This is a genomic window from Paenibacillus sp. FSL R10-2796, from assembly GCF_037965315.1.
Taxonomy (GTDB): domain Bacteria; phylum Bacillota; class Bacilli; order Paenibacillales; family Paenibacillaceae; genus Paenibacillus_AQ; species Paenibacillus_AQ odorifer.
Genome location: NZ_CP150178.1, coordinates 115,344 through 346,029, shown reverse-complemented (window position 1 = coordinate 346,029; position 230,686 = coordinate 115,344). Strand labels below are relative to the sequence as shown.

General features: G+C 44.3%; 215 protein-coding genes, 12 tRNA genes, 3 rRNA genes, 2 other RNA genes and 1 pseudogene (2 of these 233 only partly in view). 66 read left to right on the top strand and 167 right to left on the bottom strand.

Features of this window, described 5'->3' with window-relative positions; genetic code table 11:
* The 24 genes from NST58_RS01710 to NST58_RS01595 all read right to left on the bottom strand — a co-directional run.
* Window positions 1-236, bottom strand: partial view of a hypothetical protein gene (locus NST58_RS01710; RefSeq protein ID WP_339245885.1) — the 5' portion only. 190 nt of this gene lie to the left of the window's left edge; the window shows 236 of its 426 coding nt (coding positions 1-236); it begins with the start codon at window positions 234-236; its stop codon lies off the left edge, out of view.
* Window positions 237-406: 170 nt separating this feature from the next.
* Window positions 407-1,435 (bottom strand): hypothetical protein, encoded by a 1,029-nt coding sequence (locus NST58_RS01705; RefSeq protein ID WP_339245881.1) that lies wholly within the window; start codon window positions 1,433-1,435, stop codon window positions 407-409.
* 110 nt (window positions 1,436-1,545) lie between these two features.
* The gene (locus NST58_RS01700; protein WP_339245879.1) at window positions 1,546-1,743 is read right to left on the bottom strand and encodes a hypothetical protein; all 198 of its coding nucleotides are present in this window, start codon (window positions 1,741-1,743) and stop codon (window positions 1,546-1,548) included.
* Window positions 1,740-2,084, bottom strand: coding sequence for a DUF1064 domain-containing protein (locus NST58_RS01695; RefSeq protein ID WP_339245876.1), 345 nt, complete (start codon window positions 2,082-2,084; stop codon window positions 1,740-1,742). Before NST58_RS01695 ends, NST58_RS01700 begins: the two co-directional genes overlap by 4 nt.
* Window positions 2,047-2,286 (bottom strand): hypothetical protein, encoded by a 240-nt coding sequence (locus NST58_RS01690; protein ID WP_339245874.1) that lies wholly within the window; start codon window positions 2,284-2,286, stop codon window positions 2,047-2,049. The genes NST58_RS01695 and NST58_RS01690 overlap by 38 nt, the downstream gene beginning before the upstream one ends.
* A gap of 134 nt (window positions 2,287-2,420) precedes the next feature.
* Complete coding sequence (locus NST58_RS01685; protein WP_339245872.1) at window positions 2,421-2,846, bottom strand: hypothetical protein; 426 nt, start codon at window positions 2,844-2,846, stop codon at window positions 2,421-2,423.
* 231 nt (window positions 2,847-3,077) lie between these two features.
* On the bottom strand, window positions 3,078-3,545 hold the full coding sequence (locus tag NST58_RS01680) for a YopX family protein (RefSeq protein ID WP_339245870.1): 468 nt from the start codon (window positions 3,543-3,545) through the stop codon (window positions 3,078-3,080).
* A gap of 35 nt (window positions 3,546-3,580) precedes the next feature.
* Window positions 3,581-3,754 carry a hypothetical protein gene (locus NST58_RS01675; protein ID WP_339245867.1) on the bottom strand — a complete coding sequence of 58 codons (174 nt, stop codon included), beginning with the start codon at window positions 3,752-3,754 and terminating at the stop codon, window positions 3,581-3,583.
* An 87-nt stretch (window positions 3,755-3,841) separates the two neighbouring features.
* A complete protein-coding gene (locus NST58_RS01670; protein WP_076304718.1) occupies window positions 3,842-4,093 on the bottom strand; it encodes a hypothetical protein in 252 nt (83 codons plus the stop codon).
* Window positions 4,090-4,263, bottom strand: a complete 174-nt coding sequence (locus NST58_RS01665) for a hypothetical protein (RefSeq protein ID WP_179089414.1) — start codon at window positions 4,261-4,263, stop codon at window positions 4,090-4,092. Before NST58_RS01665 ends, NST58_RS01670 begins: the two co-directional genes overlap by 4 nt.
* The gene (locus tag NST58_RS01660) at window positions 4,260-4,514 is read right to left on the bottom strand and encodes a hypothetical protein (RefSeq protein WP_339245864.1); all 255 of its coding nucleotides are present in this window, start codon (window positions 4,512-4,514) and stop codon (window positions 4,260-4,262) included. Before NST58_RS01660 ends, NST58_RS01665 begins: the two co-directional genes overlap by 4 nt.
* A gap of 2 nt (window positions 4,515-4,516) precedes the next feature.
* Window positions 4,517-4,681, bottom strand: a complete 165-nt coding sequence (locus NST58_RS01655) for a hypothetical protein (protein WP_339245862.1) — start codon at window positions 4,679-4,681, stop codon at window positions 4,517-4,519.
* A complete protein-coding gene (locus NST58_RS01650) occupies window positions 4,671-5,102 on the bottom strand; it encodes a hypothetical protein (protein WP_339245861.1) in 432 nt (143 codons plus the stop codon). Before NST58_RS01650 ends, NST58_RS01655 begins: the two co-directional genes overlap by 11 nt.
* Window positions 5,099-5,464 (bottom strand): hypothetical protein, encoded by a 366-nt coding sequence (locus tag NST58_RS01645; RefSeq protein ID WP_339245858.1) that lies wholly within the window; start codon window positions 5,462-5,464, stop codon window positions 5,099-5,101. Before NST58_RS01645 ends, NST58_RS01650 begins: the two co-directional genes overlap by 4 nt.
* Before the next feature lie 59 nt (window positions 5,465-5,523).
* The gene (locus tag NST58_RS01640) at window positions 5,524-5,739 is read right to left on the bottom strand and encodes a hypothetical protein (protein WP_339245856.1); all 216 of its coding nucleotides are present in this window, start codon (window positions 5,737-5,739) and stop codon (window positions 5,524-5,526) included.
* 100 nt (window positions 5,740-5,839) lie between these two features.
* Entirely contained in the window at window positions 5,840-6,283 is a 444-nt protein-coding gene (locus NST58_RS01635; RefSeq protein WP_339245853.1) for a hypothetical protein, read from the bottom strand.
* Window positions 6,276-6,605, bottom strand: coding sequence for a hypothetical protein (locus NST58_RS01630; protein ID WP_339245851.1), 330 nt, complete (start codon window positions 6,603-6,605; stop codon window positions 6,276-6,278). The genes NST58_RS01635 and NST58_RS01630 overlap by 8 nt, the downstream gene beginning before the upstream one ends.
* Entirely contained in the window at window positions 6,602-7,018 is a 417-nt protein-coding gene (locus NST58_RS01625; RefSeq protein ID WP_339245849.1) for a hypothetical protein, read from the bottom strand. The genes NST58_RS01630 and NST58_RS01625 overlap by 4 nt, the downstream gene beginning before the upstream one ends.
* A complete protein-coding gene (locus NST58_RS01620; protein WP_339245847.1) occupies window positions 7,019-7,282 on the bottom strand; it encodes a hypothetical protein in 264 nt (87 codons plus the stop codon).
* Window positions 7,283-7,785: 503 nt separating this feature from the next.
* Window positions 7,786-8,082 (bottom strand): helix-turn-helix transcriptional regulator, encoded by a 297-nt coding sequence (locus NST58_RS01615; RefSeq protein ID WP_339245845.1) that lies wholly within the window; start codon window positions 8,080-8,082, stop codon window positions 7,786-7,788.
* Between the two features lie 143 nt (window positions 8,083-8,225).
* The gene (locus NST58_RS01610) at window positions 8,226-8,357 is read right to left on the bottom strand and encodes a hypothetical protein (RefSeq protein WP_339245842.1); all 132 of its coding nucleotides are present in this window, start codon (window positions 8,355-8,357) and stop codon (window positions 8,226-8,228) included.
* A complete protein-coding gene (locus NST58_RS01605) occupies window positions 8,344-9,171 on the bottom strand; it encodes an ATP-binding protein (RefSeq protein ID WP_339245841.1) in 828 nt (275 codons plus the stop codon). Before NST58_RS01605 ends, NST58_RS01610 begins: the two co-directional genes overlap by 14 nt.
* The gene (locus NST58_RS01600; protein WP_339245839.1) at window positions 9,116-9,976 is read right to left on the bottom strand and encodes a DUF4373 domain-containing protein; all 861 of its coding nucleotides are present in this window, start codon (window positions 9,974-9,976) and stop codon (window positions 9,116-9,118) included. Before NST58_RS01600 ends, NST58_RS01605 begins: the two co-directional genes overlap by 56 nt.
* Before the next feature lie 2 nt (window positions 9,977-9,978).
* On the bottom strand, window positions 9,979-10,131 hold the full coding sequence (locus NST58_RS01595) for a hypothetical protein (RefSeq protein ID WP_339245836.1): 153 nt from the start codon (window positions 10,129-10,131) through the stop codon (window positions 9,979-9,981).
* A 129-nt stretch (window positions 10,132-10,260) separates the two neighbouring features.
* Between NST58_RS01595 and NST58_RS01590 the strand changes: the two genes are divergently transcribed.
* Window positions 10,261-10,470: a helix-turn-helix transcriptional regulator gene (locus tag NST58_RS01590; RefSeq protein WP_339248748.1), complete on the top strand. Its 210-nt coding sequence runs from the start codon at window positions 10,261-10,263 to the stop codon at window positions 10,468-10,470.
* On the opposite strand, the gene NST58_RS01585 is transcribed toward NST58_RS01590, so the two are convergent.
* From NST58_RS01585 to NST58_RS01500, 18 genes are all read right to left on the bottom strand, one after another.
* Window positions 10,467-10,661, bottom strand: coding sequence for a hypothetical protein (locus NST58_RS01585; RefSeq protein ID WP_339245834.1), 195 nt, complete (start codon window positions 10,659-10,661; stop codon window positions 10,467-10,469). The two genes, NST58_RS01590 and NST58_RS01585, sit on opposite strands and share 4 nt — an antisense overlap.
* A complete protein-coding gene (locus NST58_RS01580) occupies window positions 10,658-10,858 on the bottom strand; it encodes a hypothetical protein (RefSeq protein ID WP_339245831.1) in 201 nt (66 codons plus the stop codon). The genes NST58_RS01585 and NST58_RS01580 overlap by 4 nt, the downstream gene beginning before the upstream one ends.
* Before the next feature lie 204 nt (window positions 10,859-11,062).
* Entirely contained in the window at window positions 11,063-11,437 is a 375-nt protein-coding gene (locus tag NST58_RS01575; protein WP_339245829.1) for a YopX family protein, read from the bottom strand.
* Window positions 11,438-11,502: 65 nt separating this feature from the next.
* Complete coding sequence (locus tag NST58_RS01570) at window positions 11,503-11,832, bottom strand: hypothetical protein (protein ID WP_339245826.1); 330 nt, start codon at window positions 11,830-11,832, stop codon at window positions 11,503-11,505.
* 14 nt (window positions 11,833-11,846) lie between these two features.
* The gene (gene ssb, locus NST58_RS01565) at window positions 11,847-12,269 is read right to left on the bottom strand and encodes a single-stranded DNA-binding protein (RefSeq protein ID WP_339245824.1); all 423 of its coding nucleotides are present in this window, start codon (window positions 12,267-12,269) and stop codon (window positions 11,847-11,849) included.
* A 3-nt stretch (window positions 12,270-12,272) separates the two neighbouring features.
* Window positions 12,273-13,196: an AAA family ATPase gene (locus NST58_RS01560; protein ID WP_339245821.1), complete on the bottom strand. Its 924-nt coding sequence runs from the start codon at window positions 13,194-13,196 to the stop codon at window positions 12,273-12,275.
* 14 nt (window positions 13,197-13,210) lie between these two features.
* Window positions 13,211-14,476: an AAA family ATPase gene (locus NST58_RS01555; protein WP_339245819.1), complete on the bottom strand. Its 1,266-nt coding sequence runs from the start codon at window positions 14,474-14,476 to the stop codon at window positions 13,211-13,213.
* Window positions 14,477-14,513: 37 nt separating this feature from the next.
* On the bottom strand, window positions 14,514-14,636 hold the full coding sequence (locus NST58_RS01550; RefSeq protein WP_339245817.1) for a hypothetical protein: 123 nt from the start codon (window positions 14,634-14,636) through the stop codon (window positions 14,514-14,516).
* Window positions 14,637-14,674: 38 nt separating this feature from the next.
* Window positions 14,675-14,875 (bottom strand): hypothetical protein, encoded by a 201-nt coding sequence (locus NST58_RS01545; protein WP_339245815.1) that lies wholly within the window; start codon window positions 14,873-14,875, stop codon window positions 14,675-14,677.
* Window positions 14,862-15,032 carry a hypothetical protein gene (locus tag NST58_RS01540; RefSeq protein WP_339245813.1) on the bottom strand — a complete coding sequence of 57 codons (171 nt, stop codon included), beginning with the start codon at window positions 15,030-15,032 and terminating at the stop codon, window positions 14,862-14,864. Before NST58_RS01540 ends, NST58_RS01545 begins: the two co-directional genes overlap by 14 nt.
* A 43-nt stretch (window positions 15,033-15,075) precedes the next feature.
* Window positions 15,076-15,330, bottom strand: a complete 255-nt coding sequence (locus tag NST58_RS01535; protein WP_339245811.1) for a hypothetical protein — start codon at window positions 15,328-15,330, stop codon at window positions 15,076-15,078.
* On the bottom strand, window positions 15,323-15,730 hold the full coding sequence (locus NST58_RS01530) for a YopX family protein (RefSeq protein ID WP_339245810.1): 408 nt from the start codon (window positions 15,728-15,730) through the stop codon (window positions 15,323-15,325). The genes NST58_RS01535 and NST58_RS01530 overlap by 8 nt, the downstream gene beginning before the upstream one ends.
* Window positions 15,720-16,481 (bottom strand): hypothetical protein, encoded by a 762-nt coding sequence (locus tag NST58_RS01525; RefSeq protein WP_339245808.1) that lies wholly within the window; start codon window positions 16,479-16,481, stop codon window positions 15,720-15,722. Before NST58_RS01525 ends, NST58_RS01530 begins: the two co-directional genes overlap by 11 nt.
* Complete coding sequence (locus tag NST58_RS01520; RefSeq protein ID WP_339245805.1) at window positions 16,478-16,693, bottom strand: hypothetical protein; 216 nt, start codon at window positions 16,691-16,693, stop codon at window positions 16,478-16,480. Before NST58_RS01520 ends, NST58_RS01525 begins: the two co-directional genes overlap by 4 nt.
* Window positions 16,686-16,817: a hypothetical protein gene (locus tag NST58_RS01515; protein WP_339245801.1), complete on the bottom strand. Its 132-nt coding sequence runs from the start codon at window positions 16,815-16,817 to the stop codon at window positions 16,686-16,688. The genes NST58_RS01520 and NST58_RS01515 overlap by 8 nt, the downstream gene beginning before the upstream one ends.
* Window positions 16,818-16,884: 67 nt before the next feature.
* Window positions 16,885-17,319, bottom strand: a complete 435-nt coding sequence (locus NST58_RS01510) for a hypothetical protein (RefSeq protein ID WP_076304695.1) — start codon at window positions 17,317-17,319, stop codon at window positions 16,885-16,887.
* Between the two features lies 1 nt (window position 17,320).
* A complete protein-coding gene (locus NST58_RS01505; protein WP_339245798.1) occupies window positions 17,321-18,112 on the bottom strand; it encodes a phage antirepressor KilAC domain-containing protein in 792 nt (263 codons plus the stop codon).
* Window positions 18,113-18,125: 13 nt separating this feature from the next.
* The gene (locus tag NST58_RS01500) at window positions 18,126-18,374 is read right to left on the bottom strand and encodes a helix-turn-helix transcriptional regulator (RefSeq protein WP_339245796.1); all 249 of its coding nucleotides are present in this window, start codon (window positions 18,372-18,374) and stop codon (window positions 18,126-18,128) included.
* 187 nt (window positions 18,375-18,561) lie between these two features.
* Between NST58_RS01500 and NST58_RS01495 the strand changes: the two genes are divergently transcribed.
* On the top strand, window positions 18,562-18,930 hold the full coding sequence (locus NST58_RS01495) for a helix-turn-helix transcriptional regulator (RefSeq protein WP_339245795.1): 369 nt from the start codon (window positions 18,562-18,564) through the stop codon (window positions 18,928-18,930).
* 593 nt (window positions 18,931-19,523) lie between these two features.
* Here NST58_RS01495 and NST58_RS01490 read toward each other — a convergent pair.
* The gene (locus NST58_RS01490; protein ID WP_339245794.1) at window positions 19,524-19,856 is read right to left on the bottom strand and encodes a LytTR family transcriptional regulator DNA-binding domain-containing protein; all 333 of its coding nucleotides are present in this window, start codon (window positions 19,854-19,856) and stop codon (window positions 19,524-19,526) included.
* A gap of 162 nt (window positions 19,857-20,018) precedes the next feature.
* Here NST58_RS01490 and NST58_RS01485 point away from each other — a divergent pair, with 162 nt between their 5' ends.
* The gene (locus NST58_RS01485) at window positions 20,019-20,702 is read left to right on the top strand and encodes a DUF2569 domain-containing protein (RefSeq protein WP_339245791.1); all 684 of its coding nucleotides are present in this window, start codon (window positions 20,019-20,021) and stop codon (window positions 20,700-20,702) included.
* Window positions 20,703-21,064: 362 nt separating this feature from the next.
* Entirely contained in the window at window positions 21,065-22,507 is a 1,443-nt protein-coding gene (locus NST58_RS01480) for a recombinase family protein (protein ID WP_339245789.1), read from the top strand.
* 16 nt (window positions 22,508-22,523) lie between these two features.
* Here the strand turns inward: NST58_RS01480 and NST58_RS01475 are convergent.
* From NST58_RS01475 to NST58_RS01455, 5 genes and pseudogenes are all read right to left on the bottom strand, one after another.
* Window positions 22,524-24,194 (bottom strand): annotated as a pseudogene (locus NST58_RS01475) (AAA family ATPase); the annotation flags it as partial.
* Between the two features lie 148 nt (window positions 24,195-24,342).
* Entirely contained in the window at window positions 24,343-24,651 is a 309-nt protein-coding gene (locus NST58_RS01470; protein ID WP_339245786.1) for a hypothetical protein, read from the bottom strand.
* A 6-nt stretch (window positions 24,652-24,657) separates the two neighbouring features.
* Window positions 24,658-24,930 carry a hypothetical protein gene (locus tag NST58_RS01465; RefSeq protein ID WP_339245783.1) on the bottom strand — a complete coding sequence of 91 codons (273 nt, stop codon included), beginning with the start codon at window positions 24,928-24,930 and terminating at the stop codon, window positions 24,658-24,660.
* A gap of 156 nt (window positions 24,931-25,086) precedes the next feature.
* The gene (locus NST58_RS01460) at window positions 25,087-26,085 is read right to left on the bottom strand and encodes a DnaJ C-terminal domain-containing protein (RefSeq protein ID WP_175618984.1); all 999 of its coding nucleotides are present in this window, start codon (window positions 26,083-26,085) and stop codon (window positions 25,087-25,089) included.
* Window positions 26,086-26,260: 175 nt separating this feature from the next.
* Complete coding sequence (locus NST58_RS01455; RefSeq protein WP_076220418.1) at window positions 26,261-26,734, bottom strand: Hsp20/alpha crystallin family protein; 474 nt, start codon at window positions 26,732-26,734, stop codon at window positions 26,261-26,263.
* Between the two features lie 408 nt (window positions 26,735-27,142).
* Here NST58_RS01455 and NST58_RS01450 point away from each other — a divergent pair, with 408 nt between their 5' ends.
* Window positions 27,143-28,789, top strand: coding sequence for an SWIM zinc finger family protein (locus tag NST58_RS01450; protein WP_339245780.1), 1,647 nt, complete (start codon window positions 27,143-27,145; stop codon window positions 28,787-28,789).
* Entirely contained in the window at window positions 28,786-31,806 is a 3,021-nt protein-coding gene (locus tag NST58_RS01445) for a DEAD/DEAH box helicase (RefSeq protein WP_339245778.1), read from the top strand. The genes NST58_RS01450 and NST58_RS01445 overlap by 4 nt, the downstream gene beginning before the upstream one ends.
* 50 nt (window positions 31,807-31,856) lie before the next feature.
* Here the strand turns inward: NST58_RS01445 and NST58_RS01440 are convergent, their stop codons facing one another.
* On the bottom strand, window positions 31,857-32,657 hold the full coding sequence (locus NST58_RS01440; RefSeq protein ID WP_076126993.1) for a hypothetical protein: 801 nt from the start codon (window positions 32,655-32,657) through the stop codon (window positions 31,857-31,859).
* Between the two features lie 526 nt (window positions 32,658-33,183).
* On the opposite strand from NST58_RS01440, the gene hflX reads away from it, so the two are divergent.
* A complete protein-coding gene (gene hflX, locus NST58_RS01435) occupies window positions 33,184-34,449 on the top strand; it encodes a GTPase HflX (protein ID WP_076220524.1) in 1,266 nt (421 codons plus the stop codon).
* A 155-nt stretch (window positions 34,450-34,604) separates the two neighbouring features.
* On the opposite strand, the gene NST58_RS01430 is transcribed toward hflX, so the two are convergent.
* The 4 genes from NST58_RS01430 to NST58_RS01415 form a co-directional block, all read right to left on the bottom strand.
* Complete coding sequence (locus tag NST58_RS01430) at window positions 34,605-35,333, bottom strand: protein-glutamine gamma-glutamyltransferase (RefSeq protein WP_076305114.1); 729 nt, start codon at window positions 35,331-35,333, stop codon at window positions 34,605-34,607.
* 75 nt (window positions 35,334-35,408) lie between these two features.
* Window positions 35,409-36,671 carry a helix-turn-helix domain-containing protein gene (locus NST58_RS01425; RefSeq protein WP_339245775.1) on the bottom strand — a complete coding sequence of 421 codons (1,263 nt, stop codon included), beginning with the start codon at window positions 36,669-36,671 and terminating at the stop codon, window positions 35,409-35,411.
* Window positions 36,672-37,171: 500 nt separating this feature from the next.
* Complete coding sequence (gene ald / locus NST58_RS01420; RefSeq protein ID WP_038568222.1) at window positions 37,172-38,305, bottom strand: alanine dehydrogenase; 1,134 nt, start codon at window positions 38,303-38,305, stop codon at window positions 37,172-37,174.
* A 281-nt stretch (window positions 38,306-38,586) separates the two neighbouring features.
* Window positions 38,587-39,813, bottom strand: a complete 1,227-nt coding sequence (locus NST58_RS01415) for a Zn-dependent hydrolase (protein ID WP_076192557.1) — start codon at window positions 39,811-39,813, stop codon at window positions 38,587-38,589.
* Window positions 39,814-40,033: 220 nt separating this feature from the next.
* Here NST58_RS01415 and NST58_RS01410 point away from each other — a divergent pair, with 220 nt between their 5' ends.
* Genes NST58_RS01410 through NST58_RS01395 form a run of 4 tightly spaced genes read left to right on the top strand, consistent with a single transcriptional unit; the run spans window position 40,034 to window position 45,074 of the window.
* Window positions 40,034-41,092 (top strand): glycosyltransferase family A protein, encoded by a 1,059-nt coding sequence (locus NST58_RS01410; RefSeq protein WP_339245773.1) that lies wholly within the window; start codon window positions 40,034-40,036, stop codon window positions 41,090-41,092.
* Window positions 41,089-42,216: a polysaccharide pyruvyl transferase family protein gene (locus tag NST58_RS01405; protein ID WP_076126981.1), complete on the top strand. Its 1,128-nt coding sequence runs from the start codon at window positions 41,089-41,091 to the stop codon at window positions 42,214-42,216. The genes NST58_RS01410 and NST58_RS01405 overlap by 4 nt, the downstream gene beginning before the upstream one ends.
* Window positions 42,191-43,738, top strand: coding sequence for a sugar isomerase (locus NST58_RS01400; protein WP_076126979.1), 1,548 nt, complete (start codon window positions 42,191-42,193; stop codon window positions 43,736-43,738). Before NST58_RS01405 ends, NST58_RS01400 begins: the two co-directional genes overlap by 26 nt.
* Before the next feature lie 19 nt (window positions 43,739-43,757).
* Window positions 43,758-45,074, top strand: a complete 1,317-nt coding sequence (locus NST58_RS01395; RefSeq protein ID WP_339245771.1) for a glycosyltransferase family 2 protein — start codon at window positions 43,758-43,760, stop codon at window positions 45,072-45,074.
* Here NST58_RS01395 and NST58_RS01390 read toward each other — a convergent pair.
* On the bottom strand, window positions 45,060-46,160 hold the full coding sequence (locus NST58_RS01390) for a beta-eliminating lyase-related protein (protein ID WP_339245769.1): 1,101 nt from the start codon (window positions 46,158-46,160) through the stop codon (window positions 45,060-45,062). The genes NST58_RS01395 and NST58_RS01390 overlap by 15 nt on opposite strands.
* Before the next feature lie 157 nt (window positions 46,161-46,317).
* Between NST58_RS01390 and udk the strand changes: the two genes are divergently transcribed.
* The 4 genes from udk to NST58_RS01370 all read left to right on the top strand — a co-directional run bounded on the left by udk (window position 46,318) and on the right by NST58_RS01370 (window position 51,094).
* Window positions 46,318-46,944, top strand: a complete 627-nt coding sequence (udk, locus tag NST58_RS01385) for a uridine kinase (protein ID WP_036687251.1) — start codon at window positions 46,318-46,320, stop codon at window positions 46,942-46,944.
* A gap of 146 nt (window positions 46,945-47,090) precedes the next feature.
* Complete coding sequence (locus NST58_RS01380) at window positions 47,091-48,683, top strand: spore germination protein (protein ID WP_339245768.1); 1,593 nt, start codon at window positions 47,091-47,093, stop codon at window positions 48,681-48,683.
* A gap of 48 nt (window positions 48,684-48,731) precedes the next feature.
* Complete coding sequence (locus tag NST58_RS01375) at window positions 48,732-49,844, top strand: endospore germination permease (protein WP_076282651.1); 1,113 nt, start codon at window positions 48,732-48,734, stop codon at window positions 49,842-49,844.
* A 50-nt stretch (window positions 49,845-49,894) separates the two neighbouring features.
* Window positions 49,895-51,094 carry a Ger(x)C family spore germination protein gene (locus tag NST58_RS01370; RefSeq protein WP_339245763.1) on the top strand — a complete coding sequence of 400 codons (1,200 nt, stop codon included), beginning with the start codon at window positions 49,895-49,897 and terminating at the stop codon, window positions 51,092-51,094.
* 801 nt (window positions 51,095-51,895) lie between these two features.
* Here NST58_RS01370 and NST58_RS01365 read toward each other — a convergent pair.
* The 4 genes from NST58_RS01365 to NST58_RS01350 all read right to left on the bottom strand — a co-directional run bounded on the left by NST58_RS01365 (window position 51,896) and on the right by NST58_RS01350 (window position 56,310).
* Window positions 51,896-52,927, bottom strand: coding sequence for a LacI family DNA-binding transcriptional regulator (locus NST58_RS01365; protein WP_076126967.1), 1,032 nt, complete (start codon window positions 52,925-52,927; stop codon window positions 51,896-51,898).
* Window positions 52,928-53,091: 164 nt separating this feature from the next.
* Complete coding sequence (locus tag NST58_RS01360) at window positions 53,092-53,925, bottom strand: carbohydrate ABC transporter permease (RefSeq protein WP_036687243.1); 834 nt, start codon at window positions 53,923-53,925, stop codon at window positions 53,092-53,094.
* Window positions 53,925-54,767, bottom strand: a complete 843-nt coding sequence (locus NST58_RS01355; RefSeq protein ID WP_036687240.1) for a sugar ABC transporter permease — start codon at window positions 54,765-54,767, stop codon at window positions 53,925-53,927. The genes NST58_RS01360 and NST58_RS01355 overlap by 1 nt, the downstream gene beginning before the upstream one ends.
* 160 nt (window positions 54,768-54,927) lie before the next feature.
* Window positions 54,928-56,310 carry an ABC transporter substrate-binding protein gene (locus NST58_RS01350; RefSeq protein WP_076126963.1) on the bottom strand — a complete coding sequence of 461 codons (1,383 nt, stop codon included), beginning with the start codon at window positions 56,308-56,310 and terminating at the stop codon, window positions 54,928-54,930.
* Window positions 56,311-56,644: 334 nt separating this feature from the next.
* Here NST58_RS01350 and NST58_RS01345 point away from each other — a divergent pair, with 334 nt between their 5' ends.
* The 3 genes from NST58_RS01345 to NST58_RS01335 all read left to right on the top strand — a co-directional run bounded on the left by NST58_RS01345 (window position 56,645) and on the right by NST58_RS01335 (window position 59,773).
* Window positions 56,645-57,295: an N-formylglutamate amidohydrolase gene (locus NST58_RS01345; RefSeq protein WP_076192573.1), complete on the top strand. Its 651-nt coding sequence runs from the start codon at window positions 56,645-56,647 to the stop codon at window positions 57,293-57,295.
* A gap of 67 nt (window positions 57,296-57,362) precedes the next feature.
* On the top strand, window positions 57,363-58,409 hold the full coding sequence (locus tag NST58_RS01340; RefSeq protein ID WP_339245759.1) for a hypothetical protein: 1,047 nt from the start codon (window positions 57,363-57,365) through the stop codon (window positions 58,407-58,409).
* A 14-nt stretch (window positions 58,410-58,423) separates the two neighbouring features.
* The gene (locus tag NST58_RS01335) at window positions 58,424-59,773 is read left to right on the top strand and encodes a Mur ligase family protein (protein WP_076305123.1); all 1,350 of its coding nucleotides are present in this window, start codon (window positions 58,424-58,426) and stop codon (window positions 59,771-59,773) included.
* On the opposite strand, the gene NST58_RS01330 is transcribed toward NST58_RS01335, so the two are convergent.
* Window positions 59,768-60,565 carry a hypothetical protein gene (locus NST58_RS01330; protein WP_339245757.1) on the bottom strand — a complete coding sequence of 266 codons (798 nt, stop codon included), beginning with the start codon at window positions 60,563-60,565 and terminating at the stop codon, window positions 59,768-59,770. The two genes, NST58_RS01335 and NST58_RS01330, sit on opposite strands and share 6 nt — an antisense overlap.
* Before the next feature lie 362 nt (window positions 60,566-60,927).
* Here NST58_RS01330 and NST58_RS01325 point away from each other — a divergent pair, with 362 nt between their 5' ends.
* The 6 genes from NST58_RS01325 (at window position 60,928) to NST58_RS01300 (ending at window position 67,602) form a co-directional block, all read left to right on the top strand.
* Window positions 60,928-61,821, top strand: a complete 894-nt coding sequence (locus NST58_RS01325) for a sugar ABC transporter permease (RefSeq protein WP_036687229.1) — start codon at window positions 60,928-60,930, stop codon at window positions 61,819-61,821.
* Entirely contained in the window at window positions 61,818-62,696 is an 879-nt protein-coding gene (locus tag NST58_RS01320; RefSeq protein ID WP_038568194.1) for a carbohydrate ABC transporter permease, read from the top strand. The genes NST58_RS01325 and NST58_RS01320 overlap by 4 nt, the downstream gene beginning before the upstream one ends.
* 52 nt (window positions 62,697-62,748) lie before the next feature.
* Complete coding sequence (locus NST58_RS01315; protein ID WP_339245755.1) at window positions 62,749-64,134, top strand: sugar ABC transporter substrate-binding protein; 1,386 nt, start codon at window positions 62,749-62,751, stop codon at window positions 64,132-64,134.
* A 135-nt stretch (window positions 64,135-64,269) separates the two neighbouring features.
* The gene (locus NST58_RS01310) at window positions 64,270-65,259 is read left to right on the top strand and encodes a LacI family DNA-binding transcriptional regulator (protein ID WP_036687224.1); all 990 of its coding nucleotides are present in this window, start codon (window positions 64,270-64,272) and stop codon (window positions 65,257-65,259) included.
* Window positions 65,260-65,289: 30 nt separating this feature from the next.
* Entirely contained in the window at window positions 65,290-66,285 is a 996-nt protein-coding gene (locus NST58_RS01305; protein ID WP_036687222.1) for a BadF/BadG/BcrA/BcrD ATPase family protein, read from the top strand.
* Between the two features lie 6 nt (window positions 66,286-66,291).
* Window positions 66,292-67,602 (top strand): 6-phospho-beta-glucosidase, encoded by a 1,311-nt coding sequence (locus NST58_RS01300; protein WP_076186244.1) that lies wholly within the window; start codon window positions 66,292-66,294, stop codon window positions 67,600-67,602.
* A 549-nt stretch (window positions 67,603-68,151) separates the two neighbouring features.
* Here the strand turns inward: NST58_RS01300 and NST58_RS01295 are convergent.
* On the bottom strand, window positions 68,152-69,492 hold the full coding sequence (locus NST58_RS01295) for a PLP-dependent aminotransferase family protein (protein ID WP_076306820.1): 1,341 nt from the start codon (window positions 69,490-69,492) through the stop codon (window positions 68,152-68,154).
* Between the two features lie 142 nt (window positions 69,493-69,634).
* On the opposite strand from NST58_RS01295, the gene NST58_RS01290 reads away from it, so the two are divergent.
* A complete protein-coding gene (locus NST58_RS01290) occupies window positions 69,635-70,558 on the top strand; it encodes a DMT family transporter (protein ID WP_076279940.1) in 924 nt (307 codons plus the stop codon).
* A gap of 96 nt (window positions 70,559-70,654) precedes the next feature.
* Here the strand turns inward: NST58_RS01290 and NST58_RS01285 are convergent, their stop codons facing one another.
* Entirely contained in the window at window positions 70,655-71,302 is a 648-nt protein-coding gene (locus NST58_RS01285; RefSeq protein ID WP_339245752.1) for a hypothetical protein, read from the bottom strand.
* Between the two features lie 160 nt (window positions 71,303-71,462).
* On the opposite strand from NST58_RS01285, the gene NST58_RS01280 reads away from it, so the two are divergent.
* The 3 genes from NST58_RS01280 to NST58_RS01270 all read left to right on the top strand — a co-directional run bounded on the left by NST58_RS01280 (window position 71,463) and on the right by NST58_RS01270 (window position 75,036).
* A complete protein-coding gene (locus tag NST58_RS01280; RefSeq protein WP_339245750.1) occupies window positions 71,463-72,200 on the top strand; it encodes a response regulator transcription factor in 738 nt (245 codons plus the stop codon).
* Window positions 72,178-73,530 carry a HAMP domain-containing sensor histidine kinase gene (locus tag NST58_RS01275; RefSeq protein WP_076192593.1) on the top strand — a complete coding sequence of 451 codons (1,353 nt, stop codon included), beginning with the start codon at window positions 72,178-72,180 and terminating at the stop codon, window positions 73,528-73,530. Before NST58_RS01280 ends, NST58_RS01275 begins: the two co-directional genes overlap by 23 nt.
* 750 nt (window positions 73,531-74,280) lie before the next feature.
* Window positions 74,281-75,036 (top strand): SDR family oxidoreductase, encoded by a 756-nt coding sequence (locus tag NST58_RS01270; protein WP_038568170.1) that lies wholly within the window; start codon window positions 74,281-74,283, stop codon window positions 75,034-75,036.
* 99 nt (window positions 75,037-75,135) lie between these two features.
* Here NST58_RS01270 and NST58_RS01265 read toward each other — a convergent pair whose 3' ends face one another.
* From NST58_RS01265 to NST58_RS01240, 6 genes are all read right to left on the bottom strand, one after another.
* The gene (locus tag NST58_RS01265) at window positions 75,136-79,443 is read right to left on the bottom strand and encodes a glycosyl hydrolase (RefSeq protein ID WP_339245746.1); all 4,308 of its coding nucleotides are present in this window, start codon (window positions 79,441-79,443) and stop codon (window positions 75,136-75,138) included.
* A gap of 396 nt (window positions 79,444-79,839) precedes the next feature.
* Window positions 79,840-80,184, bottom strand: coding sequence for a hypothetical protein (locus NST58_RS01260; RefSeq protein ID WP_076126939.1), 345 nt, complete (start codon window positions 80,182-80,184; stop codon window positions 79,840-79,842).
* Between the two features lie 216 nt (window positions 80,185-80,400).
* Window positions 80,401-81,501 carry a glycerol dehydrogenase gene (locus NST58_RS01255; protein ID WP_076101108.1) on the bottom strand — a complete coding sequence of 367 codons (1,101 nt, stop codon included), beginning with the start codon at window positions 81,499-81,501 and terminating at the stop codon, window positions 80,401-80,403.
* A 163-nt stretch (window positions 81,502-81,664) separates the two neighbouring features.
* Window positions 81,665-83,059: an MATE family efflux transporter gene (locus tag NST58_RS01250; RefSeq protein ID WP_076135377.1), complete on the bottom strand. Its 1,395-nt coding sequence runs from the start codon at window positions 83,057-83,059 to the stop codon at window positions 81,665-81,667.
* A 118-nt stretch (window positions 83,060-83,177) separates the two neighbouring features.
* Window positions 83,178-83,261 (bottom strand) — tRNA-Leu (locus tag NST58_RS01245).
* A gap of 228 nt (window positions 83,262-83,489) precedes the next feature.
* Window positions 83,490-87,830 carry a bifunctional 2',3'-cyclic-nucleotide 2'-phosphodiesterase/3'-nucleotidase gene (locus NST58_RS01240; RefSeq protein ID WP_339245740.1) on the bottom strand — a complete coding sequence of 1,447 codons (4,341 nt, stop codon included), beginning with the start codon at window positions 87,828-87,830 and terminating at the stop codon, window positions 83,490-83,492.
* An 816-nt stretch (window positions 87,831-88,646) separates the two neighbouring features.
* On the opposite strand from NST58_RS01240, the gene NST58_RS01235 reads away from it, so the two are divergent.
* Complete coding sequence (locus NST58_RS01235; RefSeq protein WP_076126935.1) at window positions 88,647-89,084, top strand: hypothetical protein; 438 nt, start codon at window positions 88,647-88,649, stop codon at window positions 89,082-89,084.
* 36 nt (window positions 89,085-89,120) lie between these two features.
* On the opposite strand, the gene NST58_RS01230 is transcribed toward NST58_RS01235, so the two are convergent.
* The 7 genes from NST58_RS01230 to NST58_RS01200 all read right to left on the bottom strand — a co-directional run bounded on the left by NST58_RS01230 (window position 89,121) and on the right by NST58_RS01200 (window position 98,039).
* The gene (locus NST58_RS01230; protein WP_339245737.1) at window positions 89,121-90,035 is read right to left on the bottom strand and encodes a polysaccharide deacetylase family protein; all 915 of its coding nucleotides are present in this window, start codon (window positions 90,033-90,035) and stop codon (window positions 89,121-89,123) included.
* Window positions 90,007-91,329 (bottom strand): MFS transporter, encoded by a 1,323-nt coding sequence (locus NST58_RS01225; RefSeq protein ID WP_076126931.1) that lies wholly within the window; start codon window positions 91,327-91,329, stop codon window positions 90,007-90,009. Before NST58_RS01225 ends, NST58_RS01230 begins: the two co-directional genes overlap by 29 nt.
* Window positions 91,330-91,482: 153 nt before the next feature.
* Window positions 91,483-92,016, bottom strand: a complete 534-nt coding sequence (locus NST58_RS01220; protein ID WP_051491493.1) for a DUF1854 domain-containing protein — start codon at window positions 92,014-92,016, stop codon at window positions 91,483-91,485.
* On the bottom strand, window positions 92,009-94,204 hold the full coding sequence (locus tag NST58_RS01215) for an ABC transporter ATP-binding protein (protein WP_076282639.1): 2,196 nt from the start codon (window positions 94,202-94,204) through the stop codon (window positions 92,009-92,011). Before NST58_RS01215 ends, NST58_RS01220 begins: the two co-directional genes overlap by 8 nt.
* A 160-nt stretch (window positions 94,205-94,364) precedes the next feature.
* Window positions 94,365-96,746 carry a phosphoketolase family protein gene (locus tag NST58_RS01210; protein ID WP_339189124.1) on the bottom strand — a complete coding sequence of 794 codons (2,382 nt, stop codon included), beginning with the start codon at window positions 96,744-96,746 and terminating at the stop codon, window positions 94,365-94,367.
* A 294-nt stretch (window positions 96,747-97,040) separates the two neighbouring features.
* The gene (locus tag NST58_RS01205; protein WP_076206068.1) at window positions 97,041-97,763 is read right to left on the bottom strand and encodes a GntR family transcriptional regulator; all 723 of its coding nucleotides are present in this window, start codon (window positions 97,761-97,763) and stop codon (window positions 97,041-97,043) included.
* Window positions 97,764-97,850: 87 nt separating this feature from the next.
* Window positions 97,851-98,039, bottom strand: a complete 189-nt coding sequence (locus tag NST58_RS01200) for a hypothetical protein (protein ID WP_036687195.1) — start codon at window positions 98,037-98,039, stop codon at window positions 97,851-97,853.
* 311 nt (window positions 98,040-98,350) lie between these two features.
* Between NST58_RS01200 and guaD the strand changes: the two genes are divergently transcribed.
* From guaD to NST58_RS01175, 5 genes are all read left to right on the top strand, one after another.
* Window positions 98,351-99,715, top strand: coding sequence for a guanine deaminase (gene guaD, locus NST58_RS01195; RefSeq protein ID WP_248549191.1), 1,365 nt, complete (start codon window positions 98,351-98,353; stop codon window positions 99,713-99,715).
* 38 nt (window positions 99,716-99,753) lie between these two features.
* Complete coding sequence (locus NST58_RS01190) at window positions 99,754-101,106, top strand: solute carrier family 23 protein (protein ID WP_339245736.1); 1,353 nt, start codon at window positions 99,754-99,756, stop codon at window positions 101,104-101,106.
* A 328-nt stretch (window positions 101,107-101,434) separates the two neighbouring features.
* A complete protein-coding gene (locus NST58_RS01185; RefSeq protein ID WP_076126921.1) occupies window positions 101,435-101,755 on the top strand; it encodes a metalloregulator ArsR/SmtB family transcription factor in 321 nt (106 codons plus the stop codon).
* Between the two features lie 94 nt (window positions 101,756-101,849).
* On the top strand, window positions 101,850-102,929 hold the full coding sequence (locus NST58_RS01180) for a saccharopine dehydrogenase (protein WP_248549192.1): 1,080 nt from the start codon (window positions 101,850-101,852) through the stop codon (window positions 102,927-102,929).
* Between the two features lie 269 nt (window positions 102,930-103,198).
* Complete coding sequence (locus NST58_RS01175) at window positions 103,199-104,350, top strand: glycosyltransferase (RefSeq protein WP_248549218.1); 1,152 nt, start codon at window positions 103,199-103,201, stop codon at window positions 104,348-104,350.
* Between the two features lie 48 nt (window positions 104,351-104,398).
* Here NST58_RS01175 and NST58_RS01170 read toward each other — a convergent pair whose 3' ends face one another.
* Complete coding sequence (locus NST58_RS01170) at window positions 104,399-104,740, bottom strand: nitrous oxide-stimulated promoter family protein (RefSeq protein ID WP_076187046.1); 342 nt, start codon at window positions 104,738-104,740, stop codon at window positions 104,399-104,401.
* A 205-nt stretch (window positions 104,741-104,945) separates the two neighbouring features.
* On the opposite strand from NST58_RS01170, the gene NST58_RS01165 reads away from it, so the two are divergent.
* From NST58_RS01165 to NST58_RS01155, 3 genes are all read left to right on the top strand, one after another.
* Window positions 104,946-105,428, top strand: a complete 483-nt coding sequence (locus tag NST58_RS01165) for a sigma-70 family RNA polymerase sigma factor (protein ID WP_076187044.1) — start codon at window positions 104,946-104,948, stop codon at window positions 105,426-105,428.
* Window positions 105,425-106,033: a zf-HC2 domain-containing protein gene (locus NST58_RS01160; RefSeq protein ID WP_076126916.1), complete on the top strand. Its 609-nt coding sequence runs from the start codon at window positions 105,425-105,427 to the stop codon at window positions 106,031-106,033. The genes NST58_RS01165 and NST58_RS01160 overlap by 4 nt, the downstream gene beginning before the upstream one ends.
* Window positions 106,034-106,248: 215 nt before the next feature.
* Window positions 106,249-108,630 (top strand): N,N'-diacetylchitobiose phosphorylase, encoded by a 2,382-nt coding sequence (locus NST58_RS01155; RefSeq protein ID WP_248549193.1) that lies wholly within the window; start codon window positions 106,249-106,251, stop codon window positions 108,628-108,630.
* 74 nt (window positions 108,631-108,704) lie between these two features.
* Here NST58_RS01155 and NST58_RS01150 read toward each other — a convergent pair whose 3' ends face one another.
* The 5 genes from NST58_RS01150 to NST58_RS01130 all read right to left on the bottom strand — a co-directional run bounded on the left by NST58_RS01150 (window position 108,705) and on the right by NST58_RS01130 (window position 114,437).
* The gene (locus NST58_RS01150; RefSeq protein ID WP_248549194.1) at window positions 108,705-109,115 is read right to left on the bottom strand and encodes a hypothetical protein; all 411 of its coding nucleotides are present in this window, start codon (window positions 109,113-109,115) and stop codon (window positions 108,705-108,707) included.
* Window positions 109,108-109,557, bottom strand: a complete 450-nt coding sequence (locus NST58_RS01145; RefSeq protein ID WP_248549195.1) for a LytTR family DNA-binding domain-containing protein — start codon at window positions 109,555-109,557, stop codon at window positions 109,108-109,110. The genes NST58_RS01150 and NST58_RS01145 overlap by 8 nt, the downstream gene beginning before the upstream one ends.
* Before the next feature lie 208 nt (window positions 109,558-109,765).
* Window positions 109,766-112,351, bottom strand: a complete 2,586-nt coding sequence (locus NST58_RS01140; RefSeq protein WP_339245729.1) for a metallophosphoesterase — start codon at window positions 112,349-112,351, stop codon at window positions 109,766-109,768.
* Window positions 112,352-112,354: 3 nt separating this feature from the next.
* On the bottom strand, window positions 112,355-113,620 hold the full coding sequence (locus tag NST58_RS01135; RefSeq protein ID WP_339245727.1) for a class I SAM-dependent methyltransferase: 1,266 nt from the start codon (window positions 113,618-113,620) through the stop codon (window positions 112,355-112,357).
* Between the two features lie 25 nt (window positions 113,621-113,645).
* Window positions 113,646-114,437, bottom strand: coding sequence for a nucleotidyltransferase domain-containing protein (locus NST58_RS01130; protein ID WP_076126909.1), 792 nt, complete (start codon window positions 114,435-114,437; stop codon window positions 113,646-113,648).
* A 229-nt stretch (window positions 114,438-114,666) separates the two neighbouring features.
* Between NST58_RS01130 and NST58_RS01125 the strand changes: the two genes are divergently transcribed.
* The 3 genes from NST58_RS01125 to NST58_RS01115 all read left to right on the top strand — a co-directional run bounded on the left by NST58_RS01125 (window position 114,667) and on the right by NST58_RS01115 (window position 117,186).
* Window positions 114,667-115,980: a WYL domain-containing protein gene (locus tag NST58_RS01125; protein ID WP_339245724.1), complete on the top strand. Its 1,314-nt coding sequence runs from the start codon at window positions 114,667-114,669 to the stop codon at window positions 115,978-115,980.
* Window positions 115,967-116,764, top strand: coding sequence for a WYL domain-containing protein (locus NST58_RS01120; RefSeq protein ID WP_339245722.1), 798 nt, complete (start codon window positions 115,967-115,969; stop codon window positions 116,762-116,764). The genes NST58_RS01125 and NST58_RS01120 overlap by 14 nt, the downstream gene beginning before the upstream one ends.
* 200 nt (window positions 116,765-116,964) lie before the next feature.
* Window positions 116,965-117,186 carry a helix-turn-helix transcriptional regulator gene (locus NST58_RS01115; protein WP_076126905.1) on the top strand — a complete coding sequence of 74 codons (222 nt, stop codon included), beginning with the start codon at window positions 116,965-116,967 and terminating at the stop codon, window positions 117,184-117,186.
* 143 nt (window positions 117,187-117,329) lie between these two features.
* Here the strand turns inward: NST58_RS01115 and NST58_RS01110 are convergent, their stop codons facing one another.
* The gene (locus NST58_RS01110) at window positions 117,330-119,465 is read right to left on the bottom strand and encodes a pectate lyase (RefSeq protein WP_339245719.1); all 2,136 of its coding nucleotides are present in this window, start codon (window positions 119,463-119,465) and stop codon (window positions 117,330-117,332) included.
* Window positions 119,466-119,810: 345 nt separating this feature from the next.
* Between NST58_RS01110 and NST58_RS01105 the strand changes: the two genes are divergently transcribed.
* A complete protein-coding gene (locus NST58_RS01105; protein ID WP_175618987.1) occupies window positions 119,811-119,987 on the top strand; it encodes a hypothetical protein in 177 nt (58 codons plus the stop codon).
* A 101-nt stretch (window positions 119,988-120,088) separates the two neighbouring features.
* Here the strand turns inward: NST58_RS01105 and NST58_RS01100 are convergent, their stop codons facing one another.
* The 3 genes from NST58_RS01100 to NST58_RS01090 all read right to left on the bottom strand — a co-directional run bounded on the left by NST58_RS01100 (window position 120,089) and on the right by NST58_RS01090 (window position 123,376).
* The gene (locus tag NST58_RS01100) at window positions 120,089-121,909 is read right to left on the bottom strand and encodes a cyclic nucleotide-binding domain-containing protein (protein ID WP_339245716.1); all 1,821 of its coding nucleotides are present in this window, start codon (window positions 121,907-121,909) and stop codon (window positions 120,089-120,091) included.
* A 12-nt stretch (window positions 121,910-121,921) separates the two neighbouring features.
* Window positions 121,922-122,545 (bottom strand): hypothetical protein, encoded by a 624-nt coding sequence (locus NST58_RS01095; RefSeq protein WP_076219839.1) that lies wholly within the window; start codon window positions 122,543-122,545, stop codon window positions 121,922-121,924.
* Between the two features lie 147 nt (window positions 122,546-122,692).
* Window positions 122,693-123,376, bottom strand: coding sequence for a Crp/Fnr family transcriptional regulator (locus NST58_RS01090; protein WP_076275899.1), 684 nt, complete (start codon window positions 123,374-123,376; stop codon window positions 122,693-122,695).
* Between the two features lie 255 nt (window positions 123,377-123,631).
* On the opposite strand from NST58_RS01090, the gene NST58_RS01085 reads away from it, so the two are divergent.
* Both NST58_RS01085 and NST58_RS01080 read left to right on the top strand, forming a co-directional pair.
* Window positions 123,632-124,108, top strand: a complete 477-nt coding sequence (locus NST58_RS01085) for a DinB family protein (protein ID WP_312151702.1) — start codon at window positions 123,632-123,634, stop codon at window positions 124,106-124,108.
* A gap of 50 nt (window positions 124,109-124,158) precedes the next feature.
* A complete protein-coding gene (locus tag NST58_RS01080) occupies window positions 124,159-124,605 on the top strand; it encodes a YdeI/OmpD-associated family protein (protein WP_312151703.1) in 447 nt (148 codons plus the stop codon).
* A gap of 203 nt (window positions 124,606-124,808) precedes the next feature.
* Here the strand turns inward: NST58_RS01080 and NST58_RS01075 are convergent, their stop codons facing one another.
* The 5 genes from NST58_RS01075 to NST58_RS01055 all read right to left on the bottom strand — a co-directional run bounded on the left by NST58_RS01075 (window position 124,809) and on the right by NST58_RS01055 (window position 134,826).
* Window positions 124,809-126,125, bottom strand: a complete 1,317-nt coding sequence (locus NST58_RS01075) for an NAD(P)/FAD-dependent oxidoreductase (RefSeq protein ID WP_076282629.1) — start codon at window positions 126,123-126,125, stop codon at window positions 124,809-124,811.
* A gap of 31 nt (window positions 126,126-126,156) precedes the next feature.
* Complete coding sequence (locus tag NST58_RS01070) at window positions 126,157-127,464, bottom strand: aminoacetone oxidase family FAD-binding enzyme (protein WP_081386376.1); 1,308 nt, start codon at window positions 127,462-127,464, stop codon at window positions 126,157-126,159.
* A 284-nt stretch (window positions 127,465-127,748) separates the two neighbouring features.
* Window positions 127,749-127,931: a hypothetical protein gene (locus NST58_RS01065; protein ID WP_339245712.1), complete on the bottom strand. Its 183-nt coding sequence runs from the start codon at window positions 127,929-127,931 to the stop codon at window positions 127,749-127,751.
* Window positions 127,932-128,304: 373 nt separating this feature from the next.
* Window positions 128,305-133,668 carry an S-layer homology domain-containing protein gene (locus NST58_RS01060; RefSeq protein WP_339245709.1) on the bottom strand — a complete coding sequence of 1,788 codons (5,364 nt, stop codon included), beginning with the start codon at window positions 133,666-133,668 and terminating at the stop codon, window positions 128,305-128,307.
* A gap of 792 nt (window positions 133,669-134,460) precedes the next feature.
* Window positions 134,461-134,826, bottom strand: coding sequence for a hypothetical protein (locus NST58_RS01055; RefSeq protein ID WP_076186839.1), 366 nt, complete (start codon window positions 134,824-134,826; stop codon window positions 134,461-134,463).
* Between the two features lie 494 nt (window positions 134,827-135,320).
* Between NST58_RS01055 and NST58_RS01050 the strand changes: the two genes are divergently transcribed.
* The 7 genes from NST58_RS01050 (at window position 135,321) to radC (ending at window position 140,394) form a co-directional block, all read left to right on the top strand.
* Window positions 135,321-136,121, top strand: a complete 801-nt coding sequence (locus NST58_RS01050; RefSeq protein WP_339245706.1) for a hypothetical protein — start codon at window positions 135,321-135,323, stop codon at window positions 136,119-136,121.
* 9 nt (window positions 136,122-136,130) lie between these two features.
* Window positions 136,131-136,751, top strand: a complete 621-nt coding sequence (locus NST58_RS01045; RefSeq protein WP_339245703.1) for a hypothetical protein — start codon at window positions 136,131-136,133, stop codon at window positions 136,749-136,751.
* A complete protein-coding gene (locus NST58_RS01040) occupies window positions 136,735-137,352 on the top strand; it encodes a hypothetical protein (protein WP_339245700.1) in 618 nt (205 codons plus the stop codon). The genes NST58_RS01045 and NST58_RS01040 overlap by 17 nt, the downstream gene beginning before the upstream one ends.
* A 487-nt stretch (window positions 137,353-137,839) precedes the next feature.
* A complete protein-coding gene (locus tag NST58_RS01035) occupies window positions 137,840-138,415 on the top strand; it encodes a hypothetical protein (protein WP_339245697.1) in 576 nt (191 codons plus the stop codon).
* A gap of 857 nt (window positions 138,416-139,272) precedes the next feature.
* Complete coding sequence (locus NST58_RS01030; protein ID WP_339245694.1) at window positions 139,273-139,491, top strand: hypothetical protein; 219 nt, start codon at window positions 139,273-139,275, stop codon at window positions 139,489-139,491.
* Between the two features lie 29 nt (window positions 139,492-139,520).
* Window positions 139,521-139,682 (top strand): hypothetical protein, encoded by a 162-nt coding sequence (locus NST58_RS01025; RefSeq protein WP_339245691.1) that lies wholly within the window; start codon window positions 139,521-139,523, stop codon window positions 139,680-139,682.
* A 103-nt stretch (window positions 139,683-139,785) separates the two neighbouring features.
* Window positions 139,786-140,394 carry a DNA repair protein RadC gene (gene radC, locus NST58_RS01020; RefSeq protein ID WP_339245689.1) on the top strand — a complete coding sequence of 203 codons (609 nt, stop codon included), beginning with the start codon at window positions 139,786-139,788 and terminating at the stop codon, window positions 140,392-140,394.
* Window positions 140,395-140,541: 147 nt separating this feature from the next.
* Here the strand turns inward: radC and NST58_RS01015 are convergent, their stop codons facing one another.
* Entirely contained in the window at window positions 140,542-140,901 is a 360-nt protein-coding gene (locus NST58_RS01015; protein WP_339245686.1) for a helix-turn-helix transcriptional regulator, read from the bottom strand.
* A 238-nt stretch (window positions 140,902-141,139) separates the two neighbouring features.
* On the opposite strand from NST58_RS01015, the gene NST58_RS01010 reads away from it, so the two are divergent.
* Genes NST58_RS01010 through NST58_RS00990 form a run of 5 tightly spaced genes read left to right on the top strand, consistent with a single transcriptional unit; the run spans window position 141,140 to window position 143,135 of the window.
* Complete coding sequence (locus NST58_RS01010) at window positions 141,140-142,213, top strand: ankyrin repeat domain-containing protein (RefSeq protein WP_339245683.1); 1,074 nt, start codon at window positions 141,140-141,142, stop codon at window positions 142,211-142,213.
* 33 nt (window positions 142,214-142,246) lie between these two features.
* Window positions 142,247-142,567 (top strand): hypothetical protein, encoded by a 321-nt coding sequence (locus tag NST58_RS01005; protein WP_339245682.1) that lies wholly within the window; start codon window positions 142,247-142,249, stop codon window positions 142,565-142,567.
* Window positions 142,554-142,829, top strand: a complete 276-nt coding sequence (locus NST58_RS01000; RefSeq protein ID WP_339245681.1) for a hypothetical protein — start codon at window positions 142,554-142,556, stop codon at window positions 142,827-142,829. The genes NST58_RS01005 and NST58_RS01000 overlap by 14 nt, the downstream gene beginning before the upstream one ends.
* A 25-nt stretch (window positions 142,830-142,854) precedes the next feature.
* Window positions 142,855-142,980 (top strand): hypothetical protein, encoded by a 126-nt coding sequence (locus NST58_RS00995; RefSeq protein WP_339245679.1) that lies wholly within the window; start codon window positions 142,855-142,857, stop codon window positions 142,978-142,980.
* The gene (locus tag NST58_RS00990; RefSeq protein ID WP_339245677.1) at window positions 142,980-143,135 is read left to right on the top strand and encodes a hypothetical protein; all 156 of its coding nucleotides are present in this window, start codon (window positions 142,980-142,982) and stop codon (window positions 143,133-143,135) included. Before NST58_RS00995 ends, NST58_RS00990 begins: the two co-directional genes overlap by 1 nt.
* Before the next feature lie 171 nt (window positions 143,136-143,306).
* Here the strand turns inward: NST58_RS00990 and NST58_RS00985 are convergent, their stop codons facing one another.
* Window positions 143,307-144,371, bottom strand: coding sequence for a hypothetical protein (locus NST58_RS00985; RefSeq protein ID WP_339245674.1), 1,065 nt, complete (start codon window positions 144,369-144,371; stop codon window positions 143,307-143,309).
* 274 nt (window positions 144,372-144,645) lie between these two features.
* Window positions 144,646-144,816, bottom strand: coding sequence for a hypothetical protein (locus NST58_RS00980; protein ID WP_339245671.1), 171 nt, complete (start codon window positions 144,814-144,816; stop codon window positions 144,646-144,648).
* A gap of 212 nt (window positions 144,817-145,028) precedes the next feature.
* Here NST58_RS00980 and NST58_RS00975 point away from each other — a divergent pair, with 212 nt between their 5' ends.
* The 3 genes from NST58_RS00975 to NST58_RS00965 all read left to right on the top strand — a co-directional run bounded on the left by NST58_RS00975 (window position 145,029) and on the right by NST58_RS00965 (window position 147,585).
* Window positions 145,029-145,523 (top strand): helix-turn-helix transcriptional regulator, encoded by a 495-nt coding sequence (locus NST58_RS00975; protein ID WP_339245668.1) that lies wholly within the window; start codon window positions 145,029-145,031, stop codon window positions 145,521-145,523.
* Between the two features lie 65 nt (window positions 145,524-145,588).
* The gene (locus tag NST58_RS00970) at window positions 145,589-145,996 is read left to right on the top strand and encodes a recombinase family protein (RefSeq protein ID WP_339245666.1); all 408 of its coding nucleotides are present in this window, start codon (window positions 145,589-145,591) and stop codon (window positions 145,994-145,996) included.
* A gap of 83 nt (window positions 145,997-146,079) precedes the next feature.
* Complete coding sequence (locus NST58_RS00965; RefSeq protein WP_339245664.1) at window positions 146,080-147,585, top strand: recombinase family protein; 1,506 nt, start codon at window positions 146,080-146,082, stop codon at window positions 147,583-147,585.
* Here the strand turns inward: NST58_RS00965 and ssrA are convergent.
* The 10 genes from ssrA to NST58_RS00915 form a co-directional block, all read right to left on the bottom strand.
* Window positions 147,546-147,910: a transfer-messenger RNA gene (gene ssrA / locus NST58_RS00960) on the bottom strand. The genes NST58_RS00965 and ssrA overlap by 40 nt on opposite strands.
* 201 nt (window positions 147,911-148,111) lie before the next feature.
* Complete coding sequence (gene smpB, locus NST58_RS00955) at window positions 148,112-148,591, bottom strand: SsrA-binding protein SmpB (protein ID WP_036687155.1); 480 nt, start codon at window positions 148,589-148,591, stop codon at window positions 148,112-148,114.
* A 757-nt stretch (window positions 148,592-149,348) separates the two neighbouring features.
* Entirely contained in the window at window positions 149,349-152,216 is a 2,868-nt protein-coding gene (gene rnr / locus NST58_RS00950; RefSeq protein WP_076280352.1) for a ribonuclease R, read from the bottom strand.
* A gap of 354 nt (window positions 152,217-152,570) precedes the next feature.
* Window positions 152,571-152,804, bottom strand: a complete 234-nt coding sequence (gene secG, locus NST58_RS00945; RefSeq protein ID WP_076126868.1) for a preprotein translocase subunit SecG — start codon at window positions 152,802-152,804, stop codon at window positions 152,571-152,573.
* Window positions 152,805-153,035: 231 nt separating this feature from the next.
* A complete protein-coding gene (gene eno / locus NST58_RS00940; RefSeq protein WP_036687130.1) occupies window positions 153,036-154,322 on the bottom strand; it encodes a phosphopyruvate hydratase in 1,287 nt (428 codons plus the stop codon).
* Window positions 154,323-154,395: 73 nt separating this feature from the next.
* Window positions 154,396-155,940 carry a 2,3-bisphosphoglycerate-independent phosphoglycerate mutase gene (gene gpmI / locus NST58_RS00935; RefSeq protein ID WP_076305439.1) on the bottom strand — a complete coding sequence of 515 codons (1,545 nt, stop codon included), beginning with the start codon at window positions 155,938-155,940 and terminating at the stop codon, window positions 154,396-154,398.
* 1 nt (window position 155,941) lies between these two features.
* Window positions 155,942-156,694 carry a triose-phosphate isomerase gene (gene tpiA, locus NST58_RS00930; RefSeq protein ID WP_036687124.1) on the bottom strand — a complete coding sequence of 251 codons (753 nt, stop codon included), beginning with the start codon at window positions 156,692-156,694 and terminating at the stop codon, window positions 155,942-155,944.
* A 26-nt stretch (window positions 156,695-156,720) separates the two neighbouring features.
* Entirely contained in the window at window positions 156,721-157,902 is a 1,182-nt protein-coding gene (locus tag NST58_RS00925) for a phosphoglycerate kinase (protein ID WP_036687122.1), read from the bottom strand.
* Window positions 157,903-158,018: 116 nt separating this feature from the next.
* Entirely contained in the window at window positions 158,019-159,029 is a 1,011-nt protein-coding gene (gap, locus tag NST58_RS00920) for a type I glyceraldehyde-3-phosphate dehydrogenase (RefSeq protein WP_036687120.1), read from the bottom strand.
* Between the two features lie 113 nt (window positions 159,030-159,142).
* Entirely contained in the window at window positions 159,143-160,195 is a 1,053-nt protein-coding gene (locus NST58_RS00915; protein WP_076126862.1) for a sugar-binding domain-containing protein, read from the bottom strand.
* A gap of 268 nt (window positions 160,196-160,463) precedes the next feature.
* On the opposite strand from NST58_RS00915, the gene NST58_RS00910 reads away from it, so the two are divergent.
* Window positions 160,464-160,538 (top strand) — tRNA-Arg (locus tag NST58_RS00910).
* Window positions 160,539-160,731: 193 nt separating this feature from the next.
* Window positions 160,732-161,328, top strand: a complete 597-nt coding sequence (clpP, locus tag NST58_RS00905) for an ATP-dependent Clp endopeptidase proteolytic subunit ClpP (protein ID WP_036687113.1) — start codon at window positions 160,732-160,734, stop codon at window positions 161,326-161,328.
* 89 nt (window positions 161,329-161,417) lie between these two features.
* Here the strand turns inward: clpP and NST58_RS00900 are convergent, their stop codons facing one another.
* The 26 genes from NST58_RS00900 to NST58_RS00775 form a co-directional block, all read right to left on the bottom strand.
* Window positions 161,418-162,056 carry a GDSL-type esterase/lipase family protein gene (locus tag NST58_RS00900; RefSeq protein ID WP_076186860.1) on the bottom strand — a complete coding sequence of 213 codons (639 nt, stop codon included), beginning with the start codon at window positions 162,054-162,056 and terminating at the stop codon, window positions 161,418-161,420.
* Between the two features lie 111 nt (window positions 162,057-162,167).
* A complete protein-coding gene (locus tag NST58_RS00895; RefSeq protein ID WP_339245660.1) occupies window positions 162,168-163,271 on the bottom strand; it encodes a DUF4163 domain-containing protein in 1,104 nt (367 codons plus the stop codon).
* Between the two features lie 126 nt (window positions 163,272-163,397).
* Window positions 163,398-164,153 (bottom strand): SIMPL domain-containing protein, encoded by a 756-nt coding sequence (locus NST58_RS00890; RefSeq protein ID WP_076126857.1) that lies wholly within the window; start codon window positions 164,151-164,153, stop codon window positions 163,398-163,400.
* Window positions 164,154-164,322: 169 nt separating this feature from the next.
* Window positions 164,323-164,592 (bottom strand): HPr family phosphocarrier protein, encoded by a 270-nt coding sequence (locus NST58_RS00885; protein WP_036687106.1) that lies wholly within the window; start codon window positions 164,590-164,592, stop codon window positions 164,323-164,325.
* Between the two features lie 97 nt (window positions 164,593-164,689).
* Entirely contained in the window at window positions 164,690-165,619 is a 930-nt protein-coding gene (whiA, locus tag NST58_RS00880; protein ID WP_036687104.1) for a DNA-binding protein WhiA, read from the bottom strand.
* 45 nt (window positions 165,620-165,664) lie between these two features.
* On the bottom strand, window positions 165,665-166,612 hold the full coding sequence (locus NST58_RS00875; protein ID WP_169744815.1) for a YvcK family protein: 948 nt from the start codon (window positions 166,610-166,612) through the stop codon (window positions 165,665-165,667).
* 54 nt (window positions 166,613-166,666) lie between these two features.
* Window positions 166,667-167,566 carry an RNase adapter RapZ gene (gene rapZ / locus NST58_RS00870; RefSeq protein ID WP_076126855.1) on the bottom strand — a complete coding sequence of 300 codons (900 nt, stop codon included), beginning with the start codon at window positions 167,564-167,566 and terminating at the stop codon, window positions 166,667-166,669.
* Window positions 167,567-167,612: 46 nt separating this feature from the next.
* Entirely contained in the window at window positions 167,613-168,563 is a 951-nt protein-coding gene (locus tag NST58_RS00865; protein ID WP_036687097.1) for an ROK family glucokinase, read from the bottom strand.
* Between the two features lie 209 nt (window positions 168,564-168,772).
* Window positions 168,773-170,032 (bottom strand): DUF438 domain-containing protein, encoded by a 1,260-nt coding sequence (locus tag NST58_RS00860; protein ID WP_339245657.1) that lies wholly within the window; start codon window positions 170,030-170,032, stop codon window positions 168,773-168,775.
* A gap of 15 nt (window positions 170,033-170,047) precedes the next feature.
* The gene (locus tag NST58_RS00855) at window positions 170,048-170,272 is read right to left on the bottom strand and encodes a DUF1858 domain-containing protein (RefSeq protein WP_076126852.1); all 225 of its coding nucleotides are present in this window, start codon (window positions 170,270-170,272) and stop codon (window positions 170,048-170,050) included.
* A gap of 207 nt (window positions 170,273-170,479) precedes the next feature.
* A complete protein-coding gene (locus NST58_RS00850; protein WP_076219204.1) occupies window positions 170,480-171,970 on the bottom strand; it encodes an altronate dehydratase family protein in 1,491 nt (496 codons plus the stop codon).
* 33 nt (window positions 171,971-172,003) lie between these two features.
* Window positions 172,004-173,473, bottom strand: a complete 1,470-nt coding sequence (locus NST58_RS00845) for a tagaturonate reductase (RefSeq protein ID WP_076280345.1) — start codon at window positions 173,471-173,473, stop codon at window positions 172,004-172,006.
* Between the two features lie 157 nt (window positions 173,474-173,630).
* Window positions 173,631-174,635, bottom strand: a complete 1,005-nt coding sequence (locus NST58_RS00840; protein ID WP_076105201.1) for a LacI family DNA-binding transcriptional regulator — start codon at window positions 174,633-174,635, stop codon at window positions 173,631-173,633.
* A 57-nt stretch (window positions 174,636-174,692) separates the two neighbouring features.
* Window positions 174,693-176,120 (bottom strand): glucuronate isomerase, encoded by a 1,428-nt coding sequence (gene uxaC / locus NST58_RS00835; protein WP_076192647.1) that lies wholly within the window; start codon window positions 176,118-176,120, stop codon window positions 174,693-174,695.
* A gap of 351 nt (window positions 176,121-176,471) precedes the next feature.
* Window positions 176,472-177,425, bottom strand: coding sequence for a thioredoxin-disulfide reductase (gene trxB, locus NST58_RS00830; RefSeq protein WP_339245652.1), 954 nt, complete (start codon window positions 177,423-177,425; stop codon window positions 176,472-176,474).
* 150 nt (window positions 177,426-177,575) lie between these two features.
* Window positions 177,576-179,315: a tetratricopeptide repeat protein gene (locus NST58_RS00825; RefSeq protein WP_339245649.1), complete on the bottom strand. Its 1,740-nt coding sequence runs from the start codon at window positions 179,313-179,315 to the stop codon at window positions 177,576-177,578.
* A gap of 232 nt (window positions 179,316-179,547) precedes the next feature.
* Complete coding sequence (locus tag NST58_RS00820; RefSeq protein ID WP_036687083.1) at window positions 179,548-180,498, bottom strand: ribose-phosphate pyrophosphokinase; 951 nt, start codon at window positions 180,496-180,498, stop codon at window positions 179,548-179,550.
* Between the two features lie 26 nt (window positions 180,499-180,524).
* On the bottom strand, window positions 180,525-181,352 hold the full coding sequence (hisJ, locus tag NST58_RS00815) for a histidinol-phosphatase HisJ (protein ID WP_248549206.1): 828 nt from the start codon (window positions 181,350-181,352) through the stop codon (window positions 180,525-180,527).
* Between the two features lie 14 nt (window positions 181,353-181,366).
* Window positions 181,367-182,080: a bifunctional phosphoribosyl-AMP cyclohydrolase/phosphoribosyl-ATP diphosphatase HisIE gene (hisIE, locus tag NST58_RS00810; protein WP_339245645.1), complete on the bottom strand. Its 714-nt coding sequence runs from the start codon at window positions 182,078-182,080 to the stop codon at window positions 181,367-181,369.
* The gene (gene hisF, locus NST58_RS00805) at window positions 182,077-182,835 is read right to left on the bottom strand and encodes an imidazole glycerol phosphate synthase subunit HisF (protein ID WP_036687077.1); all 759 of its coding nucleotides are present in this window, start codon (window positions 182,833-182,835) and stop codon (window positions 182,077-182,079) included. Before hisF ends, hisIE begins: the two co-directional genes overlap by 4 nt.
* 1,077 nt (window positions 182,836-183,912) lie before the next feature.
* Window positions 183,913-184,650, bottom strand: a complete 738-nt coding sequence (gene hisA / locus NST58_RS00800; protein WP_076126839.1) for a 1-(5-phosphoribosyl)-5-[(5-phosphoribosylamino)methylideneamino]imidazole-4-carboxamide isomerase — start codon at window positions 184,648-184,650, stop codon at window positions 183,913-183,915.
* 42 nt (window positions 184,651-184,692) lie between these two features.
* Window positions 184,693-185,316: an imidazole glycerol phosphate synthase subunit HisH gene (gene hisH / locus NST58_RS00795; RefSeq protein ID WP_076126837.1), complete on the bottom strand. Its 624-nt coding sequence runs from the start codon at window positions 185,314-185,316 to the stop codon at window positions 184,693-184,695.
* A 1-nt stretch (window position 185,317) separates the two neighbouring features.
* Window positions 185,318-185,926: an imidazoleglycerol-phosphate dehydratase HisB gene (hisB, locus tag NST58_RS00790; RefSeq protein ID WP_036687073.1), complete on the bottom strand. Its 609-nt coding sequence runs from the start codon at window positions 185,924-185,926 to the stop codon at window positions 185,318-185,320.
* A complete protein-coding gene (gene hisD / locus NST58_RS00785; RefSeq protein WP_076126836.1) occupies window positions 185,913-187,223 on the bottom strand; it encodes a histidinol dehydrogenase in 1,311 nt (436 codons plus the stop codon). The genes hisB and hisD overlap by 14 nt, the downstream gene beginning before the upstream one ends.
* A 38-nt stretch (window positions 187,224-187,261) precedes the next feature.
* On the bottom strand, window positions 187,262-187,900 hold the full coding sequence (hisG, locus tag NST58_RS00780; protein ID WP_036687062.1) for an ATP phosphoribosyltransferase: 639 nt from the start codon (window positions 187,898-187,900) through the stop codon (window positions 187,262-187,264).
* Between the two features lie 69 nt (window positions 187,901-187,969).
* Entirely contained in the window at window positions 187,970-189,187 is a 1,218-nt protein-coding gene (locus NST58_RS00775; protein WP_339245640.1) for an ATP phosphoribosyltransferase regulatory subunit, read from the bottom strand.
* 280 nt (window positions 189,188-189,467) lie between these two features.
* Here NST58_RS00775 and gntK point away from each other — a divergent pair, with 280 nt between their 5' ends.
* Complete coding sequence (gene gntK / locus NST58_RS00770) at window positions 189,468-190,997, top strand: gluconokinase (protein WP_339248747.1); 1,530 nt, start codon at window positions 189,468-189,470, stop codon at window positions 190,995-190,997.
* Between the two features lie 70 nt (window positions 190,998-191,067).
* Here the strand turns inward: gntK and NST58_RS00765 are convergent, their stop codons facing one another.
* The 35 genes from NST58_RS00765 to rpoE all read right to left on the bottom strand — a co-directional run bounded on the left by NST58_RS00765 (window position 191,068) and on the right by rpoE (window position 218,697).
* Window positions 191,068-192,225, bottom strand: a complete 1,158-nt coding sequence (locus NST58_RS00765; protein WP_076126832.1) for an acyltransferase — start codon at window positions 192,223-192,225, stop codon at window positions 191,068-191,070.
* A 111-nt stretch (window positions 192,226-192,336) separates the two neighbouring features.
* Window positions 192,337-193,545: an acyltransferase gene (locus NST58_RS00760; RefSeq protein WP_076186883.1), complete on the bottom strand. Its 1,209-nt coding sequence runs from the start codon at window positions 193,543-193,545 to the stop codon at window positions 192,337-192,339.
* A gap of 293 nt (window positions 193,546-193,838) precedes the next feature.
* Window positions 193,839-194,348: an acyltransferase gene (locus NST58_RS00755; RefSeq protein WP_170914218.1), complete on the bottom strand. Its 510-nt coding sequence runs from the start codon at window positions 194,346-194,348 to the stop codon at window positions 193,839-193,841.
* Window positions 194,345-195,001, bottom strand: a complete 657-nt coding sequence (gene ppaX / locus NST58_RS00750; protein WP_076126829.1) for a pyrophosphatase PpaX — start codon at window positions 194,999-195,001, stop codon at window positions 194,345-194,347. The genes NST58_RS00755 and ppaX overlap by 4 nt, the downstream gene beginning before the upstream one ends.
* Window positions 195,002-195,006: 5 nt before the next feature.
* The gene (lgt, locus tag NST58_RS00745) at window positions 195,007-196,038 is read right to left on the bottom strand and encodes a prolipoprotein diacylglyceryl transferase (RefSeq protein WP_076126827.1); all 1,032 of its coding nucleotides are present in this window, start codon (window positions 196,036-196,038) and stop codon (window positions 195,007-195,009) included.
* A gap of 12 nt (window positions 196,039-196,050) precedes the next feature.
* The gene (gene hprK / locus NST58_RS00740) at window positions 196,051-196,989 is read right to left on the bottom strand and encodes an HPr(Ser) kinase/phosphatase (RefSeq protein WP_036687047.1); all 939 of its coding nucleotides are present in this window, start codon (window positions 196,987-196,989) and stop codon (window positions 196,051-196,053) included.
* A gap of 210 nt (window positions 196,990-197,199) precedes the next feature.
* Entirely contained in the window at window positions 197,200-198,321 is a 1,122-nt protein-coding gene (gene ugpC, locus NST58_RS00735) for a sn-glycerol-3-phosphate ABC transporter ATP-binding protein UgpC (protein ID WP_076126826.1), read from the bottom strand.
* Window positions 198,322-198,432: 111 nt separating this feature from the next.
* Window positions 198,433-199,527, bottom strand: a complete 1,095-nt coding sequence (locus NST58_RS00730; RefSeq protein ID WP_339245637.1) for a helix-turn-helix domain-containing protein — start codon at window positions 199,525-199,527, stop codon at window positions 198,433-198,435.
* Window positions 199,528-199,676: 149 nt separating this feature from the next.
* Window positions 199,677-199,749, bottom strand: a tRNA-Lys gene (locus tag NST58_RS00725).
* A gap of 5 nt (window positions 199,750-199,754) precedes the next feature.
* Window positions 199,755-199,840, bottom strand: a tRNA-Tyr gene (locus NST58_RS00720).
* 8 nt (window positions 199,841-199,848) lie between these two features.
* Window positions 199,849-199,921, bottom strand: a tRNA-Phe gene (locus NST58_RS00715).
* A 62-nt stretch (window positions 199,922-199,983) separates the two neighbouring features.
* Window positions 199,984-200,061 (bottom strand) — tRNA-Asp (locus NST58_RS00710).
* A gap of 14 nt (window positions 200,062-200,075) precedes the next feature.
* A tRNA-Thr gene (locus tag NST58_RS00705) sits at window positions 200,076-200,151 on the bottom strand.
* A gap of 31 nt (window positions 200,152-200,182) precedes the next feature.
* Window positions 200,183-200,258, bottom strand: a tRNA-Val gene (locus NST58_RS00700).
* 8 nt (window positions 200,259-200,266) lie between these two features.
* A tRNA-Met gene (locus NST58_RS00695) sits at window positions 200,267-200,343 on the bottom strand.
* Window positions 200,344-200,373: 30 nt separating this feature from the next.
* Window positions 200,374-200,465: transfer RNA gene (locus NST58_RS00690), tRNA-Ser, on the bottom strand.
* 82 nt (window positions 200,466-200,547) lie between these two features.
* Window positions 200,548-203,474, bottom strand: a 23S ribosomal RNA gene (locus tag NST58_RS00685).
* Between the two features lie 139 nt (window positions 203,475-203,613).
* Window positions 203,614-203,689 (bottom strand) — tRNA-Ala (locus tag NST58_RS00680).
* Between the two features lie 24 nt (window positions 203,690-203,713).
* Window positions 203,714-203,790 (bottom strand) — tRNA-Ile (locus NST58_RS00675).
* Between the two features lie 46 nt (window positions 203,791-203,836).
* Window positions 203,837-203,953 (bottom strand): 5S ribosomal RNA (gene rrf, locus NST58_RS00670).
* 124 nt (window positions 203,954-204,077) lie between these two features.
* A 16S ribosomal RNA gene (locus tag NST58_RS00665) occupies window positions 204,078-205,635 on the bottom strand.
* The 16S, 23S and 5S rRNA genes sit together here with 10 tRNA genes alongside, the layout of an rRNA operon.
* Window positions 205,636-205,936: 301 nt before the next feature.
* The gene (locus NST58_RS00660; RefSeq protein ID WP_038568084.1) at window positions 205,937-206,203 is read right to left on the bottom strand and encodes a pro-sigmaK processing inhibitor BofA family protein; all 267 of its coding nucleotides are present in this window, start codon (window positions 206,201-206,203) and stop codon (window positions 205,937-205,939) included.
* Between the two features lie 33 nt (window positions 206,204-206,236).
* On the bottom strand, window positions 206,237-206,488 hold the full coding sequence (locus NST58_RS00655; protein WP_076187197.1) for a DUF2508 family protein: 252 nt from the start codon (window positions 206,486-206,488) through the stop codon (window positions 206,237-206,239).
* A 137-nt stretch (window positions 206,489-206,625) separates the two neighbouring features.
* Window positions 206,626-207,225, bottom strand: coding sequence for a recombination mediator RecR (gene recR / locus NST58_RS00650; protein ID WP_036679922.1), 600 nt, complete (start codon window positions 207,223-207,225; stop codon window positions 206,626-206,628).
* Between the two features lie 38 nt (window positions 207,226-207,263).
* Window positions 207,264-207,575, bottom strand: coding sequence for a YbaB/EbfC family nucleoid-associated protein (locus NST58_RS00645; RefSeq protein WP_036679924.1), 312 nt, complete (start codon window positions 207,573-207,575; stop codon window positions 207,264-207,266).
* 47 nt (window positions 207,576-207,622) lie between these two features.
* A complete protein-coding gene (dnaX, locus tag NST58_RS00640; protein ID WP_339189088.1) occupies window positions 207,623-209,392 on the bottom strand; it encodes a DNA polymerase III subunit gamma/tau in 1,770 nt (589 codons plus the stop codon).
* A gap of 137 nt (window positions 209,393-209,529) precedes the next feature.
* Window positions 209,530-209,798, bottom strand: an RNA gene (gene ffs, locus NST58_RS00635) — signal recognition particle sRNA large type.
* Window positions 209,799-209,915: 117 nt separating this feature from the next.
* The gene (rpmE, locus tag NST58_RS00630; protein ID WP_036679927.1) at window positions 209,916-210,113 is read right to left on the bottom strand and encodes a 50S ribosomal protein L31; all 198 of its coding nucleotides are present in this window, start codon (window positions 210,111-210,113) and stop codon (window positions 209,916-209,918) included.
* Window positions 210,114-210,234: 121 nt separating this feature from the next.
* Window positions 210,235-211,512, bottom strand: coding sequence for a radical SAM protein (locus NST58_RS00625; RefSeq protein ID WP_339245636.1), 1,278 nt, complete (start codon window positions 211,510-211,512; stop codon window positions 210,235-210,237).
* 25 nt (window positions 211,513-211,537) lie between these two features.
* On the bottom strand, window positions 211,538-212,890 hold the full coding sequence (rho, locus tag NST58_RS00620) for a transcription termination factor Rho (protein WP_036679930.1): 1,353 nt from the start codon (window positions 212,888-212,890) through the stop codon (window positions 211,538-211,540).
* A gap of 164 nt (window positions 212,891-213,054) precedes the next feature.
* Window positions 213,055-214,308, bottom strand: a complete 1,254-nt coding sequence (locus NST58_RS00615) for a UDP-N-acetylglucosamine 1-carboxyvinyltransferase (protein WP_036679932.1) — start codon at window positions 214,306-214,308, stop codon at window positions 213,055-213,057.
* 188 nt (window positions 214,309-214,496) lie between these two features.
* Window positions 214,497-215,351: a class II fructose-1,6-bisphosphate aldolase gene (gene fba / locus NST58_RS00610; protein WP_036679934.1), complete on the bottom strand. Its 855-nt coding sequence runs from the start codon at window positions 215,349-215,351 to the stop codon at window positions 214,497-214,499.
* Window positions 215,352-215,558: 207 nt separating this feature from the next.
* Complete coding sequence (locus NST58_RS00605; protein WP_036679935.1) at window positions 215,559-215,945, bottom strand: response regulator; 387 nt, start codon at window positions 215,943-215,945, stop codon at window positions 215,559-215,561.
* 270 nt (window positions 215,946-216,215) lie between these two features.
* Entirely contained in the window at window positions 216,216-217,823 is a 1,608-nt protein-coding gene (locus tag NST58_RS00600; protein ID WP_076130377.1) for a CTP synthase, read from the bottom strand.
* A gap of 325 nt (window positions 217,824-218,148) precedes the next feature.
* Entirely contained in the window at window positions 218,149-218,697 is a 549-nt protein-coding gene (rpoE, locus tag NST58_RS00595; RefSeq protein ID WP_036679939.1) for a DNA-directed RNA polymerase subunit delta, read from the bottom strand.
* Between the two features lie 460 nt (window positions 218,698-219,157).
* Here rpoE and NST58_RS00590 point away from each other — a divergent pair, with 460 nt between their 5' ends.
* Window positions 219,158-220,324, top strand: coding sequence for a S8 family peptidase (locus NST58_RS00590; protein ID WP_036679942.1), 1,167 nt, complete (start codon window positions 219,158-219,160; stop codon window positions 220,322-220,324).
* A 128-nt stretch (window positions 220,325-220,452) separates the two neighbouring features.
* Here the strand turns inward: NST58_RS00590 and argS are convergent, their stop codons facing one another.
* The 3 genes from argS to NST58_RS00575 all read right to left on the bottom strand — a co-directional run bounded on the left by argS (window position 220,453) and on the right by NST58_RS00575 (window position 224,383).
* Window positions 220,453-222,138 carry an arginine--tRNA ligase gene (gene argS, locus NST58_RS00585; RefSeq protein ID WP_036679944.1) on the bottom strand — a complete coding sequence of 562 codons (1,686 nt, stop codon included), beginning with the start codon at window positions 222,136-222,138 and terminating at the stop codon, window positions 220,453-220,455.
* On the bottom strand, window positions 222,135-222,578 hold the full coding sequence (locus NST58_RS00580) for a DUF1934 domain-containing protein (protein ID WP_076130378.1): 444 nt from the start codon (window positions 222,576-222,578) through the stop codon (window positions 222,135-222,137). The genes argS and NST58_RS00580 overlap by 4 nt, the downstream gene beginning before the upstream one ends.
* A 626-nt stretch (window positions 222,579-223,204) precedes the next feature.
* Window positions 223,205-224,383: a hypothetical protein gene (locus NST58_RS00575; protein WP_339245634.1), complete on the bottom strand. Its 1,179-nt coding sequence runs from the start codon at window positions 224,381-224,383 to the stop codon at window positions 223,205-223,207.
* Between the two features lie 181 nt (window positions 224,384-224,564).
* Here NST58_RS00575 and NST58_RS00570 point away from each other — a divergent pair, with 181 nt between their 5' ends.
* Both NST58_RS00570 and NST58_RS00565 read left to right on the top strand, forming a co-directional pair.
* A complete protein-coding gene (locus NST58_RS00570) occupies window positions 224,565-226,631 on the top strand; it encodes a PBP1A family penicillin-binding protein (RefSeq protein WP_339245631.1) in 2,067 nt (688 codons plus the stop codon).
* A 205-nt stretch (window positions 226,632-226,836) separates the two neighbouring features.
* Window positions 226,837-227,310, top strand: coding sequence for an AbrB/MazE/SpoVT family DNA-binding domain-containing protein (locus tag NST58_RS00565; RefSeq protein WP_038568063.1), 474 nt, complete (start codon window positions 226,837-226,839; stop codon window positions 227,308-227,310).
* Window positions 227,311-227,389: 79 nt separating this feature from the next.
* On the opposite strand, the gene NST58_RS00560 is transcribed toward NST58_RS00565, so the two are convergent.
* A complete protein-coding gene (locus tag NST58_RS00560) occupies window positions 227,390-227,896 on the bottom strand; it encodes a YwhD family protein (protein WP_036679953.1) in 507 nt (168 codons plus the stop codon).
* 103 nt (window positions 227,897-227,999) lie between these two features.
* Here NST58_RS00560 and NST58_RS00555 point away from each other — a divergent pair, with 103 nt between their 5' ends.
* On the top strand, window positions 228,000-230,006 hold the full coding sequence (locus tag NST58_RS00555) for a M1 family metallopeptidase (RefSeq protein ID WP_076187210.1): 2,007 nt from the start codon (window positions 228,000-228,002) through the stop codon (window positions 230,004-230,006).
* An 11-nt stretch (window positions 230,007-230,017) separates the two neighbouring features.
* Window positions 230,018-230,686, top strand: partial view of a hypothetical protein gene (locus NST58_RS00550; protein ID WP_076280421.1) — the 5' portion only. It continues 162 nt past the right edge of the window; 669 of the gene's 831 nt are visible here — the first part of the coding sequence; its start codon is at window positions 230,018-230,020; its stop codon lies beyond the right edge, outside the window.

The following is a 230,686-nucleotide window of genomic DNA, read 5'->3' as shown; positions in this document are numbered from 1 at the left end:
TCCAAGTACTTACGCATAATCACTGTGCGATGATCATCGTTAAGCACTTCTTCTATTGCGCCCTTAACCACGTTTACGATTCGATTATAACGATATTCATCCCATGAATTATTATTTCTCCGCCGTTCACTGTACACTTTCGGCAATATAATTGATTCGTCTCTATGGCAGTTGTTAGCTGCATAATCATATGATCTGAAGTTCTTCAGTAGTTCAATGACCTGGTTACTGTCCATGTTCTCCCTCCTCTTTGATTACTTCCAGACTACTTATACTGTAAGGTATAGCTATGTTCATTCCATCGAGTACAACGAATACCCATGGATTTGTAATACGGTCTACTGTTCCTTTACTTCCTGACTTATGGAGTACTCTATCGCCTTTTTTCATGAGAGAAAAGCAGCCGTTAGGCTGCATCCCTCACTGATCCGAATACTGCTAACTCAAGCGCTTCAAGTCTTTTTTCAACACTCGGTCTTGCCACTTCGCCACTAGCGTCTGCCTGATCCACTCCACTGGTTGCGCTGTTGGTATCTTCATCACGAAAGGCTGGAACCGTTACAGGCTCGTCCTCCACACTGCTATGTTGTGCCATATCCTCATGATTACGTTCTTGCTCTTGGAGGTAGGCGGTGCGAAACGATTCTGCATCCTCGCTGGTCACCACCCGATATTTTCCTTTCTCCAAATACTTAAACCGAATAGTTTCATCTGTCTCTGCAAGTTCTGCAAGGTAATGAGTGCGTCTGATATCATCTTCCCAACGTAGGTTGTGAATGACAGCCTTGGCTTCTTCCTCCTTGCGGCGTTCTTCTTCCCACTTATCACGAGCTGACCGGACATCTACCTCTACTACTTTTGCAGCATTTGCGGCTCCAATTGCAATTTCTTTACGAAGATCCTCCAAATGACTATTCAATCTGGTGATTTCCTCGTTTGCTTCTTCAAGCGCCTTAGCAGCTGCATCACGCTTACTAATTGCGTCATTGATATCTAATTTAGCAGTATCAACAATGTGTTTCAGGGCTTCGTTTGCTTCTTCAGACTGATTATATTTATCTTGTAACGCTGCATTAGTGGTTTCAAGTTCTTTGATTCTCAGCAAGTTTACCTTTTTCATTTCAACGATGGCGTTTTGGATCACTGAGTTAACATAATTATAAGATGCCTCTGCTTTTTCCTCGTTGTAGTTGATAAAAAGATCCTTAGGATCTATACCTTCAAAGTCCAGACTATCCATAAACTTTGCGGCCTCTGCCGTAACTGCCTGTAATTCCTCAGCCTTACTCTGTTCTTCGATGGTAATATCTATAGCTTTGATGTCGTTTTCTAGTTGAGTAACCTTAGCCCCATCCTTTACGGCTCCGCGCTGATTTTCCGTGTTCAACTCATACTGTAACTGTTCCCTTTTAGCTACTAATTCCGATATTTCCACGAATACCCCTCTTTTCGTCCAAATGTTTTGATATTACCTATATTATACTATATTTACTACCATTATTGTACTATTATCTCTTTATTTCTTCGTTTTTCTTCAACTTTATTTCAAGCTGATTTTTTCTTCACGAGTCTCTTTTCGATGAATTTATACTTATCTACTCTAAAGCCAATAGGAGGCTCATACAGCGACTTTAAGTTACGGTGATGTATTTGCTTGTCTAACGTTATTAGCGTGCCTACACGGTCTCCATATTCGCTCACAAGCTCATAGGACTCACCTATGTTGATCCATGCCGCCATCATGCGCTTATCTCGCGTATCTGCAAGTCCGGATAAGCGTGCATGAACAACTTTTTCTTAAGTGAGTAGACAGGAGTCTTCATCCCCTTGACGTCCTCAATCTCTTGATGTCCGTCTGCATAAGTAACTAAAAAGTCTGCCTTGTACTTGATAGGCTGTACGCGCTTGCCTGTGGCTTTGTGCTTGAATCCGGGCATTAATACGTATGATGGCTGTAACTCGACCTCTGTGACCTCTCCAGCGCGTTTCAGGAGCATTAATTCACGGTACCTCTTGGCTTCAGCGCGTGAATCGAAAACTATCTCGTCAACTTGCGTCTTTTTCGCCCCGTACTTGCTTTTCATTCTTTTTCCCACCTTTCTTGCCTGACATGTAGTGGTTCTTATTCCGCGGCGTTGGATTGAGCGGTCCGTACTTCTCCCAATCCTCTGCTGTCATTTTCCATGTGGTTTCTTCACTGTGTACTGTCTGCCGATTAGGTGGCGGGAATGAGGATACTACTGGCATAGGGGATATACGACGATGGCGTTTGATACCACTACTCATAATTGATTACCTCGCTTTCGGATTGTATTAGTGTCTTGTTCCTTTCTTTATGGGGAGCAGATTATGTAAACCTTATCTGGCCCCCACTTCGTTGGGATTATTCGGTCTGACTCGATGGCCTTCGGCCAAATAAATCACTTTATCCTGAACCCGCCTGACTTTTCAGCGAAATCCGCAAATCCTTCCACCTTTTCAATGGTTTCAAGAGCAGCCGGAAGACTGTAAGTTTTCACGAAATCCTTGTTCCACTCTTCCATTCGAGTTCTTTCTTCCTCGCTTAGCGATTCCCATTCTTCACGTTTTCCGCGCTCGACACTGGCCCAACCTCTTGCCACAGCCGCCATCAAGCAGGCGTTTTTCTTAGTAACATAATATCCATCCATAGACATTGGACTGGCGCCTCTTTTATCAGGATAGTAACGGTAAGATGCTGGTCTGATGGAATTTCCTGCCCCGATAACAAGGCCAACTCCAATTTCGAGAAGAATGTACGGCCAGAAGAAAACTCCATAACTGATTCGGTCAACATCCTTTTTCCTTGGATAAAGATCATACGGCATATCCTCTTCTCCCCCTTATCCATTCTTTTTCATCATTACTGACACTAATTTCTCAGCTTCAAATGAGGCAAGTTGTATATGCTCCCATTCACCCGTTTCGTTATTTCTTTTGCTTATTGTTAGGTATCTTAATGATCCGTTTGGATATCTGCAAACTTCCATCACTGTTGAGTATTCTTCTGAAGTTGGGCATAAGCTATAAACTGTCTTTTGGTACACGTCTTCTCCCCCTTATACCTCTATTAGTTCTGGATTCTCAAATATCGAACCTATGACATCTGACTTATATCCCCGCACATCATATCCAGTCCAACCACCGTTTCCGGCATTTTTTTGATACATTTCTGGCGGAACTGCCTTATATCGACCTTGTTTGCTGTCATAACAGATAATGAACTTTCTTGGTGTATCGTCCATATATTCATCATCTGAGTGGTCATTCGGGTTAACGTTAGAGAAGTAGTCTTCTGAAATGATATCCCCTTCGTAAATCTCCCGGCCGTTCTTGTCCTTTAATCCGGTGTATTGCATGACTTCTGCATCCCGTTCGCTGCAATCAGATAATGCTCCAGCGTAATAATCGTCCAGGCTGTCATACCACTGGATAATCATTTCTGATCCCGGCCAAGTAAGTGCAACTTTATCAAGCATTCGCTTTTCTTCTTTCAGCCACGCCCGGAACTTAATCTCTCTGCCCATCGTGTATCATCTCCTTTGATTGGGGTCTCAGCCCCCTAAATTTTCTCAATCTCGTCATGAAATAAAAAAGTGCTTGGTCGTTCGATTATGCTGTAGGTATATCTTTGGATTTTTCCAGGACCACTTGAGATAGACCACCGATGAATGGTCACATTCACACCCGTTTCCTTTAACCGAACCTTTTCGCCATCATCAAAATGTTCTTTCATGTGTCTCAGTCCCCTTATAAGTTCAGTACAGCCCTGCGGCCTCCGCTACGCTAAGTAATGCGGTCGAATCGGAGGCCTGACGGCCAATCAGTAATACTCTCTGCCTTCGATAGACTCTGTAACTGTTCGGTTATCTTCGCCTCTCTCATTCTCAATGTCAGAGTAAGCGCCCTTTATCATCTTCACTGTTATACCGATGTCATAAAGATAGATGATCTTCTCCATCAAATCAGAATCATTAAGGACATCCTCTAAGTCGAAATGCATACCATGTTTTTGTTGAAATAAGTTTCGGCGTATTATTTTCGGTATATCGTTATCTTCCCTTGTGAGTGTCATTGGTAAGCCTCCTGTCCCTCAATTCGTTCTAGATGCTTATCAGGATCAGGAACTCTCTTCGACCAACGTCCGCAATCAACATCTGCCCAACTTCTATCTTTCGCCATTCTAGTGATCAGCCCAACCCCGCCAGCCTTAAATTTAATCCAGTCGCCTTTTTTGAGTGTCATTGGTTATCTCCTTCCTCAACCGCCTCATAGGTTTCTGCGAATATATCTGGCTTACAAGGGTAGAACTCGCCTTTTACTCCTTTGATGATGAAATCCCCGGGTGATGCCCATATTGTTCCTTCAAGCGTAATTATCCCTACTTTCCCGTTTAACGGTTGCGTCATATTACCTTCAGTAAAGTCATACACATCTCCGATTGTTTCAAATTTGATTGCTTCTATCTCCACAGGTTTCTTTCTGTACTTTGGCATGTCTATTCTCCCTCCTTGGGTGCTGGGGTATCCCCCTCAGGCTTGATGCTGCGTACTGCTATTTGAAGCACTCGCTTAGCCATAATCTCAGATAACTTAGGTTCGTTCGCTTCGGTGCGAAAGTAGAATTGCGGACGGTATCCCGTGAAGAATGGTTTACGTTTCATCCTCTGATCCCTCCTGTGCTGGGGTATCTGGGTAAAGGGTGGATAAGATATCATTCAGGACCGCATCAATCTCAGTCATGTTCGCTTCACCGTGATACCAAGTCCACTTTAAAGCTTCTTCAATTGCCTCCTTCAGTTGTTGTTCGCGTTCTCCGCGCTCTTTGGCTTCTTGGATCCAGTAGGGAAGGGCTGTACGGGATTCGGCAGCAAATATTGCGTTTAACTTTGCTTGATATTCACTTACCTCTGGCCCTCCTGGATATCGTGTTCCTTGCCACGCTGTATACAATTCTGAGTTGTCATGTTCTGAGGTAATATTGTATTGATCGTCTTTTGGTACGGTCCAAGATTTAGCTATCCACGGTCCCTTGGTTGCCGCCTCGCACATCTCCATATCCTTTTGCCAGTCCCTTTGTGTCATTGGGCTTCCTCCCGCACCTTAGTTCCCGAAAACAACCGTTCCTTAGTTCCCGAAAACAACCGTTCCTTACAAAGCTTCTGCCACGGTATGAAGTACACTTCAAAAGCCCCTTTTCCCGGGTTGCAAAATGTATAACCGCTCTCCATTTCAAGGTGTGAGTAATCTTCTGGCATGCGTGGATAGTATCGGCAGTATGCACCGTCTTGAACGTCTTCCACTGTTATTTCAAAATCAATATCATCAAACTTCCAATCGAATTCACCTTTGCATTTTTCCAAGAATTCAGCAGCATCCTTGAATGCGCTTTTCTTGCCGACAATTTCCGTTGTGCTTGATCCGTCCGTGAATTCTATAATGTACATGGTTATCCTCCTTGTGGGAGAGGAGGGCTATTAACCCTCTCTGTCCCTGTATCTTCGTACTATTCATCAATGCCCACTAGCCGTTTTGCTTTATTTAAAATTTCTGCATCTGGATCTTGATTGAAATTTTCATCCGACATTATGGACTCAATAAATGATTTTTGAACTGCGATTGGAGCAGTTTTCATCAGTTCTTTCAATTCCCTATCCATTGGAGCTTGATCGACGCTACTCCAAAGATGCAGCATTATTTCCGAAATCTCTTCTTTTTTCATACACTCACCTTCCTTCACAGTATGGCGTCTACTCTGCCTTTGGGAGAGGAGGGATACTCCTACTCCCTTAATGATCTGAATGATCTCTTACGGCTCGCGCCTATTCGGTCGTTACGGGAGCCTGTCGGCCAAGGTCGTTATTTCGTTTCTCCAATGCTTCAATCCAGTCGGCATTTGTCCAGCCTTTTATATCCTCAAACCTAAAATGGTTGCTGCATACCGGGCAAGTCGGAAGCATGCGGTGTTTGCCCCTGCCGTAATGTTGTTGTAGATCCTTGAATAACTTTCCGCTCGGATTATAAGAGGCTATCTCCTTTTTATATTCCAGCATCCTTTCTGTTTCGCGTTGCATGTCATCCCGAACAGTAGCGATGTATAGGATTGCTTCAAACGGATCAATGTAAGCTTTGCATTTGTCGCAGTACACCATTCTGTTTGTAGGATCAACAATTAGTTTTTTCGTGGCACATTTACAGTGCTTTTCAATATTTCGGTTGAGTTGAAGGATCTCCATCCGCACAACATTTTCAGGTAGCTTATCCATTCTGCGCCCCCTGTAGCGTGATATATGCCGCCTCTGCCCTCTCTCGGGGGCTGGCGGTGAGTAAACCTGACACACGTATTAACCCTAAATTCGCTGCTGACTCGGCGTATTTGGTATCCTGCAATGCTCTCACGTATTTCTGAGCATCTACCTCTATAGCCTTTGCCTGTACCTCTAGGCTGGCAGCAGGGTCAGTGCAGTACCATACTTTACTATCCGCAAACATCAGGTATCCCATAGTTCCTTTTGGTATATTTATCCCCATCAACTCCGCCAGCGCCCGGTTAAGCTGCTGGTCTGTCTTATCATTTACCTGTGTCATGGTTGCTCACCTTCCTCAACCTTCAGTTCGCCCAAAGCTTCCGCACATGCCCATTCAGCAGAGGTAAGCACCGACCGAAGCTGTTCTTGAGTGGTGTAACTGTAAGCACTGACGATAATTCTGTGGATGCCTTTGATATGCTCCCGTTGCCGGGCTATGGTCTGTTGTGCCTCTGCCAGTTTTCCCTTAACAAATATCAGTTCGTTGTAGTATTCCGATGATCTTGCGCATTGTTCATCGTGTACGGCGAATATCTTGCGTTTGTCTTCTTTGAGGTCCTTTACTTGTTGTTGTGACTCTTCTAGATCAGCCAGCAATGAATTCAGGTCGCCTACAGTGATCGGGAACAATTGACTTTTTTGATTCATCCCCGATAATATTCTCCTTATCTCTTCTATCCGTTCTGGTGTCATTTAGTTCTCTCCTTCGTTGTTAGAGGATGTATTAAGGGCTTTACGGGCGATTTCATAACCTTCATCAGCACCATGAAATATTTTCGAACGTCCATGTAAGTCAGCACCCCAGTTGTTTTCGTCTGCATAGAACGCTAGGGCTTTGTACTTTTCTTCTAGGAGAGAAAGTAGGTACTCCAAATCCGTAGTTTTGATTGGAACTGTTGTTATTTCACGTTCTTTCGCTATTTTTACTCCTTCTTTGATCTCTGTTAGTTTACTCATAGGAACCTCCAGACCCTTTACGGCCCCCGGCTTTCGCCTGAGTGGATTCAGTCGATTGATGGCCTTCGGCATATGAATCTACTTTTACTCGTTCAACCATATCACTCCAAATGTCGCAATCAGTGCATGGAGTACAGTTTAATTCAAGCGGATTACCAATGCGTCCCGTGTCGTTGCAATAATTGCATTTCGGTTCATTCGATTTGATGCAGATCAATTCACCCTTAAACATTTCTGATTCTTTTTTGCAATTAGGGCATATGTGCCATGAATTGGTTTCCCTTAGTTGTATCTCACAAATTTCATCGCTGTATGTTCCGTACTTTTTAAACGTTTCAGCATTCCAGTATTTTGAGTATGAATTTACCGAGCAATACGGACACTTATATTTCATCTTCATTCCCTTCACCCTCTCACCTTCTGTACGCCCCGTAGAGCGCTCATTGTGCTGACCATTACTTTGCACCTATCCTTGCGGTTATAACGTCTGTGTGTGGATTATATTAGCTGTGTGGGTACTCTTTTACTCTATCCCTCAACATCGCTTGTATCCCAGTATCAGAAAGAATTGCAATCTGATAGTCCTTCGGTATCCGTCCTGCCGACATTATCAAACTGTACTTGTCTGTATTCAATGCCTTGGCAATCCTGATAATGCTCTCTTCTGCTGGCGGATCGGACTCTCCACTCTCTATCTTGCTGATGTACGTATGATCAAGTGATGCCAACTCCGCCAAGAACCGTTGCGAAATTAATTTTTCTTCCCTCAGCGCTTTCAATTTTTCTCCAAAGTCCTTCATCCCTGTTTCCTCCCTTGTTATGCCGTTCCCTTACAACGCCGTCTTCCCACACCGCTTACACCGTTTGTGCCATCTCCGCATGTTGTAGTCGTACTTGTGGCCGAATAGTCTACATAGGATTCTCATGGGTCGCACTCTTCGCATTAGGCTGCTTCCTCCTCTTCTGCATCTGCAATGCTAGGGTCCATACCAAATGCTTCTAGTCCGCGCCGCCAGAATTCCCGAAAGTCTTCGTCGTATAGGTCGTAGTCGTGGATTTCCTTACGCTGGTTCATCCCTTTTCATCACCCTTCTATCTGGTCCCAGCATTTCAATTTGCTCAGCTTGTCCTTTTATGCGGCTGCCGATCTTTCCACCATTTATCTTCAAGCGTTCGTGTATGCGTCCTAGTGAATAGTTGCTGGTCATGATTGTGACTTTGTCGTTCTTCATACGCTCGTCTAGGATGCTATAAAGCTTACCCTCAGCCCATTCTTTGTAAGGTGCGGTAAAGATATCGTCGATCATCAGGATTGGTACGCTGTAATACCGCTGTAGGGCTTCGTCCTCGCTCTCTTCGCTGTCCCTGCTATAAGTAGACTTAATATCGTTGAAAAGCTGTTCCTCGGTCACGTAGATGGCTGGAATCTTGCGTTTTGAGAATGCGTTAGCCATACACTGCATGAGATACGTCTTTCCAGTCCCATAAGCGTTTAGGATAGCTCCCTTTGCTTTCGACGCTTCAGCAACCCTTGCATCATCGCCGAAGATATATAACCATGTGCCGATTTCCATGTGTTTTTTTATGTCCTGAACAAAGTCCATTGCAACATTGAACTGTTTTTCATTCATGTAATCTGTTGTTGCATTTTTGAATGTGTGACCGCGTTCCTTTACGTTGAATGTCTCTGAAGCATTGTACTTCCGGAACATTCGCTCTTCATGACATGAACAATTCTCGACTACTGCTATTTGGATTGAAATAGGATATCCTTCTGGCTGTTCCCACCTGAATGTATTGATGGTCCCGGTATAGTTGCATTTGGGACAACCATCAATCGAAATTGCTCGCTCGTCTTCTGACCTCCTCTGTGGTAAGTCCTGATTCACTTCCGGGACTTCCAATAAATCGTTCTGAGCCACTGCTCGCAGCTTTTCGACTCGCTTCAGAAGGCCCTGCATAACTTGTCCCATACTTTCCACCGTTACCACCACCTTTTATTAAAGTGAGCTTACTATCATCTTCCTCTACTCTTTTGACAACCCAGTTTAAAATGGCTCTGTAATCGCTGGTGTATTTCTTGCCATTTGCTCCTTTGTAGTTGTCTAAGGTTTCTATCATTCGTTTCACTTTATCTTCACCATGTGTTTCGGTGAGTTTGTTATGTTCTTCTTGGGTAAGAGAAACGAATTCAGCAAAATTAATTTTTGGTATTATATCTTTCTTTTCTTTTACTTTACTTTTACTTTTACTTTTACTTTGTGTACTTTCTACCCCTGTTTCTGCCGCAGAAACTACTACAGAAACCTCTTCTTTAGGTGAAACATAGGCTTTTCGCATCTTTTCACGCTTGTCCACCACGATAGAAGCACGCTTTTTGATACCGTTTGACGTTAAAATTTGATCATCTTCGTACCTTTCTCGATCAAAACAACCATGCTTTACACTTGTTAAAATCATTTCATGAAGTTTTTGCGTAGTTACTTCTACTTTTTTGGCGAGTATCTGAATAGTTTCTGCGTCAGAAACGTCTAGTTCGAAATTCGGTTCCTGATATATCAGTTCAAGCATGATACAGAAGAATGTGTAACCGTCATTTCCGTGAATAATTCTTAGTGCGTCTATCTTTTTGTCTGATGATAAATTCACATCGTGTGGGAAGTAATCCATTCCTTCTTTTCTTGGTCTTGCCATGATTACACCGCCCACTTTTTCAGGTACTCTTGCACCGCCTTATCCAACAATTGCTGCATCGGAATTCCACGTTCAACGCAGAATAGCTTCAGCCGCTTATGTTCGTTAGGATCAAGACGATAGGGGATGTTTTTTAGCTTCTTCGTGTCTTCCATGTTCTCACTCCCTCATGTTCCTTTGACGTCATTCTATCACGGTATCATTATAATTGCAACGTTAACGTTACGATTGAAGTTATACCGTTTACTTATAAGCTGTTATGAGTATGATAGATTTAGGTGATAATGATGATAAAAAGTAATCTAGCAATACTTATGGCGGGTAAAAAGATCCGCAGTTTAAATGAATTATCGAGACAAACAGGCGTAAGCGCTCCGGCGTTAGGTCGTCTTTACGATGGTACAAATGTACGCATCGACTATTCCACGATTGAAGCGCTCTGCCTTTTCTTCGATTGCCAGATTGGTGATCTACTGGAATACGTCAAAGATTAAGCACTCATAAGCTGCTGCAGTTCTACCTCAAGTTCCTCCACTTTCTTCTGACTAAACTGGATCATATGCTTGCTGTACTGCATGCCTCCATAGTCGCCGTACTTGATGTCTTCCTCCATATTTTTGGTGTAGACGAGTACGGCATTTTCCCATACTTCTATTTCAGCAGAAATCCGTTCCTGCCTAGTCATGCGCTCACTTTCCTCTCTCTGTATGCCTTGAATCCATAGCTCCGATCCAGCAGCCGCTTATCAATCTGCACTCTTGGAGTTACAGTTGCTTCGATAGATTTCATGTGAATCAGCATCTTGATAGCAAGCGAAGGTGATACATTGCCTTTCTCCGATATCTCACGTAGCGCCAACTTTTCATAATCTGCACTGGTCATGCGCTCATCCCCTTCTTTTTGCGTTTATCCTTCACGATCTGGTCTAGATCATCGGCAATCTTTTGTAGCTCCTTGCCTGTAGGACACTCGTTTTTGCAGATGCTTTGCAACCGGTTATAGGATGGGTGTGCCCATCGCTTGTCCAGTTTCAATGAGCACGTTTTGCAGACTTCTAGGTGTTTGTCCATTTGTTGGATAACGCGGTTACGTTCCATGGATTAGCTCCGGTGTTTCGAAGATGTTTCCGATTACAGAAGGTCTTAACAAGTGTTCCAGATACTCATTTCCAAGAGTGCATTTTAGAATGAATTTGTAAGTACTTTCATCCCATACGACAACGCCTTTATAGTTTGAATAATCAATTATGTCTCCGTGTTCTCCACGTTCAGGGTATAAACAATCCAATATGTCACCCTCGTATATATCCTTTAATCCGGTATATTGCATGACATCGTCATGAGGTGCGTAATCAAAGTCTTCAACGCTGCGATAAGATCGGAATATCTCTCCGTTATGACCGATGATGGGTGTGTACATTTCCGTTCCGTCCCAAGCTCTGAACTTAATCTCTCTACTCATCTATGCTTCCTCCTTATAACTCCACGCGCGCGTGGGTGTCTTCGTAAACTCCGTTAACTCTCTATTTAAGCGCCCTCTCTTAGCTGGCGTTTATATCTGATACCTTCCGGTGTTTCATCAATATAGATATGACACGCTACACAAGCGTCTCTCAGGTCTTCTGCTGTAGTCTTGTGTGTTAACTGCTTACGTCCGGTTATGTGCGCTTGTTGGACTGCTCTAGCTCCTGTACATTTAAGCCTGAGCTCGCATATACCTTCTGAGCGTTCGCGTACCTCTTTGCGTACTTGTGGTGATATGTCGCCCATCTGCTTCTGAGTGAGTCCACCACGCTTATGGTGATTTAGGATTCCGACTCTCCATGGAGCCGGATCCTTTTTCTTCTTTTTCTGCATGGTCACACCTCCGGTCAGAATGGGAGATCATCATCAGATATGTCGATTGCTTTACCGTCACCGCTGTAAGGATCAGCTTGGTTACTCTGTTGCTGCTGTTGTTGATTACTCTGAGTGCTATTCGATTCTAGGAACCGCACATTATCCGCAATAACCTCAGTAACGTACACGCGCTTTACTTCGTTGTTTTCGTAGTTGCGTACTTGGATGCGACCCTCTACTGCTGTCAAACGCCCTTTGCGAAGGTAGTTAGCACACGTTTCCGCAAGCTGTCTCCATGCAACTATTGGGATGAAATCTACTTCCTTCTCTCCACTTTGTCCGGTGAAGTTACGATCCACAGCTAGTGTGAATTGAGTTACAGCCACCCCCGCAGGGGTGTACCGTAATTCTGGGTCACGAGTAAGGCGGCCTATCAATATAATGCGGTTTAACATTGGTTATGCTCCCTTCGATTCGGCTGCTGCCTGTTCTTTTTTAGCTTGTAACTTTTCATTCAAGTTGGTGATGAACTCCTGTGCTTGCTTCTCTGTTATTCCTTTAAGTGGAGCGCCGAACAATTTATTTGTCTGAGGATCAATTAAGTCAGGTTGTATTCCAAGTTCAATCCACTTTGTGTTTATCTTGACGATGGTATCTTGCTGGATAAGTTTCTCGCCAGACTCTAGCCATTCTATGAGTTTCTTTCCGCTGTCTACATCTGGAGTGAAGTATAATCCGTCAAACAACCCAGTACGATCCTTAGAAACGGTTGCAATGTGGTCTGCGGTCAAGTCCATAACCATCGTGAATTCATATTCCAATCCGTCACGTTGCACTGGAGCCATACCGACTTTACGCGGAACTTGTTTGCCCTTTTCGTTCGCCTCCAACACGTATTCCGTCTTAGAACGCATAGTGGTTAAAACGTGGCATTTTGCTTTAAGAATTGACTCCACCATCTTGTTTTGCTTTGGAGTCATTTCAGCCCATGCAGTATAGCTATTCTTACCGCCTACCTTTGACGTTTGGTCTTTTTGCTCCAACAGACCACCTTCGCCAGCCCAAGCGTGGGAAAGTGAATCTATGATAATCACTTCTACGCCGTAATCCTCGAAAGCTTTGATTGCTTCTATATATTTTTCCGTAGTGTATGGAGGGTCTAAGTCCAGCTTGTGAAACTCTCCTATTTGTACACCTGCCTTCATTGTCTCAGCGTATAGGTCAGCACTACGGTTTTCAGTATCTATCAAACCTATCTTTTCCCAATCACCTGTCATTCCGTATGCAATAAGTAACGCTGATAGAGTCTTACCAGAACCACTCGGACCAGTTATTCCGACACGGGCTTTAGTGACTTTCCTCTGCGCTTTACGTATTAACATTTATGGTTTCCCCCTTAGTTTTCTTTAACTTGACCGTCCTCGATTTGAATTCCAACCTTACCGCTATCATCAACAATCTCAATCCATACTTGATAGTCTTGGTCCTGCGCCATTTGCTGAATTAGTGCCAGGTTGTCGGAGTCTAGTAAGCTACCATCTAGAATGCGGATAACGCGTAACTGCGGATTAAGTGACATTGCCATAGCCATAGATACTTTAAGGCGTTCTGCCACTGAACATTGTTTGAATGGTATTCCGTTGAAGGTGATTCCGTCTTCATCAAAGCTAAGTCCAGCGATTGGGAAGTTTGCAGATTGCAGAGTATCTATTTTTAATTGGTCAATATCGGCCATTTTCTTAGTTAGGAATTCAGATGATTTTTTGCATTCTGCAATTTCATCCTGTATGCGTAAGCGGTTCTTATGGTGGCGTATGGACTTATTCAGAGCTTCAATGTTCTGAAGCTTCTCTTCCAGTTCAGTTGTATCACCGTCAACCAAAGCCTCAACCTCTGCCTTAAGTGCCTTTCCGGTTTCACACATTTCTGCGTATGATTTCTTTCTGTTATCTAGTTTCTGTTGCAGCAATAATATTTCTGATTCAATAGACTTTATTTCCTCATGTGATCTAGAAGCTTCGGTACGGAATCTTTCCAATTCATTACGCCGCGCAGCGTTCACTCTGTTTTTATTGTGTACAAAGGTGATCTCTGACAGCACTTCGCTTGCGCTCAATTCTTCTGCAGGAGTGTCTTTTTCAGTAAAAGGAATCTCTGACAGCGCACCCTCCAACTTTTTAGCATCGTTGTTGATGAAAGTACGTTCCTCATACAACCCTTTTCGTTCTGCATCCAATTTAGAAAAATCAACGCCCACCAACTCCTGCAACGCTTCCTTTTGCTTCTTAGCATCAAGGTTAGAGAATGATAGAGGGTCAAACGATAAGCGCCCTACAAGGTTATCTAGCATTGTTTGAGGTGAATTGTACTTCGCTCCATCTTTTGCTGTAACTTCAAGCGTTGTTTTATCGCCTTTCCACTTACGGGTGACAACGATATCGTCCAGGTCAACGCGAACAATGGCTTGATCGGCTCCATCACGTATAGGCTTGTCCGTTCCTTTCAGTGCTGCTTTACCAGATATGGCGGCCCATATGGAATCTAGTACAGATGTTTTACCTTGTGCATTCTTACCGCTGATGATTTGGAAGTTGTTGTCCGGTTCGATTTCTACAGCTTTCAGACCTTTAAAGTTCTCCGACACTAATTTGATAATTTTCATTTGATATCAATTCCTCTCGATTTTCGTTTTATAATATTTATCTTCTCGAATCCTCGAAATGCTCAATATAGTCATTTGCTTCAGCTAATTCACGTTGTAACTCGGCGTTTTCCGTCTCAAGTTGCGCTATGTGTTCCATTGCTTCATCCCAATTACTCACTGTCATTCCTCCCTAATTCGTGCTAAAATGGACGTACATTAATTTTCAAACAGTCTTTCTCGGGTCGCTGTTGCTGCAGCGGCCTTTTTCTTTTGTTCCATACGGTATTGTTTAGCCTTGTTCATAAGGTACACACGCTTCAATTTCCCTTCAAACGTACCTTTTTCATGTGCGATTTTCGAAAGTTCTAATATCCGATCTACTTTTTCCGTTATTTCACTACTCTCAGTAACTCCCATATCTGTTTTCCTCCCACATTTGTTCCCAGAACTCTTCTGTTTTCACAAAGCATTCATCACATTCGATTACAAAGTTCAACGTATCATCTACATATGCCGTATTGGTTCTACGTTTCTTAGTGGATTCTTTTTCTTGCTTACATCGTGCACATTTCATTTCACTCTCTCCTTTGTAATGTTCGATTATGTCAGCTACCGTTTTAAGCAGATTCTTTCAACTCTCTTTCTAACTCCAATTGCCATTGGTAGATCAATTCCTCTTGCGCTTCTTTTGCGGATATTTCAGCCTCGTATTCGCTCAGTGGCAGAATCTTCTTTGGTGTGTGTCCGTAAAAGTGTAGTGTTCTAAACAGATCGTCATAGTCGTAAGCAGGCCATTGCATGTGTCTTCCGTCAGCAGTATCAACAATGAACTGTGTGGGCTGTGGGTAACGTGGATCGCATATGTTAGCCATCAAATTCAACCTCCAAAAGCTCAGGATTCTCGTATTTATTTCCGATTACTTTTAAATCAAGGTCTTTGGCTGAAAAAAACACATCCCATGTCGGTTCAATCTTTTCGTAAAAACAGAAACTGTTAATATAGAAACCACCATCCTTATACACGACTACTGAAATTTCATCTGTCCATCCCCAATCTCCTCTGGATGCAAGTACAACATCCCCTAAGCAAATATCAATTCCATTTATATCTTGCAAACCAGTGTATTGAAGTGGAATTACTTCATCTGTAGCATAGTGACCTACAATTACATTGTTATAAACTCTTACAACAAGTCCGTTCATTCCGTTGATAATAGGATCGTGGTACATAACCTGTTCATCAACGTGCCACGCTTTATAGTTAGCTTGCATCGTCAAACCCTCCGATCGGTCTCACAAATGGCTTGATCGTGCTGGTCATGGCTTCCTGAGTGCGTTTGTTCTTGCTATATGGCGTGAATTCTGTATGAACTGGTGTTTTCGCTGCGTCCTCAGGTTTCCATCCTCTTTGAATTCGTTGACTAAAGGTATCTGGTCGAATACCATATTTTTTTGATATTCTCATCGTATTCATCCTTTCTCCATCAATTTGATAATATTTTGAATTTCTTCTATTCGATGCTTGAACAGACATTGTTGCCCAACGACAATTTTCTTTACAATAGTCTCCGTTAACATCAATTCGATCTATCGAAGTATTTAATTCTCCATAACACTCAACGTGTTCAAGATATGATTGATATAGATCATTTTTGAAATTATCGAAAATAAACCAATTTTCACAAATAGTTATTCCTCGACCACCGTAGTTCTTGTAACTATTCGTTCCTTGATAAGTGCAACGTTGGATCATTGATCTCCAAGAAGAGTAAAATTTTGTTTTAGTCATATCGTGCGTGTGACTAAGCAACTGAACTTTTTTCATTCTTTCAGATGCGCGTTCTCTATTAAGACATCCACAACTTTTCGCCTTTCCGGACTTAAGCATATTTGTGTTAGTTGTATGATAATTTCCGCAATCACAGATGCATTCCCACATAACTGCTCCCCACTTGTTTCTTCCAGAATCTTTTAGAACTAACAGCCTCCCAAACCGTTCTGTAGATAGATCAATGTATTTCATAGTAATTTCCTCACTAACACAGGAACTGAAGAACCAAGCGCGTCATCAAGACAGTTTCTGCAATGAGGCTGAGCGTCTACATACACTTCATATTCAGCTTCAGAACCGCATCCACATTTTGGAGTGTATCTTGGAGTAAAGGGCTTGTCAGGTGCTTTGAATGGAATTACCGTCAGCCTTCGATTTGTGATATCATCGAGTTTTTTAGCCAACTTTCTTCGCCTCCTTTAACTTCGCCTGTTCTACCTCATTGCTCATTCGCAGTATCAATTCTGGGGATAAGTTGTTAACATTTAGTTTCACTCTCTGAAATTGCTCGATATTTGTCTTTTCCATGTTGTCCTCCTTGGAAAAATCTTCTTATTCAGAAGGTTATTAGTTGTGTAAAATTGAATTTATAGATTTAATCTGGGACAAATTTTAGGTTCGCTCCATTTTCCTCAAGGAAATCCATGAGTAAGCTTCGTCCAGTTGTTAACTTATGCATCTCTGTAATCGATTCGATCAAGGCATCACCTAGTTCTTGAATGAACCTATTTTCATAACATGTAGTCATCAGTAGATGTGCAAGATCACCTTTACCAAAGTGGGTACCTAGCTTCTCTTTTCTCATTTTCTGAGTTGAAAAGTAGTCCCACGTATCATCATCTTGATACCTTTTGATTGGAGGGAATAGTGAGAAAAAGTCATCTATTGGTTGAAATAGCAGTTCTTTTTCTACTAGTTTCACAAAATTAATAATGAGTTCAGGATTTTTTGATGGCATATCAACATCGGGAGATCCAACAAGTAATCGACCGAATTTGATCATGCTTTCATATGGGTTTAATTCACTCATGCTATGCACCTAAACTTTCTCTATCCATGAATGGGAGTATTCCTCTTCTGGTCAGTATTTCGTGAATGAATAATCGTCCTTTTTGTGTCCATCTCGTGTTCATTGTTACATCCGGTTCGCCGTTGCTTCTTGTGATGTCGATAGTTTCTGATTGCGTAAACCCTTTGTTCGTGTATTTGGTGTACAAGACCCATTGTTTATTGACCTTGTATTGTATTCTTTCTTCATGGAGTATTTTGTTTAGTGCTGTACCGGAAAGGCCATAGTCTTTAGCTATCTGAGTGATGGTAATCGTTCCTTTGGAAGTGAGGATTTTGTCTAGGTAAGTTAACTTTGGTTCGATTTCTGATATTTGTTGTTCAAGTAACAATGTTTTTGATTCAAGATGCTGCCTATTTTCCTCTTCAGAAATCCATTTCTTTGCCCGTTCTACCGGATCAGGTATCATATATGAAGGTGTATCTGTATTTAATAATTTCCGTTCCATCTCTTCAAATCGACTTACATATGTTGCAGTGAAGAGTATTCCTTTTGGTCCGGTCATCTTGTTAGCTACCATGTCGCAACCGATTTTTGTTAAAAGATACATCTTGTAAGACTTACCTGTTCCGGATTGGTAGATGCTTTCTGAAAAGAATTTATCAGAATCCAAATCTGGATTTTGATCGATGACATTAATGTAAGAGTCGATATCCCGAACTAAATGGAAATGCGATTTTCCGAGCATCAATGCAATTTCTCTGCTATCAGCGAGCAGTTTTCCATCTTTACTTACGATCCTGAGTTGATTCATACATAATCACTCCTTAAGCTGTTTTTTGATTTTGCTTCATTTTGTGGCATTCTTGGTCAAAAAAAAGGTCTGGAAATAGCTTTTCAGATTGAATCCCGAAGTAACGGGACATTTTAAGCATTAGTTTAATATTAGGATTTCTTTGACCGATTTCAATCATGCTAAGAAGTTGTCTTGAAATTTTCAATTTTTCTGCCACACTCTCTTGTGAACCTTCAGCTTTACGTATTTCTGTTAAAAGTGTTCTTCTTTTTATCACCATATTATCACCGCCTAACGTTTTGCCACGAATCGTGGCTGCTTATGAGATAACTATACTGCCACAAATCGTGGAAGTCAATACTTTTACGCTACATTTTGTGGATCTTGTTTTTTTGACACATTCTGTGGAGTAAACTAAAGGATGGAATGCTGAGTTTATGATAATTTATTGCGAAGGAGATAACTAAATGTTACTGGGGGATCGATTGTCGGAACTCAGAAAGAATAAAAAAGAAACTCAAGAACAAACTGCTAAAAATCTAGGTCTAACAAGGTCAGCGTATTCTCAGTATGAATTAAATACTAGGAGTCCAGATCAAGAAACTTTAAAGAAAATGGCAGATTATTTTAATCAGTCAATAGATTACCTCTTAGGTAGAGATACAAAAGAGAGCGAGAATACGCTCCCTGAAGAGGTTATATTAGATGTAATTAGAAAGGCAGAGATTGAATACGGAGTTAGTTTAAGGGACGATCCTGTAGTTGAGTCAGCTGTTCGTGACCTGATTCATAATCTTGCAAAGATGAAACAGTCTGTGAACAAAAAAAATCAATAAGCATATTTTCATCTATAAATAATGCTTTTCTTTCAATTATGGTGTTAGCTAACTTTTTTAATGCCTCGTCCATTTAAACAACCCCTTAGAGTTTTATACGTTGATGTATAAGGTGTATAAATTATATCACATAGCATCAAATAGGAACATATGTTTGGTTTTTTGATAAAAAAATATAAGGTGGCAGTGTGATGGAGTTAGTACCCGTCAGCTGTCGCATTCCCTATTTACTCAAAAAGATTGGAAAAAACCAACAATGGTTAGCAGATAAGACTGGGTTAAGCAAACAGAGAGTATCAGATATTGTACACCTACGAATGGATAATATCTCGATACAAAGAGCTGCTCTCATTGCCTATTACCTTAACTGCAATATTGATGATCTTTTTGTATGGGAATGGCGATAGCGGAGTGGCATTAGCTACTCTCGGGTAACAGTACCACTTAAATGGTACTTCATCATTCGCAGATACATAAGTTAATCTTCCACGTTGGTTTATGAACAAATTATAACAACATATGATAGGAAATGCTGTCGAATTTTGGCACAACGCCCATACCTTAAAGGGGGTTAAAGGGTATTGACTTTTCTGTTAATATATTTTTTTCCGTACAATCACAGTGCTTCCATCGTGAAACTCTACAATTGAACCGCTTTTATGTTGTTTCGCTTCTTTAACTCTCTGAGTATTTACGCCAGTTGATCGGTCATATAACTCAAAGCCGTATTCACAATATGCTGAATGAGCTTCTTTTAGAGTTGATAACGCAAGAAAAGACCCCTTCGAGGTATGGAATGCGAGGACTTTATCGGAATTACTATCTTTCTTCCATAGATCAAAATAATTAACTTCATTGATATCGATCTCGACAAAGTCGCTATTATCACCGACCCTATCGTTGAGTTTCACTACTATTAATTTCATTTATGCGCTCCCTAAGGTGTTTCTGATAATCGTAAGGGAGATTTCTAATAAATTCATTGCACAAAATATGACAGTAAATTAAAGTTAATATTGGGAAATGTCGATAAATACATAATTAGCAAATTCCGCAGCCGATGTGGATATATAAGGGGAAATATATTCGTGAGCAAAATATTCACTATTTTTGGAATTGTTATCGGGACAGTATTCTATAAATACTATTTCGATGGATTTGGTAATTTCTTTGCAATCTTGTTTGTTGCCGGACATGGAGCTATAGCTGCCTTAATCGGTTATATAATTGATCTAATAACAGATAAATTTAAAAAAAGAGGACAAGTAGCAGCTACGGTAGAGAGTGAACTCATTAAACAGGAAAAATCATATCGCGGATTCGGGGGATGGCTATATCTTTTTGCTGCTGGTCTCGTTTATCAATTTTTGTTTAATCTAAAAGCTGTATATGATAATTATCTAATGACAAAAACAGAAAATTTTGAATCTCTGACTACTATAGGAAATGAGAATTACAATTCTTTATGGGAGCCTACAATATTGTTTGAAATTTTAGGCGAATCTATAATTGTAATTTTTGTTGTTCTAATTGCTTACTTTTGCATAAAACAAAGTTTAAAGTTCAAAACAGTTTCAATAATATTTATAACTACTTCTTTTATTCTTCAAAGTATAGATCTATTACTACTTTTAAATATACAAAATGGGTATTCCGAGGATCTTTTTGGTTCTACAATATACGATGGGATATATAGGTCAATAGTTTATGCAATAGTATGGATACCATACCTGCTATTTTCTAAGAGAGTTAAAAACACTTTTATTAACTAGTGTTGATGCATAAAACTCACTGTGCTAAGATAAACTAAAGAAGGAGCCGTGCGCTAACACGACTCCAGTGTACAATCCGCTATAAGAGCGGTCGGCTTTGCAAAGGTGATCAACAATAGACCGTTATCCTTCGTCGGGGCGGTCTATTTCTTTTTGTGGAAAGAGAGTATTAACACCACCAAAGTCGAAAATGAAATCATTAACGTCAGTGCTTGGTATACCTCCACAGGCTTCACCTCCCTTCCGGGAGATTAACCGACCGCCCTTATGCCATTGTACTCTACGATTATATCAGACCGTACTCAATCGGGTATGGTCTTTTTGTTACCCCTACCCTACAATACAGGTAAGGAGTGATTTACATGGTGGTCAAAGCAGACGGTACCCCGTTAAGTAAAACAAAAGTCGCAATATACACAAGGGTATCTACGGAGAAACAAAGTTCAGAAGGATACTCATTAGAAGCTCAACATGACCAACTAATTGATTATGTTAATTCTAACAATATGCAGTTAATTAAATTGTATAGCGATCCTGGAGTGTCAGCAAAGAATCTTAAGCGACCAGGTGTGCAAGAGTTAATTAGAGATTTAGAGTCAGGAATGTTTGATACCGTTATCATTCACAAGCTAGATAGGTTAACTCGTAACATATCAGACCTCTATGATCTTGTTGAATTAGTAAACGCCAAAAACGTTAAATTGATCAGCCTATCTGAACAGATTGATACTTCAAACCCGATGGGGCGAATGTTCGTGTATTTGCTAGGCATATTCGCTCAGATGTTCCGCGAGAACTTGGGTGAAGAAGTAACAAAAGGTATGCGTAAACGTGCTGAGAAGGGATTGCACAACATCACAGTGGATCTTTATGGATATCGGCGGCAGGATGATGGTAGATTGCTGATTAAAGAGGATGAAGCTGAGTGGGTTCGATTTATTTTTGAAAGATACGCAGCCGGTGACGGTTCTACCATGATAGCAAAATACCTTAACGAACATGGCATACGCAGAAATAAAGGCTCACGTTGGGATCATAGCAAGGTTCTATTAACACTAGAAAATAAACATTATTGCGGAAAAGTGCACAATAAGTTCAAAAAAGACGACGATGCGATCGTAAGAGACGGTCAGCATGATCCTATTGTTTCCGAAGAGTTATTCGAACAGGCGCAAACGGTACTTAATCGCCGTCGAGAAGGAACAATCTCACAAAACACGCAAGAATATGTTTTCGGAGGGATTTTAAAGTGTGGGAAGTGTGGGTATTCTTACACGGGAGTAACGGATAATCGGACCGAGAATAAAAACCGACATTATGTATGCGGTAATAAATCCAGATTTGGTATGTGCGATCAAGGTGGGTTGTCAGAAAAAAAATTAACAGCACTCGTGTTTAAATCTACTTATATCATTAGTGATGAATACAATAGAAAGCACGTCCCTAAAAAAACAAAGAGTGAAGAAGAAGAAATCAGAAAGGCGATACGATCCAGTGAAGATCGCCGCGAAAGATGGCAGCTTGCTTATGGGGATGGAAACATGCCGTATACTGATTTCAGCAAACGTATGCAGGAAGAAATGCTCAGGATTACCGAACTTGAAGCAAAGTTATCCACAATTCCTAAAGAGGTTGTTAGTCATTTAACACCTGAGCGTGCGATTAAGACGATTAATGAGATTAAAGATAATTGGGAGTTATATTCACAACGTACACGGAAAGATATAATGCAGGCGTTATTCAAAAAGATTTCTATCATTAAAGAGGGGAGTAACTGGAGAATTTCGGAAATAATACTGGCTTAAACAGTAGTTACGAGTTGACGGGCACGCCGGTCCAGCGGGAGACAATATCTGCAATTTCCTCTTCAGTAACAGCCTCACGTAGCAATCTTGTATCCTGGTCTTGCTGTGCCGCTTCTTCCGCTGTTTTCAGCTGACGCTCCAGATCAGGAATAATGCCGTAGCTCAGTTCGGCTGACTTATTAAGATCATATTCCTCCTGTGCATCGACCAGATCCTTACGTGCTTGCTCCAGCCGTTTTTTGAGGTCGCGAATCCCTTGGATGGCCGACTTCTCTTTCTCCCAGCGCGCCGTCATTCCTAGCTGCTTCTCCTTCAGGTCAGCGAGCTCGCGCTGCAATATTTCGAGACGGCGTTTGCTGGCGTCATCGGTTTCTTTTTTTAGCGCTGCTTCTTCAATCTCCATCTGCATCAGGCGGCGGGTCACTTCATCCATCTCACCCGGCATAGAGTCTATCTCTGTGCGGATCATGGCGCAAGCCTCGTCCACTAGGTCAATCGCCTTATCCGGTAAAAATCGATCCGTAATATAACGATTGGACAATACCCCTGCGGCTACCAGTGCGCTGTCATGGATTTTGACCCCGTGGTGAACTTCAAACCGCTCCTTCAGACCACGCAAAATGGAGATCGTATCCTCTACATCGGGTTCGCTCACGAGCACCTGTTGGAAACGGCGCTCCAGCGCAGGGTCCTTCTCTATATATTTGCGATATTCATCGAGCGTTGTGGCACCGATACAGTGCAGCTCACCCCGGGCCAACATCGGCTTCAGCATATTGCCCGCATCCATCGAGCCTTCGGTTTTACCTGCGCCCACAATCGTATGCAGCTCATCAATAAAAAGAATAATGCGGCCGTTACTTTCGCGAACCTCCCTCAATACCGCCTGCAGGCGTTCTTCGAATTCACCACGGAACTTCGCGCCTGCCACAAGTGAACTCATATCCAGTGAAAAAATCGTCTTATCCTTCAGCCCCTCTGGTACGTCTTTGCGCACGATCCGGTGGGCCAAGCCTTCCACAATGGCTGTTTTCCCTACACCTGGTTCACCGATCAGCACAGGGTTATTTTTCGTTTTACGGGACAAAATCCGGATTACCCGGCGGATCTCGCCATCACGACCAATGACTGGATCAATCTTGCCCGCGCGAACCTCTGCTACAAGATCACGGCCGTATTTCTCCAGCACCTCATAAGTAGCTTCTGGCTCCCGGCTGGTTACCCGCTGATGTCCACGAATCTCAGCAAGCACCGACATCAGCTTTTCACGGGTCAGCCCACGGCGGACAAAGAGATCCCTTAGCTCACGATTCTCCCCGCTCGAATCTGACACCATGGCCAGCACCGCATGCTCCACAGAAACAAACTCATCCTGCATCTTCGCCGCTTCCTTCTCCGCCTGCTCCAGCAGATGAATCAGCGATTGTGAGGCGTAACGCCTTACCGTGCTTGCTCCTGACCCGCTGATGCTCGGCTTGCGTTGAAGCAGTTCATCTGTGCTGCGCATCAGCTCAGCCACAGGGATATTCATCTTTTGCAGCAATCTTGGCAGCAATCCTTCTTGCTGCTGGAGCAACGCTTTTAACAGATGGAGATTATCGATCTCCTGATGACCGCTGTCTGATGCCAGCGACTGCGCCGCAGCTACTGCTTCCTGCAGCTTTTGAGTTAATTTATTGAAATCCATAGCTCTCTCACCTTTCTATTTAGGAGTGATTATATTAAATCGGCCTTTTGGGCCGGGGATAGGTTAATTTAGTGGGATTTATCCCGCTTATTTCGAGTAACTGGCTGGTTTGAGCTCATTCTACGGGATTTTTACCGTTCTTTTCGACCTACGAGCCCCATTCGGCACTTTCGAAGACACTTTTGCTTCTCTTTTCGACCAACGATCTCCATCCGGCACTTTCTAAGGCATTTTTGCTTCTTTTTTCGCACATCGAGCCAATTTCGGCGCTTTCTAAGGCACTTTTGCTTCTCTTTTCGCACATCGAGCCTATTTCAGCGCTTTCTAAGGCACTTTTGCTTCTCTTTTCGCACATCGTGCCCAATTCGGCACTTTCTAAGGCATTTTTGCTTCTTTTTTCGCACATCGAGCCAATTTCGGCGCTTTCTAAGGCACTTTTGCTTCTCTTTTCGCACATCGAGCCTCATTCAGCGCATTCTACGGGATTTTTGCCTCTCTTTTCGACCAATGAGCCCTCGCCAGTACTTTCTAAGGCATTTTTGCTTCTTTTTTCGCACATCGAGCCTAATTCGGCACTTTCGAAGGCATTTTTGCCTTTCTTTTCGACCATCGAGCTTAATTCAGCGCTTTCTAAGGCATTTTTGCCTTTCTTTTCGACCATCGATCCCAGTTTGGCACTCTCGAAGGCACTTTCGAAAGCACTTTTGACTCTCTTTTGACACTCTTTTCCCACCATAGTGCCGACTTTCACCGTTTGAGCGAAACGTTCATTTATAGTTAGTGGCTAAATAAGTTACTGTTCTGCAACTAGCATTCAAATCACCTTATTCACCAACCAGAGTTGATCACAAACGAGTGAAATCACCTCACCTCTACCTCTTCTACCTATCTATTAATTACCCACTTTCGCCTTCTGCCGCTGGGTGCCAGTGCTTTGACGTTTAGCTCTGGCTTCGAAAGGGCTGGAGTCTGCCAGCTTTCGGTAGAGATTTTTCTCCGCTTCGCTGATAGGTTCAGGGATAACAATCTCAATTCCAAATAAAATATCGCCGTTCGCACCATTCTCACGTTTTAAGCCCTTGCCGGGGATACGTAGCGTTTTGCCGCTCTGAATTCCTGCTGGAATCTTCAATTTCACGGCGCCGCCCCCCGGTAATGGAACCTTCACTTCTCCACCCAATACCGCTTGCCAAGGAGCGATTTCAACCATGCCATATAAGTCGCCATCGCGAATCTCATAAATATCATGAGGAAGAATATGAAGTGCCAGCAACACGTCGCCACCCGGAGTGTTTCCCGCGATTTTAATAATTGTACCCTCATAGGATCTAGGCGGAATGTTCACATCCACCGTTTTGTCACTGACCTGTACTCTTACAGTGGCACCTTTATAAGCCTGCTCCAAGGTAATATCCAGCTGCGCCTGCATGGTACTACGGGCCTCGCCCCACGGATTGCCATTCGCACGCCCCGTTCCACTTCCCGAGAAAAAATCAAAGCCAGCCCGATCCGCCGAGCCCCGATTCCCAAAAAACATCCCGAATAAATCTTCCTCCGAAATACCAGAACCTCCTGTTGAATAAGTTCCACCGTTCCAGCTTCCACTTCCACCAAAGTTTGAATCCCAAGAGGAGGCTCCACTCGCCGCCCCTCCACTAGCTCTGCCACGTTGAGCTCCATAAAGCAGCTCTTCATCATAGAGTTTCCGTTTATCCTCATTACCAAGCACTTCATAGGCTTCAGCTGCTTCTTTGAATTTCGCCTCTGCCTCAGGGGCTTTGTTAACATCGGGATGCCACTTCTTGGCAAGCTTCTGATAAGCCTTTTTAATTTCCTGTTTAGTAGCTTTTTTGCTCACACCCAAAGCATCATAATAGCTTTTACTAGCCACTCGCGCTTCCTCCTTTCCATCCCTATTCTCATATTGACCACCATTGCACTCCGAGAAAAGACGCACCATAGCCGGAATCCTCCACTACAATGCGCCTTCTATTCATAACACTATATTAAAAGCCCGCTGCCATCTCTAAAAGACTGAGCGGAAGTTCATTCCGCTTAATTTATGCTTATTCAGACTGCGAACCCGTAGAATTAGAATCTCCGTCTTGAATCTCGATGCGTTTACCTTGCATTTTTTGCCGTTTGGGAACTTCCAGCTTCAGCACTCCATCTTTCAAAGACGCGCGAATTTCTTCCTCGGCAATATCTTGAACATAGAATCTGCGCACATATTCACCATATCGGCGTTCTCTGCGTACAATCTGATGTTCACTGTTCTCCTCGGCATTTTCTTCCTTACGTACCGCTTTAATCGTCAAATAAGGACTGGCATAATCAATGTCGATTTCTTCTTTTTTCAAACCAGGAAGTTCAGCTTCAATCAGGTAAGCCTGCTCACTCTCACGAATATCTGTTCTGAAGGACATCGTGGAGCTCTTAATCGGTGCAAAAAAATCATCATTAAAAACATCATTCAAGGACTTAGCCAGCACACCAAAAGCATCATCTCTACGTTTACCAAAAGGAACCATATCAAACATTATCCATTCTCCTCTCATTGACTTTGACTTTATTTGACCTATGACCTTATTATAGTCCCCTACCCGAGGATAACAAAACCGATTTAAGCCGATTATCGCTCAAATTCAGGCGAATTAGCTGATTTTCCACAACAAAATTAGTTCTTTTTATTTATTTGACCAATTTTGACCTTTGTTTGATCTTTCGTAAATGACACCTATATAATCATGATCCAACTTGCAGTACGATTATTATATGTTCAGACCTTCCGTTCAATACAAGCCATTAGCTTCTAATCATCTTCACGCCAGCTTTTAAACAGAGTTTTCTTACGATCTATCAAAATTTAACGATTTAAAGATGAAGCCAGCAGAAGTGATATAATGAAAGACAACTAAAGACCATTTTCGTTACAGGAGACCAATTGTATGCAACCAACCTATCCTATGGATGATACGCAGTGGAGTAAGCTCATCCAAAATGTCGCCTATTATTTCGATGATCTTACCCTCAAGCGGGGGTTCCAATATTATAAACAAAATCGAGTGCAGCCGTTTACTATGACGGAGCCTCGTAAGATTAACGCTCTAGTTGAAGGTAGAGAGGATTACCGCGTCACCATTGATCTCGACGGCTTCACCAATTGTCATTGTAATTGTCCAGTATCAGGTCATTGCAAGCATATGGCTGCCGTGCTGTTGAATTATGCCGAACAACAAAATAGATCTGTACAGGTTTTGGCTAACGCTAAAGCTGCATCCTTTTTGCCTAAAATATCAAGTACAGCAACAAGTACTTCTATTGGAGCCGATGCAACTCGTCAGCAGCAAATGAAAGAGATGGCCAACCGCATCGCTAGCGGAAAAATAATGGAGTGGCGGGAGTATTTTGAATTCTGTATCTCCCCTCTAGCCCATACTACCCGAAATCCTGAATATGTGAGTCGGGCCTTGTCTGCAATTAATAAATTCAAACCAAAAATGCTTCCGGAAACGGAGAAGCTGTTCACTCTGCATGCTCATCTTTATCTGTTGGAAAAGCTCGCTAAGCCTTCCACGCAATCCGTCGGTCAGGCCGCTTACGCCCCTTCTCTTGGTTATTACACACAGGTAGCAGTCTCAGAGCTACAGGAAGTAATCACAGGTCTTTTAAAAAAGACACTTCCGCTGTCCCCCGAGCAAGAGCAGGATCTATGGCCATACGTCATCGATACTTTATCTTATCTACGGCGCGAGATGTTGACGGAGTCGCGGGATCGCTCACGGGATCAACCCTCTTTTTCTCTTAGCTATGATCTGCTGTGGAGAAACTGGATTTATCCGAATACAGGTGGAACTAAGCTTTACCTGAATGAAATCGAACAGCTGCAGCAAGCAGAAGGTGAATTAGGCGCTTCCCTGTCACAACATGCGTGGCTGTTAGCTCAGAGCCGCATGTATTACTATCTGATGGATGACCAGAAGGCTTGGGACTTACTGAATAAGGCTGCCGAGCGCCCGGGTCTCCATCCCGATGAGCTCATGAGCTTCACCTCTCCGCTGCTGGATGCAGGGGACTGGTCCCGGTTGGTGGATTGGCTTGTTCAGATCGGTCCACTGCTGAGCAGCAGACTCTATAATCTCAATAGCTATTCAACCAGTTGGGAAGAAGCTGTTCGCCACCTGCCTGAAGCTGAGCCACAAATGTGGGATACACTAGCCACCATGTTACCTATCTCTGGCGAAGTCTATGAAGAGAAGCTAATCACCTATGAGAAATGGCAGACCTGGATGGATTATCAGCTGTCCATCGGTAAACAGCCCTCCGAATTTCGTGTCAAAGACCTCCAACCGGTGGAAAAGAATGCACCTGAGGTTCTGCTGCCCTTTTACCATCAGGCCGCCGAAAGATTCGTGCTGGATAAGAACAGACATAGCTACAAAGCGGCTGTGAAATTATTGAAACGATTATCCAAGCTGTATAAAAAGCTGAAACAAGAAGAACGCTGGGAAGAGTTCCTCACTGCCTTCGCCATTAGGCATAGCAGGCTCCGTGCGCTGCAAGAGGAGCTTCGGAAAGGAAAGCTAATACCATGAACATGCATTTACGCACGCTAACCATCCGGCTTGCATTAAGCCAGTATGGCGATGCTTTAATATTTGGAATGAATGAGCGCGAAGATCTCGTGCCGGGCTTGCAGCTTAAGCAGCGGCTTTTCGCCTGGCATGAGGCGTCTTTTTATGGTACGGAGTTAACCGTGCAGCCAGCTGGCGAAGGCGTGGAGCTAGTGATTCTTCCTGCTGAGCAGGTCATCCCCTTCTTTGCCGAGCAGAAGCTTTTGGCGCATATCGAATGGAGCTGGGAGGGCGATGCCGCCCACCTCACAGAATTGGCGCCACTTCTGGCTGTATGTCTGGAGCACAAACAGTATATTCCCGACATCTCCGCCTACCGCGCCGGGAGGCTGCAATGGACTTGGGACGAGGGGGCTCTTGCGCAGGTGGCAGTGGACAGTGACACTGCTAAGGGAGCCCTTGAGGCGCTAAATGGCGGCAGCGAATTTAGCCGTGGATTACGTGCGGCGTTCTCTGCCGCCGTATCGCAGCGCTATTACAGCACGGAGGCCGAGGCCGGCGACCTCCGCAGCGAATTTCCGCTTCTCTTCGATAGAAGCGGAGCACTTGCAGCGGGCATGGATACCGCTGCGTGGCTTATCGCCATTGGCTGGAAGGCGGACACCGCGCCTTTCCGGCCCGCTCTACAGCTGCTGGAGCCCGATGAGGATGAATCCTATTGGCGGCTGCAGCTGATCCTTCAGGACAAGCGCGATGAATCCGCGCTTGTTCCCATCAGGCTCGCCGATAACGGCGAGCCGTACGGCTTGTGGCCGACCGCGTGGTCGGCTCACGTGCATGAACGGGCCGCGGGATGGCTGGAGCGCCTCCGCGGCAGTCTGCCGCCCGAGCGCTTCGCGGCGGGCGGCGATGTGCTGGCCGAACCGCTGAGCGATGCCATCGCCTGGCGGTTCTTGACGGCCGAGAGCCAGCGGCTGCTGGAAGCAGGCTGGCAAGTGCTGCTGCCGGCGTGGTGGGAAGCCGCCAGCCGGAAAAAGCCGCGCCTGCGAGCGAAGATCAGCTCCGGCGAAGACAAACGCAGCGGCGGCGAGTCGCTGTTCGGTCTCGATTCGATCATCGATTTCGATTGGCGAATCTCCATCGGCGATGCGGATCTCACTGAAGCCGAATTTGCCGAGCTGGTCGCAAGAGGGGAACGGCTCGTCCGCTTCAAGGGCAAATGGGTCTCACTCGATCCGGCTCTGCTGGCGCAAATCCAAAGAGCCATGGCGGGAATGGACAAGTCGCAAGGCTTGTCCTTCCAAGACGTGCTTCAGCTCCACTTACTAGGAGCTGGTGAAGAGGCAGACGCTGAAGCTACGGAAGAGCAGCTGCAAGAAGATGCCGCGCGTCTGCGTCTGGAGGTAGAGCTGAACGAGCATTTGATCAGCCTTATCGGTCAGCTGGGCCAGCGCTCAGAATGGCCTAAGCCGCCCGTACCCACAGGCCTTAAGGCGGAGCTGCGCACCTATCAGCATGAAGGATTCGCTTGGCTGACCTTTCTGCGCCGCTTTGGGCTGGGGGCCTGTCTAGCCGATGATATGGGACTAGGCAAAACAGTACAGCTCATCGCCTATCTGCTACACATCCAAGAAAACACGGATGCAAGCTCAGCCCGGCGGCAGACCGACCCACCAGGCTGGCCTTCATTGATCATCTGCCCGACCTCTGTGTTAGGCAATTGGCAGAAGGAGCTGCAACGCTTCGCGCCTTCGTTGAATGTTATGCTTCATTACGGAAGCCGCCGTCTGGACGCGGGATTCTTCTATGGCGCAGCTTCGCAAGCCGATGTGGTACTGACCTCTTATGCGACTGCTGCGCTTGACCAAGAGCTGCTGAAGGAATTCACTTGGGCGACGATCTGCCTGGATGAAGCTCAAAATATCAAAAATGCCCAAACCAAACAATCCGCAGCTGTACGTAGTTTTCCAGCTCTTCACCGGGTCGCCTTAACAGGGACGCCGATAGAGAACAGATTATCCGAGCTGTGGTCCATTTATGATTTTATAACCCCAGGTTATCTGGGCAGCGCCAAGTCTTTTAATGACCGATTCACGAATGCTATTGAGAAGGAACGCGACGCGAAACGTACAGCGGACCTACAAAATCTAGTAAAACCCTTCATGCTGCGCCGCAAGAAAAAAGACTCTAATATACAGCTCGATCTACCTGATAAAAATGAAATGAAAACCTATGTTCATCTGACAGCCGAACAAGCGGCGCTTTACGATCAAACCGTAAACGGACTGTTGGAACGGATGAAGAAGCTGGAAGGCATTGAGCGCAAAGGGGCAATTCTCGGGGCTCTGACCGGGCTTAAGCAGCTATGCGATCACCCGATGCTTGTGACAAAAGAAGCTATCCCTGAACTTGATACGGACAATAAACTGGATACCAGCTTTCTTATTAACCGTTCCTCCAAACTGGAAAGACTGCTGGACATGGTTAAGGAGCTGCGCGCGGAAGACGAGCGCTGCCTGATTTTTACTCAATATGTGGGTATGGGAAAAATGCTTCAGGCGGTTCTCCAGCAGGAGCTGGGCGAACCCGTCCTTTATTTGAACGGAAGTACCTCCAAACAGGCGCGCGACCGCATGATCGAGCGGTTTCAGACACCAGCCCCTTCGGCGGAAGATGGGTCTACACGCCCAGACACATCGCCGTCTGATCAGCCGAATGTATTCATCCTTTCACTCAAAGCTGGGGGAGTTGGCCTGAACTTAACTGCAGCCAATCACGTATTCCACTTCGACCGCTGGTGGAATCCAGCGGTGGAGAATCAAGCAACTGACCGCGCTTACCGCATGGGCCAGACTCGTGATGTGCAGGTGCATAAATTCATCGCCCTGGGCACACTCGAAGAACGGATTGATGAGATGCTGGAGAATAAACAGCAGCTCAGCGATAATGTGATCTCCAGCTCGGAAGGCTGGATTACCGAGCTGTCCACAGAGGCTCTGAAAGATCTCTTCACCTTGCGTCGTGACTTAAATGACTAGCAAAAAGGAACATTCGCGTAAATGCGAATGTTCCTTTTTCACAAGAATAATTACCATTGCTCGGACATTTTAAAGGTAACTGCGAGATCGTCCCCGCCCGAGAGGGAGTTTACCACCAATGTGACAGGTTCATCATGGAACTCGTATGAGAGTCGCTCATTAAGTAAATTGACCGCCAGATTCGCATACGCCCCAGAAATCCCTGATCCTGTACCTTGCATAATAACTTTTCCACCCGTGACCGTAGTGCAGGTATAGTTCACTAGCAGCGCCGTGTCCGTGACAGGAATATTTGTAGTCGGTGTAGGATAATTCTCGAAGGCCCCATCAAGGGTCCCGCCTGCAACGACCATATATCGCACAGGTCTTTTGGACATAACATCTAAAGCTGCCGGTCGAATCTCAGCCGCAAGACCTTGTGGAATAGCAAAGCCAGGACGCCTCATGAAGCTGATTGCTGCAAAGTCAGTCGATGTAACGGTCACGTTATCACGTATTTCCGAAGTTATTCGGCTCACTTGAAACACTTCAAGATCAACGGCCGTCCATACACCGTCCGCATCAACAAGGAAAACCTGAATCTTCATCTGCTCCTGTGAATATACAAAATTAAATTGGAATAAATCCTCTACCATGACATAGGTCTTGCTTAAGGTCTCCTGATATTGCAGCTCAAATAACTCTTCAACAAAAATGGCCTGGGGACTGACACTATTGGATAAGCCCGTAATATAACAAAACGCGCCAGCCGATCCATTGTTGACAACTTTGATCACTACTTGATCTATTGGCCGAGTACCGTCGACTGGTAAATTAATAATGGTGTTTGTGGACAGAACAGGCAATGTCATCACACCTCCTATATATCAATTCATATATGATATGTAAACATTGTTTAGAATTATTGGGTGTAATTAAAATACAAGAGATGTTCCAGAGCATAAATTGAAATTTGCCACTAAATAACGAATGTGGTAAACTCGACTTAACTTTTATGAACGGAGGGTTACGTGTGATAGACTTTATCCGAGTTAGAACTTTGCGCGGCTAATTGAATAGCGCTAAAGCTCTGCCCATGTGCAGAGGACTCAGGATTGGTCTACCCATTTTTAAAGGTAACCCGATAATTTAACAACAGCGTGTAGGGAGGATTCTCTTCACCTCCATTCCTTTAAGAATTGAACATCCATAGAAGCCGATTAGCCAACTGCTGCTCGCAAGGGATCAAAGTGACTCTTCCCTGCGACTGGACTGTTGTTTAATTCATTCTACCTATGGAAGGCCCTAACTCTGACGTCCTCTAACGAACCGTAAGCACAGGCAGATTGCCTGTGTTTTTTTGCGTTTATTATTTACTATTGGAGGATGAATAAATATATGGAACAAATACGAGAAAAAGCAATTATAGTCGGTGTCCAGCTTCAGAACGAAACGAATTTCGCCTATTCGATGGAAGAGCTGAGCAATCTGGCAGTTGCCTGTGACCTTGAAGTCGTAGGAGAGCTTAGTCAAAAGGCAAGTCGAATTAACCCCTCCCATTATATCGGGACAGGTAAAATCGAGGAATTATCGGCACTTTTAGAAGCACACGATGCTCCTATTGTTATTTTTAACGACGAACTGTCACCTTCACAGATCCGCAATTTGGAGTCCGCACTGGACCGTCAGGTCATTGACCGGACCATTCTGATCTTGAATATTTTTGCGGAAAGAGCGAAGACCAAGGAAGCCCAGCTGCAAGTTGAAGTAGCCAAGCTGCAATATATGCTGCCGCGCCTCACAGGTCTTCGTGAGTCGCTGGGCAGACAAGGTGGCGGAGCTGGACTTAAAAACAGAGGTGCTGGTGAAACCAAGCTAGAGCTGGACCGCAGAAGAATTGAAGAGCGGATTACTGCTTTACAGGTTGAACTGCAACAACAAGTAGCAAGACGCCAAATCCAGCGGAAACAACGGCATAAAAATGAAGTTCCCGTCGTCTGCCTGGTAGGCTATACGAACACCGGAAAATCCAGCTTAATGAATGTCATGGTAGAGACTTACCATCCGGGTTCCCATAAACAAGTATTCGCCAAGGATATGCTGTTCGCTACACTAGAGACATCGGTTCGCAGCATTGAGCTGCCTGATCACAAAACCTTTTTATTAACAGATACTGTCGGATTCGTCAGCCAGCTTCCCCATCATCTGGTCAAAGCGTTCCGCTCCACTCTTGAAGAGGTTACCGAAGCGGACTTATTGATTCACGTAGTCGATATTTCCGATCCGCAGCATCAACAGCATATGGCGGTTACAGATGAGACGCTCAAAGCACTTGGCGCTGACCAGCTTCCAACGATTTATGCCTATAATAAAGCTGATCTGACTGATTTGCCTTACCCGCAAATTGAAGGTGACAATGTCTACCTTTCCGCCAAGCAAAATAGCGGAATGGCTGAACTTACCGCTCTGATCCGCAGCCATGTTTTTACGGACTATGTCCAGTGTGAGATTCTGGTTCCATTTGATCGGGGTAATGTAGTCTCTTATTTCAATGAACATGCCCATGTTCAATCTACTAGCTATGAAGAAACAGGCACACGCCTTGAGCTGGAATGCAGAAAATCTGATTTTGAGAAATTCCGCAACGATTTTATTGAGCTATAACAAATTAGAAACGACGTGGTAATCCTTAATTAAAAAAGAGGGATAGAGTTTTCAGAGTTATCTGAAGCTCTATCCCTTTCCTTTGTGAATAAAAAATGAACAATACAAAAGAGCCCCCTCTTTGCATTGCTCAGTAAGTATAAAATAGGCAGACGCTAGATCTTATAAATATAGTTTCTAGAGCCTATCCTTGAACATACAGTGTATCGGAAGCTTCTATTGTTGGCTGCCGGTAAAACCGTTCCTGCAGATAACCGCTGTAAGTAATTAAAGTCTGGATGCACCGATTCATCCGTTAAATAGGCCGAGATATCACTCCCATATACTCTTTCCTGATTCAGAGAGTCTATGATGATCTCTCCAGTAGTAATCCCTATGCCATGGCCGTAAAACAGATCATTTTCGAGTTTAATTGCATTCTCGCCCTGCCATTCTGGCTTGCTCGGAGCATGATCGGGATTCTTGAAATATACAACGTCTCCCCGCTGCGTTAGTTCCTTGTTGTAGTTTGTAATTAAGCGTAGATTCTCATCGTAATTCCAGTCCCATAAGAACAAATCCTTGAAATACTGATTAAACGCTTCCTCACCTATAGCTTCAATCGTCGCCCGATACATAACAATGACCATGGCTGTCGCGCATTCAAAGGCATATAAATGACCATTCCGAAAAATATCTTTAATCCCCACTGTGGGTTCCACGCCAGCGTTCAGTTGAAGCCCACCAATCTCTGTACGTGTCCAAAACTGCGGATTGCAGCGGGAATCATCAAATGTTGCAAAATCCACTCCACTTTCATTTAAAGCTTCAGCCGATTCCACGATGCTATCTCTCATTTTGCGCTCAAAGTCAAGGGCATCGGGTGAACGAACTTCCTTCACCATGCTTAGTCCCTCCAATGTAATAGGTTCTAAATATAGGTTATTGTACGTGTTCGTTACCGGGTTGGTGCTTAATTCTCATGATTCCCTGGCATCCACGAACCACTGGTTAAGCTGCCGTGTCTCTTCCGTCAAAATATCCAGGAAAATAGAAGTGCGATAACCCGTATCCTTCAAGCTTTTGCCCGTAATCTCTGCAATTCGGTTTAATCTATAAAGCAATGTATTAGTGTGTATATGTAAAAAAGCCGCGGATTCCTTTAAATTGCCGCTTAATGATAAATAGACAGCGATGGTTTTGAGAAAATCACTTTTATGCTCGCGATCATGTTCTTTTAGCGGATATAGCAACGGGCTTTTACGAATTCGACTGCGCTTTTGCTCCATAATAGCCGGTATATATGCCCAAAATCCAATCTCCTCGTACAATAGCAGCTCCCGCCCATGAAAAGGCAGCAGCTTTTTGATCTCCACAATGGACACCGCTTCCCAATAGGCAATAGCCGCGGACATATATTCAGTGTAATCGAGACTACAGCCAGCAGCCAGTGTGCAGCCTTCACTCTTATACATATCCTCCATTGTTTTATGCAGGAATGAAGATAATCCACCCGCCCCCTCGATCACAAAGCTGAAGGAAAACAAAATAATCAGCCGATTATGCTCAGCCGTCAGAAATAGTAATTGCAGTCCGGAATAAGATGCCATAACCTGCCGAAACCGGAGTATTAAATGATCATCGATTACCTTGTCACTTTCAAACACGCTAATATAATATTTTTCCGGCAAAAGAATGGACCAAAATTCCGCATCCTTTTTAATATTTGCTTCGTTGTCGTAGTGGGAGGTAATCAGCTTCCAGAAAAAGTCCTCATGCGTTTTGTCCTGCTTCGTTTTCCAACCTCGCTGCTTAAGTAAATAACGGCCTACGATACCTGCCGCCTTCTCAACGATATTTTCGGCATGCCCTTCTACCAGGTTGCCTGTATCTACTACCCATATGTACCCGAGAATTTCCTTTTGATGTTTAATACAAATGGCCAGCCGGGGACCAAGTCCCACCTCCAGCACTGCAGGAATTCGAATGGGATGTGCCGCGCTCTCCAGCTGCTGCATAATCCCTTTTTTGCGCAAGCCAATAATCACAGCGTTAGGTACACGCTTCCCGATAATCGTTGAAATCCGCGCGGAGTCACTCTCAAATTCATGCGAGCTGTAGCCAATCACATGATGATTGCTGTCCTCAATGGTAACTTGAGACTGGAGCGATTCACTTATCGCATCTGCCAATGATTCCATACTGTCGAAGAAACGATCAAATAATGGATCCTTATCTGTCACTAGCTTCACTCCCACCTGAAGAATAACCAAATCCTGTACTCTAGAGTGATTTCATTATAGTATGCATCCCCCTAGCTGACTATAAGATAAATAGCTGGTGTAGGTGAGGGACGAGATCGGCTAGGTGAGGAAGGTGTTTGGGACGGGGATGTTTGGTGGGGGTTTTGTTGAGAGTTTTGTGGGGAGTTTTGTCGGGGTATTTGGGAAGGTTTAATAGTTGTTGGTGATTACCAAATGTTATAAGTGGTTTTTAGGGAATAACCCCCGGAAATCTCCATCAAAGCTTTCACCCGATCCATCCAACTTCACTACGTAATCTATCCACCATCACACCACACGAGCAAACAACTACTGTATCTAATTACTCTGAAACACAATCTATTTACTTTAACATCGTACTGACCAACTTCCACCCGGTCTCCACCGCAAGAAACGCCAAACAGCAAGCTCCCCGCAGAGAGCTTGCTGTTTGGCTCATTCCATTATGGAACGTGTCTATTTTAGATCAATGTGAATGTCTGCTCCATGGCTTGCTCAACCGAATAAGGTGTCTCACCCAACGCTTCGGCAACAGCTTGGCAGGTGATTCTGCCATTGGCTACATTCACGCCGCTTCTTAAGCCGTCATTATCCTGAATCGCCTTGATCACACCTTTATTGGCAATTTGCAGGGCATATGGAACTGTAACATTTGTTAAGGCAATAGTTGAGGTCTTAGGAACAGCGCCTGGCATATTAGCCACGGAATAATGCAGCACGCCGTGTTTCACAAACACGGGATTATCATGTGTCGTCACTCTGTCGATGGTTTCTACAATACCACCTTGGTCAATGGCCACGTCAACGATCACTGATCCCGGCTTCATGGTCTTGACCATTTCTTCAGTAACCAGCTTCGGTGCTTTAGCACCCGGAATTAACACGGCACCTACCAGCAGATCCGCTTCAGCCACTGCTTTGGCAATATTATAAGGGTTAGAGATCAACGTATTAATCTGTGCTCCAAAAATATCATCTAATTGACGTAGTCTCTCCGCACTGAGGTCAACTATCGTAACATCTGCGCCTAAACCAATAGCCATCTTAGCTGCATTAGTACCTACTACACCGCCGCCAATGATACTCACTTTACCTCGACTAACGCCAGGAACTCCGGAAAGAAGAATACCTTGTCCGCCGTAGTTCTTTTGCAGGAACTGCGCGCCCAATTGGACGGACATCCGGCCAGCTACTTCGCTCATCGGTGTTAACAGCGGCAAGGTGCGTCCATGAACAACCGTCTCATATCCGATCGCAAAGACGCCTTTGTCTTTTAGCGCAGCAGCCAAGGCAGGCTCTGGAGCAAGATGAAGATACGTAAATAGAATAAGGCCTGGACGGAAATAGGGGTACTCAGTTGCTAATGGTTCTTTTACCTTCATCACCATTTCAGCAGAGCTCCAGACCTTTGCTGCATCCTCAATCAATTGTGCTCCGGCAGAGACATACTCTTCGTTAGGAAATCCGCTGCCCACACCGGCTCCAGCTTCTACGAGCACTTGATGACCTTCAGTAATTAAACTAACTACACCCGCAGGGGTTATGGCAACACGATTTTCATTGTTTTTAATTTCTTTAGGTACTCCGATAATCATCATTCATCTCTCCCATCTAATGTAGATCCCTTATGTAAAGAATGATAACATATGATTAGCATTCCCATTTTGTTAAAAAATTAAAATATTATCTACCATGATTGTGTTTTTACACAAAGGATCAGACTTAACTGCCCATTAATCTTTAACCATTTTGGTACTCAACACAACCATCTTTATTATCTCATAAAAAAAGACACCCTATAGAGTGCCTTTTTGACGATTTTGTATGAAATTAAAGCGACTACCTTATCGCATTATGTTATATTAAGTGACATTACCTATCTTGATAATAACAACATCACTGTTTCTAACACTACATTTACCCCTTTTTCGCAGTCTTCATAAGAGGTTAGTTCCTCTTCACAATGGCTTTTACCCTTCACGCTAGGCACGAACACCATTGCGGATGGCAGAAAGCTGGCTACGAATTGTGCGTCATGCCCTGCACCACTTGCGATCTTTCGACTGGAATAACCCAAGGTTTGAGCCGCTTGCTCCACCAAATCACACACATTCTGATCAAACCACACCGTATCTCGGCCCCAAAGCTTAGTCTTGCTTACTTCACAATCCAGCAGTTGCTCTGGCAAACCGTTGATAATGGCTTCCACTTCACGCACAATCTCCATCTCTTTATGTCTGGCTTCAATGGTGAAAATCACTTTATTGGGAATGACGGTATGGATATTAGGAAGCACATTCATTCTGCCCATGGTATACACAAGCTCGGAATCGAGCGCCCCCAGCTTGCTCCGCAGCTCAATAATCATATCTGTGGCAGCAAACAAAGCATCTTTGCGCATCGCCATAGGGGTTGTGCCCGCATGATCGGATTCTCCCGTCACCTCAATCTCGTAACAGGCCATACCAACTACACAGTCAACCAGCCCAATCGTCAGCTCCTCTTTTTCAAGAACAGGCCCTTGCTCGATATGAAGCTCCAAATAAGCGGTGGCTTCGGTGATACGATTGCTCATTTCTCCCTTATATCCACTCTTCTCCAGCGCTTCACCAAAGGTGATGCCTGCTGGATCTTTTTTGTTCAACATAACACTTTTATCAAACTTTCCGGACAACACACCAGAGGCCATCATCGATGGCTCAAAACGTGCCCCCTCTTCATTCGTAAAATTCATAATCGTCACCGGAACCTTCGGCTTAATCCCGTAATCTACAAGCGTCCGCACCACCTCTAGACCCGCGATAACCCCCAGGACGCCATCGAATCTGCCCCCTTTTTTCACAGTATCCATATGCGAGCCAATCACAATCGGAGGCCCGGAAGTTTCGCCTGCCAGTGTGGCATACATCGTCCCCATATCATCCATCTTCACAGACATTCCGAGCTCTTCACAACAGGCACGAAAATAATCCCGAACTTTAAGATCCTCTTCCGTCAGCGATAATCGGGTCACGCCATTTTTATCTGTACGCCCATAATCGGCAAATGCCTCGATTGTATTCTTCAGTCTCTCACCGTTCACGAATATTTTTTGCAGCTGCATCCCAGATCCCTCCGCTTCGAGCATTTTGTTGGCTTTCTATCTATGTTAAACCAAACCATAATATTTTCATTTTACATATTGTAATAACTATTATTCACATGATGCTACAACGAGTAGAGCCAGCAATAAGTAAACTAAAGTAGTATATACAATCTTTTCATACGAGGGGTAAGCTTAAGATAGCTTATCATCCAGTTTTCCACAGGAAAGGAGCGAGCCCATGAATCTAAGCCTTGTGATCCCGGTATACAATATAGAGCAGTATATAACCCCTATGTTTAATTCACTGCTTGACCAAAGCGATCCGCATTTCGAAGTCATCATCGTAGATGATGGTTCTACGGATAACACTTACAACGTTATAGAAAAGATTCTTTCGCGTAATCCCGCCCTTTTCTGTAAAGTCATTCGAACGGAGAATCATGGAGTAAGCGCGGCTAGAAATAGGGGATTAGCTGAAGCCACAGGTAATTATGTTCTTTTTGTCGATGGAGATGATTATGTCTCCGCAGACTTGGTCTCAACCATTCATTCTTATACTCAAGATGAACAACCCGAGATTATTTGCTGGGGTTATAATCATGTCTCAGAAGGCAGAGAAACTCTATTAAGCTGTACCTCTGATTTCAGCGACGTGACGGGAAGCGAAGCACTGGCGCGGATTTTCGTGTACAAAAGCTTGCGAATATGGACAGGGAGTATCGCTTATAAGCGAGAATTCTTACTTCTCCACGGGTTAGGTTATACAGAACGCTGTGTGAATGGAGAGGATCAAGAGTTCATCTACAAAGCCTTGTCCAGAGCGGCCAGAGTCATCTCAATCCCGGATATACTATCATTTTATTTACAGAGAAACTCCTCCATCTCCAACAGCTATAACGTGAATAAATTCGATGTAGTGGATGCTTTCAAAAGAGTGGATGAATATTTCAAAACCTATCCCTTTGCTGAACTAGATACGATCTCACCTTTGTTAATGAACCGGGAGCTGATCGAGAACTACTTTTTCAACCTCAAAACCTGTCTAAATGGTACGGAAGGGGTAAGCATTCAGGAATTACTTCGTGACATCAACCATACCTATCCCAAGCTCAATCAAGAAATGGATGAACTCATAAGACGTTATAGAGGAGATAATCGCAGATTAACCCTTTATATCAGAACATTTTTAATCTCCCCGCTTCTATATCACAGATTCATCTCTGTGGAGAGAGGCTTATCCCGGTTCAAGCGCAACCTACTTAAAGGGAACGGAACCCGAAAGGAATCTAGAATATGAAAAAGATGCTGATATACGCCTATACCGAATTTAATCTGGGCGATGATCTATTCATTAAGGTGCTGTGCGAAAGATATCCGGATACCAAATTCAGAATTTGCGCACCACGCCTCTATAAACAATGTTTCAAAGAGCTCCCTAACCTCAAAGTGTATCCTTCCGATTCCCTTCTTCTAAGAGGCATTGGCTATATTTGCAGGAAGCTAAAGATACATAATGTGGCTCACAAATATCTGGCAGATCACTCAGATGGCGTCGTTCATATCGGCGGCTCAATTTTCATGGAAGCAGACCACTGGGCAGAGCATTTCAAGAATGCAGAAGTCATTCGTAATCAAAATAAGCCTTACTATCTGTTAGGATCTAATTTTGGCCCTTTTACAAATCAAGAATACTATGATGAGCACAAGCGGATTTTCAAGGATTATACAGATATATGTTTCAGAGAACAGTACTCTTATGATTTATTTAAGGATCTGGATAATGTCCGCTTAGCCCCAGATATTATTTTTCAGCTAGACCCGCCAGATATTCCAAACGAACCGGAGGATTACATCGTCTTATCCGTTATTAAACCTTCTGCGAAAGGTCTGAACGGTTTTGACAACCTCTATTATGAAAAAATGAAAGAACTCGCAATTTATTTCATTGAAAAAGGTTACGCGGTTCATTTCATGTCATTTTGCGAACACGAAGGCGATCAACTGGCGATTGAAGAGATTCAGCGCCTTATCGGTCCCTCCTACAAGGATGCTATTCAAGTGCATTTATATAAAACGAACATGGAAGAAGTGTTGTCCGTGTTAGCTAATGCCAGTTCTATTGTGGCTTCAAGATTCCATGCAATGATTCTGGGCTGGGTATTTAATAAACCGGTATTCCCTGTAGCCTACAGCAAAAAAATGGTCAATGTAATGGAAGATGTTGGATTCACAGGTCTGTATGCCGATTTCAACACGCTGGAACAGGTCCAGCCTGCACAGATTTTTGAAAGTATGATCACCTGCTCTATGGATGTCACACTGCAAGCAAAACAAGCCGAAAGACATTTCGAGCATCTAGATACGTATTTACCGCTTTACGAAAGGGGGATTCGTTATGAAAGCCAAGCGGAGCATTCTTAACTTATCCTTTGGACTGGGAAGTCAACTCATCACGATTATCCTCGGTTTTTTTATACCCAGACTGATAATGGTCAACTATGGCTCTGAGGCCAATGGGTTGATCGCTTCGATTGTGCAGATTATTAGTTATTTGGCGCTGCTGGAAGCAGGTGTTGGGGCGGCCTCGATCCAAGCACTTTACAAGCCGGTAGCTTCGGATAATAAAAACAATATCAACTCTATTCTGGCTGCCACCTCCAGCTATTATAAAAAAACAGGCATTTACTATTTCTTCGCCGTACTGCTACTCGCCATCGTGTACCCGCTAGTGATCTCATCTGAGATCGATAAATTATCGATTATGGTCATTATTTTGCTTACGGGGATGGGCGGAGCAATCAATTATTATTTTCAGGGGAAATTCAAGGTTCTGCTCGCTGCGGAGGGAAAAAGCTATGTAGAGACTTCCATTGTCACTGTGGCTAATATTATGAACAGCCTGATCCGGATTCTGTTATTACTGCAAGGTGTGGACATTATTGCGGTTCAAGCTTCCTATTTTATCTTAACTTTACTTCAAATCATCGCTTTCTATATTTATATGAATAAGAATTACAAGTGGATCAACCTGAATCTCAAACCAGACTATGAAGCCATTGGTCAAAAGAATTCCGTATTAGTCCATGAAATCTCCTATTTGGTGTTTAGAAATACGGACGTACTTATATTAACCATCTTTACGAATCTAAAAATCGTCAGTATCTATGTTATGTACAATATGATTTTTACGATCGTGGATAATATCGTCCAGACCATAAACGGAAGTGTGAAGGCTGCCCTCGGGCAAAGCTACCATGAGAGTAAAGAAGCATTTATTAAATTTTATGATGCTTACGAAGTGTATTTTATGGGGCTTATCTTCTCGATTCTAACGGTGGCTTACATTTTGATTTTACCCTTTATGAAATTGTATACCGCTGGGGTAAACGACGTGAATTACATTGATATGTGGCTGCCGGTCTTGTTCGTAGTCATCAAATTATTAACCAATGCCAGAACGTCTTCCAATAATGTGATTACCATCGCTGGACATTTCAAAAAAACACAAAACCGTTCCATTCTGGAATCCGCCATTAATCTGGTGGCTTCTGTTGTCTTCGTAATCTTCATGGGAATTTACGGTGTACTGATGGGAACGATAGTTGCCCTCCTATACCGCTCCATAGATATTGTGATTTATGCCAGCAAACATTTGCTGGACCGCAGTCCATGGGTCACTTTTAGAAGATGGCTTACGAATGCAGTAGTTTTTGTAGGCATTATTCTCATCACAACTGCCATCGACATCCCGATCCATTCCTATCTGGGGCTTATGATCTGGGGTGTACTTCTAGGACTAGTGATCTTGCCTGTATATTTTGTAATCGGCTCTTTAATGGAACGGGAAGTCTTCCTCTATACATGGGAACATCTCAAAAAGTATCGATACAAACTCAAAAATAAAATTAACGCTCAGCCTGAGGTAAGTGGTTTATCCAAATAACACAACAGGAGGACTGGAAATGGATCATAGCGAGGTTTTGCAGCAAGCCTGTTACGTCTTTCTAAACGACCTAAATGATGAAATAAACCATTCACCCACCATCCAAATAGAGGATACAGAACTATTGCAAAGATGCCGCCAGATCATAGATCAAGAACAAAATGTACAAATCAAACCTTATCTGGAAACCTTATCTGAGGTTATTCATGCCTTTCTCACGGGGAGGGCTTCAGAGGATACTTTAAAATTCTATCTGTCTGAACAATTCAACGTTGTTGCCAGTGATATCGCAGGTTTAATTCAGGGGTTGGTTAAAATGGAAAGCCGCATTTCGGATACGGAAATTTCCTACCCAGCAGTCCAATCCTTATCCGATTCTCCCAAGATCAGTGTCATTATCACCACCTATAATAGAAAAGCATTCCTATACCAAGCGATCCAAAGTATCTTAATGCAGGACTATCCCAATAAAGAGATTACAGTGATTGATGATTGTTCTACAGATGGCACGGAAGAGTTAATGCAGCAACACTTTGGGGCGGAGCCACGGGTCATTTACATGCGCAATGCTACCAATAGCGGACCTGGAAATAATCGCCGAAAAGCTTTCGCTGCACATAGTGATGGGGAATATGTTCTTTTTCTCGATGATGATGATTATCTGATCGACATGAATTATTTCAGTAAAGCTGTCCGCTTCCATCTCCTTCATCCCGAAATATCATTTGTAGCTGCGAATGTGTTTCTGGAGTATTCCAAAGCCAAACAACTAAAAATCTCCAATCTGCAGCTTAGCAGCATTATTAAGAAACGCGATTATTTCATGAATTTCGAGAAAAAAGGATATCCAAAACCCGCCTCTACTTTAACTACTGTCTTTAAACGAGAGGCCTTAATGGCTATGGATATCCTAGATATGAATATGGTCAACGATGCTTCCATCTATTTGCGTTCCCTGCTGGTAGGTGATGCGGGCTTCATTGATGTGATTGCCGGCGTGTACAGAATACACGGGAACAATATCACCTTTAATCTGAGCCAAGGATTCTTAATTGAGAATCTGGAAGAAAAGAAACTCATTAAGAATATGGCCGTGCAGAAATATGGATATAACGCACAGGAAATGACGGAATGGTTCAACCACAATGCTTACGATACGATCTCATACTATTTATTAAATTCTGCAAAGGACGCTACAGACTTTAAATTCATGTACCATTGGGCGCTTAACCATTGCCCGCTGATCTACAATCAATTAAAAAATGAGTTTCGCATGAAGCTTATTAAAAAACAACTATTACGAATCTCCTTACTCCGCACGCTACTCGGCAGATGATTCGCTCATTAGCTTATCGAGCAGCAGAAAAAACTCTTTAAGTTTTTCTTTTGGGATGTCGGCATACTTGTCTCCAATGCTGATCTCACAATAAGAAGTATGTTCCCCGGTAGCTCTTATACCCGCGCTTAAACCGATTCCTGTCGCCTCATACACCGCTGACAGAATCGGTTCAATTTGTTCCTTAGACATTTGAAAATGCATGTGAAACATATTGGAGACAGGTTGAGCGGGCAGAGTGGTTACGCCGTGACATTGATTAACCCAGGCAGCAAGCTCCTTTGCACCTTCATAATACTGCTGCATGTTGCCTTCTCTTTGCTGGTAATAATAATCAGAAGAAATGATGTACGGATATAAGCTGATTAAGTCTCCACCATGCCGCCGTTTCCATATCTTTGATTGCTTCGTAAAATCTTCACTGCCTGCAAGAATTGCCCCAGCGATTCCTCCAATTCCTTTATAAAAGGATATATACACACTATCAAAGAGTGCAGAAATTTCAGCTGCTGACTTCCCGTAATACGGAAGGATCTCAAATAATCTTGCCCCATCCAAATGCAATTTAATGCCGCGTGCACGGCAATGAGCAGAAATAGCTTCAAGCTCCGTGTACTCTGGCAGCTGACCACCAATCTCGCGCTGGGGTAATTCCAGTAACAGACAGGCGATATCCTCCTTTAGGTTCGCCACATCCTCCAAAGTGATTAATCGGTTCTTGTCCGCAAGCAAGATAGGCTCAATATGATGTAATTCCTTCAGGCCATCCTGCTCATGGATCTCCAAGTGACATAAGGGATGATAGGCTACCTTTTTCACCTCTTTTTCATCGCACCAAATTCTTAAAGCGATTTGCTGCGCCATCGTTCCGCTCGGAAAGAAAACCGCGGTTTCTTTGCCCAGGATATTCGCCATTTTCGTCTGGAAATCTTCAATCACTTCGCCCGTTCCATAAATATCAGATGCCGTACTGTTCTCTACGGCTGCCAAGGCTTCCTTCAACACTTGCACATCTCTATTCCCATTCCCTGCGATTCGATAGGCCGTTTCATTAAAAGCCTCTTGTACGGTTTTTTTTCCGTTCATTCGTTGGATAACCCCTTCCGGATTTGCCTTGTCCCTAATATAGACGAATTTCCAAAAATCCCATCTTAATTTTACCCGATCTAAGGTGAAAAAACATGAGCGCTGTGCTACAATATTGGAATTGCAACGGCAATCTTAGGGAGGGTTATTGAATCACATGCTCATTATTGGTATCGCCGGCGGCACCGGCTCGGGAAAAACAACCGTAGCCCGCTCCGTCATTGACCGTCTTGGAACGGGAAAGGTAACTTTCATATCTCAAGATAACTACTATAAGGATCACTCACATCTCAGCTTTGCTGAACGTGAATCCATTAATTACGATCATCCTTTCGCTTTCGATAACGAGCTGCTCATTGAGCATCTTAAATCTCTGCGCGAAGAACAGACCGCATTCGCTCCCGTGTATGACTTTACAGTCCATGCCCGCTCCACTACAGAGACGGTAGAACTGAAGCCAAACAATATTGTAATCATCGAGGGACTCCACGTCCTTTCTGACGAGAATCTCCGTGAAATGCTCGACATCAAGGTATTCGTGGATGCCGATCCTGATGTACGCATTCTCCGCCGGGTCCTTAGAGATATTGAAGAACGTGGACGGAGCATCCAGTCGATCCATCATCAATATTTGAGTACAGTTAAACCCATGCATGAAGCTTTTATCGAACCATCCAAAAAATACGCTGACCTGATCATCCCTGAAGGTGGCCATAATGAGGTTGGTATTCAGTTGTTGTCCATCCTAACGGAGAAGCATCTATATAACGATTGGACGTCTTAAAGTCTTAATTAAGCGCTTCTAGCTAGCTGCAGAGAATCTCTCTGCGGCTTTTTTGATATGCGTTGACCCATCCATGGTTCAGAATAATCCCACCTCATTATGGTAATAGCTATATTTACAGCACCAGCGGAAGAGGGATAACAACTATGGGATTTCTGAACAGAACAATAACAAAAGTTTTTAAGAACCCTTCATTAGGGCACCCCAACCCCACTAAAGAATTACCTAAGGAACCTATTCAAGAAAAACTTCAAGATAATATTCAATATATAAAAACAACACTCGGCAATAGTACAGATCTTGTGATTAGAGAATTCTTTATTGGTTCCAAACACCAGATTAAAGCTGCTATTTTCTATACAGATGGATTGGCGGATAGTAAAGCTATTCAGGATTTCATTCTGGAATCACTAATCTTAGAACTTCCAGATCCAAGTCTTGATACACAAACAGCCAACTATCAATTATTAAAAGATCACATGCTCACTGTAGGGGATATCAAAGATGCGACGGAGTTCAATTCTTTATTCACCTCTCTATTATCCGGAGATGTAATCCTCTTACTCGATAGATATACCAAAGGGTTCACCATAGGCATGCGTGGCTGGAAAGACCGTGGCGTAACGGAAAGTGCCACTGAAACGGTGATTCGTGGACCTAAGGAAGCCTTCACAGAAAGCTTACGCACGAATACCGCATTAATCCGGCGGAAAATAAAAGACCCCAATCTTTGGTTAGAAACACAGCAAATTGGACGTGTAACACAGACAGACGTAGCCCTCATGTATATCAATGGCATTGTTAGTGATGAGATTCTGCAAGAAGTCCACTCACGTTTAGATCGGATCGACATTGACGGTATCCTGGAAAGTGGCTATATCGAAGAATTAATCGAGGATGAAACCTATACCCCATTTCCAACGATCCATCATACGGAACGCCCTGACGTTATAGCAGCTGCTCTTATGGAAGGAAAAGTAGCCATATTAGTAGATGGGACTCCTATAGTAATGACGGTGCCTACCTTATTTGTTTCCTTCATGCAGACGGCGGAAGATTATTATCAACGTGCCGATGTTAGCACCTTAGTACGAATGCTTCGATACTTCAGTATTTTCATTTCACTACTTGCCCCATCTTTGTATGTAGCTATTACTACCTTTCATCAGGAGATGCTGCCCACAACCCTGCTGATCAGTCTAGCCGCACAACGGGAGGGCGTGCCGCTTCCAGCATTTATTGAAGCACTCTTAATGGAGCTTGCCTTTGAGATTATACGAGAAGCGAGTGTACGAATGCCTCAAACCATAGCCCAATCTGTATCCATTGTAGGCACCCTAGTGATTGGGACTGCGGCAGTTGATGCCGGCATTGTTTCTGCTGCCATGCTTATTGTCGTCGCTATTACTGCTATCTCCAGCTTTGTGCTGCCATCCTTCGATCTTGCCCTGACCATCAGAATGCTCCGTTTCCCAATGATGTTCCTTGCTGCATCCTTTGGATTGTTTGGGATCATTATCGGCGTTATTGCGATAGTTCTTCACATGTGCAGCTTACGTTCCTTTGGAATTCCTTATTTGAGCCCGTTTGCTCCCTATAATCTCGCCGATCAAAAGGACACCTTTTTCCGAATGCCGCATTGGGCTATGTTTACCCGCCCTAGACTTATCAATAAAAAAAATATCGTTCGGGAAAAGAGTACACCACCGGAGAAACCGGGAGATCTCACGGAGGAATAGCCCCTGAAACCTTGACCTATGAAGTGATAAATTGGAGTGAAGAAAGCCATGCTCGAAAAAGGTAAAATAAGTACTCGTCAGCTTACCATACTGGTTATGTTCCTTACGATCGGGGATTCCATTCTCGTAATCCCTCCCTCCACTTCACACTACGCCAGACAAAATGCCTGGATTTCCGCATTAATTGGTATGATCGTAGGTTTACTAGCCATCTATATGTACAGCAAGTTCGTAAAGTTGTACCCCAAACTAACGCTTATTGAGGCGATTCAAAAGGCTTTTGGAAAATGGATTGGGACTATTCTATCACTCTTGACCTTAATGTATTTTCTTATCGTCACCGTTGGAAGTATGCGAGAACTCAGTGAGTTCGTTACATCCGAAATATTACCGAGAACCCCTATTCCGGCTGTTTTAATCTTATTCATGGTGATCGTGATTATGGCTACACGACTAGGTATTGAAGTCATAGGACGAGCTGGAGAGATCTTTACACCTATGATTATTATCCTATTTCTGATTCTGACGGTCGCAATTATTCCTCAGATGGAGATTGTCAGATTACTGCCCATATTGGAGGATGGCATAAAACCAGTGTTGAGAGGGTCTATTTCCATTACGGCTTACACCTTTATAGAACCGGTTGTTTTTCTAATGTTTCTCCCTTATGTAAACCAACAACAAAAGATAACCAAAGGCTTACTACAAGGCTGTTTCTTAGGCGGTATTATTATCTTCCTGACGGTTACTATTTCCATATTAGTGCTAGGTCCAGATCTGACAACCAGGGATATCTATCCCAGTTATAACATTGCAAGGCGCATATCCGTTGGTGGTTTCTTCGAGCGGGTGGAAGCCATGATAGCACTACTTTGGATGTTAACCTTGTTTATAGAAGTTACCTTATACTTCTATGCTTTCGTTCTGGGGTTGTCTCAATTATTCAAACTAAAAGAGTACCGGGTGCTAACTCTACCCACAGGATTAATTTTGGTTACACTAGCACCTCTTATTGCGCCAAATTACACCTATTACAACAAAGTATTCGATAATTATTGGGTGTACTATGTTATAACCTTCGGGTTATTTCTACCTTTGGTGTTGTTAGGTGTGGGAATGTTTCGAAGGGCACTGGACAAAGGCTTAAAATCTCGAAGCTAAAGATGGGCTGGGAGACATGAATACCGAAAGATCTAACGGAGGATTAAACCATGAAACGAAGATCGCTTCTGATTTGTGTTCTTATTCTCATGCAAATATTTGTAACAGGTTGCTGGAGCCGCCGAGAATTAAATGATCTTGCGATTGCTGTAGGAATAGGGATCGATAAAATTGGAGATCAATATCAAGTTTCTGCACAAGTGGTCTTACCCAGTCAAATCGCTGGCTCCAAGGGAGGCTCTCCTCAAGCACCCGTCAACCTTTATAAAGCGACAGGGAATACTGTATATGAAGCCCTTAGAAAAATCACAACCGTTAGCCCACGTAAAATTTATATCTCTCATTTACGGATCCTAGTCCTTGGCGAGGATTTGGCTAAAGAGGGAATCAACGATGTTCTTGATTTCATGTCAAGAGACACTGATACGCGAAATGATTATTTTATAGTGGTAGCAAAGGATGCAAAGGCAGAAGATGCGTTGAAAATATTAACCAGTCTTGAAAAGATTCCTGCCGTGCGATTGTTTTCCAGTCTGGAAAGCTCGGAGAAAAATTGGGCACCTACATCTACTGTGACATTAGGAACCCTAATTACAGAACTTGTCAGTAAGGGTAAGAATCCAGTCTTAACAGGTGTTGTCATCGAGGGGAGTGTAGATGTAGGAGAAACTCCGAATAATGTTGAAACGGTAGACTCTCCAACAGAATTGAAATACTCCGGATTGGCCGTATTCAAGGAAGACAAATTGATTGGTTGGCTAAATCCTGAGGAATCAAAAGTGTATAACTATTTAACCAATAAAGTAGAGAGTACTGTTTTCTATATCCAATGTCCCGAAGGTAAAAAGGTTTCGCTTGATGTATTTGAAGCCCGTTCCAAAATGAAAGGCAGCATCCATAATGAAAAACCAGAAATCAGTATTGAGCAACATATAGAATCAGATATAGGGGAGGTTCAGTGTAGAAATCTTGAACTGACAGACACAAAAACTATCACCGAATTAGAACAAATCGCCAATAAAAAAGTCCAGAATTTATTCAAAACTACTATTAAAAAGGTACAGAATGAATACAAAAGCGATATTTTTGGATTCGGTGAAATCATCCATCGTTCTAACCCGCAGGCGTGGAAGAAACTGCGAAACAATTGGGATGAGACCTTTGTTAACCTTCCAATAAGCGTAAAGATGGATATTAAGATTCGCCTGTTAGGGAAAGTGACTAACTCTTTCCTAGAAGAGACGAAGTGATGAATTGGAGTCACAAAACCATGTATAACATCGCAAGGTGCCCAACTATTAAAATTGAAAGAGTATCGAGTGTTAACCAAATTACACTTATTACAGCGAAATTGCAGTAATGTTCAGAAGAGCACTGAGCAAAGACTTAATATCTCGAAACTAGATGGTTTGGGAGGTTGTGAATATTGGGTATAGTAGTGATTCTCATAGTTGTAGCCGTTATAGCAACCATTGAAGTTCCCCTGATGTGGAGGAAAAAATTAATCAAGGAGATGTGGGTTTTCTCATTTCTTCTGTTGCTGGGAACTTTCTTCAGTCTTATTAATGCGTTACATATTTCGGTCTCTAACCCATTGGGATGGATGATATTTATCTATAAACCCGTCTCCGATATGGTAAATGCCTGGTTATCCTAAAATGGGACTGAACCATTCCCTTGAGATGGCTTAGTCCCCATGATTAAACGACGTTGCCAAATCAGCAAGCGCCCTAAAGTTTGTTGCTAGCCGTTCACGCGCCAGCCAGTAATAGACTTCCTGGCCTCTCTTTTTATGGTCAACAATGCGGGCATCCCGTAGGATTTTGAGATGATGTGAAATCGCTGGCCTGCTTATTTCGAATTCACCTGCAATTTCCCCAACATTTAGCCGACCTTTATTCCCTAATAACGTAACAATCCGAATCCGAGTAGGATCACCAAATGCGGTGAGAAACCGTGTGATGCTGTTGATATCGTTAGGTTTAATCTCTTGCGGTTCTATCTCCCCACCCCGATTCGTAAATAAACTTAAACATACTCACTTGTTGAAACTACAATAAAGACCTTGTAGATTCTCTAACTATTAATTCTGCCGGGAAAATCTGATGCGCATGCTTAACCTTCTTATTGATGAGATCAAAAAGAATCTTAATCGTCGCTTCCGCAATCTCCACTACCGGCTGTTTGATGGTAGTAATAGAAGGATTATAATAGAAGGAAATATCCAATCCGTCATAACCAGCCACAGAGTAATCTTCCGGGACTTGCTTGCCCGCTTCAAATATTGCCTTACAGGCGCCGATAGCCATACTATCTGATAAGGTAAAAATAGCGGTGAACTCTTCACCTAACTCTAGCAATTCTTTTGTAACCGCATACCCATTTTCCATACTGTAACTGTCGATATCCTCTTTCATCCGCCGCACTAGCCGTTCATTATAAGCGATTCCATGATCAGCTAAAGCCCTTTTATAACCTTCATATCTTAACTTACCGATACTTACATCTTCTTCTGGTGCAGTAATGACTGCGATTTTCTCATGCCCCAGATTACATAAATAGTCCACAATCTTATAGCTCTCATTAAAGTCATCTACAGATACAGAAGAATAGTCGCTCAAATCAAACTCTTCCGTCATTCCGATCGTACTAAGGACAAATGGAACCGTTAGTTGCTGTAATTTCTCTTGAGAGTGTGAGAATAAACCTCCTAAAAAGACAATTCCCTTCAGCCTTTTTTCTTTCTCCAGCTCAATCGCCACTTCGATCTCATCTTGATTCTCATCAACTCGTTGTAGGATGAAGGAGTATTTCTTGCGTTGAATCTCTTTTTCGAACACTTTGATCATCGGGCTAAAAAATGGATTGGATATCCCTTTAATCAATACTGCAATCGTTTTCGAATCAGAACGTTTTAAATTTCTTGCACTGTTGTTCGGGACATAATGATTTTCTTTGATAACCCTCATAACCATCGCTTTTGTTTCTTCATTAATATCCGGATGATTGTTAATAGCCCTTGATACAGTAGTCACGCCAACACCGCATAATTTGGCGATGTCTATAATAGTCAGTCTCTCCATTTCTATCTATCCTTTACTTGTTAGTATCTATCAAACTCCTTAATCCTTATTCAACTTCATAGTCAAAATAAGAAAGCAGGGGATTCCTGATGGTCACCCACCAAGAAAAACACCCTACTCGCTTCTTACATGAATATTAATTTATTTAACGAGGTAGATCAAGCTTAACCCTTAACCGCACCTGCAACGACACCTTCGATGATGTACTTTTGACAAGTCAGGTAGAAAATGATGATTGGCACAATAGCTAAGACCAGCATCGCCATCATAGCTCCCATGTCAATCGATCCGTATCCACCTTTTAGGTACTGGATCGCAATAGGAATCGTTTTATATTCTGTACCAATCAGCAGGTCTGGCAATAGGAAGTCGTTCCATACCCACATTACATTAAGGATAGCTACAGTTACAGCAATAGGTTTCAGGATGGGCAATACCACTTTAAAGAAGGCCTGAGGTGGATTACAGCCATCAATCATTACCGCTTCTTCAACCTCAAGCGGGATAGACTTCACAAATCCGCTAAACATAAACACAGACAGCCCTGATCCAAACCCTAAATAGATTAAGATAATCCCAATCGGATTGTCGAGATGCAGCACGTTTGCAGTCTTAGTCATTGTGAACATAACCATTTGGAAAGGCACGATCATCGAGAATACAAACGCATAATACATCATGCCTGTGAATTTGGACTTCACCCGGGTAATGTACCATGCAGTCATGGAAGTAAATAACACGATCACAGCCACCGAGCATACCGTAATAAACAAGGACATTCCGAAGGCACTGAAGAAATCAATCTTTGCTACACCACTAGTATAGTTCTTTAAACCAACAAACGTAGTCTCATTAGGGAATAAGAACGGCGTATCACTAATGTAGAACTTACCCTTGAAGGAGTTCATCAGAACAATAAAAATAGGAGATAAGAACGCAATGGCCAAGACCAACAAAATGGTGAATATGGAGTAATCTTTTGCTCTAGTCTTTTGCATTAGTTCTCAACCTCCTTTCTTCTAGTAATGACAAGTTGTATTAAGGCGATTAAGGCTACTAAAGCAAAGAATACGACGGCTTTCGCTTGACCGACACCTTCCCATCCTGATTTTCCGTAGAATGTATTGTAGATGTCCAGTGCTAACATGGAGGTCTGCTTAGAAGGTGCACCAGCGGTCAACGCTAAGTTCTGGTCAAACAATTTAAATGAATTAGATAAAGTTAAGAATAAACAAATAGTAATGGACGGCATTACGAGTGGAATAGTCACATTACGCAAAATCTTAGAACGTGAAGCTCCATCAATTCTTGCGGCTTCTACTATATCTTTAGGAACATTCTGAATACCTGCAACATAGATAATCATCATGTACCCTATCAATTGCCAATTCATAAGAACGATTAGTCCCCAAAATCCATACGTTGCATCAGAGGTCAAAGTGACACCAAATTTGTACAAAATCCCATTAAAAATCAACTGCCAGATATATCCTAATACGATACCGCCTATCAAGTTAGGCATAAAGAAGATCGTTCTAAATACGTTGGTACCTTTTAGCTTTCTAGTTAATAACATCGCCAAGATGAAGGCGAACACATTAATAGTAAGAACAGATAAAACTGTGAATTTAACGGTGAAACCTAATGCATTTAGAAACTCTTGATTCGAAAAAGCTTTAGCGTAATTGCCAAACCCTATCCATGTTGCATCATTGACTGTAGTAAACTCTGTAAAAGACAAATATATACCCAAAAGAAAAGGGATCACAAAGGCAATTCCAAAGGCTATTATGGTCGGTAATGCAAAAAGAGCAAAATATTTTTTTATCGATTTTTCCATGGAGTCTTCTCCTATCTCAGTATGGAAAATGATGAAACAGATGTAGCAAGATCCACTCCAATTGTTGCTTAGTGCCACTGAATCCCGAGGGAGCCCAGTGGCACTAAGCTTTTATCTGTATGACAACTGAGAGTTATTCAAGCATCTTTCCATGCATTTATTATTTTGCTTTTTCAGCCTTCCAAGTGTCCTTGAAGATGGTTACAACTTCATCCCAAGTTTTGTTTCCTTGAGCGTATTGCAAGAGGGCATCACCAAAGACGTTTTTGAATTCTTCACTTGGGAATGCTGCGAATGTCCAAGCTACAGAAGTAAGATCTTTTTCCATCCAAGCAGATACTTCTTTAGCAAGTGGATCTGCTGGTTTTTCGCTGTCTTCAAAGGTATTGAATGGTGCGATGAAACCTAGATCGTTAGTTACATAAGCTTTACCTTTTTCACTGGAGAACAACCATTCCAGGAAAGCGATAGAAGCTTGTTGGTTCTCAGCAGATACTTTGCTGTTGATTGCGAAATAGTTTTCTGTACCTACAGCCAAACCTTGTTTTTCTTCGCCTTCCATACCTGTGTAGATAGGCAAGAATTTGATTTCTTCAGCTTTAACTACGTTACCGTCAACATCGTTGATTTGTGACCAAGCCCAGTTACCATTTTGAACCATAGCTGCGTTACCAAGTGCAAATTCAGCCATGGAGTCAGCTACGGATTTACTACCCAGCAAGGATTCTTTAGTTACAGAGTTCTTGATGTACAGATCGAAGATGTTTTTAAATTTATCGTTGTATTTGAATTCAACTTCTTTAGAAGCTAGACCCGCAAGAACGGTGTTGTCAAACTCAGTATTGTCTTTGAATTCATAGTACAGCGGCAAGTTTGCAAGGTGAGTCTGCCATCTCCATTGCTCACCAGCAGCGAGGGAAGTGGAGGCGAATACACCTTTAATGCCCAGTTGGTCTTTTTTAGCCGTCATATCTTCTACTACTGCTTTCAAAGTGTCGAAGTTATTGATCTCAGTTGTGGAGGAGATCGATACCGCTTTATCAGCCAAAGCGAAGTATTTCTTCATAATTGCGTCGTTGTAGATGATGCCGTATCCTTCAACTACGTAAGGGATACCATACACGCCTTCACCTTCAGTTACAGCCAAGCTTTTGTCGGACAGATAGCTGTAAAGCTTAGTATCTTTCAAATCCAAGGTGTAATCTTTCCAGGATTGAAAACCAACAGGTCCGTTAATTTGGAAAATAGTTGGCGCTTCAGACTTGGAGATTTCGGATTTCAATTTAGTTTCGTAAGTACCCGCAGCAGCCGTTACGACTTTTACCTTAACTCCTGTTTCTGCTTCGTAATCCTTAGCGATCTTTTCATATATTTCTGCAATCTCAGGTTTGAAGTTCAAGAAATAAACTGACCCTTTTTTACCAGATGTAGCGTTTCCATCATTGGATGCAGAATTATTTTCTTTATTTCCACATCCTGCCGCTAAGACAACAACCATAGACATTACTAACATGAGCCCTAAATATTTTTTGATATTCTTCATTCTTCTTCCCCCTCGTACTTTTTATTAGATTACTTCGCATGAAGACGTTCCGATGCTGTTAGTGAAAATTATGTCAGCGTTTTCATTTGCTTAAGTAATCCCCAGCCTACTTTTTTGGTATCCTTCTCGGTATCCTTATCGGTAACGTTTTCAATTGAAATATTAGCACACCATTTTGAACTTTTCAATAGCCAATCTTTTAGAATCATTTTATGGAAAAACTGCCCACGGCAAACCTTGCAAGCGTTATAATAGATTCATCCTTATTCATGAATGGTGAATGCTTAGGACATACTAATGGTTAACGACCCATTAAATAACTATGAATAGGTGATTGCATATTTTATCTCTGATCGAACAGTATGAGCTACAATTCTCCAATAATAATTATTTTGGCGATATCGGGGTAGATCCCTCTTACTCCATTGTAGAAGGCTCCCTTCCTGTACTAGTCTCAGCTCCACATGCCATTAATCATTTTCGAGAACATGCTGTAAAACCAGCTGACATGTATACAGGCTCCCTTGCCCTCTTGTTACAAAAGCTCACCAATTGCTACTGTATTTATTCGAATAGCTTTTCCAAAGAAGACCCAAATTACATCTTAGGTGGAGAATATAAGGCGGCGCTACGAGCGCTTGTCAAAGAACATCGCATTCAGTTTGTGATCGATCTGCACGGAGCTTCCAAACTTCGAGAGTTTGATATTGACCTAGGGACACTGTACGGAACCTCTATACGAGAGAATAATTTAAATGACGTCATAGGCATCTTTAACAATAATGGTATTACCAATGTTCGACAAAATCATACATTTTCTGCATCCCATCCTGGAACAATTACTTCATATTGCGCTAAGGAATTGTTAGTTCAAAGTATTCAAATTGAAATTAATCGAAATTATCGTAACCCGAATGCGTTTGATTTATTCCAAAAAACCATTCATTCCCTTGAACAAATCATTAAACTATTGGGCGGTGTCTGACATTATTATCGAGCAAACCTTTACTATTCTAGACAAACAAAGCCTTCAACCTCGTGAAGAAATCACAATGAACTCCGAAGAGTTAAAGGAATTAGGTTTAGTCCAGCATATCTTCGTTGATCTTACAGCAGAGAATGGTGTCAAAGTCAGCTGTTTAATTTTATCGGCAGATGAGGTGCCAAGAGGTACAATCCAATTATCCAAGCGGGCAAAGGACAAGCTCGGGGACTGCCTGACTACAGGATTAACAATAACGAAGCCAGAATACGACACAGTTCTTCGGGGAATTCCTAAAGTGGACGAGATTGCCAAACCCTATGTAAAAGCCTGTCCAGCACTCGTCCGTAAATATACGAATCAAGTAGAACTTATCAATCCCAAAAATGGCTTCCGGGTAAACCTAACTTTACGAGAAGATAGCACAGCCAAACCGAATACCCTTTACTTCAACAGATACATTATGTTATTGCTTGAAACCCATTCCGAGGGGCATGACCCATTAATCATTACTCGCGCTAGGACGCGTTCTCAACCCAAGCCAGGCATACATAAACTTATAAATCAACTGATCCAACGGCCCTTAAGTGCATTAGGGAACTTTTTTATTGGCAAAAGAGAGCTCACCCTCAGAGTGGGTCATCCTTACCCTTTTGATGAGCACCAGAATTTATGCAGAATTCATCCGAATGTTAGAAAACTGCTAGGCATGGAAGAAACAGATCAGATCGTGATCTCCTATAATTCCAAACAAATCACCATCCCCATCTTAGACATCGATACGGAGCATATTGCCCAGTCAGTCAAGCTTCATGCGGATAATGAGCAGCTTAAATTTATCGACAGCCACTTATTTATCGGGATCACCGCCTTATCGCGTAACGAGTTAGAAATCCCAAGCATCGGCACATCAGTTACCGTAAAAAGAAGTATGTACTCCTTATTCCTAAAGCACTTAAACAAACTGGTCTTACCTGTTATCGCTTTGTTGTTCACCATAGTACAGCTATATAAGGATTTGAACTGGAGCATCGCTCTGACCATCATCATTTCTCTTGTGTTACTTCCGATTATCATCTACACAACACTATCTGAGGAACGCGCCAAAATTAATTAAATGGAGGGATTTCCGTGGAATTCACTTCACAATCCCAAGTAGAAGATATGATCTACAGCTCTTACCTAAGGGCCATTAACAACATTACAGAGACTTTGGATGAAGAAGTTAGAAAACCGGAGTTAACCAGAGCATTACTGGATGCAGTCGGAAGTCCGGATCGCAATCAAAAATACATACTGGTCACAGGCAGTAAAGGTAAGGGCTCCACCTCTAGATTTATTTCCTCTCTGTTAAGTCACTTGGGATATAAAGTGGGGTTATTCACCTCCCCTCACCTGGTAGATTTCAACGAAAGAATCCGGATCAATGGGCAGGCAATAGCCACAGAAGATTTTGTACGATTAGGTAATGTAATTCGCGGGGGCTTCCACCAGATCGAAGAGCAGCTTGCTGCTGATGAATATCAAGGTCCGGTTGGGGTTGCTTTGGCTATTGCGGCTTTGTACTTTAAGGAGAAGGGTACAGATATCAATGTGATTGAATGCGGTAGAGGAGGAAGGTTTGATGACACCAATGTCCTGAGCAATGACTGGGCTGTCATTACCCCGATTATGGAAGAGCATGTAGCCCATTTGGGACCTGATCTGAACAGCATTACACTGCACAAGCTGGGGATTGTCAAAAACAACACAACAAACGTCTATGTTAGCAAACAGAAATCCGACGTTCTTGCGATCATGAAGGACAACCTCTCCTCCAACCCTGTGCAATATTACGAAGAACAGTTTTTAGCTGAATCTATCACCACCACTTCTGTCGGAACTACTTTTGATGTCCGGACGAAGCCAGCCGTTTATCCAGCCTTGACCCTTCCGCTATTGGGACAGTTTCAAGCGGTCAATGCTGCCAGCGCAGTCGCACTTTGTGAAGAGATTACAGGGGGACCCCTTGATCAGGAGATCGTACATCACTGTTTTGAACAATTACAATGGCCGGGACGTTGTGAAGTTATCTGTCATGACCCACTGACGATTATTGACGGAGCTATTCATAGAGATTCTGCAAGCTATCTGGCTGAACTTATTCAATTAGTGAATCCTGAGCGCAGCCGTACCGTCACATCCATCATCGGTGTCCCTAAGGATAAAGATTACACAGGGGTCATCGAAGTCATGAGTACAGTCTCGGATCAACTAATCGTAACCAAACCCGATATAAGCCATCTAATTTTCCCAACGGATGCCCTGCTTATCGCTAAAAGTTTTCTCGAAAAAAGTTCCGAATTCCCTTATTTAGAGGATGCTCTTACGTATGTTAAAGAACAATCACCTTCGGAGATTATTGTAATCGTGGGTACGCAAACTCTAATCGGAAATGCCAAAAGATTATTCGGGCAATCGCTGCTGAATATCGGCTTATAACTGATTCATACGCTGAAGAATAACTTCCCTGTAAAGGTCTGAGAGGCCAGGTACTTCACTTGGATTTTGCTTACAATATTCATCTAACATCACCTTATGGTTGACCTCAATCACCATCAAGCCTTGATTTGTCTCTAAGATATCTACTGAGCAGAAATCAAGGCCCAGCGCTTTAGAGGTCCGGGAGGCAAGCTCCGCCAGCGCCTCTTGTTTGGCCTGATCTTTCACCTCAATCGTAACAGCTCCGTTAATCAAATTATGCTTCCACGAACGAACTCTTTTTTTGCCAAGGAATACACGCGCCTGATGATTAAAAGTTACAATTCTATACTCAATCTCCGCTTCATAATAAGGACCTATTGCCCCATTAAGCTGTAAAGAAAATAATAAATCCAGCTTTTCATGCAGATCGGCTATCTCATTGATTTTGTACACATGATTGCCCTGCGCCCCGTTATCCTGCTTCATAACTACCTCCCCATTGCACGCTTGGAAATAACGCTCAGCCAATCGATAAGGATTCAAATTGCTAAATTTGGAGTCTGGATGCGGCAAATAAATATGTTCTACGGCTGGGATATTCGCCTTATGCAAAACATCATAAGTTAGAGATTTACTCATGGCAATGATCGTAGAAGCACTGTTGTTTAGTCCGATCTCAGCGTCTACCATCACAAATGATTTCACTCCATCTGTCGCTCTATATACGAAATTCGGTGTAATTTCCTCAAAGCTAATCCCTGAGGCTGTAACAGAATGCTGGATCATTTTTAAGTAAGGTCTAGTCGTCATTCAGTTTCCTCATTTCTAACAAAATATGACCAAACCTAATCATAGCATGAGGAATATTAATAAAAAATAATAAAATTGCGTTATAATAGTTAACACAATAATCTCCCGAATCTTATTTCAGGTCCCTTTTTCACAAAAATGACAGACTGTATGTTACGTTTAATGACTGACAGCGCTTTTATAGTTAAAATAAGTGTTGATTATTTAGTGATCATCCTCTATGATAAGCTTATTAAAGCGAATCAAAAAGTTAAAGCGGTTAAACTTTAATCTCTAGGTACCTAGTATTATTGCTAATTAATAGTGTTAGTATGATCAAAAGTTAAAGCGCTTATACTTTTAAAACGAGAGGTTGGTGTGTCATGATCAATCGCGAGAACAGGCGGCAGACGTTCTACATGTATCTGTTCATTTCTCCTTGGATTATCGGCTTCCTAGTATTCGCCCTTTATCCTATCTTATCATCGCTTTACTTCAGCTTTACTGATTATGACATCATACACCCACCTAAATTTATCGGGCTCGCTAACTACACAGAGATGTTTCACAATGACCTGTTCTGGAAATCAGTGGTTGTCACGCTGAGATATACCTTCATCGGTGTACCTATCCAGCTTGCACTCGGTCTTGGCTTTGCGCTATTGCTCCACCAGACCATTCCTTTGCGCGGCTTTTTCAGAACAGCAATGTATTTTCCAAGCATGGTATCCGGCGTGGCCATGTCCCTGCTGTGGTACTGGATCTTTAACCCGCAGATCGGGCTCTTCAATTACATCCTTTCCTGGTTCGGCATTCATGGACCGGCTTGGCTGATGAACCCAGACACTGCACTATATGCCTTGATCATCATGACTTTCTGGACAGCAGGCTCAGGAATGATTTTATTCCTCGCAGGTCTGCAAGGCGTACCGGCTAGCTTGATCGAAGCCGCTAACCTTGACGGTGCCGGGCGCTTCAGAATCTTCCTGAACATTACCTTACCGATGATCTCTCCCGTGCTGCTCTTCCAACTGATTATGGGACTGATTGATTCCTTCCAAGTCTTTACCCAAGCTTTTGTCATGACTCAAGGGGGGCCGAATTACTCTACCTGGTTCTATGTCTATAATCTCTACACCAGCGCTTTCAAAGAATATCGTGCCGGTTATTCCTCAGCCTTGGCATGGGTGCTCCTTATCGTAGTTATGCTCTGCACCGCACTAATTATGAAATTGTCTAACCGTTATGTTCACTATGAAGGAGGCGGACGCAAATGAGTACAGTCAGAGCGCTAAGCCCCCGGACTAAAGGAACAAAACGCCGCCGGAAAGCGGAGCCTGTTAAGATTTTCAGCTTTATTACTCTAGTAGTTACAACATTTCTGATGCTGCTTCCTTTGTTCTTCATGGTCTCCACTTCACTTAAGTCCAAACGCGAGATGCTGAAGTTCCCACCCACCTTTCTTCCGGAGAGCTGGCAGTGGAGCAATTACACAGAAATATTTGATACCCTGCAGTTCGGTACTCTTTATAAAAACAGTCTGATTATCGCCGGCTTTAGTGTTGTGGGAACCTTGATTTCTTCGGCGCTGGTTGCCTATGGATTCGCCAGATTCAGAGGTACAGGTAATCAGGTGTGGTTCATCCTGCTGCTGAGCACCATGATGTTACCCTATCCGGCCATTATGATTCCGCAATTTGTACTCTTTTCGCAAATGAACTGGATAGATACCTTTTTACCCCTGATCGTGCCTGCTTTCTTCGGGTCAGCCTATAATATTTTTCTGCTGCGCCAATTCTTCTCCACATTGCCTGAAGAGCTGTTTGATGCCGGACGCATTGATGGCTGTGGTGAAATACGGATGTGGGCTACCATAGCAATCCCACTCTCCAAACCTGCACTTGCGACCGTAGCTATCTTTGCTTTTATCTACAACTGGAATGATCTGCTTACGCCAGTGCTTTACTTAAGCTCATCAGATAAGTTCACGCTACCCGTCGGGATGGCTTCTCTTACCTCATCGAGGTTCCGCATTCCACCTTGGCATCTGCTAATGGTTGCTTCGGTTCTAGCTATGGTCCCAATCGTTACGCTGTTTGCTGTAGCCCAGAAACAGTTCGTCGAAGGGATTGTACTTACAGGGATTAAGTAATAATCCGCCATCCGGCGGCCAAATATACTTGAAATCATGGAGGGTTTAGCTAATGAACAAGAACAGGAAAAGTATTGCGCTTTTACTTGCAGCTACCATGCTCGTTGTTCTAGCCTTATCAGGCTGTAGCGGCGGCAAATCGGTGGGTAACGCCCTATCTGGAGGAAACGGTGACTCTACTAATTCTGGAGGCAAAGCAGAAACGGTAACGATTACCCATTACACAATAGATTCAGAAGACCGCACATTTGTCGAAAAATTAATCCCTGATTTCGAGAAGCAGCATCCGAATATTAAAGTGAAAGTGGAAAAAGCGCCTTATGAGCAGTTCGACAGCAAGCTGCAAACGCTAATTGCCGGCGGCAAATCGCCCGACGTGACAAGTCACTGGGGGTATGGAGGTTTCGCAGAATACTACAATAAGGGTATGTTGTTCGATATGACCGACCTTATGAAAGAGGATGGTTTCAAGGCAGAGGATTATAGTATCCCAGAGAATCTAATGGGTATCTACAAGGTTAAAGATCACACTTACGGCATCCCGGTCAATATGTATGTCACCTTAATGCTCTATAACAAAGACATGTTTGATGCTGCCAAACTGACTTATCCAACAAGCAATTATGAAGATAAGAGCTGGACGTTTGAAAAAATGGTCGACGAAGCTAAACAAATGACGCTTGTATCCGATGATATCGCCAAAACTCAATATGGCGTAGACTTCACTTGGTCCGAACGCGATATGCGGCCGTTATATTTTGGAGCGGAGCCTTACTCAGAAGATACATGGACTAATGGCGGCGTGCCTTCCGAGACTTATTTTGACTCCCCTGAAGTGATCGCTGCCTACAACAAGCTATTTGATCTTGTCTTTAAGGATAAAGTCTCTCCTTCTTCCGAATGGAGCAAAAGTGTAGCTGGACAGAACGGCGATCCCTTTGTTGCTGGTAAAATCGGCATGTCTATCGGAGGCTCATGGAACCTTGCAGGTGCAAATGACTTCCCCTTCAAAATTGGCGTAGCCGCTGTGCCATGGGGAGGAAACGAAAAGGTACGCAGCACCCTTTATGTCGATCCGCTGCTGATCTTGAAGGACTCCAAACATCCGAAGGAAGCTTTTGAATGGATCAAATACCTGATCACAAGCGAAGTGCAAGAGAAATCCATTGAGCTTAGTGGCGGTAACCCACCAGTCAACACCGAAGCTGCAGAAGCTTACTATAAACATTTTGAAGGTATCGATCCACAGGATATCAAAAATGTCTACGAGGGTGCTGTTAACTACGGCTTCGAATCCTATAACCACTTAATCACCAACTACTCGCAAATTAATGACATGTTCATTAATGAATTGCAGCCAGTAGAAACTGGACATAAGACGGTTGAAGAGGTGATGGCGACGATTCAGAAGAAGGTTACAGAGATCATTCAGCGATAACTGTTTGGCAGGTATACCGCCCCCTTTAGGGACGGTATACCTGCGTGAAATCATACGTTTAGCGGACAGTCTGCCAACCCTGTATACTGAAAGTAGAAAACAGGATCGGAAAATCTGCCGTGAGGAGAATTAAAGATGAAAGTTAGTATTTTTGATGTAGCCAAAAAATCCGGATTATCCGTTGTAACCGTATCCCGGGTGTTAAATGGGGCCGAATCGGTACGCGAGAATAATCGACAAAAGGTGCTGGAGGCAATTAAAGAGCTGGATTACCGCCCTAATGCTGCGGCACGCAGTCTGGCAAGCGGTAAGACGGGAATTATCGGCATTATTGTCACTACCCTGCAAGATTCCTTTTTTGACGCAGTGGTCAAAGAGCTGAATGAAATATTAGCGATGCATGGTTATTTTTTAGCCATATCCATCTCAACAGGCATCGAATCGGATGATAGCCATTATTTAATTCAGGAGGATCGTGTAGACGGTTTAATTCTGCTCTCTCCGATGGAAGAGGACAATTATATTGTGGAGTTAAAACGGCGGGGTATTCCTTATGTGCTGATAGATAATCAGAAGCCCGAAAATGATACCTACTCCATCACGATCGACAACTTCAAGGGGGGATACGCAGCTACGCGTCATCTGCTGGAGCTGGGACACACTTCAATCGCTCATCTCTGCGGTCAGGAAATGTTCCGGAGTACGCGGGAGCGGCGCAGTGGATTTCTACAGGCGCTTCAGGAACAAGGACTGGCCCCCTTTGAGATCGTACCTGGTGATTTCGATATTGGGATGGGATACGATACCTGCAAACGTTGGCTGAAGGAAGGAAAGCTGCCCACCGCCGTATTTGCCGGGGATGACAATATCGCGCTTGGAGTCATCAATGCCCTGATGGAAGCGGGCATTCAGGTACCCGAAGAGGTGGCAGTGGTCGGCTATGACGATCATTATATTGCTTCACAGCTTCATCCACATCTGACAACAATACGTCAGCCTGCAGACAAAATCGGGCTGGCAGCCGCGGATATGCTGCTCAAACGCATCTCCGGAAAGATGAAACGTGGAGCCGGGATGCGGATTGATCCTGAACTTATCGTACGTGAATCTACCGGAGCTGAGTAGATTAAATTTATACACTAGGAGTGACGACCATTGACTTACTACTTGGGGATCGATGGGGGAGGCACGAAAACCTATGCTCTGCTAAGCGATGAACATGGCAATGTTCTTGGCAAAGGCAAGAGTGGTAACGGCAACCACCAGACAGGCGCCCTTGAGGCCGCCAACAGTATTCAAGAGGCCACATTCGGGGCGCTGGCTGAAGCCGGACTCCGGTTGGAAGACATCCAGCATACCTATCTCGGACTTGCCGGTGCTGATCGCGAGGCCGACTATGCTATTCTCCATCCGATGATACGCCAGATAGGATTCACCAAATACACCATTAACTGTGACACTATGATCGGTCTACGCGCCGGAACGAATCGCCCATATGGTGTCGCGCTCATCTGCGGCACCGGCACCAATTCAGCAGGCAGAAACCTGCAGGGAGAGCATTATCAATGCGGCGGCTTTGACTATATGTACGGTGATTTTGGCGGGGGTGGCGCACTCAATATTGAGGTGTTTCGTTCCGTTATCCGAGCTTGGGACGGCCGGGAACAGCCCACCCTATTAACAGGCTTACTGCTAAAAATGTTAGGTTATGAGGAAGTTGGGCATATGTTTCACGATTTCCTTGATCATTGGAAAAAAGTCCCCGTAAATGTTGCTCGCCTGCTCTTTGAAGCAGCAGCTGAAGGAGATGCCGTAGCGCTGGAGATTTTACATCGGCAAGGGGTTGAACTAGGGAAGTCTGCGGCAGCTATCATTCACAAGCTAGGCATGGAGCAGGAGACCTTCGATGTGGTGCTGGCAGGAAGTCTGCTAACCCGAGGGGATCGCGGTTGGATTCGCCAGCCTATCGAGAAAGCTGTACACGCTGCAGCCCCTCAGGCAACAGTGGTTACCCTTGCCACAGAGCCTGTAGTCGGTGCAGTATGGTCAGCTATGGATCAAGATGGGTTGACCATTAGTAGTGAAGTATATGAGAAGATGCGGAAATTTCAGGATTATGAATCGATCAAACAAACTACAAGACAGGAGTGATTAATCTTGGCAGCTAACCAAGGATTAAAGATTGCAGTTATCGGTGGAGGTTCTTCGTATACCCCAGAATTAGTAGAGGGATTCATTCTTCACTATAAAGAACTTCCCGTGCGCGAATTATGGCTTGTAGATATTGAGCCTGGTCTTCGCAAGCTGAATATTGTAGGTAACTTGGCAAAACGTATGGTGGAGAAATCCGGCCTTCCGATTGAGGTTCACCTGACAACAGACCGCCGTAAAGCGATCGAAGGCGCCGATTTCGTCAGCACTCAGATGCGTGTCGGCATGCTTGATGCCCGTGCTCGTGATGAGTCGATTCCGCTCAAATATGGCGTTATTGGCCAAGAAACAACAGGTCCTGGGGGAATGATGAAAGCACTGCGCACCATCCCTGTTATTCTGGATGTATGCCGTGATATCGAGGAACTGGCTCCCAACGCATGGCTGCTCAATTTCACTAACCCTGCTGGGATGGTCACCGAAGCCGTTCTGAAATACTCTAAGGTAAAAAGTATTGGCCTGTGCAACGCACCTATCGGCCTGATCAAGCAAGTCTCTGCCAAATATAATGTAGCAGCAGACCGCGTATATGCCGAATTTGTGGGCCTCAACCACTTGCACTGGATTACTCGTATCGATGTTGAAGGTGAAGACAAGCTGGATGATATGCTTGCAGATACAACCAGCTACAGCGCTAAGAACGTACCGGCAAGAGAATGGAACCCGGAATTCCTGCAATCCCTTCATGCACTGCCCTCATACTATTTAAAATATTTCTATATGACCGATGCCATGCTCGAAGAGCAGATGGACTCCCATAAGCAAGGCATTAACCGTGCTGAAGTCGTCAAACGTGTAGAAGAAGAGCTCTTCGAGCTTTATGGCAATCTAGAGCTAAGCGAGAAGCCGAAGCAGCTGGAACAGCGCGGCGGTGCTTTTTACTCAGAAGCAGCTGTTAATCTCATGAGATCGCTTCATAACGGATCAAACGACATTCAGACCCTAAATGTCGCTAACCATGGCATATTGGACTTCCTGCCAGATGACGCCAGCATTGAAGTGAACTGCGTGGTCACCAAAAACGGCCCGCTACCTCTGCCACTGACCAAAATTCCAACCATGGCTAAAGGACTCATTCATGCTGTCAAAACCTATGAACAGCTGGCGATTGACGCCGCTGTCACCGGAGACCGCGCCCTTGCCCTTCAGGCGCTCGCACATCACCCGCTTGTTCCGTCCGTGGACGTAGCGATTCGGATGCTGGACGAAATGCTGGAAGCTAATAAAGAGTTCCTGCCGAACTTTTTTGCGAATTAATTCATACCTCCTATCGAGAAATAACTAAAAGAGACCGAACCCGGTCTCTTTTTTTGCGCTTGTTGCTGATACTCGCTACCGAAGCAAAAATGAATAAAGCATCTTGGTAATTTGCACTTAGCGAATTCGCTATCCGACACAGCTGACCTTAAAAGCGGCTTTTTCACATTTTTAGAGTGCTAGCGGACCCCATAGCCGTTATTAGCATGAAAACCACCCAATATAACCCCTTTCTAATTGAATAGCGGCGCTGGTGTCCGAAAACCTGCTTCAAAGGCTAAAAACTAGCAAATAACGTTATCTGGGTCCGCATGACTCGGCCGAAGATTGCACAGAAAATGTGTTCGGATATTTATAGAAGAACCAGAGATTACTGCGAGTTGTACCGATAATGAGATCTGCTGTCCATCAGTTCACTGCTGCCAGATTTGCCGACGACCCACAACGCAAAAAAACGATCCCTGTTACTGGAGGAACGCTTTTTTGTTTCTACTCCAATGGGCTCCCAGCATTTCCACCATTATCATCCACTCATTTATTGCTGCGCTCTCAGCGTATTTCTTGCATTACCTGTTCAATGCCAGAGCGAATATCCGGCTCTTTTACACTGGATACATTGAGCTTTAGAATCTTCTCTTTATTAAAAGAGGGCAGATACCCGCTGTCCGCCATTTCGATGCGAATGAACTTTTTTTGCAGACGTTTGATCATCTGTTCTGTCTTTACGCTGTCACTAAGCTTCAGATACGTATGCACACCAAGCTGGCCGGTTGGATGGTAGGAATAATGTTGTGCTGTCGCTGTATCTAACTCTCTCATAATCGATTCATGGAGCAGCGTGGATCTTTTTTCGTAGCAGGAACGCATCTTTTTTCGGTGGCGCTCGAACATTCCGCTTTTCAGATACAACTCCAGGGCAGCCTGAGACAGCATAGAGCTATCTATATCCATCAGTCTTTTGAATCGGTTAAAAGAGTCACACAGGACCTCTGGTAGTACAGCGACACCGACACGTAGACCCGGAAATATAATTTTGGAAAAGCTTTTTAAATAGATCACATGGGAAGCATCGTCATAAGCGTAGATCGGATCCTCTTTTGCATCCTGCTCCAAGTCCGCCATGTAGTCATCTTCAACGATATACACATCGTATTTAGCTGCTAGCTGAGCAATCGCCTTCTTCTGGGTACGGGTATAGGAGACGCCGAGCGGATTATGAAATCGCGGGACGGTATAAAAGAACTTGAACTGGCCTGTCTTAAATAACCGCTCTAATTCATTCAAGTCCACCCCAGCATCCGAACGCTTTATTCCCTCTGTCTCAATGCCATACGTCTTCAGATATTCCATAAAAAGCGGATAACCCGGCTGCTCAATTAGCACTCGCTGCCTGCCATTCGGAAAAGGAATTCGGGTCAATACGCCAAGCGCCTGCTGCACACCTGAGGTAATAAAAATCTGATCCGGATTGGCAAATACCTGATAAGAAGCCAGATGCCGCTGCATTTCACGAATAAGAGAAGGAAGCCCCTGCGGCGTTCCATAGATGAACAAGTCATTGCGGTACATATCAATCGCTTTATTAATACAATGTTGGAAATCCAGATACGGAAAAATATCCGGGTCGGGTGCAGACACCGTAAAATCGATCCAATGTGCACCTTCGTCTTTTCGCTGTCCGCTTCGTTTCATGACATAATAACCACTTTTTGAGGCGGCATAGATTAAATGTTTGTCCTGAAGATCCTGCAACGCGCGAATAACCGTACTTTTACTACATCCATAACGTAAGGACAACTCCCGGATAGACGGTAATTTATCTCCCTCACGATACGTATCCTCGGCAATTTGCGCTTCCAGCTCGTTGATTAACTCCGAATACTTATACATCCCTTTCACCTTCCTCCAAGCTTATTCTGTACCGGTACAGATGAATAATAATTACATTGTAGCACAGCTACTCTAGCCTTAGAATAAAGAGCAGAACAGGACCGGTACCTAAATGCGCGCAACACTTTGGAGGTCTTTACTAATGAATACATCTTCTACTCAAAAAGCGATAGCAGCAGCTGTCATGAATGCTATTATCGTCGGGTTTTCCTTTATATTTGTAAAAATGGCCCTAACCGTCTCGGATCCTTTTGATACGCTAGCTCATCGCTTCACGTTATCTTTCCTTGCCGCTTCTTTATTTACTTTTCCAGGGTGGGGGCGGGTGAAGTTTGGAATATCCAAGGCCGCAGTGATAATCCCACTGGCTTTAATGTATCCAGCGTTATATTTCACCCTTCAGGCGTATGGACTTTTGTATACAACTTCCGCTGTAGCGGGTATTATTCAGGCGACAATGCCCATCTTCACCATCCTTTTGGCGGCGATGTTCTTGAAGGAAACCACGAGCAGCTTCCAAAAGATCTCTACATTAATCTCAGTTGCAGGCATTATTCTTATCTTTGCCATTCCAGGTTTGAGTATCTCTTCTTCTAGTCTTTGGGGCGTCTTACTCATCCTAATCTCAGCTTTATCCCTTGCTGGTTATAATGTTGCAGCTCGAAAGCTGACACGTACTTGGAGTCCCAAAGAACTTACCTATATGATTACTTTGTTCGGATTTATATTTTTTAATGGACTGTCGATCATTAAGCATGGTTCGGCAGGAACCTTGGGTCAGTATTTCACACCTTTTCAAGAGCCAAAATTTATATTCTCCATGCTCTATCTCGGCGTACTCTCCTCCCTCGTAACCTCCTTCCTCTCCAACTATGCTTTATCACGGATGGAAGCTTCACGCGTGAGCATTTTCGGCAGTCTTTCAACAGTTGTCTCTATTCTCGGTGGTGTACTTCTGCTGAATGAGCAACTGGAATGGTACCATTGGACCGGTACAGTGATGATCATCGCCGGGGTGATCGGTGTGAACTGGCGGAAGCAAGTAAGGGCCAAAGGCAAAGCGTGAAGATTGATATGCATATTAAAAAGACACCCCGCGAGGTGTCTTTTATCTTTACCCTTTTCAGTATCTCTATTCTGTATCAAGCCTCGCTAATCGCCGTTATTTGGCTGTTTCAAGCTCCTTGATCTTCTCTTTATATTGGTCCAACAGATTAGCTAAAGCTTCCTTGATCACAGTCGCATCTTTGGATTTAGCGGCACTATTCAGATCATCTTGGGCTTTGAAAAAAGCTTTATCCGCGTCGCTAAGATCTGGAATGGAAATAGCAATTGAAGTCGCGTCTACAGCTTTAATTGAAGTAGTGATATTGCTATCTACCTGCATATCATCGACTACAGGTACTACTTCAAGGTTACGACCAGCTTCAATATATCCTGCAGGTAGAGCTTCGGTGGATAGTATTTCTTTAGATAATTGAACTCCCTCCACCAGTTCCGCAGGCACAAGCTCGGCAAGTGCGGTTACACTAAATCCAGCAACCTTATAATACTGATCCAAGGTGTTCTTCCAATCTTCTTGGGTATTAGGTGCGTAGGTCTTAGCCAACTCTAGGGGATCTACCCAATCAATAGTGGTTACTTTAGTGGCAATTGTTCCTTTAGAGGCAGCAGTAACCACGGCTGCGGCCGTTGTTTTCGTGTTTCCGTCTTGCGCTCCACTTGCTGCGTTCGTTGCAGACGGTGCAGCAACGGCGGACACTAGCAGGGCGGACAGCGCTAACTTTTTAAATAACATCTGTTGATTCATAAATACAACACTCCTCGTCGATTCGAATGATCTTACAAGACCAAGCTTACATAATGGGTGTGGCAGAACATTGGTTAATTTGTGGAAAAACGATGGCAGCCGCCCTTACCCACCTCTGGATTGATATACTTGTAGGAGAATAATTTGGAGGTAACCCGAAATGAATAATCCATATCTCATTGCCGTAGTCGACGATGATGAACATATACGCAATCTTGTTGAAGCTTATTTACAAAAAGAAAACTACCACACCATCGGCCTTGGCAGCGCTGAGGAAGCATGGACCTTGTGGCAGACTAGCCCCCCGGATATGTGGGTACTCGACGTTATGCTCCCCAGTATGGATGGTTATGAGTTCTGTAAAAGGATTCGTAACGAAGCCGAAGTACCGATCATTATGATCTCCGCAAGAGATAATGAAGTGGATAAAATATTAGGATTGGAGCTTGGCAGTGACGATTATCTAGTCAAGCCGTTCAGCCCTCGTGAATTAGTCGCCCGGATCAAACGGCAGCTTCAACGCTGGTACAAAATGAGTAATCAGGCCGACAAGTTGAACAGTCAGACCACTTCCACCCGTCTTGAAATCGACCAGCTTCTACTATTGCCGGAAGAAAGACGTGTATTCTGGTGTGGTGAAGAGGTGGACTTGACCAGCAAGGAATTCACCATGCTAAAAGTATTCGCCGATGCCCCTAACCGGGCATTTACAAGAGATGAGCTGCTGAGCTATGTGTGGGGGGACGACTATTTTGGAAGTGATCGCGCCGTAGATCATCTCATTAAACGGATGCGCAAAAAACTGGAGCATTTGCCCATTGAGGCAGTATGGGGACACGGATACCGCATGAGAACAGATGGGGGTGAGCATACGAATGAAACTAGCACATCAGATTAATTTAGCCTTTAGTATTGCATTGGTATTGCTACTATCTATTACTGCAGTCGTGATCCATTTTGTACTACTCAACCATTTTGTCGGAACACAAAAAGAGGATTTAAGAACCATTGGGGCGGCGATGTCAGTTACATTGACTGAAGAAAGTAAATACATCGGGGAGATTGGCACTCAGCTGGAAGCTCTGCCGGTGACCTTACCTTCTCTAAGCACTGCAGGCGTCGAAGCCATTCTTAGCGATGAGACAGGAAAAGTCTTGTCCACATCATCAGAGATGAGTTCAATTGCAATAAACTATGATGCCAAGAGTGTCACAGGCCAAGCCACTGAGCTCCAGAACATTTGGAATGGAACAGATACACGGTATATTACTGAAGTGAAGGCGACACCTATAGGCACGCTAACTCTACTAACCCCTATGAGCGCAGTCACTGCTATTGAACAAGCTTTGCTCAAAAGACTGCTGATCGTTTTCAGCGCAGCGGGAGCATTTATGTTCCTATTTGGCCTATTTATCACCAAGAAGCTGATTCAACCTCTAATGAGGCTGCAACAAGAACTCCGCAAAGTCAAAGAACGGCACTTCTCAGATGTTAAATTAATTAAAGCTGGTGGAGAGCTTGGATCTGTCGCTCAATCGGTATATGACATGGCAGATGAATTAAATCGTTTCAACCATGTGCAGAAACAATTTTTCCAGAATGCGTCTCATGAATTAAAAACTCCCTTAATGTCCATTTCCGGCTACGCTGAAGGGATTAAGGATGGTGTTTTTGAAGGTGAGAATGTAGTAAAAGGGCTAGACATTATCATGAGCGAAAGCAGCCGCTTGAAGAAGCTCGTGTCCGAAATGACTTTACTTGCGAAGCTAGACAGCGAGGAAGATATATTCAAGCCTACGGTTATTTGTTTAAAAGATCTACTGACAGAAACCATCGAACGAATGAACCCTCTATTAATGAAAAAAGAATTAACCCTCCATATCTCCCACGATCATCAAGATTCTCTTACGATCCGTGCGGATAGGGATAAGCTGCTACAGGCGCTTCTTAATGTAGTTTCCAATGCAGCACGTTATGCTAATCAACATATCTATATCCATGTTTCAGTCAAGGAGGGCCGGGCTCTGTTATCCGTAAGTGACGATGGCCCTGGAATTTCGGACGATCTGCTTCCTTATCTCTTCCATCGTTTTGTAAAAGGAAAAGACGGAGAATCCGGACTTGGACTGGCTATTTCCCGCGCAATCATCGAGCGTTGTGGAGGTCAGATCAGCGCAGGCAACCGAAGAAATGGCGGTGCGGTAATCTCGATGGGGTTTCCTTTATAAATATCCATAAGAGGCTGTCTCAAAAGTAGTGAACTCTACTTGGGGCAGCTTCTTTTTTATGGAATAGAAAAGTAATGGATTTTACTGTGCCATATGACTATATACCACGCGTAGTGTTCTCTGATATTGCGTTGGGTGGTTGGACGGTGGGCGGTTGGGCGGTGAGCGGTGGGTGTAGGCAGTGGGCGGTGGGCGACTTGCTAGGTGAGTTTTTCATACGGCTTGCGGTAGGGTTTAAACTAATTAGGGAAAAACTCCCTGAAAATAGCCGATATTCACTCTAAATGCACGAAATCAGGGAATTCCTCCCTAATAATTAGGGGGATTTCTTAATTAGTTACTAAATCGGCCGAAAATCAGGTAAGTTTTCCCTAATTATAAGTCTGATGAACAGAAATCTCTGAATTTCAGGGAAAAATTCCCTAATCACTCTATAAATACTTCACTTATTGCATCACTTGCAGCATCACTTGCAGCGTCACTTGGAGCGACACATGAATCATCAATTGCTCATCACTTGGTGCGCCGCTTAATTCAATCGCTCAACATGTACATAAGAGCTGGAACAGACCTCATCAGATGCTGTATTATTCATCATCACCCTCTATATTCATATTGGTAAATGATGCCGTTTCTACTTCATGGTAAATATAGCTACTATTTTGGGTAATATATAGTCAAAGTAACAATTACACCTTACCTCTGATAAGAGTTAGATACTACATTTTTTCACAAAAAGGAGATACCAACATGAGCAGACTTGCAGGAAAAGTAGCTATTATTACTGGTGGAGCAGGCGGTATTGGTAAAGGGATGGCCCTGGCTTTTGTTAAAGAAGGCGCTAAGGTAGCTATTATTGACCTCAATGAAGAAACCGGCAAAGAAACAATTAAAGAATTACAAGAATATCAACCTGAATCTATCTTTATTCAAGCGAACCTCAAGGAACACGATAAAATAGCTCACCTTGTTAAACAAGTAGCTGATAAATTTGGAAAAATAGATATTTTAGTAAACAATGCCCACGCATCCAGAATGAAATCTATTGAAGAAACTACACAGGCTGATTTCGATTTATCTTTTGATACAGGCTTCTATCCAACCTTCTATTTTATGCAAGCAGCACTACCGTATTTAAAAGAAACACAAGGTAAAATTATTAATTTTGCATCGGGCGCTGGCCTCAACGGGGATACCAATCAAGGAACATATGCTGCTGCAAAAGAAGCCATCCGTGGAATTACCCGGGTAGCCGCTAATGAATTTGGTCCATTTGGTATCAACGTAAACATCATTGCTCCAATTGCTAATTCCCCTGGCATGATTGAATGGGCAGAAGCAAACCCTGAGTATTACCAAAACATGATTTCAAAAATACCTTTGAGAAGATTGGGTGAACTGGAAAGTGATATTGGTCGTGTTGCGGTATTCCTAGCGAGTGAAGATTCCGATTATATTACGGGCCAGACTATCATGGTAGATGGCGGGTCTATTAAGCTTCGTTAATTTCAAGCAGATACTCGACTTAAAATGAATAAATTTGATGCTAAATAAATAAGCCGGAAGTGAACATCGTAAAATGTTCGCTTTCGGCTTTACTACTTTCTATTTAATCGTGATTTCGTCCACATATACGGTAGCACTACCTACTGGATCAGTTGCTGTGGTCATGACTTGAACGCCAATCGCTTGGGTCAAATTACGATCCGCTACCTTGCTGATATCCAGTGTTATTGTAGTAAATCCATTGGCATCTACTGGTGTAGCCGTAGAAGCAGTCCATGTTCCCCAGCTTGAGCCACTTTGGGTAAACAGCTGAGCCATTACACCGCTAACATCGCTTGCATCAATAGGTACAACCTTGATTTTAAGCGTAATTGTTGATGCATTCGCTAAGTTGGTAACCACCATACGACGCAGCTGGAGTTGCCCTCCATTCAATGTTAAGTCCGCTTGCATCGAATGAGTTCCCTCAGCATACACAGCATTGCTCACCGATAGATTCTGAGCCAGCGCTGTATTATATTTATTATTTTCATCCACATTGATGCTGAAGCCTTGCAGTGTATTGTCCTCGAAGCCATAGACGACAGCTTCAGGTGCGGTACCATTCTTCAGGGTCCGAACATCATCCAGATACAGCGTAGAAGTTCCCGTACCGCTGAATCCCTCGAGCTTGATACCTATGGCTTTTACACTATTAAGATCTGCAATACCTGCCAAGTTGAGCGAAACCGTAGTAAATCCGCTCGAATCTACTTTCACAGCTCCACTGTCAGCCCAAGACCAGGTTGATCCCGTCTTAATATACAAACGTGCATCCGCTGTTCCGTTCGACAGTTTAATTTGTGCGCTTAATTTATCAACCGCGCTCAGATCCAGACTGCCATTTTTGCTGAGCTCAAAAGCTCCATCTGAATCGAGTGAGAACAAGGTGCTTAACGAATGAGTTCCCTCAGCAGCCTCATCAGTCGAGATTACCGCCGCGCTTGCACTCGCATTATTTTGCTCTACTGTCCAGTCCTGAGTATCTTTTTCGAAACCATACAACAGCTTCGCCTGTTCTGGCGTGCTGCCAGGGCCTTCGCCCCCATTAGGAACGCCACCCGTTCCATCATTAAACGCTGCAATATCGTCGAAGTACAGCGTACCAGACGTACTTGCTACTATGTCCTTTTTATTTACGTAGATAGACACTGCCCGAATGTCCTTAAGGTTCTCTTTAGTGATTACTTTACCGGCATTTCCTGTATCCCATGGCGCTGGAGCGAACTGGCTGAATGGAATTTCCACCAAGCCAGGTGTCGTACCTGCCAGTGAAGGATAAGCTTCAAAAGAAATGCCGCTTGCATTGACCTGAATAACAAGCTTGTGGTCGCTGCCATCAGGTGCAATCCAGAGCTTCAATTTGTTGGCGTCCGACCAGTCGGCATTATTCATGTTTTTGGTACGACCTGTATAACCTTGGCCATCCACATTATAATCGAATCTCAGGCCATACTTGCCATCATTTTTATGGTCCGCATCAAGTGAGATCGTATTTAGATCACCCGCAGGACTTAATGCCGCACGAAGTAATTCATCATTCCCTTTGTAATTCTCAAAAGTATCTACAATCAATGGGTCCCCATTGCCCTCTACGTCACTTACAAAGATTTGGATCGTTTGTGAAAGTACAGAACCATCCTTTGCATAGGACTTAACAGTAAGCATCACGCCAGTTTCGTCGAAGGCTACACCTGGTGTCCAATCTGCCAAGTAATAGAAACCTTCTGCGTCAGCTGCCATGCTGTACTCTGTTGTGTCATCCCCAATCAGGTAGGTTACTTTATCTACGTCCTGATTCAACACACGAACACGAAGGGTCGATGCTTTTGTCGTGGGCACTGTTTGGTTTGCCGTTGGTGAGGCAATGTGTAAAAAAGGTTGCTCGGTTTCTGTAGTTACCTGTTTCGAATACGCATCCGCAATAGCCACTTCATGGCTGAAGCTTGTATACGGATCATTATAATAGTCTACAAAATCAGGGAGCAGTTCATGATCCCCTAGCCCGTTTGGAGCATTTCTATAAGGGACAAAGATAGAATCTGTATTGAAATTCGCCCAAGTCTGCATGTACGCCATCCGTTTAGCATCCGGATCAGACTGCAGTGCAGCGATTAGCTTGGTAAAGAATTTCAGGTCCTTCGTTCCAGTTGGCTTCACACCCGAATAACCGAACTCAGTAAATGCTGCGATTTTCCCCTTATCATCCGCCAGCTTCGAGATCAGCTTAGCATCCTTCACGACTGAATCAAACCAACCCTCAGTGGTTCCGTCATAATAATTATCGAAGCCAAGGATATCGACATAGTCATCTCCCGGATACGTCTCAAGGAATGTCGCATCTGTGCCGTTAAATGGACTTCCCGGTGAGAACGCATATAAGAAGTTATGCACATCTTTTTTGTCCCTTAAGTATTCAACGGTATAACGATAAATTTCAGCATACTGCTCCTTCGTACGGTAAGGCGCACCCCACCAGAACCAGCCACCATTTTGCTCGTGGAATGGACGGAAAATGACTGGAATAGCTTTACCATCATCATCTTTTAAGTTATTCGCAAAGTCCGCAATCATATCCAGGAATGCATTAAACTCTGCATGTTTGTCACCGCCGGGTAATATATGCGTAAGCACATTCCCTTTGGTGTCATAAAAGTCCTTTCCTGTGACGAAGTTCGGCATATGCGAGCTTAATGTAAGCACGCCGCCTTTTTCATAAGCAGATTTCATCACGCCGATTAATTTATCACGATTCTCCAGCTGGGTTGCGCCTAGATCGCCTGGTTTCTCAAAACCTTCAAGACTAAGCGTATCCCAGCCGAACAGCCCCGGAAGGTCGCCTACTGCATTCTCGACCTCAGACTGCGTTCCGTCCTTTTCAGTAATAGAAAGTCCTTCTGTAGTAGCATGCTGATGTCCAAACAAGATCTCACTGCCGCGGATATCCTGTAAATAGGCGAATAGCGATCTAGTCTCACTACTTGCACCAACATCCGCTAAATTCTCGATACGTCCCACAGGACCCGTCGGGTCTGTCGGTGTCGGTGTTGCTGTTGCTGTCGGTGTCGCTGTTGGTGTCGGTGTTTCCGTTGGTATTGGTGTCGCTGTAGGTGCCGCGGTTGGATTAGTCGGACCTACCGGCGTTGTTGATGAGCCTGATGCCGAGGTAGGCGCTGGGGTAGTCGTTGCTACAGGACCTTGATTGCCTTTGATAATGACAATTGTGCCAGGAGCAATGGGTTTACCGTTCAACGTTACTCCTGTTGCTTTAACGTCCGCTTTTGCAATGTCGCCCTGACCGGAAAGGGTGGTTCCAGTCGCTTTGACAGCTACGTTTAGATTAGCAATCGATGCGCCTTCACCTAGGATCAGCCCCACAGTGCTATTTAGAATTCCCGTGGTGATCATCGTCCCAGTTCCAAACTCCAGTCTTGCTAGACTATCTACCGTTAGCTGAGAAATTTGGGTTGTACCACTCGTGAGGACACGAACCTCACCCTCTTTACGATTTATATTTACTTTGCCTAATGAGCTATTCTTAATAAGAATGGAGTTTATCCCGCCACCTGCAATAAATGTGGTGCCCGTAACCTTAATACCCTCAAGGGTCACTTCGCCGTTACCGATCCCAGCAGTTAGATACAGGTTTCCGTTTATCGTTGCATTTTTTAACACAACACCATCCTGATTAACGACTACATTCCCAGAAACTATTCCTCCTTCAAAGCTTCCAGATTGCGAGTAATAACTCTTCACTATTTTATTAATTAACGTTATAACTTCGGCACGGGTGATCCTTCCAAGCGGCTTAAAGGTTCCATCCTCATACCCTGTAATCAAACCTGAGAGCGCATGAACTGCATCCTTAGCATAAGCCTGAATCTGAGCGGAATCACTAAATCCGCTCATTGATGAAGCGCTTTCAGTAGCTTGAAGAGTAAATATCCGAGCCAACATCGTCACCGCATCCTGACGCGTTATATAATCAGTAGCTTGTGCTTTATTCTCTGAGTATCCTTCATAATACCCAGCATATCGTGCCAACGAAAGCTGATCTGCATACCAATCGGTCGCTTTTACATCGGAAAAAGATTGATCTGACTTCATATAGAAACCAAATACCTTATTCAAGATCGTAGCAAACTCAGCTCTTGTAATTCCTTCATTGGGATGAAAAGAACCATCCTGATACCCGTTTAATACGCCATTTTCTACCCACTTCGCAATATTTTGTTGTGCCCAGTGACCCTGTGTATCACCGAATCCCACAGTCGATGGCGCTGCTGCTGCAGAAATTACAGAGGGGAAAGGAGACATTATCATTGCACAGGCAAGTATACTCCCCAGCCACTTTTTCGCTTTTTTCATTCCTAATTCTCCTTCGAAAATGAATGGATTTGATAATAAGAATAGCCAACCAGCTGTTATGAACCCAATAACTATCTGTCCTTATAGAAGACAATTACAGACCTACTCGCTAACTATTCACCTCCACATATTCAGCTTCGTTATTAATAACAAACACTAACAAAATATTTTAATTTCGTTAGATATTTCGGTATATGCAAGATTATAGCGGTTACATTGGCATAAAACAATCTAAATATTCCCTTTTGTTATAATTATTTTATTGTTTACGTTAGTATTAATGTTAGTAATTCCGAAAATAAATAACAAAATTCAATTTAATATAACAAAAACAGACACCCCGCAGGAGTGCCTCCCAATAATCATATAGATGAGATCCGATTCATTTATCATGTTTTATTGGTGGCACGGAAACACAGATGTACCTTCCCGCACCTCTTTCGTCAGATCGTCCATAGTGACAAGATTACGTGTAGTTCCGAGAACGATAATGACATAATACGATTGCCCACTTGAATCCTCGAGCACTACCTGATAACCCGACCCTCCAAATAAGGGTTTGCAAATCGTTGCAACTCTCAGCGACGCACTTTCCGTGTACTCTTTGCGCACATAATCCATTCCAAGGCTTCCTGCCGACTGCTTGTTCTGACGCTCCGAATTTCCGTGAATTACTGCTATTATTACCGCTCCAATAATTATGATAATAAGGACTAGATAACCTAAATGTTTTTTTCTCATCTTTCCTCCTTATTACATAGAGTACAATTAGCATAGCAACGGAACGATTAGCAATAATCTCGTTTCCGTAGACACCCTATCCCGTGATTAAGTATGCCAAAGCCGATACCTATAAGCAAAATTTTACCACTACTCTACTTCAAAAGCTTAACCTATATAAAAACAAAAGGCACCCCCAAGGGCGCCTTCATTATCCCTGCATATTAGTTGTGCTAGTTATTTATAAGACTCTGCCAGCGAGTTCGCCACCACTATCGCATTGTACACATCTTCCGGAGTAACCGGGAACGGCATATTGCCCATTGTGTCTCCTTCTGCACAAGCAGCTTCAGCAACTTGGCGCCATTCGGATTCGATAAATTCCGTGCACCCCAGATCGGCGAGGGTTAGCGGAAGATCTACATCCTTGATAAGCTTAATGACAGTTTCCAGCTCCTCATTTGAGGCATTTTCCAGTACTAACTGGGCTAAAAGACCAAACGTAACCTTTTCACCATGCTGAGCTTTGTGTAGTGAAGGAACGGCTGTCATCCCATTATGGATAGCATGCGCGGCAGCCAGACCACCAGATTCAGCACCCACACCACTTAGATAAATTGTCGCTTCAATGGTCTCCTCCACCGCGCGTGTATAGAGCTTCTGATCAACCGCACGTTTTGCTTTTACCGCATTCTTAAGTAGAGCTTCATAACAAAGTCTTGATATACCTAGACCCGTTGTAGAAGGTTTCATAAGTACGAGATTGTCGCCATTAGAGGCATAACAAGCACGGGCTTCAAAATAAGTAGCCAGTGCGTCGCCAATTCCAGCTGCGAAAAAACGGGAAGGCGCTGAAGCTAAAATCGCTGTATCAGCCAAGACTACATCCGGATTACTTGGGAGGAATAAGTATTGATCAAATGAACCATCTTTATTATAAATGACAGCCAGCGCTGTACATGGTGCATCAGTAGATGCGATCGTCGGAAAAATAACTACAGGCAGCTTCTCATAATAAGCAGTAGCTTTTGCGGTGTCCAGTGTTTTACCTCCGCCGATACCGACGATGATATTCGCCCCAGCTTTACGGGCAAGTTCCCGATTACGATTAATCTCTTCCTGAGTACATTCATAATTGAATTTTTCAAAAGTAGCCTTATTCCCCGCACCTTCGATGGAACTCCCCGCCTCTTTCTTAGCACGTTCCAAAATGAACTCATCACAGATCACATAGGCATGATCGCCAAACGCCTTAATATACTCATTCAGATCTGACAGTAAGTTATGGCCGGAGATAAATTTCTTTGGTGAAGTAACGGATCTAACGAAATGTGACATTGTGCAAGACTCCTTGTTGTGTGTTTTAGTAAGCATAAAGACGCAATTCCTACATATTATTACCCCGCTACCCAAGAAATACTCAAGCTGCATTCTCCAGAGGCACTCATCAGAGCATGCAAAAAAGACACCCATCAGGGTGTCCTTTGATTTTTTATATCTATTATATAACACGATGCTGAACCCATTTCTTGCCCATAAATCGCCGCAGGAAAATCAAACCTCTGATCCCCCACTCACAATTCATCGCCAGCCAAACGCCGAGTATACCAAAGTTCAGAACAATACCTAAGATGTATCCGAGCACTACACGGAACAGCCACATCGTAAGCATCGAAACCATGGAGGTAAACTTGGAATCCCCTGCCGCTCTAAGCGCCGAAGGCGTAATAAAGCTTATAGACCATAACGGAATTTGCGCAATCGTATTGATGAGCACAATCAGGAAGATATCACCCACAATCTCAGCAGGAGGATGGAACATTGACACTAATGGATTGAAAAAAGGCATAATCAGCAACCCCATCACCACCAGGGAAAGAGAAGAGGTGACAAGGAATGATTTAATAAATTTTCGAGCATCCTTAACATTATTGCTTCCCATACATTGTCCCACCACTGTAATAATCGTCAAGGACAACGCATTCCCCGGGATTTGCATAATCCCTGCAAAGGAGGAGGCAATCGCATTAGTCGCAAGTGCATACGTACCCAGACTAACGATGAAGATCTGAGTCAGAATTTTACCACCGTTAAAGAACATCTGCTCCGCCGCAAACGGCATCCCGATGAACATTATTTTTTTCAGCATAGACAGCTTAACCGCTACAAGATCGCGAATACGGATATGCAGATCGTTGTCCAATCGGAATAGATAATAAAGTGCGCAGAACGCCCCCAGGTATCTAGCTATATTTATAGAAATGGTCATTCCCAGAACACCCATATGCAACAGGTTAATAAAGACGAGATTCAATAAGACATAAGTTAAATTCATAATTAGCGAAAGTACAAGCGAGGCCCTCGTTCTACCAATTCCACGAAGAGCACCACATACCGCTTCCACAACAGCTATACCAAGATAAGAGATACAGCTCCCGATTAAATATATTCGGGCGTTCTCCATAACCTCCGGTGAGGCCGCTCCAAATAGTAAATTCAACAGCGGATTGTGAAAAAGAATTCCGAACATCCCAATAGCAAATGCCATCAGCGAAACAGATGACGTAGCACCTGCCGTAGCTTTTGACACCATGAGGTCATTGCCGCTCCCTTTATACTGCGCAACAACAACCGTCCCACCTGTTGAGACGGCAATAAACACACTAATGAGAAAAATATTAAGAGAATCTATCATATTGACCGCACTGATAGCTGCCACACCAGACGAGCTTATCATAGCTGTATTCACTAGATTAAGACCCACCACAAAGGCCTGATCCACTAGGATAGGGATGAATAAAGCAATCATCTGACGATAATCTATCGATTCACCAGAGAAATACTTTTCTAGAAACCGCACACTTTGCTTCGTATTTACACCTACATTAGGCTCCATCTTTGCTTCACTTCTTTTACATAGAGTTTGTCAAATTGAATTATGCGTATAAATAGAAAAAGGCTCTTCAGGTTGAAGAGCGATTCAAAAGTATTGCCTGTTTATATGCACTTAGGTATGCGGTCGAGAGGACTCGAACCTCCACGGGGGTTAGCCCACACGGACCTGAACCGTGCGCGTCTGCCAATTCCGCCACGACCGCACAAGATATAAAAAAAATACAGTGCAGAATATAAGTTAACATGATTTCACAGAAAGAGCAACAACAAATTTAACAAGTAAAAGCGCCTTCGGTGTCCTTGTAAGGGCAGTAAGCGTTTAAGGGAAGACTATAAGAGTATTGGTGTCACTTATACTTTCTTATATTTAAAAAAAGTGTATCGATGCCCTCAAGAGGATCATCGATACACTTTTAGTTAGAACAATAGAATTATGATGCTTGTCCAAGCATGCGATAGATGATAACCGCTGCTTGAGCGCGATTAGCTATACCCTTAGGTGCAAATTTCCCACCATCAACACCGTTGACGATTCCCAATTGAGTTAGCTGTGCGATAGCCTCTTGTGCATAAGGAGCAATACTGGACTTGTCTGCAAACTTACCCAATGCTGCATTTTTATCAATCGGCTGTAGTTTGTCTTTCAGTGCGTTAGCAACCATAATGGCCATCTCTTCACGAGTCACTTCACGACCCGGTTCAAATTTGCCATTTCCAGAGCCTTGTACAAGTCCAGCCTTCACCGCAAGGGCGATAGAATCCGTGTACCAAACTCCTTGTTTAACATCGTTGAACGAACTGGTTGTCGCTGAACCCGTAAGATTCAGTGCGCGTACCAGCATCGTAACGAACTCTGCTCTAGTCACTGTTTTGGTTGGCGCAAAAGTATTTGCATCCAGACCTTTCAGAATGCCCTTAGCAGCCAATGCTTCAATAGCTTCTTTCGCCCAAGCTACCTTGCCCAGATCCTTGAAGTTTGCTGCTGGCGCAGTAGTTGGTGCAGGTGTTGCCGTTGGTGCTGTTGATGGTGCTGGTGTTGCTGTTGGTTTCGCGGTTGGAGTAGGCGTTGGAGTTACACCGGTAGAACCGCCTCCACTGCCACTGCCTGATCCCGAATCAGCCTTTAATTTATTAATAATACGACCTTCAATGGCTGCTTTAATCTCTTTGCCATTAAACGTCTTTACAATGTAGTCGTAGAACACGTCCAAATCAATAGGTCCAGCCAATGAATCACTAGCTTGAGTCAGAACCTTGTAGTTATCTCCACCCGCAGCCATAAAGTTATTTACTACTGCTGTATATTTCTGCGTAGGATTAATTGGTGTTCCATCAGTTAGTGTGAGGCTCGCAATACGATCGGCTACTGGCAGATACATATTCGCTGTATATTTCAGTCCGGAAATTTGCAGCGTTTTGATATCTGGTGTTCCATCAGCTTTTACATTCCATTGCTGTTGCAGCAATGTTTTGATTTGCGCTCCGGTTAGTGTCAGCTTCACAAGCGTGTTGCCGAATGGCTGAATTTTAGCCAGATCGCCGAAGGTTACAGGACCTTTCGGAAGGTCCGCACGGATACCGCCTGGATTCATAAAGGCGAAATCGGCAGCTTTTGCACCATCGCCGAAGTCAGCATTACGCATAGAGTCAGCAATCAGATTACCAAGTGCAGCCTCATTATTGTAAGCATCGGTACGAGTGATAGTTCCGTCCGTTGTACCCACTGGTTGAGTGAGCTCAGGATGCTTCTCAAGGTAAGCATTAACCAGTGCCACACTTTCCGGATCTGGTGTTACCCCATCATGGAAGGTGGAAGTTACCACAGCAGACTTGTCCTTCACATCACCTGTTTTAGGATCAATGATCAACTTGATATCCTCAAATGCTGTACCGTAAGAATAAGCTTGTACAATCAGCTTGCCGTTTACTGTTCCATTTGCAAGTGCATGGTTATCACCAGCAACGATAACATCAACAGGGGATTCCGCAGGAAGCGCATTGGCTAGATCAGCCGCTTCACCTGTAGTCACACCATCTTTGGTTGTTGCAGGATCATGTGCAAGCACGATAATCGTCTCAACACCTTTAGATTGAAGCTCCTTAGCGTATTTCTCAACAGCCGCCACTTCCTCTTCAGGCGTAAGGAAATGCACGCCAGCCGTACCGGAAGGTGCTACCTTGCTTGGTGTGGATTTCGTTACAAGACCAATAAAGCCGATCTTCACACCGCCTACTTCTTTGATTACATAAGGATTAATAATTGGCTCGCCAGTTTTGGCATCCACTGCATTCGCATTAACATAATCAAAATCAGATCCAGCATGGTTAACTTTATTATCCTTAGGGTCGACACCACCATAAAGCTGTGTCATCAGTGCATCAACACCTTGGTCAAATTCGTGATTACCAAGAGAACCCACATCAAATTTCATCATGTTCATCCAAGCATGAGTCGGCTCATCGCGCTCAAGGGATGATACTGGAGCGGATGCTCCAACGGAGTCACCATTATGGAAGAGTAATGAGTTCTCATATTTTGCACGAGTTGCTTTCAAATAAGTCGCGAGATAGGCTGCTGTGCCTACAGACTTATTGTTCACTGTAGAAACAGTGTCGAGTTGACCGTGGAAGTCATTAATTCCAAGAAGGTGAACCTCCACATCTTCCGTCGGTGCAGGTGTCTTCACACTTAGATCTAGCTTGAAAATTCCAAAGCCCTTATTATCTTGCTGTCCAGTATCGGAAATGTTCGCTGGGAGTACATTTGCCGCTTTAGGTGTTGTTGTAAATGTAACATTCACATTGCCTTTGATAGGTGCCAAGAACCAGTTACCATCAGCAGTTGGATCAATCGTACCAGCTTCACTGATGTAGTCCATCAGAACCTGACGATTCTCATCTTGAGAGTCTACAACCAGCTCTGCACCTTTAACACCCGGGAAGTTCCCGCCACCACTTGCGCGGTAATTATTAGTAACAACAATGAAATCCTGATCTAGATCTAAAGGTTGATCATTGTAAGTGACATCCGTTACACGACTCGAAGAAGCATCATTAATCGTACCATCCGGATTGTACTTCGCGTTTTTCGTCACATCAATTTTATATTGAACCCCATCGATTACATCGAAGTTAAAAACTGAAAATTTCGTATTCAACAGAGACTGCGGAGTCGAGATCCCTGGTTTGATGCGGTTAAATGCGCCCGCACTCATTTCCAGCCATTCTTTTACAACAGAACCCTTAACTTTGATTGCTTTAAGGGTATTATCGTATAAATACAGGTCACTTGCGCTACGAATAGTCAAGTCACCCTTATCAATACTGGTGTACTCATCAGGTCCGTTGCGTCCTGCTTTAAAAGGAGCACCAACACTAAGAATGGCAAGGTCCTTATATTGAGGAACATTGATATCAATATAATTCTGAACGTACCACTTTTGTGCATACGTAACAAGTTGAACCGTAGGATCATCCTGAACCATTGCGAAATAGCTGTTCATCGGAGCTGTTGTAACACCAAGCTTTTGTCCAGTATAAGCAATAGTAGCCTCATGTGCTGCTGCAACAGCTGCATCTACAGCCGCATCAGGCTCAACCAGTGGTATATTCACTTTATTCTCTGTCTTATAAATAGAACGAGCAGAAGCTTTTGAACTTTGCTTGTCTACCGTCCAGTCACTACCATCGTATACAATGTTCAGATCGATTAGACCCAAATAAGCTCCGCCGTAACCAGCTTGTACAGCAGGCGTACCGTTAATGTGGCCATTCACATTATCGATCACAGCCTTTTCGTTTGCATACGGTTGTTTAGTAACAGGATCTTTGAACGACGCGTCCAACGTATCGTTATTCCCTGTTGGGAATACCTTATGCGTATGAGAGAACGTAATCGCATCAATATTAGGAACCTTACTCAAAGCGTTAATATCATTCTCAGAACCGTCTCCAACAACGGCGTTAACATCAAACCCCGTATGGGCCATAGCAACAATAATATCTGCTCCCTTAGCTTTCATTTCAGGAACAAATTTTTCTGCCGTTTTAGCAATATCTTCAACGACAACTTTGCCTTCCAGATTAACCTTGTCCCACTCCATGATTTGAGGAGTAACTAGGCCGATTAGACCAACTTGAATCGTCTGCTCATCGCCGTTACTATCCGTTACTTTCTTAGGAATAATAACATAAGGTTGATAAGCATTTGTAACGCCATCCATTTTATATATATTGGCATTCACATAATCAAAATTGGCTCCAGTAGTCATCTCATTACCAGCGCTACCGTTTATCGTACGATCTAAAAATTGTAATCCATAATTGAATTCATGATTACCAAAAGTCGCAGCATCATATCCCATAGCGTTCATGGCTGCAATCATCGGATGGATATCAGTAACATTAGTAGGATCCTTCAGATCCGATTCCTTCGCCACATAAGTACCTAGCGGAGTTCCTTGAATCAAGTCCCCATTGTCGAGCAGGAGGGTGTTGGGTTCTTCACTTTTGGCTTGTTTCACCAAGCTTGCTGTGCGGTCAAGACCGACAGTTACTGAAGCCGCATTCTTAAAATAGTCCCAGCCGTAGACATTGGTGTGCACGTCCGTCGTGCTCATCAGCCGGAGTTTGGCTGTGGCTGCGGATGCTGCTTCAGCTTTATCTGTACCCCAAGCTGCACCCAAACCAATACCTCCAAACACCTGCAAAGAAAGCACTGCAGTTGCTAATACAGAAGCAATCGGCTTATTCCATCGTGTCTTCCATCCCATAATAATATTAGTCCTCCCTATCATTTTCACATAATTTCTGTGATATTATATCACACAAACATAACCAATTATCATATAATTGTAAAAATAATATAAAACAATGTTAAATATAATAACATAAGAAGAAAGACCTAGACTCATGAATCCGTTTTTATAGGTCAAGAGTCAATAGATGCAAAAAGAACACATCTTCACCAGATGTGTCCTAAAAACAATCCTATATAAAGTCTAGAAAAGTCGAATCTATGTCCGGCACTACTTTTTACCCATTCATAGCAGTAATCCCAAAACAGATTGCAGTTATTAAAGATAAGGGTGTCATCACAAGTTTTTCTTTCATGCTCCTCGACAATAAGTTCATTATAGTATTAAGCATTAAATAGACGGCAAAAAAATAACATACCCTTCTATCAAAAGGTACTCCAATAGAGATCACATTCCCTGCCTGCAATAAGTACAGGATGGCAATTAGCTGTATCACTACTGAAACTCCACACGCGACTCTCATTTGTGGAGGCATAATTCTATGCCTTCCTCCCATTGCAAATTCCCCATAAGGCAATCCCAGAGACAGCAGTATATAAAGAATCACTGCTCCCAAAAAAGTAATACTCCCAATCCATGCTGATATCAAGTTTTCACCCCTCCATAATTTATTTATCGCACATTAAATTGTATGAGTGTAATGAATTATTATGGGCATCAACACAAGTGGCAGCTCTTTCACCCAAATATTTTTTTATGATGAACTAGCACAAGCAACACAAAAATATCTGAGTAATATAGAAGTAAATAGACCAATGAGGTGATCCACAAATGGCAAATACAACGAAGATTCGCAAACGTGCTGAACAGCTGAAAGGTAGACCCGTGTGCATTACGTTACATGATGGACGTACGTATATAGGATGGATAACCGGCCTCGATAAGAATGGACTGACCCTTTCCAAACCACGTAAAAACAAACACAGAAAATCAAAAAAACACTCTTCTTCCCGCTCCCGGAAAGCAAACGTATCAGGACTAATGCCCTTATTCGGCTCACTTTTCGGAATGGGTGGAGGCGCTCTAGGCTCCGCAGGAGCAGGGGCTGCCAGTTCTGGAGGCGGTGGTTTTGGCGGATTTGGCGGGTTCGGGGGAATCGGCAACTTTATTGGAATGGTACAAAAAACTATGCCGGTTATGAAGATGGGCTACAATATGATTAAATCTATTTCCCCCTTCCTTAACGGGCTAAAAGGATTAATGGGATAATCAAAAGACACCCCTCAAGGTGTCTTTTATTTTTGCTCATAATCTTATCAGGTTCTTTAACAATCTGCCTGCAGATCTTAACCGTGGACGTTTTAGATGCTCCTGTACATAACGATAATTCGTCAATTCAACCTTAGCATCACTGAGGGCATAGGTAAAATCATCATCAAAGGGCAACTTATACTCCCAAACTCGCTTACTCCAGTGCGGAATATTTGCTTGCATCCATGGATCGTCTATCCCGGGATGAATATAGGTCTCACTAACGCCATCTGGCAACGAATACAGCTTAGCAATAATAGATCTTTTAAAACTTTCATACGTCTCGCCTTCCTCTACACCAAAAGGATGCGATAGCAAATAGTCGGGAATCGGCACCCCAAACGTATCCGCCAGCCCTGCTCCAAGGGCAACTGGTCGTTCAATATTTTTCAGCGATGCCAAAAGCGGATCCTCAGCATGGATGTATCTGAAGAATCGTGAGGGCAATCCCCAGCGCGAAATTTTCCACAACGTCTGCGGAAGCAAGCTGCGTCCTGTTTCCATTCCGTATAAACTACCCATGTGGTTGTCTACATGGCTAATCACTATTCCCGACTGTTTCACTCGCTCGTACTGCGCATCTATCTCCTTTAGTACGGCTTTTGTCTGCGCCCCCTGTTCGAACTCTTTTACCGTCCTATATTGATGTCCGCTCTCGTCGTGAAGAGAAGCCTCCCCCGTCAGGCTCGCCCAGCGCAAAGCCTCAAATTCACTAGTCATCGTCAAGTGAAGTCCCACATTCCGTTGTTGCCTGCGACTACACCATGTAGCCGCCTCCTCAAAGCCAGGGGCCACCGCCATAATCGTTGCTGAGGATACCTTTTCCTCTTCCAGCAGATGTTTTATCGCCTGATTCATGGGGGGACTTTGCCCAAAATCATCACAATTGATGATTAATTTTTTGTTCATAGTCAGCCTCACCTCTCAAAGAGTCCATAAATGTAAATTTCATTGTGAAGGATATGACAACAGCTATGGCCAAAAGACATAATGGCACCACACTTATTAAATACCTAAATGTCGCTTCAGGATTGGACCCTGGGTCATCGCCGCCTTGATAGCCAAAGATCATACCTACAATGAAAAAAGCTAACGCAGAGATTAACCCGCTTGAACGAGTGATGAACCCGCTTACAGCCGTGTAGATTCCTTCTCTTCTCAGACCTGTTTTTTCCGCATCCTCATCAATAATCTTGCCACCTACTATTGCTGGGGTCACTAGAAATCCGGCTAATCCGAAACCGACAACTACGCCAGCAGCCACGCCACTTAAGAGGTCATAACCAAACCATAACGGAATTACCGATAACGCATATAAGATCAGTGATAACCGCCACGCCTTAACCCCGTCCATCTTACGAATCATCCAGTACCACACGAATACTAATGGAATGACCGAAACAAAAACAGCTGCGAGTAAAATCGATACCTGAGCCTCTGAGATATGAAGTACATATTTTGCATAAAAAGGAATCATCGAGCTTACAAGTCCATTCACCGTTTGGGCAAAAGAGTTCGAAATATTAAACACCCAAAACTTTTTATTCCGAATGGTCTCCCGAAAAGCCGGAATCAACTTCAAGGGTTCCTGCTCTGTGGGCTCCTTCTTTTCTTGGACATTCATCATACATAAAAACATAAACACTCCAAAGAGACAGGCATACACTATAGCCATATTAGAGAAACCAATAGCTGCAAAAATAATTGGGGTTAAGGCAGTACCGATTAACAAAGCTACAACTTGATAGCCTTGCTGAATCGCAGAGGCTTTTGCCCGAATACGGTCTCCACGGAAGAGCTCCGGGAGTAACGCTCCATAATTCACCCATAACACAGTGGCGACAGCCTCATAGAAAATAAGTGTGACTAGAAACCAAGTGAACAATCCATTTTCAGATAATCCGCCGGGAGGGGAGAAAACCAGTACAAATGCCAGCATGAATAACGGAATTGAGCCAAACACCCATGGTCTGCGTCGACCCAAACGAGTATCTGTGCGATCTGACCAATAGCCGAATAACGGATTGTTTACCGCATCCCAGATCAGAAAGATGGTTCTGGCTAATGTAGCAAGTCCAATGCCCAATCCTAATTTTTCAACATAAAAGTAACTGTAAAATGAACTAAATGCCTGACTGGGAACCATCATCGCAAACATCCCTAAAGCAAAGGTGTACGGCGAATTGATCCATTTATGCTTCACTCACATACCTCCCCTATGGTAAAGATCCGGTTGTAATATATTACCATACCGAAGAGAGAACGCCATCAAATTTTTCCTTAGCAGAAACTACGGATAAAAAAAGAGGCCCCGCAGGCCATCAACAAATGGCTGTGGAGCTTTTTCATAACTAGACTATAAAACATCCTTCAGCTTGCTTCGGCTCTGAACATCCAGGGCTAGATAATCACGGATTTCGCATCTTTTTCCATTGATATCCGTAAGAATGATTCGTTTATGACTTGGATACTGCATATGCTCGTGCAGGTTCCGCATAACGATCCGGGTCTGGCCCAGATTCGTTTGCAGCTCCCAAATCCACATATCCGCTTTTTGCTTAATAGAATCAATGCGGGTTACAACCGGAAGAAAATACCGCAGCCGGAGCTCTGTGTCCACTTCCACCCGACTTTCTTCATCGAGCTGATCAATGTCACGAATGACTCCGATCTCCTCACTCTTGGAGTTACGAACTGAAATATACTCCGTGGTATATTGGAATGGAAATATACGAAAAAGAATTAATTCCTCATAGACTTGACCCTCCACTACTCCTTGAAACACGCCACCTTGACTGCGGCTAAAAGAGATTGCACCCGGTTCAAGAATGTTAATCTCATAGGGATCTTTAGGATTCAATTCCCCGTTAACAAGATTCGGATCACTCATGCATCTCAACCCCCTTAATCTGCGACATTTCCTTCTGTGCCTCAACTAGCTTGAAGTAAGCACCTTCTGCAGCAAGCAATTCCTCATGTGTACCCACTTCAATGATCTTCCCGCGTTCAAGCACTACAAGACGGTTCGCATTTCTTAGCGTGGATAATCGATGGGCAATCGCGAATGTCGTTCTGCCTTTTACCAGTCGCGAGATCGCTTCTTGAATTTGTCGCTCGGTCACTGTATCTACAGAAGCTGTTGCTTCATCTAGGATTAGAATTCGCGGATCGTGAATTATTGCTCGGGCAATAGACACTCGCTGCTTCTCTCCACCGGACAATTTATGGCCACGTTCCCCAACTCTTGTATCATAGCCATCCGGCAATTGAACGATAAAATCATGGGCGTTGGCAATTTTTGCAGCGCGCATGATTTCTAATTCCGTAGCGTCCGGTTTAGAATAGGCAATATTCTCAGCAATCGTTCCGTCGAATAGAAACGTCTCCTGCAGCACTACACCGATCTGACTACGCAGATCTGACTGGCTGATATTTCGGATGTCCACACCATCGATGGTAATAGTTCCCTCATCTGTGTCATAGAAGCGACAGATCATATTAATGAATGTCGACTTACCGGCACCTGAATGTCCGACCAGACCAATCATCTCGCCCGCACCCACTTTTAAATTCACATTCTTGAGCACAGGATGATGTTTTTCGTATCCATAAGTAACCCGCTTAAACTCAACCTCACCGTTTACGCGGCCGATGGCTGCTGGATTCACAGTATCAGGCACATCTGACGGTGTATCCATAATTTCAAAGACCCGATCTGCTGCTGAAATCGCATGGCTGGCCCAGTTGATCATTTGGCTCACCCACTGCAAAGGTCCGAGAAGCATCCCAAGGTAGGTCACCAAAGCGATTAGCGTACCGATGGATAATTGTCCCTGTAGCACCGTTTTCCCGCCATAAAACCAAATTAATAACGTACCCACACCAGCAACCAACGCAAAAGCAGGAAACATCCCCTGCCATAAGCCTTCGATCCGAATATTATGCCGAACCAGCTCCTTATTGGCGACTGTATAACGTGACATCTCTGTTGTTTCCTGACCGAATGCTTTGACTACACGAATCCCCTGCAAAGAATCGCCAACCAAAGCGTTTAATCTAAAAATAGATCTCCACTGCTGGTACCAACGTCTGCCAATCATCGGCCATAACACGGTCGACAGCACCACCATAAGCGGCATAGGCAGCATAGCAAGCAGCGTTAGCTTCCAATCCATACTGAACATAATAGTGAAAATAGCGATTACCCGTAGCAATTCACCCGAGACCCAGATTACACCGTCAGTCATAAATTGCCGCATCGCCTCTGAATCATTATTCACCCGTCCAATAAATTGCGAAGATTGTCTTCGGTCGAAAAAAGATAAAGATAATTTCATCAAGGAATGATACACATCATGACGAAGATCACCCATGATTTTGGAACCAATCCATACCCCTATAAGTCCACGTACAGTCTGCATTAAAGTAATTACTAAGGATGTGGCTGCTAGCCCGATCACAATCCATAGAAGCGTTGAGCCCATATCCTTTTCTGTCAACACATTATCAACGATCATCTTCGTCAAAAAAGGTGGAACAAGCTCTACCAATGTAGTAAAAATCAACATAATCGCCGCAGCGATCATTTGGATCTTATAAGGCTTGGCATAGCTCAGCATCCGAAATAGAACCTTGCCGTTACTCTTGCACACCGGACAAGCTTGCGAATCTTCCGGCAGTGGATTGCGGCATTTTGGACAATTCCTTGGAAACTCTTTTTCAGAAGCGGTTGGCCGTTCCTCGCCTTTAGCTACAGCGCCAATTAATTTAGAAGCAAAACCAAATATAGAGGTAAGTGATGCTGTATAACGTATAAGTATAATAGGCCCCTCTTGGGTATCCACAAGCAACGATCCGCCGCCTACCCCGCCTACTACCCGGGCATCAGTAATATTCGAGACTAGAAGCTTTGAGACCAGTTTCCCGTCCGTTCCCCAAACGGAAATCTCCTTCTCAGTCAATACAAGCCACTGCTCACCGAATTGCCCATCTTTCATTAAATCGGATACAGAGTGAAATAAAGGTTGTTCTGTAAGCTGTATTTCTATAGACTTGGGAAGTTTATCAATAGATGTCATACATTTCTCCCCTTTCTTTACCCACCTATTTACTCACATATATTTACAGTGGTAAAGATGAAAAAATGATTATAATTGTTTTGTATGGTTATTTAAACAAATAAAAAGACACCTCTAAAGGTGTCTTTTTGTATTACTTCCTATGGTACTGGCTATACGCTTATTTCAAAGCTTTCCATACCCAGTTCTCTACTTCTGGCAAATCAATACCCTCTTCACGAATGAATTGGTGATGTTTCTTAACGATAGCATCCATTTCATCTGCGATCGCTTTATAGTCGTTAGCATTAGGCAAGCTCAGAACAGCTTCCTTCGCCAAGTCAAAGCGGTCCATTTGATTCAATACGCGCATATCGAATGGTGTTGTGATATCGCCATTCTCGCGGTATCCGTGTACGTGCAGGTTATGGTTATGGCGATCAAAGAACAAGTCTTTAATCAGACCTTCATATCCATGGAAAGCGAAGATAACTGGTTTATCTTTTGTGAAAAATTGATCAAACTCTTCGTCAGATAAGCCACGCGGATCTAATTTTTGACTTCTCAGTTTCAACAAGTCTACCACGTTGATATATCTAATTTTAAGGTTCGGCAGTTTTTCATGCAGGATAGAGATGGCAGCCAAGCTTTCGATAGTTGGTTCTGTACCTGCAGAAGCAAAGACAACATCAGGCTCTCCACCTTGATCGGTGCTTGCCCAGTCAATAATCTTCAGTCCTTTATCCACCAGCTCTTGTGCTTCATCCGCACTGAACCATTGTGGACGAGGATGTTTGGAAGAAACAATCAAGTTAATTTTTTGACGGTCATTTAAGACGGTGTCAAAGACAGCCAGCAAGGAGTTGGCATCAGCCGGCAAATACTCACGGATAAATTCTGGTTTTTTATCAGCCAAGTGACCTAGCAAACCTGGATCTTGGTGAGTGTAACCATTGTGGTCTTGCTGGAATACAGTTGAAGTTGCTACCACATTCAATGATGGAATATCAGCACGCCAGCTTTGATCTGTTGCTTTACGCAGCCATTTGAAATGCTGAGTAATCATCGAATCCACGACACGCAAGAAAGCTTCATAGCTTGCAAAGAAACCATGGCGACCTGTCAATACGTAACCTTCAAGCAAACCTTCTGCCTGATGTTCAGACAATTGGGAATCGATAACACGGCCATAAGAAGCTAGGAATTCGTCATTCGGTTCAATCACTTGATCCAACCATTGACGTTTCGTTACTTCAAAGACAGGTCCCAGACGGTTGGACATTGTTTCATCCGGTCCGAAAATTCTGAAATTGCGGTTCTCTTCGTTCAGAGAGATAACATCTTTCATGTATTTACCCAGAACGGCCATATCTTGTGCTATTACTTCACCTGGTTTGGAATTATCAAGTGCGAACTTACGGAAATTCGGTAAGTTTAGATCTTTAATTTGGTTGCCAGCATTAGTAACTGGGTTCATTCCCATACGTCTGTCGCCAGTTGGCAGAATCTCAGCAAGTTCAGCGTTCAGACGACCTTTGTCATCAAATAATTCTTCTGGTCTATAGCTGTTCATCCACTCCAATAACGCCGGAGCATGCTTCATATTTTTTTGATCCACTGGAATCGGCACCTGATGGGCACGGAACGAGTTCTCATTCGGAACACCATCCCATTGCTTTGGACCCGTCCAGCCCTTAGGAGAACGGAAGACCAACATTGGCCAAACCGGACGCGTCAGGTCATTGTTGTCACGTGCATTCTTTTGAATCGCTTCAATTCTTTCAACGATGGTATCAAGCACCTTAGCCATTTCCGGATGCATTAGATCAGGATTTTCGCCTTCAACGAAGAACGGTTCCCAACCCATACCTTTAAAGTATGCAGTAATTTCTTCTTTGGATTGACGAGACAGAATCGTTGGGTTACTGATTTTGAAACCATTTAAGTGCAAGATCGGCAGAACTGCACCATCAGTAACTGGATTGATGAACCGGTTGGAGAACCATGAAGCCGCTAATGGGCCAGTTTCAGCCTCTCCATCACCAATAACAACAGCGGAGATCAAATCTGGATTATCCAGAATTGCACCTACACCATGGGATAGAGAATAACCTAATTCGCCACCTTCGTGGATCGATCCAGGTGTTTCAGGGGCAGCATGGGAAGCAACTCCACCTGGGAAAGAGAATTGTTTGAACAATTTCTTCAGGCCTGGGATATCTTGTGTGATTTCCGGATAAATTTCAGTATAGCTACCATCGAGATAGGAGTTCGAAACCATGACCTGACCGCCATGACCGGGACCCTCGATATAGAACATATTCAAATCATATTTAGTAATGACCCGATTCAAATGGGCATAAATAAAGTTCTGGCCAGGAATAGTTCCCCAGTGTCCAATGGGCTTAATCTTTACGTCTGCTTCTTTCAGCGGTTCTCTTAACAACGGATTATCTTTCAAATACAGTTGACCTACAGAGATGTAGTTAGTTGCGCGCCAGTATGCATCAAGCTTCTCTAAATAAGTTTTTGATGAGTAATCAACATCCATGGATAATACCATTTCTTCCACTCCCCAAAATTTTTTCTGTGTCTACATTGCCGTAATTTCTTCCACAAGTACATCATACCGCCGCGAAAAATTAATTCAACCTTTTCAACAAATGATACGGTCCAATTTTGTGAAAATATGAACATAGTATGAAAAACGGTGTCAATTGTCAGTAAAAATAAGTCAATATTAATATATATGTAAAAATATGGGCTGGAGTTTGCGGGGGATATTTACTACTTGCCCTTCATCTATTTTGCGCAAAATAAAAAAAATAAGACCGAGAAAAATTCCCCAGTCTTACTTTTAATGAACGGACACAAAGGTATTAAATTTTAAGTATTTATAGTGGAAGCGCATATGGGAGAATTCAAATGGCGTGCCATTATCTAAAAAGAAAATCCCTTCCATAATGCTTACTGGCTCATTCGCCTGCAAATGCAGCAGCTCTTGATCCGTAGCCTCAGAGGGTTCTGCGGATATCGATAAAAAGGATTTGGTTACCGCCAGATTTCGTGAATCCTCCAAATAATTAAAGATAGATCCTTCAATAATGGTCTGATTTAAATTCTGTACAATTTTGATTGGGATATAACCTGTTTCAATCATAAAGGGTTCATCATCAAAAAGACGCAAGCGAACGATTTTGTATACAAAATCATGTGGGCCTAAAAACAGATCCCGTTGCAGATCTTCCGTTGGTGGAATGACCTCGAATTTCAAAACTTTAATCTTTGGCTTCTTCCCATTCATTTGAAAATTGTCGGTGACACCTAAATTAGAGCCTTCGTAGTTAAAAATAGATTCATTTTTTATGTATAAAGGATTTATAAATGTCCCTGAGCCACGCTTTTTAAAAATAATGCCGGCATTTGCCATTTTAGTCAGAGCACTTTTAATAGAACTACGACTCACTTGATAAGTTTCACTAAGCGTTCGTTCATCCGGTAATTTCATATCGGGAAACTGCCCAGCAAAAATTTTCATTTTTAAGTCATCAATAATTTGTTTGTAGACAAACTGTGTCATGAAGTACTCCTTTTCAGGTCGATACAAGTTTTATTTCAATCTTTACTATAACATAATAACCAGACGTTTATAATCTATCCGGCCAGCTTATTTACGTCGGCGATTTGTCATGCGATTGTACATCACTAAACCGGCAATGACCATGCCCAGCGTCCCCATACTACTTGCTGATTCAGCCTGCATACCAAACAAAATACATAGGTTAGTGACCAAGCTTTTTGTAAGTACAGCAACAATAATTAACATCAACGGGCGCCAAATGTTGTATCTTCTCATCCAGGCAACACTCCTAATCCAATTTTCTCAAACTATTGATCGATTTCATCTATTATATCACAAGATAGTAACCGCATTCATTTCCTATAACCGTAAAGAAATCGAAGCCGATCAGCATTTTTTACTTTCCTCTATCTTTTTCTGTATTCTAGCCTAGCGAACGTGACGTCTATGTGTCATATTCGCTTTCAATTCCTCAGCTCCTCCTATCCGTCAATTACGCCTTTATTCGACTTTTGGTCTGGACTTATCCTTTTTCACGGATTATAATAACGAATGCACACCAAAAGACGAACATTAAGGCGGAAATCATGAGAAATTATATGCAAATATTCCTAGGCACTTCATTTTCTAGCCTATCCCCAAAAGAAATTCAAATTTTAAAGGATCATCTCTTCTGTATCAATTCGGATGGGATGATAGAAATGATCGTTGCACCGGAGCACCCCGACTATCAACCCTTGCTTGATGCTTATCAAGGTCAGGACAATTTTCATGTATTAGCTGAAGGCCAGTATTTTTTGCCCGGCTTTATCGATCTGCATGTCCACGCGCCACAATGGGCTCAATCTGGAACTGCATTAGATATCCCGCTCTATGATTGGCTAAATACTTATACCTTCCCACTGGAGTCTAAATTCTCAGATCTGACTTTTGCAAAAAAAGTCTACGATGACGTGGTTGGCACTTTGCTCGCAAACGGAACAACTACAGCACTTTATTTTGCAACGGTGCATAAAGAGGCCAGTCTATTATTGGCTAAAATATGTGCGGAAAAAGGGCAACGTGGACTCGTTGGAAAAGTGGTTATGGACGATCCACAGGGAAATCCTGAGAATTATCGTGACTCCGACACCCACACCGCACTAGTGGATACGGAAGAATTTATACTAGCTGTACAAGAACTCGCTAAATCTACTAAACAAGGCGTTTATCCAGTAGTGACACCAAGGTTCATTCCAAGCTGCACTAATGAGGCTTTACAAGGCTTGGGAGAACTAGCCGCTAAATATGATACGTATGTGCAATCGCACTGCAGTGAAAGTGATTGGGCGCACGGTTATGTGCAAGAACGATTCCAAAAGAACGATGCTTTTGCCCTGCATGATTTTGGTCTGCTCAGTGATAAATCTGTCATGGCTCATTGTAATTTTTTAGATGAAGATGATGTGAATTTGTTTGCAGAGACAGGAACAGCTATTGCTCATTGTCCGATATCCAACGCGTATTTTGCCAATAGTGTCATTCCGATCGCTGACTTCCATGCCAAAGGCGTTGAAATTGGTTTAGGCTCTGATATTTCCGGAGGTTTTTCACCTAGTCTCTTCGACAACATTAGACAAGCCGTAATGTCTTCAAGAATGCTGGAGGATGGTGTGAATCCCTCACTTTCTGCACAAAACCGCGGAGTACCCGGATCACGAATTACGATCCATGAATCCTTTTATCTTGCTACCGCTGGCGGCGGAGAAAGCTTAAGCTTACCTATCGGCCGGTTACTAGAAGGTTATGCATGGGATGTTCAAATAATCGATACGAAAGTACCCTCGGCGAAATTGCCCGTCTTTGATGAGAATGAAGATTTGCAAGATATTTTTCAAAAGATAATGTATCTGGCTAGACCTGAAAATATCCGTGAAGTCTGGGTACAGGGTGAAAAAGTTCATTCGCGTTAAAGATTAATTAAACTAGAAAACTTAAGGTGGGCATTGGAGTGAAAACACAAGCAAACGTACAAGAGCAAGCACATTTGGAATCACAGCTACTAACTGTCCTACCCGATGAAAAAGTTTCATTTAGTAAATCCGTCATTCTCGGCTTTCAACATGTATTGGCTATGGATGTCTATGTAGTGCCATTCCTTATTGCGATGTTAATCGGCTTACAGCCCAATCAGTCCAGCGCGTTAATCCAATCCACCTTTATTGCCGCAGGACTTGCAACGATTGTGCAAACCTATTTCTGTATGAAGCTGCCTATCGCTCAAGGTCCTTCTTATGTTCCGCTGGGTGCGATCGTCAGTATTTATGCAGCTAGTGGTGGCGGAGAGCTCGGTTGGAGCTCCGTGTTAGGTGCCAGCTTAATCGGGGCCAGCCTGGTTATTATTTTGGGTTATGCGGGGATTTTTAATAAAATCGTTAAAAACTTTATCCCGCCTATCGTAGGTGGCACAATCATTTTCATTGTAGGTCTATCTTTATTGCCTGTTGCGATCAGAGATAATATCTACGGAGCCTCCGGGGCTTCAATTAATCAAAATGTATTATTAGCCCTTATTTCAGGTGCTACACTGCTTATTTTTGTGGTTCTCGGTACTTTGTTCCGTAATAAAGGATCTGTCTTCCGAATTCTTTCCGTAATGATGGCGTTAGTAGTTGGATGTATTTCGGCTAATATTATGGGCGTTTTAGATTTCTCAGCGATAAGTAGTGCCAAGTGGTTTAGCATGCCGCGAATCGCTTTTGTTGATTTCGGCTTTTCCTTCAATTTTTCAGCTATTATCACCATGGTTATTATTTATATCGTGCTGCTGGCTGAAACAACAGGCACCTGGTTTGCGGTCAGCAATGTAATCAATAAACCTTTGACAGACAAAAATATTAACCGCGGCGTAATTGGAGAAGGAATTGGCTGTCTTATTGCGTCTGTGCTCGGTTCGACTCCTGTTACAGGTTATTCAACTAATGCAGGGATCATCTCCATTACAGGTGTTGCCAGCCGCCGGGTTTTTCTCGCTGTAGGAGGATGGTTTGTCCTCTTTGGTTGTTCCGGTAAACTCGCCGCTTTGATCTCTTCCATTCCATCCGCTGTAATCGGCGGCGTCTTCGCCATCATCTGCGGCATCATCGCAATTAATGGTGTGCAAGTAATGAAGAATGTAACCATCGGCGAAAAAGAAATGTACATTATTGCCTTACCAATGATCATCACCTTGGCTTTGGTACTCATTCCTGGTGACTACTTGAACTCTTTGCCTACATTCGTACAGTATTTATTAGGCTCACCTATCCTAGCTGCATCATTGGCAGCGATCTTATTGAATAAATTATTACCTAGTGGAAAATAGAACATAAAAAGGAGCAGCCTCTTATTGATCCTTTTTTATCCCCGCGAATAAGCCGAGCTTTGTATGCTACCTTCTGGAATTCCTTAAACAAAAGACACCCATCGAGGTGTCTTTTGTTTAAGGACATGATTATTTTTTACTTGAGTTCATCCATAAAACCGCCTTACCATATGACCTCACAATTTTAATACAAATATCCATATGTCCCTTGATTATATTTAATAAACTAGGATTCCTCCAAAATAACGGAGATTATCAACGCATTGAATTATTCCCTGAAATATATTATGATACGTTTAAACAATTAAACATTATAACGGAGGGAGTTATGAACGAATCTAATAGTAATCAGAAGGCGATTCACATTTTTGAGAATTTAAGCCCCTATTTCCAAGGCTTGGGAGATCCTATACGTCAGCAAATCATTGCATTGCTGATCGACAAAGAGAGTATGAATGTGAGCCAAATTGCAGAGCATATCCCCATGTCCCGGCCTACAGTCTCTCATCATCTGAAAATATTACGGCAAGCAGGGCTGCTTAAGGTTCAGAAGAAGGGCACGGAAATGTTCTACAGACTTGAGTTTGACGAAGCGATAGCGCTTATGAAACAACTTGTCCATTTCGTTGAAGAGGAATGCCAGTGCTAATGCCATTAACCTGACTAGCACTTGTCATTCCTATTTTTTTAAGCGATATGTTAAATAACTTAAACATATAAACATTTAAACGGAGGTTGCAGATATGCATAGGAAAAAGGTACTTATTGTAGGAGGATACGGTGCCGTCGGCAGACAAATTGCTCAAATATTACACGATCGACATCCCGATCTCGAGATTATATTGGGAGGAAGGTCACCGCAAAAAGCAGCACCTTTTGAGTCCACACGGGTACAAACAGTCGTAGTTGATAATAATGCGGATGATCCACTGCTTTATGCAGGCGATAATGTATCGCTAATCATCAATTCCGTCAACGATCTGCAGGATCGGCTACTTATGTCTGCAGTTAGAAGAAAAATCCCACTGATCGATCTTACTCGCTGGACAGAGATATTCCAACAATCAATCACAAAGTTAGAAAAAGCAGACCTCTATGCTCCTATCGTGCTTTCTTCGGGATGGATGGCGGGAACTGCTTCGCTGTTCGCCATGCTGCACTCGGCCACACTTCAAAACGTCGCCGTTGATATTCACGCGTTGTACTCTCTACGTGACAAAGCAGGACCCGACTCCGCGGCGTACATGGATCGTATGACCATTCCATTCCATATTACAGAACGGGGGGGAAAACGTCTTGTATTTCCAATGACTGACCCCATCAAAGTCCAATTTCCAGATGGATATACAGCAAAATGCTATCGGCTTGACACCCCAGATCATGTCACCTTGCCAACAGCTGGGCATATCGACTCCGCCAGCTTCCGCATCTCCTTCGACAGCAAAGCCTCCACCTCCATCCTTGTCGGACTAGTTAACAGCGGAATATGGAAGATGATCAGCGGAGACCGATTCCGTTCGCTTAGACGAAGACTGCTCTACAATCCTGGTACTGGCAGTGCACATCATATCCTTATTCATCTAAAGGGTCTGGATCATAATGGGCACTGGGTTGAACGGACAATAGCGATTTCTGACCCGCTTGGTCAGACTCATCTTACCGCTTTGGGAGCTGCTGTCCAAGCAGAAAAGCTATTGCGGATATCAAAGGAAGAACCATTGGTCCCAGGCATTTATTATCCAGAAGATCTACCTGATGAACGGATGGACATCTCTGAAATCACCAACTTTTTTAAACAATATGGGGTTCTTATATCTCACTAATAGCACTTCACATATACCGAGCATTCTGTCTACTACAATTAAGCGCACAGACAGTAAAGAACCCGCTAATATAGCGGGTTCTTTACAATAGAGATGAGACGGAGCTAGGTAAGTTCACAAAAATATAAAATCTTTGATTCGTGCTAAACCCTGTCCCCTGCCTATTTCCACCCTTAAAGGCGTTTGACTAGACCAGGCTAAAGTCCCTGAATATATTGTTATTATTTATCCTATTCAAGGGCTTTTATTAAATGGTGGGGGTGATCATTCTGGCTATCCGTTACAGCATCATAATTCCAACCTATAACCGACTTCAGCAGCTGCTACTTACACTCACTTCATTCGAGACACAGACCTATCCGAAGGATCGGTTCGAGGTGATCGTCGCAGATGACGGTTCTACAGATGGTACTAAGGAAATGGTCGAAAGCTTTCAAACTTCTTATCCGCTTATTTATGTCGCTCAGCAGGAACAACGCGGCCGTTCTGCCGTAAGAAATCTGGGGCTGAGTCAGGCAAAAGGGAAATACGTCATCTTCTGCGATGCTGATTTTCTGGTATTCCCTGAATTCATTAGGATCGTAAACCAGTATCACCGTAAATATCCTAAGTCGATAATTTCAGGTATTCCACACTCATGGGATGACGCTTATACCCACTACTACCCAGACTTTTCTCCTGAAGAAAAAGAACATTGCCGCAATACACTTTCGCCTTCTAACTTATGGAATCCTGACTTCGAATCAGCGACTGAAATCACCCCAATAATCACACCCAATGATATCCTTCAGCAGACGGAGACGTTATCAAAAGTCACCTTTGCCTCAAGAGTTCCTCCAAATACTAAAAAGCAATTTGCCAGCACAGATGTAGCCCCTTGGATGTTACTCGTCACACGTTGTGTGTCCATAAGACGCAGCCATTTAACTCGGGCTGGAGGTTTTAATGAACAGTTTATCCTCTATGGACTCGAAGATTGGGATCTTGGGTATCGACTGCATCGATTAAAAATCCCTTTTCACAGCATCAAAGAAGTTGTCGGCGTTCACCAAGAACATCCAACCCACTTCAGAGGAAATCTCATAAATATTGAGAATCTAAAAATCATGTTCAAAAGCTACGGGTTCAATGACTCTTCCCTAAATCTGTTCGCCCTTGTTCCTCCAAACGAAGACCTGGAGAAATACAAACATACTATACGGGTCTTGCGCAGAGGATACCGAACGAAGTCAACACGTTCATCAGCAATATTAATGAGAAGGACGTTACGGATTGCCGCCAAACAGCTCTATGAACCCATTGATACCGCCGTATACCAAGAGTCGTTAAGACGGATAAGTGTAAAAGTAAAGAGAAGAAAAAGCCGGGTTGCCAGTGTTTTGCGAGAGATTTTGGTGAAGGCTGAAAAGCTGGGAGAATGATATCTAAAAATACATTAAACCGGGCATCAAATGATGTCCGGTTTTCACTTATTTTCTCAATTTATTGGGTAGCGGAATATGCCTAATCGACTCAATGGGATGATAGAGCAGCATCCACGGACCAGAAAAACGCATAACCCCTTTAATTCTTTGGCGATAATCCGGTTTGTAACAATGAACAGGACATTTGGCACAAGCTGTTTTCTCTTCACCAAACTTACAATAGGCTAACCTCTTCAGCGCATACTCATTTAATTCCTGACATTCCTTACAAAAGCCTTTATGATGGTGTTTTTTCTTACAATATATACGAATCATTTTGGTAACAAGCTCTTGTTCTTTTTGAATTTTAGGACCCTCATTTAACTGCCGGTTTACCTTTGTTATCATATATGAACCCCCTTGTAACTTGTACAATAAGATCTCATGTAATTATAAAGGGTAAACCAACTGTGAAACCAGCCTTAACGCTGAACCTCCTTAATTCCCTCACATACCGGGGTTGAAAGGCGATAATTGTATAAATCAAATTTTTTTAAAAAAACTTGTAACGTTTATAGCTTTTTACGGATATATAACTTGAGGAGGTGAATGGATGGAGGACAACGAGCAATTATACAGGGAATATTCAACCCAAGTATATAAATTCGTATTTAGCTTTTGTCATAATCATTTGCTGGCAGAAGAAATCACCCAAGAAACTTTTTATAGAGCTATAAAATCGATAGATAAATACGATGGGACCTGCAAAGTATACGTTTGGCTTTGTCAAATTGCTAAACATGTGTGGTATCAGGAGCTGGACAAGCAGCGCAAGCGGAAGTCTGAGGAATTAGAAGACGCTCCTTTGGCTAACGCAAATTCAACAGAATCCCAGTTCATTTTTGCTCAGGACAAAATGGATTTATTTAAACAACTTCATTTACTTGATCCAAATACCAAAGAAGTATTATATCTGCGTTTGACCGGAGAATTCAGTTTTCGGGAAATTGGCGAAATTCTTGGCAGAGATGAGACCTGGGCAAGAGTTACCTTTTACCGTGGAAAACAAAAATTAATGAAAGGAAGATCTTCATGAAATGCGAGATCATTCAGGATTTATTACCTTCCTATATTGAAAAGCTAACCTCTGTACATAGTAACGAAGAAATCGAAAAACACCTGCAATCCTGTGAAAGCTGCCTTCAATCCTATAATGAAATGACCGCCACAGCAAATCTAAGTGTGCCTATTATTGATAAAGAGGAAGTTAACAAACTCAATTATTTTAAAAAAGTGAAAAAAAAGAATATAAAAACTCTCATTTTTTCCGTCTTATCGGTACTCATACTGGCTACAGCCCTTATTGGACTTTTTGTTATCGGTTTCCCTGTATCCTCTAAAGATGTAGTCATAGATTATCAGAAAACAAAGGATCGTTTGGAAGTTCATCTAACTTTGGAAAATGGCAAGGACCTCGTGTTCTCAGGAAAAACCAAATTTATCCGCGATGAGAATAATAATGTAATCGGTTCTGAAACTAGGTATACGCCTAGAGGTTTACTTCATAATCCCTTTGATGATGTAGGCAAAAAAGTTATGTTGGGGACGGAGATTCATACCGATCTAGATTTTCCAAACAAGTTTATTCTTGAATTCAAAGATAAAACTATGACGTTTGTTAATGGTGTTTTAGTGGAGTAGACATTGCCGCTAAAATAAAAAAAGACACCTTTTAAGGTGTCTTTCGCTTTACACCCTACTAAAAAAGTTAGCATTTTTGTTCGTTTTTTCGCTAAAATATAGGGTTATCGATTTACTAAAAGTATCTTATAATAAAATTACACATGGATATTTCACCTCTTTGTGAACGCGCGTTTATAGATCGGCCCATTAACCACTTAATAGGAGGAATGGTCATGCAATATGGTTATTTTGATGGAAAAAACAAGGAATACCTCATTACCAAGCCGAATACGCCTGCCCCTTGGGCGAATTACCTCGGCTCGCCGGAATACGGTGCAATCATCTCAGGTAACGCAGGCGGCTATAGCTTTGTAAAGTCTGGCGCAAATGGGCGGCATATCCGCTACCACTTCAACTCTAAGGACGAGCCCGGACGCTATATTTACGTGAGAGATTTGGAGAACGGGGATTATTGGTCCGGCTCTTGGCAGCCAGTGGGTAAAGATCTGGAGCAATATAAGTCGGTATGCCATCATGGAACCGGATACACGAACATCGTCTCGGACTACGATAACATCCATACAGAATCATTATATTATGTACCACTGAACAAAACCTACGAGGTGTGGCGCATGAAGGTGCGCAATGATGACTCCAAAGCACGCAAGCTGGCTCTCTTCGGATTTGTTGAATTAACCAACAATAACAACTATGAGCAGGATACCGTCAACCTTCAGTACACTCTGTTTATTTCACGGACCTACTATAAAAATAATATGATCCTTCAAGTCATCAATGAAAACACCCCCGAAGAACAAACCTGGAGATTCTTCGGCGCTGCAGGTGCAGAAGTTACCGCTTATGACGGTGACCGGGATACGTTCCTAGGCGATTACCGCAGTTATGGCAATCCGGCCTCTGTTGAGAACGGCCAATGCTCCAATTCATTAAACTACAATACTAACTCCTGCGGGGCCCTGCAGATTAACGTAGATTTGCAGCCGGGAGAAGAGAAAGAAATCGTATTTCTACTGGGACAGTATGATGAGAAAGGCGCTTCCGAGATTCTCAGCCATTATAAGGACTTGTCCGTGGTAAATAAAGAACTCGAAGAGTTAAAAGCATTCTGGCACAGCAAGCTTAACCGCTTCCAGGTCCAGACACCAAGCGATAACCTGAACAACATGATCAACACTTGGAATGCATATCAATGCTTTATCACTTTCATCTGGTCACGTGCAGCCTCCTTCCAATACTCCGGTCTTCGTAATGGACTCGGATATCGGGATACCGTGCAGGATATTCAAGGCATCATTCATCTGGATCATGAGATGGCCCTTGAACGTCTAAGACTGATGATATCCGCCCAGGTTTCCAACGGCGGTGGACTTCCGTTGGTGAAATTTGACCACAACCCTGGACATGAGGGCACACCGGATGATCCAGAATACGTGCGGGAAACCGGTCACCCCCATTATCGGGCCGATGACGCTTTATGGCTGTTCCCAACCGTCATTAAATACTTGAATGAAAGTGGCAACTGGGATTTCACAGATGAAATAATCCCTTATTCGGATAAAGGCGAGGGCACAGTGTACGAGCATTTGCGCCAGGCACTTCAGTTCAGTCTGGATCGTATGGGCGCACACGGCATGCCGGTTGGGCTTCATGCCGACTGGAACGATTGCCTACGGCTTGGAGCCAAGGGTGAGTCGTTGTTCGTCGCATTCCAGCTGTATATGGCATTCAAGGTGTTCATGGAAATTGCACAAAATAAGAACAAGCCTGAAGATATTCAATGGGCCCAGGGCCTGCTTGATGAGCTGGACGATAACATTCAAAAACACGCTTGGGAGAACGATCAATTCGTCCGCGGATTTACCGAAGACAACTATACCATCGGCTCCTGGGAGAATGATGAAGCCAAGATCTGGCTCAATCCACAAAGCTGGGCCGTATTAAGCGGCGCAGCCCGCCCGGATCAGGCGAAGCTCGCCATGGACAAAGTGTATGAGAATCTGCGGACCGATTACGGCACTATGTTATTCTACCCTCCGTTCCGTGAATACGGTTTGCCAGTAGCGTTGATGGCTCTTTTCAACGCCTCAACTAAGGAAAACGGCGGCATCTTCAGCCAGCCGCAGGGATGGCTCATTCTGGCGGAAACCATGATCGGCAACGGTGGGCGCGCGTTCGAATACTTCCTGAATTGCAGTCCGGCCAGCATGAACGATAAGGCTGAAATCCGTAAACTCGAGCCTTATGTACATGGCCAGTTTGTCGAGTCCAAGGACAGCCCATATCAAGGCCGAGCGCATGTCCACTGGCTGACCGGCACCGCTTCAACCGTGATGGTCTCCTTGGTGGAAGGCATTATGGGGGTTCAACCGCAATTTGATGGCCTTCGCCTCAACCCGTGTGTTCCTTCCGACTGGACAGACTTTTCCATGGTCCGGGAATTCCGTGGGAAGAAGCTGAACATCCAGGTGGAGAACAAGAAGGGTGTACAAAAAGGGGTTACCCATATCGTTATTAACGGTGAAGAAATTCAAGGCAACCTGATCCCGGTGGCCAAAATGGCGCCAGAAAACAACGTGCTCGTTATTATGGGTTAAGGCGTATTTATGAGGAATAGATAGGAGGACGGACCGATAAGGTGCGTCCTCCTGTTTTTACAATTAGAACGAGGTTATTTCAAAATTTTATTTAACTCCTCAGCTTGTTTCCTGCTATTAATTCTGGCGTAGAAATAGAAAGCTATAGTGTGCAGTATAACCGATAACAACAACATTCCAGGCAACCAGGGGCTTATGAAGTTGAACATTTCTTTTGAGAATAACCACACCATTCCCATTCCACCAAATATACTGAAGGTCGAAGAAATCAGAATATTCCAAAGCGGTCTTAACGTGAAATAGTTCCACAACACATTGTACATCACTCCGAATATCCCCGCGGAAATAATGGCGATACCTGCAATACGCCATAGATATAGCATATCAATAGGTTGATCCTTGAAAAACACAGTTAACAGTAGCGTTATCCATAAAGAAGTTAAAGTGAACACCTGAAAAAATGAATTTTTTAATTGATTAACCATGATAGTTCCTCCTGAAATTTTTAATATAATAGCGGCTGACAAAATAACAAGAACCATTCGTCAAAATCACTCTTATTCTTGCATTATCCGTTGCTGAGAACTCTTTTATGTAGCTGGTGTTGATTATGGTCTGATTATTAATTTTTATAAACTGAGGTGAATTCAGAACTTCCTCAACAAATTTCAATCGTGTATTAAGAAGAAACATTTCTCCCGTAATTACACGTACACTGCACATACGGCCTTCCGGCTCTATGACCGCGATTGAGCTGGATACAATCGAGACATTGCGATCATTTTTGGCGTTGATGACCATGATCCGTTTCTCCGATGTTTGAATGGCTACTTCGATATTTGCCCAATGTTCCTTTTCAGCCGGGTGGGTTGTTACTTTCGTAGTACCCCGGTCCATTTCTATGTCCTCTTCAAAAATGATTTCCAAGTTGTGCTTCCTCCTCTCAGGTTTCATATTATTATCAAAAAAGGCCTATGACCACTATCTTACGTTTTCTTGCATTAATTTGTCTGTTTGTTGCAAGATAGCTGTTTCCGCTTCCTCCCCGAACGAAAAAAGACTGCCGGGACCTTCCCGACAGCCTGAACTCATTCTCATAATTGGCAAACCAAGTTTCTTCGCCTGTAACAATCCTCTACAACCTCGGGTCGATCTCTTTCTCTTTCGTTACCTCGAATAACAGGTTTGCTGCAATTTGCTTGTAGTCCTCGTTGTCAGACGAGATCTCATCCAGCTTCACTTCTAGCATTTGTCTGCCCAGCCGGTGTTCGATTAAGGACGTCCGAAGCTTAGGAGCGATATTCTTCTGTTTCATCAGCTTGGCATACTTATGTGGAAACTTGTAGTCGTACCCGTAGATGATCGACAGGTAGCCCGGATTGCGGACCTTCATGTATGGGACTACCCCCTGCTGTTCTTGCTCCGGTTTGATTACAATTCCCTCCATATGTTTCTCTACCGTTATCTTTGCGAAATACTCCTCTGCTCTGATGTAGGCATCAGGCTCTTTCAAGTCCAAAACCAGAGATTCATCATCATTTAAGAACCTGTATAATTCGGAGGTTTTACCGTCAGGTACCCGTTCAGCACCATTCTCCAGTACTTCCTTCAGGATTGCAAAAGGTTTGTACGCTAATTCTGCATCACCCGCATACAACTCCAGTTGCTGCTTGTATACTCTGTAAGCTTCCTCACGCTGGTCAAGATCTACATACGATTCTCTTATGTCACGGACATGCTTAAAAGTCTGGTAAACATGAGGCCCATAGTTGTTGTTAAGCGCCTCTTTCGACATATGGTGCTGGTCTTGTTCAAACCCGCTTGCTTCAAAATCCTGTATCAGTTTACCCAGTGACTCCTCAAATCCATATTGTCTTAAGAAATCCAGCTCTGTCTCCAGCGCCTTGCTAATCGGCCGGAACTGACGCTCAATTAACCCATCCCCCAGCGCTTTCCAAGGCAGCAGCTCGCCATCCAGTAAAAGCACACGGATCCCCTGCTCAGCCATATAGGTTCCGAATCTATGCAGCAGTTGTTCGTAGATAGGCGTCAGATCGACCGCCTTAACCTTGTAGCCGTTCCGGCTAATTGCGTAACACTGCTCTATATCCCGGTAAAGGTACACACTACAGCGTGATCCCATATATTTAGGCTGCAGGACGACTTCAGATATACGACGCTCGGCAAAATAATCCAACCCTTTTCGCAGAGACTCAAGCTCACCGGCAGCCATATCCTTATCCGCAGGTGACATCGTCCCGGAGATGAAGTTGACCCGGTTCTGCGAGGAATACTGCAGTCTGCGCACAGACTCGTAATCAAGCTCTAACAAGGATACGGTTTGCTGTTCCCGGAACAGGATAGGTAGCTCTTCGTGCACCGTAGTCACATGCGATTTTTGACTTTTATAGAAAGGTTTAAACGACATGCGAACAGAAGTTAGTTCATTACCCTGCGCACTCCCTGTGTCGAGGTGGAGTTTGTTTTTGATCCGAAAAGTCTGCTTGGCTGCAATATGTCCGAAGAGATGAAAGGGGTGATTACTCACAGCCTCTTGCTTTAGGAAATCAAGCTGTTCCTCAAAGGAAACCTCACGATCCAGCCGAAAGTTACGCTGATGGCGTAGTGAATTCGTATCCAGCTTACCAATGTACTTATTACGGCAAGGAGCATGAGTAACATAAAAAGAAGGACCTTGCATACCTATATAGCGGTAAAAGGGCTGAGATTGCTCCACTAAAGCCGAAAATTTACTAAAAAGCGCGGTATCCTCCTTAAGCACTTGGGTGGAATCAAAGTACGTTCTTAGCAGTTCCGGATCGGTTCCTTGAATCTCACCCTTTACGTACTTGTATACAAAGTTCTCGTGATTGCCCATAACAAATAGGAAATGCTCGCGGTTATCAAATAAGAACTCAATCGTCTCCCGTGTCTTTTTGCCCTTATCAATCCAGTCACCAGCAAGAATGACTCGTGTGTTACTGAGCTTATCTGTTGCACTTAACTTACCTTCGTGCACCCTGTAGCCGTAATTACGTAATAGTCCCTGAAGCTCTTCGACGCACTCATGAACATCCCCAACCACAATATACTCTTGTGCTTGTAGAAGTACCGTAGATGCGTAAGTATCCCAATCCTGTATAATCACCCGGTAGTCCGGGTTAGGTATCCCTTCACCCTCGAGAATAAAATCTTTAGCACGCACTTTATGAATCTTGTTGTAACCTTCCCGTGACAGAACAGGCAGGACTTCTTTTCTCAGCCGGTTTAAATGATTGGAGATCAGCTTCTTCGAGCGCTCCGAGACGTAGTAATCCTCCCGTTTGCGGTAATCAAACAGAATAACCTCCAGATTATAATTATTTTGCCCGGCGATCTCACGGACTTTACTACGGTAATCTTCGGATAGCCCAATGGTATCCATCACCACAAACTCCGCATTAATCGGAAAAGAAGTGACTAACTTCAATCTCTCAAACAATAATTGAAAGGTATGCGAACTCGCCTCCAGCATAACCTGATCATACTTATCATAGCCGTAGCCCAATATCTCCTGGCGGATACTATCCGAGGATAAATACTGCACATTCGTACGTAAACCTTTGGAGGCATCCTCTAGTTTTAACTGCGGGATCAGAACTTCTTTAGCAAAAGTTGATTTCCCGCATTCCGTTGCTCCTACAAGCAGAAATATGGTATGTACACGCGTTTGAATTTCCACTGTCTACTCCTCCTTTCTTCGCACAATAGCGCATTGCGTCGTACGGATCTCGCCAACCCGGTCACCAACCATCAAATATTCAACCTCGACTGCTAAACCTTGAACCGTATCCAAAACCCATTGCACGAACGCTTCCTGTCCCATTTCCCACTTGTGATCTTCATGCCGGAATCCTTCCAGCTCATAGTAACGATTGAAATCAGCATTTGGTGTCGTCACAATAAGCTGTTGAAAATTCACATTACCGATTATTTGCTGAATAAGCTCTGCCGCTTCACCCTCACTCATGTGCTCTACAACTTCTGTTAGAATCACATCAACCTGCTCCCCATTGTACGACTCCAGAAAATGGTCCAGTGAGCCAAAGGTTGCAATGTTATCAATGTCCTTAGCTTTCGCTTTCCGATTCACAACCTCCAGCAACGCCTCGGCTATATCTACCGCATAATAGGTGCTCTCTATTTTTCCGGCAAACGGAATTGCATAGAAACCTTCTCCGCAGCCGATGTCCAGAATCGGCTTATTGAATGGAAGCACACTCGAAATAAAAGTACGCCGCTGCATCGCAGTACCGCCATACTCCAGCCCAATAGAATACTGGTCTGTTTGTTCGATGGAGGCTTTATATCGCTTGAACCGTTCCTTAGAGGTAAGGAAATTCCTTGCAAATAGACTTCTTATATAAAAAGGTGCATCAATGACGTTAAGGCTGCGGATATATTTATCCAAAATAGCATCCGAAATATCTATGTACTCATCCCCAAATATGGATAAGAACAAGGACAGCACACCAACAACATGTAAGAGGTGATACAAGCTTTTATGTGTGGTAATCGTCAGGGAATAGCTCTTATGTGCCTGGTGCTGCAAGGAGAAGGTATAGCCCTTTAAATGCTTTTGGAAAAATTCAATATAGTGTATCCGCTCAACCTGAACCATATTGATGAAAAAAGAATGCTCATATCCTTCCGCATCCCGTTCATCCTGGGATTTAAAGGGTGTAGAGAAAAACTCATTGACCGCATTAAGCGGAAATAGAGGTGTATTAAACCGGGAGACATTTAGATACTCAAAGCTCTCGCTTCCGTTCTGCTTGTAGGATATATCGTTATCTGCGTCCTTAAAATAAACGTTATAAGTTGCCTCATCAGAATACCATCCATAAGCCAATCCCTGACGAACCGGACGAAGCTGCATACCTGTCACTGGATTTTTTTTAATTAAAAAAGTGAATTTTGGATTCGTAGATTTCAGTTGTACAATAGCCACTACCATCTTCCTCCTATCAATCTTTCTATAGGGCCCGTCCCCATACTTCCTGTAAAGCTTCTCGAAATAGAGCATCCAGCTGATGATCTCTGTTGTTCTCCTTAGCATTCAAGGACGCCGCCACCTTATCCAACACTTGGAACTGTTCTTCTAAATAATCGTTAATCGCGGTTAGCTGCGGCTCGTAGTCTAGTTCCTCACCGGATTTTTTTCGTGCCAGCAATTGCTGAATCACCTGCCACAGCTCTTCATCCTGCGGAATAAGCCGCTCTACCAGTACATCGAACTCCATCGGCGGCATCTCTCCATATCGGTGAGTCCATTCACAGGCTAGAACGGGACGAAGTACATAAAAGTACTTTTTGATCTTGACCTGTTCGCCTTGCAAATAATCACGGTAGTTCCCTCTTGCCATGTTTAAGTAATGGTACATACAAGACTTCGGTGAAAATGTGTACGGGGAAATGCTTCTAAGCTTCTCTGCTGTACTGTACTTTTCTGCATATTGAATGGGTGATTGCAGCCACTCCAGCAGCGGTGGATTAGACTTCCGAAATAAATTCAGTGCTTTCCGCAAATCCCAGCCATTGATATCAAGCATATTGTTAATAGGACGCTCGATCACATCCCGCTTATCAAAAATAGATAGATACCATTCCGGTTTATGCAGATAAATAAATCTCACATCATAATCACTGTCCTGCGATGGGAATCCCCACGCCCGGCTGCCTGATTCGCAGGCATACAATATTGTAACTTGCTCCTCCTGTTCAATCTGTTCCAGCTGCTCACGGATAAGCTTGTTTATAGGATCCATCTTCATCCCTCCAGATCGGTTACTTCCCTATTCTCTACCCTTGTTACTATTCGAACGCCTCATCAGAATTGCTTCGGCTTCATGGATCTATCTTCGCTCATCTTCCCTGTAACGAACAGGGCGGAAGTATGGCGGCGGCCAAAAACACTTCCATTTTATTCAACTCTGGTGCTTAATATAATGAGTACTACTATTTTTAATGGATTCGCTACAGGCTGGAGGGATACAAATGGCCCGGGAAAGTTTTGATAAGGAGATTCAATTTCTTCGCATGCTCTCTTTAGCGGGGGGAGCTTACAGCAGACAACAATTCGCCGATCGTCTCGGCATTTCTGTACATACCTATGACAAAACGCTGCGCAACCTGAAGGGCATGGTAACCGTCTTACAACAGGACCTGTCTACAGAACAAGGAACAGAACTCTCTGAGTGGCTCCGCTATAACTACTATGAATCTGCCGACCCGCTGCTCCTGTTCTTGTTCCGGGCGAAGTCGCTTAAGGAAACGGAGAGCATCCGGCTTACTCTACTATTAACTGCGCTCCAGACTCAGGAGCTAACAGCTAAAGATCTACAGGATGTCTGCAGTGAGCAAATGCCAACCCATTATCCAATGCCCGATGAGAAGACCATCCGTGGAGATCTGAAATACCTTGAGGAAGTTGGCGTTATTCTTCGTGTAAACGAAGGCCGCCCTTATCGATACAAGGCTGCTAACGATCTGATTGATCAATTATCCGGCGATCAGCTCTTGGATCTTTACGACTATGTTGATGTCATCGCCAACACGCAAACTCCGTCTGTGCAAGGTTACCTGCTGCGCGACACCTTAAAAAAGGTTCTGCGGAAGCGGGGTTATACCCTCGAAGCTACGGAAACTCATAGATACAAATATAATTATCATTCACGTATTCTTGATGAGGCACACCTATATACGATATTTGCAGCGATTCAGCAGCGAAAAAAAATCAAGTTTCTATATCTATCCCCTAAAAAGGGCAAAAACTACGCCTCTCAGAATACCAATCCTCTCTTTGAGCGGGAAACAAGGGGCGTCACAGAAACTGTTCTTCCGCTCCGCGTCATCTATGACCATCAATATGGGCGCTGGTATTTAATCGGACATAATTCACGTATGGGCATCATGAAATTCCGAATGGAGGGCCTTACTCAAATTGAGGAGGGCGACACTGTGGAAGAAGCAGAGTTTGCTCTGAAACTCAGCAATCTAGAAGAACAGATGACAAACAGCTGGGTTATAGATACCACCCGTGCGATTAAAGTGGTGGCAAGATTTTATAACCCCAATCGCCCGGGTGTTAATTTTATTCGGGAGCGGGTTGAAGCGCAGGGACAGTGGGGAGAAATTACGGAAGAGTCCGATTCTACATTCCTTTATGAGATCACAGTGAATGGTATTTATGAAATTAAGCCGTGGTTACGAAGCTTTGGTTCAAGCTGCGAGGTATTAGAACCCCCTTGGCTGCGTAAGCAATTTATCGCGGAGTGGAAGGAGATTCACAGCTATTATGAATCCATTTGAGAAAATATTTAACTTCCAAATCATTTCACGCCTCGACGAAGTGGGTTCATTAGCGCTGACCTCCCAGGAACGTTCCTGGCTGAAAACCATGTTAATGCACCCGGCCTCAGAAGCAGCTTTTACACTGGATACCTTAAGTAATTTGAACGCCATATTGGAGGCAGAAGCGTCCACAGAAGTGCGGCAAATTATTATGGAGAAAGCTAAAAGCAAAGAGCGGCAGGTCTATCATCCAATGCTTCGTACACTCCGCCGTATAATCATGCAGAATCAAGCGATCCTTATTACTTTCCATATTAAGCATGGAGGCCAACGAACTGACCAAACCGGGTTCCCTCATAAGCTGGAATACAACATGTATAAGCGGGAGTGGTATCTGCAATGGTACAGCACCCGGCAACGTTCTCTTATGTCCACTAAACTAAAAAACATTATTTCTGTTGAAGTAGCTCCCTTCCCTGCCAAACGGATTAATGATTTAAAAGCAAGGATAATACGATTATTAGAGGATCAGAAGGAATGTGCATGTATTCAAGTCATCCCCACCTTTAATGCTGAGCTATCACGAATTCTGTACGCCTTTTCCTGTTTTGATAAATCCGTGTCCTTTGATGAAAATTCGGGTATCTATCGAATCAAAGTCATCTACATGAGAGACGATAGCGAATTCCTATTGTCCAAAATCCGTTTTCTTGGCCTCCGCGTAAAAATCGTCGAGGGTGAGCATCTTAAGCGGCGCATGCTGAAATCCGCAGCTATGGCGATTGACCGGTATGGGGAATAACCGAGAATTAGTATAAGCTGGTCAACTATCCTGAAGCGCTGAAACGTGCTTATATAGTAAAGTAAAAGACACGGTTAAGATGTCTTTTACTTTACTTACAGCAGCTTTCTTAAAAACTGAGAGGTTTATTCTCATGAAAAGAAAAGCCGTCTTATGCATATAGTCAAGATGAAAACTCAGAGTTAGTGAGGGGATTAGAAGTGGGAAAGAGAGTTATAGTAAAAATATCAGAATTGACCAAAAAACATAAGATTTCCCTACGAGAATTGTCCAGAATATCCGATGTCCGACATGCCGCATTAAGTGAGTTAGCTAATGGAAAAAGGGAGAATATTAACTTTAGTCATATAGGCAAAATTGCAGAAGCTTTAAATATTGAGGATATTCGTGAGATTATTGATTTGGTTGATGATAAAGATTAATCAAATCAACACAAAATTAATAGTTTTTGAATCGACAATAACTCAAGTAATAAGATCATAAGAAAAAGCAAAGAAAAGCGACCCCTACAGGTCGCTTTTCTGCGTTTCTGATACTCCATATTAAAGTAGAGGCAGCCATTCCCCTATTCCAGCTTCATATAGTACAGATTCGCCGTACTATCTTTTGTAATGGTATGTGCACCTGCGGCAAGAGAGACAGTGGCAATGCCATTGGTTGTAGGATAACTTGTTCCATCCACTTTGATTTTCGTTCCCTCTGTGTTGAACACTAGGGTTAGCGTTGAAGCTTTAGCAGCAGTGAATTGAATGCTGGTAACACTCTCGATTTTTAGACATTGGGTTAGGGTTAAACCCTGATAGGCCACAGTTCCCTTACTTGTTGAGAGATTGCCTTGAATATTGAAGAAGCTGCTTGTTGTTCCATCCGTAGTAAAGTTGTGAACGTTTGCTCCCGCTGTCGGCACTGGCGTTGTCGTCGGTGCTGGAGTCGCTGTTGGAGCTGGGGTCGCTGTTGGCACAGGAGTTACTGTTGGCGTAGGTGTTACTGATGGAGTCGGAGTCGGGTTCGTTGGGTTTGAATTCCCCCCTACAGAGACAAGTCCCGTTGTGTAGCTTCTGATTGCAGACATCAGCGCTGTATTCAACGCATACGAAACGTCATCCACTGAATCATTAAATTCCCATGTGAAGTCTCCGCCATTCAGACGTCCGGCTTTTGCCATAACAATCTGTTCAACATTGCTTACGTTATCAATATTAGATACGTTCACTCCTGTATTTACGCTCGTGTCGAAGTTGTTATAGGCTGTTCCGCCTTTTAATGCTTTGTATGAGCTTGGGACGGTTTCATTTCTTGACGAAGCTAAGTAAGCATCAAATGAGGTAACATTAGCAGGAGCTGTCCCTGTGTTTGAATTCGCATAGATGAGACTTGAAGCCTCTACAATAAGATTGTTATAGGCTTTAATCACACCTCCATTTTCGCCTGAGAATGTGCCCTCCCCTAAAGCATCTGTACCTTGTAAGGAGATCATCATTGGAAACTTAGCATGTCTAAAATAATTAGATTCTACAAAAGCTGAAGCACCTGTAGTAACACCCACACCGTATTTGGAGATACCATCGAAAAAGTTGTTATAGATATGGACGGATGCCACTCTAATCCGCGGATGACGGGAGTCCGAATGGTCAAACCAGTTGTGGTGGAAGGTAACAAAAAATTCAGCCGGCTCACTCAAACCAACTAGCGAAGATTTTCCGGAATCCCAGTAATGGTTGTAAGAGATTGTAATATAGTTGGATCCATTTTTAAGGTCTGTGGAACCGTCGCCCTTGGCTTGGTCTGCATCGCCTCCAGCAGCTCCATAAAAAATATCATTATTATGCACCCAGACATTCATATTGCCAGAATCCATTGAAATGCCATCGTCGGGGAATAACATTACACCCAGGTTTCTTACTTCCACATTACCTACATATCTTAGAAGCATTCCCCAACCGTATGCGTAAGCATCATTTCCGATACCTTCAATAGTAATATTCATTTCCGAATAATTGTTTTTACCTTTGACTTCAAGATACCCACTGCTGTTAAGCTGTCCACTCAGATCAGCAGCTGTAACTTTTCCGATAATTCGAATCGCAAGTGGAGTTGTATCATAGCCTTTTTGTCTCAGTGCCAGAATACCGCCCAGGCCAACCCCTGTTTGTACAGCGCCGGAGCTGTTGATTTTTACACCAAGCGTTACGGTTTGCGCATTCTGAGATGTTATATACAGCACTTGAGCACCATTCTTGAGGGTTCCATTCTCATTATAAGCCCCTGATCCTGTACCATATTGCGAACTAGTCGAAAAAGCAAACCCAGAACGGTCATATGACGTTACGGATAGCGGATTTGAAACCGCACTTACCGTCCCACCCCCTGACAACGTAGCTTCAACTTTCATCACATAATTTCCGGCTGCAAGCCCTACAGCATCCGCTCTCCAGTAGGAAGGATATTTGCGGATTAACTCATTATTAATTTGTTGATACCCAGAATCCGCTGCACTTGCCAATTTAACATAAACGTTATACCCTGTCGCATTGCTTACAGGTGACCATTCCACATATGCCGTTTCATTCCAGCCTCCACTGCCTGTTACCGCAAGACCAGCAGCATGCACCACCGTATTTGTCCATCCACCTACTATTAAAGAAAGAGCAAGAGAAAACAACACAACAATACTGGTTACCTTTGCAACTCTTTTTTTCATTTTATTTCCTCCCGATTTTAATTTGTTGCAGATATACTTGTAACCGCTTGCAAAAAAAATGAAGTTTCTCTTTTCACCTCCTAAATATTTAGAAAGAGATCCTGCATCTAACCCCTGTATCCCTTCGAAAATAATACAAATTCTGGAACCAGAACACGTTCAACATATCAAAACTAAAAAAGGTTCCGAAACAATCATTTACTCATATCTCCCCTATCTAACCGTGTTCTGAGCTAATGATTATAGGACAGCGAATGGATTGTGATCATACAACACGAATAGCCACACAGTAGCCAGCACATAATAAAATTCACAACCATTAGGTAAACAAGGAGGAATTTTCAATTGAGCGCAAATAAACCAGACAAGAATCTGCTCAACACTGTAAAAGATTTGGAAGCCACGCCCGTAAACAGCCTGGAAGCCCAACAGCAGCAACAAGCCCGTAATGATCGCCGCAAGCAATCCCAGCATGACAGCGACGGCAAATTCACGGAAAATGAAACCGGGAACTTTCATTAAAGTCGGGGATAATGTTGGCATCTTTTTTTCAAGCTGCAATAACGTAAAAAGACACCCTTCAAGGTGTCTTTTCTTTTACTACCTATGGAGCCGCATCAAAATCATTTAATCCTTAGTGCCTGGCTACAACGTGTGCAGTAACGTGTACCCGGCGGAGACATTGACCCGCAGCCTTTACAATAAAGCTCCTGCGTCATAGGCTTCACTTGTTCGTCATGTCGGATCGCCTCATTCATTGTTGGATTTAACATATTCAAGGCATGGAACTCCTCTCTTCTTCCCCTACGAATGAGTAAGAACAATAAAAAGAGACCCATAATCCCGACTACGGCCATAACACCAGCCTTCATCAGCCCCGGTTCAAAGTGATAATTCCATAATGCATGCATCACAACTACTACTAAAAACATTTCAATTGCGCGTCGCCATCTTGTCCATGGCTTGACGTCCCCCAAGCTCGAATTCTTATGCATGCTACTTGCATACCATATCCCCACAGTGGCAATCGCAGTCCATGTTCCATGACCGAAGGGCGATAATAATGCTCTCATCCATAGGACAGTAAGCATCCCTATTGACGATGCCTCGTCTAGATGAACCCATCCATAAATAATACTTTCCACTGCTGCGAATCCCATGCCTGCTGCCGCACCAAACACCACTGCATCCATTAGAAATTGGATTTTCCGCGTTCGAACGAGCATCACACAAATTAATAATTTCGCAGTTTCTTCTATTAGGGCTACAGACAAAGGTACGTAAAGCTGTGAAAAATCAAAAGAATTTGCTTTTACTTCAAAAAGCCATATCCGCTCTAAATACCAAGCCAGAGGAATAGCCACAACCGCGGTAGACACAAAAACTATAACAAGTCTCCGCTGACGGAAGCCTATTAACTGCTGACTTCTCACAAAAGCTACGAAGGCTGCGGGACCCACCACTCCTCCAACAATCAAGGTGGCGATCTTCCACCATTGGCTATGAAGGAATAGTGCCAAGAAGGAGACTACAAGAAATCCACCTACCAGCCACAACAGCTGGTCAATCCATTTGTCTTTGGTTTTAGGTAGCGATTCCTTATCCTCGGCAATAGTTTCCTCGCCGATGGCAATTGTAACTTTCTCCAGCAGATGGGGTGTTCGTATGTTTAGAACCTTAATGAGTTGTTGACGAACCGGAGCGTAATAGTCGAGTATAGTTAAGAACTCTAACTTGCCCATGATAAGTAATTCACTATCTTCTACCGCGATCAACGTGTGCGAGGCAGCCGTGTCTGTTAGTAACTCTGTCTCTCCATAAAAATCTCCTTCTCGAAGAACAGTCTTACGCCGCTTTTGGCCACGAAGCTCGATACTCCCGCTGTTAATCATGAAAAAATGACCAATTACCGCACCTTCCACGATAATCTCTTCACCCTTCGTGACTTTCTTGATCGTTGTAATCTCTGCAAGACCCCGAAGCTCAGCATCAGGTATGACCGACCAGATTGTCGCTTTACGAAGCATACTATGGATCATTCGGATCCGTATGTTCACAAGCACACTCTCGTAAAATAATGGACTTAGGTTCGCCAAATATTCGAAGGATGGACGGTCTAGACGCAACGCCTTTACTGGCCCGATTGCCGTAACACTAGCTGATCTTTGTTCGTTCCGAATAAGACCCATCTCTCCCACTAACTCTCCCGGTCCAAGTTCAGCTAAGAGCAGTGTTTTCCCAACTAAGTTAACTGAGGTTACTTGCACCTTCCCTTGCCATAAAATGAAACAGTCCTTAGAGGTGGACGCTTCCATAAGAAGTCGTTGTCCATCCTCTAAAGACACAAGTGTTATAGCGTTAATTACATTTTGTAGCTCATCATCAGGAATACCTCGTAAAAACGGATGATCTCGTAGAAAATCAACTGCAGCTTTGGATATCATAGTTTTAACTCATCACCGCATATTCCCTATAATACTACTTCTGGAGTCTTGCATTTTTTTAATAAAATTCGTCATTACATCGAAGGCTTCGTTACGTTTATTCGTTAAACTTTGCAGGCGCAGCATGTCCATTTGCTGGCTATTACTTGCACTATCAATCTGTGACTTGATTTGCCCCAACAGCTTCTCAAGTTCCCCTTTGGTTTGCGGTATAGCCATGCCCATAGCAGTAAACATAGCACCCTTGTCATCTACCAGCTCCACAGCAGAGCCGGCCTCAGCACCAGAAGGAAGCTTCCCTAGCTCTTCATTAATAACTCCCAACAATTGATTCAGTTTTGCGATTGTTTCATTCTGGGCTTGTACAGCTGTGATTTGATCTTTTAACTGGCTCTCTAACATATTAGTACGATTCTCCTGCACAGCCATCATTGCGGTTTCAAGATCCATGCCCTGAATGTTAACCTGTGTCATCCCCTCCAAATTAACGCTACCTACCGAGTTTTGCGTGGCATTTCCATTCAGGGCATCCTTAACAGAGTTATAAACCGAATTGTTATATAACAAGGCCCCTCCTACAATGATCCCCAGTAAAAAAGTACCTGACATAGATAAAACCAATTTTTTTACACTCATTTCATTTCCCCTTTTCATTTATGGATGATCATTGTGTCATCACGATTAATAAAGCAAAATGTACGCGTTCTTTGTTAATATTGTTATATCATTTAGGGTGATTTATGGTCTGTAACCCCAATTACAAATTCAAACATTTGAACTCACTCAGATTACGTCAAGTATATTTCTAAGTCTATCTATGTTACACACAAGTATTTTCCTCTGATCAATACGTATCAACTGCTCATCCTGTAATCCAAGCAATGATTTTGTCACGGTCTCACGCGCCGTTCCTGTCATATCCGCCAGGTGTTGATGCGTTAATTTCAAATCGATTAGAACACCTTCATCAGAGGGCACTCCGTGCTGTTCTGTTAGACGCAACAACACGCGAGCAATACGCGTACGTACGTCGATAACGGTTAAGTCTGTTATTAATTTATTGGCATCCCGCAGACGATCTAATGCTGTTTCCAAAATGCCGATTAGTATTTCCGGATTACTTTTTAGTAAAGGAATGAAATCACGTTTTTTCAAAATACATAAGGTAGACTTCTCAATGGTCCTTGCAGAAGCAGAGCGCGCTCTTTCGTTTTGCAACAAAGCCATCTCTCCAAAGAAATCACCTTCTCTAAAAATAGAAAGAATTACATCCCTAGAGTGGTTATCTTGATAGATTTGAACAACTCCAGAGAGAACCAGATAAAGCTCCTCTCCCTCTTCACCCTCAAAAAAAATGGACTCTCCTTTTATATAAGTACGCTCGTTACATACCTTAGCAATTTCAGCTAAATATTCATCATCAAGATGTTCAAAGAACGGAAAATCCCGTAACAGTTGTGGGTTCATCTTCTAGAGGTTCCTCCAGTATAAGTAATAAATTTTTTAGGATTGAATCGCGAAACCTATCCTATATTGTAATGCTTTTAATTTAAGATAAATAGTGACAGCAGTCATTAAATTATGATGTGACATTTTTACATTTTATGGGTTTATGATTGAGTATATTTCACAAATTTTCCAAATGCATCATCGTAAAATGGAAGGTTTTGGTTGTTTAGGACAAGAATAAAGTTAAGATTCTAAATTTCGAGAAGTGAGTTGATGAACATGAGTGATAGGATGGTGACTGTTTTTAGAAGACAGTTTGATCCAACCGTAGAAATGTTGAAGAATCTTATCGAAGTATGTCCTGATCATTTTTGGAAGGATGCCAAGCATAAATACTGGAGGCATATATTCCATGCTACAACCAGCATGAAATTTTGGTTTAGGCAGCAGAAGGATGAAGAATTCACGATACCTGACTTCGGTAAAGATATAACAGAAGACTTAGATAAGGAGTGCTCTGACTACCCTACTAAGGAGGAAATGACGGAGTACGTAGAGGAGATATTGAGTGTAGCTCGTAATTTTTTTGCTGAACTTACTGACGGCAGATTATTGGAACCATGTGTACTATACGAAGAAATAACTAAAACTGATGTTATCCTCATGCAGATAAGGCATGTTCAACATCATATAGGTTATTGCAACAGCATATTGAATTCGAATCACCTACAAACAGCAATGTGGCTATGATAAAATAGTGACCGAAATCAGCTTCTTTACCACGAGGAGTGTTATTTAGTATGGTTTATGAATTTGATAGTGAGATAAGGCTGCTGGAAGGTAAAATGAAATGGAAAGTAGTCTATTTCCCCTATTCAGTAAGGGAGATATTCAATACTAATGGTAAAGTACCTATTCAAATCTCTGTTGACGGGCACGAATTTGACCATACTTTATTGCCGTCAAAGAATGGGCATTATTTTGTTTATAACGAATTTATTCGAAGAGCAGTACAAAAAGAGCTCGGTGATACATTACATATAATACTTAAGAAATGTGAGGAAAATCGTAAACTGATTGTGCCTGATTACATTACTACAAACCTTGAAGAGTACCACATGCTGAATACATTTCTAAACCAGCCTGATTACATTAAACGAGAGCAGATTAATTATATTGAGCTTGCTAAAAAGGAAGATACAAAAAATAGACGAATACTAGCTCTAATTGATAAACTTAAGGATTAATAAAGGCACGACAATAAAGTTGAGGTAAAATGAAGACATCAGAGTTAAGCAACGAATAAAATGAGCACCAAACTTTAAAAAATCACAAAAAAGCGATGAGAAACAATCCTCATCGCTTTCACATTACTAAAACCAGACTTGTTACAGCAAACCTCTGCCATAGTAATAGGTGATCGTTTAAGAGTCAGCAACCCTCTGCCCCCTTACGTGGTGCTGGCACGTCGATTAGCAAGCGCCATAGCAGCGGCGTAGCCGGAGCTCCAAGCCCATTGCAGGTTATAGCCGCCGCAATCTCCATCCACATCCATCACTTCACCTGCCAAATACAGCCCAGGGACTAACTTAGATTCTAACGTTCCTTCGATTAGCTCCGTCGTATCAATGCCACCGGCTGTTGTTTGTGCATTCGTGAAGCTATTGGTATCGGTCACTTTAAATTCCCAACGTTTCAAGATTCGATAAAATATTTTCTTGGTTTTCCATGATAAATCCATACAAAGCAAGTGCGGCTGTTGATCAATTCCAGCCTCCTTCAGCAGTACTGGAATCAGTTTCTTGCTGACGATGCCCACAAAAGAATCGGCAACCGTCCGGTGTCCGAAGATCCCCCAGTGGATCTCCAGAAAATCAATTAACTCTTCCTCCGTGCGCTCCGGCATTAAATCAACCGACAATGTCACCGATTCTCCTATTCCGAGATTATACGCAGCCTTTCTGCTGAGCTGAAGTATGGGCGGGCCCGAGATACCATAGTCCGTAAAAAGAATCTCACCAGACTCAGTGCGGATGACTTCATTGTTTACGATAACATGGGCCTCTCCCTCAAATTTGATGCCCGATAGTTCCTTCAAATACGGATAATCCAGCTTCAATTGTACAATGCCTGGCACCGGGTTGATCAGGGTGTGCCCCAGGCGTTGGACAAGCGTATAACCGGAGCCGTCCGTTCCCGTTTTGGGAGCGGTAAGGCCGCCTGCACATAGAAAAAGATAGTCGCTGGTATACACAACCTGTTCCTCTGTCTCCGTCTGGCAGGTTATCGCGAACCGCGGATGTCCCGCCGAAACGGTAACATCCAACACTTTATGTTTATAATATACGGGAACATTCCGATCCTCCAGCGCCAGCTTAAATACACCCGGCACCGAAGCCGCCTGCAGCGACATCGGATACATCCGGCCATTCTCCAAGCTTACAAAAGGAAGCCCGAGTGAGGAGAAAAATTCGATCGTTTGGCGGACACCGAATTGCCGCAATACATGTATTGGGAATCCTTCCTGATTACTGTGATACTTGCGTGATAAAGCGGCCGCTTCATCCGTACCGGTGGCGGTGGATTGGTTCGTAATGTTGCAACGCCCGTTACCCGTCGTTATTATTTTCTTCCCAAGCCGGTCATTGCTTTCAATAATTGCTGTATCAATACCTTGATCCCTCGCTGTAACTGCAGCCATTAGACCTGCAGCACCCCCACCGATAATGAACAGCTCGTGGTGCTTAGAAGTCTGATCCTTATACATGTTAATTGATGCATCCCTTTTCCTGATAAATTTATTGAATTGACTTAGCTAGCGCCATGGCGGCCACATATCCGGAACTCCAGGCCCATTGCAGGTTATAGCCGCCGAAATCTCCGTCGACATCCATCACTTCGCCAGCCAAATACAGCCCAGGCACCAGCTTGGATTCCAGCGTTCCTTCGATGAGTTCCGACGTATCAATGCCGCCGGCTGTCACTTGCGCATTCGTAAAGCCATTGGTATCCGTCACTTTAAATTCCCAACGCTTCAAGATTCGATAAAATTTCCCCTTGGTTTTCATCGATAGATCCTGGCAAAGCAGCTGTGGTTGCTGATCTAAGCCGGTCTCCTTGAGTAGGACCGTAACAAGCTTCTTGTTAAAGATGCCAACGAGAGAATCCGCAACCGTCCGGTGTCCAAAGGTCTCCCAGAGCCTTTCTAAAAACTCAACTAACTCTTCCTCCGTGCGGCCCGGCATCAGATCAACCGACAATGTTACCTGTTCTCCTCTTGCAAGATGATACGCAGCCTTCCTGCTTAGCTGAAGAATGGGCGGGCCGGTAATACCGTAATCCGTGAAGGCAATTTCACCCTGTTCACTGCAGATGACTTTACCGTTCACAATGATATGGGCTTGTCCCTGAGATTTGATAGTGGACAGTGCCCTCATATTCGGATATTGCAGCTTCAATTGCACAATGGCCGGCAAAGGCTCAATCAGGGTGTGCCCCAGACGTTCGGCAAGTGTATACCCAGGAGGTTCTTTTCCCGCATTTGGACCGGCAAGGCCACCCGCAGATAGAAGTAGATAGTCGCTAGTATAAACAACCTCCTCCTCTGTTTCCGTTTGGCATTTTATCTTGAAGCGCGGATGATTCTTCGAAACAGTAACATCCAACACTTTGTTATTGAGGTATACCGGAACATTCCGATCCTCCAGCGCAAGCTGGAAAATATCCAGCACCGCTGCTGCCTGCAGCGACATTGGATACATCAATCCCTCCTTCAATCTTGTAAGTGGAAGCCCGAGAAAGGAGAAAAAATCTATAGTCTGACGGATGCCAAATTGCTGCAATACCGCAAGTGGAAATCCGGCCTGATTACTGTGATACTTGTGCGATAAAGCAATTGCTTCATCCGTACCCGTCGCAGTGGATTCATTCGTAATGTTACAGCGGCCATCACCTGTCATTAATATCTTCTTTCCAATCCGGTCGTTACCCTCCAGAATGGCAGTATCGATACCCATATCACGCGCAGTAACGGCGGCCATTAGTCCGGCAGCACCTGCGCCGATAATAAACAGCTTGTGGTGCATAGAAGTCTGATTCTCATACATGGTTGGTCAATGCATCCTTTATCCAATTTTTCTAAAACACAGAGTCACTTTATTAAATTATAGCATAAGTATACTGGTTTTCATTTATATCTCCCTATTAACTCTTCCTATCCTAGGTTTGCCTTTTTTATCCCTATATAGAACCTTAAATTTTTCTTCACACCTTCTTCACTGCAATCTTTAATTCCACATACGAAAGATACTGGATCTAGCAAGATACTCATTTTTTTGAACCGCCACGCATAGTCCAGATCATATTCTGAAAATATGAAAAAAGACACCTTTCATGGTGTCTTCAATAGTACTCCATATGGAGCCGAGCCATGGCTGTACAAATCCACAATTCGCCACCGTGTGATGATTCGGATGTTCGGCGAGGTAGCATAGTTTAAGATCATTCCTTGGTCAGCGTATCGATGCGCGTGTGGCATTGCCCAGCGGATCAAATACGCCATTCTTCTTCCCATTGATAATACTAGCTTCTGCTTCATCTTTAATTAGATTCACTGCATAAGAGCTTGCGGTAGACATATCCGTAACTTTGCCTTTGGAAGCATCTTTATTACACTGATTTAGCCATTCAAGGAAAACAAACTCTCCTATAAAGAAAGGCGATCCTTGAGTAGCATAAAAAAGAGTTGCAACGACAACAAGACCTAGACGAAGCGTTCGAAGCGGTTAATTACAAACTTCGCAAGTACGATCAAATCTAGAAGGGGCAAATAACGGCTGAGCAGGAGTTTGTAATGGGTGATCACGAGGTAATGCATGACGAGTTCCTCTAAATATACACAAAAAAGAACCTTCAACCACTTAGCTTGTGGTTGAAGGTTCTTGCTGTTACGAACTCAGTTTGGCCGCTTCGAGCAAGCGTTGTAAAATGACGGTAGCTTCGGCACGTGTAATGACATTGTTCGGCGTAAGCTGTCCTTGATTGCCTATGATAATTCCGTATTTAACGTTAAGTGCAGCTGCCGCTCTTGCAGACAAGTCGAGCAAATGATGGTCTTTGAATGTGCTAAGCTGTTGAGCGGCTTCGCTATCGGAAATCGCTGTATCCATCCCAGCAAGCTTCATGGCTTTCCCCAGCAACACCATTGCTTCTTCTCGGCTTAGCTTCTCGTTGGGAGTGTACTGGCTGTTGTTACTTGCCGTAACTAACCCGTAGCCTTCCGCAATGGAGACCGTTTCGTAATACCATTGCCCGCTGTTGACGTCAGTAAAGCTAGTAGGCTGATCAACCGTGTGTAATCCGAGAGCCCGGACCAACATCGCCGTGAACTCAGCTCGGGTAATTTGCTTGTTCGGTTGAAAGCTCGATTCAGTGACACCTTGGACGATCAGCTTGGACGCTACTTGTTCGATATCATACTTCGCCCAATGATTCTGAATATCCGCAAAGGTTTTGTCATTCTCTATAACGGCATAGACGCTATTTGTCAGGCTATAAATGACAGCAAAGGTCTTGCCGTTCTCCCTCATCATTCGGGTAGGTACCGGCACGATGTTTCCATCCTTCGTCATCGTAATCCCCGTTATATTTTTATTGTGATCATCTGCTGAATTGGGAATGACAATCGTCCGCTCGACATAGCTAAGAAACTTGTTGAGCTCAATCGTCTTACCGCCATGTGCTGCTGTGATGTTGAAATCAATCGGCGGCGACAAGAGTCTTGCCTTCCCTATACTATTAGCAAGTTGCACGATATCGCTTTCTGGTACATTGGTAATCTCGACTTGAATCACCATGTTTCGCAGTGCATCCTCCGAACCGAAACGCTTCGTGACAAGACTCCAATCGATCCGGTTGGCAGCTAGAAGATAGGAACCAAGCTCCGTTTGAATTAGAATAACTGCGTTTCGGTCATTCAGTGTTGTGATAAGCTGACCGTTTAAGAGCAGAAGAACACGATCTGAATCATTATGGACCGGTATGTTAATGACTGGCTTATCGGGTAAGGAATCGAGGTAACGCGATAATTTCTTCTCGTCGATGGTTACCGTTGTCACTTTCTTTCCGTTCATAACAGCAGTTGTTTCTTTGGCTAAATCCTTCTGTTTAACTCCATTGATCTCGATCTCTAGCCCTAAGCTTGGAATTGGGCTTGTACTTGAGCTTGTACTTGAGCTTGTACTTGGGTCTGAGCTTGAACCTGAACCGGATTCAGGAGTCGAGATGTTCAGCGTAAACGTGGCAATCGTCTGATTTCCTGCTTCATCGATGACGACTAGCGTGTAGTTGCCAGAAGATATAACTCTCGTTCCGGTTGTGAAGGGCTGACCGTTTAATGTAGCGGTACCTTCATTAAATCCAATCGTCAACGGACTGGTGTAGTTGCTTATTCCTACAGTTAGACCGGTTATAATCGGGTTTGTTCGATCAATTGTGAAAGAAATCATTGTGACGTTACCCGCCTCATCCGTCACCACAAGCGTATAGTCACCTTCGGCAAAAACCGTTGCGCCACTTGCGAATGGATCTCCGTTCAAGGTCGCCGTACCTTCATTGAACGTAATCGATTGATTCGTGTTGTAGATAGAGCCGTCGGTCAGACCGCTAATGATCGGGACCGTTTTATCGATCGTGAATGCAATGGTTGTAACGTTGCCCATCGCGTCCGTTACGATGAGTGTGTAGTCGCCCTCGGCACTGACTTCAGATCCGCTAGCAAAGGGATCTCCGTTCAAGGTTGCGATTCCCGTGTTAAACGTGATCATTCTGTCGGTATTATAACTCGATCCGTAAACAACCCCATTAACGGTTGGGCCGGTTTTGTGGATCGTAAAGCTGACTGTCGTAACGTTGCCCACCGCATCGGTCACAATGAGTGTATAGTTGCCTTCAGCGGAAACGGTCTCGCCACTTGCGAATGGATCTCCGTTCAACGTTGCCGTACCTTCGTTAAAAGTGATCGTTCTGTCGGTGTTGTAGCTCACCCCGTAAACAACGCCGGTGACGGTTGGAGCGGTTCTGTCAATGGTGAAGTTGGCCGTCGTAACGTTACCCGCCTCATCCGTCACCACAAGCGTATAGTCACCTTCGGCGAAAATGGTTGCGCCACTTGCAAATGGATCTCCGTTCAAGGTCGCCGTACCTTCATTGAACGTAATCGATTGATTCGTGTTATAGATAGAGCCGTCGGTCACACCGCTAATGATCGGGACCGTTTTATCGATCGTGAATGCAATGGTTGTAACGTTGCCCATCGCGTCCGTTACGATGAGTGTGTAGTCGCCCTCGGCACTGACTTCAGATCCGCTAGCAAAGGGATCTCCGTTCAATGTTGCGATTCCCGTGTTAAACGTGATCATTCTGTCGGTATTATAACTCGATCCGTAAACAACCCCATTAACGGTTGGGCCGGTTTTGTGGATCGTAAAGCTGACTGTCGTAACGTTGCCCACCGCATCGGTCACAATGAGTGTATAGTTGCCTTCAGCGGAAACGGTCTCGCCACTTGCGAATGGATCTCCGTTCAACGTTGCCGTACCTTCGTTAAAAGTGATCGTTCTGTCGGTGTTGTAGCTCACCCCGTAAACAACGCCGGTGACGGTTGGAGCGGTTCTGTCAATGATGAAGTTGGCCGTCGTAACGTTACCCGCCTCATCCGTCACCACAAGCGTATAGTCACCTTCGGCGAAAATGGTTGCGCCACTTGCAAATGGATCTCCGTTCAAGGTCGCCGTACCTTCATTGAACGTAATCGATTGATTCGTGTTATAGATAGAGCCGTCGGTCACACCGCTAATGATCGGGACTGTTTTATCGATCGTGAATGCAATGGTTGTGACGTTGCCCATCGCGTCCGTTACGATGAGTGTGTAGTCGCCCTCGGCACTGACTTCAGATCCGCTAGCAAAGGAATCGCCGTTCAACGTTGCGATTCCCGTGTTAAACGTGATCATTCTGTCGGTATTATAACTCGATCCGTAAACAACCCCAGTAACGGTTGGGCCGGTTTTGTGGATCGTAAAGCTGACTGTCGTAACGTTGCCCACCGCATCGGTCACAATGAGTGTATAGTCGCCTTCAGCGGAAACGGTCTCGCCACTTGCGAATGGATCTCCGTTCAACATTGCCGTACCTTCGTTAAAAGTGATCGTTCTGTCGGTGTTGTAGCTCACCCCGTAAACAACGCCGGTGACGGTTGGAGCGGTTCTGTCAATGATGAATTTCACCATCGTGACGTTGCCTGCTGCATCGGTTACAACCAGCGTATACACACCATCCTGATCAATCTTTGTACCGCTTGTATAAGCAGTTCCATTCAATTGCGCTGTCCCTTCATTAAAACTAGGAACTACCGATATATAAATTCCGCCCTCCATTACTCCCGTAACAATTGGCGCCACATTTTCGATCTCAAAGTTAACCGTTGTTACATTACCTACTGTATCGGTTACAACCAGCGTATACACACCATCCTGATCAATCCTTGTACCGCTCATATAAGCAGTTCCATTCAGCTGCGCTGTTCCTTCATTAAAACTGGGAGTTACCGACTTATAAACCCCGCCCTCGCTTACCCCTTTAATTTTAGGTGCTGTTGTGTCTATCTCAAAGTTAATCGTTGTTACATTGCCTGCTGTATCCGTTACAATCAGGGTATACACACCATCTTGTGAAACCTGTGCACCACTAACAAAAGCAGCTCCGTTTAAAGTCGCGGTTCCTTTGTTAAAGGTAATCGTTTTGATTGTGTTGTATATTACACCATTCGCTATTCCCGTTACGGTAGGTGCTATCGTATCAACCTTGAAAACCACCGTCGCACTATTGCCTGCTTGATCGGTGACGATCAGTGTATACGTTCCATCCTGGGTGATGTCTGTACCACTGGTATAGGGACTCCCATTAAGCAATCCGCTGCCTTCATAAAATAGAGGATTAACTTTGCTATTATATACTATGTTATTCACTACATTTGTAATAACAGGAGCTATTGTATCTACTGTAATTGTACTACTAATAGTTGAGTTGCTCGAATTACCAACTCTATCTTTATATTGTACATATACGTTTTTGACTCCCTGTCCAGCCGGAAGGACCCATGACCTCCCGTTCAGATCAGCGATACTGAACCAGCTGGTCTGCCAAGTCCCATTAACATTGGAGAGACGCACCTGCTCAACTCCTGAGCCGCTTCCATCCGTATAGGTTCCTTTTAAAGTGACCATCTCTGATTTCGTCCATGCAGCACCATCATTAATAATCAGTGCACCTGTTGGTGCTGTCTGATCCAATAGAATGATCTGAGAAGAACTGGCAGATATCGCATTGTTGGAATCTCTCACCTGCATATAGATGTTCTTCGCCCCATCCCCTCCACTTAGACTGAATGTTGCTGTATTGCTGAAAGGCAACCAAGATGCCGCCGATAAATTAGCAACGCTATTCGCAAATCTCATATGGGTAACACTATCACCTGCATCAGGATCTGAACCTGTTACGGATAGATTGACTGTGCTGGCGCTTGTCGCTGTTCCCTCCGCAATTTTGAAAGAGCCCGTAGGCGGGGTATTCGTCGGTCCGGTCTCATAAGTAACGACTAGCTTCGGGCGAAATGCAGCATTCGAAGCTTCTAAGGAATACAATAAAAATCTCCCGCTGTCTGCATCTGCTTCATTGCCGTTAAGTGTAAAAGTTACTGTGCGATCAGAACCACCCGTAAAGGCATCGACAGCACTCTTAACATTGAAAGTAATCGATTGATCCTGAAGATAAGTGCCCATCGGCACTTCCGCAGTGCTTTTCGCCGTAAATTTATCTGAAAAAGGGCTATTCACATCTACGAAGGGGAAGGTACCATTAAAATTATGGTCCAAACTATTCGCAGCAGAGCCCCTTGCCTCCATGTACAGCGTGTGATTCGGGACTCTTAATACAGTAGCAACCGTCACAACCAGCTCTGCTGATACAATGGTCCCTTCTGGAGCACCTAAATTGAAAGATGCGGCCATTCTATTGCGCACATTGACGAAGCCGTCATTATTGCTCATGCCGACATATAGATAACCATCTCCATCATTATCATAGATTCCGTTATATTCCGCTTGACCATTTAATTGCATCGTATCAGCAGTTGCTGTATAGGTCTTTGTAACTGTGCCTCCTGCTGCTTCAGCACTCGGTACCAACCCGGGTGTGATTGTCGTGAATAGAATAGCAATCGTCATGAATAGAGTTAGAATTCTTTCTCTCAATGTTTCTCCCCATTTCATATAAATATCAATATAATAATTTATGTAATATAATTACATTATAAATAAATAATACAAAATAAAAATTTATAGACAATAGCCTTACGAAGCCTATCTTGTCTATGTAATCTATCCATTATATAATTCCAGCATTTGAGAGAATAGTTACTGCTGTCATCACTATTGTCACATGACAAATTTGTAAATTTAACCAGTTATTATTCATCCTATTTAGGTATACTTTAGAGAACGAAAAAACTGGCCTCATGTGTGTTCAATCAGTTGAGAACAGTTACGTATCCCTTCTCGTTCAGCTACCTCCTTATAGCTCGATGAACCCTCTTAATACGCTCTGACCGCCTTTAATTTGAATTCCTCTGTATACTTCTGAAATGTTTGACCTTTTTTAGCCATAAAAAATATCCCCTCCAAGTGGCACTCAAGCCTACATGATAACATGAAGGTTTTTTTGAGTGTCTACTTGAAGGGGATAATATCAATCAGCGGGTCTTTCAAATGGAGCCGAGGGGAGTCGAACCCCTGTTCGAAGATAATGACACATAAGCTTCTACGAGTCTACTTACAGTTTTGATGTCATCCTAGAAGCATTCTAACCAATATTTGATAAGTCATTCTGATTAAGGAGACTGATCATAGGAATAACTCCTTAGTATAGTGATGCAATTATATAAGTTAATCGTGAATATATCGGTTTTTCACAGTGCTTCTTCGATACGCAGAAAGTACCTTTGGCGCTACAGATGTTGGCTGGGTCCTTTTAATTTTTAGAAGTTGCTAATTCCCTGCGGAATCAAGATACGCTTCAGCTTCTTCTATCGATTCGTACAAGTTTGCAATATCTTTAAACATACGATTCATTTGCGTTTTGTAGAAAGCTGTAGGCGCAACATACACCCATTTGTGTTTTGTAGAGATTCCAGCTTTCACAGCATCTTCACCAGTTGGAGCAAGAATTGCCATCACCTCTTGCTTAAATACCAGACCACCAGTGATTACAGTCATACCTGTAAACCCTCGCTTAGTTTTCTTCAGTATCTTCGGAAATTGTTCTGCGTACGCAAAGGCATCCTCAACTTCCATACCGTCCGATGTTACAATAATTCTGTTTTTATTTTTAACATAATCAATAGTAAAACTCATAATAGTAATTCCTCCGAATATTTTTGCTTTTGAGTGCTTAATGCCATAATCCAATCTTATATCAGTTCGAGCTCTTATAGATGTAGTTTCGGAAAATGTGCCACTAAATATTAACTTCAAAGTGAATGATCTAATTTTAGATGTAGACAACATGTCTACATGAATAAATACTTTTAGTTCCCCATAATTCCTTGTCTGCATTCGGTCTACAATTCAATCACTAAACAGCAAAAAAACCGCTATCTCAGCGGGTTCCTCTTATGGAGCCGAGCCGTTCATGTTGGTATGTACAAATTCAATTGTAGATTATCGGCATGGCAATGGTCCTATTTAAATTAATACACTTATACATTAGCAGTGATGTAACACTCTCGGCCCTCAATAGTCTTCTTCTGTACAACAATAAAAGTGGAATATATTAGTAGACAAGTATGCTACCTTATGTTTTATTTAATAGTAGAAGATTTATTACGCAGGAAAAAGGGGCTAGCACTATGGCAAGTCTGTTTATATTTACATTAAGTACCTTGAACCAAGCTGATATGTTTTTGTCTAAAGCAGATGGTAAATTCGATATTAATAAATTTCGTACCTTACTTGAGTCAAGAGCTTACCTTATTGATAAGGGCCGTGTTAAAGGAGAAGGGTTTTCAAATATTGAAATAAAGAAATTTAATGATTTTTCTTTCTTAAAAGCGATTAGTTCCGCTCAAAGTAGCCTAGGCTATTACTACGAAGCCCGTGTTGATAATGGAGTCGTTAGTTCCGAAAGAGTACACCACGAATACTATACCAAATCCAATATAATCGTTACTGAGAACAGCCAACTTATTATTAAGTTTGACTGGACTGCCGAGGAGATATCGCGTACGAGAGTTAAAACTTTATTAGAAAGTTTAGGTCTTAAACTTAACCCCCTAAGAATAAATGATCAATTATTGAGAAGCCTAAAGAATATGTATCCTTGGACTGCAGCAAAAATTGATAAGATTGATAAAGATGGGGACAGTACAAAAAAAGTATCATATGAAATCGATCCATCCAATGATCAAAATACCTCAGTAGTTGATGAACAGTACAGCGATCATGGAAAAATGTCGCATCTAACTTTTGAGTTACCATTTAAAGAAAAAAAACATGTGTCAACACCCTCACATATCACAGTTAAGTTATACAGTGAGGGTGGTCATCGTATTATATTAAATGAGGACGATTTTGGACACGTGGATGACTTTGAGAACTTCCTCATTTATCTTATCGAGGCTCTATTCGGAACAGTCAATAACGAGGAATGAGGGAGAATTATGAAATTTACAATTTTCGTTATAGAAGGTAAAAGTGACTTTCATGTTCTCAAAAGCATGAATGATACTTTTTCAAATGACGAGCTAACATTGTTCCATTTTAACGACCTTAATCAGAAAATCGCACATGCAGTATTCAATATAAAGGACGAGTATTTATTCGGAACAAAACTTTCAGGTAACCATATTAATGTTCCAATGAATCAGTATATTAATACTTTCTATAATAAGAGTCTGCGGCTGTTGTTTATTGAAAACATCAATGAAAAATATAGTGAAGAAATAGCAAAGTACCTAAGATTAAATTCGATTCAAAATCGGACTGTTAACTTCAATAATCAATCAATCCTAAATATAACATCGCATTATGGTGGTTTCATTAAAAAGGTTGATCTCGACGATGAGCTTGATGAAGATCATATAACTTACGAATCTAAATCTGTAGATTCATTACGCTTAGAACTTGAGTCAAATAATAATCTCACCATTAATTACCTATTAATGTTAGTAAAGGATCACTTTATATCACTGAGTAGTAAAGGACAACTCTCTGTGAACAATAGCACTTTAAAATTTTTGACAGAGTTTATCGAGGAATTTCCTTATGCTGAAAATTATTAATTTAGTTTCACTGATTACAGTCACAATTCTTGGAGCTATTCTTGGTGGAGAATATGACAATCCCGTGCACCTTACTGCACTCGGAAGTCTTATTGTATACTGCATTGTTGTCCAAGTACTTCTGGAGAGAAATAAAGACATTCAATCAGAGCGAGATAAAGCTAAAGATGAGCTGGAATTAACAAACAGAAAGTTATCGGAACTACTTTACCAAAGTAACCAATATGGTGAAAATAGACTATACTTAGCAGTTCATCCTTTAGGGGGAGGCGCTTTAACCAATTCAACTCCTGCTATCATCCAAATTATTATGAATGCTCCATTCGGTATTTCTCCCCCACCTGATATTAAGCTATTAACCAATGAAAATTGGGGAGCATTAACAATCTGCGGAAGAAGTGTATATGCTAGAGAATTCGGAGCTCGATGGGAGTATCTCTTCTCAACCTCAATGATTACTAATTTAGAGAATACTTCGAACAAGTTTTTCTTGGCACAGGTAGGTGTCCAGTTTACCAGATCAGGGATTTACGAATACACAGTTGAAGCTCAATCTAAGGATTTCCAGTCAAAGATCAGTAACTCCTTTGAAGTGGCGTAAACTCTAAACTTTCTCTGCATATAACTAGCTATATACGAAGCAAAGGACACCTGATTTGGTGTCTTTTTCATTGTATCGGCCAGCTTGTTCTATCAATGCTGTTAAACATTTGCTTTGTCTAACTCCTTGCTGTTTGCTGTTAATGGATACAGTGAGTTTCACTAAGCCTATACGGAGACAGGGGGTTTTGGCCGCCACGTAACCAGTGTTAATATGTCCCCTTCGGCGTGTGGTTTTGGCCTCCATTCCTCATCATCCGCACTTCCATCAATACTACTTCTCAAAGTACCTCTCTAAAGCCTCCAAAGATTCTCTGTTATTCGCTTAATCTACTCTGCACATATATATGCTCACTATGCTTCAAACGATAACCTGATTCAATCTGAGCAGTTTTACACATCTTTGCAAGGTTCAAAAACCTTGAAAAATGATATAATTATAACGATTTACTCGAGCCAGGATTCAGAGGCTAGACAGAAGTATATACATGAACGTCACGGATGCACAAATAATTTTAAGGACGGTGTTGATTTTGGAATATACTCTTATTCCGCAAAGAAATGTTTCTGAGGAAGAACAAGCAGTTTTGGATTTATTAGTTTCAATGCAAACCGAATCAGGACTTGGCTATCAAAATTTATATATCCTGTGTAGCGAAAAGGACTATGCATTTATCTTTTCTTTAGATTCTAGTAAAGTGTTAGCAATACATTATCCATTAATTAGACAGGATATTGATATTACACCATTCGAACTGAATAATAAGGAGAGGGACGCAGTTTTAGAAGTCGTTAAAAAAATGAACTTCTATAGTGACCCTGGTAACTGCTCAATGGATTTTGACCCGTTCAGAAAATTCGACTCTGCTGCAGAAGCAATTCTACATGTTGAATTAAGTACTGTATCTGATGAGGAACGTTCAGAAATAATGTTAAGTAATATGGTTGAACTGTTAGATATGATTTTCCAAGTCAATATGTTTAGGGAGACTAAGCAAATTAATTCAGATAATGAAATCTTTAATAACTACAATCAAAAGTTGGAGCAAATCTTGAGTCAGTAAACCATTTTATGTAAAATCTAAACCTAATAAAATTGAAGCAATATGAAGTACTATTATCTGCGGGAAGATCAGACAGGGATATCCTTCTTATTCTTTCAGCCGATCATATAAAAAAACAAGGACTTTGGAGGGCTCATCCATGGCCTTGTTTTCGTTTGCAGCAGCTCTTCGGAGGCGGTGGACTTGAAGCCTGTAGCAGAGTATATTACCGTTTAATACGCCGTAGTACACAGGAATGTCCATTTGATTCTAGAAGTGCTTCTACCAATGCTTGCTATTATGGGATTCCAAATAAAAAAATTAAATATTTCGCATTAAACCAGCCGTTTTTTCGTTTTGGAGAAACGGCTTTTTTTGTGCTGTTTTTTCTAAATATACCTAAATAAAAATGCCTATTACGAAATCGGAAATACTAAATATTTTCTGACCCCTCCAGGTTAATTATAAAGAAGGGTCTATGAAGAATTACTGCCCGGGGGGTGTCATTTGAAATCTGTGTTTATTCACTTATTGATGCAGGACCATTAGAGATGTTCTGTTTGCAGTGGATAAGAGAAAGGTGAATTATGTGACTTTAGAGTTCGAGGCAACCGAAGAGGAGAGTGTCTAGGCTTTATACCAAAAATGGTAAAAACCTCTTCTGGTGTTCTGCTTCACAGCTTTCTCCCATTTTTGGGAGAAAGGTTACGAGTCTAAGAGTAGCAGGAAGAAGCTAACCTACATGAAAGGAGGTGAACTACGGGTTGAAGAAGGTTTATCAAACTATACAGTTTGCTATACCTCTACAGCAGTTAGTCATGGTCAAATCACATTCACCAAAAACGGCGAGGGTGCATCCATGAGAGGAGGTAATAGCGATGATCAAAAAACAAGGTCTTCCAGAAGACGTAACCGTGTTAATGCGGCAGCTAGTCATGAATGGCCACATACGCATGGCTCGCACTGTGCTATACACGTACTTTATTCGATGTTGGAAACTGGATGATGAACGTACAGCTTACTACATGCGGCGTTACTTTGAAAAGTACTTCGCTCCGCAGTTGCAGAGACATCTTCAAAAGCTTAACAAAGTGTGATCTTTCATAAATATGAAAGGAGAACGTCCATGTATCAATCAACATCAGGTAAAATCTGTACACAGAGTACACATTTTCGTGATTCTCCTGAAGGCCGTAAGTACATGCAATTGCTCGTTGTATCTGTCCTGCATCAAATGAAAAACAACCAAACAAAAAAAGGTGGCTCGCACAAGGAGCACACCAAGTAATTCAACTTATCATCAGCTTACCAAAAATATAGATCGCCCACAAGCAGGAGAGGCCACTACGGTCTCTTCTGTTTGCATTTCAACCTTATGGAGGTCAATCGACATGCAATCATATCAAATGAACACTCTGAAAGTCCTACTGGCTAATACGCTCTATGAAAACTCGGAGGGTTATGTAATGGAAGAACTATTCAATCGTTACTCGACGTTATCTGAGCTCTTTGATGTTACTGAGCATGAACTGCTAACTATAAGAGGAATAGGAAAGGCTAAATCCCGTCAAATCCTATCTGCTCTACAATTGGCCCGTGCTCTGAATGCACCAACTCAACAGGTATACACCATACGCTCTCCTAAGGATGCAGCAGACCTCATGATGCCGGAGCTCTCCTACTTGCAACGTGAGCACTTTGTAGTGCTGTTTCTGAATACAAAGAACAGAGTGATAGGCAAAGAGACAATTGCTATTGGATCACTCGATAGTTGCATAGTATCCCCAATGCAGGTCTACAAAGCTGCTGTTAAAAGAAGCTCTGCTGCGATCATAGCCGTTCACAACCATCCTTCAGGTGACCCAACTCCTTCACGGGAGGATATAGCTCTCACCGAACGTCTGGTGAATGCAGGAGAGATTATGGGAGTTCAGCTTTTAGATCATCTAATTATCGCTAATGAGAACTATTGCTCACTAAAAGAGCGTGGCCTGATGTAGCTCCTTCACTGTTACGTTCGAGCCGCCCTTGACACGGAGCCTCTGCCGCCATGATACGAGGCGATAAGGCGATGCCATGAACCAGCATCGCCACGGCATCAGCCTATCATGGCGGCCCCTCCGTATAAAGGGCTTTAATGTTGGTTTTTATTCGTTGTTGTTCTGCTCCTGTTTGAAATGTGGCAACATAGCCTTGACAACATCTAAGACCATTTGCTTCTGCGGATCATCCAACCCATTTGTTAGTAATGCGAATTGAAGGGAAAAGGTATCTCTTTCCACACTGTCCAGTGTTGCCTTAAGCAAGGTATCGGTAGAAACATTAAGAGCAATGGACAACCTTACTAAGGTCTCGACAGAGAGAATCCGCTCGCCACGTTCAAGCAGTCCCATGTATGAAGCAGATATCCCTACGCTTTCTGCAAGCTTTTCCTGAGTCAGGTTGTATTTTAGTCGCTCTTCGCGTACGCAATTTCCAATGAGTTTGTAGTCAATTTTTTCATCCATGCTACCATTCCTTTCCTCCCACGAATTTAGAGGAAAGTGATCGAAACAGTAACACACTGAAAGAATCATTATTATATAACCATAAGCATTGACGTATATTGGTACATTTTGTATGCTTGTGAAAAAAGCTGCCTGATTTTGTCGTAGCCTAACTCAAGGAGGAGAGAAAGCCAATAACGCTATTAAATTGATGACATTTTGCTCTCAAACCAATCAAACTGAAAAAGAGGTATCAGAAATGCAGAAACGATCAATCTTGTGTGCAACAATCTTATTAATGGCGGGTGTAATCGCTGGCTGCCAGTCTAAGGAGGCTGAAAGCCCCTCTTCTCAGCCCACTTCGCTGTCGGTTGCTAATAAAGAAACCGAAACTCCACAAACAAACAAATCCGACTTAAGTATTAATGAGTTCTGGGATGCAGTGCAAAGCGGCAATATTGATTCGGTGACCGCTTACATCGATCAAGGGGTTGATGTCAACGTTCAAGATCAGGATGGCGTTACAGCGATTATCATCGCAGCGATAAACAACGACTATAAAATTATTGAACTACTCTTGGATCATGGTGCCGATGTCAATATCAAAACAAATGATGGGGCTACAGCACTCAGTTTCGCTGCAATGGAAGGTAGCGAGTTAGCCGCAGAAAAGCTTATAGAACATGGTGCCAATTTAAATGAACAAGAGAACAGTAAGGGAGATACCCCAATAATGCTTGCTATAAAGGAAAGCCAGTCTGAAATTGTAAAGCTCCTTTATAAGCAAGATATTGACCTCCAAATCAGAAACAATGAAGGCAATACAGCTATTGAGATGGCAATTGCATTGAATAATCCCGAAATAAATGAATTTCTTCGATTAGACGAAGTTAGCGGGGAACCTAAATATTACACGCTGGATTACTTAGAAAGTGGTCCGAGTAGTATATTTAGTTCTGATATTCCTCAAGTAGAATATGATGTGGACTCCGGCGAATTTGTCGCCTCTTCAGATTCGGGTGATTTTAACGCTGGACCTGACCAGTTTTATGAATGGATGATCGGAAAATGGAAGGGCACGAATGGAATGGGCGAAGAAATTACTTTTGAATTCCTTCCTGACAAATCATTTTTATCGCAATCTGTTACCGATAATGTGCAGGTAGTCGGCTACTATTTCTTGAGTGAGTCTGACCCAGGACTTACGGAGATGTACACAGGGGAACATGAAAAAATGTTCTTAGGGGTACGAAAGATAATGATGCCTGATGCTGATACGCTCTGCCTTACAGATCTTTTAGGAAACACCAAACGCTTAATGAGAGTAAAGTAGCAATTTTAAATACCACAGACAGGAGTGACTAAAATGAAAAAAGTTATAGGTTGGGTATCATTGCTGCTTGGAGCATGGATTACTATTGCAGGAATATTAGGAACCAAATCGGATCAATACAAAGAGGAAGCGTACTTTAACGGCATGTATGGCAATGAAACTCATTCAACAGTCATCATGGCGATTGTTGCTGGTATCGTCCTCCTTATTGTCGGAGTTGTACTTATTATGAAAAAAGCAGATACTTCCGGCAATCAGCCTACTAAGGTCAATACAAGCCAATCCGAAGAAGGTACCCAGTTTGACGAGTTGTTTTCCAGCGTGAAAGAAAACTTTTCTGATGACCAGAAGTAAGGTTGTCGTTACAGTAGTCTGTATCGTTCTGGGGGCGTTTATTGGCGGACTGATCAGTACACAAGAAAGCGATAAGAAGCAAAAGGCCATTGCTATGATGTCTCAGGTCGCAGAGAATACCGGATCAATGAAGTTCAGAGCTGGAGCTGAGATTGGCCGTCAGGAGATGCAGAGCGATAGAATTGTTGGTTACGGCATTGGCGGTATCGTTGGCGGCGTTGTTGGGTTGATATTCATTACTGTGACCCGTAAAGCTTCATAGTGAATAGATAGCGTGGGGGAAGCATTTGAACAATTTTCTAAAAGGATATGTTGTAATTGATACTGTGCTTTATATTGGCATCTGTATCGCAATGATTGCGTTTGGCGGTCTATACTTCATCGCTGAACTAGTGATGTTAGGGATTGGATAATGCTGCATAAAAAGCGTGCTCATCGCAAAGATTCAGGTTTTTGGACGAACTGGATTTGTGGCACCACAGTCGGTCATATTGCAGGGGCTTTTCCGGGCCCTGGGGTTATTGTTGCCGCACCGCTTGTCCAATTTGGTTTTATGTATTGGTTTTGATAATTCTCTAATTAAGTATAGTAAAGTGGATCTCACCTCAAATGGGTAAGGTCCACTTTTACTTTGACTGAAATAGGCCCACAGAGTCACCAGTTTGATCCGTAAGAAGCCTTTGCCACTATAACTGATAATTAGGAGACATAACTGAACAAGCAGCCTCTCACGATGCATTCAGTGTGTTTCTTCTAATTCTGATTGCATCCTTGAGAGTATGAGCTCACGTGGATTTGGTAAAAAGGTAATATCCCAGTTACGGGGGATCGTAACTGGATTAATTCCCAACAAACGGATTTTCTTTATATTATCGTTGAAAGCTTTTCTACTTCCTTTAACAATAGTCCCCCCACCAATGTCTACTCCTTCTATAAACTGTACTCTTGCCTTTTCTATACTTCTTGTTTTTGCTATTAACTTCAAAGTATTCAAGATTGTCTGCTTCGTTCGGAACTGAAGATTCGCTCGGTCTACGATTGCTCTTGCCCCATGAAGACTGTAAAAGTCACCAGTACCTATGCTTTTATCGTAGTAATCCAGTATCAACTTGTTAGAGAGAGATGAATCAAGAAAGTGTTCAATGCTTTTACTATCAAATCCCTCTCTTCGCTTGATATAGTCTGTTTTACCTCGTTGACATTGTATCTCGAATCGCAGCATATTGGTTGCCTCGTTCTGCTCTTTATTTGTCATTGTCTTATCCAGTGCTAAGAGATGTTTTTCAAGCTGATCAAATTTATCGTAGAAATTCAGCGTCACAGAGTTGGATTTCATGTAGGAGCTCCCTTTCTTCTTAATATTAATATTGTAATGATGGCTTGGAAGCTTACAGCGTTGAAACAGGGCTACATACGCACTGACATGTTCCGTAATGACATCCATACAGTAATCTATCCTTCTACACGTCCACTGATCAAAATCAGGTAAATCATTTGTAAAGTCCCCAAAGATAGTGGACTTACGTTCATTAAAAGCCGCAGCAATCCGATGCGTCTCTGAGGCCTGAGTGGATAGGATTGTTTCCTGATTATCTAACAGGACCTTTGTATTCAACCTGATTACTGCGAGCCTGATAATCATGCCGTTGATATCAATGCTGTTCAACTGGACCTCACGAAATCCATAGTTCCTGAATTCTTCCGTCTTCTGGCTGGCAGAGATAACTTGCATACCGAACTCTCTTCTTAAAGCATAAAAAATGCTAACCTCTACTCTGGTTGTCAATTCAATAGTGTGTAGCATAGACGTACATCCTTTCTGATATAATGTGCTTTGGTAAATGCAACAACGACTGTCATCCCTTCTACAGTAAGCAGTTTGCCTACTTATAGGAGAAAGAAACAGTCGTTGTCCTGAAGATATTTTCTTTTCTTTAATAGCCTCTAATCTGTTTGTATGACAATATAAATGTGTCAGTTTTGTGAATCCCCCCTCGTTGTCTCTATCGCTCATAGTTCTTCCTCTTTTGTATGTAAATCTATCTCATTATTAATCCTCATTAGTGTATGAAAAGTGTTCAGTCACCCGAAGTTGCATTAGACGTGCTGTTCAGAAAGCCCTGTAGCAAACTTTCAATTACAATCGACTCATTATAATCGTCCGATAACAGCATCTCACCTATCTCCTGATGGGTCTGAGTTCCACTTTCCCTTTGATAGGTAGTTGCGATGATTCTTTTCCTACTCAAATGGAGTCCTCCCATACATTCAATTTACACACGACAGTCTATCATCATTATCCAGATAACGAAAATCAGCTTTCCTCTCTTCAGATTATAAAAGAATATATTTTCTCATTAATACTCGCTATATCTAATGTATACTAGTAATTTTAATGATTGATATATACGGAATTATTAGTTATTGTAATCTAACAGATATCAATTGGAGGTGTCAGTTTATGAGCTTTATGAGTTTTGGAGTAATTCTACAAACATTAAGGAATAAGCGAGAAATTGGTGTAAACGAGCTTGCACGAATTTCCGGAGTGCCAGGCAGCTACATAAGTAATTTAGAAAGGGGAAAGAAAGAAAATCCTTCTACTGCTGTTACCAGTAAACTCATAAGAGCACTAGGATACACCGAGGAAGACCTGACGAAGATCATGGCCGTGCTGGCAACAAGCGGCGAGAACTCACTTGATGTTGATGATCAACTTGAACGAGTACTCACTGATATGAAGAGAGCAAACCCCATTGTAATAAATGAAGATGAGGGGGAATTACTTCAAAAACTATGTCTTAGTCCAATTACACGGACACTGTTCCAAAACTCGCAATATTTATCGCGAGAAGATTTTATTTTTATTAGTAGAAACATTGAGGACCTAGTGAAGCACTTGGCCGAACGTAACAAAAATGATCAAGCTACTCAAATATCCCGAGAAGAAGATTAATTATAAGAGCTGTAGCTTACTTCCCTATCTATATCATTTAAGAACTACAATTGGAGGTTATAAAAATGATCAATGCAGTAATTTACATCAGTTATAATTCTAAAGATCAACATCAGCAATCCGCCGAAATTCAATCAGTGGCTATTAAAGAATATGCAGCCCAACACGGCTACCAAATTATCAGAGAATATCGTGATGAGACACGGAGTGGGACTCCTCACAACCGCCCACAGTTTCTGCAATTAATCAAAGATTCAGCTGGCCAGGGGTTTCAGAAGGTTATTGTATACAATTTAGAACTTTTTTCACGTGATAGATTTGATGCTTCTTATTACAAACATATATTGAAGAAGTACGGAATAGAATTAATACCCGTAATGGCAAGTCTTGATAAAAGTCCTGATCTCATCATAATTGAAAGCCTACTTGAAGGCATCGCGGAACACTATTCACGTAATTTAGAAATATATTAGGCTTGTATCTTTCAACACCGATTCACTACGGCATGCCTAGCGGTATGCCTTTTTCTATAAAATAATTATTGGAGGCCATTCAAATGATAAACGCTGTAATTTACGCTCGCTATAGTTCGGACAACCAACGTGAAGAATCCATAGATGCCCAAGTAAGAGCTATCAAAGACTATGCAACTCGTAACGGTTACCAAATCATCAGAGAATATAGAGACGAAGCCCGAAGTGCGACTACTGACAATCGTCCACAGTTTCTGCAAATGGTTAAAGATGCGGTTACTAGGGACTTTCAAGTCGTAATAGTACACAAACTGGATCGCTTTGCTCGTAATAGATATGACAGCGCGTTTTACAAACGTGAGTTAAATAAATGTGGAGTACAGTTAGTTTCAGTATTGGAGAATCTTGATGGGAGTCCAGAATCAATAATTCTGGAAAGTATGCTTGAAGGTATGGCAGAATACTATTCACAAAATTTAAGCCGTGAAGTAAAGAAAGGCTTAAATGAAACCGCACTGAAATGCCAGCATACAGGTGGTAAGCCCTCGCTAGGTTATGATGTAGGACCCGATAAAAGGTACATCCTCAATGAATCTGAAGCCGACACCGTTCGATTTATCTTTCAAAGATTTGCTGAAGGCTATGGTTATAAGCGGTTAATAGGTATGCTCAATGAACGCGGCTTAAGAGCCAAAACTGGTAAACCATTTAGTCAATCTACATTACGGAGTATTCTCACAAATGAAAAATATACTGGTGTTTACATCTTCAATCGATCCAAGGGAAGGAAGAAGTGGAGCCCTGTAAAAACCGAAGAGGATATTGTACGAATTCCCGGAGGAATGCCTCAAATCATCGATACAAATTTATTCAAAACAGTCCAAGAGAAGTTAAGGAGGAGTCAAATGAACGCATCAAATAAAGCCAAGGTGAATTATTTACTCAGCGGTAAGATGTACTGTTCACAGTGTGGAGCCTTGCTATCGGGCCATACCGCAAAAGATGGCCGAAACAAGCATGAGTACTCAAGATATCATTGTGGTACAAGACGGAGAGCCGGAGATTGTGATCTGAAAGCCATCAATAAAGATTTCATAGAGAATCTAGTGATTGAAGATTTGCAGAAAAACTTGTTGAATCCTTCATCAATCCAAAGTCTGGCCGATCAAGTCATAGAATTTTATGAGAATATGAAGAAGACGGATACTATTGATGTTAAAGCTTTTCGGGGTAGATCCAATGATATTCAAAAGAAGATTGATAACATCATTGATCATATCGCTAATGGTACGGCCAGCACAGCCCTGACGGATAGATTATCTAAACTGGAGCAAGAGAAAGCGGAGATAGAAGCTATAATTCGTGATGCCACACGTAAGTCCTTGAAGCTTAAAATAAGCCGTGAAATGGTCGTTCAATACTTGGAAAAAGATATTGTCGCAATAAAAAACAAAAATCCGGAAGATCTTAAAAAGATCATCCAGACTTATGTTAAACGGGTCGTCGTCTCTCAGGAAACCGTTGAAGTATTCCTAATTGTACATACGATAGATGGAGCCGAGGGGAGTCGAACCCCTGTCCGAAGATAACGGCACATAAGCTTCTACGAGTGTAGTCACAGTTTTGATGTCACCCGAGTATCGCCCCGTAACCGGCTATACGTTGGGTCAGCCTGATTGTCTTCTTCAGCTCACCGCAGGCGGAGATGAGACAGCGTATCCCACTATTTGTTAGCCCCTATCCCTGTCACATGGGCGATGCAGAGTAGAAGCACGCACACAGTTTCTTAGGCTGCGAAAGCGTAGTTGTTTTGTTGTTTGCCGTTTAATAGGCTTTAGCGTTGATGAAGCGGACGCGTCCCCACTACTCGCTACTCATGCTCGAACTATCCCCGTCGAATCCAAGAACGGCCCCTCATTAAAAAGGGCGCTTCGGATCAAGCGGATCTTCCAAGCAAGAGAGATCCAATCTACAGCTTCTTATTCAAGAAAACTGTAACGAAGCAATAACTAACTTACTTACTCAGTATAGCACATTTATCAACACTTTAACACGTGGGTTAAAGGAATTGAAGGTTGAAACTGGAACTCCTTTGAATCGTCTAGTTCTCCCAGATTATCTGGCGATCTTTTGCTTATCACGCAGTACACGCTGGATATCACGTTGAGCATCTCGCTTGGCAGCCGAGTCACGTTTGTCATACTCTTTTTTACCTTTACCAAGACCAATCAGCAGCTTCGCATAGCCATTCCGCACATAAATCTTAAGTGGCACAATCGTAAATCCATCTCGCTTGGACAAGCCCAGCAGTTTATGAATTTGCTCCTTATGCATTAACAATTTACGTGTGCGTGTGGGATCAGTAGGATTGGCACGGTTACCTTGTTCAAAAGGGCTGATATGCATGTTGTGAATCTGAATCTCACCATTGCGAATCGTAGCAAAAGCATCTCCAATATTAGCGCGGCCATTACGCAGCGACTTGATCTCTGTACCCGTCAGCACCAAGCCAGCTTCATAAGTATCCTCGATAAAATAATCATGGGAAGCTTTCTTGTTCTGGGCGAGTACTTTCCCGTCTGCTTTTTTACCCATGAGAATCACTCCTTGAATCATATTCATAAGTTAAAGTAACCATGTCTGTCTAATCTTAAACGACACAGCCATCGAACGTCTGATCTATATTGTAACAAATGGAATCAAGTGAGCGCAAGGAACCTTCAACCAAATATACCTTACCTAATTTGTCATATAGTTGTCAGTAACATTATCCAATATCTAGCATTTGTTACAAAAAACATTAATTTGAGTTGATCTGGACTTTTTTGGAAAATAGCGAGGTTACCCTTTTACTTGTGCGCCTTAATTAACAGATAGTTATCCACTAATCTCCACATATCTATATCCATCTACCCTAATTACTTATTACCTATTTGTTCTCAATTATCCGCTTCCCCCTACTTGGATATACATCTATTCGACGCCTATTCAAATAGTGCCGCTTTTACCTATACTGTGCCTATCCTATACTGCACCTATCCTCTACCTCTCCACTTTGCTATCACCTACGTTTTTCTATATAAATGTATTTCGTGCAACTATTTAAGCCTTATCACCGCCAAAAAACTAATTAGTTGCACTTTCTGCAGCTAAAAAAGCGAAATCAAACCAATTAGAGGTAACTCATCAGATTTAGATGTACAAAATGCAACTAACTGCCACTTTTACTACATAACCCAAATTTAACTGCACATAATGCAATTAACCAAGCCTGTTATGAGTTAAAAAGCACCGCTCCCAAGAGGGACGGTGCTTAGTATCGTTATAGAGTTACGCAACGCATAACCGTCATTTATTTCTTTTTACGCTTACGTGGTGCTCCTTCTGGAGCGCCGCCATTATTGTCACTCCGTTTAGAAGTGACTTGCTCAGAAGTCTCTACGTTGCCTGGTGTCACGGACTGGCCGATGAACACGCCGCCTTTGGTTTTCTTTTTGCGGCGGCCTTTGCCTGTAGGAGCACCGTTACGGCCTTCTCCACCGCCAAAGTTCCCCCCGCGATCCTCGCGGCTGCGGAACTTCGTGCTGCCGTCCACGCCCCGCGCTTCGCCGCCGGAGGAGTCGGACGCAGGAGCGCCGTATCCGCCTTTGCCGGAGCCAAAGCCGAAGCTGATGCCGCGTCCACCACCGGCACCGCCGGTGTCTCCGCCGCGGCCTCGCCCGCCGCTGCGCTCACGCGGCGCGCCTGCGTTGCCGCCGGCTTCGCCTCCGCGCTCTGCGCCCGGCGCAGCAACTACCCGGCTCGCATCCTCGCCGGCCTCGCGCCCGCGCTTCCGCTTACCGCGTCCGCCCGCTGCGCCAACACCGGCCGCTTCGCGCGGCCCTTCACCGGCGCGCACAGCTGCGCCCGGCTTGCCCTTGCCCGCGCCTGCAGCAGCGCCGCCGGGCTTGCCTTTACCGCCGCGTCCCTTGCCCGCGGCGCCTTTGCCCCCGGCCGGCTTAATGAAGCCGCCGCCCGAACGGCCGCCCTTGCCTCCGCGGCCGCCTGCAAAACCACCGCCGCGGTGCTCGCCTGGCGCGCGTGGCTTCATGTCGACCAACTCGAAATCGATCGTGTGGTCATCCATATTTACTTTGGCGACTCGGATCTTCACCTCGTCACCAATGCGGAACACACGCGATGTGCGCTCGCCAATAAGCGCCATATGACCTTCGTCGAAGTGATAATAATCGTCGCTCATTGCACTGAGACGAATAAGACCTTCGACGGTATTATCCAGCTCGATGAACATTCCGAAGCTGGTCACACTGCTGACCATAGCCTCGAATTCCTCGCCTACTTTATCCTGCATGTATTCTGCTTTCTTCAGTTGCTCCGTATCGCGTTCAGCTTCTACCGCCACACGCTCGCGTTCCGAGGACTGCTGAGCAATGTCAGGCATCCGGCTAGACAAATAATCATGCCGTTTCTGGGTCAGTGCCCCTCCATTCTCAATCACTTCACGCATTACGCGGTGAATGACCAGATCGGGGTACCGGCGAATTGGAGAAGTAAAGTGAGAATAGTATTCCGCAGCCAGTCCGAAATGGCCCGTGCTCTCCGCATCATACTTTGCCTGCTTCATGGAACGCAGCATCATCGTACTGATGACCGTCTGTTCCTTTGTGCCTTGGATTTGCTCCAACAGATCCTGCAAAGCACGTGGATGAACCGAATTGCCACGGCCCTTGACGTGATATCCGAAATTGGCCGCAAAAGCCATAAAATTCTGCAGCTTCTCTGGATCTGGATCTTCGTGAATCCGGTAAAGGAACGGAACCTTCAACCAGTGGAAATGCTCAGCAACCGTTTCATTTGCCGCCAGCATAAACTCCTCGATAATCTGCTCCGCTACAGAACGTTCACGCTTCACGATATCTACAGCCTTGCCGTTCTCGTCGACGATGATTTTGCTCTCTTCAAAATCAAAATCAACCGCACCCCGGCGCATCCGCGCATCGCGCAGCTTCATCGCCAATTCTTTCATGAGGCGGAAATCATCAATTAGTGGACTATAACGTTCCAGCAGCTCTGGATCTTCATCTTCGAGAATTTTACGAACATTGGAGTAAGTCATTCTCTCTTTGGTGCGAATCACGCTCGTAAAGACATCGTGCTTCACAACCTTCATTTGCTCGTTAAATTCCATTTCACAGGACATTGTTAACCGGTCTACCTGTGGATTCAAGCTGCAAATCCCGTTCGATAGACGGTGCGGCAACATCGGAATAACCCGGTCTACCAAATACACACTACAACCGCGGTCATAGGCTTCTTTATCCAGCTCAGAGCCTTCACGCACATAATAACCTACGTCTGCTATATGGACGCCCAGCTTGTAATGTCCATTCTCCAAGCGCTGTACGTTTACCGCATCATCCAAATCCTTAGCATCTTCGCCATCAATCGTAACAATGTTCAGCCCGCGCAGGTCGCGTCTTCCTTGCTCCGCAATCTCCTCTTCTGTAATTGAATCAGGAGCACTATCGGCTTCATCCATCACTTCAGCTGGAAATGCTTCAGGCAATTGATGTTTGCGGATAATGGAAAGAATATCAACACCCGGATCATCCTTATGTCCGAGAATTTCAATAATTTCACCCTCTGCCGCTGCTCGGCCTTCCGGATAACTCACAATACGCACAACGACCTTTTGACCATCTACAGCACCTTTAAAGGATTGCTTCGGAATAAAAATATCACGATTAATCCGCTTGTCATCAGGCAGCACAAAACCATAGGTCTCCAGGTTTTGAAAAACACCTACCGTCTGCAACACGCCACGTTTTACAATACGTACTACTTCGCCTTCCATACGTCCGCCGGACGGACTTTTAGAGGTAATACGAATCAGAACGATATCGCCATTCATAGCTCCCTTAAGATCATTTGCATGGATATATACGTCAGGATGATCACGATCATCCGGGATTAAAAAAGCAAAACCCTTCGCATGTGCTTGTAAACGTCCACGCAGTAAATCCATCCGTTCTGGCACGCCATAGCGTGCAGTACGGGTCAATACAATTCTTCCATCCTGCTCTAATTCAATCAGCAGCTCCTCGAACTTTTTAAACCCTTCACTATCCTCTAGAGCAAAATGACTCACCAGCTCTTCATAAGTCATTGGTTTATATGCAGTTTCCCGCATGAAATCGAGTAATATTTCTTGTGTTATCATGTTCGTCACCCCAGCCCTCCGCGGCTTCAAGCCGCTGGCAAATATGTATATCTTGTCCTGCCCTGCAGTAATGCCAAGTAAATTTTACCTTTACTACTTCATACCCTAGTATACACGAAATCAATCCTGCGCATCCCTGTTACTGTCATCCAAAGGTTAACACAGTACAAAATTTCCTTTAACTGCTGAAATACATCCATGCCAATTTCAGATTTACTTCCTATCGATCCAGCCTTTTTCTTTGCGAATATGAAAAGAAAAGCACCCTTAGGTGCTTTTTAACTCCTTTTAATATAACAAAAAAGCCTCCGCTCTATTCCATTTAGAACAGAGCGAGGGCTTACGGTAGATCTTTTAGTCGATTAGAATAGCAGCTAGAATCGCCATGATGAAGAAACCAGCAGCAAGTCCAACAGTTACACGTTGTAGTACAAGCTCCATACCACGAGCTTTTGTTTTACCAAAGAGATGCTCAGCACCGCCAGAGATGGCACCGGAAAGACCCGCGCTTTTCCCCTTTTGCAGAAGAACGACCGCAATAAGACCGACGGAAAAAATCAGGAGCACAACTTTCAAAAAAATATCCATTCACTTCCACCTCCTACGCCTAAGCATCACTATCTATGGTAATTTAGGTTATCACGATACATAAACAGTATTCTTATTTTATCATAGCGCTGTCGGTAATACAACAGCTTAGACTGTTAAGTCGTAGCTTTTCTTGCAAGATAAGGATAAACCTATTAAAGTCTATCTTCTTCAAATCATAAAAAAGACCCGCCATAACGGCGGGTCTTCGAAGTCTGCTATAAAAGCAGATTATCTTTTAAGGTTGTAGAAGGATTTCAGGCCGTTGTATTGAGCCAATTCACCCAACTCATCTTCGATGCGAAGCAATTGGTTGTATTTAGCAACACGGTCTGTACGGGAAGGAGCACCTGTTTTGATTTGACCAGCATTAGTCGCAACAGCGATGTCAGCGATTGTGCTATCTTCGGATTCACCGGAACGGTGGGAGATAACTGCTGTGTAACCAGCACGTTTAGCCATTTCGATAGCATCAAAAGTTTCAGTCAATGTACCAATTTGGTTAACCTTAACCAAGATGGAGTTACCGATACCTTTTTCGATACCTGTTGCAAGACGCTCAGTGTTAGTAACGAACAAGTCGTCACCAACCAATTGGACTTTATCGCCCAATTTTTCAGTAAGCAATTTCCAGCCATCCCAGTCGTCTTCGGACATACCGTCTTCGATTGTGATGATAGGATATTTTTCAACCCATGAAGCAAGAAGGTCAACATACTCAGCGGAAGTGTAAGATTTACCTTCGCCAGCAAGGGTGTATTTACCGTCTTTGTAGAACTCAGTGGAAGCAACGTCCATACCCAAGAATACGTCAACACCTGGTTTGTAACCAGCTTTTTCAATAGCTTCGATGATTGTAGTGATTGCTTCTTCATTCGAACCAAGGTTCGGTGCGAAACCACCTTCGTCACCTACAGCTGTGTTCAGGCCTTTGGATTGAAGTACGGATTTCAAGTTGTGGAAGATTTCAGCACCTGTGCGAAGAGCTTCTTTGAAGCTTGGAGCTCCTACAGGAAGAACCATGAACTCTTGAACGTCGATGTTGTTGTCCGCATGCTCACCACCATTGATGATGTTCATCATTGGTACTGGTAGAGTTTTAGCGTTGAATCCGCCCAGGTATACGTACAAAGGAATATCCAAAGCTGCTGCAGCTGCACGAGCTACTGCCATGGATACAGCTAGGATTGCGTTAGCGCCCAATTTACCTTTGTTAGGAGTTCCGTCCAAAGTAATCATCAATTTGTCGATGCCCACTTGGTCAAGAGCGTCCATACCGATAACTTCTGGAGCGATGATTTCATTTACGTTCTCAACAGCTTTCAGAACGCCTTTACCCATGTAACGGGATTTGTCGCCATCACGAAGTTCTACAGCTTCGTGAGCACCAGTGGAAGCGCCGGAAGGAACGATAGCGCGGCCTTTAGCACCGGATTCCAGATAAACGTCAACCTCTACAGTAGGGTTACCACGGGAGTCAAGGACTTCGCGAGCATATACATCAGAAATAATAGTCATGTAAGTTAATCTCCTTTTAACATTGTTTTGGTCTTACTTGTATAGCTTAAAATCAAAGGCGTTATACCTTACCTTACTTACGGCTAGCAATCATGGATTGTCCGGTCATTTCCGCAGGTTGCGGAAGTCCCATCAAATCTAGGATTGTTGGTGCTACGTCTGCAAGAATACCGGATTCACGCAATACAACATTCTCAGTAGTCACGATGAACGGAACAGGATTGGTTGTATGAGCTGTGAACGGGCGACCGTTCTCGTCAAATACCATATCTGCATTACCATGGTCAGCGATAATAATGGCAACGCCACCTTTGGCAACAACCGCATCCACTACTTTACCTACACACTCATCCGTCACTTCTACAGCCTTGATTGTTGGTTCCAGCATGCCGGAGTGTCCAACCATATCAGGATTGGCAAAGTTAAGAATGATAGCATCCTGTCTTTCCGCTTCGATTTCCGCTACGCAGGCTGCAGCCACTTCGTATGCGCTCATCTCAGGTTGAAGATCATAGGTTGCCACTTTAGGAGAGTTGATTAAGATCCGAGTTTCACCAGGAAGCTCCTCGTCACGTCCACCGCTGAAGAAGAAGGTTACATGCGGATATTTCTCAGTTTCCGCGATGCGCAGTTGCTTCTTGTTTTGTTGAACAAGCACTTCACCCAATGTGTTATCCAGGTTCTTCGGTGAATAGGCTACATAACCTTGTACCGTTTCGCTGAAAGTAGTTAGGCATACGAAGTGCAGGTTTTGCGGGAACAAAGGACCACGATCGAAACCGCGGAAATCTTGATTCGTGAACACTTGTGACAATTGAATAGCACGGTCAGGACGGAAGTTGAGGAATACGACGGAATCGCCGCTCTCTACTGCCGTTACAGGTTTGCCTTCACTGTTTACAATTACACTAGGTTCAACGAATTCATCAAATACCGAGTTTTCATAAGATGAAGTGATGGCTTGCACAGCATCCGTGTATTTAGGGCCTTCACCATAAACCATAGCACGGTAGGCTTTCTCTACACGTTCCCAACGTTTATCACGATCCATTGCGTAATAACGTCCGGACACCGTTGCAATTGTACCCACGCCAACCTCTTCGATTTTAGCTACTAGATCTTGGACAAACTTCTTCCCACTATCAGGAGCTACGTCACGACCGTCCATAAAAGCATGGATATACACTTCATGCATATCTTCTTTTTTAGCCAGGTCAAGCATAGCAAACAGGTGGTTAATATGGCTATGTACCCCTCCGTCGGATACAAGCGCATAAAGGTGAAGCTTTTTGCCAGTGTTCTTAGCATTTCTAACTGCGCTAACCAGGGTTTCGTTATCGAAGAACTCACCCTCGCGAATCGATTTATCGATACGAGTCAAATCCTGATAAACGATCCGGCCTGCACCAATATTCAAATGCCCTACTTCGGAGTTGCCCATTTGCCCTTCCGGAAGGCCTACAGCTTCACCGCAAGCAGTGAGTGTAGTGTTAGGATATTGTTTCAGGTAACGGTCATAGTTAGGTTTGTTGGCTTGAGCAACGGCATTACCTTCTGTCGTTCCACGCAAACCAAAACCATCCATGATGATCAAAGCTACGGGTTTTGGAGCTGACATCTTACTTCGCCCCCTCAACCAATTGAACGAAGGAATCCGGTTGTAAGCTGGCACCGCCAACAAGCGCACCATCGATGTCGCTTTGGCCCATGTACTCAGTTACATTCTCAGGCTTCACGCTGCCGCCGTATTGAATACGAACAGCTTCAGCTGTTGCTGCATCATACAGATCTTTTACAAGACTGCGGATGTAAGCAATAACTTCATTAGCATCTTGGGAAGTGGAAGATTTACCTGTGCCAATAGCCCAGATAGGTTCGTATGCAATAACAACTTTTGCTGCTTGCTCGGCACTAAGACCTTGGAATGCAGCTTCAGTTTGTACTTTACATACTGCTTTAGTTTGATCAGCTTCACGCTCTTCGAGCTTTTCGCCAACACATACGATAGGAGTAATTCCGTGACGGAATGCAGCATGCATTTTCTTATTCACGATTTCATCCGTTTCGCCAAAATAAGCACGACGCTCAGAGTGGCCAATGATAACATAGTCCACACCAAGATCACTTAGCATTACACCACTGATCTCGCCTGTGTAAGCACCGTTATCTTCAAAGTGTAGGTTTTGTGCACCAATCTTGATGTTAGTACCTTTTGCAGCTGCTACAAGTGCAGGCAGGTTAGTAAATGGAGCGCAGATTACAGTCTCAACGCCTTCTACTTCTGCTTTGCCTTTAATTTCAGCAATAAAGCTTTCTGCTTCAGGAACTGTTTTGAACATTTTCCAGTTACCTGCAATAATAGGTGTTCTCATGACTTATGTTGCCTCCTTCTTAGGTCTTACTTATCGTTCAGTGCTTCTACGCCAGGAAGCGCCTTGCCTTCCATGAACTCAAGGGATGCACCGCCACCAGTGGAGATATGATCCATTTGATCAGCCAGGTGGAATTTCTCTGCTGCTGCTGCGGAATCTCCGCCACCAATAACAGTGTAACCTTCAGTAGTTGCACAAGCTTTTGCTACTGCAAGTGTACCTTCAGCGAATTTATCGATTTCGAATACGCCCATAGGTCCATTCCAGACAACCAGCTTGGAGTTCTTGATAATATCGGCATAAAGTTCACGAGTCTTAGGTCCGATATCAAGTCCTTCCCAACCTTCTGGGATTTCATTGTAATCAACGATCTTAGTGTTAGCGTCAGCACCAAATTTATCAGCAACAACAACATCAACAGGAAGCATGAAGTTTTTACCAAGTGCTTTTGCTTTTTCGATGAATCCAAGAGCAACGTCAAGTTTGTCGTTGTCTACTAGTGATTTACCGATTTCAAAGCCTTGTGCTTTAGTGAATGTATAAGACAATCCACCGCCGATCAGGACGTTATCAGCCAAAGACAACAAGTTATCAATAACATCAATCTTGTCTTTAACTTTCGAACCACCGATGATCGCAGTGAAAGGACGTTCTGGGTTAGAAAGAGCTTTACCAAGAACGGACAATTCTTTCTCCATCAAAAGACCGGATACAGCTGGTAAGAAATGAGCGATACCTTCTGTCGATGCATGTGCACGGTGAGCCGCACCAAACGCATCATTAACAAACAAATCAGCCAATTCAGCGAATTGTTTAGCCAGTTCAGGATCGTTTTTCTCTTCACCTGGGTAGAAGCGAACATTCTCAAGTACAAGTACGTCGCCTTCGCCTAGCTCAGCGATTTTTGCTTTTACAGCTTCGCCAATTGCTTCGTCAGCTTTAGCTACGGGTTTGCCAAGGAGCTCGGACAGACGTTCAGCAGCAGTAGTCAAACGCATGGAATCTACGAATTCGCCTTTAGGACGACCCATATGACTCGCAAGAATGATCTTTGCACCGTTCTCGATCAAATATTTAATGGTTGGAAGTGTTTCGCGAATACGAGTATCATCAGTAATTTTACCGTCTTCTACAGGTACGTTGAAATCCACGCGTACAAATACGCGCTTACCCTTTACTTCTACATCACGGACGCTTTTTTTGTTCATGATTAATTCCTCCACACCCAAAATTGTTTCTAGCAGGAAACAAGAAATACATTTAGAAAGAGCGGAAACAAGGAATTTCTGTTTCCGCTCTATAGATGTTGCTTATATCAAGTCAATTACTTAGCGATTTTAGCGAATTTCTCCAAAGTACGAACCAATTGTGCAGTGTAGGACATTTCATTGTCATACCAAGCAACAGTTTTAACCAGTTGTTTGTCGCCAACAGTCAATACTTTAGTTTGTGTAGCATCGAACAGGGATCCGAAAGTCATACCTTTGATGTCGGAAGATACGATTTCATCTTCAGTGTAACCATAAGTGTCTGGATCGGAAGCTGCTTTCATTGCTGCGTTGATTTCTTCAACAGTAACGCTCTTATCAAGAACAGTTACAAGTTCAGTCAGGGAACCAGTTGCAACTGGAACACGTTGAGCTGCACCATCCAATTTACCTTTAAGTTCTGGAATAACCAGACCGATTGCTTTAGCAGCACCAGTAGTGTTAGGAATGATGTTCTCAGCTGCTGCACGAGCGCGTCTGAAGTCACCTTTAGCATGTGGAGCATCCAAAGTGTTTTGGTCGCCAGTGTAAGCATGAATTGTAGTCATCAAGCCTTCAACGATACCGAACTTGTCGTTCAGTACTTTTGCCATTGGAGCTAGGCAGTTAGTTGTGCAAGATGCGCCGGAAATAACAGTCTCAGTACCATCAAGAATGTCATCGTTAACGTTGTAAACGACAGTTTTCATGTCGCCAGTAGCTGGAGCGGAGATAACTACTTTCTTAGCTCCACCTTTCAAGTGTTTTTCAGCTGCTTCTTTAGTTGTGAAGAAACCTGTGCACTCAAGTACGATATCAACGCCTAGGTCGCCCCATGGCAATTCTTCAGGGTTGCGGTTAGCAAGAACCTTAACTTCTTTACCATTGACTTTGAAGAAGCCATCATGCACTTCAACATCACCTTGGAATTTACCTTGAGTTGTATCATATTTAAGCAAATGAGCAAGCATCTTAGCGTCAGTCAAGTCGTTGATTGCTACCACTTCGATACCTTCTACATTTTGAATACGGCGGAAAGCAAGGCGTCCAATACGTCCAAAACCGTTAATTCCAACTTTTACACTCATTGAATAGTTCCTCCTAGAATTCGTTTTATTTATTCAAAACAGACGGTGAGGTCTGTCATGACAACAATGTTAAGTATGATGCAAGAAGTATGTTATTGCCTGCAATCTAAAAACTACGAAGATAGCTGTAGTTGATTGTCAATTTCCTTGCCTATTTCTACTGCAGCAGCCTCGTCCGTGACGAGAATATTCTCCTGCCCGAAACGCAGCATGGCATGAATGGCTTTGGCCTTGGGTTTGCCTCCTGCAATACCGATGACTTTCTCTGTCCGGATAATATCTTCTAGACGTAGACCCATCGTAAGCATGGTATGGACAACCTGACCCTCTTCATTGAAATAATAGCCAAAAGATTCGGCCACTGCCCCTTCACCCTGGATTTCCGAGACTGTAGCCTCGTCCAGTTTGCGGCGGCGGGTCATTTCAATGGCATCCCCAATCCCATGTACAATAATACGCGAACTACGGATGGTTTGTACAATCTCTCCAATATTAGAGTCAAGTGCCAGCGATTGGTATGCATCCCCGCTAAGCAAATCAGGGACATGCAACAACCGGTAGTTGGCTCCAACCCGCTTTGCCATTGTTGAGGCAATCGTGTTGGCTTGAATCTCCATACTCTCTCCTAATCCTCCACGCGCCGGAACAAACCAAGCGTTCTTATAGGAAAGGGACAACGGCGGTGCCAGTTGATCAGCCATATCGGCAAGCGTCGATCCACCTGTGACGGCAACTGTATCATCTGCGCGAAGTATACTCAGCAGCGCTTTCGCACCCGCTCGGCCAAGCTCTCGTTTGGTGAACGGCGATGACTCACAATCACCCGGTACTACAATAACTTTATCCAGACCATACGTTGCTCGAATTTTCTCTTCCAGCTCATCCAGACCAAATAGGCTCTTAACAACCGGCTCTAGCAAATCAAGCAGTCTACGTCCAGCAGCGCTAATGCGCATGCCAACACTCTCGATCTCAATAAGCCCTTGCGATTTCAGAAGATCCGTCTCGGCACGCAGTACCCGCTCAGTCATATCTAGCGAAGCGGCTAGCGTTCTGCGCCCAATAATATCGGACAGCATGATCTGATGAAGAATCGTGTACCGTCTCTTAAGGGTTTCCATGAGATCAGGCAGAAGCTGCTTTTGGATATCTAATAAATTACGCATACTTTCACTCCTGCAACTTCGTCTTCCTCTATTCCCTTGTTCATGGTCTCAAAACGTCCCGGGTAAACTTTTTAAGTCCCACCCATATTCTAACCAAATATTGCTCGAAGCGCAAGTCTTCCGAGAGTAGAATTCTCAAGCGCTTGTCTTCTTATACATTAATAAGGTCAGAAAAAGATATAGCGCCCGATGCCTGTCCCTAGAGCGCTTGTCCAGTATTAATATTACATTGCAATTGTGTAAAAATTGTATTATAATCATTTTTGTTGCGCCCGTGGTCCAATGGATATGACGTAGGCCTCCGAAGCCTGAGATCCAAGTTCGATTCTTGGCGGGCGCGCCATTAATTTCATTTTTGCACATAATTTAGTAGTGCCTATACTACTACTTAACCAAAGAGCCGCTTGTCGGCTCTTTTTTTTGAATATAAGTTTGACTTTCTTTGACTTTTTGTTTGAATTTGTTTATCATGTGGGTAATACGGCAAGAGTAAAAATGAATACATTTGAAGAACCAATATCAAGGAGGTTTTCCACGTGAGTTATATTCCTATGGTAGTAGAACAGAGCAACCGCGGCGAGCGCGCTTATGACATCTATTCCCGCCTGCTGAAGGACCGCATCATTTTCCTTGGAACGGAGGTTAATGACGTGGTAGCCAATTCTATCATCGCACAAATGCTGTTCTTGGCTGCCGAAGATCCTGACAAGGACATTCACCTTTACGTGAATAGCCCAGGCGGTTCCATTACTGCAGGTATGGCTATTTTTGATACAATGCAGTACATTAAACCAGACGTTTCCACCATCTGTGTGGGTATGGCAGCTTCCATGGGAGCTTTCCTGCTAAACGCTGGCGCCAAAGGCAAACGCTTCGCACTGCCTAACAGCGAGATCATGATCCACCAGCCTTTGGGTGGTGCTCAAGGTCAAGCAACGGACATTGAAATCCGTGCCCGCCGCATCCTTAAATTGCGCGATAAGCTGAACCGTATTCTAGCAGAACGTACGGGTCAACCTCTAGAACGTATTGAGAAGGATACAGATCGCGACTACTTCATGACTGCTGCAGACGCGGCTGAATACGGTATCGTAGATAAAGTAATCGAGAAGACATTGCCTAGCGGTGTGTAAGCTATAAAGTAAAAATATAAAGAGGCTGTGCTCTATCCGTTATGGTTAGAGCACAGCCTCTTTATATTTTATAGAAGACCTAAATCCAATTAAGCCAGCCCGCCATAACCTAGCGCATCCAGCTTCTCGGCAATTACGCGATAACCCCGGCCATTCGGATGCAAATGATCAATGGATAACAGCCCTCTCTCATTTCCTGCGAACTCACTGTAAATCGAAGCAAATCCACATACTCGGCTGCTGTACTGTGCTGCGTATTGATTAAACTGCCTGACCCACTCTGTCGCACCAACCACCTGAGGATAGGGGTTATATAATCCCACAATTCTAATGATAAAAGGTCTACGCGTCCTCGCCTTCAATTGTATAAGGATATTCATAATTGCAGAGAAATTTTGTTTGCATTCCTGAAGCGATCTGCGCAGTTCTGCGGATAAGTTGCCTTGCTGTCTTGCTGCTGATTTGGCCGCGTGAATCAAATCATTACCACCGATAGACACAGTGATGATATCGGCTACTCGAACGGCCTCACGCATCATGGAATTTCCGCGCAGCCGCTGCTCCAGCTCTGAAGTAGTCATTCCGTTCACGCCTAAATTCGTAGAGGCTACAGTAGTCCGCAGTCTCCCTTCTGCCATTCTACGGTACACCGGTACAAAACCGTTACCTGGCAGAGCACCAAATCCAGTCGTCAAGGAATCGCCAATTGCAGTATATTGGTAGCCCATAGCTCTCCCCCGTTCATAAACTAGTTACTCCCTTTAGCATATGAACAAGAGACAACTCTGGTAAGGGGGAGATGTCTTGTGCCGACATTAGCGGAGACGAAGCATTTCCATTTATTTTATGCCAGCAAACGGGCTACTGCCATCCGGCAAAAGCTCTTTGAAACTAAAAGTATACTCAGGGAAGCCTGCAGCATACGCTGTGTACTCATATAATTGGAAGAACAGAACAACCTTGTCGTCCTTCAGATAGAAATATTTCTCCGTATTCAATCCGTTGAATCCTCCCAAATAACTACCCTCTGCCTTCAGCAACTTGCTCAGCTTTGCATTCAGCTGTTTTTTGTAGTTTGGATTAGCTCCAAACAGGTCGCCCAACAGTAGACGTTTACCATCCTTAAGCGAGAAGGTGAAGGCTTCACGGTTAGTCATTCCATGGGCCCCGCCCGTATCACTATACTGATGCATCACTATGCTGATCACACCATTCTGATTGTAGGTCACTACATAACCTGAATCATAGGTGTATTTGGGCTCTGCTCCATCTCGATCGGAGATATCCTGTTCTGCACCCGCCGCGAATTTCATAACACTTTCCTTCAAAGTATTATTAATAGCTTGTTGCGCACTGGAGTTGCCCAATCCACTGATCTTCGGATAATCAAGCTGAATATAAGCTTCTGCCCGATCTTTAGCATAAGTTTCCGTGGTTACCGTCAGCGCGTTCTGCGGTCTGTTCACCACATTCAGCCTACTGGCGGCCCGACTCCAATCTACCTTATAACCCATATAATCATTTAACAATCCTGATGGAACATAGAGGCGATTATTAATTAACTTCCCTTCATACTCTCGAATGAAATAGTTATTCACCCACACAGAAGTACCGTAACTGGATAACATCAACTTAGCCTTGGTCGATCCTTTTCCAATCATGTACGCATTTTCCTTCTTATCATACACAAGCGGTAATCCCAACACATCTCGCATAAAAGCTAGGGGAATCCAGGCCTGTCCTTCCTTCAAAATACCTTCCTGCATCGAATTTATCCCGTTTGCCTTTAAAACGATACGCGAATCAATAGCTTTATTCTCCGTTTTACTAGCTGCTGCATAACCCGTTTCGCTGGGCAGCAGGCCTCCAACAAACAATAAACCTGCTGACATCAGACCTATGCCCCATTTGCGCGCTGATTCTTTTGAAATAATATTCATCATCTTATTTTTCCTCTCCTTTCCAATTTATTAAACAGAATCGTAGAGAACTTACACAAAAAAAGAGGCGCCCCCCCACTATTACTAGTGGAAGACACCTCTCCTCTCTGCATTCACCTTGTTCTGATACTATTTCAATTCATACATTACGCTCAGCTGAGTTGTAACTTTAACTACTCCGGGTTGCACGGATGTGCTTGCACCAGCATCTGCTGCAGCCATATTCATTTTTAGATTCTGTTCAAAATAAACCGGAGTGATATCGCCATCATTTTGGCTGACCGTGATCACTTGACCCAAGCTGCGTTTAGCTGCCTTAGCAATAGCCCCTGCTTTAACATCTGCATTCGCCATCGCTTTTTCAATCACCTGAGCTTCAAATGCAGAAGTATCTTCCACAGAAAAACGTGCATTTCCGATATTATTCGCCCCTGCCGCAGATGCAGCGTCCAGCAATTCACCAACCTTGGTCAGATCTCTATAAGACACTAACAGCGTATGATTGGCGTTGTACCCCTTCACTTGCTGTCCTTCTTTTTCGCTGTAACTATAATTGGGTTGCACATAAAACTGCGTGCTTTGAATATCTTTATCTGCAATTTTCCAAGTATTCTTCAGTAAAGTCATAATCTTCTGAATTTTAGCGGCATTGGTCTTCTGCGCTTCTTGCGCAGTTGTGGCTGTAGTATCCACACCGATGGACAAGTATACGATATCCGGCTTGAGGGATAATTCGCCTTTACCTACTACACTAACGACATTTTTCTGCACTTCATCTGCGTAAGCCTTTGCAGGACCTTGGAAAACACCACTCATGCTGATCCCTCCAATTAACAAGCTCCCTACGATCATCACTGAACCAATTTTCTTCAATAAACCTTTCATATTTGCCAGCCCCTTTCATTTCTTGTGTTTTGTTATTATCCTCTAGACGAGTCATTTTGGTAAATGTTGCACGTTCTCCATCTATTTTTTGGTATTAAAAAAAGCCCCGAAGGGCTTTTGGTCATGCGATAAATAAAGTCTTCCTAGCAGAAACGATGTTGTCTTCCTATTATTGGTTCTCAAGCTCTTCTTTGCTGACCAGACTTGTCAAAGCGTTTACAGCTTGATCGGCATCCGCACCGTCCGCGCTAATGTAAATCTCCGTGCCGGAACTGATAGCGAGGCTCATAATCCCCATAATACTTTTAGCATTTACTTTTTTATCATCTTTTTCCACGAAAATCTCCGACGAAAACTTGTTAGCTTCTTGCACAAACAATGCTGCCGGTCGGGCATGAAGCCCTGTCTTCAACCGAACAACTACCGGGTGCTTTGTCATGAAACGCTTACCCCCTAATTGAGTTCTCCCCAAAAGTTTCACATTAATTTTATATTATTATATCATTATAACGTAAACCACACTAGAAAAAAAGTAATTAGCCGCCTCGAACCTTGTCCGCCAGCTCATCAATCTTACGAAGCCGATGATTTACTCCCGACTTACTGACTGTACCTTTGAGCATTTCACCAACCTCCTTGAGGTTGATATCTGGATGCGCCATTCGAATTTCTGCTACTTCACGCAGTTTATCCGGCAAATTCTCCAGTCCCATTTCTCGCTGCAACAGCTTGATATTTTCAATCTGCCGCACCGCAGCACTTATTGTTTTGTTGAGATTTGCAGTCTCGCAGTTCACGATCCGATTCACGGAATTACGCATATCGCGCATAATTCTTACATCCTCAAATTTGAACAGCGCCTGATGCGCTCCAATCAAACTTAAGAATTCAATAATCTTCTCGCCTTCTTTAATGTAAAGAATGAACCCTTTTTTACGTTCGATGCAGCGTGCGTTTAGGTGGAATTCCCCAGCCAGATCCACTAATGCTTTACAATGTTCCTCATACATCGAGGAAATCTCCAAATGGTAGGAGGAGCCTTCCGGATTATTAACCGATCCGCCAGCCAGAAAGGCACCGCGCAAATAAGCACGCTTGCAGCAGTTATTCCCAACAATCTCATCATCAATACCATCAGTAAAAATAAATCCTTCCGACACAATTCTAAGATCCTTTAGGATCTCTTGTACACGGTTTGGGATTCTGACGATATAGACGTTATTTTTCTTCAAACGCATTTTTTTACGCACGAGTAGCTCAATATGGACCTGGTAATATTTCTTAAGTAAAGAATATACCCGCCTTGCAATCGCGGCGTTCTCCGTCGAAATGTCGAGAATAACCTTTTTGCTTGAAAGCTGCACAGATCCATTCATACGGATAAGCGCTGACATTTCCGCCTTCTCGCAGCAGGGTTCACTCTCCACCATCGTCAGCTCTTTTTTGGTAAGGGCCGCAAAAGACAAGGGTCTCACCTCTTTCTTGATAAGTACTTCGTTCTCATCTATAAGTTATACCCTAGGGTTTCTGTTTATCCAATCCTGCACAAGCTGATAAATGTGATGACTAAGCTTATCGGTATCATGTCTCAAATAAGTTCGGAATAAAACCAGTTTATCGGCTATAACCTTGTATCCATTGCCATCCAGCGCTTCTTTATCAAGCTGCACCGGGCGCGCGCCCTTCTCGGCGTACTTCGTCTGGACCTGTTCCGGAATCTCACCGTCATTAACAATAACATAATCGAATAAATCGATCCCGATATGATCATATACAGCTTGAAGATGATCGCTGACGGTATAGTTATCCGTTTCACCCGGCTGAGTCATTACGTTGCAGACGAAAATTTTGATAGCATTCGAAGATACAACCGCTTCTGCCAGTTTCGGAACAAGCAGGTTGGGAAGAATGCTCGTATACAGACTGCCAGGACCCAGCAGGATCGCATCTGCATTCCGAATCGCCTCAAGCGCTTCGGGCAACGGTTCTACATCTGGCGGCTCCAAGGACACTCGTCTGATGATCCCGCCAGCTTCAGGGATTTTGGACTCCCCCGTGATAATCGTGCCGTCCGACATTTCTGCATGCAGGATTACAGCTTCACCGGCCGCAGGCAATACCCGGCCGCGAACAGCGAATAATCGACTGAGCTCCCGTACAGCTGTAACGAAATCGCCGGATATATCCGTGAGCGCAGCAAGAATCAAGTTGCCGAGACTATGACCAGCTAGTCCCTCACCCGTGTTGAAACGGTATCTCATAATCTCTGCCATGAGCGGCTCAACATCAGCCATAGCTGTCAATACGTTGCGGATGTCCCCAGGAGGAGGCATTTGCAGTTCACTGCGCAAAATACCTGAGCTTCCCCCATCATCGGCAACGGTAACAATAGCAGTAATATCTAATGGCTTCTCTTTTAAACCACGAAGCATAACAGATAACCCCGTGCCACCGCCCATAACGACGATACGTGGACGCTGTCTTTGTTCTTCAGCCACTATGACCCCTTCTCTCTAGTGCCGATCACGCTCGGAATCCCGATGACTAACGGTTACGGATTCCGTCTCGCTAACGCCCAGCATTTTACCCAAATACTCGGATATGGCTACGGAACGGTGTTTACCTCCCGTACAGCCAATGCCAATGATAATCTGGGACTTACCTTCCTTACGATATTGCGGAATTAGAAAATGAAGCATATCGAGCAGTTTGGTCAGGAACACCTGTGTTTCAGGCCACTTCATTACATAATCGTAGACTTCACTGTCCTGGCCGGTTTTAGGCCGCAGATGGTCCACATAATGTGGGTTAGGCAAGAAGCGGACATCGAAGACAAGATCTGCATCAATAGGGATACCGTACTTAAATCCGAAGGATGTAATATTGACGGAAAGCGTACTTTTTCCTAGATGCGAAAACCGTGAAACGATCTTCTCCTTAAGCTGCACGGGCTTCATACTGCTGGTATCTAAACATAACGTAGCTGAATTTTTCAATTCTTCAAGCATTTTACGTTCTAGCTTGATACCATCAAGCGGCAGCCCCTTAGGTGCTAATGGATGATGACGTCGACTTTCCTTGTAACGCTGAACAAGTACTGAATCTGTAGCATCCAAAAACAAGATCTCACAGCCAATGGTTGACTCATCCTTGATATAGGCAAGAGACTCAGACAAAGCAGTGAAGAATTCTCGACCACGCAGGTCAATTACAAGGGCTACCTTGGCAATCTTACCCTTCGACTGTTCAATTAGCTCTGCGAACTTGGGAATCAGCACCGGTGGTAAATTATCGACACAGAAGAACCCTAGGTCTTCCAGACTCTGTACAGCAATTGTCTTCCCCGCACCTGACATTCCCGTAATAATAATCAGGGTGGCTCCAGCCGTTGGGGTATTGTCCAATTCGGTCATAAAAGCGTCCCCTCCCTAGATTTAGTATATGAATACTTCCCGTCTTTTAAGAACGCAGCAAAAGGCCGGCAGCCCCAACAATACCTGCGTCATTGCCTAGCTCAGCTGGAATAATCGAAACACCAGTTTGAAGCGGAGCCGGTGTCAATTTCGCAAACACACGACGAACCTCATCAAATAGAATATCTCCAGCCTTAGACACACCGCCGCCAACGATAAATACTTCAGGGTTAAGCACAGCCGCAACAGAAGCCATGGATTTACCCAGATAGTACGCTGCACGATTCACTATACGGATAGCTACTTCATCGCCAGCCTTAGCCGCATCAAAGACTTCTTTCGCAGCAATCTTCTCTACCATAGAGAGGGAAGTACGATCGCCACGAGCTACTGCATCATTAGCCATGCGGATAATACCTGTAGCGGAGGAAACGGTTTCCAGACAGCCCATGTTGCCACAGCCGCATTGAATAGCTTCCAGATCCGGCACTACTGTGATATGACCAAGCTCACCAGCTAATCCCGCAAAGCCTTGATAAATCTTTCCATTAATAATGATTCCGCCACCGACACCTGTTCCAAGCGTATAGCAGACACAGTTATCAACGCCACGTCCCGCACCGCTCCAAGCTTCGCCCAGTGCAGCCACATTCGCATCATTGTCTATTTTGACAGGCTTGTTCCAACGATCTTCCAAAATGGAACGGATCGGCACATCTCTAAATCCTATGTTAGGCGCAAGGATGATGATTCCTTCACGAATATTTGTGAACCCGGCTACACCCGCTCCTACACCTGCAAGCTGATCCCAAGAGTACGGGGAATCCTCCACAATTTGGCGTACATACTTCTCGATATTATCGATAACAGTATCGACACCCTCTGCAGTTCCTGTAGGTCCCTCATAAGTATGTAGCAGGGTACCTTCAGCATTACAGATTCCAACCTTAATTGCAGTTCCACCCAAATCCACGCCAACGTAGATATTCTCAGACATGTAACAAGCCACCTTTTTTTATACTAAAATAGTTAATCCTAAGTACCAACTATAATAGAAGCCCTCTCTGTGGTCAAGGAAAGACAACACACCCGGGAATTCCTTATTTTAAGAGTATACTCTATTATATTCTAAAAAGACCCCCTTACGCCTAAGTAAGAGAGTCTTGTACCTATATTATTATCTGGAAAATAACCCAACGCACCGATTTATTCTGATAAAATGCGCTTTTGGCCCTCTAATGCTCGGATTGGAGCGATATTCTGTGTGAACTCTAGCGTGCCCATATATTGGCCTGACTCGTCTCGTACAGCGAAGTAACGGATGTAGATAAACTTATCCTTGATATTGATCCAGAAGTCTTCAGCATCCTTACGGCCTGCCTTAAAGTCTTCCAAAAGCTTCTCTACCACATGAACACTTTGCGGGGGATGACAGTTCTGTACTGTACGGCCGATAACCGCTTTAGTTCGGGCAAAGATACGTTCCTTCCCGTGTGAAAAATATCGGACAACATCATTCTCATCAATGAAGGTTAGATCTACAGGAAGATGGTTGAGTACGGTCTCCAGCTGATGCAGTGACAACAACCCTGTCTCAAAACGGATGAACCCGCCTTGCGGCGTAGCTCCTTCTGTTTCTTCCAGCACTGTGCCGTCCGGCTCAGCGGCCCGCTCAGGGATCCACTCCTGCTCCGGTGCGGTTAGGCAGAACCCGATCTCATCACTCTCCCGGGCGATTTTGACCCATTCATCTTCCGTCAGTTTGTCCAGGGCCATGGGCAATAGAATATTTTCTTCCTTAAAGATCATTTCATTAACTTCCTTGATGATCTCCTCAAGCTGAATGCCTATTTCTGCTGCGTTTCCGCTATAAGTGCTGAGCGCAGCTTTTGCCTCTTTAATCATACGGCGGATATTATCATCCACTCCCCACATTACCTTGGTTGGGCCATAAATGCCGTATTTTTCGAGGTATGGGAACAGCAGATTTTCTTTTCGGCTATAGTGTTTATCAAGATCCAGCAGCAAGCTAAGATCCTCCAACAATTTGAAGATCAGTTCCTCACTATCATTCTTTTGAAACTTTGTTGCGTGCAGATCCATGCGGAAGTTAACAAGTTTTTCGATCTCACGATTCTCCAATTTGAAGGTGTGTACTGGATGGCCTGGCTGCTCCTCGGGCTGGGACGAGCGGTGAATTTGCTCAATAGAGCCTTTAAAAATGGCTGTATGCACCGAACAAAGACGTTGGACCTCGGATACCGGAATTCCTTCTTCGGTCATTAATGAATGCTCCATCGCGGAAATCTCCGCTACGGTAACATCACCCACAGCTTCGGCGAATCGCGCCTTAACCTCTTCTACACTTTTCCCTGCATGCAGCTCTTTAATAATCTCCTTAAGCATAGCCTGGCGACGAGTCTGTTCCGGCACATCAACTTCACGGTTGTTAATCAGTTCGCTCATATTAACACTCCTTTATTAAATAATCCCGAAACCATGACGTTCAAAAGTTTGCTTCACGTGCTCGAGATCCATTTTTTTCAGCTTAATTCCTTTGGATAAGGTCATGAAACGGCCAGCAGTCTGCAGCATGCCAGGCTTGGCAATATCCTTAAAGCCCAGCTCTACCATAATCTCGATGACCTCCGGATGCCGTGATACCATCTCGAATATAGATTCATCCAAACTCAGCACTTTTTCCATCTGACTCTTCTCCTTTATGTGAGAACTATTCTCAATAAAAGATTAGCACAGGCCGTACAGGACCATTGTGATTGCAATCACTAATTCAAAAGAAAGCAATTATCGTTCTTTTTAAGACGGATTATGTATGCTGTGAACCTAAAAAAACTGCCCCCTACGCTTAAAAAGCATAAGAGACAGCCTGATTTGTCATTAATTAATGATTTATTATAGCGTTACTCCTGTTTTGAATATGGAGATCTCACGGAAATTATTCTTTTCATTATTAACCCATTCACCGCTGGCCACCGCAATAATATAGTTTATGAAGCTGCGCAGGACCTCATCTGGAGAACCATCTTCCACCAACACACCTGCATTAAAATCGATCCAATGACGTTTGCCTTCATACAATGGGGTATTGGTAGATACCTTCATCGTTGGCACGAATGTACCAAATGGTGTTCCCCGCCCGGTCGTAAAGATCACCAATTGGCAGCCAGCAGCAGCCAGTGCAGAGGAAGCCACAAGATCATTGCCAGGTGCGTTAAGGAGATTTAAGCCTTTATTAGTGATAAGCTCCCCGTACTTGAGGACATCCATAACTGTAGCGTTCCCCGATTTTTGAGTACAACCCAATGATTTATCCTCAAGCGTAGTAATTCCTCCGGCTTTATTCCCTGGAGAAGGATTTTCATATACCGGCTGTTTATAGTCCATAAAATACTGCTTAAAGTCATTAATGAGATCGACAATTTTGTTGAAAATAGTTTCGTCCGCAGCACGTTCCATTAGAATTTTTTCGGCACCAAACATTTCAGGCACTTCTGTCAGTACAGTGGTCCCGCCTTGAGCAGCCATATAATCAGACAGACGTCCAAGGAGCGGATTCGCAGTAATACCGGATAACCCGTCGGAGCCTCCACATTTCAGACCGATCTTCAGCTCGGAGAGTGATACCTCTTCCCGTTGATCGCCTTGGACATTATTATAGATTTCCTTCAGCAGCTTCACGCCTTCTTCAATCTCATTCCCAACCTCCTGGGAGACAAGGAAACGCACACGATCCTCATCATAGCTGCCCAGCATGTCTTTAAAAATATGCAAATTGTTATTCTCACAGCCCAATCCGAGCACAAGCACGCCGCCCGCATTCGGGTGTTTAACCGCGTTAGCCAGAATCGTACGTGTATTGTCATGATCATCGCCCAGCTGGGAGCAACCGTAGTTATGCTTAAGCACGAGCACGTTATCGAAAGGTGCGATATCTCCAACCTCTGCTTTGAAAATATTGATGATCTGCTCCGCCACTCCATTCACACAACCAACAGTAGGGACGATCCACAGCTCATTGCGGATACCTACAGATCCATCAAAGCGCCGATAGCCCTTAAAGGTCAAATTCTCCGCTGCAAAAGGATTCGGCGTCAGCTTCTGCTCAAAGGTATATTCCTCTACCCCTGTTAGGTTTGTCTTAGTGTTATGGGTATGCACCCACTGCCCCGGCGCGATAGACGCTATAGCATGACCAATGGGGTAACCATATTTCAATACATTTTCACCTTCGCTAATGCTGGATAGTGCAATTTTATGGCCTCTAGCGATATCTTCAGTAATTTTAATCTCTTTTGAACCAATCACAATGGTGTCGCCTGCTTTATAGTCTTTTAGTGCAACAGCGACATTATCAGCCTCATTAATCTGCAATACTTCTTTCATCGTCTTGATCATATCATTGTCACCTCCAGGGTATTAGTTGTGTGCCGGTCTCTTCACGAACGCTTTTAAGGCTTGCTTCATGCCATTTTTCTCAATCGCAATCAGTCCTTCTGTCACCTTGTCAGTAAGTCCAGCCACTTCATTCAGGTCACAGCCCCAGCGATTGGTTGCGGCAAGTACTTCGACGGCCAGTGCGCGCAGCCCGGTGTCTGTGCCATCCCATCCTCCCCATAAGGAGGCGAACCATTCCAAAATATCCGCATCATCAGCCAGTTGAATGTTTTCTTCCCCTCTGCGTCCTCTATAGAAGGCAATTAATGCGCTCAATGAGAAGACAAGCTTTTCAGGCAATTGTCCTTTGGCCTCTACATATTGCAGTAAAGAAGGCAGATCTCTTGTCTTAAACTTCGATATAGAATTAAGGGAAATGCTCATCAAGTAATGCTGCACATAAGGGTTCAGGAATCTTTCTAATACCGCGTCTGCAAAAGAATTCAATTCCTCTGCCGGCAGATCCAGCGTTGGAATAATCTCATCATAGATTAAGGACTTCACGTACGCCCCAACCTCTTCGTGCTCAATGGCTTCAGCAACCGTATCAATACCGTACAAATACGCTACTGGTGTCATAGCTGTATGAGCTCCGTTTAAAATTCTCACTTTACGAGTGCGATAAGGGGCCATGTCATCCACCACCAGCACATTAAGACCTGCTAGTTCAGCCGGGAACTCCTTTTTAATCCACTGTGGCCCTTCAATCACCCAAAGATGGAATTGCTCGCCGACAACGACCAGCTTATCCTCATAACCCAGCTCTTCTGTAATCTCGGCAATGCTGTCTCTTGGATAACCGGGAACAATGCGGTCCACCAGACTGCAGCAGAAGGTATTAGCTTCATTCAACCAGTTCACAAAACCTTCTCCAAGATTCCACAGCTCAGCATATTTCAAAATAACCTTTTTGAGCTCATCACCATTCCGGTCAATCAGCTCGCATGGAATGATGATAAAACCTTTAGAAGCCTCCCCATTAAAAGTTTGATAACGTTTGTACAATAAGGCCGTCAGCTTGCCTGGGAAACTACTCTGCGGCGTATCGGTTAACTTGTCACCAGCTTCAAAAGCAATTCCCGCTTCAGTAGTATTAGACACGATAAAGCGCAGCTCAGGGTTCTCAGCCAGCTTCATATACTCCTCATGCTGTGAATAGGGATTAAGCGTCCGCGTAATACAATTAATTACCTCGTGTTCTTTTACAGCCGCTCCGTCTTTAATGCCTTGCAGATAAAGGGTATACAGCCCATCCTGATCATTCAGCATTTCTGCCAGTCCGTTAGCCAATGGCTGTACAACAACCACTCCACCATTGAAATCCGTTTTTTGATTCATGGTATGAATCTGCCAATCTACAAAGGCGCGCATGAAATTGCCTTCGCCAAATTGTAGAACCTTCTCAGGATACTGCTTGTAAGCTGTCCAATTATCACTATTTAATCTTTTCATATTAACGCCTCCTAATAGTAAATGCACACGATAAACTTATTAAATAAACTATATAAAATCATATTTATATTACTAATCAATTAAATATATGCACACGTGAAAATTTTAGATAGCAACCCTTTACGAAGGTAAAGGATTAGGCTGCTATGCGCAGCCTCTACTTCTGCAACTTCCTGACTGATTCTCTGGCAATAAGCTCTGTCTCGATCGAGATTCGCCCGTCTTTTTCTGAGGGTTCCTTGACCAAGCTTAACAGCTGGCGAGCGCCTTGCTCACTAATCTTCTCAATAGGACGTTTGACCGTGGTGAGTGAAGGATTGGCAAAAAGTGAAAACCCAATGTCGTCAAAACCAACAACAGAGATATCATTTGGCACCTGCAGCCCTCGCTCAAACACGCCTTTCATAGCCCCGATCGCCATATCATCATTGGAGCAAAATACAGCCGTCGGTGGCTTCTCGAGATCCAGCAGCTTGCCCATCGCCTCATATCCACTTTGCATATCATAACTACCGCTTATCATGTAGTCATTACGAACAGGGATATTATGGTCAATCAAAGCTTTTATAAAGCCATCTCTGCGTTCCTGTGTGGATTTAAAGCCCTCGACACCTTCAATAATTGCAATGTCTTGATGCCCGTTTTCGATCAGGTATTTGCCTGCATTATAAGCACCTTCCCGGTCGTTCGAGATGATGTTGATAATGGAACGGTCATCAATTTCCCGGTTCAGCACAACGATTGGAATGCCTTGCTGGACAACATGGTAAATGAATTTATTATCTGCTTCACTCTGGCTCATTAGAATAATTCCATCAAAACGTTTGCGATGAATAGAGGAGTAATCCGCATAATCGTCGATCCCACGGATGAACAGATTGTACTCTACATCTATGACCCTATTTACACCACGAATCGTATCAGAGAAGAAACCAGAAGTTGTGCCGTTGGCAATACTCGTGAAGAACAGACCAATGGTATAGGATCGCTGCATCACAAGGCTTTTGGCATTGTAATTAGGGACGTAACCCACTTGCGCAGCGATCTCGGCAATTTTTTTACGTGTGACCTCTTTAATTAGTGGACTATTGTTAAGTGCTCTCGATACAGTTGTATGCGATACATTCGCCAATTTGGCGATATCCTTGATTGTAGGTGCCATGGGTCAACCTTCCTTATTAAACGGGTTTGGCTCTTCCATGTAAGGATATCATAACGATTACCTAGTCACCAATGCCTGTTTCGAGAAATTAAAATAATGATCAGCGTTATTGTAACAGATGTTCTCAATCATACTGCCCAGTAACTCCATATCATCCGGGGCTTCTCCAGCTTCTACCCAAGAGCCTACTAGATCACACAAGATTCTTCTAAAGTACTCATGTCTGGTATACGATAAAAAGCTTCTGGAGTCTGTTAACATCCCAACAAATTGGCTAAGTACGCCTAGATTAGCAAGTGTCTTCATCTGTTCCAGCATGCCGTCTTTATTATCGTTGTACCACCATGCGGTTCCGAATTGAATCTTCCCTGGAATACCGCCGCCCTGGAAGCTACCCATTAGACTGGCAATAACATGATTATCATTAGGGTTCAATGAGTACAAAATGGTCTTAGGCAACGCATTCTCACGATCCAGCGCATCGAGCAGACCCGCCAAAGGCTTAGCAATCACGCCGTCATTGATAGAATCATAACCCGTGTCAGGTCCGAGACGTCCGAACATTACGCTGTTGTTATTCCGTAGCGCATGAATATGGAATTGCATCGCCCAATCCAGCTCGTTATACAATTTGCCGAGGAATACTAGCGTGAATCCTTTATATTTCTTTTCTTCACTCTCACTTACAGTGCCTTCATAAAGTGCTTTAGCGAATATAGCTGTAGCTTCCTCCAAGGTAGTAGGCTCAAACATTACCGCATCCAAAGCATGGTCAGATACACGGCCGGCTCTGGCGTGGAAGAATCTCACTCTGCTCTCCAATGCTGCAAGAAACTGTCCGTAATTCTTAACAGCCATTCCCGAAACTTCGCTTAGCTGAGCTACCCAAGGCTGGAAGGTAGGACGGTTGATTTCAAGCGCTTTATCTGGCCGGAATCCCGGCACAACGCTAGCATTGAATCCACTCAGATTACTGATTTTCTCATGATATTCCAGATTATCTACAGGATCATCGGTAGTACAAACCGTAGTCACCTTCGATTTAATGATCAAATCTCTTGCTCCGTATCCTTCACCCTGTAACTGTCTATTCACTTCATCCCAAATTTTTGGTGCGTTAGCTTCATTCAGCAACTCATATACACCGAAGAAACGTTGCAGCTCCAGATGCGTCCAATGGTATAGCGGATTCCCGATAATCATCGGAACCGTTCTAGCCCAAGCTAAAAATTTATCATAATCACTGGCATCGCCAGTAATGAATTTCTCTTCTATACCGTTAGCGCGCATCACTCTCCATTTATAATGGTCGCCATACAGCCAAGCTTCGGTGATATTGTTGAACGTTTTGTTCTCATAAATTTCTTTTGGACTGAGGTGGCAATGATAATCGATAATGGGCATGTCTTTCGCATGATGATGAAACAGCTTAATTGCGGTCTCGCTCGACAATAGGAAGTTCTCATCCATGAATTTTTTACTCATGAGGTTTGCTGCTCTCCTTTAAGTTCGAATGGGAGTTACACAAAGTTTAACGTGAACATTTATTCAATCGGTCGATTTCTTAATAAATATTTTAAACTTAAAATTATTGCTTATAATAGGGTTTGTGTAAATTGTTCACGTTAACATTATATCTTCATTGTAAACGTATTTTTAAAATGCGCAAGTCTTTTTATAAAGACATTGTTACAGTTATTTTAACTTCCGAGCGGTAATAAATAAACAACATATTTAATATCTGGACACGGCCCTGCCAATATTGAAAAAAGCAGGCAACCCTTTAGAAAAAGGATTACCTGCTTATATGTCATCGGACTAAGATTTCTCGCAAAATTAACTATCCAGTGTTTCGCTCCAGTCATGCACCATCGTACCCTCTAGGTACTTCTCAGCATCCATTGCTGCCATACAGCCGGATCCCGCTGCAGAAATTGCCTGACGATAACGGGTATCCTGCACGTCGCCACAAGCGAATACGCCCGGGATGTTCGTTTCTGTCGTTCCAGGGTTGACCACAATGTAGCCGTTGGTATCGGTCATAATTTGCCCCCCTAAAAATCCGGTGTTCGGCGTGTGCCCGATCGCGACAAACACTCCGTCCGCTTCGATGAGTTCATCAATTCCCGTCTCATTGTTGCGAACCGTCAGCCCCTTAACGCCAGACTCGTCGGTTGTAACCTCAAGCGGTGTACGGTTAAGAGCCCACGATACCTTACTGTTATCCCGTGCGCGAGCCTGCATAATCTTCGAAGCTCTAAGCTCATCACGACGGTGAACCAATGTTACATTAGAAGCGAATCGGGTTAAAAAGCTGGCTTCCTCCATCGCTGAATCTCCACCACCGACGACAATAATCTTTTTGCCACGGAAAAAGAATCCGTCACAAGTAGCACAAGTGCTGACCCCACGGCCCACATTCTCCTGCTCCCCGGGGATTCCTAAATATCTGGCAGATGCACCGGTTGAGATGATCACTGACTCCGCCTCTAATACTCCCAATCCATCTACAGTCACTTTAAATGGACGCTGTGAAAAATCAACTGAATCCACCCAACCATTCTTAAATTCAGCCCCAAAACGTTCAGCCTGCTTGCGCATGTTGTCCATTAAATCCGGGCCTAGAATTCCTTCAGGAAAGCCTGGGAAGTTCTCGACTTCTGTTGTCGTTGTCAGTTGTCCACCCGGTTGCATACCTTCAATCACAAGTGGGTTTAGGTTGGCACGTGCCAAATAAATTGCAGCAGTAAGCCCGGCTGGGCCTGTTCCGATTACAATCGTTTTGTACATAACAGTGGCCTCCTCACAATAGGGTTTATTTAGAAGAAACGGGCCCTTTTTTGGCAAGCATAGCCGCCTTCGGTGCCCCTATAAGGAACATTAGCGTTACGCAAGACATATAAAAAGGGCTCCGTTTCTACGAAATACTACATGATCGATTTAGATATTCTCGGTAAATGGCGGAAGGCTGTCGCTCACACTTCCCTCGAAACTACATTCCTCATCTATGCGCCGAGCATAACGACTGACCATAGAAACGGAAACATTGTAACGCTGGGCTACTTCACGGTAGGTGACCGGCAGGTTATGCGTTTTAGCGATTAGATATTCTAAGGCAGCACACCAGCCATTCGCATGACGGATAAACGGAACATCCGGATAAAGGCTGCTCAGAAATTGCTTCCACAGTAATTCAGCATCTTTTTTGTGGATTGCATCATATCTTCGATCCATCATACTAAGGGTCTGGTCGATAACTTTCTGCCAATCCTCTCTCCATTCCGGCAGTCCCTTCAGACGCGGGGAAGAGGTTTCTTTGACTTCCTGAAGCACATTCTCTTCAGGAACACTTCCAATCAGCCGCTGCAGACTAAGAAGTGCCGCTTCTTGCAGCTTTTCTTCCTGCAAGGGCTGCTGCTTTAGAAGTCCTTGCAGAATTTCGGACATCTCTTCATCTTCGATCCACCGAAGAGCTTCTGTAACCTGAAGCTTCGTATTGGCATCCCCGTAGCGGAGCGCCCAGAAGAAGGAAGAGCGAAGCAGCGGATTGTTCCGTACCTCTTCGGTGAAGCTGCCCTTGTTGTCCTTCCACAGCTTCAGCTGCTCCTGAAAAGGAAGCTGATAGTTGTAGCTGACCAGCGACAGCGTTTTACCTTCCCCCTGCGCCTGCTGCAGCTGAGCCAGAAAAAATCTCGGCACAGCCGATTCCGGATCGAGCTTAACCGCCTTCTGCCAGCAGCGCTGGGCTTCTGTATACAGGCCACTATTGCTGGCAGCTGCCGCACAGTAATGATAGAGACTGGCGTCGCCACCGACCTCTTCATCCTTCAACAGACGTCTAAAATGGCCATAGGCGGTTCTATGGCGTCCCAGAATCCCCATGGTGGTGGCCATTTTGAACAGATGCTCCTGATGAAACGGAATGGTGGTCTCCAGAAGGCGTAACAATCCATCCAGTTGCCCGCGGTCACCTTCATACTGAAGGAAGATCGCTAAGTTACAGAGTGCATGCAAATTCCCGGAATCCAGCTCCAGCACCCGCATAATACATTCCTTAGCTTTGGTAAAACGACCCATGTAAAAATACGCTAGGGCTAGGTTGTTATGTGCCGCCAGGAAGTCAGGCGTATTGCTCACAATCTCTTCAAGCAAAGTGACGGCTTGTGTAAACTTGCCCTCCTCCAACAGTGCTCGGGCTCGCTCATGCTCTATTACACCTTCCCGGCTTCTAATCCGGATAAGTGGAGCAGGACGGTCCAGCTCATATTGCAGCAGCTCCATCAATTCTTCCGATTCGGCCAGAAATTCACCGTTCACATCTTCTTCGAGATAAGTGACGAGTGAGCGTTCTGCCTCCTCATAGCTTTCCATATTGGCGAAGTTGTTAGCCATATAGAAATAACATTCCGTCATTGCCGGATCAATATTCTCCAGTACATGGGTTAAAATATCGTTGGACGCTTCATAATTGCCCATTTCTGATAATACGCCAGCCACGTTGCAATGATTGACCGGATTCTCCGGCTCGTACTCTACAGCTTTGCGAAAATTCTTTAATGCCTTATCATATTGAAAGCGATCCAAGGACCGAACGGCTCTTTCAAAGAAAAAATTGGCATTCAGAGTTACAGGAATCACATTATCATTCCCCAGTTCATACTCTGAAGTTCTCTCAATCATGGAAGCAAGGCACCTCCCTTATAAGAAGCTTCCTTATACTAACGAAAAATAGGAGGGCGGCGCCCTATGGGGTATGCCGGAGCTCCATCCTTAATCGCTATTCCGTTCCCTTATTGGGCGCGGGTATCTCCACACAGTATACCACATGTGACAGCGAGAATCTCAAGTTGAGAAAGACTCTACCACTCTGCTTACAACATCTTTTTTGACAAAAAATAAAAAAGACGGGGAATTAAATTCCCGCGTCTCTAAATAGCTTATCGATCGAACCACCCTCGAGGATGATGTGTGTGGCCTGAGCAAGCATCGGTGCAACAGATAATACTGTAAACCGACTTGAATGGTCATCAGGTAGTGCAATAGAATCTGTCGTAACCACTTCCTGAATAGAAGGATGGTCAAGCCGCTGTAGCGCGGGCCCTGAGAATAATCCGTGTGTCGCGCAGACAATACTGTCCTTCGCACCTCTCTCCTTCAGGCCTTCTACCACATTCACAATGGTCGTCCCAGTATCGATCAGATCCTCAATAATGATAGGTGTCCGTCCCTCGACATCACCAATGACATGAGTGATTACCGATTCATTATGGGCTGGGCGCTTCTTGATCATAATGGCAAAAGGTGAATCCAGCTTATTCGCCAGCTTCTCAGCCATAGACGCACGCCCTGCATCCGGGGAAACAATGACCAGGTCAGACATTGCCTTGGCTTTCAAATGGCTGCTGATCAAATCGAGTGCAGTCAGATGATCGACCGGAATGTTGAAAAAGCCTTGAATCGCCGCTGCGTGCAAATCGATGGTGATTACGCGGGTTGCTCCAGCGGTCGTCAACACATCAGCCACCATCTTAGCCGAGATCGGCTCACGAGGTGCGGACTTCCGCTCCTGCCGAGCGTACCCATAATACGGCACAATAATGTTCACTGTACGAGCCGATGCCCGTTTGGCAGCATCTATCATCACCAGCAGCTCCACGAACATCTCATTAATGGGATGCGAAAGGGATTGCACCAAAAATACGTCGCAGTTCCGGATGCTTTCTTCGTAATGCACGTAAATCTCGCCGCTCATGAAGCGGGTCAGCTTTATCTGCCCCAATTCAACACCAAGTCGCTCCGCAATATCAGCCGCTAACTTTGGATTCGACGAACCGGAAAAAATACGTAATTGTTGATGATGCATAATACCCTCCTGCGGATTATAAATTATTATAGTTTGAACTGAACAGTGGTACGGCGGCGTCCCTCAAATACAGCCAGCTCACGAAAACCAGTCTGCCAAAGCATACTACGCGCCTCTTGCAGCCCGTCCCCCAGCTTGGCAGGATCATGTGCATCGGAGCCTAATGTCAGCGGTATGCCGAGCTTTAGGGCCTCCTGTAGCAGATGCTCGGCCGGGAACATCTCAGCGCAAGGCTTCGTAAGTCCGGATGCATTCAGCTCCATGGCGATTCCGCTATCCGCTATAACCTTTAAGGTCTCTAGCTCCAGCGCCCTTACCTCAGCCGTGCCCTCCGGTGTTTGTGGGCCATAACCGAACCGTTTAATAACATCCATATGTCCTATAATATCATATAATCCCGATAACGCCGACTTCTTTACCGCATCGTAATAAAGACGATATACCTGTAGCGCATCTTTGCCTTCCCAACCATGAACCTGGCGGTGATCCGTAATATCCCACTCCCCAAGAAAATGCACAGAACCTATAAGATAATCCCATGGATACGGCGACAAAATCTCGCGAATTTGCTCTTCATAGCCTTCGATATAATCGGCTTCCAGCCCCACCCGCAGATCTATGACTCCACGGTAACGCTCCTTTAGGGTTAGACATTCCTCCACATAACGAGGCAGCTCAGCCATTGGCATAGCCATTTCTGGATAATAGCTGGCGGGATCTACGTGGATGAGCGGCAAGTGGTCGGATAATCCCAGCTGCTGAAGTCCAAGCTCTATCCCGCGCTGTACATACTCCTCAAGCTTACCCACGGCATGGCCACAGCGTTCATGATGCGTGTGGTAATCAATATGCATCACTCAGTCCTCCCTTAGTACTGATCCCGGCGTGGGCGTTCGTGACGGGTACTCAACTCTTCCATAATCTCATCCAGTGGAAGCTTGCGCTCTTGCAGCAATACCAACAGATGATAGATCAGATCACTGACCTCAAGACGCAGCTCGGCGTTATCTTTATTTTTGGCGGCAATTATGGTCTCGGAAGCTTCCTCGCCTACCTTTTTGAGGATCTTATCCACGCCTTTATCAAACAGATAAGTGGTATACGCGCCTTCCGGGCGTTCCACTTCCCGTTCAGCAATCACACGCTCCAGCTCACCAAGAACAGCAAAACGCTCACCATCCGTCAGACTAGACACTGATTTCGAAGCATCCGTTGTTGGGTTATTCAAAGGAATCTCACGGAAAAAGCATGACGTAGCTCCAGTATGGCAAGCTGGTCCTTCAGGCACAACCTTCACGAGTAGTGTGTCGCTATCACAATCATAGGATATGGAGGTAATAGCTTGTGTGTTGCCTGAGGTTCCGCCTTTCTGCCAAAGTTCGCTGCGCGAGCGGCTCCAAAACCAAGTCTGGCCACTCTCCAGTGAGAGCTGTAACGATTCGGAGTTCATATAAGCAACCATCAGTACCTCTAAACTGCTAGCATCCTGAACAACGGCAGGCACCAGACCCGCTTCATTCCAGCGAATGCCTGCCAGAGCTTCTTTTTGGCTTAATGTGGTATTGTTTTGTGTTTCGCTCATCGGATTTCTACCCCTTTTTGCTTCAAATCTGCCTTTAAATCATTAATTGCAATCTCTTTATAGTGAAAAATGGTCGCCGCAAGTCCCGCATCGGCTTTCCCTTCCGTAAATACATCGTAAAAATGCTCCTTCTTCCCAGCGCCGCCAGAAGCAATCACAGGAATACTGAGCAAATCGCATACTGCCGAGGTTAGCTTCAGGTCGAAGCCGTCTTTTGTGCCATCTGCATCCATGCTAGTGAGCAAAATCTCGCCTGCGCCCAGCTTCTCAGCTTCTTTAGCCCAAGCCAGAGCACGGATGCCGGTGGGCTTACGCCCGCCATGAGTGTAAACTTCCCATTCACCAAAAGCCTCATTATATTTAGCATCTATCGCTACTACAATACACTGGGAGCCAAATCGGCGAGCACCGTCCAAAATTAACTGAGGATTAGTGATGGCTGCCGTATTAATGCCGATTTTGTCTGCGCCTGCACGAAGAATCCTTTTCATATCATCAGTTGTAGAGATCCCTCCACCCACTGTAAAAGGAATGGCAATCTCACCAGCGGTCTGCCGCACAACCTCGATCATCGTTGCTCTACCTTCTACGGAAGCCGATATATCGAGAAACACAAGCTCGTCTGCGCCCTCGCGGTCATACAGCGCCGCTAGCTCTACCGGATCTCCAGCATCACGCAGATTCACAAAGTTAACGCCTTTGACTACCCGTCCATCCTTAACGTCAAGACAGGGGATGATACGTTTTGCTAACATTATGAAATCCCCCTTTCTTTAAAAAGCGTTTCAAGCACCTAAAGTGTGTCCGTCCCCCTAAAGCCCTCTTAGCCCAGGGGGAGCCCAAGGGCCCCTGCCCTTTGGAAACCTCGATTGTTGGCATGGCGGATCATAGCCCATCCGGCTGAACCATAGCCCACACGACTGAACATGTGCTATGATCGCTAACCCCTTCGTAGCCGCTTCCTTGACCCATAACACCTTCATGTTCCGCGGTTTTGGCCCTTATGTGGTCGGAAGGGCTCGCGCCACCTGCAAGCCCACGAGTATTTAGTTGCACAACGTGCAGTTATTTTATCAGCCTTTTTGCAAGCTACTCTTTTAACTGCATTTCGTACAACTAAATCTGGGGATGAGCTTATAAATCAACTCATCTCTGAGTTATAGCTGCACGAAATACAACTAAATTAGCTAATCAGCTCTAAATGTGAAAAATAGCTGTATAAAGTACACTTAAATCATCATCCGAGGAAAAATACCCTTCCCGCCGCCTCATTACGCCTATTGTAGCAGATTGTGCAGCGGGTTTTAGCTAGCGGGTAACCTCCATTTTCACAGGTATTAAAATTTCACCGGATCCCTCGTTGAAACAGCGCTCAAGTCGTTACGCCATTCGTAATGAGATGAGATTTTTGCAAAGTGAAAACACATTAGCTAGTTGGGTTTGTTGCTTTTTTGGCCAGCTGGTTTGTTTTAGCTCTTTTGTTGGTTTGTTGCTTTGTTATTAAGCCCTTTTGCTGGTTTGCTGGTTTGTTCGTTTAACTTTTGCTAGTTTGCTTCTCTGTGCGTTCATTTAATTATTATTAGTTACTCATTTACTGTTACGTCTATTTCTTTAACCCACTGCTCATTTACTAGTTCATCTATTGTCTTTTTGTTCATTCGCTCGTTTATTAATTAGTTTGGTGATTTAGTGATTTGTGTTCACTACGTTACTGTTAAGTCTATTTCTTTAACCCACTGTTGGTTCTGTCTGTTTCATTAATCCACTATTCCTTGGCTAGCTCATGTCGTCTTTTTGTTCATCCGCTCATCAATTAGCGCGCTCGCCCAACGCTATTTCTGCCCAAGCGCTCGCAAAGCTCCAGAAAGATCAATATTGCCCGTATATAACGCCTTGCCAACAATAGCTCCGCCTACACCGCTGCCGCTGTGCACGTTCAGACGCAACAGATCATCAAGACTGGTGACTCCGCCGGACGCGATCACAGTTTTACCGCTGGCCTGCGCCATGGACAGGATACCGTCCACGTTCGGTCCCTGCATCATCCCGTCGCGGGAGATGTCGGTGTAAATGAATGTCTCGGCTCCTTTTGCCGCCAATTCCTTGGCAAGAGCTTCAGCACGTACTTCAGAGGTATTCAGCCAGCCGTGTGTCGCAACATAACCGTTGCGCGCATCAATGCCGATCGCGACTTTATCGCCGTATTTTGCCAGTACCTCTTCGGTAAAAGCATGATCATTAATCGCAGCAGTACCGATAATGACGCGGCTAACGCCAAGTCCGAGCAATTTCTCTACGTCCGCAAGATTGCGAAGACCGCCGCCCACCTGCACAGGAACGTTAGCATTAGCAGCAATAGCACCGATAATCGCATCGTTCACAGGATGACCCGCTTTCGCACCATCTAAGTCCACCAAATGAATGAACTTTCCACCTTGCTCTTCCCATGATTTTGCCACCTTTAGTGGACTATCATTGTATATCGTTTCCTGATTGTAATCCCCCTGCTGCAGCCTGACGCATTTTCCATCCCGGATATCAATCGCCGGATATACAATAAAAGAAGACATTTGGCGCTCCCCACTTTCGTTACATTATATTTATAGCGTGACTTACGCCCGCTCTCTCTTAATCTTTAAAAAATTACCCAGCAGCTTGATTCCTAGCTCTCCGCTTTTTTCCGGATGGAACTGCATACCGAACACATTATCTTGCCCGACAATAGCTGTAACTGGGTAACCATAATCTGTGACGGCCAGCAGATCACTCTCTTTTGCTACAAGCGCGTGATAAGAGTGGACAAAATACACATGCCCCTCCTCAAGGCCAACAAAAAGCGGATTCTCCGGCTGTCTAAAGCTAAGCTTGTTCCACCCCATATGCGGCACCTTATAGCCATCTCTAGGAGCGAACCGCACCACTGAACCCGAGAGAATATCTAGCCCCTCATGGCTGCCATGCTCTTCACCGGTGCTAAACAACAGCTGCATACCAAGACAGATCCCAAGCAGAGGCTGCTCACCAGCGGCTACCTGTTTGACGACAAGATCCAAACCATTCTCCCGCAGATGCCCCATCGCATCGCCAAATGCACCGACACCTGGCAGAATGACACTATCAGCAGCGAGAATTTGCTCGGCATCACCCGTCACTACACACTCATAACCGAGACGTTCTACCGCCTTACTCACACTGTGCAGGTTGCCCATGCCATAATCGACGATTGCAACAGTCATCCTACAGCACTCCCTTCGTAGAAGGCACACCCTTCACACGGGGATCAATCAAAGTTGCCTCATCCAGCGCCCGTCCAAGCGCTTTGAATACAGCCTCAATCATGTGGTGTGTGTTAGAACCGTAGTGTACGATAACATGTAACGTAATCCGTGCTTCGAGCGCGAACTTCCACAGGAACTCCTGAACAAGCTCCGTCGAAAAGCTGCCCACCTGCTGTGAAGGATAGGTTGCACGATATTCAAAGTGCGGGCGATTGCTGATATCGATCACAACCTGCGCCAACGCCTCATCCATCGGTACAAAAACACTCGCATAACGTTTGATTCCTTTTTTATCACCCAGTGCTTCGTGCAGTGCCTGCCCTAGGCAGATCCCAATGTCTTCAACCGTGTGGTGGTCATCAATCTCGATGTCTCCACGCGCCTGTACAGACAGGTCAAATTGTCCGTGCTTCGTGAACAGATCCAACATATGATTCAGAAAAGGAACATCCGTCTCCAGCTCTGAAACTCCACTTCCATCTACGTTAAGAGACAACTTTATATCCGTCTCATTTGTTTTACGGCTTAATCCAGCTTGGCGCAGGGCCTGTTCGTTATTGTTCTCCATATCCGTCTCCACCTTTTCCTTCGTTCTTGAGTCGAATCTCAATGGCTCGTGCGTGGCCTTCTAAGCCTTCGCGACGTGCCAGCTCTATAATGGTCTTCCCATCACGCAAGAGTGCTTCCTTACTGTAATAGATCAGACTTGATTTTTTAATAAAATCATCCACATCCACTGGTGACGAGAAACGTGCGGTCCCATTGGTTGGGATAATATGATTTGGCCCGGCAAAATAATCACCCACGGGCTCGGAGCTATACGCTCCCAGGAAGATGGCTCCAGCATTCTCAATGCTGCCTACGAGGCCCATAGGATCTTCGACAACAATCTCCAGATGCTCTGGTGCCAGTCTATTCACTACGGAGATCCCTTCCTCCATAGATTCCACAACAATGATCGCGCCGTAATTCTCTACCGAAGAACGGGCGATCGCCTGACGCGGCAGCTCTTGCAGCTGACGCTCCACTTCGGCCGCCACGTTATCCGCCAGGCTCTGCGATGGCGTGACCAGAATCGCCGAGGCCATCTCGTCATGCTCGGCCTGCGAGAGCAGATCCGCTGCGACATAAGCCGGCTCAGCGGTCTCATCTGCCAGCACGACAATTTCGCTTGGACCCGCGATACTGTCGATATCCACGGCGCCATATACCTCGCGTTTAGCCAGCGCAACGTATATGTTGCCGGGCCCACATATTTTATCTACCGGCGCTATGCTCTCCGTACCAAAAGCCAAAGCAGCTACCGCCTGTGCTCCGCCCACACGGTAGATTTCATTCACACCTGCTTCTGCGGCAGCAACCAGGATATAAGGGTCAATCCCTTCCTTGCCGCCGGTGGATGGCGGAGTCACCATGACGATCTCCGGCACACCCGCGATCTGTGCTGGGATCACGTTCATCAGCACCGAGGAGGGATAAGCTGCTTTGCCACCAGGTACATATACCCCTACCCGCTTCAGCGGACGAATAATCTGCCCCAGAATCGTGCCATCCGGCTGCAAATCCATCCATGAATTCCGTTTCTGTCTGGCATGGAACGCCCGGATATTGGCTGCAGCTGCTTGAATAGCAGATACGAAAGATTGCTCTACTCGGCCATACGCTGCCTGAAGCTCTTCCGGCGTTACCCGCAGTTGATTCGGCGTAAGTGCAACCCGGTCAAATTGCTCCGTATAGCGAAGAAGCGCTGTGTCTCCTTCTTTTTTAATGGCGGCCACAATTTCCTTTACCGCCTGATTTTGCTCTGGCGTACCATACTCCACTTCCCGCTCTAGCTTAAAGTCCTTGCTCGACACAACCTTCATCGCTGGTTCCTCCCTTTACCCCTAACATCTGTTGCCACCTACCGCAAATTAGGTTGCCCTATAACTGCCTGTAGTCGGTCACACAGTTGCTGTATCTCTTCATTTTTCATCCGATAGCTCACACGATTTGCCACCAGGCGGCTTGTAATTTCGAATATACTCTTCATTTCGATTAATCCGTTGTCCCGCAGCGTTTGCCCGGTCTCTACCATATCCACAATACGATCGGCCAGACCAATCAGTGGTGCAAGCTCGATGGATCCATTTAGCTTCACTACCTCGACCTGTTGGCCCTGCTCCCTAAAATACCTTGAAGCTACATTCGGATATTTCGTCGCTACACGCTGCTGAATTCCCGGCTGCCAGTTCGGCAATCCGATGATCGACATCCGGCAGCGGGCAATGCCAAGATCAAGCAGCTCGTATACATCACGATCTTCCTCCAGCAAAACATCCTTGCCCACGATCCCAATATCCGCCACGCCATATTCTACATATGTAGGTACATCTACTGGTTTCGCCAATATAAACTCCATCCCTGCCTCAGGCAGCGGAATAACAAGCTTGCGTGATGCCTCACCGTCCGGTGGAATCGGAAGACCTGCCTGGCGGAACAGCTCAGCAGCCTTTTCGTAAATCCGGCCTTTTGGCATAGCCACCTTCAATATCTGTGCCATTGTTAAGTTGCCTCCTTTTCCATCTCCATGCAAAATTTATGTTAATCACTTTTTGTACTAGCGATATCCTCAGCCATGCTCACTTACAAAAGATACGAATGTATAGATCTCACCGTACCGTACACCCTCTGCTTCAACCGTGTCCGTATCCAAACGCTTCACCGTTTCAAGCTCTTCTGGACCTGCAGCAAGTCTAGTAACGACTGCATGACCCTCTGACCGCAGGCGTGTTGCCTCTTCCAAGCCTTCTTTTCTGCGAATCGCATCATATTGGATCAAAATAGGCAGCTCTTCCTCTTCGACCACTCCAGTTACACCATCCAGGATGCGATTCGTTTTTAAGGAAAATCCTGTGGATGGGATCGGACGCCCAAACTGTTGCAGCAGATTGTCGTATCTACCACCACTGCATACCGGAAATCCTAACTCCGCTGCATAACCTTCAAAAGTCATGCCTGTATAATAGGAAAAGTCCCCGATCATCGTCAGATCAATCAGTACATGCTGTGATACGCCGTAAGAGACCAGCACCTCCCACACCTTGCACAAATGATCAATCGAATGACGCGCGAGCGGATGATTGCTCAGCTCTAGCGCCTGTCCACAAATCTCCTTGCCTCCGCGCAGACGCAGCAGCCCATCCAGTTCGTTCTTCTGCGCTTCTGTAAGATCCAGCCGCTGTAAAGTCTCCCGGAAAGAAACATAGTCACGGCCCAGCAAATGACTTTTCAGCTCCTCTTGAGCCTCGGGCAGTTCAGGAAGTGCCTCTTGAAATAACCCATTCAGAAAGCCTACATGCCCCATAGCGATCTTAAAAGACTTCACACCCGCGGCTTGCAGCGAAGAAATAGCAAGCGCAACTACCTCCGCATCGGCTTCAGGTGAATCATCACCTACCAGCTCTACACCTGTCTGGAAGAACTCCGCTTCCCGCCCCGCTTCTTCCTCAATGGCACGGAATACATTCGCGTGATATGACAGACGCAATGGCAGTGGCTCATCCTTCAATAGAGAGGCAACAACACGGGCAACCGGGGCAGTCATTTCTGATCGAAGCACCAAAGCCTGACCACGATTGTTAAGTAATTTATAGAGCTTCTGGTCCGACGTAGAGCTAGCCACGCCAACTGTATCGTAATATTCCAACGTTGGAGTCATCATTTGCTGATATCCCCAGCGACTCATGCAATGCAGTACATCGTTCTCAATTTTGCGCAATTTCGTTACGGCCCGGGGCAGATAGTCCCGAACGCCAGACGGCTTCTCAAATCCCTTTGGTTTGGACATCTTCATTGTTCACCTCGTCAGTTATCATTAGATACTGTTTATGTTTACTTTACTATGGTAAAGTGGTAGCAAATTAAAGTATTTTCAATATCGTATCATGTTCACTGCTTTTTCGTCAATCAAACCCTTAGTCGAGCGTTTGGCATTTTCTTTATTTTTGCCTCCCCGCTTATCGAATACTATAATGAGCTAATACGATTGTACTTCATAATTTTGTAATTGGTGTTCTAAAAATATACTTTCAACTAGAAAGAAGGGCTAACGCTTGACTAAATCCTATATGATTGGCGTTGATATTGGTACTACAAGTACAAAGGCAGTTCTCTTCGAGGAGAATGGAGCCATAGTTGCACAAGCGAATATGGGTTATCCCTTGCATCAACCCTCCCCTTCTATAGCGGAGCAGGACCCAGAGCAAATCCTACGTGCAGTGTTTCATACCCTCTCTAATGTCATGCGGCAAAGCGCCGTATCTCCAGATAAGATCCTATTCGTCTCCTTCAGTTCAGCCATGCACAGTGTCATTGCAATTGATCAGCTGGGTAAACCACTTACCGCCTGCATCACTTGGGCTGACAACCGTAGTGCCGGGTCTGCACTTCGCCTGAAGAACGAGTTTAACGGACATGAGTTGTATTTGCGCACAGGAACGCCTATTCATCCTATGTCACCGATTACCAAGCTAATGTGGCTTCGGGATGAGCAGCCTGAGTTGTTCCAACAAGCCTATAAATTCATTTCTATAAAAGAATACATATTCGCTCGGCTGTTCGGCGAATACATCATCGATCATTCCATTGCCTCTTCTACAGGCATGCTCAACCTTGAACTTTTGGAGTGGGATCAAGAGGCCCTGGAGATAGCCCATATTTCACCAGATCAACTCTCACGGCTTGTTCCCACCACAGAGATCATGCAAGGCCTGCTTCCCGGTCTTGCAGAGGAGCTATTACTGCTCCCGACGACACCTTTTGTCGTAGGAGCCAGTGATGGCGTCTTATCCAACCTTGGCGTAGGCGCGATTAAACCCGGTGTAGTGGCCGCAACGATTGGAACAAGCGGAGCGATTCGCACCGTAGTGGATCACCCGCTTACCGATCCTAAAGGACGGACCTTCTGTTATAACTTAACCCCAAAACATTGGGTGATCGGTGGACCCGTTAATAACGGCGGTATGTTGTTCCGCTGGGTACGGGATGAGTTCGCTGCTTCTGAAGTCGAAACCGCCAAACGTCTTGGCATTGACCCTTACGAGGTTCTAACGCGCATCGCGGAACAAGTTCCGGCAGGTAGCGGTGGTCTTCTGTTCCATCCTTACTTAACTGGTGAACGGGCACCGCTGTGGAATCCTGATGCTCGTGGCTCCTTCTTCGGCCTTTCGATGAATCACCATAAGGAGCATATGATTCGCTCGGTACTAGAAGGCGTAATCTTCAATATGTATATGGTTCTGCTGGCTATGGAAGAGCAAATCGGGCGTCCTAGCAAAATTCTGGCTACAGGCGGCTTCGCCCGCTCCTCAGTCTGGCGGCAGATGATGTCTGATATTTTTGATCAAGAGGTCATCATTCCGGAGAGTATTGAAAGCTCCTGCCTCGGAGCAGTAGTGCTTGGTCTTTACGCAACGGGCCGCGTGGACTCCTTCGATGTTGCATTCGACATGATCGGTTCAACTTACCAGCATGATCCGATTGATGAACATACCAAAGTGTACAAACAGCTGCTGCCGATTTATATTTCCGTCTACCGTAGTCTGGAAAGCCAGTATCAAGCTATTGCGGAGTTTCAGCGGGAACAAGCTGGAGAATAGACAAAAAATAAAAGCGCCGGTCAACCCGCATATACGGGAGACCGGCGCTTTTATATTACCTAGCAGTAGACTATGCGCTTATGGAGCCTGTTTTTGCTTTCTTTTGTGCGCCTGACCCGAAAATAATCCAAGACGCAGGCACATACCGGAAGACGAGAGCCACTGCCAGCCATGAAACCAGCAGCGCAACAAGCCATCCTCCTACAATCGCTGCGATGTACGCAAGAGAACCCCCGTGAAACGGTAATTTTCTATAGAAATACAGCAGCATAGGGTGCAATAGATAAATTCCGAAGGAGCATGCTCCTACGGATACCAAAAGTCTTGTCAGCAAGCTACGACCCGCTCCATAGAGCAAGAAGGAGATTTGCAACAGCACCACACAAGAGAGCAGCGCATGTAGATTAGAGAAACCCTCATACCATAAGCTGTTGATGACAGTTTTTTTCGTGTAATTATTAAACCATAGCTCAACATGAACAACCCCTGCTACAATCCATAACAACCACAACGTAATCCAAACCGGACCTTTACCGGCGCGCCAGCCTTCACGTGAAGGCACTAACCATTTTTTCAAAGAAGAGTAATACACTGCAATCCCAGCACCCAGCAGGAAATACGAGAAATAAGTGATCGCCAGACTCCCCTTGGATAACTGCCAATACCCGTGATTGGTCATGTATTTATTCAGCAGCACAAAACCCCACTGTAGTAATAACCCGATCAGCGGCGCCCAAGCCGCCAGATGACGAACCTTTTGCAAACACCACAAAATGAGCGGAAATAACACGTAAAACTGAATAATGATAATAATATAATACAGATGCGTATATGCCGTTCCTGTCCATAAATACTTCCATAGCTTAGAAGCCATCTCCCCCGGAGGTAAGCCCCAAGTATTCCCGGCATTCATTTTTAACGCAAAATACAGCAGTGAAAATACTACATAAGGCACAATAATATAAAGCAGCCTTCTAGTGTAGAACTTTCCTAGCGTTTTGCCACCCAGCGGACGGTCAATATAGTTATAGAAGAGCACGAACCCACTCAAAAATATGAATGAAGGTACGGCGAACTGGCTGAATTTATTAATAAATAAGAACGGATGAAACATGTTTGTACCTAGTGTCTCCGCCAACGTTCGTGAAGTAGCATGAATAGCCAGCACTGCAAAAATAGCAATCGCCCGAAAAATATCCAGCTGCGGAATTCTTTCTTTTTGTCTCATAATCTTTCCTCCTGTTAAGCTCCGCATCGAAGTGATGCCTTTTTAATCAAATATTATGAAGGCTACTTCCCCACGTTTAAGCGTGTGCGTGTATCAGACCTTCTTCTAACGCTATTTCTCCTGCTGCACGAACCCCTTTGCCCGTTCCTCAGGGATATACCCTGACTTTTCCTGCGGACTGGACTCCAAAGAGCGAGGCACGCTTCCAAAAATAATCCATGAACCCGGAACTCGCCGGAAAGCAAACTGCACAATAAGCCAGCTCCCTCCCAGTGCGACCACAAGCCCTCCGTAGATGAATAAAACATATGTTAGCGACTCTAGGGGAATCTGATATCGGAACCTGCGATATACCGCCAGCAATAGCGGATGAATCAAATATATCGCAAATGAGAGTTCACCCAAACGTGTTAAAAAAGCAACAATCCCGCGAGAGGCCTTACGATAGATCAGGAATGTAGCATACAACAGAACCAATGCTGATAACATCGTATGGACATTCCATAATAGCTCGTACCACAGCGAATCCGTCCACACCCCAAAATGGCGGGCCACATACCATAGCTGCACATGGATAAAGGCTGCAATTAACCACCCGCTCACTAACAGGGCAGTCCATCCTTTTTGCCTGGCAGTTAGCTCCCTCCATGGCTTCATCAGCCAAGTCTTCACCTTCTCAAAGTGAATTGCGATATAAGCACCCATCATATAATAAGCCAGATAAGAGATCGCGAGGCTCCCTTTTTCAACAATGTGCAGTTCGTATTTATTCCAGAAAATAAACCCCCACTGAAGTGCCAATCCGAGCGGAACCGCCCATTTAATTAAAAAGCGGGAACTCTGGAGTAGCTTAAGCAGTACTGGAAAAAGCAAATAAAACTGAATGCTGATAAATACAAAATACAAATGCGCATATGCGGAACCTGAGAATAACGCTCTAATAAAGCTGTACAGGTTGCCACCGAGGTTCTGGGTCAATCGTCCGTTCACATATAAGGTTAGTGCGTAATAGCCCATAGAGGCTAGCAGATAAGGTAATAAAATATACTTTAATCGACGACGGTAGAAATTAATAATCAAGCTGCGTGTCACAGGACGCCCATAATAATTATAAAACAATACGAAGCTGCTCAGAAAAATAAATGAGGGCGTACCGAATTTAAAGAAAATGTTGATCCAGTTCAGCCAGTAATAATAAGGGGAATGCAGTGCCTGCTCTCCAGCGGCAAAAGATGAGGAATGCACATGCAATACGCCTAAGATCGCTAATGCTCTGAAAATATCCAGCTGGGGCAGCCTTTCCTGTCTCGCAGTGTTCATATTATATTCCTCTTCTCTACTATGATGGTTGTTCATAGAGACGCTAAGCGGAATGTGGAAACTGAAAATACCAGGAAGCCTGCACCTGCTGATTTTACATTCTGATATTTGAAGCTGAATGCCTAGCGTGGGATTCGCCTTATCACTAACGCTAATTATATCGAATGTATCTGTTCTAAAAACTTAAGAAGAACTTAAAGTTTCCTTAATAATCTTCTCTAAGACGCAAGAAACCCTGCAGAACCTGCGCTAAAAAAACGCAATATGTAACTGCAGGGTTAAAAAAGCATCGTTTACACTTGTTCCGCATGTTCTTCCGTTGAAGAGGGGCGCAGCTCTCGCAGAGGATTGCCTCCGACAAAAGAGCCAGCCGCCACATTTTTGTGCACCACGGAGCCAGCAGCTATAACTGCCCAATCTCCAATGGTTACACCGGGAAGAATCGTTGTATTTGCGCCGATCAATACATTTTCACCGATCACCACTTCGCCCAGACGATATTCCTTGATCAGATACTCATGCGCCAGAATCGTCGTGTTATAACCAATAATAGAATTCTCACCTACCGTTATTTTCTCCGGAAAAAACACATCCACCATTGCCATAAGACCAAAAGCCGTGTGTTTACCAACCTTCATCCCCAGCATCCGTCGATAGATCCAATTCTTTAACGGTAGAATCGGACAATAGCGGGCAATCTGAATAAAAATAAAGTTGCGGACACCCTTCCAAGGGCTGACCGTACGGTAAATATACCAAAGTGAGTTATGACCTTCTACTGGATAACGGGTTACGTTTCTCACGATTCATTCGTTCCTCGCTCCATAATTTCTATAATATCCTTCATGTTATGGATGATAAAGTCCGGATCATACTTGCGGAGCGTATCCTCGCCCTTCAAAGACCAAGATACTCCAGCAGCGTATACACCGGCAGCTTTGGCTGATTGAATATCAACTGCACTGTCACCTATCATTAAGGTTTTGCGAGGATCAACACCAAGGTTGTGGACCGCTGTCAGTACGGGCTCCGGATGTGGCTTTGGTTCAGTAACATCGTTCACAGTCACAATCGTATCCATGTACTTAAGTAAATCGAACCTTTCCAGGGTCTTGATCGTTGTTGGACGGATCTTAGTAGTTACAATCCCAAGTTTGATCCCACGACGCGAGAGCTCCTCAATGGTCTCCTTTACAAGCGGAAAGGAACGCACTAACTCATCATGATGCTCATTATTATAAGAACGATAGGACTTTTCTAACGTACCATTTACATCCTCTAGTCCAGAGAATACTCTCATCTGTTGCTGAAGGGTTGTTCCCATATGCGGAATTATCTCTTCTCTGGTCAGTGGAGCCAGACCATTGTCCTTCAGCGCGTACATAAATGAGCTAATGATTAGCTCATTCGTATCGACAATCGTTCCATCCAGATCAAAAAGAACGCATTCTATCATAAGTTTTACTGCTCCTTCTTATCTCCATCCGCTGGCTGTCCTTGCTCAGGTTGTGTTCCTTGACGAGTTTTCTGCGGTGTATTTACTGCGCTTTCTGGCACTACAGTATCTGCTTGGATCGGTTTAGTACATACGATAGGGTCAGAATAATGTGCTTTAGGCTCTCCGGTTACTCTGCGAATAACGATCAGCAATATAGCTGCCACAATAATAAGTAGAGAAAGCAGCTGAGAAATACGAATATTACCATAGGCAGGATCCAGATATCCTTGTTCAAAACCTAACCATTCCATCGGACTCCATAAGCCGTTTATAAACGAAGCCAGTCCTGCACTTCCGTTAAAAGCTAAACTGTCAGTACGCACAGCCTCGATGAAGAACCGACCGATGGAATACCATATAAAGTAAGACATGAAGATTTCTCCAGCACGTACAAACTTCTGACGACGGAGAACCATCAATAACGCAATCCCTAGTAAGCTCCAAAGAGATTCATACAGGAAGGTCGGATGATGAAAAGCATCTCCTATGTACATTTGATTAACGATGAAGTCAGGTAAATGCAGTTTATCCCGTAAAAAAGATTCCTCAACTACGCTGCCGTATGCCTCTTGGTTGACAAAGTTTCCCCAGCGGCCAATCATTTGACCCGCCAGTAGTCCAGGTGCACAAATATCAACAATACGCCAGAAAGGGTAACCCTTATAACGGAAATAAATAATTCCGCAAATAATCGCTCCTATTAATGCGCCGTAAATGGCGATGCCGCCATTCCAGATCTTAAAGACGTCTATCAGATTATGCTTATAATCGTCCCATTTAAAAGCTACAAAATAAATCCGTGCCCCTATAATTGCCGAGGGTACACCCAGTAGCAGCATATCCATAAAGAATTCTTGCGGGATTCCGAACCGTTTGCCCTCGCGGATCGCAAGAAATAATCCCGCGAGTGCACCGACCCCTAGTATTAACCCGTACCAGTGTACAGGCAGTGATCCAATTGAGAATACAATAGGATCTATTGCTAATGGGAACATTGTCTCACACTCCTAATCGAGATCGTCCATATCCTCAGATATGGTCGCAGTTAACTTATTCGTAAACTGCAGGGCTGCATTAAAGCCCATTTGCTTCAGGCGATAGTTCATCGCAGCAACCTCAATAATAACGGCAAGGTTACGTCCTGGACGTACAGGAATGGTTACAAGTGGAACATCGGTATCAATAATCCGCGTTGTTTCCTCATCAAGTCCAAGCCGGTCATACTGCTTGTCTTGCTGCCAAGCCTCTAATCTAACGACAAGTGTAATCCGTTTATGATTACGGATAGCACCCGCACCAAAAAGTGTCATTACGTTAATGATACCTACTCCGCGAATTTCCAACAAGTGACGGATCAACTCAGGGGCTGTACCATGCAGCTGGTTATCTGAAGTCTGGCGGATTTCCACGGCATCATCAGCGATCAGTCTATGTCCACGTTTTACAAGTTCAAGGGCTGTCTCACTCTTACCAATACCACTACTACCAGTAATCAGCATACCTACACCATATACATCACAGAGTACACCATGAATCGTTGCTGTAGGGGCTAATCTCCCTTCTAAGAAGCTCGTCAAACGGCTGGAGAAAATAGTCGTAGCCATCGAGCTACGAAGCACAGGAAGTCCCTTTTCATTACTTATATCAATTAACTCCTGTGGCACATCCAAACTACGGGTAATTACGATACAAGGGGTATTGTCATTACAGATTCCACGAAGCCTACTTTTACGTTCAGCTTCAGGCAGCATGGAGAAGAATGCGAGTTCTGTCTTACCTAATAATTGAACACGTTCTTCCGGATAATATTCGAAATAACCAGCAATCTCTAGTCCAGGGCGATTCAGGTCATCGACCGTAATAGGTCGTTTTAGACCTTCCTGGCCGGAAATAACCTCTAATTGAAAATGTTGTACCAATTCAGATACTTTTACTTTCTTAGCCATGTAAATTCGTCCTTTCGTCACCTGCGGTATATGTCCGCTTACTGCGTCCGGTTGACAGCGATCTCATTACAATTCCGGAGGTAATTCTCCTGCTATCTTAATTGATAACGCTTGTGAATGCAATCTTAACGCCTATCCATTACGACCCTAATTAAACAATAAAGCCACCCTTTCGGGTGGCTTTATCAAGAGAGAAAAGATCCTGCGATCTTATCCCAACAGAATGTTAACTTCGGATTCTTTATCGAAGAAGTGAACTTTGTTCATATCGATAGCCAATTTTGGCTTGCTGCCTTCGCGAGTAGTGGAACGTCCATCTACACGAGCGATTACAGTAGATTTACCAAGGCCGCTCAAGTAAAGGAGCATTTCGTGACCAAGGTTTTCAGTTACATCAACCAATGAAGTAAAGATTGTGTTCGGGGAAGCTTCCAAGAATACTGGCTCTTCATGGATATCTTCTGGACGAACGCCCATAATTACTTCTTTGCCAATGTAGCCTTTGCTGCGGATGATTTGAGCTTTTCCGCCTGGTACTTCAACATCAAGGTTCTCAGCGCGGAAACGGATAGAACCGTTTGCTTCGGACAAAGTACCATTGATAAAGTTCATTGTAGGGGATCCGATAAATCCAGCTACGAACAGGTTAGTTGGTTCATTGTACAACTCTTCAGGGGAAGCAGCTTGTTGAATGATACCATCATACATAACTACGATACGGTCACCCATTGTCATAGCTTCTGTTTGGTCATGCGTTACGTAGATACAAGTGGTTTCAAGGCGTTTAACCAGTTTAGTGATTTCAGCGCGCATTTGACCACGAAGTTTAGCATCCAAGTTGGAAAGAGGCTCATCCATCAAGAAGACTTGTGGATCACGTACGATAGCGCGTCCCAAAGCGACACGTTGGCGTTGACCACCGGAAAGTGCTTTTGGTTTACGATCTAGCAAATGCTCGATATCGAGAATTCTAGCAGCTTCACGTACTTTCTTGTCGATTTCATCTTTCTTCACTTTACGAAGTTTCAAACCGAAAGCCATGTTTTGGTATACGCTCATATGCGGATACAGGGCGTAGGATTGGAATACCATCGCGATATCGCGGTCTTTAGGTGCAACGTCGTTGACTACACGATCGCCAATGTACATTTTACCTTCGGAGATTTCTTCCAGACCAGCGATCATACGCAAAGTTGTGGATTTACCGCAACCGGATGGTCCAACCAATACTAGAAATTCCTTATCTTTAATATCAAGATTGATATCCATTACTGTTGCTTTATCTGAACCCGGGTATTTTTTGAAAATATGCTCTAAACGTACGCCTGCCATTGTATTTCCCCCTCGAGTTAATTATTGATTAATTGAAAAATTCTTTTTTCCTTGTACATTTATATTACCCTAGACGGGACACGGTGGCTATTTGTAACGTTCACAAAAAACCTATTTCCTTTTCGTCACTTTATACAAAAGCATAGTAAGCTTCACAATAGCAGCGTCCCCAAAGCTACGCACATCGGCACCCGTCTCCTGTTTTATTTTGTCCAGACGGTATAAAAGCGTGTTGCGATGAATATATAACTTCTTGGCTGTTTCACTTACATTACAATCCATCTCAAAAAACGTCTCCAGGGTCATCAGCATCTCTTTATCCGATAATACGGAAGAATAGTCGCCAATCTGTCCAAGTAACTGTTTACGCCGTGCATCAGGAATGCTGTTAACCAAACGTTCCAAATGCAGCTCCCAAGGTAAATGAATATATTCACCCACTTGGAAAATACGTCCGAGTACAATAGTCTCCCTCAGCAAGGCCACGGATCCCGTCAATCCCTTAACAGGAACGATAGCCGGAGCTACAGCCAAATGGAATACACCTACCCATTCGCTAGCTATCAATTCGTGCAAGCCCATACTGGTCTGAGCCAGAATTTCATCTACACTCTCTTCTTCCTCATCCTTATCATCTCCGCCCGTGAGTAGTTCCTTCCGGGCCAATATTAACCATTCTTTTTCTTGAAGAGGTATAAGCAGAATTTCATTCTCAAAATAGCTGCGCAGCAGCTTCATTAAGGAACGATAAGTGATCTGCGGGCTATGTGCATTCTCACTGCTAAGTAGGAATGGAACCATATCTCCGAATAAACGTCCCTTTAGAGCCATCTCATCGGGTATCTCAGAGTCATTTTTCTCTTGCTCCAGTTCGGTGTTCAACCAGGTACCCAGCTGCCGAGCCTCCGCTTCCCCTTCTTCTCTAACCCCAGTAGCTTTTAGTGCAATTGCAAAGTTTCGAACTGCATAATTCACTAATTGTATTTCCAAAGGGTTAAGTCCATCCAATTCCACCCAGACAGCGGTTACACGTCCATCAGTCTCATATAATGGTGCCCAAAGATGACCTTCATGGATTACCGGCTGTTCTTGTGCTTCCAATCCCAGGCTAAAAAGAGAAGCTGAATGTTGCCTCCCTAACTGCTTGATTCCGGTTTTCTTTCCGGTGAGCTGCTCTAACTTTTTTCGCAATGTTTCGCTATCCATAGTCACCATACTCCACCACTTTTGCTCTTTTCGCCTATTTTAGCATATTCTCTAATATTATGTTAATCACTACAGCAGCGCGCTACTATAATACGACATAAAAACACAAAAAAAGCCACCACCCTAAGGTGATGACTTTCTGTTTGGGATGAGCCATGAAGGACTCGAACCTTCGACACCCTGATTAAAAGTCAGGTGCTCTACCAACTGAGCTAATGGCTCATAAATGGTGGGGGATGATGGATTCGAACCACCGAACACGTACGTGAGCAGATTTACAGTCTGATGCGTTTGGCCACTTCGCTAATCCCCCAAAAAAGGTGGCTCGGGACGGAATCGAACCGCCGACACGAGGATTTTCAGTCCTCTGCTCTACCGACTGAGCTACCGAGCCATAAGATTACATGACAATTAAGCGGAAAATTCTTACACTTCCCACTCATTTTGTGGAAAAAATGGCGGAACCGACGGGATTCGAACCCGCGGTCTCCTGCGTGACAGGCAGGCATGTTAGGCCAACTACACCACGGTTCCGCATTAATTAAAAATGGTGCCGGCGAGAGGACTTGAACCCCCAACCTACTGATTACAAGTCAGTTGCTCTACCAGTTGAGCTACACCGGCACGGTGTAAAAGCAATTCTAAAAGATTAAAATGGTGGAGGCTGAGGGGATCGAACCCCCGACCCTCTGCTTGTAAGGCAGATGCTCTCCCAGCTGAGCTAAGCCTCCAGGTATTATGGTAGCGGCGAAGGGGATCGAACCCCCGACCTCACGGGTATGAACCGTACGCTCTAGCCAGCTGAGCTACACCGCCACAATAATTAGTATTGCTATGGATTGAAAATGGCGGAGAGAGTGGGATTCGAACCCACGCACCGCTTACGCAGTCTAACCCCTTAGCAGAGGGTCCCCTTATAGCCACTTGGGTATCTCTCCAAACGATATCAGTACCACAGCAATCCAAACAGGAATTTGACTCCCTGAAAACTGAATCCGAAACGAATCTGCATTCTAAGTATAGGATAAGCCCTCGACCGATTAGTATTGGTCAGCTCCATGCATTACTGCACTTCCACCTCCAACCTATCTACCTCGTCGTCTTCAAGGGGTCTTACTAATTGGGAAATCTCATCTTGAGGGGGGCTTCACGCTTAGATGCTTTCAGCGCTTATCCCGTCCGTACGTAGCTACCCAGCCATGCTCCTGGCGGAACAACTGGTGCACCAGCGGTACGTCCATCCCGGTCCTCTCGTACTAAGGACAGCTCCTCTCAAATTTCCTGCGCCCACGACAGATAGGGACCGAACTGTCTCACGACGTTCTGAACCCAGCTCGCGTACCGCTTTAATGGGCGAACAGCCCAACCCTTGGGACCTACTTCAGCCCCAGGATGCGATGAGCCGACATCGAGGTGCCAAACCTCCCCGTCGATGTGGACTCTTGGGGGAGATAAGCCTGTTATCCCCAGGGTAGCTTTTATCCGTTGAGCGATGGCCCTTCCATGCGGTACCACCGGATCACTAAGTCCGACTTTCGTCCCTGCTCGACTTGTAGGTCTCGCAGTCAAGCTCCCTTATGCCTTTGCACTCTGCGAATGATTTCCAACCATTCTGAGGGAACCTTGGAACGCCTCCGTTACTCTTTAGGAGGCGACCGCCCCAGTCAAACTGCCCGCCTGACACGGTCCCCGTACCCGATAAGGGTACTAGGTTAGAACCTAGATACGATCAGGGTGGTATCCCAACGGCGCCTCCACCGAAGCTTGCGCTCCGATTTCTACGGCTCCCACCTATCCTGTACAGATCGTACCCAAATTCAATATCAAGCTGCAGTAAAGCTCCATGGGGTCTTTCCGTCTTGTCGCGGGTAACCTGCATCTTCACAGGTATTAAAATTTCACCGGATCTCTCGTTGAGACAGCGCCCAAGTCGTTACGCCATTCGTGCGGGTCAGAATTTACCTGACAAGGAATTTCGCTACCTTAGGACCGTTATAGTTACGGCCGCCGTTTACTGGGGCTTCGGTTCATAGCTTCGGGTTACCCCTAACCACTCCCCTTAACCTTCCAGCACCGGGCAGGCGTCAGCCCGTATACTTCGCCTTGCGGCTTCGCACAGACCTGTGTTTTTGCTAAACAGTCGCTTGGGCCTTTTCACTGCGGCCCCCTCGTGCTATTCACACTACCGGGGCACCCCTTCTCCCGAAGTTACGGGGTCATTTTGCCGAGTTCCTTAACGAGAGTTCTTCCGCGCGCCTTAGAATTCTCTTCTCGCCTACCTGTGTCGGTTTGCGGTACGGGCACCTTCTCCTGGCTAGAGGCTTTTCTTGGCAGTGTGAGATCATGACCTTCGCTACTACAATTTTCGCTCCCCATCACAGCCCAGCCTTAATGATGTGCGGATTTGCCTACACATCAGCCTCACTGCTTAGACGGACATCCATCAGTCCGCGTCACTACCCTCCTGCGTCACCCCATCGCTCATAGCGGATTACGGTGGTACAGTAATTTCAAACTGTTGTCCTTCGACTACGCCTTTCGGCCTCGCCTTAGGTCCCGACTTACCCTGAGCGGACGAGCCTTCCTCAGGAAACCTTGGGCTTTCGGCGGATCAGATTCTCACTGATCTTTTCGTTACTCATACCGGCATTCTCACTTGTGTAGTGTCCAGCGCTCTTTTCAGTACACCTTCAACCCCTACACAACGCTCCCCTACCCCAGATACATACGTATCTAGCCATAGCTTCGGTGGTGTGTTTAGCCCCGTTACATTTTCGGCGCAGAGTCACTCGACCAGTGAGCTATTACGCACTCTTTCAATGGTGGCTGCTTCTAAGCCAACATCCTGGTTGTCTGTGCAACTCCACATCCTTTCCCACTTAACACACACTTGGGGACCTTAGCTGATGGTCTGGGCTGTTTCCCTTTTGACAATGGATCTTAGCACTCACTGTCTGACTCCCGGCAATAAGTATATGGCATTCGGAGTTTGACTGAGCTTGGTAATCCTTGCGGACCCCGCACCCAATCAGTGCTCTACCTCCACTACTCTTATACCGAGGCTAGCCCTAAAGCTATTTCGGGGAGAACCAGCTATCTCCGAGTTCGATTGGAATTTCTCCGCTACCCCCACCTCATCCCCGCACTTTTCAACGTACGTGGGTTCGGGCCTCCAGTGCGTGTTACCGCACCTTCACCCTGGACAGGGGTAGATCACACGGTTTCGGGTCTACGTCCACATACTAATTCGCCCTATTCAGACTCGCTTTCGCTGCGGCTCCACCTTCTCGGCTTAACCTTGCATGTTAAACGTAACTCGCCGGTTCATTCTACAAAAGGCACGCCATCACCCATTAATAGGGCTCTGACTTTTTGTAAGCACACGGTTTCAGGTTCTATTTCACTCCCCTTCCGGGGTGCTTTTCACCTTTCCCTCACGGTACTGTTTCACTATCGGTCGCCAGGTAGTATTTAGCCTTAGCAGATGGTCCTGCTGGATTCATACGGGGTTTCACGTGCCCCGCACTACTCGGGATCCGTCTCGGAGAGAACACAGTTTAGGCTACAGGGCTTTTACCTCTATCGCGGGCCTTTCCAGACCTCTTCACCTACCATATTCCTTTGTAACTCCATGTGAGACGTCCCACAACCCCTAAGAGCAAGCTCTTAGGTTTAGGCTGTTCCGCGTTCGCTCGCCGCTACTGACGGAATCACTATTGTTTTCTCTTCCTCAGGGTACTTAGATGTTTCAGTTCCCCTGGTCTGCCTCTACATTTCCTATGTATTCAGAAATGAGTAACTGCGAATTACCACAGCTGGGTTTCCCCATTCGGACACCCCCGGATCAAAGCTTGCTTACAGCTCCCCGAGGCAGTTTCGTTGTTCGCCACGTCCTTCGTCGGCTCCTGGCGCCTAGGCATCCTCCGTGTGCTCTTATTAGCTTAACCTTGATTCTTCCGAAGAAAAATCTCACTAATAACATTTACTTGTTTGCACAAGTTGCTAAAAGATGTTCTAAAACGCAAATTCGTTTCGGTATCCAGTTTTCAAGGATCAAGTTGAAAAAGTTATTCATTTAAAAATTTATGGTGGAGCCAAGCGGGATCGAACCGCTGACCTCCTGCTTGCAAGGCAGGCGCTCTCCCAGCTGAGCTATGGCCCCATAAAATTACTCTATAATGTTATATGGTGGGCCTTGGTGGACTCGAACCACCGACCTCACCCTTATCAGAGGTGCGCTCTAACCAACTGAGCTAAAAGCCCATATAACATATATAACATTGTGAATCAACCAATGAATTGGTTGTCCGCTTGGCAACGTCCTACTCTCCCAGGACCCTTCGGTCCAAGTACCATCGGCGCTGGAGGGCTTAACGGTCGTGTTCGGGATGGGTACGTGTGGAACCCCTCCGCTATCGCCACCAAACGCATACGAAAGAGACTTGCTCTTTCAAAACTGAACACGAGTGAGTGTTCGAACCCGAGGGTTCTATTGTGGAAGTTAAACTTCCGATTTGAATGTTCTCATTGCAGAGAACGATTCTCCATAGAAAGGAGGTGATCCAGCCGCACCTTCCGATACGGCTACCTTGTTACGACTTCACCCCAATCATCTACCCCACCTTCGGCGGCTGGCTCCCTTGCGGGTTACCCCACCGACTTCGGGTGTTGTAAACTCTCGTGGTGTGACGGGCGGTGTGTACAAGACCCGGGAACGTATTCACCGCGGCATGCTGATCCGCGATTACTAGCAATTCCGACTTCATGCAGGCGAGTTGCAGCCTGCAATCCGAACTGAGACCGGCTTTGATGGGATTGGCTCCACCTCGCGGCTTCGCTTCCCGTTGTACCGGCCATTGTAGTACGTGTGTAGCCCAGGTCATAAGGGGCATGATGATTTGACGTCATCCCCACCTTCCTCCGGTTTGTCACCGGCAGTCACTCTAGAGTGCCCAACATTACTTGCTGGCAACTAAAGTTAAGGGTTGCGCTCGTTGCGGGACTTAACCCAACATCTCACGACACGAGCTGACGACAACCATGCACCACCTGTCTCCTCTGTCCCGAAGGCCGCTGCTATCTCTAGCAGATTCAGAGGGATGTCAAGACCTGGTAAGGTTCTTCGCGTTGCTTCGAATTAAACCACATACTCCACTGCTTGTGCGGGTCCCCGTCAATTCCTTTGAGTTTCAGTCTTGCGACCGTACTCCCCAGGCGGAGTGCTTACTGTGTTAACTTCGGCACCAAGGGTATCGAAACCCCTAACACCTAGCACTCATCGTTTACGGCGTGGACTACCAGGGTATCTAATCCTGTTTGCTCCCCACGCTTTCGCGCCTCAGCGTCAGTTACAGCCCAGAAAGTCGCCTTCGCCACTGGTGTTCCTCCACATATCTACGCATTTCACCGCTACACGTGGAATTCCACTTTCCTCTTCTGTACTCAAGCCACCCAGTTTCCAGTGCGACCTCAGGTTGAGCCCAAGGTTTAAACACCAGACTTAAATAGCCGCCTGCGCGCGCTTTACGCCCAATAATTCCGGACAACGCTTGCCCCCTACGTATTACCGCGGCTGCTGGCACGTAGTTAGCCGGGGCTTTCTTCTCAGGTACCGTCACTCCGGTAACAGTTACTCTACCGGACGTTCTTCCCTGGCAACAGAGCTTTACGATCCGAAAACCTTCATCACTCACGCGGCGTTGCTCCGTCAGGCTTTCGCCCATTGCGGAAGATTCCCTACTGCTGCCTCCCGTAGGAGTCTGGGCCGTGTCTCAGTCCCAGTGTGGCCGTTCACCCTCTCAGGTCGGCTACGCATCGTCGCCTTGGTGGGCCGTTACCCCACCAACTAGCTAATGCGCCGCAGGCCCATCCCTCAGTGACAGATTGCTCCGTCTTTCATTCTTCTCTCAGGAGAAAAAAGAAATTATCCGGTATTAGCTACCGTTTCCGGTAGTTATCCCAGTCTGAAGGGCAGGTTGCCTACGTGTTACTCACCCGTCCGCCGCTAAGTTACTTTGAAAGCAAGCTTTCAAAGTAACTCCGCTCGACTTGCATGTATTAGGCACGCCGCCAGCGTTCGTCCTGAGCCAGGATCAAACTCTCCAATTAGTATTGAAAAGAGCGATATGCTCATTTTGAAACATCTGACGAGAAAATTAATTCTCTAATTTGGATTTCACTTACGTGATTTCCCACTCACTCGTTGTTCAGTTTTCAAAGATCAATGTCTCATCTTTCGTCGTCGTTGCTTGTCAGCAGCGACCTTTATAATATATCACAGCGCCTTTGTTTTCGTCAAGCATTTTTTTAATTTCTTTTTTTGCTTGACCATTTCAGCAAGTTGTTAATCAACAGCTTGTCCAAACGGGCGAGACTTAATGTATCATATTTTTCAAAGCCACGTCAAGCATTAAAATAAAATTATTCTTAATCCGAGTAACATAACCACGCCAGGAAGCCCAAGAACCGTTACTGCGCCTATAGTTGCAGGGTTCAAAGGGATATACACCTGCGTGAGCAAACCTGAGAAGTTCACTACATATATCCCGAGTGCAGCCAATACCAAATGAACCCCAAATAAACTTAGCCACCCAAAACCCAGCTTTTTTCTAAATACAACTAAACCTAATAAGATAACGGATAATATCAATACGCCCATAGCTATCATTCTAAGCATGTAGATCCCCCTTATACATTTATTTATAAGCCCTTATATTTGACTGCTGTTCAACCCCAAGCTTTTTGCATGTTTGAGATGTATCTGATATTTACGTTCTGCAGCCTCCAAAATATATATCGCGTAATCTATCTGATCCTGTCCCAACGCCTCGTCGAACATCAGGTACGCCCTCTCCCACTCTGAATGCGCCTTACGGACCTCTAGGAGGGTTTCCCATCCCTCACTTTCCTTTTCGCCTTGTTCCTTATCCACTCCCCACCACAGCTCTCTCCACCATCCCATTTCAATTCCTCCTCAGAATAATTTTGATGCAAAATACACATCTCGTTATTCTCATTCATATCGGGATAGGGACAAACTTAGAACAAAAAAAAGGAAACCCGAGGGCTTCCTTTTTGAAAAATACCACTATAGAGCTGCTAGAATAGCTCGCGACGGCCTTCCAACGCTTTGGACAAAGTAACTTCATCAGCGTATTCAAGATCGCCACCTACAGGCAAGCCATGAGCTATCCTGGTGATTTTAATCTCAAACGGCCGAACAAGACGAGAAATGTACATCGCCGTTGCTTCTCCCTCAATGTTGGGGTTAGTCGCCATTATAAGCTCGCTTACTCTCTCATCACTCAGACGGGTTAATAATTCTTTCAGGCGAATATCATCAGGGCCGATACCTTCCATAGGTGAAATAGCACCCTGAAGAACATGGTAATATCCATTAAACTCCTTGGTTCGTTCTATAGCCACCAAATCCTTAGAGTCTTGAATCACACATATCACTGAAGGATCTCTAGTTTTGTCCTGACATATCTTACATGGGTCCGTATCCGTAATATTACAGCAGACCGAGCAATAGTGAAGATTGCGTTTGACGCTTACTAGCGCTTTTGCAAAATCAATGACTTCATCCTCTTTCATGTTAAGCACATGAAAAGCTAACCGGGCGGCTGTCTTCGGTCCAATCCCGGGCAAACGCGTAAAAGCATCGATCAGCTTAGCTAGCGGTTCGGGATAATACAAATTAATAATTCTCCTTTAGACTGAAGTGGAGTGGGCTATTAGAACAAGCCTGGGATCTTCATTCCACCAGTGAATTTACCCATGTCATTGTTAGCAAGCTCTTCAGCTTGAGTCAATGCATCATTTACAGCAGTGATTACAAGATCTTGCAGCATTTCAACATCTTCCGGATCAACGGCTTCCGGTTTAATTTGAATAGACAGCAATTTTTTGTGGCCGTTTACTTGAACAGTAACTACGCCGCCACCTGATGAACCCTCAATAACCTTGCCTCCGAGTTCCTCTTGAGCTTTAAGCATTTGCTCCTGCATTTTCTTAACTTGCTTCATCATTTGGTTCATATTATTCATACATCGTCTCTCCTTTGGAATGCGCAATTAGCGCTAGTATGTTTATATTACTCTTTTATGACAACAAGGTCTTCTCCAAAAAGCTGGATAGCCTCATCAATCCAAGGTTCAGGTTTAGCTTCTGCAGTATCGTGTTCATGCTCCAATTGCAGTTCTTCTTTGCCAGTCTGTCCCACAGACTTCTGGGCAGCTTCATTCCAGTCACGAAGCATCATGGTTACAAGTCTATAAGGTTTGCCTAGACGCGCTGCAAGCACACTCTCAATAACCTGTCTGTTTGCCGGCTTCTCAGTAGTATCGCGGTGAATCGTGTTCTTGAATGCAACAAGCACCGCATCCTCCATAATTGATACTGGCTCACCGTCTACAAACCATGCATGAACCGTTACCTTTTCCTCTTTTACTCCCTGCAGGACTAGGCTCCACTGTTTATAGATAGCTGCAAAATCGGGACTATCCTTACCAGCAATAAACCTATCTACGTTAGGAGGCATTTTGGAGGCTGAAGAAACCCGCGGTGTTGGAACCGCGTGCGATTTCGGTGCAGGAGCACCATCACGCCCTCCTCCGGAAATACCACCGGATTGCATTGCCTGTTCCAGCTTCTTCTCCAGTGCTGCGATCTGTCTTTTGAGAAGATCCAGTTCACCAGAGTCAATGCTCGAATGATTCGCGCTTACTCCGGCATTTGTTTCACCTAACGGAGCAAATGCGGCACTCTGACTTACCTCTTGCTGCAAGCTGCAAAGCTTCATCAGCGCCACTTCAAACAGTGTCTGAGGATGTGTTGCGTATTTCATTTCACCTAGGTATTTATTGATTGTATCTACAATCTGAAATAGACGCTCCCGAGAAAATGCGGTGGCCATATCTTTAAATTCAGCAGGATTCAGCACCCGCTCTGTTAATTGATCGGCCTCGGGTACCATCTTAATCATCAATAAATCACGGAAATAATACATGAGATTCTCTAGGCATTTATCTGCACTTTTACCTTCATGCATAAGCTGCTCAACGAGCTCCAGAAGAAGACCCATATCACCTTCTAATATGGCAGTGGCAAGACGTGCAAATTGCTCGGAGGGAATTCCCCCTGTCATTCCTAACACTTGCTCGTACGTAACATTACCATCTGTAAAGGATGAAATCTGATCCAGCAAGCTCAATGCATCACGCATACCACCATCAGATAGACGGGCAATATACTGCAATGCGTTGTTATCCGCTGTAATCCCTTCCTTCTCACAAATAGCAGTCAGATGGGCGGTCTGTTCTTCTAACGCCACTCTACGGAAGTCAAAACGCTGACAACGGGAAATTATTGTCGCCGGCAATTTGTGAGGTTCCGTTGTCGCAAGAATAAACATCGCATGTGACGGCGGTTCCTCCAAAGTCTTTAATAGAGCATTAAAAGCTTCTGTCGTCAGCATATGCACTTCATCAATGATATACACTTTACGGCGCACCTCGGTAGGTGCATACTTCACCTTCTCACGCAGATCACGAATCTCCTCTACGCCCCGGTTTGATGCCGCATCTATTTCCTGCACATCCATTACATTACCCGCAGCGATTCGCAAGCAGGATGGACATTCGTTACAAGGTTCCGGACCTGGCCCACGTTCACAGTTAACCGCTTTAGCTAAGACTTTAGCAGCACTTGTCTTACCAGTTCCCCGCGGACCGCTGAACAGATAGGCATGCGAAACCCGCTGTTCACGAATTGCGTTCTGCAGCGTTTGGATAATGTGCTGTTGTCCAACCATGTCTTGAAACGACTGCGGCCGCCAAGCACGGTACAGCGCGATATGTTCCACTATGCATTACCCTCTCTTAAGCTGCCGCTTTCCCGGCATTTGTCGCAAATTTATTATACTATATTCATCGGCTATTGACCAAAAACAAAAAGCATCTTTGCTTGTGGCAAAGATGCTATGATAAACAGAATTATAAACCGTGCACCTGTTATTGATGGCTACGATCCAAGCGGCAACCCTACATGACTGCTCGAGTTAGGCCACCCTCCGGCACAAGAGTAATCTTACTTATGGCTGCTTCCTTCCGGACCTGACCAGGTTCATAAGCACTCATTGCGGAGGACCCAACTGTCAACACAGCCCGTAGGAACCAAGGCCTCACATCGATAGCACCTCTAACAGGAATTCAACCTCGCTACAGCGGATTGCGAGTTACAGGGCACCGCTACCTCCCCGTCTAGCACGGCGAAGATAAGTATAGCTCACGCTCGGACAAAAATCAACTCCAAGACATAAAATGAGCCCCTCAGCTATACAGCTGGGGGCTCAATCTAACCGTTAAGCCGCAAAGCGACTGTTCAAATTAGATACCATATTTCTTCTTAAATTTATCAACGCGACCGCCGGCATCCAAGAACTTCTGCTTGCCAGTGAAGAACGGATGGCAGTTGGAGCAAATTTCGACACGAAGCTCTTGTTTAACAGAGCCAGCTTCGAAAGTGTTGCCACATGCGCAGGTTACCTTAGTTACATTATACTTTGGTTGAATTGCTTCTTGCATTTTGAATTTCACCTCTCATGCCCTAAGCCTCATGCGGACCCAGAGTTATATGATTACACTGTGGTATTTTAGCACGAAATATCAAATTGGGCAATATGTTTCATTTTTACATTTTAGCTGCTTAAATATTGATTCCCCGCCGCTTAGCCCGCGCCATATCTGCTGGTGGCACATGTGTATAAGAGCCTATAACTACATCCGGCAGTTCATCGCGGAAAATATCCAGCATCGTCTTCATCCCAAGGATTTCACCCTGGGCAGGAGGAATCAACTCTAAATAACTCTCCGGGTCAATGTTTAGATTGCGCATCTGAATAAGCTTAAGATCAGTACGTCTTACAAACTCCAGCATCGCTTCAATCTCTTCTTCGCGATCAGTCACTCCAGGGAAGATCAGATAATTGATCGATGTGTAAACCCCCTGCGAAGCAGCGTATTTCAAAGATTTTTCTACATTGGCCAATGTATAACCGCGTGGTTTGTAATAAGCATTATAATGGTCATCAAGGGCACTGATTGTGCTGACACGCATCAAATCGAGCCCAGCATCAACGATTCCTCGCATATGATCGCTTAATCCCGCATTGGTGTTGATATTGATATAGCCCATATCAGTAATCGAGCGCACTTCACGAATAGCTTCTATAATAAGTTTTGCCTGCGTGGAAGGTTCCCCTTCACAGCCTTGTCCAAAGCTGATAATCGATTCAGGCGTCTTTAAATGCTCCAACATAACTTGTGAAATTTCGTTGACCGTAGGCCGGAAATTCATCCGAGTCTGCGGAGATACAAAGCCGCTATCATCAGGTTGCTCAGAAATACAGCCAAAACATCCAGCATTACATGAATAAGAGACGGGTACACCGCCCTCCCAACGCCCTAAAAAGGTATTGGAGGAAGTCAGGCATTCATAGCCAAGCGCACAGTTAGAAAGATGCTCATAGAGGCGGTTATCAGGATATTTGGCTGTCATCTCACCAACACTGACTTCAAGATCTTCTTTGTCACAATTAAGTGGATTCCATTTCTCTGGATTATCGGTAGGGTCTGCCGCAACATAGAACCCGCCATCCTTCCACACTACAGCCGAATACCCAAACAGAGGAAGCTTATAAGACTTATCTGTCTTCACATAACCAGGAAGACATAGACGAGTGTAGCCTTGCGGCAGCAGCGCTCCGACAGCCTGCGAACCTTCCGGCAAAGACATCATTTCACCCGTCTCAGGATTCATACCCACAGCACGTGTACTAGGCAAGCCCACGAGCGTAGCACCTTCTGGTAATGGAATTAATTCTTCCTGCAGCATTTCAACAATCATATCCCCACTACGGGCTAGCCCGTACAGTTCGGGATGATCATATACGTTTCCTTGCCCGTCGGCATATACCAAATACATGTTAGTCTCCTCTTATTATCAATTCTCAAGTTGTAGGTACTGAAGGTGTCTTCGCCCGTGTGGTACGACGAGCAGCTGTACCGCTGTTGGAGGTGCCTCCGTTACTTGCAGTCCCGTTTGGTGTTGTTTTTGCCCCAGCAACGTCAAAGGATGCCAAGAACTCAGCATTAGTCTTCGTATCACGCAGCTTTTTGATGAATCCCTCCACAAAATCGTAGGACTCGTTCATATTTTTGCGAATCGCCCAAATCGTATCCAGTTCTTCTTTGCTCAAGAGCACTTCTTCGCGACGTGTACCTGAACGACGAATATCGATAGCTGGGAATATCCGGCGTTCCGCCAATTTGCGGTCCAAATGAAGCTCCATATTACCGGTACCCTTAAATTCTTCATATATAATATCATCCATACGCGAGCCAGTATCTATTAATGCTGTTGCCAAAATAGTTAATGAGCCGCCTTCTTCCACATTCCGTGCAGAACCAAAAAACCGCTTCGGCCGGTGAAAAGCCGCCGGGTCAATCCCCCCGCTAAGTGTACGTCCAGATGGTGGAACCACCAGATTATAAGCACGCGCCAGACGCGTAATGCTATCCAAAAGAATAACTACATCCTTCTTGTGCTCAACTAAACGAAGTGCCCTTTGCAACACAAGCTCAGCCACTTTAATATGATTCTCTGGAAGCTCATCAAACGTCGATGCAACCACTTCGCCTTTTACAGAACGCTGCATATCGGTTACTTCTTCAGGACGTTCATCAATCAGCAATACAAAGAGCTCAATCTCAGGATTATTAGTGGAAATACTATTGGCAATTTCTTTTAAGAGGAGCGTTTTTCCTGCTTTTGGAGGTGCTACAATCAAACCCCGCTGCCCCAAACCTACAGGAGCGAGCAAATCCATTATTCGGGTAGACAAATGAGTAGGGGATGTTTCAAGCGGTAGCTTGTCTTGCGGATAAAGTGGTGTTAATGCTGGAAAATGAAGACGCTCCGCTGCACTAGCAGGGTTCTCGCCATTAACTGCATTGACTTGAAGCAGGCCAAAATATCGTTCATTTTCTTTTGGTGTCCGACATTTACCAGACACAAGATCTCCGCTTCTGAGATCAAACTTACGAATTTGTGAAGCTGAGATGTAAATATCTTCAGCACTGGGCAAATAGTTAATCGGCCTAAGAAATCCATAGCCCTCAGGCAAAATTTCTAGTACGCCTTCCATAAACATGAGACCGCTCTGCTCTGCCTGTGCCCGAAGGATCGCAAAGATCAGTTCCCGTTTCTTCAGCTGTCCGTAATAAGGAATCTGGTATTTCTTGGCCAGCTTATATAACTCGGTCAGCTTCATTTCTTCCAGATCGGAAATTTGAAGATCCATGTAATAACCACCTATTCAATTTTTAAATGAGTTCTTCCTAGTCTATCTACTAGGCAAAAATATGATTCTATTAAAATGCTCATTAGGTTAGTATTACCCCAAATGGAAGGAAATATGCGGTTTGGCCGCAAATTAATACTCCTTCCAAGCGGGATATCCTAATATTATTCATTCTCACGCCAAACATGAGCACCAAGTTGCCGAAGGTTGCTCACTAAATTATCATAACCACGATCAATATACTCTACGCCGGTCACTTCAGTAATACCATCTTCTACTGTTAACCCGGCAATGACAAGGGCTGCACCCGCACGCAGATCAGCTGCCTTTACTTTAGCAGCATTAAGTTTACTGCCCTCAATAATTGCAGATCGGCCTTCAACACGAATCTTTGCGCCCATTCTTACCAACTCTGGCACATGCTTGAAGCGGTTGCTGTAGACGAAATCGCTAAGCACACTAACCCCTTCTGCCTGTGTCAGCATACTTGTCATAGGAGATTGTAAATCTGTAGGAAATCCAGGATAGGTCAGTGCTTTAACATCTGCATGTTCATAATTAGCTCTACCTATAACTCGGATACTTTCATCAAGCTCTTCAATATCCACGCCCATCTCTAAAAGCTTGGCTGTTAAGGCTTCCAAGTGCTTAGGAATAACATTATCTATCAACACATTACCGCGCGTAGCCGCAGCGGCAATCATATAAGTTCCTGCTTGAATCCGATCGGGAATAATGGAATGACGGCAACCGTGCATTTCCGAGACCCCTTCGATCCGGATGGTTTCTGTACCAGCGCCTTTAATAACAGCGCCCATAGAGTTCAATAGGGTAGCTACATCTATAATCTCAGGCTCTTTAGCCGCATTTTCAATAATTGTAGAGCCTTTGGCTCGTGAAGCCGCCAGCATGATGTTTATAGTGGCACCTACGCTTGATACGTCCAGATAAATCTTCGCACCGCGTAGCTCTTTTGCATATAAGTGGATAGAACCATGTTCGTTGGTAACTGTTGCTCCCAAAGCCTCGAATCCCTTGATATGTTGATCAATTGGACGAGGTTCAAAATTACAGCCACCAGGAAGACCTATTGTCGCTTCTTTGAATCTTCCAAGCAGAGCTCCCATCATATAATACGAAGCTCTAAGTTTCTTAACCGGCCCATTGGGCATTGGAATAGATACAATACGTGAAGGGTCAATTCTCATCTGATTGCCTGACCAGGATACATTAGCGCCAAGCTCTTGCAAGATTTCGGAGTATACGGCTACATCACTAAGGGACGGTAAATTATCCAGAACAACTTCAGATTCGGCCAAAATTGCCGCAGGAATAAGCGCGATGGCACTATTCTTTGCTCCACTGATGGTTACAACGCCCTCTAGCGGACGTCCACCGCCAATCATTAATTTTTCCATAGATTTATCAATTTCCCCCTACGTGTATTGCAGCTGGGTGGGCAATACGTGCTGTGGACTTTTAGTGATGAAAATGGAAAGACACCGGCTAAGCGGTGTGCTTTCCTCATCAAACTATTCAACTGGACAGAGTAATAGCCCTATCCTTTAACAAATTGCTTGTCCACCTGAGGCGGAAGCTACAATGATTAGGCTTTGTTGTTGGATCCAAATTCGCGAATTTTACCAATAACGGTTTCTTTGATTGCATCACGGCCTGGTGCGATGAATGTACGTGGATCGTAAGCATCAGGTTTAGCAGCTAGAACTTCGCGAACCACTTTTGCGAACACGATTTGGTTCTCAGTGTTCACGTTGATTTTGGAAGTACCCAGGGAGATGGCTTTCTTGATGTCATGTTCAGGAATACCTGTACCACCATGAAGAACCATTGGGATGTTAGTAGCGTCACGGATTTCTTCCATTTCTTTGAATCCGAGGTTAGGCTCGCCATGGTAAGGTCCATGAACGGAACCAAGTGCAGGAGCCAGGGTGTCGATACCTGTTTCTTTCACAATACGTACGCACTCATCAAGCTTAGCATACATGATGCCGCCGATAACGTCGTCTTCTTGTCCACCAACAGTACCTACTTCAGCTTCTACAGAAACGCCTTTAGCGTGAGCATATTCAACGACTTTTTTAGTCATATCGATGTTCTCATCGATTGGGTGATGGGAACCGTCGATCATTACGGATGTAAATCCAGCATCAATTGCTGCTTTACATTTATCAAAGCTAGATCCATGGTCAAGGTGGATAGCTACAGGAACAGTGATATTCATGTCAATAATTAGACCTTCAACCATTTTAACAACAGTAGTGAAGCCGCCCATGTGGCGTGCTGCGCCTTCAGATACACCAAGGATTACTGGTGATTTTTCTTGTTCAGCGGCACCAAGAATAGCTTGAGTCCACTCCAAGTTGTTAATGTTGTACTGACCTACTGCATATTTTCCTTCAAGTGCTTTGTTCAACATGTCTGTCATAGATACTAATGGCATGGTTTCATCCTCCTAAGAATGTTGGTTGGCTATGTTTTTAAACCGACATCACATACAGGCTTATTATAGCACATCCTGTGTCAAATACTAAATAGGGTAAACAAAAAAATGTCCCGGTGGGACGATTTTTATCCAGCCCATATAACAATTACACTCATCCTCTTCGGAGTCACCACGCTAAATAGGACCGATACAGAAATCACCGTTCTAACTGCATTGATCCACAGACTTGTTATGAAGATGCATGTTTACCGCTACGCGCATTTCGTCTATGTCGAACGGCTTTGTAAAATGCATTAACGCCCCTAGCTTGGTCGCCTCCTTAATCATGTCCAGTTCACCATATGCCGTCATCATAATGACCTTAATGGACGGATTGATCTCCTTTAGATGCTTCAGAATCTCGAGTCCATCCATTCCCGGTATTTTCATATCGAGTAAGACCAAATCGGGTGACTCGCTGCGAACAATGTCTAATGCCAATTTTCCGTTAGCCGCTTGAAATGTTGTATATCCCTCACTATTGAACACTTCCATAAGAAGAATCCGGATCCCATTCTGATCATCGACAATTAATACTTTCTTCTTTTCCATACGATACCCTCCCAGAAATTAAGGCAGATTGACTATACCGCGCTCTCCACAGCGACCGGCCCCTTTAGAAACTACTCCATACGAAACCTATTATTCGTGCTTTACTGTCCAAATCCTGCTAATTGGATAAAATGGGTAAATAAAGAGTCTAAAATGAAATAAATGTCAGTTACAATATTTCTATTAAAGGGTAATACAAAAAGAGAGCCTTCGGATGAAGGCTCTCTTCGACTATTTAAGAACCGAGGGTTCTTTCTGTCTGTGTATAAATTATTGCTGCTCGGAATGGGTCAAAGAGGCTTTGACAAATTCACGGAATAGCGGTTGCGGGCGGTTCGGACGTGAAGTGAATTCCGGGTGGAATTGAACCGAGAGGAACCACGGATGCTCTGGAAGCTCTACGATCTCTACTAGACGGCCATCCGGAGAAGTTCCGGAGATAACCAGTCCTGCTTTTTCAATTTCGTCACGGTAAGCATTGTTGAACTCATACCGGTGACGGTGACGCTCATATACCAGTTCATCATCATAGCAAGACATTGCCAGAGAGTCCGGAATAATCTTACAAGGATACAACCCAAGACGCATAGTGCCGCCCATATCTTCAATATCTTTTTGCTCAGGAAGCAAATCAATCAATGGATATTGTGTATTTGGATCGATTTCGGAGCTGTTTGCACCTTGTAGTCCAAGAACAGAACGGCCATATTCAATTACAGAAACCTGCATTCCAAGGCAAATTCCAAAGAAAGGTATCAATTGCTCACGGGCATAACGAATAGCGGAGATTTTACCTTCGATTCCCCGATCACCGAAACCACCAGGAACAAGAATACCGCCAATACCACGCAGCATTTCGTCCACGTTCTCATCCGTAATTTCCTCTGCATTCACCCAGCGGATCTTAACCTCTGCATTCGCAGCAAAACCTGCGTGTGAAAGTGATTCAACAACGCTCAAATAAGCGTCATGCAGTGCTACGTACTTACCTACAATTGCGATTTCTACTGTCTTCTCTAATTTCTGAATCCGGCTAAGCATACTTTCCCATTCGCGCATATCTGGCGCAGGTGTTGTAAGCTTCAAATGATTAACAACAATCTCGTCCAATCCTTCATCACGAAGGTTCAATGGAACTTCATATAACGTCGAAGCATCGCGGCATTCCACAACAGCATTAGCATCAATATCGCAAAAGAGTGCGATTTTGGCTTTCATATCTGCGGAAAGCTCATATTCCGTACGGCATACGATGACATTCGGTTGAATACCGATACTGCGCAGCTCTTTAACGCTATGCTGTGTCGGCTTCGTCTTCACTTCTCCAGCAGCCTTGATATAAGGAATCAAGGTTACGTGGATATACATCACATTTTCCCGGCCAATATCACTCTTGATTTGACGAATCGCTTCCAGGAACGGAAGACTTTCAATATCCCCTACAGTACCGCCGATCTCTGTGATAACAACATCAGAGTTGGTCTCGCGGCCCGCGCGGAACACGCGTTCTTTGATCTCATTCGTAATATGCGGGATAACTTGTACAGTTCCACCCAAGTACTCTCCACGACGTTCCTTGCTGATTACGGATGAATAGATCTTACCTGTCGTCACATTGCTGTTCTTCGACAGATTGATATCAATAAACCGTTCATAGTGCCCAAGGTCAAGGTCAGTCTCTGCACCGTCATCCGTTACGAAGACTTCTCCGTGCTGGTAAGGGCTCATTGTTCCAGGGTCTACGTTAAGATACGGATCAAATTTCTGAATCGTTACCTTTAGACCTCTGTTCTTGAGCAGCCTGCCCAGCGAAGCGGCGGTAATGCCTTTACCCAGGGAAGACACAACGCCACCCGTTACAAAAATATACTTTGTCACTGTAAAACCCTCCTAAATAAAGTCCAAACATAAAAGCGGCACATGGTGTTTATCGTAACCCGTTTTACTATCATCAAAACAGGGGAAATCAAAAGTTTTATTCACCGGGGAAAACATAAACCGTCATCCCTCAAATCCCATTAATCTACAGCTACTTTGCATCTAAAAAAACAAAAAAGTGACACCCGTAGAACCGGGGCACTTTTTATTTTAGAAAACACGTTTATTAACTTACATGATAAGCCCATGCAATAGTTTACTCTGACGATCCCCCACTGTCAAGGGAGGAATTATGCCACAGACAAGACTCTTCTGATTATTGATCTTACTTGTCATCCTCGGAATCTTCATCGTCGCCATCTTCTGCATCGTCTTCGTCCGTATCGTCTTCGTCTATGTCATCTTCATCGATCACGACATCTTCGTCGACTTCTTCTTCGCTGTCGTCGTCAGAATAGAGGTCGTCGCGATCTTCATCGATAGCGTCGAAATCCTCTTCTTCAGCTGTGTAGTTTTCTTCTTCATCAGCAAAATCGTCATCTTCCAAATCATCGTCTTCATCGTTGATGATGCGCACCCGTTTAGTGTTACCAACCGGATCATCGGAGCGCTCAAGAGGATACCAGCGTTTCAGTCCCCAAAGGTTGGTTCCGACACAGGCAAAACGCCCGTCAATGTTAATCTCGGTATATAACTGGGCAATAGTATCTTGGCTTTCTTGATCGGTCATGCCGCGTAACTTGGCTACCTCGACCATCAGATCACGGTAATAATACGGTGTATTGGCTGCTTTAAGCACCAGAAAGGCAAGATCCACCATTGGCATTTCTTTAACTTTCTCAGGGTCTAGCTTTAAATTGAGTGGCGTACTCACTAAAGGACACTTCCTCTCACGCATTGTTCACATTACGGTTTATTTCAATAATATCCATTAACAAAACTAAGTAAAACCTATTTAACAACAAAATGCAAGTCAAATGCAAGAACCGTCCAACAGAAAAAGCCTCCTGCTTATTATCCATACAGGAAACCTGTCTTCATCAAGAAGAGTTGATATGTAATTGTAGCAAGGTTCGCCGCACCCAAAGTTTTTAGAAATGGGATTTAAAAAGGCGGAGGAAGACCTCCGCGCATGACTGTATCCACGCCAAGGATCGGCTCCTTACGGGATGTTACAAAGAGAGTTTTAATCTCTTCTGTTTATTTTATGTAAAGCGCCGTCTTTTGACACGCTGGGCAGCCCATTTCCTTAAAAAAGGGCAAGTTCCCATTCGGACCCCTCCCTCCGCTCATACAATATGGCAGCAGGGCACCGAGGAGGGACAGCGAAACCTATGGACTATTACAAATTTTGGAACATGCTTCTTGAAGAAATATCGGTTGCCCCCAAAAATGGTGAGCGGCGTATTCTTACCTTCAACGATCCCCGCCAGTATGCCGGAGCTTTCTCACAATGGAAGGCTCTAAAAGCAAAGCAGCCCGAGCTGCGGCAAGTACAGGTATCTCCGCTGATTCGGGCCTTCTTCGTGCCCGCTGCCGCCGGAAAGCTGATGAACCGATTTGCAGACCTTCTAAATGTCGAGGACGATCTGCAAATCCAAATCCATTCCATAGCTAACGAAAAAAGCGGAATCGCAGCGCTCCCATGGGGGGTGAAAGCGATTCATGCTCCTCAGGCATGGTCTAAATCAACCGGAGTTCACGTCAAAATCGGCGTCATTGACACCGGCGCGGATTACCGTCATCCCGATCTGAAGCATTCATTAGCCACTGGAGTCAACCTACTACACCGCGGAATGCTGCCGCTGGATGATAATGGGCACGGAACTCATATCGCCGGAACCTTAGCGGCAGCAGGGGGGAATCGCGGAATGATGGGAGTGGCGCCGCGAGCGCTGCTATATCCAGTCAAGGCTTTTGATCATAGTGGATCAGCCTATGTATCCGATATTGTGCTAGGTATTGATTGGTGTGTCCAGAACCGAATCGACGTCATTAATATGAGCTTTGGAATGAAGACTAGAAGCAAGGCGCTCCACAATGTGGTTATAAAAGCGTATCGGGCCGGAATCGCCGTCATTGCCTCCTCTGGGAATGACGGCAAACGTGGCGGGGACTATCCCGCACGTTATCCCGAGACGATAGCCGTGGGCGCCATCGATAAAAGACACCGGGTTGCCGGCTTCAGCAATCGCGGTTCATATATCGATGTATACGCGCCCGGCGAAGGCGTGCCCTCCTGCTGGCTGAAGGAGGGCTACAAAGAAATGAGCGGCACCTCCATGGCGACCTCGCATGTCACGGGAGCCGCCGCACTGCTGCTCGCACTGCGACCGGGCCTCACGCCAAGGGAGCTGAAGCTGCTCTTGCGCCGCACCGCGTCCCCGGTGCGGCTGCGTAAGGGGCAGCGCCGCGCATCCCTAGGCGGCGGCTCTGCCGATGCCCTACGCCTGCTGAGAGCAGGAGTAAGGGCGAAGCGTTCGGTCTCCGCGAACGTGTAGACCCCGCCCGGGCACCGGGTGGGTCACTCTGACGTTAGCGCAGCTGATGCCGGTGCGAAGAACGGCAGCAAAGAAAAATCCGCCCCCCAGGAAACCGGAAGGCGGATTTTTTGTCGTTTGCTGTTGATTTACATGCGATCCGGTGCAGAAACTCCGACAAGACGCAGTACATTGGCAATAGTAGTACGTGTTGCGCCCAGCAGAGCAAGACGCGCCACGGTTTGAGCAGCATCCTCAGTAATTACACGTTCAGCTTTGTAATAACTGTGGAACATCGCAGCCAGCTCATATACATAACGGATGAGGCGATGTGGAGCATAACCTTCAGCCGCAACAGCGATTTCTGCCGGGAGCTCACCAATTTTGCGCAGCAGGTCATATTCATGCACTGCTGTCAGCTTGGAGAAGTCAATTTCCGCGTAATCAGGGATAGAAATCCCTTGCTCCTCTGCCTGACGGAAAATACTGCAAATACGCGCATGCGCATATTGAACATAGAATACAGGATTTTCATTAGAAGTAGAGATCGCCAAATCCATATCGAAATCAAGATGAGAATCCATGCTGCGCATGGTGAAGAAATAACGAATCGCATCGATTCCTACTTCCTCCATCAAATCTTCCATCGTAACCGCTTTGCCGGTACGTTTGGACATTTTGACCTTTTCACCATTCTGGAACAGGCTGACCATCTGAGCAATCAGAACCACTAACTTCTCAGGATCATTGCCAAGTGCTGACATTGCCGCCTTCATCCGCGGAATATAACCATGGTGATCAGCGCCCCAAATGTTAATCATTTTATCGTAACCGCGGCCATACTTATCGCTGTGATAAGCAATATCCGGGGTAAGGTAGGTATATGTGCCATCATTTTTGATCAAGACACGGTCTTTATCATCCCCGTATTTTGTCGTTTGCAGCCAGGTTGCCCCATCTTGCTCATACACTTCTCCACGATCACGGAGCTCGTCCAGCGAGCGCAGTACTTCTCCGTTCTCATACAGCGAGGTTTCACTGAACCAGATATCGAAGTTTACACGGAAAAGACCTAGATCACGTTTGATTTTATCCAACTCTTTATTAAGTCCATAGGTCCGGAAAAAAGCAGCGCGCTCACTAGGGCTCATCTCGAGCAAGGTATCGCCCTTTTCTGCCACAAGCTCCTTCGCAAAACCCTTAATATCCTCACCATGGTAACCATCTTCCGGCATTTCTGCCTCTTGTCCCAGCTCCTGAAGGTATCTGGTTTCAATGGATTTACACAGATTAGCCACTTGGTTACCGGCATCATTAATATAATATTCCCGGGTCACTTCATAACCTGCATAATCAAGCACATTACACAGCGCATCACCGACAGCAGCACCACGGGCATGCCCTAAATGTAGGCTACCCGTTGGATTGGCACTGACGAACTCCATTTCAACCTTCTGACCTTGACCCAGATTAATACGGCCATAGTCATCCCCCTGCTCAGCAACAAGGCTGATGATTGGGTACAAGTAATTCTTAGACAGGGTAAAGTTAATAAAGCCTGGTCCTGCAATCTCCGCTTTCTCAATAGAAGCTCGGCTCGTATCCAAATGCTCAATAATAGCTTCAGCAATCTGGCGTGGATTACGTTTAGCAATTTTGGTCAGCTGCATAGCAGCGTTCGTAGCCAAATCACCATGCGCCTTATCTCTTGGTACTTCAAGTACAATATCCGGAACCTCTTCCGGTGCAACCAGCCCAGCATTCACAATCGCATCGGCGATGGCTTCTTTTACCCGTTCATTTACAAGCTCTAACGGATTCTTACTATGTGTCATAATTTCGGTTCCTCCTGTATATGCAAACTAATAGCGAACTTTCCTGTCAATTCCTCGTAAACGTACAAATCATATTCCCAGGCAACCGTTAAAGAACGCCCTTCGCGCACAACTTCCAGCTTGTTCGTTTCCGTAGAAAGATTGAACTGCGTATATCGCGAGCGGTAGAATCCTGGCAGACGCCGTCCAGCTTCAAAGCTCTGCTCCGACTGAATCCCGCCATGGCGGATTAGCTTCAGTTGATTGCCTGCAATCTTTATCGTTGTACGAACAGAAACTTCCTCTCCGCGAGGACCCTGCTCTAATTCTTCATATTGAATATATAGATGCGGTCCCTTGGATGTTACTTCTCCATTCGCTTCCATAACATTTCGCTGCCCATCTTGAAGGCTCACGAGCGTAATAGAGACATCATATTTGTCAGACTGTATTTCAGGCATCACACGTTCCTCCATTCTGCAAGCCTCTGCATTCTGCATAAGAAAAACGTCTAATGGCAAAGCTTAAACATTTTTATATTAATCAAAGGCCTATTTCGCTTTCCCATTGTACACTATAATCCAGTTCAAAGAAGCATTTCAATACAGAATCAAGCATATCTTCATAAGCACATAAAATATTACCATATTGATGATTAAAAGCACACTTTGAACGTCCATTCTCTATGTATATCATTTACTTCGATTATATTTGCACCTACCAAGCACCTATCGGACATAGATGACCTTAAACGCAGTATGATTCCATATTCGGTGTGATAACGGACCCCTTAGTCGCTATTGGCATAAAAAGCAACCCATTTGAACCTCTTTCTAGGCAATAGTGTTACTGGAGTCCGAAACCCTATCCCAAAGGCCGAAAATTTGCAAATAACGTCAACTGGGTCCGTACCCCTCCGAGGATGAGGGATCTGATAAGGCCACTGATAAGGGTACTATTCAAGCAAGCAACCAAGGATAAAAAATACAGAGCAGCGATTCTCCAAGTATCCGGAGAATCGCTGCTCTGCTGTCTATTTGCGATGTTTACAATACTTCGGACCCTTATATTTTTTTATTGAAGAGAATTATTGGGTCATCACTTTTAAAGAAAACCTGCGTTCCCATGAAGCTCCGCCGTCTTTGGTCACATACAAGGAAGAGTAATCAAGCTCACGGATGGCGAGCCAGCCCTCTTTATTACTAGTGAAGGAGATTACCCCGTCATAACCAGCGAGCTCCGGAAGATTAGTCCATTGCTTACCGCCGTTATAAGAGCGTCCAACTGCCACTTTCTCTGCTGCTGGAGAAAATCCCACTAAAAAAGATGTGCTGTTTCCCACAAGCTGCAGGTTCCCGGGTTTGCCAGCGGCTGGCCCTTTATTGAATTCAGCCTTGCCACTGCCTGGTGCAGGTCCGCCGCCGGCAGTTTCCTGAGCGATCACACGATTCCAACTTTTCCCCCTGTTCGCACTTTCATACAGCGAGTAAGAGGTCTGACTCATCCCCGTACCGCCATAGAGCACTACAGCGACCTGATCTCCCTTAGCGGAGATTTGTCCAAACTCGGGCTCGGCAAAAGCCGCCTTCAGTGAAAGGCTCCAAGTTCCCCCTCCATCTGTGGTCTTCATTACCCGATATCCGCTTCCCGGCACGATTACAACCGCCCAGCCGGTATTCCGGTCACTAAAATAAGCGCCTCGTGTATTGGGTGGGATGGAAATTTTACTCCAGCTCAGCCCCCCGTCTTTGGTGTAAAACGTGGCGGCTCTCTCATAAGCAAAACCTTTCTTACTATCGATAAAATTTATTCTTTCAAAGCTGACGGCATTGTTCGAAAGTCTCTTCCACTCCGAGCCACCGTTAGAGGTACCAATTAAATATTGAGCCTGCCCCTCCTCTACAGAAGCAAGAGCAAAGCCATGTACATTATCGGGAAAATCGAATTGTTTGAAGCTCCATTGGCCTTGATAGATCTCTTGAAAATGGCAACCTCCGTCAGAGGTACCAATCATAAATCCATTACCTGCTGCCCGTCCAATATTCCCATTCAAAAACTGAACATCAGAAAAGCTAAGCGGTGTGGATACATCGCCTGAATGCTTGTTTTGCAGGGCCTGTAGCAAGCCGTGATCTCCCGTGCCGCAAGTCGCTGGTGCTGGTGCAGCATGTACAGAAGTTACAGGTGCACTCCAGCCTGAAACCATAATAAGCGTCGCCGAGAGGGCGGTTATTGTCGTCTTATGAATCCTTTTCGTCCATTTCATGATGACACCTCCTAATATGTATATACCCTTACTCACAATCCCTACTCTGTTATACCGCCAGAGAGGATACCCTATCTACCTTAAACAATCACAAAATAGAAACAATTTGTTACCCTCCATATCCCTAATGAATATCCTTCCAGATCCTTCCCCATAATATGAAAGAAAGGAGTCTGGTGCCATGACACGCGAATCAACGAATCCACCGAAACGAAAAAGCCGCTTCCGGCGTTTATTTCGGCTGCTGGCAGCCTTGATCATATTATTTGTATTAACCACCGGAGCTCTGCTCGGTTATCTATATCAAAAAGATCTTCCACCGATTAGCGATGATGTGCGCTCCAAGCTGTTTGACTCCCGGGGCAATGTTCTTGCCACCTTTACCTCAGACGGCCGCAGCCGTGAACCCGTCAAATTAAGTCAAATTTCTCCCCTGCTCATTGAAGCTACACTAGCAGTCGAGGATCGTAAATTTTATGAGCATTCCGGATTTGATCTGAAAGGGATGGCACGAGCTGTTCTTGTCAATCTGGAAGAGGGGAACCGGTCGCAGGGTGCTAGTACGCTAACTCAACAGCTCGCACGTAACCTCTACCTATCCCATGAAAAAACGTGGACGCGCAAGGTTAAAGAAGCTGTCTATACGATGCAGCTGGAGATGAAATACAGCAAAGATGAAATCCTGAACATGTATTTAAATAATATCTATTATGGCCACGGTGCTTACGGCATTGAAGCAGCCTCACGGATGTATTTTGGTAAATCTGCAGCTGATTTAGACCTGGCAGAGAGTACCATGCTGGCTGGAATTCCAAAGGGACCTACCTATTATTCACCATACAACCACATGGACAATGCTAAAAAGCGCCAGAGAATCATCCTGACCGTCATGGCGAATTTAGGTAATATCACTCAGGAAGAAGCCGGACAAGCTGTCCAAGAGAACTTAAACTTCAAGCCGCAAGGACAAAAGGATACGCTTGTAGCTGCGCCTTATTTCCGGGATTATATCCGCAATTTGGCTATAGAATCGCTCCACATCAGTAATGATGAGCTGGAGCAAGGCGGACTAAATGTCTATACCACCCTTGACCCTGACATGCAGCATGCCGCAGAAAATGCCGTTGATAAAGAGATGGATCAAACTAGTGATCTGGAGACTGCGCTTGTATCCATCGATCCTCGCACCGGTTACATCAAAGCAATGGTCGGCGGAAAAAATTATCGTACCAACCAGTACAATCATGCTTTGGCCACCACACGCCAGCCGGGTTCTTCCTTTAAGCCGATTATGTATTTGGCCGCACTCTCTTCCAAAGAGATGACAGGACTTTCGGTCTTCAATAGTCAGCCAACGATGTTTCATTATGATAACAACCGCAAAACGTATCAGCCCCGAAACTTTGGGGATAAGTATCTGGGTGAAATTAATATGCGGCAAGCTATCGCAGCATCGGACAATATCTATGCTGTTAATACAATTATGAAGATCGGCGCGGATAAAGTGAGCGAAATGGCTGCGAAAATGGGCATTGACAGTCCACTTCAAAGCGTACCTTCGCTGGCACTAGGCACTTCACCGATCAGTCCGCTTGAAATGGCTGCGGCTTTTGCTGTAATTGGAAACAGCGGTCAGAAAATGCCGACCACAGCCATTCTAAAAATAACCGATTCAAATGGCATAGTCCTGTATGAAGCACCTCAACCCAAAGGAGTAACCGTCGTAGAACCTTCAGCTGCCTATGTACTGACTCGTTTAATGGAGGGGGTATTCGAGACTGGGGGGACGGGCAATCGTGTGGCTTCCATAATCAAACGTCCGGTAGCCGGCAAGACTGGTACTACGGATACAGATGGCTGGATGGTAGGTTTCACCCCGGAGCTATCCACGGCAGTCTGGGTTGGATACGACAAGGGGCGCGACATCGCAACTACCGACGGACGGCGTGCAGCTCCCATTTTCGCCCAATTTACTGAAAAAGCGCTTGAAAATGTCCCTCCAAAAATATTCCCCATTCCAGATGGAGTGGTCAGCGTATACGTCAATCCGCAATCCGGTAAACTTGCTACAGCAGCATGTCCCGACAAAGAACTGGAAACCTTTATTAGCGGAACTGAGCCCACCGAATACTGCGAATTGCATGGAACTGGGGCCGCTCCTGCTGTCGATGACACACAAAGCAAGGTAGATCCTGCTGAAGAGAATCGTTCCCTATGGAAGAACATTAAACGCTGGTGGTTGAATTAGCCTCTTCATTTATATTGAAGGGGTTTTTCTTTTTTTATAAGTCATATATTGTAGTAACAACAGGATTTCTAAATTCAAATATCACTTGTCGCATAAGGGATGTAACCGTTTTATTTATTATGCTTACCCCATTCTCTTAACTCACAATTACTGCTATAATAGTTATTAGAAACCAAAATATAATGATGTAAATGAGGGACATGGGATGAAGGATACAGGCATGATCCGGAGTTTAGACAGTCTTGGGAGAATTGTGGTTCCCGCAGAAATCCGTATGACGCGTAATATCGACATTGGTGATCCTATCGAATTTTTTGTTTTAGACGAAAAAATCATCGTCCTTAGGAAGTACACCTCGACAGAGTGTACATTTTGCAGAAGCCACGACCATGTCACCTACTATAAAGAGCAGTTTATTTGTAGCAGCTGTCTAAAAGAAATTGTCGATCCTGAACGCATGTCTCAATTGCCAGAGTCACGTGAGGATTTTGTTGTTGAGGCACCAGAGCACAACACCAGCATCCGAAAGTCGAAGACAGAGGAAATGTGCCAACGTCTGGAACAAGCTATTGAAGATCATCCCTATGCCAACCAAAAAGAACTTGCAGAAATCCTCGGGATTAGCCAAGCCAGAGTGAGTCAGCTCAAACGCAAGCTTAGCAGCACAAGCAAATCATAAATTAAAAAAGCTTCGACGCTCCTATTTCCGGAGGTCGAAGCTTTTTTTATATCGGATAACCCTTCTGGAGGCTCCTATACTATTCAGTCAGTGCAGCTTTAAGCTCATCTGAGGATGCATTCCACCATGCTTCATTATGAGAGATCAGAAGGGATTTGAGCGCCGACTTCTCAATGGCTCCAAGCCCTGCCACATCGATCTTGCGTTTAAGAGCTGCATCCAGCTTATTGACATGCTCGGCAAGAATTTTCCATCCGCGGCGCGCTTCTGTATCAATCCACATTTCACAGGCTGTGATTCCACCATAAAATTGAGCTTCCAATGTACGGTCTACCGCTACCCATACCACCCAAACCTGTCTTCCATTCGGTACATCTTCACGATTCATGGAAAATTTAATTCCTTTTTCCACCTTGCTCTTGGCATGCATGGCACCGATATCAATAACCGCCACATCACCATCAATAATGACAGGTGAAACGTTGTTGAGATCTATAGAGCCTGCTCCAAAGCCTTTATGTTTACTTTTAGCGTTCACAATATTTAAGGCAATCTGTTTCTTGCCCTCCGGCTGTATGTTGTCCACGAGTGCACACCCTTCCTCTTACGAATAATTTAATTTTAGCTAATAATGCGGCGATTGCAAACATATACATCCCGTAGATGCTTGTCACGGGAGGAATCACACTATGAAGTCACTGTCATTAAAGTACATCATCTTTGCGACCCTGGCCATCCTCGCGCTGCTGGGAGGAGGAATATGGGCCTTTTCAGGGGATAGCTCAACAGCTTCTGTTACTAGCTTTGCTTCAAAAGAGGCCAAGTCCTCCAGCGGCACAGCGCCTGCAGCCGTACCACAGCAGGTATTGCCTGAGAGCGCACCCGTCCCGGCAGAGGAGGCTTTAAGCCAGCGGGTAGTCGAGTATCACATTGATGTCCAGCTTGTTCCTGACACAGAAACCTTAAAAGCTTCTGAGACAGTAACCTGGACACACCCCGGAGTAAAGCCAGTAAGTGATTTATATTTTCACATGTATCCAAATGCATTCGCCTCATCAGATACCACCTTTATGAAGGAATCCGGGGGGACGCTCAGAGGCGACAGCATGCCTGAGAACGGCTTCGGAAATATGACGCTGACCGATCTGCGCACGACAGAGGGAACTTCGCTAATGCAAAGAGTGCAATATGTTCAACCTGATGACGGCAATATCAACGATAAGACGCTTCTAAAGGTACATCTTCCTCAGCCTGTTAATGGTGGGGAAAGTGTAACACTTAAGCTTCAGTATGAAGTCCAGCTGCCCAAAATCTTTGCTCGCATGGGTGCTTCAGGTAACTTCGTTATGGCTGGGCAATGGTTCCCTAAGCTTAGTGTATACGAGCCTAAGGGCACACGCGGAGTTAAAGAAGAAGGCTGGGACCTGCATCAGTATCACGGGACCTCTGAGTTTTACAGTGATTTTGGCATCTTTAATGTAACGATTGCCGTTCCTTCCAACTATACGGTGGCTGCGACCGGATTTCCTGTAAAAAATGCCAAGCTCAAACAAGATCAAAAAATATATCAGTTCTACGCCGATGATGTCCACGACTTCGCTTGGGCTGCATCCCCTGATTTTACAGTAGCAGAGGAAGCTTTCTCTACGCCGGAAGTGCCTGGAGTACGAATTAAGGTGTATCTCGACCCACTGCACAAAGACTTACAAGAGCGTTACCTTCAAGCTGCCAAGGCTGCCCTGACCTACTTCAGCAAATGGTATGGCCCTTATCCCTACTCTACGCTGTCTATTATCGTCCCACCTAAGGAGGGAAACGGCGCTGGAGGAATGGAATATCCTACACTTATTACAGCCTTTGGGGCCGCAGATTCTTCTCCAGATACCTCACTTGAAAGAACCGTCATTCATGAGATCGGCCATCAATACTTCTACGGTATGGTAGCCAGTAATGAATTCGAAGAGGCTTGGCTGGATGAAAGCTTTACTTCCTATGCCGAAGACAGACTTATGGAACAAGAATACGGTATCAAGTCTAATTTGCCTTTACAGGCCAGCCTGGTGACTATACCTGAGCCGTTAAATCTGGAAACGTGGAAATATGCAGGGGCGGATTCCTATAGCCGAAATGTTTATATCCGCGGCAAGCTTGTACTTAAAGATATCGAACGCCAGGTAGGTACCAAAGCAATGAACAACATCATGTCCTCCTACGCTCGTAAGTTCCGTTTCCAGCATCCCGCTACGTCAGATTTTCAGAAAGTCGTTGAGAAGGTAACCAAAAAATCATGGCAGGCCTATTTCGATGATTACATTTATGGTGATGGTGCGCCTGACTTCTCAGTAGATACGATTACTTTTAAAAAAAATAACAGCGGCGATGCTCAAAGCTACGAATCATTAGTGAAGATTTCAAATAAAGGGAGCCATTACGTTGATGTTCCCGTGAAATTCACATTCGCCGACAGCTCTTCGGTGCAGCGGGTCTGGAACGGTGAAGGAGCAGAGACTACGTTTCAATTGTTAAGCGATAAGCCTCTTCTCTCTGCTGAGATTGACCCTGAGCATTCCATCTTATTGGAGAGCAAACATTTAAACAACTTTAGGCTGGCGGAAATAGAGCCCAAGACGCTCTCTCGCTGGACGTTAAGTGTAACTAAACTACTTGAAACCGTGCTCGGAACTCTTGTCTGGTGAGGTGAATGATTGTGAGAACATCGATAACCCGCGGCTGGCAAAGCATGAAGGAGCAATTTTATATTTTAATTCTGCTCTTCATCTACCGACTGCTCTGGGGCTACTTTATGTATGGTTTCATCCGATCTGCTATTATTCCAATTCTACTGCGCTATCCAGATAAAGACGCCGGCGGCAGCGGTATGGGCAGACTGTTGTATTATATCGAGGGACAGTTCAGCTTGAATACTGACCCTGCGATACGCACTTGGTTATGGATGCTTCTAGGACTTGTTGTCTTGCGACTTCTGCTTTCTCCTTTCATAAGGGCAGGATTGCTGCATGAGCTGCACCAGGAGCGAAAGGGCGAGCGCGGGCTGTTCTTTTTCCCCGGCATGAAGATCTATGGACTACCTGTCTTAGTCTTTAGCCTAATCGAATGGGTGCTGACCCTGCTGCCGCTTTACTGGCTTGCTCCAAAAATGTACGGGCTGTTCTTATCCTCTTTGTTTAACTACACTTTGTTACTTCATTTAGTACCATACGTATTGGCATGGCTTATATATATTTTTATCGTGCGCCTGTTTCTTCTATATATGCAGTTTGGTTACACCGGCGGTACAGGAATGTTCTCCTCACTGTTCATCTGCTTGCGGTCACTGATTCCTGCTATAGGTGTTTCCATTGTACTTGGTGCGGGA

Excerpts from the sequence above, each read along its gene's own strand:
- NST58_RS01700 (WP_339245879.1), bottom strand. The coding sequence starts at position 1,743 with ATGATGGCGGCATGGATCAACATAGGTGAGTCCTATGAGCTTGTGAGC.
- NST58_RS01695 (WP_339245876.1), bottom strand. The coding sequence starts at position 2,084 with ATGAAAAGCAAGTACGGGGCGAAAAAGACGCAAGTTGACGAGATAGTT.
- NST58_RS01690 (WP_339245874.1), bottom strand. The coding sequence starts at position 2,286 with ATGAGTAGTGGTATCAAACGCCATCGTCGTATATCCCCTATGCCAGTA.
- NST58_RS01685 (WP_339245872.1), bottom strand. The coding sequence starts at position 2,846 with ATGCCGTATGATCTTTATCCAAGGAAAAAGGATGTTGACCGAATCAGT.
- NST58_RS01680 (WP_339245870.1), bottom strand. The coding sequence starts at position 3,545 with ATGGGCAGAGAGATTAAGTTCCGGGCGTGGCTGAAAGAAGAAAAGCGA.
- NST58_RS01675 (WP_339245867.1), bottom strand. The coding sequence starts at position 3,754 with ATGAAAGAACATTTTGATGATGGCGAAAAGGTTCGGTTAAAGGAAACG.
- NST58_RS01670 (WP_076304718.1), bottom strand. The coding sequence starts at position 4,093 with ATGACACTCACAAGGGAAGATAACGATATACCGAAAATAATACGCCGA.
- NST58_RS01665 (WP_179089414.1), bottom strand. The coding sequence starts at position 4,263 with ATGACACTCAAAAAAGGCGACTGGATTAAATTTAAGGCTGGCGGGGTT.
- NST58_RS01660 (WP_339245864.1), bottom strand. The coding sequence starts at position 4,514 with ATGCCAAAGTACAGAAAGAAACCTGTGGAGATAGAAGCAATCAAATTT.
- NST58_RS01655 (WP_339245862.1), bottom strand. The coding sequence starts at position 4,681 with ATGAAACGTAAACCATTCTTCACGGGATACCGTCCGCAATTCTACTTT.
- NST58_RS01650 (WP_339245861.1), bottom strand. The coding sequence starts at position 5,102 with ATGACACAAAGGGACTGGCAAAAGGATATGGAGATGTGCGAGGCGGCA.
- NST58_RS01645 (WP_339245858.1), bottom strand. The coding sequence starts at position 5,464 with ATGTACATTATAGAATTCACGGACGGATCAAGCACAACGGAAATTGTC.
- NST58_RS01640 (WP_339245856.1), bottom strand. The coding sequence starts at position 5,739 with ATGAAAAAAGAAGAGATTTCGGAAATAATGCTGCATCTTTGGAGTAGC.
- NST58_RS01635 (WP_339245853.1), bottom strand. The coding sequence starts at position 6,283 with ATGGATAAGCTACCTGAAAATGTTGTGCGGATGGAGATCCTTCAACTC.
- NST58_RS01630 (WP_339245851.1), bottom strand. The coding sequence starts at position 6,605 with ATGACACAGGTAAATGATAAGACAGACCAGCAGCTTAACCGGGCGCTG.
- NST58_RS01625 (WP_339245849.1), bottom strand. The coding sequence starts at position 7,018 with ATGACACCAGAACGGATAGAAGAGATAAGGAGAATATTATCGGGGATG.
- NST58_RS01620 (WP_339245847.1), bottom strand. The coding sequence starts at position 7,282 with ATGAGTAAACTAACAGAGATCAAAGAAGGAGTAAAAATAGCGAAAGAA.
- NST58_RS01615 (WP_339245845.1), bottom strand. The coding sequence starts at position 8,082 with ATGAAGGACTTTGGAGAAAAATTGAAAGCGCTGAGGGAAGAAAAATTA.
- NST58_RS01610 (WP_339245842.1), bottom strand. The coding sequence starts at position 8,357 with ATGAACCAGCGTAAGGAAATCCACGACTACGACCTATACGACGAAGAC.
- NST58_RS01600 (WP_339245839.1), bottom strand. The coding sequence starts at position 9,976 with ATGGCAAGACCAAGAAAAGAAGGAATGGATTACTTCCCACACGATGTG.
- NST58_RS01595 (WP_339245836.1), bottom strand. The coding sequence starts at position 10,131 with ATGGAAGACACGAAGAAGCTAAAAAACATCCCCTATCGTCTTGATCCT.
- NST58_RS01590 (WP_339248748.1), top strand. The coding sequence starts at position 10,261 with ATGATGATAAAAAGTAATCTAGCAATACTTATGGCGGGTAAAAAGATC.
- NST58_RS01585 (WP_339245834.1), bottom strand. The coding sequence starts at position 10,661 with ATGACTAGGCAGGAACGGATTTCTGCTGAAATAGAAGTATGGGAAAAT.
- NST58_RS01580 (WP_339245831.1), bottom strand. The coding sequence starts at position 10,858 with ATGACCAGTGCAGATTATGAAAAGTTGGCGCTACGTGAGATATCGGAG.
- NST58_RS01575 (WP_339245829.1), bottom strand. The coding sequence starts at position 11,437 with ATGAGTAGAGAGATTAAGTTCAGAGCTTGGGACGGAACGGAAATGTAC.
- NST58_RS01570 (WP_339245826.1), bottom strand. The coding sequence starts at position 11,832 with ATGCAGAAAAAGAAGAAAAAGGATCCGGCTCCATGGAGAGTCGGAATC.
- ssb (WP_339245824.1), bottom strand. The coding sequence starts at position 12,269 with ATGTTAAACCGCATTATATTGATAGGCCGCCTTACTCGTGACCCAGAA.
- NST58_RS01560 (WP_339245821.1), bottom strand. The coding sequence starts at position 13,196 with ATGTTAATACGTAAAGCGCAGAGGAAAGTCACTAAAGCCCGTGTCGGA.
- NST58_RS01555 (WP_339245819.1), bottom strand. The coding sequence starts at position 14,476 with ATGAAAATTATCAAATTAGTGTCGGAGAACTTTAAAGGTCTGAAAGCT.
- NST58_RS01545 (WP_339245815.1), bottom strand. The coding sequence starts at position 14,875 with ATGGGAGTTACTGAGAGTAGTGAAATAACGGAAAAAGTAGATCGGATA.
- NST58_RS01540 (WP_339245813.1), bottom strand. The coding sequence starts at position 15,032 with ATGAAATGTGCACGATGTAAGCAAGAAAAAGAATCCACTAAGAAACGT.
- NST58_RS01535 (WP_339245811.1), bottom strand. The coding sequence starts at position 15,330 with ATGGCTAACATATGCGATCCACGTTACCCACAGCCCACACAGTTCATT.
- NST58_RS01530 (WP_339245810.1), bottom strand. The coding sequence starts at position 15,730 with ATGCAAGCTAACTATAAAGCGTGGCACGTTGATGAACAGGTTATGTAC.
- NST58_RS01525 (WP_339245808.1), bottom strand. The coding sequence starts at position 16,481 with ATGAAATACATTGATCTATCTACAGAACGGTTTGGGAGGCTGTTAGTT.
- NST58_RS01515 (WP_339245801.1), bottom strand. The coding sequence starts at position 16,817 with ATGGAAAAGACAAATATCGAGCAATTTCAGAGAGTGAAACTAAATGTT.
- NST58_RS01510 (WP_076304695.1), bottom strand. The coding sequence starts at position 17,319 with ATGAGTGAATTAAACCCATATGAAAGCATGATCAAATTCGGTCGATTA.
- NST58_RS01505 (WP_339245798.1), bottom strand. The coding sequence starts at position 18,112 with ATGAATCAACTCAGGATCGTAAGTAAAGATGGAAAACTGCTCGCTGAT.
- NST58_RS01500 (WP_339245796.1), bottom strand. The coding sequence starts at position 18,374 with ATGGTGATAAAAAGAAGAACACTTTTAACAGAAATACGTAAAGCTGAA.
- NST58_RS01495 (WP_339245795.1), top strand. The coding sequence starts at position 18,562 with ATGTTACTGGGGGATCGATTGTCGGAACTCAGAAAGAATAAAAAAGAA.
- NST58_RS01490 (WP_339245794.1), bottom strand. The coding sequence starts at position 19,856 with ATGAAATTAATAGTAGTGAAACTCAACGATAGGGTCGGTGATAATAGC.
- NST58_RS01480 (WP_339245789.1), top strand. The coding sequence starts at position 21,065 with ATGGTGGTCAAAGCAGACGGTACCCCGTTAAGTAAAACAAAAGTCGCA.
- NST58_RS01470 (WP_339245786.1), bottom strand. The coding sequence starts at position 24,651 with ATGTGCGAAAAGAGAAGCAAAAGTGCCTTAGAAAGCGCCGAAATTGGC.
- NST58_RS01465 (WP_339245783.1), bottom strand. The coding sequence starts at position 24,930 with ATGGTGGGAAAAGAGTGTCAAAAGAGAGTCAAAAGTGCTTTCGAAAGT.
- NST58_RS01455 (WP_076220418.1), bottom strand. The coding sequence starts at position 26,734 with ATGTTTGATATGGTTCCTTTTGGTAAACGTAGAGATGATGCTTTTGGT.
- NST58_RS01450 (WP_339245780.1), top strand. The coding sequence starts at position 27,143 with ATGCAACCAACCTATCCTATGGATGATACGCAGTGGAGTAAGCTCATC.
- NST58_RS01445 (WP_339245778.1), top strand. The coding sequence starts at position 28,786 with ATGAACATGCATTTACGCACGCTAACCATCCGGCTTGCATTAAGCCAG.
- NST58_RS01440 (WP_076126993.1), bottom strand. The coding sequence starts at position 32,657 with ATGACATTGCCTGTTCTGTCCACAAACACCATTATTAATTTACCAGTC.
- hflX (WP_076220524.1), top strand. The coding sequence starts at position 33,184 with ATGGAACAAATACGAGAAAAAGCAATTATAGTCGGTGTCCAGCTTCAG.
- NST58_RS01430 (WP_076305114.1), bottom strand. The coding sequence starts at position 35,333 with ATGGTGAAGGAAGTTCGTTCACCCGATGCCCTTGACTTTGAGCGCAAA.
- ald (WP_038568222.1), bottom strand. The coding sequence starts at position 38,305 with ATGATTATCGGAGTACCTAAAGAAATTAAAAACAATGAAAATCGTGTT.
- NST58_RS01415 (WP_076192557.1), bottom strand. The coding sequence starts at position 39,813 with ATGCAGCTGCAAAAAATATTCGTGAACGGTGAGAGACTGAAGAATACA.
- NST58_RS01410 (WP_339245773.1), top strand. The coding sequence starts at position 40,034 with ATGAATCTAAGCCTTGTGATCCCGGTATACAATATAGAGCAGTATATA.
- NST58_RS01405 (WP_076126981.1), top strand. The coding sequence starts at position 41,089 with ATGAAAAAGATGCTGATATACGCCTATACCGAATTTAATCTGGGCGAT.
- NST58_RS01400 (WP_076126979.1), top strand. The coding sequence starts at position 42,191 with ATGAAAGCCAAGCGGAGCATTCTTAACTTATCCTTTGGACTGGGAAGT.
- NST58_RS01395 (WP_339245771.1), top strand. The coding sequence starts at position 43,758 with ATGGATCATAGCGAGGTTTTGCAGCAAGCCTGTTACGTCTTTCTAAAC.
- NST58_RS01390 (WP_339245769.1), bottom strand. The coding sequence starts at position 46,160 with ATGAACGGAAAAAAAACCGTACAAGAGGCTTTTAATGAAACGGCCTAT.
- udk (WP_036687251.1), top strand. The coding sequence starts at position 46,318 with ATGCTCATTATTGGTATCGCCGGCGGCACCGGCTCGGGAAAAACAACC.
- NST58_RS01380 (WP_339245768.1), top strand. The coding sequence starts at position 47,091 with ATGGGATTTCTGAACAGAACAATAACAAAAGTTTTTAAGAACCCTTCA.
- NST58_RS01375 (WP_076282651.1), top strand. The coding sequence starts at position 48,732 with ATGCTCGAAAAAGGTAAAATAAGTACTCGTCAGCTTACCATACTGGTT.
- NST58_RS01370 (WP_339245763.1), top strand. The coding sequence starts at position 49,895 with ATGAAACGAAGATCGCTTCTGATTTGTGTTCTTATTCTCATGCAAATA.
- NST58_RS01365 (WP_076126967.1), bottom strand. The coding sequence starts at position 52,927 with ATGGAGAGACTGACTATTATAGACATCGCCAAATTATGCGGTGTTGGC.
- NST58_RS01360 (WP_036687243.1), bottom strand. The coding sequence starts at position 53,925 with ATGCAAAAGACTAGAGCAAAAGATTACTCCATATTCACCATTTTGTTG.
- NST58_RS01355 (WP_036687240.1), bottom strand. The coding sequence starts at position 54,767 with ATGGAAAAATCGATAAAAAAATATTTTGCTCTTTTTGCATTACCGACC.
- NST58_RS01350 (WP_076126963.1), bottom strand. The coding sequence starts at position 56,310 with ATGAAGAATATCAAAAAATATTTAGGGCTCATGTTAGTAATGTCTATG.
- NST58_RS01340 (WP_339245759.1), top strand. The coding sequence starts at position 57,363 with ATGAACTCCGAAGAGTTAAAGGAATTAGGTTTAGTCCAGCATATCTTC.
- NST58_RS01330 (WP_339245757.1), bottom strand. The coding sequence starts at position 60,565 with ATGACGACTAGACCTTACTTAAAAATGATCCAGCATTCTGTTACAGCC.
- NST58_RS01325 (WP_036687229.1), top strand. The coding sequence starts at position 60,928 with ATGATCAATCGCGAGAACAGGCGGCAGACGTTCTACATGTATCTGTTC.
- NST58_RS01320 (WP_038568194.1), top strand. The coding sequence starts at position 61,818 with ATGAGTACAGTCAGAGCGCTAAGCCCCCGGACTAAAGGAACAAAACGC.
- NST58_RS01315 (WP_339245755.1), top strand. The coding sequence starts at position 62,749 with ATGAACAAGAACAGGAAAAGTATTGCGCTTTTACTTGCAGCTACCATG.
- NST58_RS01310 (WP_036687224.1), top strand. The coding sequence starts at position 64,270 with ATGAAAGTTAGTATTTTTGATGTAGCCAAAAAATCCGGATTATCCGTT.
- NST58_RS01295 (WP_076306820.1), bottom strand. The coding sequence starts at position 69,492 with ATGTATAAGTATTCGGAGTTAATCAACGAGCTGGAAGCGCAAATTGCC.
- NST58_RS01290 (WP_076279940.1), top strand. The coding sequence starts at position 69,635 with ATGAATACATCTTCTACTCAAAAAGCGATAGCAGCAGCTGTCATGAAT.
- NST58_RS01285 (WP_339245752.1), bottom strand. The coding sequence starts at position 71,302 with ATGAATCAACAGATGTTATTTAAAAAGTTAGCGCTGTCCGCCCTGCTA.
- NST58_RS01280 (WP_339245750.1), top strand. The coding sequence starts at position 71,463 with ATGAATAATCCATATCTCATTGCCGTAGTCGACGATGATGAACATATA.
- NST58_RS01275 (WP_076192593.1), top strand. The coding sequence starts at position 72,178 with ATGAAACTAGCACATCAGATTAATTTAGCCTTTAGTATTGCATTGGTA.
- NST58_RS01270 (WP_038568170.1), top strand. The coding sequence starts at position 74,281 with ATGAGCAGACTTGCAGGAAAAGTAGCTATTATTACTGGTGGAGCAGGC.
- NST58_RS01265 (WP_339245746.1), bottom strand. The coding sequence starts at position 79,443 with ATGAAAAAAGCGAAAAAGTGGCTGGGGAGTATACTTGCCTGTGCAATG.
- NST58_RS01260 (WP_076126939.1), bottom strand. The coding sequence starts at position 80,184 with ATGAGAAAAAAACATTTAGGTTATCTAGTCCTTATTATCATAATTATT.
- NST58_RS01255 (WP_076101108.1), bottom strand. The coding sequence starts at position 81,501 with ATGTCACATTTCGTTAGATCCGTTACTTCACCAAAGAAATTTATCTCC.
- NST58_RS01250 (WP_076135377.1), bottom strand. The coding sequence starts at position 83,059 with ATGGAGCCTAATGTAGGTGTAAATACGAAGCAAAGTGTGCGGTTTCTA.
- NST58_RS01240 (WP_339245740.1), bottom strand. The coding sequence starts at position 87,830 with ATGGGATGGAAGACACGATGGAATAAGCCGATTGCTTCTGTATTAGCA.
- NST58_RS01235 (WP_076126935.1), top strand. The coding sequence starts at position 88,647 with ATGGCAAATACAACGAAGATTCGCAAACGTGCTGAACAGCTGAAAGGT.
- NST58_RS01230 (WP_339245737.1), bottom strand. The coding sequence starts at position 90,035 with ATGAACAAAAAATTAATCATCAATTGTGATGATTTTGGGCAAAGTCCC.
- NST58_RS01220 (WP_051491493.1), bottom strand. The coding sequence starts at position 92,016 with ATGAGTGATCCGAATCTTGTTAACGGGGAATTGAATCCTAAAGATCCC.
- NST58_RS01215 (WP_076282639.1), bottom strand. The coding sequence starts at position 94,204 with ATGACATCTATTGATAAACTTCCCAAGTCTATAGAAATACAGCTTACA.
- NST58_RS01210 (WP_339189124.1), bottom strand. The coding sequence starts at position 96,746 with ATGGTATTATCCATGGATGTTGATTACTCATCAAAAACTTATTTAGAG.
- NST58_RS01205 (WP_076206068.1), bottom strand. The coding sequence starts at position 97,763 with ATGACACAGTTTGTCTACAAACAAATTATTGATGACTTAAAAATGAAA.
- NST58_RS01200 (WP_036687195.1), bottom strand. The coding sequence starts at position 98,039 with ATGAGAAGATACAACATTTGGCGCCCGTTGATGTTAATTATTGTTGCT.
- guaD (WP_248549191.1), top strand. The coding sequence starts at position 98,351 with ATGAGAAATTATATGCAAATATTCCTAGGCACTTCATTTTCTAGCCTA.
- NST58_RS01185 (WP_076126921.1), top strand. The coding sequence starts at position 101,435 with ATGAACGAATCTAATAGTAATCAGAAGGCGATTCACATTTTTGAGAAT.
- NST58_RS01180 (WP_248549192.1), top strand. The coding sequence starts at position 101,850 with ATGCATAGGAAAAAGGTACTTATTGTAGGAGGATACGGTGCCGTCGGC.
- NST58_RS01170 (WP_076187046.1), bottom strand. The coding sequence starts at position 104,740 with ATGATAACAAAGGTAAACCGGCAGTTAAATGAGGGTCCTAAAATTCAA.
- NST58_RS01165 (WP_076187044.1), top strand. The coding sequence starts at position 104,946 with ATGGAGGACAACGAGCAATTATACAGGGAATATTCAACCCAAGTATAT.
- NST58_RS01160 (WP_076126916.1), top strand. The coding sequence starts at position 105,425 with ATGAAATGCGAGATCATTCAGGATTTATTACCTTCCTATATTGAAAAG.
- NST58_RS01155 (WP_248549193.1), top strand. The coding sequence starts at position 106,249 with ATGCAATATGGTTATTTTGATGGAAAAAACAAGGAATACCTCATTACC.
- NST58_RS01150 (WP_248549194.1), bottom strand. The coding sequence starts at position 109,115 with ATGGTTAATCAATTAAAAAATTCATTTTTTCAGGTGTTCACTTTAACT.
- NST58_RS01130 (WP_076126909.1), bottom strand. The coding sequence starts at position 114,437 with ATGGATCCTATAAACAAGCTTATCCGTGAGCAGCTGGAACAGATTGAA.
- NST58_RS01125 (WP_339245724.1), top strand. The coding sequence starts at position 114,667 with ATGGCCCGGGAAAGTTTTGATAAGGAGATTCAATTTCTTCGCATGCTC.
- NST58_RS01120 (WP_339245722.1), top strand. The coding sequence starts at position 115,967 with ATGAATCCATTTGAGAAAATATTTAACTTCCAAATCATTTCACGCCTC.
- NST58_RS01110 (WP_339245719.1), bottom strand. The coding sequence starts at position 119,465 with ATGAAAAAAAGAGTTGCAAAGGTAACCAGTATTGTTGTGTTGTTTTCT.
- NST58_RS01100 (WP_339245716.1), bottom strand. The coding sequence starts at position 121,909 with ATGATATCCAAAGCTGCAGTTGATTTTCTACGAGATCATCCGTTTTTA.
- NST58_RS01095 (WP_076219839.1), bottom strand. The coding sequence starts at position 122,545 with ATGAGTGTAAAAAAATTGGTTTTATCTATGTCAGGTACTTTTTTACTG.
- NST58_RS01090 (WP_076275899.1), bottom strand. The coding sequence starts at position 123,376 with ATGAACCCACAACTGTTACGGGATTTTCCGTTCTTTGAACATCTTGAT.
- NST58_RS01085 (WP_312151702.1), top strand. The coding sequence starts at position 123,632 with ATGAACATGAGTGATAGGATGGTGACTGTTTTTAGAAGACAGTTTGAT.
- NST58_RS01080 (WP_312151703.1), top strand. The coding sequence starts at position 124,159 with ATGGTTTATGAATTTGATAGTGAGATAAGGCTGCTGGAAGGTAAAATG.
- NST58_RS01075 (WP_076282629.1), bottom strand. The coding sequence starts at position 126,125 with ATGTATAAGGATCAGACTTCTAAGCACCACGAGCTGTTCATTATCGGT.
- NST58_RS01070 (WP_081386376.1), bottom strand. The coding sequence starts at position 127,464 with ATGTATGAGAATCAGACTTCTATGCACCACAAGCTGTTTATTATCGGC.
- NST58_RS01065 (WP_339245712.1), bottom strand. The coding sequence starts at position 127,931 with ATGGGAAGAAGAATGGCGTATTTGATCCGCTGGGCAATGCCACACGCG.
- NST58_RS01055 (WP_076186839.1), bottom strand. The coding sequence starts at position 134,826 with ATGAGTTTTACTATTGATTATGTTAAAAATAAAAACAGAATTATTGTA.
- NST58_RS01050 (WP_339245706.1), top strand. The coding sequence starts at position 135,321 with ATGGCAAGTCTGTTTATATTTACATTAAGTACCTTGAACCAAGCTGAT.
- NST58_RS01045 (WP_339245703.1), top strand. The coding sequence starts at position 136,131 with ATGAAATTTACAATTTTCGTTATAGAAGGTAAAAGTGACTTTCATGTT.
- NST58_RS01040 (WP_339245700.1), top strand. The coding sequence starts at position 136,735 with ATGCTGAAAATTATTAATTTAGTTTCACTGATTACAGTCACAATTCTT.
- NST58_RS01035 (WP_339245697.1), top strand. The coding sequence starts at position 137,840 with ATGAACGTCACGGATGCACAAATAATTTTAAGGACGGTGTTGATTTTG.
- NST58_RS01030 (WP_339245694.1), top strand. The coding sequence starts at position 139,273 with ATGATCAAAAAACAAGGTCTTCCAGAAGACGTAACCGTGTTAATGCGG.
- NST58_RS01025 (WP_339245691.1), top strand. The coding sequence starts at position 139,521 with ATGTATCAATCAACATCAGGTAAAATCTGTACACAGAGTACACATTTT.
- radC (WP_339245689.1), top strand. The coding sequence starts at position 139,786 with ATGCAATCATATCAAATGAACACTCTGAAAGTCCTACTGGCTAATACG.
- NST58_RS01015 (WP_339245686.1), bottom strand. The coding sequence starts at position 140,901 with ATGGATGAAAAAATTGACTACAAACTCATTGGAAATTGCGTACGCGAA.
- NST58_RS01010 (WP_339245683.1), top strand. The coding sequence starts at position 141,140 with ATGCAGAAACGATCAATCTTGTGTGCAACAATCTTATTAATGGCGGGT.
- NST58_RS01005 (WP_339245682.1), top strand. The coding sequence starts at position 142,247 with ATGAAAAAAGTTATAGGTTGGGTATCATTGCTGCTTGGAGCATGGATT.
- NST58_RS01000 (WP_339245681.1), top strand. The coding sequence starts at position 142,554 with ATGACCAGAAGTAAGGTTGTCGTTACAGTAGTCTGTATCGTTCTGGGG.
- NST58_RS00990 (WP_339245677.1), top strand. The coding sequence starts at position 142,980 with ATGCTGCATAAAAAGCGTGCTCATCGCAAAGATTCAGGTTTTTGGACG.
- NST58_RS00985 (WP_339245674.1), bottom strand. The coding sequence starts at position 144,371 with ATGCTACACACTATTGAATTGACAACCAGAGTAGAGGTTAGCATTTTT.
- NST58_RS00975 (WP_339245668.1), top strand. The coding sequence starts at position 145,029 with ATGAGCTTTATGAGTTTTGGAGTAATTCTACAAACATTAAGGAATAAG.
- NST58_RS00970 (WP_339245666.1), top strand. The coding sequence starts at position 145,589 with ATGATCAATGCAGTAATTTACATCAGTTATAATTCTAAAGATCAACAT.
- NST58_RS00965 (WP_339245664.1), top strand. The coding sequence starts at position 146,080 with ATGATAAACGCTGTAATTTACGCTCGCTATAGTTCGGACAACCAACGT.
- smpB (WP_036687155.1), bottom strand. The coding sequence starts at position 148,591 with ATGGGTAAAAAAGCAGACGGGAAAGTACTCGCCCAGAACAAGAAAGCT.
- rnr (WP_076280352.1), bottom strand. The coding sequence starts at position 152,216 with ATGATAACACAAGAAATATTACTCGATTTCATGCGGGAAACTGCATAT.
- secG (WP_076126868.1), bottom strand. The coding sequence starts at position 152,804 with ATGGATATTTTTTTGAAAGTTGTGCTCCTGATTTTTTCCGTCGGTCTT.
- eno (WP_036687130.1), bottom strand. The coding sequence starts at position 154,322 with ATGACTATTATTTCTGATGTATATGCTCGCGAAGTCCTTGACTCCCGT.
- gpmI (WP_076305439.1), bottom strand. The coding sequence starts at position 155,940 with ATGTCAGCTCCAAAACCCGTAGCTTTGATCATCATGGATGGTTTTGGT.
- tpiA (WP_036687124.1), bottom strand. The coding sequence starts at position 156,694 with ATGAGAACACCTATTATTGCAGGTAACTGGAAAATGTTCAAAACAGTT.
- NST58_RS00925 (WP_036687122.1), bottom strand. The coding sequence starts at position 157,902 with ATGAACAAAAAAAGCGTCCGTGATGTAGAAGTAAAGGGTAAGCGCGTA.
- gap (WP_036687120.1), bottom strand. The coding sequence starts at position 159,029 with ATGAGTGTAAAAGTTGGAATTAACGGTTTTGGACGTATTGGACGCCTT.
- NST58_RS00915 (WP_076126862.1), bottom strand. The coding sequence starts at position 160,195 with ATGCGTAATTTATTAGATATCCAAAAGCAGCTTCTGCCTGATCTCATG.
- NST58_RS00900 (WP_076186860.1), bottom strand. The coding sequence starts at position 162,056 with ATGGGCTACCAATATACTGCAATTGGCGATTCCTTGACGACTGGATTT.
- NST58_RS00895 (WP_339245660.1), bottom strand. The coding sequence starts at position 163,271 with ATGATGAATATTATTTCAAAAGAATCAGCGCGCAAATGGGGCATAGGT.
- NST58_RS00890 (WP_076126857.1), bottom strand. The coding sequence starts at position 164,153 with ATGAAAGGTTTATTGAAGAAAATTGGTTCAGTGATGATCGTAGGGAGC.
- NST58_RS00885 (WP_036687106.1), bottom strand. The coding sequence starts at position 164,592 with ATGACAAAGCACCCGGTAGTTGTTCGGTTGAAGACAGGGCTTCATGCC.
- NST58_RS00875 (WP_169744815.1), bottom strand. The coding sequence starts at position 166,612 with ATGGGCGGTGGCACGGGGTTATCTGTTATGCTTCGTGGTTTAAAAGAG.
- rapZ (WP_076126855.1), bottom strand. The coding sequence starts at position 167,566 with ATGACCGAATTGGACAATACCCCAACGGCTGGAGCCACCCTGATTATT.
- NST58_RS00865 (WP_036687097.1), bottom strand. The coding sequence starts at position 168,563 with ATGTCTGAGAATATCTACGTTGGCGTGGATTTGGGTGGAACTGCAATT.
- NST58_RS00860 (WP_339245657.1), bottom strand. The coding sequence starts at position 170,032 with ATGAGCGAACTGATTAACAACCGTGAAGTTGATGTGCCGGAACAGACT.
- NST58_RS00855 (WP_076126852.1), bottom strand. The coding sequence starts at position 170,272 with ATGGAAAAAGTGCTGAGTTTGGATGAATCTATATTCGAGATGGTATCA.
- NST58_RS00850 (WP_076219204.1), bottom strand. The coding sequence starts at position 171,970 with ATGAAAGAAGTATTGCAGATTAATGAGGCTGATAATGTCGCTGTTGCA.
- NST58_RS00845 (WP_076280345.1), bottom strand. The coding sequence starts at position 173,473 with ATGAAAAGATTAAATAGTGATAATTGGACAGCTTACAAGCAGTATCCT.
- NST58_RS00840 (WP_076105201.1), bottom strand. The coding sequence starts at position 174,635 with ATGGCACCTACAATCAAGGATATCGCCAAATTGGCGAATGTATCGCAT.
- uxaC (WP_076192647.1), bottom strand. The coding sequence starts at position 176,120 with ATGAGTAAAAAATTCATGGATGAGAACTTCCTATTGTCGAGCGAGACC.
- trxB (WP_339245652.1), bottom strand. The coding sequence starts at position 177,425 with ATGTACAAAACGATTGTAATCGGAACAGGCCCAGCCGGGCTTACTGCT.
- NST58_RS00825 (WP_339245649.1), bottom strand. The coding sequence starts at position 179,315 with ATGATTGAGAGAACTTCAGAGTATGAACTGGGGAATGATAATGTGATT.
- NST58_RS00820 (WP_036687083.1), bottom strand. The coding sequence starts at position 180,498 with ATGCATCATCAACAATTACGTATTTTTTCCGGTTCGTCGAATCCAAAG.
- hisJ (WP_248549206.1), bottom strand. The coding sequence starts at position 181,352 with ATGCATATTGATTACCACACGCATCATGAACGCTGTGGCCATGCCGTG.
- hisIE (WP_339245645.1), bottom strand. The coding sequence starts at position 182,080 with ATGAGCGAAACACAAAACAATACCACATTAAGCCAAAAAGAAGCTCTG.
- hisF (WP_036687077.1), bottom strand. The coding sequence starts at position 182,835 with ATGTTAGCAAAACGTATCATCCCCTGTCTTGACGTTAAGGATGGACGG.
- hisA (WP_076126839.1), bottom strand. The coding sequence starts at position 184,650 with ATGTCTTCTTTTATTGTATATCCGGCGATTGATATCCGGGATGGAAAA.
- hisH (WP_076126837.1), bottom strand. The coding sequence starts at position 185,316 with ATGACTGTTGCAATCGTCGATTATGGCATGGGCAACCTGCACAGTGTG.
- hisB (WP_036687073.1), bottom strand. The coding sequence starts at position 185,926 with ATGGAGAACAATAACGAACAGGCCCTGCGCCAAGCTGGATTAAGCCGT.
- hisD (WP_076126836.1), bottom strand. The coding sequence starts at position 187,223 with ATGAAGGTTGTGTCGAGCAAGGACTTTAAGCTAGAGCGGGAAGTGGAG.
- hisG (WP_036687062.1), bottom strand. The coding sequence starts at position 187,900 with ATGGCACAGATATTGAAGGTGGCTATGCCAAAAGGCCGGATTTACGAA.
- NST58_RS00775 (WP_339245640.1), bottom strand. The coding sequence starts at position 189,187 with ATGTCCAAACCAAAGGGATTTGAGAAGCCGTCTGGCGTTCGGGACTAT.
- gntK (WP_339248747.1), top strand. The coding sequence starts at position 189,468 with ATGATTGGCGTTGATATTGGTACTACAAGTACAAAGGCAGTTCTCTTC.
- NST58_RS00765 (WP_076126832.1), bottom strand. The coding sequence starts at position 192,225 with ATGAGACAAAAAGAAAGAATTCCGCAGCTGGATATTTTTCGGGCGATT.
- NST58_RS00760 (WP_076186883.1), bottom strand. The coding sequence starts at position 193,545 with ATGAACACTGCGAGACAGGAAAGGCTGCCCCAGCTGGATATTTTCAGA.
- ppaX (WP_076126829.1), bottom strand. The coding sequence starts at position 195,001 with ATGATAGAATGCGTTCTTTTTGATCTGGATGGAACGATTGTCGATACG.
- lgt (WP_076126827.1), bottom strand. The coding sequence starts at position 196,038 with ATGTTCCCATTAGCAATAGATCCTATTGTATTCTCAATTGGATCACTG.
- hprK (WP_036687047.1), bottom strand. The coding sequence starts at position 196,989 with ATGGCTAAGAAAGTAAAAGTATCTGAATTGGTACAACATTTTCAATTA.
- ugpC (WP_076126826.1), bottom strand. The coding sequence starts at position 198,321 with ATGGCAGGCGTACGTTTAGAGCATATTTTCAAAAAATACCCGGGTTCA.
- NST58_RS00730 (WP_339245637.1), bottom strand. The coding sequence starts at position 199,527 with ATGGATAGCGAAACATTGCGAAAAAAGTTAGAGCAGCTCACCGGAAAG.
- NST58_RS00660 (WP_038568084.1), bottom strand. The coding sequence starts at position 206,203 with ATGCTTAGAATGATAGCTATGGGCGTATTGATATTATCCGTTATCTTA.
- NST58_RS00655 (WP_076187197.1), bottom strand. The coding sequence starts at position 206,488 with ATGGGATGGTGGAGAGAGCTGTGGTGGGGAGTGGATAAGGAACAAGGC.
- NST58_RS00645 (WP_036679924.1), bottom strand. The coding sequence starts at position 207,575 with ATGAATAATATGAACCAAATGATGAAGCAAGTTAAGAAAATGCAGGAG.
- rpmE (WP_036679927.1), bottom strand. The coding sequence starts at position 210,113 with ATGCAAGAAGCAATTCAACCAAAGTATAATGTAACTAAGGTAACCTGC.
- NST58_RS00625 (WP_339245636.1), bottom strand. The coding sequence starts at position 211,512 with ATGTATTTGGTATATGCCGACGGGCAAGGAAACGTATATGATCATCCC.
- rho (WP_036679930.1), bottom strand. The coding sequence starts at position 212,890 with ATGGATCTTCAAATTTCCGATCTGGAAGAAATGAAGCTGACCGAGTTA.
- NST58_RS00615 (WP_036679932.1), bottom strand. The coding sequence starts at position 214,308 with ATGGAAAAATTAATGATTGGCGGTGGACGTCCGCTAGAGGGCGTTGTA.
- fba (WP_036679934.1), bottom strand. The coding sequence starts at position 215,351 with ATGCCATTAGTATCTATGACAGACATGTTGAACAAAGCACTTGAAGGA.
- NST58_RS00605 (WP_036679935.1), bottom strand. The coding sequence starts at position 215,945 with ATGGAAAAGAAGAAAGTATTAATTGTCGATGATCAGAATGGGATCCGG.
- NST58_RS00590 (WP_036679942.1), top strand. The coding sequence starts at position 219,158 with ATGGACTATTACAAATTTTGGAACATGCTTCTTGAAGAAATATCGGTT.
- argS (WP_036679944.1), bottom strand. The coding sequence starts at position 222,138 with ATGACACATAGTAAGAATCCGTTAGAGCTTGTAAATGAACGGGTAAAA.
- NST58_RS00580 (WP_076130378.1), bottom strand. The coding sequence starts at position 222,578 with ATGCCTGAAATACAGTCTGACAAATATGATGTCTCTATTACGCTCGTG.
- NST58_RS00575 (WP_339245634.1), bottom strand. The coding sequence starts at position 224,383 with ATGAAATGGACGAAAAGGATTCATAAGACGACAATAACCGCCCTCTCG.
- NST58_RS00570 (WP_339245631.1), top strand. The coding sequence starts at position 224,565 with ATGACACGCGAATCAACGAATCCACCGAAACGAAAAAGCCGCTTCCGG.
- NST58_RS00565 (WP_038568063.1), top strand. The coding sequence starts at position 226,837 with ATGAAGGATACAGGCATGATCCGGAGTTTAGACAGTCTTGGGAGAATT.
- NST58_RS00555 (WP_076187210.1), top strand. The coding sequence starts at position 228,000 with ATGAAGTCACTGTCATTAAAGTACATCATCTTTGCGACCCTGGCCATC.